Source organism: Luteimonas deserti, assembly GCF_013425765.1.
Classification (GTDB): domain Bacteria; phylum Pseudomonadota; class Gammaproteobacteria; order Xanthomonadales; family Xanthomonadaceae; genus Luteimonas; species Luteimonas deserti.
This window is the reverse complement of the sequence record NZ_JACCJZ010000017.1, coordinates 1-230686: the sequence shown is the minus strand read 5'-3', so window position 1 is coordinate 230686 and position 230686 is coordinate 1. Positions and strand designations below refer to the sequence as shown.

Annotated in this window: 176 protein-coding genes, 5 tRNA genes, 4 pseudogenes and 1 riboswitch (1 of these 186 cut by a window edge); of the genes and pseudogenes, 58 read left to right on the top strand and 127 right to left on the bottom strand. The window is 69.5% G+C overall.

The window, feature by feature from the left end:
* On the top strand, positions 1 to 1739 hold the 3' portion of the coding sequence (locus H0E82_RS10215; RefSeq protein ID WP_180545353.1) for a sensor domain-containing diguanylate cyclase. The gene continues 82 nt to the left of window position 1, outside the view; the window shows 1739 of its 1821 coding nt (coding positions 83-1821); the start codon falls outside the window, past its left edge; it ends in the stop codon at positions 1737 to 1739.
* Positions 1740 to 1749: 10 nt separating this feature from the next.
* Here the strand turns inward: H0E82_RS10215 and H0E82_RS10210 are convergent, their stop codons facing one another.
* Entirely contained in the window at positions 1750 to 4476 is a 2727-nt protein-coding gene (locus H0E82_RS10210; RefSeq protein ID WP_180545352.1) for a bifunctional diguanylate cyclase/phosphodiesterase, read from the bottom strand.
* 351 nt (positions 4477 to 4827) lie between these two features.
* On the opposite strand from H0E82_RS10210, the gene H0E82_RS10205 reads away from it, so the two are divergent.
* From H0E82_RS10205 to H0E82_RS10190, 4 genes are all read left to right on the top strand, one after another.
* Positions 4828 to 5394, top strand: a complete 567-nt coding sequence (locus H0E82_RS10205; RefSeq protein WP_180545351.1) for an RNA polymerase sigma factor — start codon at positions 4828 to 4830, stop codon at positions 5392 to 5394.
* Between the two features lie 617 nt (positions 5395 to 6011).
* Positions 6012 to 6338 carry a hypothetical protein gene (locus H0E82_RS10200; protein WP_180545350.1) on the top strand — a complete coding sequence of 109 codons (327 nt, stop codon included), beginning with the start codon at positions 6012 to 6014 and terminating at the stop codon, positions 6336 to 6338.
* Between the two features lie 7 nt (positions 6339 to 6345).
* The gene (locus H0E82_RS10195) at positions 6346 to 6948 is read left to right on the top strand and encodes an IMPACT family protein (protein WP_180545349.1); all 603 of its coding nucleotides are present in this window, start codon (positions 6346 to 6348) and stop codon (positions 6946 to 6948) included.
* Positions 6948 to 8732 (top strand): ABC transporter transmembrane domain-containing protein, encoded by a 1785-nt coding sequence (locus tag H0E82_RS10190; RefSeq protein ID WP_180545348.1) that lies wholly within the window; start codon positions 6948 to 6950, stop codon positions 8730 to 8732. The genes H0E82_RS10195 and H0E82_RS10190 overlap by 1 nt, the downstream gene beginning before the upstream one ends.
* 28 nt (positions 8733 to 8760) lie before the next feature.
* Here H0E82_RS10190 and H0E82_RS10185 read toward each other — a convergent pair whose 3' ends face one another.
* The 5 genes from H0E82_RS10185 to H0E82_RS10165 all read right to left on the bottom strand — a co-directional run bounded on the left by H0E82_RS10185 (position 8761) and on the right by H0E82_RS10165 (position 16723).
* Positions 8761 to 10245: a DUF2867 domain-containing protein gene (locus tag H0E82_RS10185; RefSeq protein WP_180545347.1), complete on the bottom strand. Its 1485-nt coding sequence runs from the start codon at positions 10243 to 10245 to the stop codon at positions 8761 to 8763.
* Positions 10242 to 10544: a metalloregulator ArsR/SmtB family transcription factor gene (locus H0E82_RS10180; protein ID WP_180545346.1), complete on the bottom strand. Its 303-nt coding sequence runs from the start codon at positions 10542 to 10544 to the stop codon at positions 10242 to 10244. The genes H0E82_RS10185 and H0E82_RS10180 overlap by 4 nt, the downstream gene beginning before the upstream one ends.
* Before the next feature lie 285 nt (positions 10545 to 10829).
* Positions 10830 to 12104 carry an FAD-dependent oxidoreductase gene (locus tag H0E82_RS10175; RefSeq protein WP_180545571.1) on the bottom strand — a complete coding sequence of 425 codons (1275 nt, stop codon included), beginning with the start codon at positions 12102 to 12104 and terminating at the stop codon, positions 10830 to 10832.
* A 209-nt stretch (positions 12105 to 12313) separates the two neighbouring features.
* A complete protein-coding gene (locus H0E82_RS10170) occupies positions 12314 to 15499 on the bottom strand; it encodes a multidrug efflux RND transporter permease subunit (RefSeq protein ID WP_180545345.1) in 3186 nt (1061 codons plus the stop codon).
* A 6-nt stretch (positions 15500 to 15505) separates the two neighbouring features.
* Positions 15506 to 16723, bottom strand: a complete 1218-nt coding sequence (locus H0E82_RS10165) for an efflux RND transporter periplasmic adaptor subunit (protein ID WP_180545344.1) — start codon at positions 16721 to 16723, stop codon at positions 15506 to 15508.
* Between the two features lie 186 nt (positions 16724 to 16909).
* Here H0E82_RS10165 and H0E82_RS10160 point away from each other — a divergent pair, with 186 nt between their 5' ends.
* The 3 genes from H0E82_RS10160 to H0E82_RS10150 are packed head-to-tail and all read left to right on the top strand — an operon-like array spanning position 16910 to position 22124.
* Positions 16910 to 17680, top strand: coding sequence for a TetR/AcrR family transcriptional regulator (locus tag H0E82_RS10160; RefSeq protein WP_180545343.1), 771 nt, complete (start codon positions 16910 to 16912; stop codon positions 17678 to 17680).
* A gap of 14 nt (positions 17681 to 17694) precedes the next feature.
* Entirely contained in the window at positions 17695 to 18885 is a 1191-nt protein-coding gene (locus H0E82_RS10155) for an efflux RND transporter periplasmic adaptor subunit (RefSeq protein WP_180545342.1), read from the top strand.
* A 59-nt stretch (positions 18886 to 18944) separates the two neighbouring features.
* Entirely contained in the window at positions 18945 to 22124 is a 3180-nt protein-coding gene (locus tag H0E82_RS10150) for an efflux RND transporter permease subunit (protein WP_180545341.1), read from the top strand.
* A gap of 182 nt (positions 22125 to 22306) precedes the next feature.
* On the opposite strand, the gene bioD is transcribed toward H0E82_RS10150, so the two are convergent.
* Both bioD and H0E82_RS10140 read right to left on the bottom strand, forming a co-directional pair.
* Positions 22307 to 22993, bottom strand: a complete 687-nt coding sequence (gene bioD, locus H0E82_RS10145) for a dethiobiotin synthase (RefSeq protein ID WP_180545340.1) — start codon at positions 22991 to 22993, stop codon at positions 22307 to 22309.
* Positions 22990 to 23766 (bottom strand): TMEM175 family protein, encoded by a 777-nt coding sequence (locus H0E82_RS10140; RefSeq protein ID WP_180545339.1) that lies wholly within the window; start codon positions 23764 to 23766, stop codon positions 22990 to 22992. Before H0E82_RS10140 ends, bioD begins: the two co-directional genes overlap by 4 nt.
* Between H0E82_RS10140 and H0E82_RS10135 the strand changes: the two genes are divergently transcribed.
* The 3 genes from H0E82_RS10135 to H0E82_RS10125 all read left to right on the top strand — a co-directional run bounded on the left by H0E82_RS10135 (position 23765) and on the right by H0E82_RS10125 (position 26906).
* Complete coding sequence (locus tag H0E82_RS10135) at positions 23765 to 24247, top strand: GAF domain-containing protein (protein ID WP_180545338.1); 483 nt, start codon at positions 23765 to 23767, stop codon at positions 24245 to 24247. The genes H0E82_RS10140 and H0E82_RS10135 overlap by 2 nt on opposite strands.
* On the top strand, positions 24244 to 24639 hold the full coding sequence (locus tag H0E82_RS10130; RefSeq protein ID WP_180545337.1) for a TfoX/Sxy family protein: 396 nt from the start codon (positions 24244 to 24246) through the stop codon (positions 24637 to 24639). The genes H0E82_RS10135 and H0E82_RS10130 overlap by 4 nt, the downstream gene beginning before the upstream one ends.
* A 51-nt stretch (positions 24640 to 24690) precedes the next feature.
* Positions 24691 to 24915, top strand: a riboswitch (cobalamin riboswitch).
* A 125-nt stretch (positions 24916 to 25040) separates the two neighbouring features.
* Complete coding sequence (locus H0E82_RS10125) at positions 25041 to 26906, top strand: TonB-dependent receptor domain-containing protein (protein WP_180545336.1); 1866 nt, start codon at positions 25041 to 25043, stop codon at positions 26904 to 26906.
* A gap of 61 nt (positions 26907 to 26967) precedes the next feature.
* Here the strand turns inward: H0E82_RS10125 and H0E82_RS10120 are convergent, their stop codons facing one another.
* From H0E82_RS10120 to H0E82_RS10085, 8 genes are all read right to left on the bottom strand, one after another.
* Complete coding sequence (locus H0E82_RS10120) at positions 26968 to 27174, bottom strand: cold shock domain-containing protein (protein ID WP_180545335.1); 207 nt, start codon at positions 27172 to 27174, stop codon at positions 26968 to 26970.
* Positions 27175 to 27269: 95 nt separating this feature from the next.
* On the bottom strand, positions 27270 to 28025 hold the full coding sequence (locus H0E82_RS10115; RefSeq protein ID WP_180545334.1) for an S-methyl-5'-thioinosine phosphorylase: 756 nt from the start codon (positions 28023 to 28025) through the stop codon (positions 27270 to 27272).
* Between the two features lie 208 nt (positions 28026 to 28233).
* Positions 28234 to 28794 (bottom strand): hypoxanthine-guanine phosphoribosyltransferase, encoded by a 561-nt coding sequence (locus H0E82_RS10110; RefSeq protein WP_180545333.1) that lies wholly within the window; start codon positions 28792 to 28794, stop codon positions 28234 to 28236.
* The gene (gene nagZ / locus H0E82_RS10105) at positions 28791 to 29774 is read right to left on the bottom strand and encodes a beta-N-acetylhexosaminidase (protein WP_180545332.1); all 984 of its coding nucleotides are present in this window, start codon (positions 29772 to 29774) and stop codon (positions 28791 to 28793) included. Before nagZ ends, H0E82_RS10110 begins: the two co-directional genes overlap by 4 nt.
* Before the next feature lie 127 nt (positions 29775 to 29901).
* Positions 29902 to 30405 (bottom strand): CYTH domain-containing protein, encoded by a 504-nt coding sequence (locus H0E82_RS10100; protein ID WP_180545331.1) that lies wholly within the window; start codon positions 30403 to 30405, stop codon positions 29902 to 29904.
* A 16-nt stretch (positions 30406 to 30421) separates the two neighbouring features.
* Positions 30422 to 31759, bottom strand: a complete 1338-nt coding sequence (rlmD, locus tag H0E82_RS10095) for a 23S rRNA (uracil(1939)-C(5))-methyltransferase RlmD (protein WP_328797007.1) — start codon at positions 31757 to 31759, stop codon at positions 30422 to 30424.
* A gap of 123 nt (positions 31760 to 31882) precedes the next feature.
* A complete protein-coding gene (locus tag H0E82_RS10090; protein ID WP_180545330.1) occupies positions 31883 to 32482 on the bottom strand; it encodes a YdbL family probable chaperone protein in 600 nt (199 codons plus the stop codon).
* A 36-nt stretch (positions 32483 to 32518) separates the two neighbouring features.
* The gene (locus tag H0E82_RS10085; RefSeq protein ID WP_180545329.1) at positions 32519 to 34564 is read right to left on the bottom strand and encodes a hypothetical protein; all 2046 of its coding nucleotides are present in this window, start codon (positions 34562 to 34564) and stop codon (positions 32519 to 32521) included.
* A 33-nt stretch (positions 34565 to 34597) separates the two neighbouring features.
* Here H0E82_RS10085 and H0E82_RS10080 point away from each other — a divergent pair, with 33 nt between their 5' ends.
* Positions 34598 to 35308 carry a response regulator gene (locus tag H0E82_RS10080; protein WP_180545328.1) on the top strand — a complete coding sequence of 237 codons (711 nt, stop codon included), beginning with the start codon at positions 34598 to 34600 and terminating at the stop codon, positions 35306 to 35308.
* Between the two features lie 77 nt (positions 35309 to 35385).
* On the opposite strand, the gene H0E82_RS10075 is transcribed toward H0E82_RS10080, so the two are convergent.
* Complete coding sequence (locus tag H0E82_RS10075) at positions 35386 to 36138, bottom strand: ImmA/IrrE family metallo-endopeptidase (RefSeq protein WP_180545327.1); 753 nt, start codon at positions 36136 to 36138, stop codon at positions 35386 to 35388.
* Positions 36139 to 36273: 135 nt separating this feature from the next.
* Here H0E82_RS10075 and H0E82_RS10070 point away from each other — a divergent pair, with 135 nt between their 5' ends.
* A complete protein-coding gene (locus H0E82_RS10070; RefSeq protein WP_180545326.1) occupies positions 36274 to 37158 on the top strand; it encodes an AraC family transcriptional regulator in 885 nt (294 codons plus the stop codon).
* A gap of 195 nt (positions 37159 to 37353) precedes the next feature.
* Here H0E82_RS10070 and recO read toward each other — a convergent pair whose 3' ends face one another.
* The 10 genes from recO to rpoE all read right to left on the bottom strand — a co-directional run bounded on the left by recO (position 37354) and on the right by rpoE (position 46601).
* Entirely contained in the window at positions 37354 to 38076 is a 723-nt protein-coding gene (recO, locus tag H0E82_RS10065) for a DNA repair protein RecO (protein ID WP_180545325.1), read from the bottom strand.
* 14 nt (positions 38077 to 38090) lie between these two features.
* The gene (locus H0E82_RS10060; protein ID WP_180545324.1) at positions 38091 to 38519 is read right to left on the bottom strand and encodes a GFA family protein; all 429 of its coding nucleotides are present in this window, start codon (positions 38517 to 38519) and stop codon (positions 38091 to 38093) included.
* The gene (gene era, locus H0E82_RS10055; protein WP_180545323.1) at positions 38509 to 39414 is read right to left on the bottom strand and encodes a GTPase Era; all 906 of its coding nucleotides are present in this window, start codon (positions 39412 to 39414) and stop codon (positions 38509 to 38511) included. Before era ends, H0E82_RS10060 begins: the two co-directional genes overlap by 11 nt.
* A 54-nt stretch (positions 39415 to 39468) precedes the next feature.
* Positions 39469 to 40152 (bottom strand): ribonuclease III, encoded by a 684-nt coding sequence (gene rnc, locus H0E82_RS10050; RefSeq protein ID WP_180545322.1) that lies wholly within the window; start codon positions 40150 to 40152, stop codon positions 39469 to 39471.
* Positions 40136 to 40516: a DUF4845 domain-containing protein gene (locus tag H0E82_RS10045; protein WP_180545321.1), complete on the bottom strand. Its 381-nt coding sequence runs from the start codon at positions 40514 to 40516 to the stop codon at positions 40136 to 40138. The genes rnc and H0E82_RS10045 overlap by 17 nt, the downstream gene beginning before the upstream one ends.
* Positions 40517 to 40553: 37 nt before the next feature.
* Positions 40554 to 41348, bottom strand: a complete 795-nt coding sequence (gene lepB / locus H0E82_RS10040) for a signal peptidase I (protein WP_180545320.1) — start codon at positions 41346 to 41348, stop codon at positions 40554 to 40556.
* A 61-nt stretch (positions 41349 to 41409) separates the two neighbouring features.
* On the bottom strand, positions 41410 to 43206 hold the full coding sequence (lepA, locus tag H0E82_RS10035) for a translation elongation factor 4 (RefSeq protein WP_180545569.1): 1797 nt from the start codon (positions 43204 to 43206) through the stop codon (positions 41410 to 41412).
* Positions 43207 to 43382: 176 nt separating this feature from the next.
* The gene (locus H0E82_RS10030; RefSeq protein WP_180545568.1) at positions 43383 to 44927 is read right to left on the bottom strand and encodes a Do family serine endopeptidase; all 1545 of its coding nucleotides are present in this window, start codon (positions 44925 to 44927) and stop codon (positions 43383 to 43385) included.
* Between the two features lie 103 nt (positions 44928 to 45030).
* Positions 45031 to 45978 carry a sigma-E factor negative regulatory protein gene (locus H0E82_RS10025; protein WP_180545319.1) on the bottom strand — a complete coding sequence of 316 codons (948 nt, stop codon included), beginning with the start codon at positions 45976 to 45978 and terminating at the stop codon, positions 45031 to 45033.
* Positions 45975 to 46601 carry an RNA polymerase sigma factor RpoE gene (gene rpoE / locus H0E82_RS10020; RefSeq protein WP_180545318.1) on the bottom strand — a complete coding sequence of 209 codons (627 nt, stop codon included), beginning with the start codon at positions 46599 to 46601 and terminating at the stop codon, positions 45975 to 45977. Before rpoE ends, H0E82_RS10025 begins: the two co-directional genes overlap by 4 nt.
* A 237-nt stretch (positions 46602 to 46838) precedes the next feature.
* Here rpoE and H0E82_RS10015 point away from each other — a divergent pair, with 237 nt between their 5' ends.
* The gene (locus H0E82_RS10015; protein ID WP_180545317.1) at positions 46839 to 48932 is read left to right on the top strand and encodes a 3-hydroxyacyl-CoA dehydrogenase NAD-binding domain-containing protein; all 2094 of its coding nucleotides are present in this window, start codon (positions 46839 to 46841) and stop codon (positions 48930 to 48932) included.
* 250 nt (positions 48933 to 49182) lie between these two features.
* Here H0E82_RS10015 and H0E82_RS10010 read toward each other — a convergent pair whose 3' ends face one another.
* From H0E82_RS10010 to H0E82_RS09940, 15 genes are all read right to left on the bottom strand, one after another.
* A complete protein-coding gene (locus H0E82_RS10010; protein WP_180545316.1) occupies positions 49183 to 49542 on the bottom strand; it encodes a PilZ domain-containing protein in 360 nt (119 codons plus the stop codon).
* Positions 49543 to 49565: 23 nt separating this feature from the next.
* Positions 49566 to 50501, bottom strand: coding sequence for a DNA polymerase III subunit delta' (locus H0E82_RS10005; protein ID WP_180545315.1), 936 nt, complete (start codon positions 50499 to 50501; stop codon positions 49566 to 49568).
* Complete coding sequence (tmk, locus tag H0E82_RS10000; RefSeq protein ID WP_180545314.1) at positions 50498 to 51136, bottom strand: dTMP kinase; 639 nt, start codon at positions 51134 to 51136, stop codon at positions 50498 to 50500. Before tmk ends, H0E82_RS10005 begins: the two co-directional genes overlap by 4 nt.
* On the bottom strand, positions 51133 to 52290 hold the full coding sequence (gene mltG / locus H0E82_RS09995) for an endolytic transglycosylase MltG (protein ID WP_180545313.1): 1158 nt from the start codon (positions 52288 to 52290) through the stop codon (positions 51133 to 51135). The genes tmk and mltG overlap by 4 nt, the downstream gene beginning before the upstream one ends.
* A 100-nt stretch (positions 52291 to 52390) precedes the next feature.
* Positions 52391 to 53743, bottom strand: coding sequence for an aminodeoxychorismate synthase component I (locus tag H0E82_RS09990; RefSeq protein ID WP_180545312.1), 1353 nt, complete (start codon positions 53741 to 53743; stop codon positions 52391 to 52393).
* A gap of 61 nt (positions 53744 to 53804) precedes the next feature.
* A complete protein-coding gene (locus H0E82_RS09985; protein WP_180545311.1) occupies positions 53805 to 54284 on the bottom strand; it encodes a hypothetical protein in 480 nt (159 codons plus the stop codon).
* Complete coding sequence (locus tag H0E82_RS09980) at positions 54284 to 56170, bottom strand: ATP-binding cassette domain-containing protein (RefSeq protein WP_180545310.1); 1887 nt, start codon at positions 56168 to 56170, stop codon at positions 54284 to 54286. Before H0E82_RS09980 ends, H0E82_RS09985 begins: the two co-directional genes overlap by 1 nt.
* Before the next feature lie 133 nt (positions 56171 to 56303).
* Entirely contained in the window at positions 56304 to 59012 is a 2709-nt protein-coding gene (gene gyrA / locus H0E82_RS09975) for a DNA gyrase subunit A (RefSeq protein WP_180545309.1), read from the bottom strand.
* 720 nt (positions 59013 to 59732) lie between these two features.
* Positions 59733 to 60791, bottom strand: coding sequence for an S-methyl-5-thioribose-1-phosphate isomerase (mtnA, locus tag H0E82_RS09970; protein WP_180545308.1), 1059 nt, complete (start codon positions 60789 to 60791; stop codon positions 59733 to 59735).
* Between the two features lie 968 nt (positions 60792 to 61759).
* The gene (gene epmA / locus H0E82_RS09965) at positions 61760 to 62725 is read right to left on the bottom strand and encodes an EF-P lysine aminoacylase EpmA (RefSeq protein ID WP_180545307.1); all 966 of its coding nucleotides are present in this window, start codon (positions 62723 to 62725) and stop codon (positions 61760 to 61762) included.
* An 8-nt stretch (positions 62726 to 62733) separates the two neighbouring features.
* The gene (gene ligA / locus H0E82_RS09960) at positions 62734 to 65238 is read right to left on the bottom strand and encodes an NAD-dependent DNA ligase LigA (protein ID WP_180545306.1); all 2505 of its coding nucleotides are present in this window, start codon (positions 65236 to 65238) and stop codon (positions 62734 to 62736) included.
* Positions 65239 to 65605: 367 nt separating this feature from the next.
* Positions 65606 to 66010, bottom strand: a complete 405-nt coding sequence (fosX, locus tag H0E82_RS09955; RefSeq protein ID WP_180545567.1) for a FosX/FosE/FosI family fosfomycin resistance hydrolase — start codon at positions 66008 to 66010, stop codon at positions 65606 to 65608.
* 16 nt (positions 66011 to 66026) lie between these two features.
* Positions 66027 to 66773 (bottom strand): cell division protein ZipA, encoded by a 747-nt coding sequence (gene zipA, locus H0E82_RS09950; RefSeq protein ID WP_180545305.1) that lies wholly within the window; start codon positions 66771 to 66773, stop codon positions 66027 to 66029.
* Positions 66774 to 66918: 145 nt separating this feature from the next.
* Positions 66919 to 70431 carry a chromosome segregation protein SMC gene (gene smc, locus H0E82_RS09945; RefSeq protein WP_180545304.1) on the bottom strand — a complete coding sequence of 1171 codons (3513 nt, stop codon included), beginning with the start codon at positions 70429 to 70431 and terminating at the stop codon, positions 66919 to 66921.
* A 180-nt stretch (positions 70432 to 70611) separates the two neighbouring features.
* The gene (locus tag H0E82_RS09940; protein ID WP_180545303.1) at positions 70612 to 71700 is read right to left on the bottom strand and encodes an ABC transporter ATP-binding protein; all 1089 of its coding nucleotides are present in this window, start codon (positions 71698 to 71700) and stop codon (positions 70612 to 70614) included.
* Between the two features lie 289 nt (positions 71701 to 71989).
* On the opposite strand from H0E82_RS09940, the gene zwf reads away from it, so the two are divergent.
* The 5 genes from zwf (at position 71990) to eda (ending at position 77834) form a co-directional block, all read left to right on the top strand.
* Complete coding sequence (gene zwf / locus H0E82_RS09935) at positions 71990 to 73405, top strand: glucose-6-phosphate dehydrogenase (protein ID WP_180545302.1); 1416 nt, start codon at positions 71990 to 71992, stop codon at positions 73403 to 73405.
* The gene (gene glk, locus H0E82_RS09930; protein ID WP_180545301.1) at positions 73402 to 74403 is read left to right on the top strand and encodes a glucokinase; all 1002 of its coding nucleotides are present in this window, start codon (positions 73402 to 73404) and stop codon (positions 74401 to 74403) included. The genes zwf and glk overlap by 4 nt, the downstream gene beginning before the upstream one ends.
* Before the next feature lie 56 nt (positions 74404 to 74459).
* A complete protein-coding gene (gene pgl, locus H0E82_RS09925) occupies positions 74460 to 75152 on the top strand; it encodes a 6-phosphogluconolactonase (RefSeq protein WP_180545300.1) in 693 nt (230 codons plus the stop codon).
* Between the two features lie 90 nt (positions 75153 to 75242).
* Positions 75243 to 77159: a phosphogluconate dehydratase gene (edd, locus tag H0E82_RS09920; protein WP_180545299.1), complete on the top strand. Its 1917-nt coding sequence runs from the start codon at positions 75243 to 75245 to the stop codon at positions 77157 to 77159.
* Between the two features lie 3 nt (positions 77160 to 77162).
* Positions 77163 to 77834, top strand: coding sequence for a bifunctional 4-hydroxy-2-oxoglutarate aldolase/2-dehydro-3-deoxy-phosphogluconate aldolase (gene eda / locus H0E82_RS09915; RefSeq protein ID WP_425600337.1), 672 nt, complete (start codon positions 77163 to 77165; stop codon positions 77832 to 77834).
* A gap of 7 nt (positions 77835 to 77841) precedes the next feature.
* On the opposite strand, the gene H0E82_RS09910 is transcribed toward eda, so the two are convergent.
* From H0E82_RS09910 to H0E82_RS09870, 9 genes are all read right to left on the bottom strand, one after another.
* The gene (locus H0E82_RS09910; protein ID WP_180545298.1) at positions 77842 to 78588 is read right to left on the bottom strand and encodes a hypothetical protein; all 747 of its coding nucleotides are present in this window, start codon (positions 78586 to 78588) and stop codon (positions 77842 to 77844) included.
* A gap of 535 nt (positions 78589 to 79123) precedes the next feature.
* The gene (locus H0E82_RS09905; RefSeq protein WP_180545565.1) at positions 79124 to 82330 is read right to left on the bottom strand and encodes a discoidin domain-containing protein; all 3207 of its coding nucleotides are present in this window, start codon (positions 82328 to 82330) and stop codon (positions 79124 to 79126) included.
* Between the two features lie 260 nt (positions 82331 to 82590).
* Positions 82591 to 83445, bottom strand: coding sequence for a carbohydrate ABC transporter permease (locus H0E82_RS09900; protein ID WP_180545297.1), 855 nt, complete (start codon positions 83443 to 83445; stop codon positions 82591 to 82593).
* Positions 83442 to 84320 (bottom strand): carbohydrate ABC transporter permease, encoded by an 879-nt coding sequence (locus H0E82_RS09895; protein WP_180545296.1) that lies wholly within the window; start codon positions 84318 to 84320, stop codon positions 83442 to 83444. The genes H0E82_RS09900 and H0E82_RS09895 overlap by 4 nt, the downstream gene beginning before the upstream one ends.
* Positions 84310 to 85698, bottom strand: coding sequence for a sugar ABC transporter substrate-binding protein (locus H0E82_RS09890; protein ID WP_180545295.1), 1389 nt, complete (start codon positions 85696 to 85698; stop codon positions 84310 to 84312). The genes H0E82_RS09895 and H0E82_RS09890 overlap by 11 nt, the downstream gene beginning before the upstream one ends.
* 43 nt (positions 85699 to 85741) lie before the next feature.
* Complete coding sequence (locus tag H0E82_RS09885) at positions 85742 to 87388, bottom strand: glucoamylase family protein (protein WP_180545294.1); 1647 nt, start codon at positions 87386 to 87388, stop codon at positions 85742 to 85744.
* A gap of 82 nt (positions 87389 to 87470) precedes the next feature.
* On the bottom strand, positions 87471 to 90467 hold the full coding sequence (locus H0E82_RS09880; protein WP_180545293.1) for a TonB-dependent receptor: 2997 nt from the start codon (positions 90465 to 90467) through the stop codon (positions 87471 to 87473).
* Positions 90468 to 90756: 289 nt separating this feature from the next.
* Entirely contained in the window at positions 90757 to 91776 is a 1020-nt protein-coding gene (locus tag H0E82_RS09875) for a LacI family DNA-binding transcriptional regulator (protein WP_180545292.1), read from the bottom strand.
* 290 nt (positions 91777 to 92066) lie between these two features.
* Complete coding sequence (locus tag H0E82_RS09870; RefSeq protein WP_180545291.1) at positions 92067 to 92366, bottom strand: YciI family protein; 300 nt, start codon at positions 92364 to 92366, stop codon at positions 92067 to 92069.
* Positions 92367 to 92754: 388 nt separating this feature from the next.
* Here H0E82_RS09870 and H0E82_RS09865 point away from each other — a divergent pair, with 388 nt between their 5' ends.
* The 4 genes and pseudogenes from H0E82_RS09865 to H0E82_RS09850 all read left to right on the top strand — a co-directional run bounded on the left by H0E82_RS09865 (position 92755) and on the right by H0E82_RS09850 (position 98122).
* Positions 92755 to 93660: a segregation and condensation protein A gene (locus tag H0E82_RS09865; RefSeq protein ID WP_180545290.1), complete on the top strand. Its 906-nt coding sequence runs from the start codon at positions 92755 to 92757 to the stop codon at positions 93658 to 93660.
* A 50-nt stretch (positions 93661 to 93710) separates the two neighbouring features.
* Positions 93711 to 94625: pseudogene (gene scpB, locus H0E82_RS09860) on the top strand (SMC-Scp complex subunit ScpB); the annotation flags it as partial.
* Positions 94626 to 94636: 11 nt separating this feature from the next.
* A complete protein-coding gene (locus tag H0E82_RS09855) occupies positions 94637 to 96274 on the top strand; it encodes a pseudouridine synthase (RefSeq protein WP_180545288.1) in 1638 nt (545 codons plus the stop codon).
* 6 nt (positions 96275 to 96280) lie between these two features.
* Entirely contained in the window at positions 96281 to 98122 is a 1842-nt protein-coding gene (locus tag H0E82_RS09850) for a putative 2OG-Fe(II) oxygenase (protein WP_180545287.1), read from the top strand.
* A 34-nt stretch (positions 98123 to 98156) separates the two neighbouring features.
* Here H0E82_RS09850 and H0E82_RS09845 read toward each other — a convergent pair whose 3' ends face one another.
* From H0E82_RS09845 to H0E82_RS09825, 5 genes are all read right to left on the bottom strand, one after another.
* Positions 98157 to 98954 carry an amidohydrolase gene (locus H0E82_RS09845; RefSeq protein ID WP_180545286.1) on the bottom strand — a complete coding sequence of 266 codons (798 nt, stop codon included), beginning with the start codon at positions 98952 to 98954 and terminating at the stop codon, positions 98157 to 98159.
* A gap of 724 nt (positions 98955 to 99678) precedes the next feature.
* Complete coding sequence (locus tag H0E82_RS09840) at positions 99679 to 101472, bottom strand: DUF885 domain-containing protein (protein WP_180545285.1); 1794 nt, start codon at positions 101470 to 101472, stop codon at positions 99679 to 99681.
* 448 nt (positions 101473 to 101920) lie between these two features.
* Entirely contained in the window at positions 101921 to 104470 is a 2550-nt protein-coding gene (locus H0E82_RS09835) for an excinuclease ABC subunit UvrA (RefSeq protein WP_180545284.1), read from the bottom strand.
* Between the two features lie 1057 nt (positions 104471 to 105527).
* Entirely contained in the window at positions 105528 to 106670 is a 1143-nt protein-coding gene (locus tag H0E82_RS09830) for a fatty acid desaturase family protein (protein ID WP_180545283.1), read from the bottom strand.
* A gap of 14 nt (positions 106671 to 106684) precedes the next feature.
* Positions 106685 to 107791: a ferredoxin reductase gene (locus H0E82_RS09825; protein ID WP_180545282.1), complete on the bottom strand. Its 1107-nt coding sequence runs from the start codon at positions 107789 to 107791 to the stop codon at positions 106685 to 106687.
* A 520-nt stretch (positions 107792 to 108311) separates the two neighbouring features.
* On the opposite strand from H0E82_RS09825, the gene fabR reads away from it, so the two are divergent.
* The 4 genes from fabR to paoC all read left to right on the top strand — a co-directional run bounded on the left by fabR (position 108312) and on the right by paoC (position 113008).
* Positions 108312 to 108962, top strand: coding sequence for an HTH-type transcriptional repressor FabR (fabR, locus tag H0E82_RS09820; protein WP_328797018.1), 651 nt, complete (start codon positions 108312 to 108314; stop codon positions 108960 to 108962).
* Between the two features lie 244 nt (positions 108963 to 109206).
* A complete protein-coding gene (gene paoA, locus H0E82_RS09815) occupies positions 109207 to 109854 on the top strand; it encodes an aldehyde dehydrogenase iron-sulfur subunit PaoA (RefSeq protein WP_219338497.1) in 648 nt (215 codons plus the stop codon).
* Positions 109851 to 110810, top strand: coding sequence for an FAD binding domain-containing protein (locus H0E82_RS09810; protein WP_180545280.1), 960 nt, complete (start codon positions 109851 to 109853; stop codon positions 110808 to 110810). Before paoA ends, H0E82_RS09810 begins: the two co-directional genes overlap by 4 nt.
* On the top strand, positions 110807 to 113008 hold the full coding sequence (gene paoC, locus H0E82_RS09805) for an aldehyde oxidoreductase molybdenum-binding subunit PaoC (protein WP_180545279.1): 2202 nt from the start codon (positions 110807 to 110809) through the stop codon (positions 113006 to 113008). The genes H0E82_RS09810 and paoC overlap by 4 nt, the downstream gene beginning before the upstream one ends.
* Positions 113009 to 113526: 518 nt before the next feature.
* Here the strand turns inward: paoC and H0E82_RS09800 are convergent.
* From H0E82_RS09800 to H0E82_RS09775, 6 genes are all read right to left on the bottom strand, one after another.
* Positions 113527 to 113835, bottom strand: a complete 309-nt coding sequence (locus H0E82_RS09800; RefSeq protein WP_180545278.1) for a hypothetical protein — start codon at positions 113833 to 113835, stop codon at positions 113527 to 113529.
* A gap of 88 nt (positions 113836 to 113923) precedes the next feature.
* Positions 113924 to 114820, bottom strand: a complete 897-nt coding sequence (locus H0E82_RS09795) for an NAD(P)H-hydrate dehydratase (RefSeq protein WP_180545277.1) — start codon at positions 114818 to 114820, stop codon at positions 113924 to 113926.
* Positions 114817 to 115584 (bottom strand): histidine phosphatase family protein, encoded by a 768-nt coding sequence (locus tag H0E82_RS09790; protein ID WP_425600336.1) that lies wholly within the window; start codon positions 115582 to 115584, stop codon positions 114817 to 114819. The genes H0E82_RS09795 and H0E82_RS09790 overlap by 4 nt, the downstream gene beginning before the upstream one ends.
* Positions 115585 to 115822: 238 nt before the next feature.
* Positions 115823 to 115990 carry a hypothetical protein gene (locus H0E82_RS09785; protein ID WP_180545189.1) on the bottom strand — a complete coding sequence of 56 codons (168 nt, stop codon included), beginning with the start codon at positions 115988 to 115990 and terminating at the stop codon, positions 115823 to 115825.
* 324 nt (positions 115991 to 116314) lie between these two features.
* The gene (locus H0E82_RS09780; protein ID WP_180545275.1) at positions 116315 to 118003 is read right to left on the bottom strand and encodes an FAD-dependent oxidoreductase; all 1689 of its coding nucleotides are present in this window, start codon (positions 118001 to 118003) and stop codon (positions 116315 to 116317) included.
* Between the two features lie 63 nt (positions 118004 to 118066).
* Positions 118067 to 118990 (bottom strand): LysR family transcriptional regulator, encoded by a 924-nt coding sequence (locus tag H0E82_RS09775; RefSeq protein WP_180545274.1) that lies wholly within the window; start codon positions 118988 to 118990, stop codon positions 118067 to 118069.
* A gap of 127 nt (positions 118991 to 119117) precedes the next feature.
* Here H0E82_RS09775 and H0E82_RS09770 point away from each other — a divergent pair, with 127 nt between their 5' ends.
* Positions 119118 to 119525 (top strand): RidA family protein, encoded by a 408-nt coding sequence (locus H0E82_RS09770; RefSeq protein WP_180545273.1) that lies wholly within the window; start codon positions 119118 to 119120, stop codon positions 119523 to 119525.
* 210 nt (positions 119526 to 119735) lie between these two features.
* The gene (locus H0E82_RS09765) at positions 119736 to 120524 is read left to right on the top strand and encodes a formate/nitrite transporter family protein (protein WP_180545272.1); all 789 of its coding nucleotides are present in this window, start codon (positions 119736 to 119738) and stop codon (positions 120522 to 120524) included.
* A gap of 12 nt (positions 120525 to 120536) precedes the next feature.
* Here the strand turns inward: H0E82_RS09765 and H0E82_RS09760 are convergent, their stop codons facing one another.
* Positions 120537 to 121304, bottom strand: a complete 768-nt coding sequence (locus H0E82_RS09760; RefSeq protein ID WP_219338496.1) for an SDR family NAD(P)-dependent oxidoreductase — start codon at positions 121302 to 121304, stop codon at positions 120537 to 120539.
* Positions 121305 to 121429: 125 nt separating this feature from the next.
* Here H0E82_RS09760 and H0E82_RS09755 point away from each other — a divergent pair, with 125 nt between their 5' ends.
* The gene (locus tag H0E82_RS09755; protein ID WP_180545270.1) at positions 121430 to 122311 is read left to right on the top strand and encodes an AraC family transcriptional regulator; all 882 of its coding nucleotides are present in this window, start codon (positions 121430 to 121432) and stop codon (positions 122309 to 122311) included.
* 184 nt (positions 122312 to 122495) lie between these two features.
* On the opposite strand, the gene H0E82_RS09750 is transcribed toward H0E82_RS09755, so the two are convergent.
* From H0E82_RS09750 to H0E82_RS09740, 3 genes are all read right to left on the bottom strand, one after another.
* Positions 122496 to 123905 carry a PQQ-dependent sugar dehydrogenase gene (locus H0E82_RS09750; RefSeq protein WP_180545269.1) on the bottom strand — a complete coding sequence of 470 codons (1410 nt, stop codon included), beginning with the start codon at positions 123903 to 123905 and terminating at the stop codon, positions 122496 to 122498.
* Positions 123902 to 124342 carry a DUF2231 domain-containing protein gene (locus H0E82_RS09745; RefSeq protein WP_180545268.1) on the bottom strand — a complete coding sequence of 147 codons (441 nt, stop codon included), beginning with the start codon at positions 124340 to 124342 and terminating at the stop codon, positions 123902 to 123904. The genes H0E82_RS09750 and H0E82_RS09745 overlap by 4 nt, the downstream gene beginning before the upstream one ends.
* Positions 124343 to 125053: 711 nt before the next feature.
* Positions 125054 to 125404: a hypothetical protein gene (locus H0E82_RS09740; protein ID WP_180545267.1), complete on the bottom strand. Its 351-nt coding sequence runs from the start codon at positions 125402 to 125404 to the stop codon at positions 125054 to 125056.
* 20 nt (positions 125405 to 125424) lie between these two features.
* Between H0E82_RS09740 and H0E82_RS17085 the strand changes: the two are divergent.
* Positions 125425 to 125577, top strand: a pseudogene (locus H0E82_RS17085) (hypothetical protein); the annotation flags it as partial.
* 108 nt (positions 125578 to 125685) lie between these two features.
* On the opposite strand, the gene H0E82_RS09735 reads toward H0E82_RS17085, so the two are convergent.
* The 4 genes and pseudogenes from H0E82_RS09735 to H0E82_RS09720 form a co-directional block, all read right to left on the bottom strand.
* A complete protein-coding gene (locus tag H0E82_RS09735; protein ID WP_180545266.1) occupies positions 125686 to 127014 on the bottom strand; it encodes a DUF2254 domain-containing protein in 1329 nt (442 codons plus the stop codon).
* Between the two features lie 188 nt (positions 127015 to 127202).
* Positions 127203 to 127882: pseudogene (locus tag H0E82_RS09730) on the bottom strand (MBL fold metallo-hydrolase); the annotation flags it as partial.
* Between the two features lie 203 nt (positions 127883 to 128085).
* A complete protein-coding gene (locus H0E82_RS09725; RefSeq protein ID WP_180545264.1) occupies positions 128086 to 131157 on the bottom strand; it encodes an efflux RND transporter permease subunit in 3072 nt (1023 codons plus the stop codon).
* Positions 131154 to 132341, bottom strand: coding sequence for an efflux RND transporter periplasmic adaptor subunit (locus H0E82_RS09720; RefSeq protein ID WP_180545263.1), 1188 nt, complete (start codon positions 132339 to 132341; stop codon positions 131154 to 131156). The genes H0E82_RS09725 and H0E82_RS09720 overlap by 4 nt, the downstream gene beginning before the upstream one ends.
* A gap of 447 nt (positions 132342 to 132788) precedes the next feature.
* Between H0E82_RS09720 and H0E82_RS09715 the strand changes: the two genes are divergently transcribed.
* Positions 132789 to 134456 carry a sensor domain-containing diguanylate cyclase gene (locus tag H0E82_RS09715; protein WP_180545262.1) on the top strand — a complete coding sequence of 556 codons (1668 nt, stop codon included), beginning with the start codon at positions 132789 to 132791 and terminating at the stop codon, positions 134454 to 134456.
* A gap of 15 nt (positions 134457 to 134471) precedes the next feature.
* On the opposite strand, the gene H0E82_RS09710 is transcribed toward H0E82_RS09715, so the two are convergent.
* From H0E82_RS09710 to rlmE, 14 genes are all read right to left on the bottom strand, one after another.
* The gene (locus H0E82_RS09710; RefSeq protein WP_180545261.1) at positions 134472 to 135698 is read right to left on the bottom strand and encodes an RtcB family protein; all 1227 of its coding nucleotides are present in this window, start codon (positions 135696 to 135698) and stop codon (positions 134472 to 134474) included.
* Between the two features lie 282 nt (positions 135699 to 135980).
* Complete coding sequence (locus H0E82_RS09705) at positions 135981 to 137249, bottom strand: DUF1444 domain-containing protein (protein WP_180545260.1); 1269 nt, start codon at positions 137247 to 137249, stop codon at positions 135981 to 135983.
* A gap of 211 nt (positions 137250 to 137460) precedes the next feature.
* Positions 137461 to 137985: a YgjP-like metallopeptidase domain-containing protein gene (locus tag H0E82_RS09700; RefSeq protein ID WP_180545259.1), complete on the bottom strand. Its 525-nt coding sequence runs from the start codon at positions 137983 to 137985 to the stop codon at positions 137461 to 137463.
* A gap of 52 nt (positions 137986 to 138037) precedes the next feature.
* A complete protein-coding gene (locus H0E82_RS09695) occupies positions 138038 to 139330 on the bottom strand; it encodes an adenylosuccinate synthase (RefSeq protein ID WP_180545258.1) in 1293 nt (430 codons plus the stop codon).
* 875 nt (positions 139331 to 140205) lie between these two features.
* Positions 140206 to 140394: a DUF2065 domain-containing protein gene (locus tag H0E82_RS09690; RefSeq protein ID WP_180545257.1), complete on the bottom strand. Its 189-nt coding sequence runs from the start codon at positions 140392 to 140394 to the stop codon at positions 140206 to 140208.
* 11 nt (positions 140395 to 140405) lie between these two features.
* A complete protein-coding gene (gene hflC / locus H0E82_RS09685; protein WP_180545256.1) occupies positions 140406 to 141269 on the bottom strand; it encodes a protease modulator HflC in 864 nt (287 codons plus the stop codon).
* Complete coding sequence (gene hflK, locus H0E82_RS09680; RefSeq protein WP_180545255.1) at positions 141266 to 142447, bottom strand: FtsH protease activity modulator HflK; 1182 nt, start codon at positions 142445 to 142447, stop codon at positions 141266 to 141268. Before hflK ends, hflC begins: the two co-directional genes overlap by 4 nt.
* A 139-nt stretch (positions 142448 to 142586) precedes the next feature.
* The gene (gene hflX, locus H0E82_RS09675; RefSeq protein ID WP_180545254.1) at positions 142587 to 143906 is read right to left on the bottom strand and encodes a ribosome rescue GTPase HflX; all 1320 of its coding nucleotides are present in this window, start codon (positions 143904 to 143906) and stop codon (positions 142587 to 142589) included.
* A gap of 33 nt (positions 143907 to 143939) precedes the next feature.
* On the bottom strand, positions 143940 to 144215 hold the full coding sequence (gene hfq / locus H0E82_RS09670) for an RNA chaperone Hfq (RefSeq protein ID WP_180545253.1): 276 nt from the start codon (positions 144213 to 144215) through the stop codon (positions 143940 to 143942).
* 148 nt (positions 144216 to 144363) lie between these two features.
* Positions 144364 to 145314 (bottom strand): tRNA (adenosine(37)-N6)-dimethylallyltransferase MiaA, encoded by a 951-nt coding sequence (gene miaA, locus H0E82_RS09665; protein ID WP_180545252.1) that lies wholly within the window; start codon positions 145312 to 145314, stop codon positions 144364 to 144366.
* 22 nt (positions 145315 to 145336) lie between these two features.
* Positions 145337 to 146824, bottom strand: a complete 1488-nt coding sequence (gene putP / locus H0E82_RS09660) for a sodium/proline symporter PutP (RefSeq protein ID WP_180545251.1) — start codon at positions 146822 to 146824, stop codon at positions 145337 to 145339.
* 234 nt (positions 146825 to 147058) lie between these two features.
* Positions 147059 to 147958, bottom strand: a complete 900-nt coding sequence (folP, locus tag H0E82_RS09655) for a dihydropteroate synthase (protein ID WP_180545563.1) — start codon at positions 147956 to 147958, stop codon at positions 147059 to 147061.
* 124 nt (positions 147959 to 148082) lie between these two features.
* On the bottom strand, positions 148083 to 150014 hold the full coding sequence (ftsH, locus tag H0E82_RS09650) for an ATP-dependent zinc metalloprotease FtsH (RefSeq protein WP_180545250.1): 1932 nt from the start codon (positions 150012 to 150014) through the stop codon (positions 148083 to 148085).
* Positions 150015 to 150056: 42 nt separating this feature from the next.
* Positions 150057 to 150689 carry a 23S rRNA (uridine(2552)-2'-O)-methyltransferase RlmE gene (gene rlmE / locus H0E82_RS09645; protein ID WP_180545562.1) on the bottom strand — a complete coding sequence of 211 codons (633 nt, stop codon included), beginning with the start codon at positions 150687 to 150689 and terminating at the stop codon, positions 150057 to 150059.
* 82 nt (positions 150690 to 150771) lie between these two features.
* Here rlmE and yhbY point away from each other — a divergent pair, with 82 nt between their 5' ends.
* Together yhbY and H0E82_RS09635 are read left to right on the top strand one after the other, a co-directional pair.
* Positions 150772 to 151077, top strand: a complete 306-nt coding sequence (gene yhbY / locus H0E82_RS09640; RefSeq protein WP_180545249.1) for a ribosome assembly RNA-binding protein YhbY — start codon at positions 150772 to 150774, stop codon at positions 151075 to 151077.
* Between the two features lie 28 nt (positions 151078 to 151105).
* Positions 151106 to 151501 (top strand): Mth938-like domain-containing protein, encoded by a 396-nt coding sequence (locus H0E82_RS09635; RefSeq protein ID WP_180545248.1) that lies wholly within the window; start codon positions 151106 to 151108, stop codon positions 151499 to 151501.
* A gap of 363 nt (positions 151502 to 151864) precedes the next feature.
* Here H0E82_RS09635 and H0E82_RS09630 read toward each other — a convergent pair whose 3' ends face one another.
* The 4 genes from H0E82_RS09630 to surE are packed head-to-tail and all read right to left on the bottom strand — an operon-like array spanning position 151865 to position 154678.
* Positions 151865 to 152620 (bottom strand): peptidoglycan DD-metalloendopeptidase family protein, encoded by a 756-nt coding sequence (locus tag H0E82_RS09630; protein WP_180545247.1) that lies wholly within the window; start codon positions 152618 to 152620, stop codon positions 151865 to 151867.
* Positions 152617 to 153201, bottom strand: coding sequence for a YqaA family protein (locus tag H0E82_RS09625; protein WP_180545246.1), 585 nt, complete (start codon positions 153199 to 153201; stop codon positions 152617 to 152619). The genes H0E82_RS09630 and H0E82_RS09625 overlap by 4 nt, the downstream gene beginning before the upstream one ends.
* The gene (locus tag H0E82_RS09620; protein WP_180545245.1) at positions 153201 to 153899 is read right to left on the bottom strand and encodes a protein-L-isoaspartate(D-aspartate) O-methyltransferase; all 699 of its coding nucleotides are present in this window, start codon (positions 153897 to 153899) and stop codon (positions 153201 to 153203) included. Before H0E82_RS09620 ends, H0E82_RS09625 begins: the two co-directional genes overlap by 1 nt.
* The gene (gene surE / locus H0E82_RS09615; RefSeq protein ID WP_180545244.1) at positions 153896 to 154678 is read right to left on the bottom strand and encodes a 5'/3'-nucleotidase SurE; all 783 of its coding nucleotides are present in this window, start codon (positions 154676 to 154678) and stop codon (positions 153896 to 153898) included. The genes H0E82_RS09620 and surE overlap by 4 nt, the downstream gene beginning before the upstream one ends.
* Before the next feature lie 97 nt (positions 154679 to 154775).
* Between surE and H0E82_RS09610 the strand changes: the two genes are divergently transcribed.
* Entirely contained in the window at positions 154776 to 155336 is a 561-nt protein-coding gene (locus H0E82_RS09610) for a Smr/MutS family protein (protein ID WP_180545243.1), read from the top strand.
* 97 nt (positions 155337 to 155433) lie between these two features.
* Here the strand turns inward: H0E82_RS09610 and lon are convergent, their stop codons facing one another.
* From lon to H0E82_RS09560, 10 genes are all read right to left on the bottom strand, one after another.
* On the bottom strand, positions 155434 to 157893 hold the full coding sequence (gene lon / locus H0E82_RS09605; protein ID WP_180545242.1) for an endopeptidase La: 2460 nt from the start codon (positions 157891 to 157893) through the stop codon (positions 155434 to 155436).
* A 225-nt stretch (positions 157894 to 158118) separates the two neighbouring features.
* Entirely contained in the window at positions 158119 to 159405 is a 1287-nt protein-coding gene (clpX, locus tag H0E82_RS09600; protein WP_180545241.1) for an ATP-dependent Clp protease ATP-binding subunit ClpX, read from the bottom strand.
* 111 nt (positions 159406 to 159516) lie between these two features.
* Positions 159517 to 160143: an ATP-dependent Clp endopeptidase proteolytic subunit ClpP gene (gene clpP, locus H0E82_RS09595; protein ID WP_180545240.1), complete on the bottom strand. Its 627-nt coding sequence runs from the start codon at positions 160141 to 160143 to the stop codon at positions 159517 to 159519.
* 59 nt (positions 160144 to 160202) lie between these two features.
* A complete protein-coding gene (gene tig / locus H0E82_RS09590; protein WP_180545239.1) occupies positions 160203 to 161510 on the bottom strand; it encodes a trigger factor in 1308 nt (435 codons plus the stop codon).
* A gap of 424 nt (positions 161511 to 161934) precedes the next feature.
* Positions 161935 to 162019: transfer RNA gene (locus H0E82_RS09585), tRNA-Leu, on the bottom strand.
* 104 nt (positions 162020 to 162123) lie between these two features.
* Positions 162124 to 162199: transfer RNA gene (locus tag H0E82_RS09580), tRNA-Lys, on the bottom strand.
* Between the two features lie 71 nt (positions 162200 to 162270).
* Positions 162271 to 162347, bottom strand: a tRNA-His gene (locus tag H0E82_RS09575).
* A 200-nt stretch (positions 162348 to 162547) separates the two neighbouring features.
* Entirely contained in the window at positions 162548 to 163618 is a 1071-nt protein-coding gene (locus H0E82_RS09570; RefSeq protein WP_180545238.1) for a zinc-binding metallopeptidase family protein, read from the bottom strand.
* Positions 163619 to 163627: 9 nt separating this feature from the next.
* Positions 163628 to 164431, bottom strand: a complete 804-nt coding sequence (locus H0E82_RS09565; protein WP_180545237.1) for a transglutaminase domain-containing protein — start codon at positions 164429 to 164431, stop codon at positions 163628 to 163630.
* Between the two features lie 242 nt (positions 164432 to 164673).
* Positions 164674 to 165438 (bottom strand): Bax inhibitor-1/YccA family protein, encoded by a 765-nt coding sequence (locus H0E82_RS09560; protein WP_180545236.1) that lies wholly within the window; start codon positions 165436 to 165438, stop codon positions 164674 to 164676.
* Between the two features lie 147 nt (positions 165439 to 165585).
* On the opposite strand from H0E82_RS09560, the gene H0E82_RS09555 reads away from it, so the two are divergent.
* Both H0E82_RS09555 and H0E82_RS09550 read left to right on the top strand, forming a co-directional pair.
* Positions 165586 to 165662: transfer RNA gene (locus H0E82_RS09555), tRNA-Pro, on the top strand.
* A 21-nt stretch (positions 165663 to 165683) separates the two neighbouring features.
* A tRNA-Arg gene (locus H0E82_RS09550) sits at positions 165684 to 165760 on the top strand.
* Positions 165761 to 166058: 298 nt separating this feature from the next.
* Here H0E82_RS09550 and H0E82_RS09545 read toward each other — a convergent pair.
* From H0E82_RS09545 to grxC, 5 genes are all read right to left on the bottom strand, one after another.
* The gene (locus tag H0E82_RS09545) at positions 166059 to 166583 is read right to left on the bottom strand and encodes a DUF4124 domain-containing protein (RefSeq protein WP_180545235.1); all 525 of its coding nucleotides are present in this window, start codon (positions 166581 to 166583) and stop codon (positions 166059 to 166061) included.
* Between the two features lie 396 nt (positions 166584 to 166979).
* Positions 166980 to 168302: a Na+/H+ antiporter NhaC family protein gene (locus tag H0E82_RS09540; RefSeq protein WP_180545234.1), complete on the bottom strand. Its 1323-nt coding sequence runs from the start codon at positions 168300 to 168302 to the stop codon at positions 166980 to 166982.
* A 133-nt stretch (positions 168303 to 168435) separates the two neighbouring features.
* Positions 168436 to 169443, bottom strand: coding sequence for an isocitrate dehydrogenase (locus tag H0E82_RS09535; protein ID WP_180545233.1), 1008 nt, complete (start codon positions 169441 to 169443; stop codon positions 168436 to 168438).
* Positions 169444 to 169563: 120 nt separating this feature from the next.
* Positions 169564 to 169956, bottom strand: a complete 393-nt coding sequence (locus H0E82_RS09530; protein ID WP_180545561.1) for a carboxymuconolactone decarboxylase family protein — start codon at positions 169954 to 169956, stop codon at positions 169564 to 169566.
* Positions 169957 to 169966: 10 nt separating this feature from the next.
* Positions 169967 to 170260, bottom strand: coding sequence for a glutaredoxin 3 (gene grxC / locus H0E82_RS09525; RefSeq protein WP_219338495.1), 294 nt, complete (start codon positions 170258 to 170260; stop codon positions 169967 to 169969).
* Positions 170261 to 170450: 190 nt separating this feature from the next.
* Here grxC and H0E82_RS09520 point away from each other — a divergent pair, with 190 nt between their 5' ends.
* From H0E82_RS09520 to H0E82_RS09490, 7 genes are all read left to right on the top strand, one after another.
* Entirely contained in the window at positions 170451 to 172088 is a 1638-nt protein-coding gene (locus H0E82_RS09520; protein WP_486624449.1) for a M48 family metalloprotease, read from the top strand.
* 399 nt (positions 172089 to 172487) lie between these two features.
* Positions 172488 to 173177, top strand: coding sequence for a phosphate regulon transcriptional regulator PhoB (gene phoB, locus H0E82_RS09515; RefSeq protein WP_180545230.1), 690 nt, complete (start codon positions 172488 to 172490; stop codon positions 173175 to 173177).
* Between the two features lie 614 nt (positions 173178 to 173791).
* On the top strand, positions 173792 to 175120 hold the full coding sequence (phoR, locus tag H0E82_RS09510; RefSeq protein WP_180545229.1) for a phosphate regulon sensor histidine kinase PhoR: 1329 nt from the start codon (positions 173792 to 173794) through the stop codon (positions 175118 to 175120).
* The gene (gene ppk1 / locus H0E82_RS09505) at positions 175117 to 177267 is read left to right on the top strand and encodes a polyphosphate kinase 1 (RefSeq protein ID WP_180545228.1); all 2151 of its coding nucleotides are present in this window, start codon (positions 175117 to 175119) and stop codon (positions 177265 to 177267) included. Before phoR ends, ppk1 begins: the two co-directional genes overlap by 4 nt.
* Before the next feature lie 91 nt (positions 177268 to 177358).
* Positions 177359 to 178903 (top strand): exopolyphosphatase, encoded by a 1545-nt coding sequence (gene ppx / locus H0E82_RS09500; protein WP_180545227.1) that lies wholly within the window; start codon positions 177359 to 177361, stop codon positions 178901 to 178903.
* A 128-nt stretch (positions 178904 to 179031) separates the two neighbouring features.
* Positions 179032 to 180213: a glycosyltransferase family 4 protein gene (locus tag H0E82_RS09495; protein WP_180545226.1), complete on the top strand. Its 1182-nt coding sequence runs from the start codon at positions 179032 to 179034 to the stop codon at positions 180211 to 180213.
* Entirely contained in the window at positions 180194 to 180730 is a 537-nt protein-coding gene (locus H0E82_RS09490) for a phosphatase PAP2 family protein (protein WP_180545225.1), read from the top strand. Before H0E82_RS09495 ends, H0E82_RS09490 begins: the two co-directional genes overlap by 20 nt.
* 33 nt (positions 180731 to 180763) lie before the next feature.
* On the opposite strand, the gene H0E82_RS09485 is transcribed toward H0E82_RS09490, so the two are convergent.
* The 4 genes from H0E82_RS09485 to creB all read right to left on the bottom strand — a co-directional run bounded on the left by H0E82_RS09485 (position 180764) and on the right by creB (position 185178).
* Positions 180764 to 181378, bottom strand: coding sequence for a GNAT family N-acetyltransferase (locus tag H0E82_RS09485; RefSeq protein WP_180545224.1), 615 nt, complete (start codon positions 181376 to 181378; stop codon positions 180764 to 180766).
* A 79-nt stretch (positions 181379 to 181457) separates the two neighbouring features.
* A complete protein-coding gene (creD, locus tag H0E82_RS09480; protein ID WP_180545223.1) occupies positions 181458 to 182834 on the bottom strand; it encodes a cell envelope integrity protein CreD in 1377 nt (458 codons plus the stop codon).
* A gap of 75 nt (positions 182835 to 182909) precedes the next feature.
* Positions 182910 to 184352 carry a two-component system sensor histidine kinase CreC gene (gene creC, locus H0E82_RS09475; protein ID WP_180545222.1) on the bottom strand — a complete coding sequence of 481 codons (1443 nt, stop codon included), beginning with the start codon at positions 184350 to 184352 and terminating at the stop codon, positions 182910 to 182912.
* A 148-nt stretch (positions 184353 to 184500) separates the two neighbouring features.
* A complete protein-coding gene (gene creB / locus H0E82_RS09470) occupies positions 184501 to 185178 on the bottom strand; it encodes a two-component system response regulator CreB (RefSeq protein ID WP_180545221.1) in 678 nt (225 codons plus the stop codon).
* Positions 185179 to 185860: 682 nt separating this feature from the next.
* Between creB and H0E82_RS09465 the strand changes: the two genes are divergently transcribed.
* The 3 genes from H0E82_RS09465 to mfd all read left to right on the top strand — a co-directional run bounded on the left by H0E82_RS09465 (position 185861) and on the right by mfd (position 191051).
* A complete protein-coding gene (locus H0E82_RS09465) occupies positions 185861 to 186721 on the top strand; it encodes a 23S rRNA (adenine(2030)-N(6))-methyltransferase RlmJ (protein WP_180545220.1) in 861 nt (286 codons plus the stop codon).
* A gap of 114 nt (positions 186722 to 186835) precedes the next feature.
* Positions 186836 to 187414: a GNAT family N-acetyltransferase gene (locus H0E82_RS09460; protein WP_180545219.1), complete on the top strand. Its 579-nt coding sequence runs from the start codon at positions 186836 to 186838 to the stop codon at positions 187412 to 187414.
* A gap of 121 nt (positions 187415 to 187535) precedes the next feature.
* Positions 187536 to 191051: a transcription-repair coupling factor gene (gene mfd / locus H0E82_RS09455; RefSeq protein ID WP_180545218.1), complete on the top strand. Its 3516-nt coding sequence runs from the start codon at positions 187536 to 187538 to the stop codon at positions 191049 to 191051.
* A gap of 91 nt (positions 191052 to 191142) precedes the next feature.
* Here the strand turns inward: mfd and H0E82_RS09450 are convergent, their stop codons facing one another.
* From H0E82_RS09450 to H0E82_RS09440, 3 genes are all read right to left on the bottom strand, one after another.
* Entirely contained in the window at positions 191143 to 191631 is a 489-nt protein-coding gene (locus H0E82_RS09450; RefSeq protein WP_180545217.1) for an NUDIX hydrolase, read from the bottom strand.
* Positions 191632 to 191683: 52 nt separating this feature from the next.
* On the bottom strand, positions 191684 to 195010 hold the full coding sequence (locus H0E82_RS09445; RefSeq protein WP_180545216.1) for a hybrid sensor histidine kinase/response regulator: 3327 nt from the start codon (positions 195008 to 195010) through the stop codon (positions 191684 to 191686).
* 118 nt (positions 195011 to 195128) lie between these two features.
* On the bottom strand, positions 195129 to 197342 hold the full coding sequence (locus H0E82_RS09440) for a TonB-dependent receptor (RefSeq protein ID WP_180545215.1): 2214 nt from the start codon (positions 197340 to 197342) through the stop codon (positions 195129 to 195131).
* Between the two features lie 189 nt (positions 197343 to 197531).
* On the opposite strand from H0E82_RS09440, the gene H0E82_RS09435 reads away from it, so the two are divergent.
* Positions 197532 to 198929 carry a GntP family permease gene (locus H0E82_RS09435; protein ID WP_180545214.1) on the top strand — a complete coding sequence of 466 codons (1398 nt, stop codon included), beginning with the start codon at positions 197532 to 197534 and terminating at the stop codon, positions 198927 to 198929.
* On the opposite strand, the gene trxC is transcribed toward H0E82_RS09435, so the two are convergent.
* The 6 genes from trxC to map all read right to left on the bottom strand — a co-directional run bounded on the left by trxC (position 198913) and on the right by map (position 205453).
* Positions 198913 to 199377 carry a thioredoxin TrxC gene (gene trxC / locus H0E82_RS09430; protein WP_180545213.1) on the bottom strand — a complete coding sequence of 155 codons (465 nt, stop codon included), beginning with the start codon at positions 199375 to 199377 and terminating at the stop codon, positions 198913 to 198915. The genes H0E82_RS09435 and trxC overlap by 17 nt on opposite strands.
* Before the next feature lie 69 nt (positions 199378 to 199446).
* Positions 199447 to 200583: a succinyl-diaminopimelate desuccinylase gene (gene dapE / locus H0E82_RS09425; RefSeq protein WP_180545212.1), complete on the bottom strand. Its 1137-nt coding sequence runs from the start codon at positions 200581 to 200583 to the stop codon at positions 199447 to 199449.
* Between the two features lie 152 nt (positions 200584 to 200735).
* Positions 200736 to 201092, bottom strand: a complete 357-nt coding sequence (locus H0E82_RS09420) for a Spx/MgsR family RNA polymerase-binding regulatory protein (RefSeq protein WP_180545211.1) — start codon at positions 201090 to 201092, stop codon at positions 200736 to 200738.
* Between the two features lie 82 nt (positions 201093 to 201174).
* Positions 201175 to 202008 carry a 2,3,4,5-tetrahydropyridine-2,6-dicarboxylate N-succinyltransferase gene (gene dapD, locus H0E82_RS09415; RefSeq protein ID WP_180545210.1) on the bottom strand — a complete coding sequence of 278 codons (834 nt, stop codon included), beginning with the start codon at positions 202006 to 202008 and terminating at the stop codon, positions 201175 to 201177.
* 30 nt (positions 202009 to 202038) lie between these two features.
* The gene (gene glnD / locus H0E82_RS09410; RefSeq protein ID WP_180545209.1) at positions 202039 to 204669 is read right to left on the bottom strand and encodes a [protein-PII] uridylyltransferase; all 2631 of its coding nucleotides are present in this window, start codon (positions 204667 to 204669) and stop codon (positions 202039 to 202041) included.
* A 1-nt stretch (position 204670) separates the two neighbouring features.
* Positions 204671 to 205453, bottom strand: coding sequence for a type I methionyl aminopeptidase (gene map / locus H0E82_RS09405; RefSeq protein ID WP_180545208.1), 783 nt, complete (start codon positions 205451 to 205453; stop codon positions 204671 to 204673).
* Positions 205454 to 205782: 329 nt separating this feature from the next.
* Between map and rpsB the strand changes: the two genes are divergently transcribed.
* Positions 205783 to 206583 carry a 30S ribosomal protein S2 gene (gene rpsB, locus H0E82_RS09400; protein ID WP_180545207.1) on the top strand — a complete coding sequence of 267 codons (801 nt, stop codon included), beginning with the start codon at positions 205783 to 205785 and terminating at the stop codon, positions 206581 to 206583.
* A 118-nt stretch (positions 206584 to 206701) separates the two neighbouring features.
* Positions 206702 to 207580 carry a translation elongation factor Ts gene (gene tsf / locus H0E82_RS09395; protein ID WP_180545206.1) on the top strand — a complete coding sequence of 293 codons (879 nt, stop codon included), beginning with the start codon at positions 206702 to 206704 and terminating at the stop codon, positions 207578 to 207580.
* 353 nt (positions 207581 to 207933) lie between these two features.
* Here tsf and galU read toward each other — a convergent pair whose 3' ends face one another.
* From galU to cmk, 7 genes are all read right to left on the bottom strand, one after another.
* The gene (gene galU, locus H0E82_RS09390; protein ID WP_180545205.1) at positions 207934 to 208836 is read right to left on the bottom strand and encodes a UTP--glucose-1-phosphate uridylyltransferase GalU; all 903 of its coding nucleotides are present in this window, start codon (positions 208834 to 208836) and stop codon (positions 207934 to 207936) included.
* Positions 208833 to 210743, bottom strand: coding sequence for a polysaccharide biosynthesis protein (locus tag H0E82_RS09385; protein WP_180545204.1), 1911 nt, complete (start codon positions 210741 to 210743; stop codon positions 208833 to 208835). The genes galU and H0E82_RS09385 overlap by 4 nt, the downstream gene beginning before the upstream one ends.
* Positions 210736 to 211737 carry an MraY family glycosyltransferase gene (locus H0E82_RS09380; RefSeq protein ID WP_180545203.1) on the bottom strand — a complete coding sequence of 334 codons (1002 nt, stop codon included), beginning with the start codon at positions 211735 to 211737 and terminating at the stop codon, positions 210736 to 210738. Before H0E82_RS09380 ends, H0E82_RS09385 begins: the two co-directional genes overlap by 8 nt.
* The gene (lapB, locus tag H0E82_RS09375) at positions 211738 to 212916 is read right to left on the bottom strand and encodes a lipopolysaccharide assembly protein LapB (RefSeq protein WP_180545202.1); all 1179 of its coding nucleotides are present in this window, start codon (positions 212914 to 212916) and stop codon (positions 211738 to 211740) included. It lies immediately after the preceding gene.
* A 178-nt stretch (positions 212917 to 213094) separates the two neighbouring features.
* Complete coding sequence (locus H0E82_RS09370; protein WP_328797017.1) at positions 213095 to 213463, bottom strand: integration host factor subunit beta; 369 nt, start codon at positions 213461 to 213463, stop codon at positions 213095 to 213097.
* A complete protein-coding gene (rpsA, locus tag H0E82_RS09365) occupies positions 213460 to 215148 on the bottom strand; it encodes a 30S ribosomal protein S1 (RefSeq protein WP_180545200.1) in 1689 nt (562 codons plus the stop codon). Before rpsA ends, H0E82_RS09370 begins: the two co-directional genes overlap by 4 nt.
* A gap of 257 nt (positions 215149 to 215405) precedes the next feature.
* Entirely contained in the window at positions 215406 to 216086 is a 681-nt protein-coding gene (gene cmk, locus H0E82_RS09360; RefSeq protein WP_180545199.1) for a (d)CMP kinase, read from the bottom strand.
* A 108-nt stretch (positions 216087 to 216194) separates the two neighbouring features.
* Here cmk and ykgO point away from each other — a divergent pair, with 108 nt between their 5' ends.
* The 6 genes from ykgO to H0E82_RS09330 all read left to right on the top strand — a co-directional run bounded on the left by ykgO (position 216195) and on the right by H0E82_RS09330 (position 220774).
* Positions 216195 to 216320 carry a type B 50S ribosomal protein L36 gene (ykgO, locus tag H0E82_RS09355; RefSeq protein WP_005913193.1) on the top strand — a complete coding sequence of 42 codons (126 nt, stop codon included), beginning with the start codon at positions 216195 to 216197 and terminating at the stop codon, positions 216318 to 216320.
* Between the two features lie 159 nt (positions 216321 to 216479).
* Positions 216480 to 216824 (top strand): hypothetical protein, encoded by a 345-nt coding sequence (locus H0E82_RS09350; protein ID WP_180545198.1) that lies wholly within the window; start codon positions 216480 to 216482, stop codon positions 216822 to 216824.
* Between the two features lie 4 nt (positions 216825 to 216828).
* The gene (locus H0E82_RS09345) at positions 216829 to 217878 is read left to right on the top strand and encodes an agmatine deiminase family protein (RefSeq protein ID WP_180545197.1); all 1050 of its coding nucleotides are present in this window, start codon (positions 216829 to 216831) and stop codon (positions 217876 to 217878) included.
* A gap of 221 nt (positions 217879 to 218099) precedes the next feature.
* On the top strand, positions 218100 to 219002 hold the full coding sequence (locus H0E82_RS09340; protein WP_180545196.1) for a carbon-nitrogen hydrolase: 903 nt from the start codon (positions 218100 to 218102) through the stop codon (positions 219000 to 219002).
* Positions 219003 to 219006: 4 nt separating this feature from the next.
* Positions 219007 to 219537 (top strand): GNAT family N-acetyltransferase, encoded by a 531-nt coding sequence (locus tag H0E82_RS09335; protein WP_180545195.1) that lies wholly within the window; start codon positions 219007 to 219009, stop codon positions 219535 to 219537.
* Between the two features lie 16 nt (positions 219538 to 219553).
* A complete protein-coding gene (locus H0E82_RS09330) occupies positions 219554 to 220774 on the top strand; it encodes a TraB/GumN family protein (protein WP_180545560.1) in 1221 nt (406 codons plus the stop codon).
* 144 nt (positions 220775 to 220918) lie between these two features.
* Here the strand turns inward: H0E82_RS09330 and H0E82_RS09325 are convergent, their stop codons facing one another.
* The 3 genes from H0E82_RS09325 to H0E82_RS09315 are packed head-to-tail and all read right to left on the bottom strand — an operon-like array spanning position 220919 to position 228641.
* Positions 220919 to 224002 carry an efflux RND transporter permease subunit gene (locus H0E82_RS09325; RefSeq protein ID WP_180545194.1) on the bottom strand — a complete coding sequence of 1028 codons (3084 nt, stop codon included), beginning with the start codon at positions 224000 to 224002 and terminating at the stop codon, positions 220919 to 220921.
* Positions 223999 to 227505, bottom strand: coding sequence for an efflux RND transporter permease subunit (locus tag H0E82_RS09320; protein ID WP_425600335.1), 3507 nt, complete (start codon positions 227503 to 227505; stop codon positions 223999 to 224001). Before H0E82_RS09320 ends, H0E82_RS09325 begins: the two co-directional genes overlap by 4 nt.
* Entirely contained in the window at positions 227505 to 228641 is a 1137-nt protein-coding gene (locus H0E82_RS09315) for an efflux RND transporter periplasmic adaptor subunit (RefSeq protein ID WP_180545192.1), read from the bottom strand. Before H0E82_RS09315 ends, H0E82_RS09320 begins: the two co-directional genes overlap by 1 nt.
* A gap of 236 nt (positions 228642 to 228877) precedes the next feature.
* Here H0E82_RS09315 and H0E82_RS09310 point away from each other — a divergent pair, with 236 nt between their 5' ends.
* The gene (locus H0E82_RS09310; protein WP_180545191.1) at positions 228878 to 229237 is read left to right on the top strand and encodes a c-type cytochrome; all 360 of its coding nucleotides are present in this window, start codon (positions 228878 to 228880) and stop codon (positions 229235 to 229237) included.
* An 8-nt stretch (positions 229238 to 229245) separates the two neighbouring features.
* On the top strand, positions 229246 to 229671 hold the full coding sequence (locus H0E82_RS09305) for a c-type cytochrome (RefSeq protein ID WP_180545190.1): 426 nt from the start codon (positions 229246 to 229248) through the stop codon (positions 229669 to 229671).
* A gap of 543 nt (positions 229672 to 230214) precedes the next feature.
* On the opposite strand, the pseudogene H0E82_RS09300 reads toward H0E82_RS09305, so the two are convergent.
* Positions 230215 to 230686: pseudogene (locus tag H0E82_RS09300) on the bottom strand (transmembrane repetitive protein); the annotation flags it as partial.

Here is a 230686-nt window from a genome sequence, read left to right as displayed (position 1 = left end):
GCCAGGCCGTCGAACTGGTCGCCGGCGTCGGGACCCTGCGCCTCTCGCCGCAGGTGCGCTATCACCACGACGCGATGGCGGTCGACCGGGTCGAGGACGTGTGGCGGCGGGTCGACGGCGCAGGCATGACCCCTCTGCCCGGCGGCAACGACACGTTCGGCTTCCAGCCAGGTGCGTTCTGGTTCCACGTGCGCGTGGTCAACCTGGATCCGCAGGAGCCGCGGTGGCTGCTGGTCCAGGAATATCCGCTCAGCGACCATGTCGATCTCTACGTCCGTCACGCCGACGGGCGCACCCTGCATCACGCCGGCGGCGACCACCGCGCGTTCGACGCACGCAGCGTGCGTTACCGCCATCCCAACATGGCGCTCGACCTGCCCCTCGGCACGCCCGTGGACCTGCTGGTCCGCGTGCAGAGCCAGAGCTCGATGCAGGTGCCGCTTCAGCTCTATACGCCCAAGGCCTTCATGGAGGTTTCGCGCGACGCACAGCTGGCGATCGGCCTGTACTACGGAATCATGCTGGCGCTGTTCTTCTACAACCTCGTGCTGTGGTTGTGGCTGCGCGACGCGAGCTACTTCTGGTACCTGTGCCACGTCACCGCCTTCGGCCTGGTGCTGTTCACCCTCAACGGCCTGGGGTTCGAGTATCTGTGGCCCGAGTCGCCCTGGCTCGCCGACCACGCGGTGCCGATCTCGATCTGCCTGGCGCTGGTGGCGATGCTGCAGTTCTCGCGGACCTTTCTCGAACTGCCGCGGCGCTGGCCGGCAGGCAACCGCATGCTGCTGGCGCTGATCGCCTTCTTCGTGCTGCTGGGCCTCGCGTCGGTCTGGCTGCCGCTGCGCATCTCGACGCCGGTGGCCTCGCGCGCGGTGCTGGTCGGCGTGATCGGGATCGTCGTCGCCACCGTGGTCGTCCTGCGCCGGGGCTACACGCCGGCCAAGCTGCTGCTCCTGGCGTGGTCGATGTTCCTGCTCGGCACGGCGGCATTCACCCTGCTCGCGTTCGGCCTGCTGCCCAAGACCTTCATCACCGAGCACGGCGTGCAGATCGGTTCGGCGCTGGAAATGCTGCTGCTGTCGATCGCGCTGGGCCACCGCTACGCGGCGCTGCGCAACGAGAACCAGCGCATCAGCGCCGAGACCAACCAGCGTCTGGAGGGCAAGGTCGCCCAGCGCACGCAGGAAGTGCGCAGTGCGCTGATGCAGCTGGAGGAAGCGCATGCACGGCTGCGCGATTCGAGCCGCCGCGACGGTCTGACCGGCCTCTACAACCGGTCATGGTTCCACGAGGCCTTCGCCACCCTGGCCGAGGAGGCACGGGCCGGCGACACGCCGCTGGCCCTGATGATGATCGACCTCGACCATTTCAAGTCGATCAACGACCGCCATGGCCACGTCGCCGGCGACGATTGCCTGCGCTGGGCCGCCCATCGCATCGGGCGCTGTCTGCGCCCGTACGATGCGCTGCTCGCACGCTTCGGCGGCGAGGAATTCGTGGCGGCGCTGCCGGGGCAGGGTCACGAGGGCGCGCTCGCGGTCGCCGAGGCGGTGCGCCGCGCGCTCAATGCCGAGCCCTGCGTTTCGGGCGCGCTGCGCATCCCGGTCACGGCCAGCATCGGTGTGCACGTGCTGCCGCCCACGCATGCCGGCGGGATCGAGGCTGCGTTCGCCGTCGCCGACCGGGCGATGTACGCGGCCAAGCACAATGGACGCGACTGCGTCGAGCTGGCGCCCTAGCGCTGGCGGATCAGGCGATCCGCGCTCCCGGTTCGAACGCGTTCGACGGACGCCCGTAGAAGTAGCCCTGCCCATACTGGCAGCCCAGCGCGTGCAACTGGTCACGCTGCTGCGCGGTTTCCACGCCTTCGGCGATCGTGTCGATGCCCAGCGTGCCCGCCAGCGCGAGGATCGCGCGCACCAGGGCCAGGCTCTCGGCATGCATGCCGCTGCCGAGCCCCTGCACGAAACTCTGGTCGATCTTGAGCGCCTGGATCGGAAAGCGGTGCAGGTAGGACAGCGCGGAGAAGCCGGTCCCGAAATCGTCCAGCAGCACCAGGACACCGTGGGTGCGCAGCGTATTGAGCATGCGCAGCGCGCGCGGCGCATCGTCCAGCAATGCGACCTCGGTGATCTCGATCCGCAGCCGGCGTGGATCCGCGCCCGCCTCGTCCGCGAGCCCCAGCAGCCGCTCGACGAAATCACCGGAGCGGAAATGCCGCGGCGAGACGTTGATCGACACGTAACCCGGCGATGCCCCCGCGGCGAGATGGCGGAACACGTGGCGGTACATCAGCCAGTCCACCTGCTCGATCAGGCCGCTGTCCTCGCCCACCCCGATGAACTCGGCCGGGTACAGCATCCCGTGCAGTTCATGCCGCCAGCGCAGCAGCGCTTCGTGTCCGACCACCTCGCCGTCGGCGACGCGGACGATCGGCTGGAACCAGGGTTCGAACGCATCCTGCAGGATCGCCCGCCGCAGGTCAGCCTCGAGATCCAGCAGGCGCGTGGCCTCGGCCCGCATCGCCTCGTCGAAGCGTTCGCTGCGGTCGCGCCCGCAGGCCTTGGCCCGGTACATGGCCGCGTCGGCATCACGCAGCAGGCCGTGGCCGTCGAGATAGTCGGGATGCGACATCGCGATACCGATGCTCGCCGACGGATAGAGCTCGCGACCCGCGACCCAGACCGGGGCCGCGAGCGACTTCAGCAGGCCGTCGGCTCGCGCCTCGGCGATGCAGGGATCGTCCACGCCCGCGAGCATCACCGCGAACTCGTCGCCGCCCAGGCGCGCGACGAGGTCCTTGGGCTCGAGCGAAGCGGCGATGCGCTTGCCGACCTCGACGAGCATCGCGTCGCCGGCCGCATGGCCCACGCTGTCGTTGACCAGCTTGAACCGGTCGAGATCGAGGAACAGCACCGCGAACGGCGTGCGTCGCCCGTCGCCGTCCGGCTGCAGCGCGGTGGTGAGGCGCTCCAGCAACTGCAGGCGGTTGGGCAGCCCGGTCAGAGGATCGTGCCGCGCCTGGTGGACGAGACGCTGCTGCGCGCGGATCCGCTCGCCGATCTGCGCACGCAGTTCGCGGTTGGCATCCTCGAGCTCGCGGGTGCGTGCCTCGACGCGGAACTCGAGCTCGGCGTGTGCCGCGTTGAGCGCGGCCTGGGCACGCTTGCGCTCCAGTGCGCTGTCGATGTGATGGGCGACGAAGGTCAGCAGTTCCTGGTCGTCGGGCGAGAATCCGATGCGCGGGTCGTAGCTCTGCACCGCGATCGCGCCGACCGGACGGCCGTCCCGGGTCAGCGGCACGCCGAGCCAGCACTGGGCACGGGTGCCGCGACTGCGCACATGACCCGTGGCCTCCAGCAGCAGGATGCTCTCGCGCCGCACCAGCAGCGGCTGGCCGCTGGCGATGACGTATTCGGTGAGGCCGTTGCCGAGGGGACGGGCGCGCCGCTCGGCGTCGCGCTCGTCCACCGAGTACGGAAACTCGAGCTGCTGGCCGTCCGCGCTCAGCATGGCGACGTAGAAATTGCGCGCGTACAGCAGTTCGCCGACGATCGCATGGAGGTCGGCGTAGAACCGCTCGAGGCTGCCGGCGGCCACCGACAGTTCGCTGATCCGGTAGAGCGCGCGCTGCAGCTTGCCTGCGCGTTCGCGCTCGGCGATCTGCGCCTGTAGACCGAAGTTCGCCTCCTGCAGCTCGATGGTCCGCGAGACCACCCGGCGCTCCAGTTCGGCCCGTGCCTGGCGGCGCTCGAGCGCGGTGAGGATGTGCTGCGCGACGAATTCCAGCAACGCGCGGTCTTCGTCGCTGTAGCGTCCCGGCAGGTCGTAACTCTGCACGACGATCGCGCCGCAGACGCGACCGTCGCGGCGCATCGGCACGCCCAGCCAGTCCGCGCTGTCTGGGCCGGTGAGTGATTCCACCAGATCGACCCCGTGGCGACGGCGCAGCTCGGCCGAGGGCCCGACCAGCGGCTGGCCGTGCCGCAGCAGGGTGGTGGTAAGGCTCGGCGGCATCGCGTCGAGTTGCAGCTCCTCGTCCGGATCGGCCGTCCACGGATCGCGTTCGTCGACGAAATACAGGAAGCGCACCGTGTCGCGCAGATCGTCGTAGAGCACGATGTAGAAGTTTTCGGCCGTGGTGAGCCCACCGACGATGCCGTGGATCCGCCCGAGCACATCGTCCATGTCCAGGGTCGAGCCGGCGAGATCGGCAATGGCGTAGAGCGCCTGCTGCAGGCGCTCGGAGCGCCGCAACTGGTCGAGCCTGCGCTCGCCGCGCACCGCGTCGAGTGCGATCGCGGCGCTGCGCAGCGCGAGCTGCTGCCAGGCGCGTCCGGCCGGATCGAGCGCGGCCGGCTCGCAGGCGATCGCGAAGCACGCGCCGGTATCGACCGCAAGCACGTCGATCGCCGGATCCCCCAGGCCGCCCGCCGCCTCCAGTGCCGCGTCGAGACGTTCACTGGGCATCGCCATGGCCGGGTCCGAGACGACGTGCCCCGCGCCCAATACCGGGCAGCGCCAGTGGATCCGGACGTACGTGCCCGCCGGCGCCGTCGCGACGATCGGCCGCACATGCGCGGCGACGTCGACGAGCGACTGCCGGGCGGCCGTCGATGTTCGATGGCGAGCAGGCACGATGCGTCCGTTCTGTGGATTCCCCCGCCGCGAGCATACCCAAAACCGTCGCCCCCACCGCGCGGCGACCCCGGCCCGGCCGCACGCGCGTTGATGCACGTCATGCGCGCCGATTGCCTCCTGCCCACCCGCCGGGTCCTGCCGATCGCGGGCTTCCCGGGTCTGCGGCCACCACGTACTCTGCGCGCCATGGACGACGTCGCCAGCCCCCGCGCAGTACCCGGCGACGATGCGCTGATGCGGGCCTGGTCCGCAGGCGACGTCGCCGCGTTCGACGTTCTCTACGGACGCCATCGCGACAAGCTCTACCGCTTCCTGGTCCGCCAGCTGCGCAACCGCGCACTGGCCGACGACATCTTCCAGGACGTCTGGCAGCGGGTGATCGCGGCGCATGCCGACTGGACGCCGGAGGCGATGTTCACGACCTGGCTCTACCGGATCGCCCACAATCGTCTCGCCGATCACTGGCGCGCCACGCGCCATCGCCCCTCGGCCCCGGACGATGCGGACCTGCGCACCGCGCAGATCGAGGATCCGCATACGCCCGAGGGCCTCACCGCCGCGCTCGACGCGCAGCGTGGCCTGCAGGCGGCGCTGGACGCGCTGCCCGCCGAGCAGCGCGAGGTCGTCCTGCTCCGGCTGGAACAGGAACTGACGCTGGAGGAGATCGCGGAGATCACTGGCACCGGACGCGAGACCGTGAAGTCCCGACTCCGCTACGCGATGGACAAACTGCGCGCGACGATGAACCCATGAATCCTCCACCCCGCCCTCCGCTGGATCCGGACGAGCAGGCCGTCGCAGACGGCCTGGCGCGCATGGCGACGGACGCGCCCTCGCCTGCGCTGGACGCGGCCATCCTGCAGGCGGCACGACGGGCGGCAGCCGCGCGCGACACAGACCGTGCGCCTGGCGGCGGTGTTCCGCCGGCACGGACATACCGGCCCCGCACACCGCGGCGGCGTCGCTGGCCGACGGGGGTGGGCGTGGCAGCCGCGCTGCTCGTCGCGGTGGGTGTGGCCTGGCAGCTGCGTCCCGGGCCCGATGCGCGACCCGAGCCGTGGTCGGACATGACAGCAGTCGAGGCGCCCGTGTCCCGGGACGCACGCATGGAACCTGCCCGACGCATGGCGGTCGAGGCCACGCCGCCGGATGACGACACGGCGACGCGACAGGCAGGCGCCGGAACGCCTGAATCCGCACCGCAGCGCGCGGCGACGGCGCCGTCTCCGCCAGCCGAACCGATCGAGGTCGATACGGCGTTGGCGCCGCCCGCGGCTCCTTCGGTCACCCCTGTGCCCTCCCCGCCTCCGCCGGCCCCGCCGGCTCCGTCCGCGCCACCGGCCCCGCCCACGGCGTTCGGAACCGAGACGATGGCGAGCGACGGCCCGTCCGCGGCGTCCATCCCGAGCCTCGCGCGCAGCCAGGCGCAGGAGCGGATCGCCACGCCGCCGGACACGCGGCGCGATGCTCCCACGCTGCGTCGGCTGCCCCAGGCGGAACCGGCCTTCGACGCCGCCGATGAGGACCAGCCCCCCGCCTCGGCCGATTCGCCGGAGGTGCAACGCGCCTGGCTCGAGCGCGTGCGCGAGTTGCTCGACGCGGGCGAGATCGCCGCCGCGCGGGCGAGCCTGGCCGAGTTCCACCGCCGCTATCCGCGCGCCGAACTGCCCGCCGACCTCCGCGCGCTGCTGGACTGAGCGTCCGATGCCGCTGGACACGCTGGCCGGTCCGGCCACGCACGTGCTCGAGGTCCGCCACAGCCGGTTCGAGGCGACGGCGCGCGCGGTGGAGGACGAGGCACACGCGCAGTCGGTGCTGCGCACGCTGCAGGTGGCCGACGCCACCCACACGTGCTGGGCGTGGCGGGTCGGCGCGCAGTACCGCTCCAGCGACGATGGCGAACCGGCCGGTACCGCCGGGCGCCCCATCCTCGCCGCGATCGACGGCCAGGGTTTCGACCGGATCATCGTGGCTGTGGTGCGCTGGTACGGCGGCGTCAAGCTCGGTGCCGGCGGTCTGGTACGCGCCTACGGCGGCTGCGCCGCGGAGTGCCTGCGCACGGCGCCGCGACGTCCACTGATCGCGATGACCGTGCTCTCGCTGCACGCGCCCTTCGATGCGCTCGGCGCGCTGCATGCCGCATTGCCCGCCGCGCATGCCCGCAAGCTCGACGAGACATTCCAGCCCGACGGCGCCCGCCTGCGCCTCGAACTGCCGAGCGATCGCGTGGCGGACTTGAAAACACGCCTGCGCGATGCCACCCGGAACCAGGTCCAGTTCGCACCCGCCGCGGACGAGTCCCGCTGATGGCCTTCCGCTCTCCCCGCGTGCCCGCGACCACCGACGGCGCGCCGCCCAAGGCGCGGATCACCGCGCTCAAGACACTCTGGCCGTTCGTCATGCGCCAGCGCGGGCTGCTGGCGGCCTGGCTGGTGGCGCTGGCGGCCTCGTCCGTCGCCACGCTGAGCCTGCCGGTGGCCGTGCGCCGGATGATCGACAACGGCTTCGCCGATGCGAGCCGGATCGACGCCACGTTCGCCCTGCTGCTGGCGGTCGCGGTCGCGCTGGCGCTGTTCACGGCGGCGCGGTTCTATTTCGTGTCGCTGCTCGGTGAGCGGGTGGTGGCGGACCTGCGCACCCGCCTGTACGGCCATCTGCTCGATCTCGACCAGGCGTTCTTCGAGCGCAACCGCAGCGGCGACCTGGTCTCCCGGCTCAGCGCCGACACCGAGCTGCTGCGCTCGGTCGTCGGTTCGACCATGTCGGTGGCCCTGCGCAGCACGCTGATGGTGCTCGGCAGCGTGACCATGCTGGTGGTCACCAGCCCGCGGCTCGCCGCCTTCACCCTGATCGGCATCCCGCTGTTCGTGCTGCCGCTGGTGCTGGGCGGGCGTCGGCTGGAAAAGGTCTCGCGGCAGAGCCAGGACCGCATCGCGGATGCGAACGCGCTCGCCAACGAGACACTCGGCGCGATCCGCACCGTGCAGGCCCATGCGCGCGAGCCTTATGAGCGTGGGCGCTTCGGCGATGCGGTGGCGCTGTCGGTGGCCACCGCGCGTCGCCGGATCGGCCTGCAGGCGCTGATCACCGCCGTGGCGATCACCCTGATCTTCGGCGCGGTCACCGCCGTGCTGTGGTCGGGCGCGCACGATGTCGTCAACGGCGACATGAGCCCCGGCACGCTGGGGCAATTCGTGCTGTACGCGCTGTTCGGCGCAGGTTCGGTCGGCGCGCTCGCCGAAGTGTGGAACGAGCTGCAGCGCGCGGCCGGCGGCATGGGCCGCATTTCCGAACTGCTGGTCGAGACACCCGCCATCCGCGCGCCGGCAACGCCGGTCGCGGCGGTCGCGCCGGCCCGCGGCGAACTGGTCTTCGACGATGTGGGCTTCCATTATCCGAGCCGGCCCGACGCGCCTGCGCTAGCGGGGTTCTCACTGCGCGTGGCGCCGGGAGAGACCGTCGCCCTGGTCGGGCCCTCCGGCGCGGGCAAGAGCACGGTCCTGTCGCTGCTGCTGCGGTTCCACGATCCCGCGCAGGGGACACTCGCCATCGACGGCGTCGACGTGCGCGCCATGGCACCCGACGCGCTGCGCGCCCAGCTGGCCCTGGTGCCGCAGCAACCGACGATCTTCGGCGGCAGCGCACGCGACAACATCCGCTACGGGCGGCTGGAGGCCAGCGATGCGGAGGTCGAGGCCGCGGCGCGTGCCGCCGAGGCCCATGCCTTCATCGAAGCGTTGCCGGAGGGTTACGACGCACCGCTCGGCGAACGCGGCGCGCGCCTGTCGGGTGGCCAGCAGCAGCGCATCGCGATCGCCCGGGCCTTGCTGCGCGATGCGCCGGTGCTGCTGCTGGACGAAGCGACCTCGGCACTGGATGCACAGAGCGAGCACGCGGTGCAGCAGGCGCTTTCGCGGCTGATGGAAGGCCGGACCACCCTGGTGATCGCGCATCGACTGGCGACCGTGCTCAAGGCCGACCGCATCGTGGTGATGGACCAGGGCCGGATCGTCGCCCAGGGCACCCACGCCGAACTGCTCGCGCAGGGTGGCCTCTACGCCGAACTGGCGCGGCTGCAGTTCATCGACTGAGTCGCGCTGTCGGCGTAGCGGTCCACGGTCAGACCCGTCGGGTGCGCCGTGCCGCGCCGACGACGCCCGGTGCATGGCGGGACGGCACGCCCTCCTCGCCGGCGCGCAGCGCGCGCGCCGCATGATCCACGGCGTGTCGCAACATCGCCGGTGCGACATAACGCCGGTGCACGCGTCGGATGGCCGCCAGATAGAAGCGGCCGAACGCGTTGCGGATGCGCACCCGCGTCGTCATCGCGCACACGATCCCGCCCGTGGGCAGCGTCTCCACGGTCACGCAGGTGCGGAACGCGAGGTGCCGGTCGTCGGCGCCGAGAATCACCTCGATGCGCCTGCCGTCACCGGTGGTGTGCTGCGCGAGGACCGGATGGCGGCCGGCAAACCGCAGCGGGGCATCGACCGCGAGCAGGGACGAGGCCGGGCAGCCCAGGGGTGAGGTGCGCAGTCGCGCGGGACGCACCAGCGCATTGCGCAGCGCCATCAGCCGGGACACGCCATCGGGCGGGTTCTCGACGAAGCCTTCCAGCAGCCGGTCCATGACCTCGGCCGGTCCGGCGTTCACACCGAGACGGACGGCGACCTGGTCCTCGTGGTCGCAGGCGCCCGGCCAGTGTCTGGCCAGCAGGAAGTCCTCACTGGGCGCGCGCGTCACCAGCGTGCGGCCACCGCCGTTGTCGGCGAGAAAGCCGGCGGCGGGGCGACGCGCCGCAACCGCGGCGCGCATCCGACCCATTGCGCCGCGCAGGCCGGTGCATAGACGCGCAGCGATCGAAGCCGGTGGCGCGTGCAGCGACAGGGCGGTGGTGGCGATGGTGGCCGGAGCACGCAGGCGTGTTTCCAGCAGCCGCTGCAGCGCTGGAGGCAATACTTCGGTGAGGCTGGGAATGTCCGCGGTATTGGCGATCACCCGCGCGCGCGTCGCGGGATCCAGGCCGCCGCCCGCCTCGTCGGGGTGGCAGGACAGGGCGAACAGCGTGGGATGCGGTCCGTCGGGCCGCGCGGAGACGAACTGGTGCCACGTGCCGCCGCCGAAGCGCACCGAGAACAGGCAGTCGGGTGGCACCTCAACCACGTGCAGGGCGTCGAGAAAGGCCTGCGGATCCGCGTCGATCTGGCCCTGCGAGGCGGTCGAGAACCGGAGATGCGCGCCCGCGCTGCCGGAGACGGCCGTGAACACCCGGTTGCCGGCGTGGCGATGGAACGGATGGCCCCCCGCGCCGACGCCGAAGGTGTACAGCGACGAGGGATCACCGCGGGCCAGGTCCATGGTTCCGATGCGTGTCGAGGGCTCGTCCAGTGCATCGACGAACGCCGGATGCGCCTGCTGCCTGCGCAGCGCATCGCCGATCACCACGTCGCCCTGCCCCGGCGCGAACTGGGCCACCAGGGTCACGTCGACGGGCAGACCGCCGCAGTGCGAGGCCAGCCGGATCGCGGGAAACGTGGCCGACGCGCGCACACCGGTGAACGGTGTGCGCAGGCCCCGGGCGGCAGCGCCGGCGACCGCGCTCATCGGGCGCCCCCGCCGCGCCGTTCGCGCTTGAGCGGGCCCGCGACCGGACACACCTCGGCCGCCCAGGCGAACACCGTATTCGCCAGGCGGTCGGGCACGAGGCGGACATAGACGAACTGCCCACGCTTCTCGCGCTCGATCAGTCCGGCCTGCTCGAGTACGCGCAGATGGCCGGACAGCGCCGGCTTGCTGAAGTCGAAACGGGCGCCGATCTCCCCGGCCGTCAGCTCGCCGGCATTGAGGTAGGCGAGGATCTGGCGACGGGGCGTCGACGCCAGGGCTTCGAAGACACGTTCCATCGCAGGCTCCGGTTAAGTGGTTACTTAATTAATTACGCCTTGGACGTGTCCTGTCAATCCCCGGCGCGCTGCGGACGCGTGCGGACGCTCGCGGGCGCGGGTCGGCCGCACCGTCGGAAGTCATCGAGGCGCTGTGGTCGAATGGTCCGGCCCTGGCCCGCTGCGGCAGGGGACGATCGGCTGCCGGCGCCACACCGGTGCCGTCCGGGGACCGCGGCGTGCGCCGCAGGTCGACGGACGCGACCCGTGCAGACCGGCTCGTGGACCTGCACCTGACGCCGCGCGTCAGGCCGTGACCGCAGGCACCGGCGCGGGTACCGGTGCAGGCATCGCTGGGCGGATGGCGAGCGCCTCGATGAACTCCGCGGCGAGTGCGAGCCGTCCGAACGCGCCCTGCTGGGTTCCGCTCAGGACACGCAACATGTGTCCGCGCCCACCCGGCATACGGCCCAGGGGCTGGAACGCCACATCACGAAGCCGCGCCAGCAGATCGTGCTCCGACTGGAACACCGGCGTCAGCCAGCGACTCCACGCCTGGTAGATCGCCACATGCCGCTGCCGCTGCCGCTGGTAGACGTCCAGCGCCTGCGCAACGGCGTGCGCGCGCACGGCGTCGCGCAGGCTCTCCGCATCGAGCAGCGCCATGTTGACGCCCTGCCCCAGCTGCGGACTCATCGCGTGCGCGGCGTCGCCGATCGCGACGACCCGGCCACGATGCCAGCGCGACAAGGTCGTATCCCGGTAACTGGCGCGGGCCAGATGGCCGTGCTGCACGACCTCGTGCAGCCGCGCCGCAGCCTCCGGCCACATCGCCGCCACGTCGTCGTGCCAGGCCTCCAGTGGCGCCGCCTGCCATGCCTCGAACGCGGCGACCGGCAGGCTCCAGAAGAAGCTCAGGCGCGGCACCGGATCGCCCGGACGCGTGCCGACGGGCAACAGGCCGATCATCCGGCGTGCCGCGACATAGCGCTGGCGCAGCTCCTGCAGCCACGGCCAGTCCCCGGCCGCGACCAGGCACCACAAGGCGCCCCAGGGATACACGCGGTCCGTGCGGGCCGTGCCGAGATGCCGGCGCAGACGCGACGCTGCGCCGTCGGCGACGACGATCAGATCGAACGGGCCGTGCCGGTGGCCGTCGGCATCGTGCAGCCAGCGGTCGTCGCCCGGGTCCACGGACTCGATCGCAATGCCGGCGCGCAGTGCGGCACGCGCCTCCCAGGCCTGGTCGAGCAGATGGAACAGTGCCCCGCGTTGCAGGCCCACGCCGCACAGGCGCGGGTCGAGGCCGGCGTACTGCATGTCCATCACCGCGCGACCACAGGGCGTCTCGCCGTACAGCCGCCCGACGCGCGCGCCATGGGCCAGCACGGCGTCCAGCAGACCCATGCGCCAGAGCACCTGCAGGCCGCTGGGTTGCAGCAGGAAGCCCGCGCCCACGGGCCCCGGTGCGGCGGCCCGCTCGAACACCTCCAGCCGGTGCCCGTCCCGCGCCAGCAGCACGGCCGCCGCCTGGCCCGCGGTGCCGTACCCGACGATCGCGATCCGCAGCGGCGGGCGCAGCGTGGCAAGGGTCATTGGGGCTCCGGGCGAAGTTGATCGCCGGGGAGGATACCGCCGGTCGCGCGCGGTGACGCCGCGTCGCGGCGTCGCATCCCGCGCACCGCTGCGTCCAGGCGCGGGCGCGGGGCGCGCCGCGCGATTCCGCGCCGGCGCCCGGCGCGGGACCGCTCGACAGCCGGTGCCGCAGCGCGGCGCCGGCGCGCGATGGTTCAATGCGCGCGACGTGCCCGTGGTCCGGTGCCGTCGTCGGGCGGCGGCAGGCGCGGATCGCGCTCGTCGAGTCTGTCGCCGAGCACCCGGCGCACGATGACGAAGAACACCGGGATCAGCAGCAGGCCGAGGAACGTGGCGAACAGCATGCCGCCGATGACGCCGGTGGCCAGCGCATGACGCGCGTTCGCACCGGCTCCGCTCGACAGCGCCATCGGCGTGACGCCCATGATGAAGGCGAACGAGGTCATCAGGATCGGACGGAAGCGCAGGTTGGCCGCTTCCACCGTCGCGTCGAACAGGGTCCGGCCCGCCTTGTACTGCTGCACCGCGAACTCGACGATCAGGATCGCGTTCTTCGCGGCCAGACCGATCACCGTGACCATGCCGATCTTGAAGAAGATGTCGTTCGACAGGCCCGGCCGGAGCATCGTGAACACCACGGCGCCGAGGATGCCCAGCGGCACCACCAGCAGCACCGCCACCGGGATCGACCAGCTCTCGTACAGCGCCGCCAGACACAGGAACACCACCACGACCGACAGCAGCAGAAGCAGCGTGGCCGTATTGCCGGCGATGATCTCCTGGTAGGACATGCCCGCCCAGTCGTAGCCGAAGCCCGGCGGCAGCTCGGTCTCGACGATCGCCTCCATCGCCCGCATCGCCTCGCCCGAGCTGCGCCCCGGCGCCTGCGCGCCGACGATGTTGATCGCGGAGTACCCGTTGTAGCGGGTCAGCGACGGCGTGCTCGCGCCCCATTCCGGGCGCACGACGGTGCTCAGGGGAATCATCGTCGGGCGGCCGTCGGCGTCCCGGCCGAGTGCGCTCGGCGTGTGGAAGCGGCCGATCGAGTCCGGATCGGTGCGGTACCGGGCGTCGGCCTGCATCGTGACGCGCTTGATGCGGCCTTCGGAGATGAAATCGTTGACGTAGACCGGCGCCAGCATCAACTGGATGGCGCTATAGACATCGGTCACCGACAGGCCCATCGACTGGGCCTGCACCCGGTCGACATGCAGCTGCAGCTGCGGCGCATCCTCCAGGGTGTTCGGGCGCACGCCCTGCAACAGGTCGCCCTGCTCCGCGGCCGCGCCGAGCAGCTGGTTGCGGGCCTGCTGCAGCGCGGCGTTGCCGGCGCCGGACCGGTCCTGCAGGTACATGTCGAAGCCGCCGAACTGGCCCAGGCCCTGCACCGTGGGCAGGTTCACGACGAAGATCGTCGCGTCCTGCACGCCCTGCAGCGCACCGTTGGCCTGGCCGAGGAAGCCGTTGATGTCGACGTCGCGATCGGCCCAGTCCTTGAGCTTGATGAAGCCCATGCCGACGTTCTCGCCCTGGCCCACGAAACTGAAACCGGCCACCTGGAGCATGCTCTCGAACGCCGGGTTCTGTTCCAGCCGCGCGCGCACGTCCTCGAACACCGCATTCGTGCGTTGCAGGGTGGAACCCGGGGGCAACTGCACGATCGCCAGCGCGTAGCCCTGGTCCTCGGCGGGCAGGAAGCTGCTCGGCAGCTTCGTGTACAAAAACCCGCACAGCGCCGACAACGCCACGAACACCGCCATCCAGCGTGGGGCGTGCCGGACCGCACTGCCGATGTGGCCGACATAGGTGCGGTTGATGCGTTCGTAGTAGCGGTTGAAGCGGCGCACGAAGGCGTTGTCACGGCGCTCGCCCGGCGGCGCGTGCTGCTTGAGAAAGGTCGCGCACAGCGCCGGCGTGAAGCCCAGCGCCAGAAAGGCCGAGAAGCCCATCGACACCGCGATGGTGATCGCGAACTGCTTGTAGATCTCGCCGGAGGCGCCGCCCTGGAGGGCGCTGGGAATGAACACCGCCGCGAGCACCACCGTGATCGCCACCACCGCGCCGGTGATCTGGTCCATCGCCTTGATCGTCGCCTCGCGCGGCGGGAGATGCTCCTCGGCCATGATCCGCTCGACGTTCTCGATCACCACGATCGCATCGTCGACCACGATGCCGATCGCCAGCACCATCGCGAACAGCGTGAGCTGGTTGATGGTGAAGCCGAGCAGGCTCAGCCCCAGGAACGTACCGAGCAGCGCGATCGGAATCACCAGCGTCGGGATGATCGTCGCCCGCAGGTTCTGCAGGAACACCAGCATCACCAGAAAGACGAGGATCACCGCCTCGATCAGCGTCTTGACTACCTCCTTGATCGACAGCGTGACGAAGGTGGTGCTGTCGAACGGCTTGAACCATTCCACGCCCGGCGGGAACGAGGGCTGCAGCTCGTCCATCCGTGCCGACACCGCCTCGCCCACGGTCAACGCGTTGGCACCCGGAAGCAGCTGGATCGCGAACGCGCCCGTGGGCTGGCCGTTGAACTTGGTGTCGAAGCCGTAGCCCGAGGCCCCGATTGCGACCCGGGCCACGTCCTTGAGCCGCACCGTGGCGCCGTCGGGGTCTGCGCGCAGGACGATGTTCTCGAACTGCTCGGGCGTGCTGAAGCGGCCCTCGGCCGACACCGTCGCGGTGAAGCCTTGCCCCGCGGGCGCGGGGTCGGAGCCGATCGAGCCGGCCGCGAACTGCACGTTCTGTCCGCGCACGGCCGCCAGCACCTGGGTCGCCGACATGCCGTAGCCCTGCAGCCGGCCCGGATCCAGCCAGATGTTCATGGCGTACTCGGAACCGAACTGCTGGGTACTGCCGACGCCGGGCACGCGGGCGATCTGTTCCAGCACACGGGAGCCGATCAGGTCGTTGAGCTGGTTGCGGGTGACCGAGGGGTCCTCGGCGCGCAGGCCCACCACCATGAGGAAGCCTGCGTTGGCCTTGGCCACGACGACGCCCTGCTGGACCACCTCGGTGGGCAATCGCGGGGTGGCCAGCGAGACCTTGTTCTGGACCTGGACCTGGGCGATGTCGGCGTCGGTGCCGGTCTCGAAGGTCAGGGTGACGGTGGCGCGGCCCGACGAACTCGAGGTCGAGCTGAAATACAGCAGGTTGTCGATGCCGGTGAGCTGCTGTTCGATGACCTGGGTCACCGCGCGCTCGGTGGTGTCGGCACTGGCGCCGGGATAGGTCGCCGACACGGTGACCTGGGGCGGTGCGACGCTCGGATACGACTCCACGCCCATGTTCAGCAGGGCGATCACGCCGGCGAGCGAGATCAGGATGGAGACGACCCAGGCGAAGACCGGATGGTCGATGAAGAAGCGGGGCATCGGGGCTCAGTCCCGGTCGTCGTTGGATGCAGGCGCCGCCGGCGTCGCGGCGCCGGTGCCGGTCCCGGGAATCGCCGCCTGCGCGGCACCCGCGGGCGGGCGCGCCGGGGAGTCAGGTGTCGCGTCGGGCGTCCACGGCACCGGCGTGACGACCGCGTCCGGGCGTGCCTTGGGCACGCCGCTGACAATGACCCGATCGCCCGGCGCCAGACCCTCGCTGACCACCCACTGGCCGGCCTGCGCACGTTCGGTGCGGATCACCTTGCGCACGACCTTGTCACCCTCGCCCGCCACCAGGACGTAGGCGGTATTGGCATCACGCAGCACCGCGGCCTGCGGCACCAGGAACACGCCCGCCTGCTGCCCGAGCGTCGCGCGCAGCGTCACGTAGACCCCCGGCAGCAGACGACGCTCGGGATTGGGCAGGATCGCGCGCAGCTGCACCGCGCCGGTCGCCGGATCCACCACGTCGCCGGAGAAGTCCAGTGTCGCCGACTGGTCGTGCACGCGCCCGTCGGGCAGCACGATCTCGACCCGCCCCGCGCCCGCATCACGCTCGAGCGGCATGGCACGGATGCGGCTGAAGTCCTCGGCGCTCATCGAAAAGTTGACGTACAGCGGATCGATCTGGTCCACGGTGGTCAGCAGCGTCGCCTCGCCCTGACCGACGAGCGCGCCTTCGGTGACCTGCTGCTTGCCCGCGCGGCCCGCGATCGGCGCCCGCACCGTGGCGTAACCGAGATTGATCTGGGCCGAGCGCGTGGCCGCGCGCGCCGCCTGCAGTGCCGCCTCGGCACTGCGCTCGGCCGCCAGCGCATTGTCGAGGTCCGAGCGCGAGATGAAACTCGTCGGCGCGAGCTGCCGCGCACGGTCGGCCGCGCTCTTCGCATTGGCGGCGTTCGCACGGGCCTGGGCCTCGGCACCCGAGGCGCTGCCGAGCGCCGCCTGCAGCTGGGCCGGATCGATCCGGAACAGCTCGTCGCCCTCGGCCACATCGCTGCCCTCGCGGTAGACGCGGCGTTCCAGCACCCCGGGCACCCGGGCACGCACATCCGCGCTGCGGAACGGCGCGAGACGGCCCACCAGCTCCTGCTGCACGGCCACCGTGGTCGGCACCATGGTCAGCACGCCCACCTTGGGCGGCGCCGGGGCCACCGGTTCCGGCGAGGCACTGCAGGCGACGAGCACCACGGCCAGCACGGCCGAGCACAGGAATCGGTTCATGGACGACAACCCGGAGAGGAATTTCTGTACTGGCGAGTATAGCTAATTCATCCAGGGCGAACCGTGTTCCGCCTCGACACGCCACGAGGCGCAAAGTGCGGATGCGGATCGCTCGCGTTGCCGAACCTTGCTCACGCCGTGAATCGGATTCATACTTTGCGCCGCACTCCCTGTTCAGGCTCACGGATGTCCACGGTGTCGACCGTCATCGCCCGGCGGCAGCGCGATGTCGCCATGCGCGAGCAGGCGATGCTCGACGCCGCACAGTCCCTGATCCAGCGTGATGGCCTGCTGTCGTTGCAGATGGCCCGCGTGGCCGAGGAAAGCGGCTACGCGATCGGCACGCTCTACAAGCATTTCGCCAGCAAGGAGGACCTGCTGGTTACCCTGGCGACCCGCAACTGTCTCGATCGCGTCGAGCTGTTCGAGCGCGCCGTGGCCTGGGACGGCGGCACCCGCGAGAAGATGCTGGCGGTGGTACTGGCCGATCTGCTGATCATGCGCGAGCAGCCTGAGCATTTCCGCCTGGCCCAGTTCGTCTGGACCGAGGTGGTCTGGGGCGCGGCATCGCCCGGCTGCCGACGGCGTGCGCTGGCCGCCGGGCGTCCCCTGAGCCGGCTGATCGAGACCATCGCGGTCGATGCCCGGGCCCGCGGTGATCTTCCTGCTGGCACGCGCCTGTCACCCGCCGCCGTGACCATGGGCCCATGGCTGATGACCATGGGCATGCATACGCTTGCCCAGCGACAGGGCCTGCTCGATCCGGATACCGCCCTCGACCCGTACCGGGTGCTGATCCAGCAGCTGCAGTACCTGCTCAACGGCTACGGCTGGCAGCCGCTGTTCGACGTGGCCGACGACGCCGCGCTGGACACGTTGATCGGCCACGTCAGCCGCGCGGTCTTCGGCACCGACTGGTCGAGCATCGCGCCGCCGCCTCCTCCTCACCTTCCCTAGACGGAAACCGATCCATGGCCCGCACCCAAACCCGGCGCGCACCGCGCCCCAAGCTCCGCCTGTTCGTCGTGCTGCTGCTCACCGCCGTGGTGTTCGGCGGGGTGTTCCTGGCCAAGGCCATCATGGGCCGGGGCATGAACGAGTTTTTCGACAACATGCCGCAGCCGCCGGTGGCCATCACCACCTTCGACGCTACCGAGCAGGAATGGGCGACGCCGCTCGACGCGGTGGGCACCCTCGTCGCGGTCAACGGCACCGACGTCACCACCGAGGCCGGCGGCGTCATCCGGCGGCTCGCGTTCGAGCCGGGCCAGCCGGTGCGCGCCGGCACGGTGCTGGTCGAACTCAATACCGAGAACGAGCTGGCCGTGCTGCGTTCGACCGAAGCCGCGGCCAAGCTGGCCGCCGTGCAGCGCGACCGCTGGCAGCAGCTCGGCCGCGACCAGCTGGTGTCACTGGCCGACGTCGAGCAGCGTGCCACCGAAGCGGCCACCGCCCAGGCCCAGGTCGAGGCGCAGCGTGCGTTGATCGCCCAGAAGACCATCCGTGCACCCTTCGACGGCGTGCTCGGCATCCGCCGGGTGAACCTGGGGCAGTTCGTCGCGCCGGGCACGCCGATCGTCAGCCTGCAGCAGCTCGATCCGATCTTCCTCGATTTCTCCCTGCCCGAGCAGCAGCTGCCGCTGGTCGAGGAAGGCGGCACCGTGCAGGTGACGGTGGACTCGCTGCCCGGCAAGCGCTTCGAGGGCACGATCACCGCGATCGAGCCGTCGGTCGATCCCGGCACGCGCAATTTCCAGATCCAGGCCACGCTGCCCAATCCCGACCGCGAGCTGCGTCCAGGTGCGTTCGCCCGCGTCGGCCTGCAGGTCGGCGGCGCCCGGAAGGTGGTGGTGATCCCGCAGACGGCGGTGAGCTTCAACCCCTACGGCAATGCGGTGTACGTGGTCAGCGAGCGTGCGCCTGCCGAGGGCGAGGCGGCGCCGGCCGGGGGCGAAGGTGACGGCCCCACCCTGGTGGTACGCCAGCGCTTCATCACCACCGGCGCGACCCGCGGCGACCTGATCACCGTGACCGAGGGCCTCGAGCCGGGCGAACGCGTGGCCACCAGCGGCCTGCTCAAGCTGCGCAACGATGCCGTGGTGACCATCAACAACCGGGTCCAGCCCAGCGCCGACGAAGCACCGACGCCGCAGAACCGCTGACCGCCGCGCACTCGCGCCCCGCTCCCTGACCCGCGCACCGCTGCGCGGGGGAGACCGAGATGAAATTCACCGACCTGTTCATCCGCAAACCCGTGCTGGCGGTCGTCGTCAGCCTGTTCATCCTGCTGTTCGGCCTGCGCGCGTTCTCCGAGCTCAACGTACGCCAGTACCCCGAGCTGCAGAACGCGGTCGTCAACGTCAGCACGACGTACTTCGGCGCCGACGCCGACCTGATCCAGGGCTTCATCACCACGCCGCTGGAACGCGAGGTCGCCAGCGCCGAGGGCATCGACTACATCACCTCCACCAGCTCCGCCGGCGTGAGCGTGATCCAGGCCTACATCCGCCTCGACTACGATCCCAACGAAGCGCTCACCCAGATCGCGGCCAAGGTCAACAAGCTGCGCAGCGAACTGCCGGCCGAGTCGGAAGATCCGGTCATCGACCTGCAGCAGGGCCAGCAGGTCGCGGCGATGTACGTCTCGTTCGCCAGCGAGCAGCTCAACGACAACCAGATCACCGACTACCTCACCCGTGCGGTCGAGCCGCGGATCGCGACGATCCCCGGTGTGCAGCGCGCCGAGATCATGGGACCGGGCGCGTTCGCGATGCGCGTGTGGCTCAAGCCTGATCGCATGACCGCGCTCGGCGTGACCGCCAGCGACGTCTACGCCGCGCTGCAGTCCAACAACGTGCTCTCGGCACTCGGTTCGACCAAGGGCCAGATGGTGTCGGTGGATCTCACCGCACGCACCGACCTGCGCACGCCCGAGGAATTCCGCGCGCTCGTCGTGCGCGAGGCCGATGGTGCGATCGTACGGCTGGGCGACATCGCCGACGTGGTGCTGGGCTCGGAGAACTACGGCTCGTCGGTGCGCATCAACGGCGATGCGGCGACCTTCATGGGCATCTTCGTCTCGCCCGACGCGAACTCGCTCGACGTCATCGCCGACGTGCGCCGCGTCTGGGACACCGAGATCGTGCCCCAGCTGCCCGAAGGCATCGAGGCGACGATTCCCTACGACAGCACCGAGTCGATCCAGGACGGCATCAACGAGGTGATCCGCACGATCGTCGAGGCGGTGATCATCGTGATCGTCGTCATCTACCTGTTCCTCGGCTCGTTCCGCAGCGTGCTGATCCCGGCGGTCACGGTGCCGCTGTCGCTGATCGGCGCGCTGTTCCTGATGCTGCTGATGGGCTTCACGATCAACCTGCTGACCCTGCTCGCGATGGTGCTGGCGATCGGCATCGTGGTCGACGACGCGATCATCGTGCTGGAGAACATCCACCGCCACATCGAGGAAGGCATGACGCCGTTCGACGCGGCGATCCGCGGCGCGCGCGAACTCGCGTGGCCGGTGGTCGCGATGACCACGACGCTGGTGGCGGTCTATCTGCCGATCGGCTTCCAGGGCGGCCTGACCGGCGTGCTGTTCACCGAGTTCGCCTTCACCCTGGCCGGCGCGGTGCTGTTGTCGGGTGTGATTGCACTGACGCTCACGCCGATGATGTGCGCGAAGATCCTCAAGCCGCACAGCGAGTCGAGCAAGAGCCGGCTCGAACTGTGGCTGGACCGCCGCTTCGACCGGCTGCAGCAGGGCTACCAGCGCCGGCTGCACGGCGCGCTGCAGACGCGCTGGGTGATCCTGGTGTTCGGCGCGATCGTGCTGGTGTCGTGCGTGTTCCTGTATGTCGGTGCGCCGCAGGAGCCCGCGCCGCCCGAGGACGAGGGCTTCGTGTTCGCGATCGGCAGCGCCGACGCGGCCAGTACGCTCGATTACGTCGAGCGCTACACCGAGGAGATGACCGCGGTAGTCGAGCAGATTCCCGAGATCAACGATTTCTTCCTGTTCAACGGCGGCTTCGGCGGCATGGGCGGCAGCAACAGCGCGATGGGCGGGTTCGTCATGAAGCCCTGGAGCCAGCGCGACCGCTCCACCAACCAGATCCTGCAGCAGGACCTGCAGCCCAAGCTCGCCGAGATCACCGGCCTGAACATCTTCGCGCTGGTGCCACCGTCCCTGCCCTCGGCCGGCGGTGACGGCGGCGGCGAGTTCCTGATCGGCGGCATCGGCTCGCTGGAACAGCTCAACGAGCTGGCCGACCAGGTGGTCGCGCGGGCGCAGGAGAGCCGGCGCTTCATCTTCCTCGACAAGGACCTGAAGATCGACAAGCCGCGGGTCGAGGTGCAGATCGACCGCGACAAGGCGGCGCTGCTCGGGATCGACATGCGCACGCTGGCCGCCGACATGAGCGCCCTGCTCGCCGGCGGCTACGTCAACCGGTTCGCGATGGAGAACCGCTCCTACCGGGTGATTCCGCAGGTCCAGCGCAGCGACCGGCTCAATCCCGAGCAGGTCGGCAACTACTACACCCGCACCCGCGACGGCGAGCTGATCCCGCTCTCCACCGTGGTCTCGTTCAAGGAGAGTGCGCAGCCCCAGTCGCTCAAGCGCTTCCAGCAGCTCAATGCGGTGGGCATCACCTTCGCGCCGCGCCCCGGCGTATCGAAGGGCGAGGCACTGCGGGTGCTCGACGAGATCGCCGCGGATGTCCTGCCGCAGGGCTACAGCGTCGACTACGCCGGCGAATCGCGCCAGTTCAAGCAGGAGGGCTCGACGATGCTGGTGACGCTGGCCTTCGCGCTGGTGATCATCTTCCTGGTGCTGGCCGCCCAGTTCGAGAGCTTCCGCGATGCGGTGATCATGCTGATGACCGTGCCGATGGCGATCAGCGGCGCGCTGCTGGTGCTCAATGCGCTCGCACTGCTGGCCGGTGTGCTCCAGTTCGCCGCCGGCATCGAGGCCTTTCCCGGGATGTCGATCAACATCTACACCCAGGTCGGCCTGGTGACCCTGGTCGGCGTGATCGCCAAGCACGGCATCCTGATCGTGGAGTTCGCCAACAAGCTGCAGATCAACGAGGGCATGTCCAAGGCCGAGGCGATCGAGCAGGCGGCGGCGATCCGCCTGCGCCCGGTGCTGATGACCACGGCGGCACTGGTCTTCGCGATGGTGCCACTGCTGATCGCGAGTGGCCCGGGCGCTGCCGCACGCTTCTCGATGGGCCTGGTGATCGCGGCCGGCATGTCGATCGGTACGGCGTTCACGCTGTTCGTGCTGCCCGCGTTCTATCTGCTGCTGGCCCGCGACCACGGTCATGATCGCGATGCGCTCGCACGTGATCGGGATCTCGACGACGGCGGCGACCTGGCGCCGGCCCCGCTGGGCCACTGAGCGCAGCACCACGCGTGACCGGCAGGCGCGGCTTCGGCCGCGCCTGCCGCGTTTCCCGGCATGGACATCCCCGATGTGCCGGCATCCGCTCCGTCGGTCCACCGGGTCGGAGGCATGGTCCTGTCCGGACACGGGCGTTCACGTTCCGGGCGCCGCTCCCGCCGCCGCCCCGACGGGCGGCGCTATACGCTCGCGAGCCACGCCGGATCCGGGTCGATCCGCGTCGGTCCGGGCGCGCCGGCGGCGATGTGGGGCAGCACCGCGAGACAGGGCTCGCACAGTGCGTCGGCGAGCAGGTCGAGATATTCGTCGACACGGGCGAACTCGGGATCGATGCGGTTGCCGATCCAGCCCACCAGCCGGCAGCCGTCGGCCTCGATCGCGCGCGCGGTCAGACGCGCATGGCTCAGGCACCCCAGCCTGAGGCCCACCACCAGCACCACGGCGCCGCCGAGATGGCGCGCGAGGTCGGCGTGTTCCAGCGTCGTCGCCAGCGGCGCGGCCCAGCCGCCGGCGCCTTCGACGAGCACGATGTCGGCAGTGGCGGCGAGCCGCGCGTGCGCGGCGTACACGGTGGCGACGTCGACGTGCACGCCGGCCGCCCGGGCCGCGAGGGTGGGCGCCGTGGGTTCCGGCAGCGCGACCGGGTTGACGTCGGCGTACACGGGACGCGGGACGCTCGCATCCTGCAGGGCCAGCGCGTCCCCGTTGCGCCAGCCGCCGTCCAGCCAGTCGCACCCGCTCGCGACCGGCTTCATGCCCACGGCACGCAAGCCGCCACGGCGCAGCGCGTGCAGCAGCGCGACCGTTGCGTGGGTCTTGCCGATGCCGGTGTCGGTGCCGGTGACCAGCAGGCTGCGTGCGCTCATGCGGGCGTCTCGCCTGCGCGCACCCGGGCCAGCGCCCGCGCGCTGCGCACCGCGTACCAGGGCATCAGCACCGCCAGACTGCAGTAGACGAGGCCGGGAAGCCCCTGCCAGGCGCTGTGCGGCGGCAGCGGCAGCAGGGCGAGCAGGATGGACGCACCCGTGGGGACCAGCAGCCAGGCCATCGCACCGGCTTCCTGCCGGAGCACGCAACGTTCGACCGGGTCGAGCGCGAGCGCATCGGCAGCTGCCAGCGCATGCCGGTTGAGCAGCAGGAGGATGCTGCACATCGCGGCGAAGCCGAGCCCGTAGATCACGTACAGGCTGCCGAAGGACCCCTCGCCCCATGCAAGCGGCATCGGCGAGGGCGCCCAGCCGCCGGACAGGGCGTGCAGCGCGACCCCCATGATCAGGCGCAGCGGATACACGTAGACGAGCGCGACGGCGATCAGCACGAGTCCGAGCAGCGTGACGTAGGCATCGGCCAGGCCGGTGCGGCGACTGAAGCGGTGATGGGTGGCCCAGAACATCGCCAGGATCGCGAAGCCCGCGATGAAGGCCGGCGTGCGCCGCAGCGCGTCGTGCAGCTCGGCCGGAGTGGCCGGCATCGAGTCGAAGGAGACCACCAGCAGGGTCACCGCGAAGGCGAACGCGGCATCGACGAACGTTTCCAGACGCGATGCCTGCAGGCCGCGCAGGCGGAATCCGTCGGAATCGCGTGGCAGCGCATCGAGCGCGCCGGGCCCCGGCAGGGCCGCTGCTACACTGCTCGGCATGTTCACATCCTCTCCCCTGACAGGCTCCAAGCCCGAACAGTATGCCGCGCTGGCGGCCCAGGCACGGGCGCTGCTGCACGGCGAACGCGACGCGATCGCCAATGCCGCCAATCTCTCGGCGCTGGTCTATCACGCGCTGCCGGATCTCAACTGGGTGGGTTTCTATCTCTTCGACGGCACCGAACTCGTGGTCGGCCCGTTCCAGGGCCTGCCCGCCTGCGTGCGCATCCCGCTCGACAAGGGCGTGTGCGGGGCCGCGGCCCGCACCCGGCAGACCCAGCGCGTGGACGACGTGCATGCCTTCCCCGGCCACATCGCCTGCGACAGCGCGTCGCGCTCGGAGCTCGTGGTGCCGCTGCAGGACGGCGAGCGGCTGATCGGCGTGTTCGACGTCGACAGCCCGCTGCCGGCGCGGTTCGACGCCGACGACCAGGCCGGGCTCGAGGCGATCGCCGCGCTGTACGTCGCGAGCCTGTCGTGAGCGCGCTGAAGTTGCGCAACATCGGTCCCAAGTCCGCGGCCTGGTTGCGTCAGGTGGGCCTGCGCACGCGCGAGGATCTCGAGGCCGCGGGCCCCGTCGATGCCTTCATGCGCGTGCGCCGGGCGGGCTTCAAGCCCAGCCTCAATCTGCTGTATTCGCTGGAAGGTGCACTGCGCGACTGCCACTGGCAGGACGTGCCGGAGGCCCGGCGCCAGGCCCTGGTCGAAGCGGCCGAGGCGGCGATCGCGCTGTTGCCCGATCCCCGCGGCCGCCCGGCGGCCGGCCCGGTCACCACCACGCTGCACCGGCAGGCATCGGGCGACGACGCTGCCGAGGACGCGGCCTTCGGCGACAACGCCGAAGACGGTCTGCTCGGCCCCCGGGACGACTGAGCCGTCCCGAGCGGGACCACGCGACGCGTGTGCGGAGCGCCCGCTGACGTACAATCCCGCCTGCTTCGCGGTGATCCCTCGGCGTTCGTCCGCTGGATTGAAACGGGAAGCCGGTGACGACTGCCGCGATGCGGCGTCCATTCCGGCACTGCCCCCGCAACGGTAAGCGTGTTCAAGGCGCCGCATCCGCCACTGTGCTCCGGCACGGGAAGGCGCGGCGCCCGGGTGCATCACCCACGCGCGAGTCCGGAGACCGGCCACGAAGTCCACTGATTGCGATGCGGCGGGCATCGCGGCGGCGTTCCGGGCGCATGCGTCCGGTCGGTTGCCTGCCCGTTGCTCGCGATCTCACGACCGAGCCGCCGCACGTGCGCGGGTGCACGTGCCGCAAGGAGACCGCAATGCCGTTCCGCATCCTCACCGTGGCGATCGTCGCCGCGCTCGCTTCACCGCTTGCCCATGCTGTCGCCGCAGCCGATGCCCGCGACCTCGACACCGTGCTGGTCACCGCCAACCGGGCCGAGAGCACGCTCGGCGACACCATCGTGCCGGCCCAGGTGATCGATCGCGCCGAGATCGAACGCCTCCAGCCGCGCGACCTGACCGACCTGCTGCGCGGGCGCGCGGGCATCGAGATCGGCAGCTCCGGCGGGCCGGGCCGCCTGACCTCCATCTTCATGCGCGGCACCGAATCGGATCACGTCCTGGTGCTGGTCGACGGCATCCGCATCGGCTCGGCCACCGCCGGCATTCCGCCGATCCAGGACATCCCGGTGGAGCACATCGAACGCATCGAGATCGTGCGCGGTCCGCGCGCCAGCCTGTACGGTTCCGACGCGATCGGCGGCGTCATCCAGATCTTCACCCGCCGTCCGGAGGGCGCGCTGACCTCGCATGCGCGCGTGGGGATCGGCAGCAATGCGCTGCGCGAGGCCAGCGCGGGCATCGGTGCACGCGGTACGCGCGCCTGGTACGGCGTCGACGCCGCCTTCCAGCGCACCGACGGCATCGACGCATGCCGCGGATCGGGCACGCTGTTCCAGGGCTGTTTCGTCGACGAGCCCGACCGTGACGGCTACCGCAACCGGTCCTTCACCGCACGCGGCGGCATCGAGCTCGCGGACGGTCTGAGCCTCGAGGGCAACGCCCTGCACGCCGACGCGTTCTCCGAGTTCGACGGCAGCATCTTCGGCGGCAACGAGGCGGACGTGGTGCAGCAGGTGGCCGGCGGGGCGCTGGTCTACGCGCCGTCTGACGATGTGCGCCTGACCGCCCGCGCCGGACGCGCCTACGACAAGTCCACGACCTACTTCCGCGACGCCGACGCCGGCACGCGCAGCGATGTCGGCCGCATCGACACGCGGCGCGATACCGCGTCGCTGCAGGCCGACATCGGCCTCACCGCGCAGCAGGGCATGAATCTGGGGTTCGACTGGCAGTCCGACGAGGTGATCGGCGCCACCGCCTACGCCCAGACCACGCGCAGGAACTTCGCCGTGTTCTCCGAGTACCGCGCACGTGTCGGTGCGCACCGGCTGCAGGCCGGCGTGCGCCACGACGACAACGAGCAGTTCGGCGGCCAGACCACCGGCAACGTCGGCTGGGGCGTGGACCTCGGGAGCGGCCTGCGCCTCAATGCGAGCGCCGGCACGAGTTTCAGGGCGCCTTCGTTCAACGATCTCTATTTTCCGTTCAGCGCCAATCCCGATCTCGAGCCCGAGCGTGCGAAGACCCTCAACCTGGGGCTCGCGCAGTACGGACGTCCGCTCGACTGGTCCTTCGACGTGTTCGAAAGCCGCATCGACGATCTGATCTTCCTCGACGGCAACTTCGTGCCGCAGAACATCCAGGAAGCGCGAATCCGCGGCGCGGAGCTCACGGTGTCGACGGCGCTCGCCGGCTGGAACCTGTCCACCCAGCTCAGCCATGTCGATCCGCGCGACCGCAGCGACAACGCCAACTTCGGCAACCGGCTCGCACGGCGGGCGCGCAACAGCGGGCGCTTCGACATCGACCGTGGATTCGGCGCGTGGCGCCTCGGCGCCACGCTGCGCGGCGCAGGCCAGCGCTGGGACAATGCCGCCAATACCGCGAGCGTCCCGGGCTACGGCACGGTGGACCTGCGTGCGTCGTGGACGTTCTCGCCGGACTGGACGCTCGAGGCCCGGGCCACCAACGTGTTCGACAAGGCCTACGAGACCGTGCAGTGGTACAACCAGGCGGGCCGCGAGTACGCTCTGGCGCTGCGCTGGCGTCCGCTCGACTGACGCCTTCCGGAGAAAAAAAGCCCCGCTTACGCGGGGTTTTTTTTCACGAAGCGAGCGATGCTCAGGCTGCCAGGGCGACACCCGTCGCCTGGACGCCCTTCGCCCTCTGGGTGACCTCGAAGCTCACCCGCCGCCCCTCTTGCAGCGTGCGGAAGCCGGTGGCGCTGATGGCCGAATCGTGCACGAACACGTCCGCGCTTCCATCCTCGGGTGCGATGAACCCGAAGCCCTTGGCGTCGTTGAACCACTCCACAGGGCCGTCGTGCATGAACGTCCGATCTCGTCTGGATGCGTCATACCGGGCGTGCCTGCAAGGAACCCGGCCGGCAGCCGAGTCTGCGAAGCGCACCGCAGCCGGCGCAATCAGCGGGCGAGCAGTGCGCGCAGCAGTGGTGGGATTCCCGCCGACGCGGCCGCGACGTTGTCGAGCACGTCCTGGAAGGTGATCACCTCGTCGACCTGGGGGCCTGCCCCCGCCGCCCAGTTGGCCACGATCGCGAGGCAGGCATAGTCCAGCCCGAGTTCCCGCGCGAGGCCCGCCTCGGGCATGCCGGTCATGCCGACGAGGTCGCAGCCGTCGCGGCGCATGCGGGCGATCTCGGCGCGCGTTTCCAGGCGGGGCCCCTGGGTGGCGCCGTAGCAGCCCCCGTCCACGAGCTCGACTCCGGCACTGCCCGCGGCTTCGAGCACCTCGCGCCGCAGCGACGGTGTGTAGGGATCGCCGAAGTCGACGTGCAACACCTCGCTGCCCTCGTCTTCGCCGAAGGTGGAGACCCGGCCCCAGGTGTAGTCGATCAGCTGGTCCGGGCAGGCCAGCACGCGTGGCCCGAACCGCCCGGTGATGCCGCCGACCGTATTGAGCGCCAAGACGCGTCGCGCGCCGAACGCATGCAGCGCCGAGAGGTTGGCCCGGTAGTTCACCCGGTGCGGCGGCAGGGAATGGCCTTCGCCATGGCGGGCCAGGAACGCGACCCGCCGGCCTTCGAGCGTGCCGACACGGACCGGTCCCGACAGCGCGCCGTAACGCGTCACCGGCTGGTGCGGTTCCACGTCCTGGAGATTCGCCAGCTGGTACAGGCCGGTGCCGCCGATGACGGCCAGATCGATGTCGAGATTCATGCAAGCGCTCTGGAATGGACGGAGACGGCGACCATTGTCGCCCGCGTGAGGTGTGCGGGCCGCCGGGTCGGCCCGGGTGGAGCGAGGGGGCTGGGCGAACCCGTGGACTGCGGCATGGGAGAGGTGACGGGCCGCATCGCGCGGCCGGCGCACGGTGCGCCACGCGGCGCCATCCCTGCGCGCCGCGCGCCGGCGGACGGGACCGCGATCACTCGGCCAGTGCGTAGATCGCCGGCAGGTTGCGCCCCTGCTCGTGCAGGTCCATGCCGTACCCGAACACATAGCGGTCCGGCACGACGACGCCGACGTAGTCAGCCTCTATACCCTCGACGCAGCGGTCGTGGTCCTTGGTCGCCAGCACCGCGATCCGCACGTCGGTCGCGCCCTGGTCCTCGCACCAGTGCTTGACCGCCTTGAGCGTGTGACCCTCGTCGAGGATGTCGTCGACCAGCAGCACACGCCGGCCCTGCAGCGGCGTCGCCGGGCGATGCAGCCAGGCCAGGCCCGAACCGGTGGTGTTGCCGCGGTAGCGGGTGGCGTGCAGGTAGTCGAGTTCCAGATCGATCTCGTTCTCGCCGAGCGCGAACGCGAGCTGCGCGGCGAACGGCATGCCGCCGTGCATGATGGTCAGGAACACCGGCGGCGTCTCGTCGTCGCCGTAGTCGTCCGCGATCTCGTCGGCCATCGCCTCGATGGCGTCCTCGAGCGCGTCACGGTCGAACAGCAGGTCGGCGGTATCGAGTGCATCGTCGAGGCGGGGGACGTTCATGCGATCTCTCCGGTTCGGGCGGACGCGCCGCCGGCGATGGCGCCGTCCCAGCCGAGCGGGCCACGCCCGATCAGGCCGGTCAGCGCCATGGTATTGAGCGTGCGACCCTCGACCGCGGCCAGCGATTCGGCGACCAGCTCCGGATGGCACACCAGCACCACGTCGCAGCCCGCGTCGAGATGCGCATCGACGCGTGCCTTGATGCCACCGGCGGAAAACGCCGCAGCCATGCCGATGTCGTCCGAGAACACCACGCCGCGGAAGCCCATCTGCTCGCGCAGGATCGTATTGATCCACAGCGACGAATAGCCGGCGGGCTCGGGCGCGACCTGTGGATAGACCACGTGCGCCAGCATGACCGCATCGGCGCCGGCGTCGATGCCGGCCACGAACGGCACCAGATCGTGGGCGCGGATGTCGTCGAGGCTGCGGCGGTCGACGGCGTCGTCGAAGTGGGTGTCCTCGCGTACCGAGCCGTGTCCGGGGAAATGCTTGAGCGTCGCGGCCATGCCGGCCTCGTGCATGCCCTCGACGTAGGCGCGCGTCAGCGCGGCGACGACGTGCGGATCGTCGGAAAACGCACGGTCGCCGATCGCCAGGTTGCCGTGACCGACGTCGACCACCGGCGCGAAGCTCAGATCGACCCCGCTGGCGCGCACTTCCTGCGCCATCGTCCGCGCATGAGCATGTGCGGCCGCCAACGCGGCGTGCGGATCTGCGAGGTACTGCGCGCCGAAACCGGCCAGAGACGGCAGCGCGGAATAGCCCTCCTGGAAACGCTGCACGCGGCCGCCCTCCTGGTCCACGCAGACCAGTTGCGGACGCGGCGCGGACGCGCGGATCGCCGCGGCCAGCTCGGCGATCTGCGCGCGCGAGGCGAAGTTGCGCTTGAACAGGATCACACCGGCGCAGGCGTCGTGCTGCAACCAGTCGCGCTCCTGCGCGGTGAGTTCGGTGCCGGCCACGCCGATCACGAGCATTGCGGATCTCCAGCCAATCACATCGGGCGATGCGGACCGGCATTGTCGCAGAAGCGACGGCTTGGTCCGGACAGCGCGTCCGCGCGTTCAGGCGGCTGCGGCGGCGGCCCGCCCACCGGGTCGCTGGTCAGTCCCGCTCGCCGGGCGCCCATGTGGCGAACGGACGCGAGGCCAGGGCCAGGTTGTAGAAGCGGGCCTCGTCGGTGACCTCGCGGCCGAGCCAGGCGGGTCGCTCGAATGCGGCGTCGGCGCTGGCGAGCTCGACTTCCGCGACGACGAGGCCTGCGTTGTCGCCGAGGAACTCGTCCACTTCCCACAGATGCGCGCCGTGCCGCACGAGGTGGCGCCGCTTCTCCACCAGCCCGCCGACACACAGGGCCAGCAGGGCGCGCGCGTCCTCCGTCGGCACGGCCCATTCGAACTCCTGCCGCGTGTGCCCGAGCGCCCGCGACTTGATGTTGAGCCGGGCGCCATCGCCTTCCATGCGCACCCGCACCGACGCCTTCTGCGCGCCGCGTTCCATCGCCGCCTGGTCGTTGAGGTACCCCTGCGCCATCGGCACCACCGCGTGGGCGGCCTCGCGCCAGGCGTCGGAGGTCACACGGAATTTGCGTTCGATCTCGACACCCATGGCAGCACCTCCCGGTTTACTTCTTCACGAACAGCGCGATCGACTCGACGTGCGCGGTCTGCGGAAACATATCCATCACCCCGGCATCGGCCAGGGTCCAGCCGCGCTCGTTCACCAGGTAACCCGCGTCGCGCGCCAGCGAGGCCGGGTGGCAGCTGACGTAGACGATGCGCCCGAAGCGCTCGAGCGGCAGCTGGCGGAGCACGTCGATCGCGCCGGAGCGCGGCGGATCCAGCAGCAGCTTGTCGAAGCCCTGGCGCATCCATGCAGTGCCACGCTGGTCCTGGGTGAGGTCGGCGGCGAAGAACTCCGCATTGGCCAGCCCGTTGTGCGCGGCATTCTCCCGGGCGCGCGCCACCAGCCCGGCCTCGCCCTCGACTCCAACCACTTCGCGAACGCGCCGGGCCAGCGGCAGGGTGAAGTTGCCGAGGCCACAGAACAGGTCCAGCACCCGGTCCCCGGGCGCCAGATCCAGCAGCTCGAACGTGTGCGCGATCATCGCTTCGTTGAGCCGTGCATTGACCTGGATGAAGTCCAGCGGGCGGAAGGTCAGCTCCACGTCCCACGGGGCCAGGCGGAATGCGAGCGCGGGCGACGCCGGCCACAGTGGATGCACGCTGTCGACGCCGCCCGGCTGCAGGAAGATCGCCATGCGCTGGCGCTGCCCGAACGCGACCAGTGCCGCATGATCGACGTCCGACAGCGGCTGCAGGTGCCGGAACACCAGAGCGACGCCATCGAACTCCGGCGTGGCGTCGCCGGCGATGAACTCGATCTGCGGAATGTGGCTGCGCGCCGCCAGGCCATCGACCAGTGCCGACAGCGCAGGAACGACCGCGCCGATCGCCGGGATCACGGTATGGCATTCATGGAGGTCGGCGACGAAGCGCGGGTCGCGCTCACGGAAACCGACCAGCGTCTTGTCTTTCTTGTCCACCCGGCGCACCGAGAACCGGCCCTTGCGTCGGTAGCCCCAGGGATGGTCGACCAGCGGCGGCATCCAGCGCGTCGGCGTCACGTGGCCGATGCGTTCGAAGTTCTCGCGCAGCACGCGCTGCTTGGACAGGATCTGCTGACCGGAATCGAGGTGCTGCAGGGCGCACCCGCCACAGATCCCGAAATGCGCGCAGCGCGGCGCCACCCGGTGCTCGGAGGCGCGCAGCACCTCGAGGGCCACCGCCTCGTCGAAACTGCGCGATCGCGCGGTGCGCTGGGCCAGGACCTGTTCGCCCGGCAGCGCACCGGCGACGAAGACGGCCTTGCCGTCGGCTAGGCGGGCGACGCCGCGGCCGTCGTGAGTGGAATCGACGACGTCGACCTGGAAGGGCGTTTGATCGAGGCGTTTACGGGCCACGTGGCGAAGGCTTCGGGCGACAGGGCCGCGTATTGTCGCAGACGCGGCGCACGGGCCTTCCCCCCCGTCCCGGACACGCGACGGGCCGCCCGGAGGCGGCCCGTCGGATACAGGATGCGTGACCTACTTCTGCTGCCAGTTGCCGCCCTGCTGGTACCACCAGCCCGAGCGGGCACTCGCGATCCACTGGCGCGCGAACACGTCACGGATCTGCGCTTCCCACTCCGGATGGCCGTTGGCCACCGCGATCTCGCGATACACCGCCTGGCGGTCGCGGTTGTCGTCGGCGACCGCGGTGTTGATCGCCACCCGGTCGCGGATCGGCAGCTCCGAGGCGTCACGCACGACGATCAGGCCGTTGCCGCCGAAGCCCAGCGCGCCGGAATCGAAGTGCGGCCGCAACGTGCCGTTGAACCGCTGCTCCATGCGCGACTGGATCGCCTGGATGGCCGGCGTGCGGATGGTGATGTCCGGTGTCTGCGCCTGGGCGTTGCCGATCCCGAGCAGCATCCAGGCATCGAAGCGCGGCGCGCGCTGGGCCATGCCGCCGCCGGGCGGCGGCGTCGCGGGTGCGGTGCCGGCCGGCGCCTGATCGCCGATCACGTTCTCGACGAACTCGCGCGCCGCTTCCTTGGCCTCGGCAGCGGGGAAATAGACATTGATCGTCACGCACGCGGTCAGCGCCAGGGCGGCGAGGATCGGCAGTCCGGTCCAACGGTTCATCAGGAATCTCCGTGCAGGAAAAAAAGAACAATGCGCTCAATCGAACACCGGTTCGACGTCGCCCCCGGCGACGGCGACCAGCCGCGCGATCAGGGTGGGCCAGTCCACGTCGCGATTGTGGCCGACCACATCGAGCCGCGGCAGGCCGGCGCCTTCGACGATAGTAAAGGTGGAAGGCCCTGAACGCAGACCGCCCATCCTGCAGACCTCATTGCGCAGGCGGCACGAGATGCCGATGGCGCGATAACCGAAGTCGTCGAAGATGCCGATCAGCTGGCCCTGCAGACTGGTGACGAACGAGGCATCGCCCACGCTGGAGATGTTCTGCACGGCGCGCTGGCTGATGCGCTGGCGCACGCCCGGGGCACGCTCGGTATGAAGCTCGGCGTCGAAGGCGGTGGCGGTCCAGTCGATCAGTCGCAGGTCGTCGATGCGTCCGTGCAACCTGCCCTCGATACTGCCGAAACCGAACACCCCGGTCAGCGCCCGGAGATCGAGGCCGGTGATCGCGAGGTCCCCCGCCACGGTGGGCGCCACGCCGAACGGCCGTTCGATCGACAACGCGGCCACGTCCACCCGCCCGCCGAACAGGTCCATCGACAGCCCGCCGTCGAAGTCGATGCGGTTGTCCGCATAGCGCACGATCGGGATACGCCCTTCCAGGCGGCCCTCGAATGCCGGCAGGTCGAGTGCCTTGGCGAGGGCGCCGATGTCGAGGGCCTCGAGCCACAGCTCGGTCTGCATGCGGAACCGGCCTTCGACCGAGGGCGGCTGCAGCATCAGGGCCTCGAACCCGATACGTCCCCCCAGGAGCGAAAACGCGACCGGCGCGCGCAGGCGCAGGCGTCCGTCGCCGCTGAGCAGGCTCCATGCGGCCGCATCGAAGGGCATGCCGTACAGCGCGCCTCCGCGCCAGGCGAAGGCACTGCGCACCGGCGCGTGGGCCGAGTACCGGATCGCGCCGTCGAGGCCATCGAGCCGGAAGCGCGCCTCGCTGTCGCCCACGTCGAGCGTGCGCAGCACGAGTCCGGCATCGCGCAACACGCCGTGCTCCAACGACAGCGTGGCCTCGAATCCGCCCTGGAGTGACAGCCCCGACAGGCCCGCCGGCCCCAGCCAGCCGGACAGATAGCGTGCGGGAAGCACACCGGCATCGGCGCTCACGGCGGTGAGATCGATGGCGGCGAGGTCGAGCGTCTCGGTCAGTCGCGCCGTGCCGTCGAGGACCAGCGCGGCGCCGTCGTTCCAGGCCAGACGCGGGAAATCCCAGCCGCCCCCGGGCGCGCGCACGGCATCGAGACCGAGGCCCACCGGGCTGTCGGGAAGTGCGAGATAGGCCGCGCCGAGAAGAACCTCGCCGCCGCGCAGCGCGCCGTCGAGCGTGAGCTCGGTGGCACCGTCGGACAGGCGCATCCGGAAGCGCAGATCGGCACCGAGTCCCGCACTGGCGATATCGCCGGCGTCGGATTCGAGCGCGAGGTCGGCAGCCGCAAGATGCCCGGCGATCTGCAATGGCGCCGCGTCCGGTGCGTCGATGTGCACCTCGCCGTCCAGGCGGCCGCCCCGCACCTGCCCGCCTGCCCAGCCCTGGCGCACCAGGGCCTCGGCCCATGCCGCCGGCACCTGGCGCAGATCGAGCGTGGTGCGCGCGGGCGAGCGCGCATCGCGGGCCAGCGCCAGACGTCCGCCGTCGCCGGTCAGCACCGCGCCGGTATGCGCCCCGTCCAGCTCGACCGCCAGCCGCAGGCTGCCTCCTTCCGCGCTGCGCAGCGCGCCGTCGCAGCGCCAGCGCACGTCGCCGGGCCTGCCGCCCGCCACGCGGCGCAGCGGGCATTGCCAGTCGACGTTCTCGAAGCGCCAGCCGAGTTCCCCGGCATCCACCCGCCCGGCCTGCAGCCGCAGCCGGCCTTCAGGCGCATCCGTCGGCCACTCCAGCGACACACGCACATCGTCCAGCACCGCGACCGGCGTGGTCACCCTCTCGATGCGCGCCCGCGCCCGCGGTTCGCCGGCCGCCTCCGCGCGCCAGGCCGGCATGGCGGCCAGCAACAGGGTTAGGATCGTCAGAAGGCGGAAGGACATCGCCGGAGAATACCCGTCCCGCAAGGAGCGCCCATGACCCGATTGCTGCTGGTCGAAGACGACCCCACCAGCCGGAACTTCCTGCTTGCCGCCGCTGCCGCGCTGCCCGCCGATGTGGAGGTGGCGGCCACGGTGGCGCAGGCCTACACCCGCGCCGCCAGGGGCGGCCACGACGCCTGGCTCATCGACGCGCAGTTGCCCGACGGCACCGGCGTCGGCCTGCTTGCGCAGTTGCGGCGCGACGGCCTCGAAGTACCGGCGCTGGCCCATACCGCGGCGCGCGAGAGCGATGCCCTGGACGCACTGCGCGCTGCCGGCTTCGTGCTGGCCGTGAGCAAACCGCTCAGCGCGGGCGCGTGGCAGGCCGCGATCCGTCGCCTGCTGGGCCCCACGCGGGCTGCCGACCGGCCTTCGCAGCCGTCGTCGGAGTCGCCGTCCGGCGCTGCGGTCTGGAACGCGGCCGCCGCACTTGCGGCCGTCGGCGGCGACGCCGCCAACGCCCAGGCGCTGCGTGCGCTGTTCCTCGGCGAGCTTCCCGGAACGCGGGACACCATCGTCCGCGCGAGCGAGACACAGGACCTGCCGGCGGTGCGCGCGGCCCTGCATCGGCTGCGTGCGGGCTGCGGCTTCGTCGGCGCCGACCGCCTCGGCACCGCGGCAGCGGCACTCCATGCCACGCCCGACTCCCGCGATGCCCTGCGTGCGTTCCGCGACGCCGTGCAGCGCACCCTGGAGGGCGGATGACCACGGCGCGCGCCGGCCTCGGAACCACCCATGGCCGGGGCGGCCCGCTCCGGTAGCCCGCGGCACGCTGCGCCGGCTCAGCGATCGCTGGCGTCGGTCGGCACCCTCATGTTGCGGACGAGCTGCGCGAAATCGAGGCCGCCGCGTTGCTCCAGTGCATCGAGGACGAAGCGGAACTGGAACCAGGCGTAGGACATCGGATCCGAGCCCAGTGCCTCGTAATTCGCATTGAAGTGCTCGGCCGCTGCCGCGCCCGGCGGTACGGGATCGGGCAAGCGCGCGGCCACAGGCGCCAGTACCCGATGCAGCTCGGCGAGATAGGCTTCGCCTTCGCGGGTCTGTCGCCAGAACGCCACCGCCAGCGCATTCGCCTCGGCCTCGTTCCGATAGTGGTCTGCATCGCGGAAGAATTCTTCGTTGGAGGTGTGTCCCCTGGCCTGCGCCTGGACCCAGTGCGCCGCTTCGTGGGCGATGAAGAACTGCTGGAAGAGCAGATCGAACAGCCGCCGCCCGGCTACGTCCCCGCCTCCCAGATGCATGAAGACCTCCTGCGTCGCAGGATCGAGCTCCTGCCACCACGGCAGGTAGATCGTGCGGGTATCGAAGCTCACCAGGATCAGTGCCGGCGTGTTCCGCACCTCGACCGCAACCGGCGCCAGGTCCAGCACCGCCGCGTCACGTGCCTGGCGCAGGACGTCCTCGACCACATCCGTGGCGCCTGCATGCAGCGCCGCCTTGTCGGCGTACTGGCAGCGACAGGCCTCGGCCCGGACGATGCCGCTGGGGAGGCCGAGACAGACAAGGAGGACGGCAAACAGGGAACGTGGCATGACGGTTACTCCGGGGAACGTATGGCGGGGATGCATCGTGCGGGCGGCGCCAGCCTTGACACGGTAGCCCTGGGCACCCAGCCTCGTCCTTCGAAATCCTGCTGTTCGTCGCCGCATGCTGCCGAGGGGAGCCCGATGCAGGCAGGCGTACCGATCGCCCAGATGAACAAGATTCCGCCGGGGATGGGGACGGCGCTGCTCGCCCGCGCCGAGTGGAGCTTCTGCGCGATGGAGCACTCGCGCATCGAGGCGACCCGCCTGGAAGCCCCGGGCCTGCCCTTCCATCACCTTGCGCTTCCCCTCGGCACGGCGGTACCGCGGATCGGCTTCCGGCTCCAGGGCCATGGCCAGGCGTTCACAGAACGAGACGAACTTTCGGTGATCGAGGCCGGCGTCGGCGGAGCGTCGTGGTGGGAAACCCCGCTGGAAGCCGCCTGTTTCTATTTCTCGACCGACGCTTTGGCCGCCGCGCTGGGGCCGGAAGTCGATGCGGCCGGCCACCGGCTGCGCAGCGGTCGACGACTCGACGCCCCGCTCGCCGTGCAGCTGCTGCACGCATTGCGCACGGACGCCGCGAATGGACAGCCGCACGGGACGCTGGTGGGCGATGCACTCTTCGTCGCCCTCGCGGCCGTGCTGGTACCGACCCCCACGCACCGGCGTGTCGGCGCGCGGACGGGATCGCGCGACTGGCGCGTGCGACGGGCGCTGGAGTACATCCACACGAATCTCGCGACCCGGCTCGATCTAGCGGCCATCGCCGCCGCGGCGTCGACCAGCCTCTTCCACCTCAGCCGCACCTTCCGCGTGACCATCGGGTGCTCGATCTGGCAGTACGTGCTGCGCGCCCGGGCCGAGCGCGCTCTGGTGGTGATGCGCGATCCGCGTTTGAGCCTGGCAGCGGTCGCACAGGCCGTCGGCTTCGACACGTATGCGGGTTTCGTGGCGGTCATCAGCCGCGAGTACGGACAGACCCCGGCCCGCCTGCGGCGCACGTTGACGAGTGCGCCTCACGGATAGCGTGGGAGGCGGGCTCGGCGGGTGTATGCGCGCTCTGGCGCCGGTCGGGACGTCGACAGGCGACGCATATTCGCGTCGCGACGGGCTCGAGCCGATGACGTGAGCGCGCGTTCGAACCTTCCGCCCCAAGCGGATCCCGGCGGCGTCCACCTGCTGCGAAGCTCGACAGGTCCAGTCGCCGCTCCAACCCGTGGGTCAGCGACCCGCCAGATCGCTGGCGAGCTCCCACGACTTCAGACCGCGCGGTCCCAGGTGGTGTGCGAGCACCGTGCGCAGGGCACGACGTAGGCCGGCGAGGTCCGCGCTGTCGGGCGGGGTGTCGCCGGCCGCGAGCGCCAGCAGGCCTTGGCCGGTGGCCGCTGCGTTGCGTTCGCCCGCACCGCTGTCCTGCCGGAGCCGCCGCGGACCATGCTCGGGGTCCAGGCGGTAGCGTGCGGCGGGATCGATCGGCTCGCCGTCGCCGTCGTGATCCAGGGCGAACCCCACGCCCAGCGCATCGAGCAGGTCGCGCTCGAACCGGCGCAGGGTCCAGGCCAGGCCTGTCGGGATGCGCAGGCGCTCGCGCACACGGGAATAGGCATCGAACAGCTCCGGCGCGGGATCCTGACGCGGCGCGAGGCGAAGCACCAGTTCGCAGACGTAGAAGCCCGCCAGCATCGCGTCGCCGCTCAGTCGCGGCGCCGCATCGAGTGCCTCGGCGCCGCGCAGCTGGGCGAGCTCACCGCGCAACACCACCGACAAGCGCACCAGCTGCAATGGCTGCAGGGCGGCGCGCAGCACATGGCGCTTCGGGCCCTGCACGCCGCGCGCCACGAGCCCGAGCCTGCCGTGGTCGCGGGTCAGCACTTCGACCAGAAGACTGGTCTCGCGCCACGGCCGCGCGTGGAGCACGTGGGCGGCCTGGTCCTCGATGCGCATGGGCCCGCGGGGCCTCAGCCGGCAGCGCCCATCCGGGCGAGAAACTCGGCCTCGGTCAGGCGTTCTCCGGCCTCGACGAAGGCGTACCAGTCGGGCTTGGCGTCGACGAAGATCTCCATCGTCAGAGTGGCGCCCGGCAGCGTCTCGAACAGGCCCGCCGCCACGTAATGCGCGTCGTCGGCGAGGCTCCGGTAAAACAGGTGGCTGCCGCACTGCGCACAGAACGCGCGTTCGGCCCACTCGGAGGACGCGAACCGCGACACCAGCCCCCCGCCCTGTTCGATCCGCAATCCGGGGCCGGCGTGGACCACCATGGCGGGGCCACCGCCCCAGCGCCGGCACATGCGGCAGTGGCAGACACTGATGCCGGCATCACCGGCCGGAATGCTGATGACCACGCTGCCGCACAGGCACTGCCCCTGGGCGCGCTGCTCAGTCGCCATAACCCAGCGCCTTGAGTGCGGCTTCGTCGTCGGACCAGCCCTCGCGCACGCGCACCCAGGTCTCGAGGAAGACCTTGGCGTCGAACAGACGCTCCATTCCGAGCCGCGCGCGGGTGCTGATCTCCTTCAGCCGGGTCCCTGCCTTGCCGATCACGATGGCCTTCTGGCCCTCGCGCTCGACCCAGATCACCGCGCCGATGCGCAGCATGGTGCCGTCGACGGTGAAGCTTTCGATCTCGACCGTCGTCGCATACGGCAGCTCGTTTCCGAGCTGGCGCATCAGTTGCTCGCGCACCAGTTCGCCGGCCAGGAACCGCTGACTCTTGTCGGTGATCTCGTCTTCGCCGTAGAGCGCCGCCTGGAGCGGCAGCAGCGGCAACACGGTGGCAACGAGCTGCGGCAGGCCGTTGCGCTTGAGTGCGGACAGCGGCACCACGCCGGCGAATTCGCGACCGCCGGTCACCGTCTGCAGGTACGGCAGCAACGCGGTCTTGTCCTTCATCCGGTCGATCTGGTTGACCACCAGCACCACCGGCACACCTGCGTCGCGCAGTGCTTCGAATGCCAGCGTGTCCTCGTCGTCCCAGCGCCCGGCCACGACCACCAGCAGCGCCGCGTCCACACCCTCGAGGGCGCCGCGCGCGGCCCGGTTCATGATCCGGTTCATCGCCCGCCTCTGTTCGCGGTGGATGCCGGGGGTGTCGACCAGCATCAGCTGGCCCTGCGGAAAGGTCGCGATGCCCAGCAGACGGTGGCGCGTGGTCTGGGGGCGATTGGAGACGATGCTGACCTTCGCGCCGACGAGCGCGTTGACCAGGGTGGACTTGCCGACGTTGGGTCGGCCGATCACGGCGACGAAGCCGGCGTGGTGGGACGTGGGGGTGCTCTCGGTCATGCCGGCATTCTACGGCTTGCCGCGGGGGGCGCGCCGGAACGCGGGCGTCGTGGCTCAGCGCACGCCGTCGAGCTGGCCGATCACGCCTTCGGCCGCGCGCTGTTCAGCGGCGCGGCGCGAGCTGCCCTGCCCGTCCGCGTGCACCGCGCCGTCGCCCAGCGCGCAGCGCACCAGGAACACCTTGGCGTGTTCTTCTCCGCTCTCGCCGAGCAGTTCGTACTGGGGCAGCGGACGCTGGCGCGCCTGCAGCCATTCCTGCAGGCGGGTCTTCGCATCCTTCGTGACCTGGCCGCTGGCCAGCACCGCGATGGTGCGGTCGAACAGCGGAAGCACGACGTTGCGGCAGCCGTCCAGACCTGCATCGAGGTACACGGCGGCGATCAGCGCCTCGAGCGCGTCGGCCAGGATCGAATCGCGACGATGTCCGCCGGACTTCATCTCGCCGGGGCCCAGTACCAGACGGGCCCCGATCTCGAGCTCGCGGGCCACGGCCGCCAGCGAGGATTCACGCACCAGCTCCGCGCGGGCGCGGGTGAGCGTGCCTTCGTCGGCGGTGGGCCAGCGTGCGTAGAGCGCTTCGGCGATCAGCGCGCCGAGAATGGCGTCGCCGAGGAACTCGAGCCGCTCGTTGTGCGGTGCGCCGGCACTGCGATGCGTCAGCGCCTGCACCAGCAGGGCGGGATCGCGGAACACGTGCCCCGCGAACCGCCCCTGCTGCCGGTCACACGCCGTCGCCACCGCGGCGCAGCATCTGCGTGGCGTGGAACTTGCCCACGACGTCGAGATTGCCGATCAGCGGACGGCGCACCTCGTACTGCACGTCCATCTGCCAGCCGTTGTCGACGCGGCGGATCTTGACGTTCTGCGGCTTCACGTTCTCCGAATAGCTGATGTAGAGCCGGCGGAAGAACAGATCCTGGATGCGCGCAGGATCGGAGGCCGCCACGCCCGACTCGTTGGCGAGCCCCTTCAGTGCGGATTTGACGCTGTAGTACTCGGAGTACATCGGAAACAGCTTCATGCCCACATAGGCGAAGAAACCGATGACCGCCAGCACGATGATGAAGCCCAGCAGGGTGATGCCGCGTTGCGTGCGTCTCATGGAACGTCCCCTCGAAAACCGGCCTGCCGCCGGCGGCTCAGCGGATCGGATTGCCGATCCTTCCCCAGTCGACCCAGCCCGGCGCGGCGGTATCGACGTTCATCCAGATCAGGAACGCCTTGCCACGCAGCTGGGTCTCGGGAAGCGTACCCCAGAAGCGGCCGTCGTCGCTGCGGTCACGGTTGTCGCCCATCACGAAGTAATGGCCCTGCGGCACGTGGAAGGTGCCCTCGCCGAGGTGGAACGGCGCGGCCTGGTCGATATGCAGGATCTCGTGGCGTCGGTCCGGCATCTGCTCGGCATAGAGCGAGGCCCCGGTCATCTCGGCGCCGCGGCCCACGCCCTCGTAGGTGGCGAGGCGCTCGTAGCCGAAGGCGACCTCGTTGACGAAGACCTGATTGTCGCGGAATTCGATGGTGTCGCCGGGCAGGCCGATCACGCGCTTGATCCAGTCCTGGTCGGGGTGCTGGGGCGGGCGGAACACCACCACGTCACCGCGCTCGGGCGCGCCGATGTCGACGACCTTCCGGTTGGTGATCGGCAGGCGGATGCCGTAGCTGAACTTGTTGACCAGGATGAAGTCGCCGATCAACAGCGTCGGCATCATCGAGCTGGAGGGGATCCGGAACGGCTCGGCGACGAAGCTGCGCAGGATCAGGACCACGATCAGCACCGGAAAGAAGGCGCGCGAGTAGTCGACCAGCACCGGCTCGCGGGCCTCGATCAGGCCGCCGCGACGTGCGCGCCGCTTGGCCAGGAACAGCCTGTCCAGCAGCCAGATGACGCCGGTGAGCAGCGTCAGCACGACCAGCGCGGTCTCGAACCATTTCATGCAGGATCCTCGGAAGAACTCGGACGGGCCGGGGCGGCGGCCGGCGCTATCAAACCACGAATCAGGAGTCGCGGGAGGTGCTGAGCACGGCGAGGAAGGCCTCCTGCGGAATCTCGACGCGGCCCACCTGCTTCATGCGCTTCTTGCCTTCCTTCTGCTTCTCGAGGAGCTTCTTCTTGCGCGAGATGTCGCCGCCGTAGCACTTGGCGAGCACGTTCTTGCGCATCGCCTTGACCGTGGTGCGCGCGATCACCTGCGAGCCGATCGCCGCCTGGATCGCCACATCGAACATCTGCCGCGGGATGAGCTCCTTCATCTTCTCGGTGAGCTCGCGGCCCCGTCGGTCCGCATGCTGACGATGCACGATCAGCGACAGTGCATCGACTTTGTCGCCGTTGATCAGCGTGTCCACGCGCACGAACGGCCCGGCCTGGAAGCGCAGGAAGTGGTAGTCCAGCGACGCGTAGCCGCGGCTGACCGACTTCAGCTTGTCGAAGAAATCCAGCACCACCTCGGCCATCGGCAGTTCGTAGGCGATCTGCACCTGGCTGCCCATGTAGGTGATGCCGATCTGGCTGCCGCGCTTCTCCTCGCACAGGGTGATCACGTTGCCGACGTAATCGGGCGGTGTGAGCACGTTGGCGCGGATGATCGGCTCGCGGATCTCCTCGATCTGGTTCGCCGGCGGCAGCTTGGCGGGATTGTCGAGGCTGACCACCTCGCCGTCGGTGCGCAGCACTTCGTAGATCACGGTGGGCGCGGTGCTGATCAGATCGAGGTTGTACTCGCGCTCCAACCGCTCCTGCACGATCTCCATGTGCAGCATGCCGAGGAAGCCGCAGCGGAAGCCGAAGCCCATCGCCTCGGAGCTCTCGGGCTCGAACCGGAGCGCGGCATCGTTGAGGCGCAGCTTGTCGAGCGCCTCGCGCAGCGACGGATAATCCTCGGCATCGATCGGGAACAGGCCTGCGAACACGCGCGGCTGCATTTCCTGGAACCCGGGCAGCGCTTCGGGTGCGGGGTCGGCCTGCAGCGTCAGGGTGTCGCCGACGGGGGCGCCGTGCACATCCTTGATGCTCGCGTTGATCCAGCCCACTTCGCCCGCGCGCAGGGCCTTGGTTTCCTTGCGCTTGGGCGTGAACACGCCGACCTTGTCGACCTGGTGCCAGCGCCCGGTCGACATCACCTGGATCTTGTCGCCCGGCTTGATCTCGCCCTGCATGACGCGAACCAGCGACACCACGCCCAGGTAGTTGTCGAACCAGGAATCGATGATCAGGGCCTGCAGCTTGTCACTGCCGCGATCCGCCGGCGGCGGGATGCGCTGCACGATCGCCTCGAGCACCTCGACCACGTTCAGGCCGGTCTTGGCGCTGACCGCCACCGCGTCCTCGGCGTCGATGCCGATCACGGCCTCGATCTCCGCCTTCGCGCGTTCGATGTCGGCCGTGGGCAGATCGATCTTGTTGAGCACCGGCACCACTTCCAGGCCCTGCTCGATCGCCGTGTAGCAGTTGGCGACCGATTGCGCCTCCACGCCCTGTGCCGCGTCGACCACCAGCAGCGCGCCTTCGCACGCCGCCAGGGACCGGCTGACCTCGTAGCTGAAGTCGACGTGGCCGGGGGTGTCGATGAAGTTCAGATGGTAGACCTGGCCATCGCGCGCGGTGTACGGCAGCGACACCGACTGCGCCTTGATGGTGATGCCGCGCTCGCGCTCGATCGGATTCGAGTCGAGCACCTGCGCCTCCATCTCGCGGGCCTGGAGGCCGCCGCACAGCTGGATGATGCGGTCGGCCAGGGTCGACTTGCCGTGGTCGACGTGGGCGATGATGGAGAAATTGCGGATGTTCCGCATCGAATCGTGGGTCATGGGCGGCGGCCGGGCCGTCGTCGAAAAGATAACGGGCGATTATCGCATAGCGCCCCGCTGCGGCGCGCGCGTCGTCGCAGGCCGTCAACGCAGCGGTCCGCGACGGGACGCCCCGCCGCGGACCCTGGGGCTCCGCGCTGGTGCTCCGGGCGGAGCCGGGATCAGCGCTCGCCGGTGGCCGGGACAGTCACCGCTCGGTACTGGGTGGCGCCGCCGCGGCCGCGCACGAGCAGCATCACCGTGTCGCCCGGCTTGACGTCGCGCAGGGCACGATCGAGCGCCGCCGCGCTGCCGACCGGCGTGCGCCCCACCCGGAGCACGACGTCGCCCGTGGCGATGCCGGCGCTGGCGGCCGCGCCGCGTCCGGCGTTTGCGATCAGCACGCCTTCTCCATCCTCGAGGCCGAACTGGCGCCGCTGCGCGACGTCGAGGTCGCGACCGACGAGACCGAGCGCGTTGGTCGCGGGCGCGGCGGCTCCCGACTGCGGCCGCTCGGCGCGGGCGGGCGTCGACGCGCCCGGCGAATCGAGGGCGGTCAGGGTAACGTCGAAGTCGCGCGTGCGCCCCTCTCGGAACACCTGCAACTTCATCCGCGTGCCCGGGGCCCGGCTGCCCACCAGCGGCGGCAACTCGCTCGAGTTGTTGATCTGCGTGCCGTCCACCGCGCGGATCACATCGCCCGGCTCGATGCCGGCACGCTGCGCGGGGCTTCCGGCCAGCACCTCCTGCACCAGGGCCCCGCGGGTGTCGGGCAGGGAGAAGCCGGCCGCCGCCTCCGCCGTCACGTTCGACACCTGCACGCCGAGCGACCCGCGCTGCACGCTGCCCGTGGTCTTGATCTGTTCGGCGACATTGGAGGCCACATCGATCGGAATCGCGAAGCTCACCCCCATGTAGCCGCCCGAGTTGCTGAAGATCTGCGAGTTGATGCCGATCACCTCGCCCGCGACATTGAGCAGCGGGCCGCCCGAGTTGCCGCGGTTGATCGGCACATCGGTCTGGATGAAGGGCACGTAGCGCTGGTTGGCGTAAGGGTTGGAACGCTGCACGGCGCTGACGATGCCGGCGGTCACCGACTGCTCGAAACCGAACGGCGAGCCGATCGCGACCGCCCACTGGCCTGGCTTGACCGCAGTTGCGTTTCCATAGCGCAGCATCGGCAGCCCGGTGGCATCGATCTTCAGGACCGCAACATCCGACTCGGCGTCACTGCCGACGATCGTGGCGACGAACTCGCGCCGGTCCGACAGGCGCACCTTGACCTCGTCCGCGCCATCGATGACGTGATGGTTGGTGAGCAGGTAACCGTCGGCGGAGATCAGAAAACCGGTGCCCATCGAGACACCGCGCGGGGCCGCGCCCGGGGCACCCGGAGCACCGGGCTGCCCCGGGAACTCGAAACCGGGGCCGAAAAACCGGCGGAAGATCTCCGGAATCTGCGCATCGTCCGGCATCTGCTGGCCGCGTGTCTGGCGCGCGCCCATCGTGGTCTCGATGCTGACCACGGCCGGCCCGACCCGCTCCACCAGACGGGTGAAATCAGGTAGGCCGCTGACCAGCGGCGCCTGCGGAGTGGACGACACCGTGGTCGCACTGTCGGCCTGGGTGGCCTGGCCGGACTGCGCGGTCGCGACAGGCAGTACCAACGCGGTCGTCGCCGCGGACAGGACCGCGACCAGGGACACCGCGAGCAGGGATTTCTTCATCGACGTCATCTGCATCACTCGGAATCGGCAAGAAAAGAACGGGGCGTGGACCACCGCGCGTCGCGGACTGCGCATCCGCCGGCGCAGGCATCGACACGCGGGTTCAGGGTGACTGCGGACGGACAGCCTCTCCGCTCGGCTCGACCGGAAAACTCGGCAGCACGCTGCTGCCGGCCGGCGTCGGGTCGCTCCAGGACGGCGCCGCGAAGCCGTCGCCGTAGCGCACGCTGAAACTGCTGTCCGCGGTCAGCGACGATGCGCGCGGCCACGGCCGGGCCACGCCGTCGACGGCACCCAGTGTCGACGACGCAATCGACGCCGAGACGAGCGATCCGGCCGGAGCGAATGCGCGCCCGGTCCCGCCGGACGACGCGCCGGGCACGGCTGCAAGCTCGACGTCGCGTACCGCACGCTCCTGGGCGCCACGCAGGGCGGCCCGCTGCGATTGGGCGCGTGTCGAGCGCTCGGTGCCGGTGCGCCGCTGCATTGCAGCCGTTGCCACCGCACCGGCCGCCACGACGCCGGCACCGGCATCCGCGTTCGACACCATCAGTGCCGAGGCATCGGCGGTGGCATCGGCAGGCACGGGCAGGGGCGCGGGCGACGCATCGGCGAGAACGCCCGCGGGCGCCTCGCCGGGCGTGTCCTGCAGGCCGCCGGGGCGTCCGACGAACAATGCCACCAGTGCCACAGACGCAGCCAGGGCGGCGCCACCGCCCCAACGCAGCAGCCGTGGGCGTGCGCGCCGCGCCGTCCCGGTCGCCGCCACCGCGGCTGCGCCATCCGCCGCGATGCCCGCCGCGATGCGGTCGGCGAAATCGACCGGCAACAGCGAAACGCGGCGGCCGCGCAGCACGTCACCGCAGACCTGCCAGCGCTCGAAGCACTGGGCGAGTTCGGCGTCGTGCTGCAGGCGGCGACGCAGGAACCGCGCCTGGTCCTGCGGCAGCTCGCCGTCGAGCATCGCCGAAAGCTGCTGGCGGTGGTACCGCTCGAGCTTGTCCGGATCAGGCGCGATCTGCAGGGTGTCGATGTCGTCGGATGGGCTCATCGGGTCACGCGCTCCACAAGTCGTTCGTTGTCCATCAGGGGTCTGAGCTCGCGATCGATCGCGTCGCGTGCGCGGAAGATCCGCGAACGCACGGTGCCGATCGGGCAGCCCATACGCTCGGCGATCTCCTCGTAGCTGAGGCCGTCGACCTCGCGCAGGTTGATCGCCACCCGCAGTTCCTCGGGCAGGGCTTCGACCGCACGGACCACCGTTTGTTCCAGTTGCTGCCGCATCAGTTCGCGCTCGGGGGTGTCGCTGTCGCGCAACCGCATGCCGCCTTCGAACTGTTCGGCGTCGTCGATGTCGACGTCGTCGGTCGGTGGCCGGCGGTTGTGCGCGACGAGGTGGTTCTTGGCGGTGTTCACCGCGATCCTGTGCAGCCAGGTATAGAACTGCGCGTCGCCGCGAAAGCTGCCGATCGCCCGGTAGGCGCGGATGAACGTCTCCTGGGCGACGTCCTGGACCTCGCTCCAGTCGGCGACGTAACGACCGATCAGCGCCGCGATCCTGTGCTGGTGCTTGCGCACGAGCAGGTCGAATGCCGCGGTGTCGCCGCGCTGCACACGTCTGACCAGTTCCTCGTCCAGATCCAAGCGCTCCTGGCTGTCGCGTTCCTCGGCCATCGAGCCGGGTCTCCTTGATCGGGCCCGGCCTGGCACGGGCATTGGGACAGGCGATCGCGCGAAAAGTTCCGTCACGACGGGTGTGGCATGGTCCGCCGCTCCGCCGGTATTCCTTGGGGCGCGGCCCGCGCCTCGCAAGTCGCGGCATGCGGCCGGCCGTTTCAAGCGCCGATTTGACGCCGCCGAAGCATCCTCGGGATCATAGGCGGATTCCCATACCCTAACGGATGGTGCCGTATGTACGCAGGCCTCGACGGGCTCCGCTTCAGCCACTGGCATGCCCAGCCGCGCGAGGACGGTGTGCTCATGCTGTCGCTCGACCGCGCCGGCGAGTCGGTCAACACCTTCGCCCAGGACGTGCTCATCGAGCTCGACGCCCTGCTCGAGCGGCTGGCGCTCGATCCGCCGAAGGCCCTGGTCATCCGTTCTGCGAAGGCCAAGGGCTTCATCGCGGGCGCCGATATCCGCGAGTTCCAGGCGTTCGACGCGAAGGGCACCATCGGCGATTCGATCCGGCGCGGGCAGATGGCGTTCCAGCGCCTCGCCGAACTCCCCTGCCCGACCGTAGCCGCGATCCACGGCTTCTGCATGGGCGGCGGCACCGAGATCGCGCTGGCCTGCGACTATCGCGTCGCCAGCAGCGATGCCTCGACGAAAATCGGGCTGCCCGAGGTCAAGCTCGGCATCTATCCGGGCTGGGGGGGCAGCGTGCGCCTCCCCCGTCTCGTGGGCGCGCCGGCTGCGTTCGACATGATGCTGACGGGTCGGGCGCTGCCGGCGAAGGCTGCGCGCGGCATCGGCCTGGTCGACAAGGTGGTGGAGCCGACACTGCTGGTAGATGCGGCCGTGGCGCTGGCCCTGAAGGGCACGGTGCGCCCGCTCAAGCAGCGTGCCCTGGGCTGGGCCACCAATACCTGGCCGGTCCGTCAGGCACTCGCGCCGATGCTGGTCAAGCAGGTCGCGCGCAAGGCGAAGAAGGCCCATTACCCGGCGCCCTACGCGATGGTCGAGACCTGGCGGCGGAGCTCGGGCGACACCCGCGCACTGCTGGCCGCGGAACGCAAGTCCGTGGTCAAGCTGGCCGGCACGTCGACCGCGCGCAATCTCACGCGGGTGTTCTTCCTGATGGAACGTCTGAAGGGCCTGGGCGGAAAATCCACCGCGGACCATCCGCCGGTGCGCCGGGTGCATGTGGTCGGTGCCGGCGTCATGGGCGGCGACATCGCGGCGTGGTCGGCCTACAAGGGTCTCGAGGTGACCCTGCAGGACCGCGAGCAGACCTTCGTCGACAAGGCCCAGGCACGTGCTGCGACGCTGTTCGAGAAGAAGGTGCGCGACCCGGCCAAGCGGCCGGACGTGGCCTCGCGGTTGCGCTCGGATCTCGCCGGCGACGGCATCGCGGAAGCCGATCTGGTGATCGAGGCCATCATCGAGAACGCGGAGGCCAAGCGCGCGCTCTATGTCGAGCTTGAACGGCGCCTCGGTCCCCATGCGCTGCTCACCAGCAACACCTCGTCTATCCCGCTCGACGAACTCGCCGCCCATGTGCAGCGGCCGGCGCAGTTCGCGGGCCTGCACTATTTCAATCCCGTCGCCTCGATGCCTCTGGTGGAGATCGTGCATCACGACGGCGTCGACGAGACCACCGTGCAGCGCCTGGCGGCGTTCTGCAAGGCGATCGACAAGTTGCCTGTGCCGGTTGCCGGCACCCCCGGATTCCTGGTCAACCGCCTGTTGTTCCCGTACATGCTCGAGGCCGCCACTGCCTATGCGGAAGGCATTCCCGGCGCGGTGATCGATCGCGCCGCGGTGAACTTCGGCATGCCGATGGGGCCGATCGAGCTGATCGACACCGTGGGCCTGGACATCGCCTCCGGCGTCGGACGCGAACTGGCGCCGTTTCTCGGGCTGCAGATCCCGGCGTCGCTCGCCACGCCGCCGGAGGCCGGCAAGCGCGGCAAGAAGGATGGCCAGGGCCTGTATGCCTGGGAGAACGGCAAGGCCAAAAAGCCCGAGGTGCCGAAGGACTACCGCGCGCCGGAGGATCTCGAGGACCGTCTGGTGTTGCCCCTGCTCAACGAGGCCGTCGCCGCCCTCCACGACGGCGTGGTGGCCGATGCGGATCTGCTCGACGCCGGAGTGATCTTCGGCACCGGCTTCGCGCCCTTCCGCGGCGGCCCGGTGCAATACATCCGCGACACCGGCGTCGAGGTGCTGCTCGAGCGCCTGCGTGCGCTTCAGGCGCGTCACGGCGAGCGTTTCGCGCCGCGTCCCGGCTGGGATGCACCCGCGCTGCGAGCGGACGTGACCGCAGCGCCCACTGCAGGCTGAGGCATCCGGCGCGTGACCCCGCTGCGTCGCGTGCCGGCCAGGCGCGTCGATGCGGGCGGGCCGGGGCCGCGTTCCCACCGTGGCCGCACGTCGCGCATGCGCCGCGCTCTGTGATGGCGCGCCGCGCGCACCGCCGGCGCCCGGGCGATCGTTGCCCGGCACCGTGCGGAGTCGTCTCGAACCGTCCGCCTCGAGATTCGCCCGGGGGACGCCGCACGTGGCGGTCACCGCCGCGGCGCCGCCGCCTCACTCACATCGTGTGGGTCGGCTTCTCGGACGTCAGCGTGCCGGCCAGCAGGGTCTCGATGCGTCCCTTCACCGCCTCGCCCTCGGGCGTGTCGGCGAACTGCACCCCGACACCCGCCGTGCGGTTGCCCTGGGCCCCGGCCGGCGTGACCCAGACCACCTTGCCCGCGGTGGGCAGCCGGTCGCTGGATTCGGGGAGCGTGAGCAGCAGGAAGACCTCGTCGCCGAGGAAATAGCGCTTGGGCGTCGGCACGAAGATGCCGCCCTGTTTGAGATAGGACATGTACGCGTTGTACAGCGCCGTCTTGTCCTTGACGGCCAGGGACAGGATGCCCTGGCGCGCGCCAGCTCCGGTTGCACTCATCGCTCGATTCCCAGCATGTGAAGTCAGTGGCGCGCGGCACTGGCACGCCAGGCCAGCAGCAGTTCGACGATCGCAAGGTCGGACCTGACGGTCGTTCTCAGCAGATCGCGCGTGCGATTGGCCGCATCGAACCACTCGGCCAGCTTCGCGATTCCCACAGGGTCGGTCAAGCCGGCGGCGCGTGCGCGCACCAGATCCGCGGCGTGGCGCAGACGCAATGCGGCATGGTCGTCGCCGGCCCAGCGCTGCGCGGTGGCCACGACGGCGAGTTCGTTGCGGGCGATTCCAGCGAGATCCTTCTCGACCTCCCGGCGCAGCTGCATGCCGCCCGATTCGAGCCAGTCGGCGGCCAGGCCCGGATGTCCGTGCGCGGCGTCCAGTGCCTCGGCCGCATCGCGTTCCCGATGACCCTGCCGCGTCAGCCACGCCAAGGCCTCGTCGCGCGGCGGCAGACGGAACTCGATGCGCTGGCAGCGGCTGCGGATCGTCGCCGGCAGCCGGGCGGGACTCGCGGCGACCAGCCACAGGTGCCGGCCCGGTTGGGGCTCTTCCAGTGTCTTGAGCAGTGCATTGCAGGCGGCATTGTTCACCGCGTCGGCCGGATCGACGATCGCGACCTGCGCGCGCCCGTACTGCGGCGTCAGCGACAGCTTCTGCGACAGCTCGCGGATCTGTTCGATGACGATCTCGCTGCGCAGCTTGCTGCCGTCCCGGGTCGGCCCGAACGAGACCAGATGGAAATCGGGATGGGTCCCGGCCGCCAGCAGCTGCGAGGACCGCGCGTCGCCCGCGGCGCCCAGAATGTGCGCGGCCAGCGCTTCGGCGACCGTGCGCTTGCCGAGCCGCGCGGGACCGCAGAACAGCAGCGCGTGACCGAGGCGCTGCGCCTCGAGGGTCTCGCGCGTGCGGTCCAGCATGCGCTGCTGCCAGGGCGCGAACGCCGGGGCGCCCGCGCTCATGCCGGCGTCCGCAGCGTCGAGACGGCCCGTACCGCATCCGCGGCGACCTCGGCCGGTGGTCGTGCGGCGTCGATGACGCGGATGCGCGCCGGATGCTCGGAGGCGCGCTGCAGGAACGCGGCACGGACACGCTCGAAGAACGCGTCCTGTTCGGCCTCGATCCGGTCGGGCGCGGCACCGCGTCCGCGCGCGCGCGCCCGGCCCTCGTCCACGCCCACATCGAGCAGCAGGGTCAGGACGGGCTCGATACCGACGAAGCCATCGTCGAGTGCGGCGATGCGTTGCGGATCGATCCCCCGACCGCCGCCCTGGTAGGCATAGCTGGAATCGGTGAAGCGATCGCTGATCACCCAGGCACCGCGGCTCAGGGCCGGCAATACCGTCTCGTGGACGTGCTGCGCGCGGGCCGCGAACATCAGCAGCAGCTCGGTCTCGGCGCTGGCCGGCTCGTGCGAGGGATCGAGCAGCAGGCCACGGATCAGCTCGGCCAGCGGTGTGCCCCCCGGCTCCCGCGTGCACACGACCTCGTCGCCGTCGAGCGCGAGCGCGTCGCGCACCGCGCGCAGCACCGTGGTCTTGCCCGCGCCCTCGCCGCCCTCGATCGAGACGAACCTCGGATACGTGCGCAGGGTCACTCGTCGCCGCTCCCGGTGGCGGCCTCGATCTCCACCTCGTTCGGCGGCGCGGTGTCGTCGCCCGCCGCGGCCGCGGCGTCCGCACCACGCGCTGCACTGCCGCCGCCGAACCGTGCGCGGTAGCGGCGCACGTATTCGCGCACGGCGACATTGTGTTCGGCATAGGTGCGCGAGAACACGTGTCGCCCGCTGCCGTCGCCGACGGCCACGAAGTACAGCGCGTCGCCATCGGCCGGGTGGGTGGCCGCCTCGATCGCGGCCGCGCCGGCCATCGCGATGGGCGTCGGCGGCAGGCCGTCGCGGGTGTAGGTGTTGTAGGGGGTATCGGTCTGCAGGTCGCTGCGGCGGATGTTGCCGTCGTAGGCGGTGCCCATGCCGTAGATCACGGTGGGGTCGGTCTGCAGGCGCATGCCGAGCTGGAGCCGCCGATTGAACACGCCGGAAATCTGCGGCCGCTCGGCGGCCACGCCGGTTTCCTTCTCGATAATGGACGCCAGGACCAGGGCCTGTTCGCGATCCTCCAGCGCAAGCCCGGCCGCGCGCGATGCCCAGGCGCGGTCGAGCGCGGTCTCCAGCGCGGTGTTCGCGCGGCGCAGCAGATCGATGTCGCGGTCGCCCCGCGTGTACAGATACGTCTCGGGCAGAAAGCGGCCCTCCGGATGCACGCCCTCACGGTCGAGCGCCGCCATCAGCGCAGCGTCGTCCATGTCCGCGATCGTCTGCACCAGCGGCTCGGCGCGCGCGAGCGCCGCGCGCAGCTCGCGGATGTTCCAGCCTTCGACGATCGTGAAGCGATGGCTGATCACCTTCCCGTCGCGCATCCGCACCAGCAGCTCACGCGGGGTCACCGAGGGATCGAGCGGATACTCGCCGACCTGGATGCGTGCATCCGCGCCGAGCTGCCGCGCCAGTGCGCGCCATTCGAGCGCATGTCCCTCGACGATGCCGGCCTCGCGCAAGCGGCCGAGCACGCGCTGGAACGAGTCGCCGCGCTCGACGACGAAGGTCTGTCCGGCCTCCAGACCGGTCAGCGGCTCGTCGGCGAAACCGGTATAGCGCTCGAACAGCAGGTATGCGGCGCCGGCCAGAGCCAGGGCGGCCAGCAGCAGGACCAGGCCGATCGCACGGCCACGGCGTTTCAGGGGTTCGGTCATGGGCGGCAGCAGCCGTCGGGATCGGAACAGGGTCCGCAGGATACCGTGGCGGCCCGGGAGCGTCGCGAACGGCAGGCGCCGCGTGCGTCATCACCGCGCCTCACCCGGAAAGGCCCAGCGCGCGCAGCGTGCCGCGGGCCTTGGCCCGGGTTTCGTCCAGTTCGCGCTGCGGATCGGAGTCGGCCACGATGCCCGCGCCGGTCCGGAAGCGCACCTCGCGGCCCTCGATCTCGGCACTGCGGATCAGGATATTGAGATCGAGGTCGCCGTCGCGGTTGAGCCAGCCCATCGCGCCGGTGTAGGCGCCACGGCCCTGCCCTTCCAGCTCGGCGATGATCTGCATGCACCGCACCTTCGGGCAGCCGGTGATCGTGCCGCCGGGAAACACCGCGGCGACGATCTCGCCGGGGGTGGCATCGGCGCGCAGCCGGCCCCGGACATTGCTGACGATGTGATGCACGTGCGCGTAGCTCTCCACACCCATCAGTTCGTCTACCTCCACCGACCCCGGCAAGCAGACCCGCCCGAGATCGTTGCGCTCCAGGTCCACCAGCATCACGTGTTCGGCGCGCTCCTTGGGATGGCCGACCAGCTCGCCGATGCGCACCGCGTCGTCGTCGCCGTCGAATCGCGCGCGCGTGCCGGCGATGGGCCGGGTTTCGACGACATCGCCACACACCGCGACCAGTCGCTCGGGCGACGCGCTGGCCACCGCCCAGCCATCGCCGGCGAAGAGGCCGGCAAACGGCGCCGGATTGTGCTGGCGCAGGCGCGCGTAGAGGGCGGCGGGATCGAGCGGCGCCTCGAAGCGGGCACGCCATCCCCGCGACAGGTTGGCTTGGAACACGTCGCCGGCGGCCAGGTACTCGAGAACGCGATGCGTCCCGTCCAGGAAGCGCAGGTCGGCATCCTCGTCGAGGCGCGAAGGCGCAGCCCATGCAGGGAGGGCGCCGCGCCCGCCTGCGGCGACATCGGCGAGCAGCGCATCGAGCAGCGCGGCATGGGCCTCTTCCGCCACGGCCACGCATTCGCCGCTGCCGTGGTCGCGCAGGATCGCCGCAGGACACCGGCGCGCCACCGCCACCGGCAGGCCGCCGGGCGCATCGGGCAACGCCAGCACCGGCTCCACCTGACGCGCCAGCTCGTAGCCGAGAAACAGCGCCCAGCCCCCGCGGAACGGCCAGCGCGACGCGCAGCGCTCGACGCGGACGGCCTGCCACGCGGCATCCAGCGCGTCGAGGAATCCACCGTCCACCGCCCCGCCCTGCGCATCACGGGTCACCCCGTCCGCGCCCAGCGTCAACCGCGCACCGTCGGCTGCCAGCAGGAGATCCCACCGCGCGTGCGCGGGGCCGTGCGCCACAGACTCGAGCAGCATGGGATAGCGCTGCGGCGCCGCGCGATGCAACGCCAGCAGGTCGAGATCGGCAGGCAGTGGCCGTGTGATCAGCATGTCGCAGCGGCGCCCGCGCCACGACGCGCGCGGTGCGCGGCCAGGGTCGGCAGGCCGGCGCTCACGGCCAGCGGCACCGGGCGTCCGCGTCGCTCAGCGCGTCGAGGTCCTCGACGAAGCCGACCCGGCGGCCGTCGGTCGCGATGTACTCCAGACCGTAGGTGCGCGCACCCTGGGTCTCCAGGACGTAGCGGCCACCGGGCACGGCGTCCACGATCTCGAGCCAGGTGCTGCGGAAGGTCGACGGGCGACCGGGATACGTCTCGATCTCGTCGCTGGCGAGCAGGACCAGGGGGATCGCGCCGCTGCCGCGTGCGTAACGTGCATAGCCGCCGTGGAACGCGGAGTCACGGAGCCAGGTCAGCTCGAGCCGGATCGGGGCCGTCGCCGGGCCGCCGACGTAACACCGTCGCTGGACGTCGACCCCGTCGACCGCACCCGCGAGGCCCGGCAGCAGCGCGCACGCCAGCCCGAGCGCAGCCCGGACGGCGCGTCCCGGTTGCCGGCCCGCATGCCGGCGCGGAAAGACGCCGCCCGCCATCAGGCGTCGAGCTCGGTCCAGCGCAGGTAGGCGGCATTCAATGCCTCCTGCGCCTTCTGCAGCGCGGCGCCGTGGGCGGTGATGGCCGCCGCGTCGCGCTGGTAGAACGCCGCGTCGTTCATTTCGGCGGTCATCTCCGCGACGCGGGTTTCCAGCGATTCGATCAGGGCCGGCAACTGGTCCAGTTCGCGCTGGTCCTTGTAGCTGAGCTTGCGTCTGGGCGCGGTCGGCTCGGCGACCGGCGCGGGGATCGCAGGTGCCACGGGTGCGGGGGAAGGCGCGGCCGCCGCGGTCGTGCCCGCCACGCCCGGCGCGGGCCGCTGGCGCAACCAGTCCTGGTAACCACCGATGTACTCGCCGACGTGGCCATCGCCCTCCATCACCAGGGTCGAGGTCACGACGTTGTCGAGAAAGTCCCGGTCGTGGCTGACCAGCAGCAGCGTGCCGGGGTAGTCGGCCAGCAGCTCTTCCAGCAGTTCCAGCGTCTCCACATCCAGATCGTTGGTGGGTTCGTCCATCACCAGCAGATTCGACGGCTGGGCGAACAGTTTGGCGAGCAGCAGGCGGTTCCGCTCGCCGCCCGAGAGCCGGGTGATCGGCGCGCGCGCGCGCTCGGGCGTGAACAGGAAATCCTGCAGATAGCCGATCACGTGCTTGCGCGCGCCGTTGATCTCGACGAAATCCTGGCCTTCGGCCACGTTCTCCAGCGCATTCCAGTCCTCGCGCAGGGTGGCGCGGTACTGGTCGAAGTAGGCGATCTGCAGCTGGGTGCCACTGCGTACCTCGCCGCGCTGGGGCGCGAGTTCGCCGAGCAGCAGTTTGAGCAGCGTGGTCTTGCCGGTGCCGTTGGCGCCGATCAGGCCGATGCGGTCGCCGCGGAAGATCGTGGTGGAGAAGTTGTCGATCAGCCTCCGCTCGCCGAAGCCGAACGAGACGTCCTTCAATTCGACCACCTTCTTGCCCGACGCGTTCGCCTGCGCGGCGGCCATGCGGACGTTCCCGGTCAGGTCACGGCGGGCCGCACGTTCCAGCCGCATCGCCTCGAGCCTGCGCACCCGCCCTTCGTCGCGCGTCCGACGGGCCTTGATGCCCTGGCGGATCCAGGCTTCCTCCTGGGCCAGCATCTTGTCGAACCGCGCCTGCTCCTGGGCCTCGGCATTCAGCCGCTCCTCGCGGCGGCGCACGTAGTTGGCCCAGTCGCCGGGCCAGCTGGTGAGCTGGCCGCGGTCGATCTCGACGATCCGCGTCGCCAGCGCACGCAGGAAGCGCCGGTCGTGGGTGACGAACACGATCGCGCCGGCCCACTGCTTGAGGAAGCCCTCGAGCCAGTCGATCGCGGCGATGTCGAGATGGTTGGTGGGCTCGTCCAGCAGCAGGATGTCCGGCGCCGAGACCACCGCGCGTGCCAGCAGCACGCGGCGCTTCATGCCGCCCGACAGCGACGAGAACACCGCGTCGCCGTCGAGCTGGAGGCGCTCGAGCACCTCGGTCACGCGCTGCTCGATGCGCCAGCCGTCCAGCGCTTCCACCCGGGCCTGCACATCGGCCAGCGCGTCGTAGTCGCCGGCCTGCAGCAGGTGGTGATATTCGGCCAACGCCGCGCCGGCCTCGCCCAGCCCTTCGGCCACGACGTCGAACACGCTGCCGCCCGCGCCCGCCGGCACCTCCTGCTCCAGGCGCGCGATGCGTACGCCCTGCTCGAAGCGGATCTCGCCATCGTCGGGCTTGAGCTCTCCGGCGATCAGACGCATCAGCGTGGACTTGCCGGCCCCGTTCCGGCCGATCAGGGCGACGCGCTCGCCGCGCTCGATCGTCATCGCGACCGACTGCAGCAGCAGCGGGCCACCGACGCCGTAATCGACGTCATTGAGGGTTATCAGAGGCATGGTTCGATTCTACCGGCTCGCCGAAGACACGGCGGCGTCAGGAAGGCGCACGCCTGCGGCGCGGGGCCGCAGGCGTACACGAGGCAACGGGCGGCACCAGCCGCGCGGACCGGACGCCGGCCGGCCGCGCGGATCAGGCCTCGGGAGCGGGCGCGTCCGGCGACGCCACCGCGTCGGGCGGCGGCAGCATCGGATCGTCGATCACCTCGTCGACGATGGCGCCGTCGACACGTTCGATCCCCTGCAGGCGCTCGTCCTTGGACAGGCGCATCAGAGTCACACCCTGGGTATTGCGGCCGACCCGCGCGATCTCGGATGCGCGCGTGCGCACGAGGGTGCCGCCGTTGGAGATCAGCAACACCTCGTCGTGGTTGCGCAGCAGCACCGCACCGACCAGGCGACCGTTGCGCTCGGTGGTCTGGATGCCGATCACGCCCTGGGTACCGCGGCCCTTGCACGGATAATCCGACAGCGGCGTACGCTTGCCGTAGCCGTTCTCGGTGGCGGTGAGGATGTAGGCGATGTCGGCGCCTGCGCCGGTCTCGATCACCGGCGTCTCGTCGCCCGCCTCGATCACCTCGCCGGCCACGTCGTCGACCGCATCGTCCTCGAGCACCGTGCCGGCGCTGTCGGCCACGATCAGGCTCACCACCTGCTCCCCGGACGCGAGGCGGATGCCACGGACGCCGCCCGCGGTACGACCCATCGAACGCACCCGGTCCTCGGCGAAGCGCACGGTCTTGCCGTTCGATGCGAACAGCAGCACGTCGCGCGCACCGTCGGTCAGGGCCACGCCGACCAGCGCGTCGCCGGCATCCAGACGGATCGCGATCTTGCCGCGTGCAAGGCGGTAGGCGAATTCGGTGAGCGGGGTCTTCTTGACCGTGCCCGACCGCGTGGCGAAGAACACGTAGCGGCCCTCTTCGTACTCGCGTACCGGCACGACGGCCTGGACCTTCTCGTCGGCCTCGAGCGGGATCCAGTTGATGATCGGCCGACCGCGCGCGTTCGGGCCGGCATCGGGCAGCTGGTGCACCGGCAGCCAGAACACCCGGCCCGCGCTGGTGAAGGTCAACAACGTATCGTGGGTGTTGACCAGCCACAGCTGCTCGATGAAATCCTCGTCCTTCGTCGACGCCGCATTGCGACCGCGGCCGCCGCGCTTCTGCGCCCGGTAGGCGCTGACCGGCTGGCGCTTGGCATAACCGGAATGCGACAGCGTCACGACCACGTCTTCCGGCGCGATCAGGTCGAGGATGTCCAGATCCTCCTCGCTGGCGCGGATCTCGCTGCGGCGCGCGTCGCCGAACTCCTCCTTGACGTTGCGCAGCTCGGTGCGGATCACCTCCAGCAGCACGTCCGGATCCTCGAGGATCTCGATCAGGCCGCGGATCGTGTCCAGCAGCTGCTTGTATTCCTCGGTGAGGCGGTCCTGCTCCAGCCCGGTCAGGCGGTGCAGGCGCATCTCGAGGATCTGCTGCGCCTGGACCTCGGTGAGCTGGTAGCCGCCCTCGCCCAGGCCCACGCCCGGGGGCAGATCCTCGGGCCGCGAGGCTTCCGACCCGGCGGCGCCGAGCAGCGCGCCGACCAGACCCGCATCCCAGCGCCGGGCGAGCATGCGCTCCTTGGCGACCTGCGGGTTTTCGGACGTCTTGATCAGCTCGATCATCTCGTCGATGTTGGCGAGCGCGACCGTCAGGCCTTCGAGGATGTGCGCACGCGCACGCGCCTTGCGCAGTTCGAAGATCGTCCGCCGGGTCACCACCTCGCGGCGGTGGCGGACGAAGGCTTCGAGGATCTGCTTGAGGTTCAGCAACTGCGGCCGGCCATCGACCAGGGCCACCATGTTGATGCCGAACACCGACTCCATCTGCGTCTGCGAGTAGAGGTTGTTGAGCACCACCTCGGCCGACTCACCGCGCTTGATCTCGATGAAGATGCGCATGCCGTCCTTGTCGGACTCGTCGCGCAGCTCGCTGATGCCCTCGAGCTTCTTCTCCTTCACCAGCTCGGCGATCTTCTCGATCAACCGCGCTTTGTTCACCTGGTAGGGGATCTCGGTGACGATGATCGACTCGCGGCCGTTGTCGGCCACTTCGACATCGGCGCGCGCGCGCATGCGCACCCGGCCACGCCCCGTGCGATACGCGATATGGATGCCCCCGACACCGTTGATGATGCCGGCGGTCGGGAAATCGGGACCCGGGATGTAGTCCATCAGGCCATCGATGTCGATGTCGGGGTTGTCGATCAGCGCGACCAGCGCATCGACCACCTCGCCCAGGTTGTGCGGTGGGATGTTGGTCGCCATGCCGACCGCGATACCGGCCGAACCGTTGACCAGAAGGTTCGGAAAGCGCGTCGGCATCACCGACGGTTCGAGTTCCTTCTCGTCGTAGTTGGGCTGGAAATCGACCGTTTCCTTGTCGATGTCGGCCATCAGCTCGTGGGTGAGCCGCGACATGCGCGCCTCGGTGTAACGCATCGCCGCAGCGCTGTCGCCGTCGACCGAGCCGAAGTTGCCCTGTCCATCCACCAGCAGGTAGCGCAGCGAGAACGGCTGGGCCATGCGGACCAGCGTGTCGTAGACCGACTGGTCGCCGTGCGGGTGGTACTTGCCGATGACGTCACCGACGATACGCGCCGACTTGAAGTACGGCTTGTTGCTGTGCGCACCGAGCTCGTGCATCGCGAACAACACGCGGCGGTGGACGGGCTTGAGGCCGTCGCGGACATCGGGGAGCGCGCGGCCCACGATCACGCTCATGGCGTAATCGAGGTAGCTCCGGCGCATCTCGTCCTCGAGATTGACGGGGATGATTTCTTTCGCGGAATCGACCATCGAGTGAGCTTGCATCCTGTCTGCGCGGCCCGGTTTTCCCGCGCCGGCGACATCCGCCAGCGCTGCGCGTACCGGCCACCGGCGACGCGATCAAAACGACAGGAAATCTTAGCACAAACGCCCAGTCAGGCCCAGGGTTTCCAATTGAAAAACAAGCACTTGCACTTTCCGGCTGGGTGCGTTTGCGATGATCGGCACAATGTTCGGGCTCCGCGGAAGGCCGTTGGCTTCCAGAGCGGCCTGGAGATGGGTGGCACGCGATGCATCCCGCGCGCGCAACCCCGACCGTCCGCGTCTCCGGGGCATGCGTCTTCGCGGCACGCCGATCGAACCGGGTTTCGATTCCGCGACAGCCCGATGTGCGTCAGCCGCCTGCGGTCACACCGGCGGCGGACGCGGCCGGCATCGACGCAGCTGTTTGGCCTCGAACCGACGCGAATCCTCGAATCTGCGCAGCCGAAGAAAGGGGGCACCGCTCGGGTCGCTCGCACTGCAGCCCGTTCGCGTTCCATGCGGTATGAGCGCCGGTGCCAGCCCGGTGCGCGGTGCGCGGCGCGCCGCACGGACGCGGCCCCTGCGATGTCACGTCGCGTGCGGCCGCCGACGCATCGAATCCCGGCGCGGCACGCACGGCGGACGCGCTCCGAGCGGTCCACGCCGGCCGTGGCCACAGCACCCCGCGGCCAGGTCCGGTCGTGACGTGCTCCAGCGGGAGGGCGCTCAACCCAACACGGCGCGCATCGACTCCGCAGTGGGCTCAAGGACCACCCCGCGCTCGGTGACGATCGCATCGATCAGGCTGCCGGGCGTGACGTCGAAGACCGGATTCCAGGCCTGGATCCCGTCCGCGACGGTGCGGTGGCCGCCCACGCCGAACAGCTCGCCCGGATCACGCTGCTCGATCTCGATGAAATCGCCGGACGCGGTGTCCATGTCCACGGTCGACGACGGCGCCACGACCATGACCTTGACGCCGTGGTGGCGTGCGGCGATCGCGAGCTGGTAGGTGCCGATCTTGTTGGCGGTATCGCCATTGGCGCAAATCCGGTCGGCGCCGACGACAACCCAGTGCACCAGGCCACCCTTCATCAGATGCGAGGCCGCCGAGTCCGCGATCAGTGTCGCGTCGATCCCGTCCTGCTGCAGCTCCCACACCGTCAGGCGCGCGCCCTGCAGCCACGGTCGGGTTTCGCCGGCAAACACCTTGCCGATGCGCCCCTGCGCCATGCCGGCGCGGATCACCCCGAGCGCGGTGCCGAAACCGGCCGTCGCCAGCGAGCCGGTATTGCAATGGGTCAGCACGCCGCTGCCCGGCGCGATCAGTTCGGCGCCGAGCGCACCCATGTGCCGGTTCGCGGCCAGGTCCTCTTCCGCGATCGCCTGCGCCTCGCGCGCCAGCACCTCGCGCCAGTCGGGACCCGATGTCGCCAGCACGCGCCGCATGCGCGCGAGCGCCCAGGCGAGATTCACCGCCGTCGGCCGCGCGGCATTGAGCCGCTGCAATGCGGGTTCGAGCTTCATCAGCGCCGCCTCGCCATCATCAGCCTCGATGTCGCGCGCGCCGAGCACGGCGCCCCAGGCTGCGGCGATGCCGATCGCCGGCGCGCCGCGCACGGTCAAGGCGTGGATCGCCTGCGCGACCTCGTCGCTGGTGGTGCAGGACACGTGCTCGACGACGAACGGCAACTTGCGCTGGTCCAGCAGTTCGAGCGTGTCGCCGGTCCACAGGATCGGGCGGATGTGGTCGTAGCGGTCGAAGTCGAAGGGGGATGTGGTCATGGGCGCATTGTAGATCGGGGATGTTGGATTGCTGTTGTTGGGATTGGTGTGGCCTCCTGCACCTAACGCCGCTGGGCGCGCGCTCGTCGAAGAGGCTTACGGCCAGCTTGCAGAATCCGTCATTCCCGCGGCTTTCAACAGACGTACGTCTGGTCAGGCGAGAATCCATCTTGATCTTGTTCTGGTCTCAGATTCGGCTCCAGCTCCAGCTCCCGTTTTCGCTTTGGCTTTGGCTTTGGCTTCCAGCTCTTGATCTGAATCGAGCCGTAGAGCGAGCCGAGCACCGGAGCCTGGCGTGGCCGAAGAGCAGCCCATGTTTGAGCGCAGCGAGTTTGGGCTGCGTGCCACGTCAGGCGAGGAGCACAGGGGACCGATGCGGCTTCATCGCATCGGCTCGCGTCCGGCGAAGGGACCTTTTGGTTCCTTTTGGGTCCCTCCAAAAGGGACTCGCACGCGCAGCGGGCGAAAGCCTTGCACTTGCTCAAGCCTCTTTGCTTGTCGCTTTGCGACTCTGATCTTCCTTACAAAAAACAATGGATCAAACGCGGGAGCGAAGATCAAAGACAGGGCTCCCGCGCTGTCGCGCGGCTTACTTTTGTCTTGGCAAAAGTAAGCAAAACCGTCTTCGCCGGACGCGATCCGCCGCGATACAGCCGCGGCGGTCCCCTGCGCTTCTCGGGCGACGGGGCACATTGGGACCTTCACGGTTCCGCAGCCCAAACTCGCTGCGCTCCAACATGGGCTGCTCTTCGACCCCGCCGCCCTGCGATGCTCGGCTCGCTCTACGGCTCGATTCAAGTCAAAAACTGAAAGCCAGAGCGAAAGCCAGGGCCAGTGCCGAAGCCGAAGCGGAAACCGAAAAGCAAGATCAGTATCGAGCGGATGCCCCACGCAGCAGGCGTGCGTCTGTTGAATCCCCGGGATGACGACACTCGATTCCCCGACGCTAGACGCAGTCCCGCGCGCGCCTAAGCCCGCGCAAAATCGAACGCGATCACATCGGCGATGCGCCCCGTGCCGAGCATCGCCATCATCAGGCGATCGACCCCCAACGCCACACCCGCGCAATCCGGGAATCCGGAATCCAGGGCCGCCAGCAAGGCCTCGTCGATCGCCGGCAACCCATCATCGCGCGACGCACGCACCGCATGATCCCGCTCGAAACGCGCGCGTTGCTCCGCGCCGTCCGCGAGCTCGTGATACCCGTTGGCGAGTTCCAGCGCCCCGAGATACAGCTCGAAACGCTCGGCCACTTGTACGCCGTCGCGCTCGGCGATGCGCGCGAGCATGCATTGCGAGGCCGGGTAATCGTGGACGACGAGGATCCGGTCGGCGGGATTCGCCGGCTGGATGCGATGCGTCATCAGCAGGTCCAGCCAGTCGTCCCGGGTCAGACCTTCCGCGTCGATCTGCACGTCGCCGAGCGCCGCCTGCAGTTCGGCATCGGCGGCCGTCATCGGATCGAGACCCAGCGCGTCGAGATACAGGGTGCGATACGTCGTCTGCACCACGTCGGCACGCCGGTCCACCAGCGCGAGTGCACCCTGCACCAGCGCGACGGTTTCGTCGGCGAGCTGGAACTGGTCCCAGCCGACGCGGTACCACTCGAGCATCGTGAACTCGGGATTGTGACGGCCGCCGGATTCGCCGTCGCGGAACACACGCCCGAGTTCGTAGCAGTCGCGGAAGCCGGCGGCGAGCAGGCGCTTGAGCGGGAACTCGGGCGAGGTGCGCAGCCAACGCGTGCGCGGCCCGGCGGAGACGTGGCCGCTGAACCCGGTTTCGAAGCTGGCGACGTTCGGGTCGGTGTTGCCGGCGCGCGACAGCATCGGTGTCTCGACTTCAGGCACGCCGCGTGCTGCGAAGAAGCCGCGCAGCGCGGTATTGAGGCGCGCGCGCAGGCGCAGGGTGTCGAAACTCGCGGAGGGCAGCATCGAAGAACTCACGCCTGCGACGCGAGGAATGCGAGCAATGCCGCCTCGTCCCAGATCTCGATACCGAGTTCCTGCGCCTTCGTCAGCTTCGAGCCCGCGGCTTCACCGGCGACGACCAGCGACGTCTTCTTCGACACGCTGCCGGCGATCTTCGCGCCCAGCGCTTCGAGTCGTTCGCCCGCCTCGTCACGGGTCATCGCCTCCAGGCTGCCGGTCAGCACGACCGTCTTGCCGTCGAGCGGACCGGTCGCCTTCACGACGTTCGCGGGTGCCGCATCGAGCAGGCGGCGCATCGCAGCGTCGTTCGCGCGCAGTGCGGCCAGCGCGTCCGCATCGGCGAGAAAGGCCGAGAGATTGTCCGCGCCTGCGCTCGACAGGCCGGCGCCGGTCCAGCCGCTCGCATTCGCCCGCAGCAGTGCATCGAGCGTGCCGTAGGTCTCCGCCAGCCGCTCGGCGCTCTTGCCACCAAACTTGTCGACCGGCAGCGTCGACAGCAGGTGGGCGAGCCCGAGACGCTCGCGCAGCGCGGCCGACGGCGCGCTCTCGTCGGTGAAGGTGATGCCCGCTGCCAGCAACGCGTCGACGACCTCGACGTTGCCAGGCTGTTCGAAGAACGTCGCGATCGAACGCGCGACTTCGCCGCCGATGTCCGGCAGCGCCTGCAGCAGCACGGCCGGCGTCGTGCGCACGAAGTCGAGCGTGCCCAGCCACTGTGCGAGCGACTTGGCCGTGGTCTCACCCAGATGCGGAATGCCGAGCGCGAACAGGAACCGCGGCAGCGTGGTGCTGCGGCTCGCGGCAATACCGGTGACGAGATTCTCGGCCCATTTCGTCGCGAGCTTGCCGCCGGTCTCGACCTTCAGATGCGCACGCAGGAATGCAGCGTCCTTCCATACCGGCGACTCCTGTGCCAGCACCCGTTCGCCCTCCGCATCGAGCGCGAGGGCACCCTTGCTGTCGGCGATCGCCTGCGCGAAATCCGCCGCCGTCGCGGCATCGAGCGCGGTCTTCATGCGCACCAGGTCCTCGACCGTCAGCGCGAACAGATCGGCGGGCGAATGCACGAAACCGAACTCGACCAGCGCCTCGGCCTGCTTGTCGCCGAGGCCCTCGATGTCCATCGCGCGCCGCGACGCGAAGTGCCGCACGGCTTCCTTGCGCTGCGCCGGGCACGTGAGGCCACCGGTGCAGCGCCAGGCCGACGCGCCCTCCTCGCGCACCAGCTCCGAACCGCAGACCGGACACGTGGCCGGCATCGTCCATTCGACGGTGCCCGCAGGGCGCCTGTCCTCGATCACGCGCACGATCTCCGGAATCACGTCGCCCGCGCGGCGCACGATCACCGTGTCGCCTTCGCGCACGTCGAGGCGGCGGATCTGGTCCTCGTTGTGCAGCGTGGCGTTGGTGACCGTGACGCCCGCGACCTGCACCGGCTCCAGCCGCGCGACCGGCGTGATTGCCCCGGTGCGGCCGACCTGCACCTCGATCGCGCGCAATACCGTCGACTGCTCCTGCGCCGGGAACTTGTGCGCCAGTGCCCAGCGCGGCGCGCGCGAGACGAAGCCCATCGTCGCCTGCTGATCGAAGTCGTCGAGCTTGTAGACCACGCCGTCGATGTCGTAAGGCAGCGTGTCGCGGGCCGCGCCGATGCGCCGGAAATAGGCGATCAGGCCCTCGAAGCCGGTCGCGGTATCGGCTTCGGGCGCGACGGGAAACCCGAACTCGCGCAGCATTGCCAGGGTCTCGGAATGCGTTTCCGGCAGTTCGAGCCCGCGGACCTCGCCGATCGAATACGCGAAGAACGCGAGCGGCCGGCGGCGCGTCATCGCGGGGTCGAGCTGGCGCAGCGAACCGGCCGCGCCGTTGCGCGGATTGGCCAGCAGCTTCTCGTTGTTCTCGAGCGCTTTCGCGTTCCAGGCCTCGAAGGCCTTGCGCGGCATGTAGATCTCGCCGCGCACCTCCAGCACCGCTGGCGGCGGCGTGCTGGTGTCGCGCAGCTTCAACGGCACCGCGCGCACCTGGCGCAGGTTCGCGGTGACGTTCTCACCGGTCGCGCCGTCGCCGCGGGTGGCGCCCTGCACGAACACGCCGTCCTCGTAGCGCAGGCTGATCGCCAGGCCGTCGAGCTTGGGCTCGACCGAGAACACCGGCGCGTCGATATCGAGCTTTTGCTCGATGCGGCGTTCGAAATCGGCGACCTCGGCATAGCGCGTGCGGTCGTCCGCATCGTCGGCGACGCCGGCGCTCTCGAAGGCGTTGGCCAGCGACAGCATCGGAATCGCGTGGGTGACTTCGGGGAAGCCGCCGGCCGGCCGCGTGCCGACGGTGCGGGTCGGCGAATCGTCGCTGGCGAGCTCGGGATGCGCTGTTTCCAGCGCCTCGAGTTCGCGCAGCAGTGCATCGTAGTCCGCGTCCGGGATCGACGGATCGTCGAGCACGTAATAGCGGTGATTGGCGTCTTCGATCAGCGCACGCAACTCGGCGACGCGCTCGGCGGGAGATGGAGTCGGCATGGGGGAATTGTAGGCCGGGCTGCCGTTGCAGGAGCGCGCCGGGGCGTGGCGGACGCGGTGTCCGCCGAGCTGTACGCAGCTCCCGCAAGAGCACGCTGGCGCGCAATGGGACGTTTGCCTCGAGCGCCCGATCGCGCGCGAAGGCGCTCCTACACGGCGGGTCGCGGACACGCGCCTGCCGGTCGCGGTGCAGGGGACGATCCCCGATGCCCGCCTTTTCCCTCGCCTGCGCGGCCGGGATGCGGCATGGCAGAGGAATCTGCCGCCTTGCACAATCTCTGTAACAGCGCGCTCGCGCGCGATGGGGCATCACCTGGAGCCGATCGCGCGCGAGCGCGCGCCTGCAAGCGGGCGTACGGATGCGCGCCTACGGGGTCGAGGCGTAGGCGGCGAGCCGCGATGCCAGCGTGCCGGTGTGCAGTTCGAACAGGTGGTTGTCGAAATCGTGGAAGTACAGCGACTGGCCCTCGCCTTCGATCCGCGGCCTCGGCGGGCGGATGTCGACACCGAGGCTCTCGAGCCGCCTGCGGTAGCCGGGCAGATCGCCGGCGGCCACCTGGAACGCGACATGGCGGTAACTGCGCTCGGCGGGCGGCTCGCCCTCCATCGTCGCGATCCACACGCCGCCGAGCTCGAAGAACTTCTCGCGTGACAGCGAGTACGGCCGGTCACCGCTGTCGTAGACCTCGCGGGCGCCGAGCCCTTCGACGAGCAGGCGCGCGGTGCGCTCGAGATCGCGCACCAGGAACGTCAGGTGGCTGATGCCGAGGATCGCCACCGGCCGGGACTCACCAGCGCGGGCTGCGCGTCACCGGTGGCACGTCGTGCTCGCGGTCCCAGCTGCGCAGTTCGTCGCGCAGCCCCGCGACCCGCTGGCGGCCGAGCGCGTTGCGCTGTTCGTCCAGCAGCACGCCGTTGAGCAGTTCGGCCATACGCTCGGCGGTCGGCAGCATCGCGTCCCAGGCATCGAGCGCCCGCACCGGTGCGGGCAGGGTCAGGAAGAACGCGATCGCCGGGGTTTCGAGCGACTGGATCTCGGCCATCTCGAAGCTGCCGGGGCTGCGGATGTTGGCCACGCTGAAGATCGGCCCCCGCTCGGGATGGCCGTCGACGAGGCGGTGGAACACGTTCATATGGCCGTAGGTCAGCCCGGTCTTCTCGGCGGCGACCACGATATCCGGGCCGCGCAGAACATTGCCGGCGCGCGCGGCGATGTACAGGGTGACGATCTTGTCGAAGTCGTCCGAGTTGCGCTTGCCGAGCTCACTGTTGGGCGACACGGAGCCGACGGTCTGGTCGAGCAGATCCATCTCCGCCTGCACGGTGTCCCCCTCGCCCGCCTCGCGCGGCACGCCGGCCTCGCCGAGGTCGCGCTCGAGCTGGGCGCCGAGCGTGGGTTCCACGCGCGCATCGTCGTCGCTGACCACGCGCCGCCCCTGCCCGCCGCGCGGACGCGTGCCGAAATACCAGATCGCGGCCATCAGCAGCGCGCCGGCGACGATGATTCCGATCCGCAGCATCCACTCGTCAGACATTCGCGGGGTTCTCCTCAGGGCCTGTCAGTTGGTTCATGAGCCATCCGGGCAGCGGACGGCAGCGTCGCAGGCACAGGACACGCCACCCTGCCGCCGGGGGCGTCGACCGATGCCGCTCGCATGGCGCGCGACATCATGACAGGCCCTAGGCGGCGCCGGCCAGACGCGCGGCTTCGGCGAGATCCACCGACACCAGGCGACTGACGCCCGGCTCGCGCATGGTAACGCCGCTGAGCTGGGATGCGGCTTCCATCGTCGCCTTGTTGTGGCTGACGAACAGGAACTGCACCTGCTCGCTCATCTCGCGCACCATCGCGGTGAAGCGACCGACATTGGCCTCGTCGAGTGGCGCGTCCACTTCGTCGAGCAGGCAGAACGGCGCCGGATTGAGCTGGAAGATCGAGAACACCAGCGCGACCGCGGTCATCGCCTTCTCGCCGCCCGAGAGCAGCGAGATGTTGGACACGCGCTTGCCCGGCGGGCGCGCCATGATCGCCACGCCGGTGTCGAGCAGATCGTCGCCGGTCAGCTCGAGATAGGCATGCCCGCCGCCGAACAGGCGCGGGTACAGCGCCTGTACGCCGGCGTTGACCTTGTCGAAGGTGTCCTTGAAGCGGCCCCGGGTCTCGCGGTCGATCTTGCGGATGGCCTCCTCGAGCGTCTCCAGGGCGGAGGTGAGGTCGGCGTCCTGGGCGTCCAGATACTCCTTGCGCTGCGCGGCTTCGGCGTGTTCCGCGATCGCGGCGAGATTCACCGGCTCCAGCCGGCGCAGGCGCGCATCGAAGTCGGTGACGATCTTTTCCCACTCTTTCGCATTGGCCGAATCGTCGAGGCCGTTGAGTACGTCCTCGACCACGAAGCCGGCCTCGACCACCGAGGCGGCGAGCTGGTCGGCCGCGATGACCAGGGCCTGCTGGTCGAGCCGACGCTGGCCGATGGCCTCGCGCTGGGTGAGGGCCTGGGCGTCGCGCTGCTGGCGCACCTGCTCGAAGGTCCGCAGTTCGTTGTCGATGCCTTCGAGCGTCGAGCGGGCCTCGGCCAGCGCGCGCTCGGTGCGCACCCGCTCGTCCAGTGCGACCTGGCGCTGCTGTTCCAGCGCCTCGACCGGTGAATCGCCGCCGGCGAGCTGCGCCGAAAGCTCGTCCAGCCGGCTGTCGAGCTGGCCGCGCTGCCCACCCATGCGCGCAAGAGCCTGGGTCAGCGACGCGACCTGGGCACGCTGCGATTCGAGGGTGAGCGCCAGCGCATGCGCGGTATCACGCGATTCGCGTGCCGCGGCGCGGGCCTGGTCCCGGGCTTCGCCCAGCTGCCGTCGCGCCTGCTCCAGCGCGACGCGCGCGGACTCGAACTCGCCCATGCGATCGACCGTGTCCTCCAGCCGCGTCCGTGCCTCGCGGGCCTGCCGGGTGGCCGCGTCCAGGGTTTCGGCCAGCTGCGCGAGCTCGCCATCGATCCGCTCGATCCGCGTTCGCGCGGCTTCGACCCGTCCTTGGTGGCTCTGGACCTGCCCGGCCAGCTCCGACACCGCGCGATGCGCGAGATGCACGGCCCGCTGCGCTTCCTCGCGCGCCTGCTCGGCGGCGAGCAGACGATCGCGGCCGTCCGCGATCTGCGCCTCCAGCGTGTGTTCCTCGTCCTGCAGGGTGTCGATCTGGGCGCGCAGCGCCTGGATCTCGCGCTCGCGCAGCAGTGCCCCCTGCTTGGCCGCGCCCGAGCGCGACACCCGCACCCAGCCGGCACCGAGCCGCTCGCCGGTGCGGGTGATGACCGAATCGCCCTCGTCGAGCGTGCCCTGCAGCGCGCGCGCATCGGCCAGGGTGTCGGCCACGTGCAGCCGCGCGAGCAGGCGGCGGATCGCCAGTGGCCCCTGGACCAGCGCGGCGAGCGAGGTGGGCGCGAATGTCTCGGCGCCGTCCGCGCCCGCCACGAGCGCCAGCCGGCTCTCGCCGAGATCCGAAAGCGCGTCGACCAGATCCGCCGGTACCGCGCCATCGCCGACCAGCACGCCCTCGATCAGCTGGCCGAGCGCGCTCTCCACCGCGAACTCCCAACCGGCCTCCACGCGCAGGCGCTCACCCACACGCGCCGCCGAGTCGAGACCGCGCCGGCGCAGCCATTCCACCGCAGCGCCCTGCTCCTGCCCGAGCGCGGCGTGCTGCAGGGTCTCCAACGAGGCGAGCCGGCCGCGGGATTCCTGCGCCCGCTTGCGCACGCCGGAGATCGCCTCCTGGGCCCGCCGCTGCGCGTCCTCGAGTTCGAGGGCCGCCGCCCTGCGGATCTCCAGCGTCTCCCCCAAAGCCTCGACGGAGAGCGTCTGGTCCTCGTGGCGCAGCCGGATGTCGGCGAGCGCCTCGGCGAGCGCCTCGATGTCCAGGCTCGCGCGCTCGGACTGCAGCTGCTCGCGGCGCCGCTCGGCTTCCAGCGCCTGCCGGTCGAGATAATCGACCCGCGTGCGCTCGACGTCCCCGGCCCGTGCGGCCTCGCCCTGATCGCGGTTGTGCGCTTCCCAGCGGGCCTGCCAGTCCGCGAGCGCGGTTTCGGCGTCGCGCAGCGCGTCCTGGCGCACGGCGTCGTCGTCCTGCAGCTGGGACAGACGCGGCTCGGCGTCGGCGATGCTCGCGTGCAGGGCATCCAGGCGTTGCTGGTCCTGGTCGATATGGGCGCCGATCTCGCTGAGCTGGGCCTGGGCCTCGTCACGGGCCTTGAGCAGGCGCGAGGACAGTTCGCGCTGGTGCTGGATCTGCTGCTCGATCCGCGCCAGGGCGCCGCTGACCTCGTAACTCTCGGCCTGGGCGCGGTTCAGGGCTTCCGCTGCGTCGTGGCGCCGCTCGCGTCCGGTCTCGAGTTCGCGCTCGGCCTCGCGCTGCTCGGCAATGATCTGCTCGAGCTTGGTCTCCTCCTGCGCCAGGCCTTCGCGCAGCGCCTGCAGGCGCGCGTCCAGCGTGCGCCATTCCAGAGCGCGCCACTCGGCATCACGGATCTTCCGCTCGGTCTGGATCGCGGTGTACTGCTCGGCCTGTTTGGCCTGACGCGCGAGATGCTGCAGCTGCTTGCCGACTTCCTCGCGCAGGTCGCCGAGGCGATCGAGGTTCTCGCGGGTGTGGCGGATGCGGGTCTCGGTTTCCTTGCGGCGCTCCTTGTACTTGGAGATACCGGCGGCTTCCTCGAGATAGACCCGCAGCTCCTCGGGCTTGGCGTCGATGACCTGGCTGATCATGCCCTGCTCGATGATCGAGTAGCTGCGCGGACCGAGGCCGGTGCCCAGGAACAGGTCGGTGATGTCGCGGCGCCGGCACTTGGTGCCGTTGAGGTAATAGCCGCTCTGCCCGTCGCGGCTGACCGTGCGCTTGACCGAGATCTCGTTGAACGCGGCGTATTCGCCCTGGATGGTGTGGTCGCTGTTGTCGAAGATCAGCTCGACCATCGCCTGCGACACCGGCTTGCGCGCGGTGGAACCGGCGAAGATCACGTCGGTCAGCGAATCGCCGCGCAGCCGGCTGGCCGAGGATTCGCCCATCACCCAGCGCACCGCGTCGATGATGTTCGACTTGCCGCAGCCGTTCGGCCCCACCACGCCGGTCATGTTGGTCGGCAGGTGCAGGGTGGTCGGATCGACGAAGGATTTGAAACCGGCGAGCTTGATCGTGGACAGGCGCATGCGTGCGTCTTGGGCCTCTGGCGCCGACATCGGCGCCGGTCGTGGAGCGGCGGTGAAACGGTCCGCGCCCGGGCCGGGCAACTCCCAAGCGATTGATTCCACTGGAAGTCCGGCCCCTCGGCGGGCGCAAGCGGCCAGTATAGCGAGGCGATGGACCGGCCGTGGCCCGGCAGCCCCGGCCTAGCGCAGCAGGCGCTCGCCGGTGGTCGCGTCGAACACGTGCACCTGCCCGGCAGGCACGAACAGCCCCAGCGTCTCACCGACCACAGGCACACGGTCGGGCGGCAGCCGCGCGACCAGCGCGTGCGGTCCGAGGCGCAGATTGACGAACACCTCGCTGCCGACCGGCTCGACCACCTCGACCACCGGCGCCAGTGTGGCCTCGGCAGTCCCGACCGGAACCAGGTGTTCGGGGCGGATGCCGATATCCACCGTGCGGCCGTCCCAGGCGTCGGGGAGGCCGGCCTCGCCGAAACGCAGCCGGAGGTCGTCGCTGGTCTCGAACTGCCAGAGCCGTCCGTGGCGGACCAGATCACCGCGCAGCACGTTCATCGACGGGCTTCCGAGGAAGGTGGCCACGAACAGGTTCGCCGGCCGCTCGTACAGCGCCATCGGTGCGTCGATCTGCTGGATCTCGCCATCGCGCAACACCACGATGCGCTGGCCGAGGGTCATCGCCTCGATCTGGTCGTGGGTGACGTAGATCATCGTGGTGCCCAGCTGGCGGTGCAGCCGGGCGATCTCCACGCGCATGCCGGCGCGCAGCTTGGCATCGAGGTTGGACAGAGGCTCGTCGAGCAGGAAGACCTGCGGCTGGCGCACCAGTGCCCGCCCCAGCGCCACCCGCTGCCGCTGCCCGCCGGACAACTGGCCCGGCTTGCGGTCGAGCACGGCCTCGAGTTCGAGCATCGCGGCGGCCTCCGTCACGCGCGCATCCACGGTGGCGCGCGGCTGGCCACGCAGCTTGAGGCCGAAGGCGAGATTCTCGCGCACGCTCATGTGCGGATAGAGCGCGTAACTCTGGAACACCATCGCGATGTCGCGGTCCTTGGGCGCCACGTCGTTGACCACGCGCTCGCCGATCGCCAGGGTGCCGTCGCTGATCGCCTCCAGTCCGGCCACCATGCGCAGCAGGGTCGACTTGCCGCAGCCCGACGGCCCCACCAGCACCAGCAGTTCGCCATCGGCCACCTCGAAGCTCGCACCGGCGACGCCCACGTGGCCGTTGGGATAGACCTTGCGCACTCCATCGAACCGCACCTTGGCCATGCCTGCTCCCGATCCTCGCGTGTGCCGGGCCGGCGCCGCCGTCACGATGACGGAAACGCGAGCGATCGGCTATTCTCGCATGTAAGCGTTTTCAGGTCGCTCCGACAAGTGCGACGCGGCGCTGTCGCGACGCGACGGACCCGCTGCGCGCACGGTGCCGTATGGAGCTGCGCGGTGCGGCGAATACGTATGCGTGCCTGCGACGCACCGGGACCAGGCATTGCAGTCGGGTTCCGTCGCACGACACACTCCGCGATCCCCATCTGAACCGAAGGCGAACCCGGCGTCCATGCACAACTCCCTGCTGTTGTTCGGCGCCACCGGTGATCTGGCGCAACGCTACCTGTTCCCTTCGCTGCTGCACCTGCTGCGCGACCGCCTGCTTCCCGAGGATTTCAGGATCGTCGCGATCGCGCGCAGCGAGCACGACGACGCCGCGTTCCAGGCCTGGCTGCGCGAACGGCTCGGCGACGACTACGAAGCGGCCGCGCTGGACGAGCTGTTCCGGCGCACGCAATACGTGCCGGCGGACCTCTCGGACGCCGATGCGATGGCCGCTGCGCTGTCGCGCTTCGCCGACCGGCCGGCGGTGAGCTACCTGTCCACGCCGCCGAACCTGTTCGCCTCGGCATGTCGCGGGCTCGAAGCCGCGGGCCTGCTGGCACCGCCCTCGCGCCTGGTCCTGGAGAAGCCGCTCGGCCATGACCTGGCCAGTGCGCAGGCGATCGACGCCACGCTGAAATCCACGCTCGACGAGTCGCAGATCTTCCGCATCGACCACTACCTCGGCAAGGCACCGGTGCAGAACCTGCTGGCGCTGCGGCTGGGCAATACGCTGTTCGAGGCGGTCTGGGAGCGGCGCTGGATCGAATCGGTCGACATCATCGTGGCCGAGACCGCCGGGGTCGACGGCCGCGAAGGCTATTACGCCGATTACGGCGCGCTGCGCGACATGGTGCAGAACCACATGCTCCAGCTTCTGGCGCTGATCGCGATGGAACCACCGGCGGCGATGGATACCGACAGCATCCGCGACGAGAAGCGCAAGGTGTTGCGCGCATTGCGTCCGATGACGCCGTCCGCCGCGGCGGCCGACAGCGTGCGCGGCCGCTACCGCGACGGCGTCGTCGACGGCCAGGCGGTGAAGGGCTTCAGCCACCGCGACGACGTCGAGACCTTCGTCGGCCTGCGCGCCTGGATCGACAACTGGCGCTGGGCCGGCGTGCCGTTCCGGCTGGTGACCGGCAAGCGCATGCCGTCGCGGACGAGCGAGGTGGTGGTGACGTTCAAGCCGGTGACGCACTGGCTGTTCGGGCCCGACGAGCGCAAGCGCGCCCGCGCCAACCAGCTCCGCGTGCGCCTGCAACCCGAGGAGACCATCGAGCTCGGGCTGATGGGCAGCCTGGCCGCATCGGAATGGAGCGCCAACGAGCTCCAGCCGATGTCCCTGGACCTGGCGATGCAGCCGCCCAAGCGCCGCATCGCCTACGAGCGGCTGATGATCGACGCGCTCAAGGGCGACCAGACCCTGTTCGTGCGCGACGACGAGGTGGAAGCCGCCTGGCGCTGGATCGACAGCGTCAGCGCCGCGTGGCGCGAGGCCGGCACGCCGGTGCGCGACTACCCCGCAGGCAGCTGGGGCCCCCTCGAGGCGCAGCCGTTCCTGCCGCGCACCCTGACCACCCACGGCGGGCGCAAGCCATGAGCCGGACGGGCGCACTGGCGCTGCTGGCCGACATCGGCGGCACCAACGCGCGCTTCGCGCTGGCGGATACCCGCAGCGCCAATCCGTTGCTGCTCGACACCGTGCAGGGTTTCGCGGTGGCCGCGTTTCCCTCGCTGGGCGATGCGGCGCAGCACTATCTTCAGGTCACCGGCCACGACGAGGCCCACGACATCCGCCACGCCGTGTTCGCGGTGGCCGGACGGGTGGACGGCGACGAGGCGCGCATCACCAATCATCCCTGGGTGATTTCGCGCGCGCGCACTCGCACCCAGCTGGGCCTGAACGAGGTCACCCTTGTGAATGACTTCGCCGCGCAGGCGATGGCCATCCCGTTGCTCCAGCCGGGCGACTACAGCGCCATCGGCCCGGCGGCGTGGGCACTCGGCGGCAATCCCGATGGACCGTGTACCTACGCGGTGATCGGCCCGGGCACCGGGCTGGGCGTCGGGGCGCTGATGGTGCGCGACGGCCGCCACTACCCGCTCGAGACCGAAGGCGGCCACGTCAGTTTTCCGCCGGGCACGCCGGAGGAGATCCGGATCCTCGACGTGCTGTCGCGGCAGTTCGGACGGGTGTCCAACGAACGCCTGATCTGCGGTCCCGGCCTGGTCAACATCCATCGGGCGTTGAGCGAGATCGCGGGCGTCGATCCGGGCCCGATGCAGCCGGCCGACGTCACCGCCGGCGCGGCCGCGGGCGATCCGCGCTGCGCCCGGGCGGTGGACGTGTTCTGCGCGGTCTTCGGTGCGATCGCTGGGGATCTGGTGCTCACGCTCGGCGCCTGGGACGGCGTGTTTCTCACCGGGGGCCTCGTGCCCCGCATGCTCGAGGCGCTGCGCCACTCGGGCTTCCGCCAGCGCTTCGAGAACAAGGGCCGGTTTTCGCCGACCATGGGCCGGGTGCCCAGCCTGGCGGTCACGCATGCGCACGCCGGCCTGCTCGGTGCCGCGGCGATCGCCAGGCGCGGCGCCGCGTGACGCCCGTGGCGGCCCCCGCCTTTGGCAACGCGCGCCGAATCGGCGAGGATGCGGGTATGCACCTGCACGCCTACGAATCTGCCACCCAATGGACCTGGGGCGCCGCGATCGCGATCTCCTCGGCCATCGCGCGTGATCTTCAACAACGGCCACGCGCGCGTCTCCTGCTGTCCGGCGGCAAGACCCCCGGTCCGGTCTACGCCGCGCTGTCCAAGGCGCCGCTCGACTGGAACAACGTCGACGTCGCGCTCGTCGACGAACGCTGGCTGCTCCCGGAGGATCCGGACAGCAACGCACGGCTCGTTCGCGAGACGCTGCTGCAGAACAAGGCGCAGAAGGCCCGTCTGGAAGCCATCACGCGCGCCGGACGGCCGTTCGACGAGGCCCTGGCCACCGCCAACCTGCATGCACGCCAACCTGCCGGCGTGGTGGTCCTGGGGATGGGTGACGACGGCCACACGGCCTCCCTGTTCCCGGGCATGCAGGATCTCGATCGCGCCCTCGCGTCGCCCCTGCCGTACGTGGGCGTGGATGCGAGCGGATGCCCGGGGGCGGGCCAGTGGCACCGGCGCATCAGTCTCACGCCTGCCGGGCTCGCGCCGGCGCATTCGCGCATCCTGCTGGTCCGCGGCGAGCGCAAGCGCGCCCTGCTCGACCGGCTCGCCGAGAGCGACGACGTGCACGAGTTTCCCGCGCGGCTCGCGCTGACCGTACCCGGCGCCGAGCTGCACGTGCACTGGTGTCCGTGAGACGCGAATGACGCGCTGCGGTTTTCGCAGGGCGTTCCGCCGCCACGTGCTCCGCTCCACCCTCCCCCGTCCGCTTCGTCATTGCCGCCCATGAGCCTGCACCCGGTCTTCCAGTCCGTCACCGATCGCATCCGCAAGCGCAGCGCCGCGTCGCGCCGCGCGTATCTGGACGGCATCGCCCGCATGCGCGACGAGGGGCCGCTGCGCGGACGCCTGAGCTGCGCCAACCTGGCCCACGGCTTCGCGGCCTGCGGCCCCACAGACAAGGCGCGGTTGCGCGGTGAACCGACCGCCAACATCGGCATCGTGACCGCGTACAACGACATGCTTTCGGCGCACCAGCCCTACGAGTCCTATCCGGAATTCATCCGCGAGACCGCCCGCGCACTGGGTCACACCGCCCAGGTCGCCGGCGGTGTGCCCGCGATGTGCGACGGCGTCACCCAGGGCCGCGCCGGCATGGAACTGTCGCTGTTCTCGCGCGACGTGATCGCACAGTCCACGGCCATCGCGCTGTCGCACGACATGTTCGACAGCAGCGTGTACCTCGGCATCTGCGACAAGATCGTTCCGGGCCTGCTGATCGGTGCGCTGGCCTACGGCCACCTGCCGGCGATCTTCATCCCCGGCGGCCCGATGACCCCGGGCATTCCGAACAAGACCAAGGCCGAGGTGCGCGAGCGCTACGCCGCCGGCGAGGCGAGCCGCGAGGAACTGCTGGAGGTGGAGGCGCAGTCGTATCACTCCGCCGGCACCTGCACTTTCTACGGCACGGCCAATTCCAACCAGACCATGCTTGAGGCCATGGGCGTGCAGTTGCCAAGCGCGGCGTTCATCAACCCGGGCACGCCGCTGCGCGAAGCCTTCACCCGCGAGGCGGTGGCACGTGCGGTGCAGATCAGCGCGCTGGGCAACGACTACCGCCCGCTCGGCGAGCTGATCGACGAGCGCGCCATCGTCAACGCGGTGGCCATGCTGATGGCGACCGGCGGCTCCACCAATCACACCATCCACTGGGTGGCCGTTGCCCGCTCGGCCGGCATCATCCTCACCTGGGACGACATGGACCAGCTGTCGCAGATCGTCCCGCTGCTGGCACGCGTCTATCCCAACGGCGAGGCCGACGTGAACCGGTACCACGCGGCGGGCGGCAACGCCTACGTGTTCCGCGAACTGCTCGAAGCCGGTCTGATGCACGGCGACATCCCGACCGTCGTCGAAGGCGGCATGGCCCGCTACGCCGAGGAGCCGAAGCTCGAAGGCGACCGCATCCGCTACGAGCCCGGCCCGCGGGCCAGTGCCGACGATGCCGTGCTGCGGCCGGTCTCCGCTCCATTCGAAGCCCAGGGCGGCCTGCGCCTGCTGCGCGGCAACCTGGGCCGGTCGTTGATCAAGCTGTCGGCGGTCAAGCCCGAGTTCCGCACCATCGAGGCGCCGGCCGTCGTCGTCGACACGCCGCAGGCGCTCAACCGGCTGCACGCGGCGCGTGCGCTGCCGCAGGATTTCGTCGCGGTCGTGCGCTACCAGGGTCCGCGGGCCAACGGCATGCCGGAGCTGCACTCGCTGGCGCCGCTGCTCGGCATGCTGCAGAACCAGGGCCGCCGCGTCGCGCTGGTCACCGACGGCCGGCTGTCCGGCGCCTCGGGCAAGATTCCCGCCGCGATCCACATGACCCCGGAAGCCGCGCGCGGCGGGCCGCTGGCGTACCTGCGCGAAGGCGACATCATCCGCCTCGACGGCGAGGCCGGGACGCTGGAAGCGTTGGTCGACGCGGACGAATGGCAGCGCCGCGAAGCGGCCGCCGACACCGCGCCCGCGCCCACCGACTACGGCCGCAACCTGTTCGGCTACAACCGCGCCAACGTCTCGCCGGCCGACCAGGGCGCACTGTCGATCTCCTGCGGGCCCGCGACGACCGAAGGGGCGGACTGGGACTACGATGCCGAGTACGACCTCGGCGCCGACGAAGCAGCGCTCGCCTCACCGCACGAATCCAAGGACAACTGATCGATGTCACCCGTTTCCACCATGCAGGACCGCCAGGCGCGCGCCGCCGATCTGCTCCGTGCCGCCGGCGTGTTGCCGGTGATCACCGTGCGCACGCTCGACGAGGCGCGCGCGATCGCCGATGCGCTGCTCGAGGGCGGCTTGAACACGCTGGAACTGACCCTGCGCACGCCGGTCGCCATCGATGCCCTGGCGATGCTCAAGCGCGAGCGTGCCGGCATCGTCATCGGCGCCGGCACCGTGCTCGACGCCGGCCACATCCGCGCCTCGATCGATGCGGGTGCGGATTTTCTCGTCACCCCGGGCACCACACCGACGCTCGCCGCGGCGTTGGCCGAGGCCGATGTGCCGGTCGTGCCCGGCGGTGCCACGCCGACCGAATTCCTCGCGCTGCGTGATCACGGCTTCCGCAACTGCAAGCTGTTCCCGGCCAGCGCCGTCGGCGGCCTGGCGATGCTCAAGGGGCTCGCCGGTCCGCTGCAGGACCTGCGCTTCTGCCCCACCGGCGGCATCTCCGAGGCGAACGCGGCCGATTTCCTGTCGCAGCCGAACGTATTGTGCATCGGCGGCTCGTGGATGCTGGACAAGGCGTGGATCGAGGCAGGCGACTGGGCGCGTGTGCGCGCCAGCGCCGCGGGTGCTGCGAAGATCGTCGCCGGCGTCCGCAACGCGTGATCGATCGTCAGGACCGTCTGTCGGGGCGGGCGATCTCCGTGGCCAGCGCGTAACCGTCGCGCCGCCACACCTGGGCGTGCTGGACGAACCACAGCACGAGCAGCAGACCGATCTGCCATTCCAGCGCGTTCTCCAGCCTGTCCTGGAAAGCGGTCCCACCGAACAGCCCCATCGCCGCCACGTGGACGACGCCGATGGCCAGCATGGCCAGGCAGAGCAGCTGCATGCGGCTCCGGAAGCGCCGATCCAGCGCGTGCACTCGCACCGCCGCCGCGAGGAAGACCAGTTGCGCGACATAGCTCGCGCCGAAGAACACGATCACTCCATAGCGGCGCAGATACCGGTAGATCTCCCCGTCGGTGCCCAGAAACGCAGCGTAGACACCGAGTGCGATCGCCGAGACCGTGCCCAGTGCGCCCAGCGCACCCGGACTCGCGTCACGGGCACGCAGCCAGCGCGCCGAGAGCCACCAGTGCACGCCCAGCAACACGGCGCACGGCAGCACGAGCAGCCGGAACAGGTGATTCGCGAGCCCATGCCGCGCCGCGCGGCTGATCGAGGTGCAGCCGTCGAGATACGGCACGCAGGCCGGCACGTCACCGGCGTGAATCGCGAGTGCGAGCGCCAGATGCGCGGCCCCGGCGAGCACGAGTGCGATGGCCGCCGGAACCGGCCATAGCGGCGCCTGCCGGGTCATGCGCATCGGAGCATCCTGCGGCACGCGGTCGATGCTGCGGTGGGCCAGAGCGGGCATCGTCCGCCCTGCTGGATGGACGCGATGCCCGGCGCAAGCGCGCCGCCGCGAGCTCGCAACGCCGGATCGGTCGGTGCCCGGCGGCGGGACAACCGCGTCGTCGTCACGGGCGGCAGGGATGGAGGATCGCTGTGCGCGAGCGCTGCCCGCGTCACCGCCGTGCCGCGGGCAGGCGCGCCCCCTTCCGGCGCCCTGCGAATGGCGGTGTGCCGCGCGTGGTGCGCTGCACGTCTCGCCGTCCGCCAGCCACAGTACCGATGGTGGCGGATGCACGTCGGCGTCATCGCGACACCACGACGCCGCCGCGAGGGATCCACTCGCCCTGTGTCCGTCTGCATGCCGCCGGGCCTCGCCGCGCCGGCAGCGGATGGCGGGCGGAGCGACGGCCGGGCGCCCGGCGGCCAGGGCGACGGGCGAACCAGCACCAGGTGATCGTGCTGGCAGATCCGGTCCTCGTTGCGGGCCATCTCGACCATGGCACCGAGCTTAGGCGGCGGCCGAGATCGTCGCAAACCGGCTCGTGCGGTCGCCGATGTCAGGGCACCTCGATCCGCACCCGCGCGCCCGCACGCTCGATGCGGAGTTCGTTGCCTCTCCACGCCACCGCGCGCCCGTCGATCGTCGTCGTACCCGGCACGCTGGCATAGGGCCACTGCAGCACGAGACCACCCGGCGGCAGGCCACTGCCGGCATTGACGTCGAGCAGCAGCGCACTCCCCTCGCGGCGCAGGCGATAGCCCACGCGGCCCTGCGGCGTGCGCATGCCACGCAACGCAACACCCTCGCCGTCCAGCCACTCGGCCGGCACACCGGCCGCCAGCACGAGGCTGTCGTCGACCTCGCGCACGTAGGCGAACATGTCCAGCGCCGAGCGGACGAAATCCGAGCCCACCCAGGCATGCGGCAGATCGCCGAGGAAGAACGGCGTGCGCGGGGTCGGTGTCACCACTTCGCCCCACTGGTTCCAGGCCAGCGGCGCGCGATGCTCGAAAAACCACTCGCGCACCTCGTTGGCGCGCTCGCGCCAGCCCAGACGCACGAACGCCGCCACGTTGCGCCACTCGTAGGGCGTGTAGTCCTTCCACGGCTCGCGGCCGTCGCGGCGATCGACGAACTTCTGCCAGTAGCGCTCGAAGGTATTGGTCAGCAGCGGCTCGGGCAGACGGCCCTGTTCGCCGCCCGGAGCGAGCGCGATGGTCGTCGATGTGGCATCGAAATCCCCGAGTTCGGCGGCGCCGGGCAGGAAATCGATGCCGTGGATCCGCGCTGCCGCACGCAGCGACGCATCGAGGTCCACGCGGAACTCGTCGCGCGCGGCGATCATGCGCGCGATGTCCTCGGTCTTGCCCAGCGCCTCGGCGACCTCGACCGCGTCCTTGTAGCCACGCAGCGCCCAGAAGTTGTCCCAGTACGAATGCATCGGCTTGGCCGAATAGCCCTCGTGGCTGATCGACGCGGGCATCATGCCGTAGAAGGCTTCGTTGACCGCCCGGTTGGCCTCGGTGCGCTCGCTGGCGCGCAGTACTTCCATGTACTCGAAAGCACCGAGCACGTGCGGCCACATCGCGGCGAGAAACGCGTCGTCCTTGGTATAGCGCCAGTACTCGGCGATGTTGAAGATCAGCTCGCCGTGGCTGTCGTTCTCGGGCACCGGGTCGCTGCCGCGATCGTCGACGCAGCACGGCACCATGCCGTTGTCGAACTGGTAGGGCGCGTACCACTCTACGTATTCCTTCACGACTTCCGGCCGGCCCATGCGCAGCAGGCCTTCGGAGATCATCGCGCCGTCACGGATCCAGCTGCGCGCATACGACCGCGTGCCCGGCTGCAGGCGCGGCCCGATACGCGAGATCAGCATGTGCGCAAGGGAGGTGCGCAGCGTGTCGGCGAGCGCCTTGCCGGCCTCGGGCACGTCGATGCCGACCTCGCCCAGCTTCGCGCGCCATTCGCTGGCCACCGCGTCCTGCCAGGCCTGCGGATTCCACCCGCTCGTCACCGGCGCGGCGCCGGTCATCGGCACCAGCAGGCCGAACTCGCGCGACTGGCCCGGCTCCAGACGCACGCTGTAGAGCAGCGCACCCGACGCGAAGGCCTGCGGGTCGTCGACCTCGGTGGTCGCCGGCACACGGCCGGCCGCGATGTGCTCGATCTCCATGCCGGCGTCGAACGTGGTCGCGAACGCGGCCTGTGCCGGCTCGCGTGCGAACACGCGCGGCGCGCCGTCCACGCTGACCCGGTCCGGGGTCACCGACACCGCGCGCAGCGGGCTCACCCCGCCGATGATGTTGAGGAACTGGCTCGGTGGATTGACCTGCAGCGGTCGCACCGCGAGTGCGAGCGTGTAGTCGCGCGCCTGTGCACCGGTGTTCTCCAGGCGATACCGCGCGACCAGCTGCGACGTCTCGGGCGTGCCGCGGGCGAAACCGGTCACGCGCAGCGCCAGCGCGTCATGGCGCCACTCGACACTGGGAATCGGCAGGTAATCGTCCTGCAGCGATTGCGTGGCTTCGACATCGGCCCAGGTCACCAGCGCGTCGTCGACGCGCACGAAGGGTTCGATCGAGAACCCGCCGGCGGCGACCTCGATCGCGCCGTCCTCGCCGATCAGGCCCTGCTGGGTGCCGCCGTCGAGACCGAGGATCGTCCAGTAGGGCTGCTCGCCGCTGAAGCCACGCGGGAACCGGCCGCGCGGATGGTCGGCAGCGACCGCCTTGATGAAATCGTTGGGATGCTCGGAGACGGCGACCGGATGCGCGGCCACCTCCGCCAGCGCGAAGCCCTCGCCGGGCCCCGCCTGCAGCGCGAGCCCGATGTAGCGCGCTTCCGATTCCGGCAGCGACAGCCAGTCGATACCGCCGTTGCCGTCGACGACCGTGCGCACCTCGTCCCAGGTCTGCCCGTCATCGGACAACGAGACCGCATAGGCCGACGCCTCGCGCCGCTGGCCCCACTGCAGGCGCACGCCACCGAACTCGCGCACCGAGCCGAGGTCGAGCACCAGCGTCTGTGGGCCGGCACCGGTGGTCCATGCGGTCTCCGGGTTGCCATCGGTCGCGTGGGCCACGCCCTCCGGCGTGCTCTGCGACGACGCCGCGAGCGTCAGCGGCGAGGTGTCGTCGGCCGGCAGTGGCTCGAACGTCAGCGTATCGAAACACACCGAGCCCGCGCCGCCGGCGTTGTTGTAGATCGTGAACTCGATCTTCTGGCTGGACCGCAGGGTCTTGTCGGGATCCGGGCCCCAGGCCTTGTCGATGTGCCGGGTGCGGTAGCGCACCGGGGTCCAGTCTTCGGGGTAGTCGTATTTCGGCCGGTTCACCCACCAGACGTTGTCACCGCTGGCATCGACCAGCTTGAACTGGAGATCGTTGGCCGGCGATTCGCCGCGCAACTGGAAGCCGAACCTGAAGTTCTCCGGATACGTGAGCGGCAACTCGCGCTGGATGCCGACATGGCCCGAGACACCGTTGAAATCGTAGTCGAGGCACAGCGCGGCGCCGTCGACACCGTCGACGGTGCGCAGCGCGCCGCTGACCTGGTTCGAGGTCACCACCTGCCAGAGCGACGGATCGTCGAAGCCATCGAGAACGCGGACGCCCTCGCCCGCCGACGCGCCGCCACCCGACGGCGTGGGCGAGATGTTGCAGGCGGTCAGGGCAGCGGCGAGTGCGGCGATGCCGAAGACGCGTGCGATGCGCGACAGGCGCAGATGATCGGACGACGCGGCGGCATCGGCAGCCCGCATCATGTCGGGGTCGGCAGGCGCGCGCATGGCGCGGGTGTCGAGGATCTTCATGCGGTGCGTTGCCTCCGTGGTTCAGAACGGCGTGTCGAAAGCTCGTGGGCGCGCGCTTGCACGCGATGTGCCCTGGCAGCAGAAACGGTCGCGCTCCTGCAAGACGTCGCTGCATTGCCCTCCATGGCGCGGCATCTTCGGCGGCGGGACGCTCCGCACGCCCTGTCCGGCATCGCGAGCGCCACGTGCCGATCCATGAGCGGGCGCCCTCACCCCTTGACGCTGCCGAGCAGCAGTCCCTGGATGTAATAGCGCTGCAAGGCGATGAACAGCAGCAGCACCGGAATCACCGTGACCACGGCACTGGCCATCATCATCTCCACGTCCTGGATGTGCTCGCGCGACAACGCGGCGATCGCCACCGGCAGCGTGTAGTTGCTCTGGTCGGTCAGCACGATCAGCGGCCACATGAAATCGTTCCACGCGGCCATGAAGGTGAAGATGGTCAGCGTCACCAGCACGGGCTTGAGCATCGGCAGCACGATCTGGAAGAAGATCCGCAGCTCGCCGGCGCCGTCGATGCGCGCGGCTTCCAGCAGCTCGTCGGGAATCGAGCGCGCGTACTGGCGCACCAGGAAGATGCCGAATACCGTCGCCAGCGCCGGGATGATCACCGCGCCGAAGCTGTTGACCAGGCCCATGCCCTTCATCATCAGGAACAGTGGCAGCATCGCGACCTGGGCCGGAATCACCAGTGCGCCGAGCAGGATCTGGAACAGGCGTTCGCGGCCGCGGAAGCGCAGCTTGGCGAAGGCATAGCCGGCCATGGTGTTGACCAGCAGCGCGCCCAGGGTGATCGCCCCCGAAACCACCAGACTGTTGACGAAGTACCGGCCCATGCCGGCGCGTGCGAACAGCTGCCGGTAGTTGTCGAAGGTCAGCGCGGACGGCAGCAACGGCGGCGGAAAGCCGCTGGCTTCGCCGGTCGGCATGAAGGACACCGACAGCATCCACGCCAGCGGTGCGAGCGCGACGATCGCCAGCAGCCCCAGCGCGCCATTGACCGCCCACGCCGACCCGCGCGACGCACCCACCTCGTGCACTGAGGACGCCGTCCGGCTCATACCATCTCCCGGCGCCGGCCCGCGCGCAGCAACAGCGTGGTCACGCCGAGGATGATCAGGAACAGCAGGAACGCCACCGCCGACGCGCGGCCGAGGTTCCACCACATGAAGCCTTCCTCGTACATGAAGTACAGCACGCTGACCGTGCTCTGCAGCGGATCGCCGCGGGTCATCACGTAGGGCTCGGCGAACAGCTGGAAGTAGCCCGAGACCGTGATCACCGCGACCACCAGCAGCACCGGCCCGAGCATCGGCAGCGTGACGTGGAGGAACTGCTGCCAGCGCGAGGCGCCGTCGATGCGCGCGGCCTCGTAGAGGTCTTCGGGAATCGCGGCGAGACCGGCGATGAAGATCACCATGTTGTAGCCGAAGTTCTTCCACACCGCGAACAGGATGATCGTCGGCATCGCCCAGGCCGGATCGCCCAGCCAGTCCACCGGCGCGATGCCGACGTGACCCAGCGCCCAGTTCACGAGGCCGTAGCTGGTGTGGAAGAGATAGCGCCAGATCACCGCGACCGCGACCAGCGTGGTCACCACCGGGGCGAACAGCGCGGTGCGGAACAGGCCCTTGAAGCGCGCGACCTTGGCGTTGAGCAGCAGCGCCGCGCCCAGCGACACCGCGATCGACAGCGGCACGCCGATGACGACGAAGTACGCGGTGTTGCCGAGGGATTTCCAGAACAGCGGCGTGCGCAGCAGATCGACGTAATTGCCGAGCGCGACGAAACGCAGGTTCGACATGTCGGCCAGCGCGTAGAGGTCGAAATCGGTCAGGCTGAGCAACAGCGCCGACGCGACCGGAATCGCGAAGAACACGCCCAGCACGATCAGTGCGGGGCCGGCGAAGATCCAGCCGGCGGTACTAGTGCGCATGGGTCGCCCTTCCCTGCGGGCGGGTGCCCGCGTGCGACGCGGCGTTGTCGACCGAACCGTCAGGCCGCGACAGCGGAAGGACGGCAGGGGCACTCGCACGCGCGCCCCCGGACGCCGCCTCCTGTTCCTGCTCGCGTACCCAGCGCCGCTTCTCCAGCAGCGTGTCGACGCGCGCGTCGAGTTCGCGCAGCGCCTGGTCCTGCGACATGCCGCCACGGACCACGCGTTCGCTGGCCAGGCGCATCTCCTGCACGATGCGTTCCCACTCGAGCACCTGCGGCGTGGGCTGCACGCGTTCGAGCTGGTCGCGGAACGCCTGCGCATACGGGTCCTCGCGCAGTTGCGGAAAGTCCCAGGTGCTGCGGCGCGGCGGCAGGTTGCCGATCATTGCGTGGAAACGCTGCTGGATGTCGGGCCGCGACAGGAACTCCATCAGCTTCCAGCTCGCGTCCTTGTTGGGCGAATCGCGGAACATCACCAGCGACGTCCCGCCCGCGATGCCGGCGCCGGGACCGTCAGGACCCGGCAACGGCGCCGTCCCCCACTGGTCCTGCAGCGCGGCGGGCATTCGGTTGCGGAATTCGCGGATGTTCCAGGGACCGGAGACGTAGAACGAGAAGAAGCCGCGGCCGAACTCGTCCCAGACATTGGAGATCTGGGTCTCGGACATCCGCGGCGCCCAGCCCTGTTCGAACATGTTGGCGTAGAAGCCGAGCGCGCGCCGGAAACCGGGGCTGGAGAAATTCCCGCGCCCGTCGTCGTCGCGCAGCAACGGATCCGGCTGCTGCAAGCCGAAGGACAGCAACTGCTCGAATTCGTTGAGCGGCAGCATCACCGCGTAGCGCGACGGCCCGACGTGCTGCTTGATCGCGGCCATCGCAGTCTCCCACTCCGCCCAGGTTCGAGGCGGCGCGGCGATGCCGGCTGCCGTGAGGATGTCGCGGCGGTAGAACAGAAGACGCGTATCCACGTACCAGGGCACGCCGAGCAGGCGGCCGTCGACGACATTGGTGTTCCAGATGCCCGGGAAATAGTCGTCTTCGTCGATGACCTGCGAAGCATCCACGCGGGCCTGCACCGGTTCCAGCGCGCCGAGCACTGCGAATTCTGGCACCCAGGTATTGCCGAGCTGGCAGATGTCGGGCAACGCATCGGCAGCGAACGCGGTGAGCAGCTTTTCGTGCGCCGATGTCCAAGGAATCTGCTGGATCTCGACGCGGATTCCGGGATGCGTGTCCTCGAATTCGCGCACGAGCTCCCCCACCACCTCCGCTTCCCGGCCCATCGCCCAGAAGCGGATCACCGTGTCCTCACCGTGACGCCCGCAGCCGGCGAGCAGCATCACCGCGAGCAGCCCGCAGCCGGCACGGATCAGCATGCCCGCGCGCATCATTCCGCCCGCGGCCCGGTGCAGGCGTCGATCATTCGACCGGTACCGGGTCCGATGCACGCGCGCGCTCCGGGGCGTCCCGCGCCGGCGCCTGGCTCGCGGCGCGCGATTCGGCGATGCCGATCGCGCGCGCCGTCGCGGCGTCGACATCCGGCGGACCGGAATCCCGGGGTTCGTCCTCACCCGCCAGCCAGCCGCCGGTGAAGCCCGCGCGTTCCAAGCCGCGCCGGATGTGCGGATTCTTCTTCATGACCTCCCAGACGAAGCCGTTCCGGTAGTTGGCGATCATCGCCAGGATCGGACCTTGGTCGATCGCGATGTAGTCGCTCGCCACCCAGCCGCGCCCCGGGATCAGGCGGCCGGTCTTGAGCGGGACGTCCTCGTAGTTGAAGCTCGGGTTGAAGGCGTCGAGGAAGCCGTAGCTCGAGTAGAGGAAATCGCCGTATCGGCGATGCATCTCCTCGGTGGCCGGAATCACGATCTCCGGTGCGAAGGCCACCGACGCCACCGCCGCCGTCGGCGCGATCGTGCCGTCGTCGAACGCCACGTCCAGGCCCGCGCCGCGCGCGCTGTAGTGCCGGAACTCGCGCTGCTCGCCGTTGTAATCCTGCGAGGTGCGCTGCGGCCCGTCGCTGGCGGTGAGGCCCCAGACGTTCTCGCCGTACTCCTTCCAGCCCATGGGGTTGTCGATCGCATACTGCCGCTGTGCGTAGGTCGCGCGTCGGCTGTTCTCGAAGTAGTCGATGCCGCGGCGACGCATGTAATCGTCGCGGATACCGCGGAAGTCCACCCACACGTGGGTGTACTGGTGTCCGAAATGCGGTGCGAAACTCAGGTACTCTTGGCCACGGAACACGCCCCAGGAACGGTCGTAGGTGCGCGTCCACACCTCCCACGCATCGGGCTCGACCGGATGCGTCGGAGAACCCAGCGCCAGGATGTAGACCAGCATCGCTTCGTCGTAACCGGTCCAGTCGTGCTCGATGAAGCCGCTTTCCGGATACCAGCCCATCGAGATCAGCGGCTTGCGCTGCTGCAGGAACGGCCAACGCACGTTGCGGTAGAGCTGGTCGGCGAGTGTCCGGATCTCGGCCTCGCGCGGGTCTTCGCGGTCGTAGTACGACTGCGCGAAGAGCACGCCCATCATCATCAGGCCGGTGTCGACGCTCGACAGCTCCACCCACGGCTCGAACCGGTGGCCGGTGTTCATGTCGACGAAGTGGTAGAAGAAACCCTGATGGCCGCCGGTGCCCGTGGCCTGCGGACCCATGCGCACATCGCGGAAGAAGCGCAGCGTCGTCAACGTACGGTCGACCGCCTGCGTCCGGCTGACCCAGCCACGCTCGATGCCGATGGGATACGCCGTCAGCGCGAAGCCGACCGCCGCGATGCTCGAGAACGGCCGGGACGGAAAGCGGTCGGGCGTCAACCCGTTCACTTCATTGGTCGTATCCCAGAAGTACTGGAAGGTGCGCCGCTCGATGTCAGCGAACAACGGTGGCAGCTCGGGCGGCCCCGGATCCTCTGGCGGCTCGGGCTCGGGCACCTGCGCGATCGGGCCGGGCTTGGGCGCCGGCGTCTCCGGCTCGACAGGTTGCTGCCGGCCGCATCCGGCGAGCAGCAGCACGCCCAGCAGGACCAGAAGCAGACACTGGATGACGCGCAGACGGGATCGCATCGTGAAGGAGACCTCGCGGTGAAATCGTTTTCAGGGACGAGTATAAAACTGCCGGCGCCCGTACGGGGGCCGGCAGCAGGAATTACCAGTTGATACCGAAGGTCAGCTTGAACGTGCGCGTCGGCAGGAGGATCTCGTTCCCGTTGCGGCCGGCGAAATTCTCCCGCTGCGGATCACCCGGATCGCCACGAAAGCCCTCGAACTGGTTGTAGTTGCGCCAGTTGAACGCGTTGAGCAGGTCACCACGCACCCGGAACGACAGGTCAGTGCCGGTGTCGAAGACCTTCTCCAAGGCCATGTCGAACTGCTTGAAGCCGATGCTGCCGTCCGGAATGAAGGGATCGTAGAAGCAGAAATCGCGTGACGACACGGCGTTGCAGTTGGTGGCCTCGCGCGGACGGTGGGTGGATAGGACCAGCTTGCTGCTGAAGGTCACGTCCCATCCCAGGTCGTAGATGCCCGACAGCACCAGGCGGTGACGTGGGATGCCAGTGGAGATGAAGTACTCCGTACCGACCCGTGGGAAATCGAAGACGTAGGTTTCGCCATTCGATGCGTCCGGTCGGTTCTCTTCGGCATCGCTATAGGTGTAGGCAAGGTTGATGCCCCAGCCGGAATCCCGGGTGAAAGGCTTGTCCACCGAGACCAGGAGCGAGTTGAGGTTGTAGTTGATGCCGTTGTCCCCAAGGATCAGCGAGCCGTAACCGGGAATCGGCTGATTGAACGGCGCGCCACCGTAGGTGGCGCCGGGGTTCTGATGGAAGCTACCGTCCGGGTACCGGTTGCCAAGGCGGAAGTAGATGCCGTCGCGACTGCGGATGTGGGCCAAGGTGACCGAGGTGTTCCAGTCATGCTCGCCGAGTGTCACCACGTTGCGCATGCCCAGACTGAATTGGTCCGAGTAGGGCGTCTTGAGATCGTTGTTGATCAGATTGATCTCGCCGCCAGAGACGGGATTGGCGGCGGCATATGCCGCCAGCCCCTCGGGCGTGAGCAGCGCGGGATCGAAGCTTAGGCAGTTGTTCCCGGCGCACGGGTGCAGTGCGGTCGGGAAATTCAATTGGTACGTCGTAAAAGCACCGCCGTAGAACTCACGCGCCATGATGTCGAACAGATTGCGATCGTAGGCGCGACCCGCTCCACCGAAGATCACGTGCCGCTGATCGGCATTGAGATCATAGGAGAATCCGACACGGGGCTGCCAGGCACCCTTGAACGCCTTGCGGTTGCTCCCCGAGCTGATGAAATCCTCGATGTCGTAATCGGTGTTCTGGATGTTGGTCCAGCCCCGCAGCGCGGCAGCCAGATCGTCGTTGACGCGGTAATCCAGGTAGGAAGGGCTCTTCTCGTAATCCCATCGCAGGCCGAGGTTGAGAGTCAGGCGATCGTTGACCTCCCAATCGTCCTGGATGTAGATGCCGAACTGTGTATTGTCGGACTGGACGAAGGGCTGGCGGCCGGTACGCGGCGTCGTGTATTCGATGCGGTACGGCTGGGCAAGGCTCTCGTTGACGTCGAAAAAGTACTGCGGGAACGGCGGCGACTGCTGGAATGCGCGCAGTTCCACATCCTTGTATTTGACGCCCATCTTGATGGTGTGACCTTCGAAACCGAAGAAGGTCAGATCGTTCTGGAACCCCAAACCCTTCTGTCCTTTGTCCTGGAAGTTGGGTCCACCACCAAGGTTGAGGACCCCAAGCGTGAGGTTCGCCGGATTGTTGGGATCGACGATCGTGTAACGGAACCCAGGAGACGCCGTGATCGGCACCGGGTTGTAAGACGTGTCTTCGAAGGTGATGTGCGCATCGTTGAGCCAGTTCGTCGAACTGAACTGGTAGCGTAGGTCGACGCGCGTCTCGTCGTTGATCAGATCGGTTCCAAAACCGGGCGTGTTGATCCCGCCGATCCCACTCAGGGACGACTCGTCACGCACGCGTGTGCTCAGTTCGACCAGGTGGGACTCACCTGGCTGGAAGCTCAATTTGGCGAAATAGATGTCCTGTCTGAAGGGGCTGCTCGTCGGCCCGTAGAAGGATCGCAGGTCACCCGGAAGCCCGGATGCGTCGAACACCGCCGGAGGGCGGACGAACTGCGGAACCACGAAATCCTTGGCTTCGTACGCAACGAAGAAATGCAGCACGTCCCGGATGATCGGGCCACCGATGGTGGCGCCGTACTGCTCGGTGACCTCAGGCGATTTTTCGCCTGCCGCCTGCTCCTGCAGGGTGGCCGCGCGCCATTCGTCAGAAGTGCGGTCCCAGAAAAAACTGCCCGAAAAATCGTTCGTCCCTGAGCGCGTCACAGCGGTGACCGCGGCGCTGCTGATCTGGTCGTACTCGGCTTTGTAGTTCGACGTGATCACCTTGTACTCGCCGATCGCCGACTGCGGAAACGGATTGCCGCGGCTGTCGTCCTGGCCGGTGATGCCGCCTGGGGTAACGTAATTCTTCTGGCCGACGCCATCGATGAAGACGTTGATGTTGTTGGCGCCCTGGGCGCCGCTGCGGAGCTGCGACTCGGACCCGTTGGGCGAATTCACGAACACCATGCCCGGCACGGTGTCGGCGAATGCCAGAAAATTGCGCGAGCTCTGCGGCAGAGCCTCGATCTGCCGTTGCGACACGTATGTCGCAATCTCCGAAGTCCGAGTCTCCACCAGCGCCGCGGCGGTGACGCGCACCGCGTCGAGATCCGTCGCCTCACCCGCGGGCGCGCTTTCGGCCATACCGCCGACACCGAGGTTCAGCGTCGCGGTCTGGCCGACAGCCAGAACCACGTTCTGCGAACTGCTCTGCCCGTTCGCTTCGACCTGGATCCGATAGGTCCCCGGCGGCAGACCCGCCAGGTTGTAGGCGCCGTTGGCACCCACGGTGACACTGCGGCTCAGGCCGGTGGCCGTGTTGATCGCAGTGACGCGGGCGCCGGCCGCGGGGGCCGAATCCGCCATCACCTGGCCGCGGATCGTGGCGGCGGTGGATTGCGCCAGCGCGGCAGGCGCAGCGAGCGCCAGGCAGCCGGCGAGCGCCACGCTGAGCAGCGAGCGCGAGGTGGAGCGGGAACGCAGCAGGGCGTACGTCATGGAGTTCTCACTGGAATTGGAAAGAGGTGGAAATCGGGAGCCGGTCAAGGGAACCGGCGGACAGCGGCAATGCGACGTCGCTCCATGCGGGCGCGCAGCTCCGTGAAAGGTGCGGATGGGCGGTTGGACGCCGGGCGGCCACCGGGCCGGGATGCGGGACACCGGAGAGCGAGGCCGGCCGGACAGGCACGGCGCCGCGCAGGCCGCTCACCCGTCGCCAAGGCAGGCGCGTCGCGGCGCCACCACGTCTTCATCCAGATCCCCTCCCAAGGCTCCAGCTGCAGTTCGATCAATCGGCCGGTGTTCGCATGCCTCCACCACCGCAGGATTCGCGCACCACGAGAACGGGCTGCAGACCCTTCGACGGCACCGGCATCTGGGTGCCGGTTGCAGGCGGATCGAGCAGGGCCCGCAATGCGCGTGCCCCCAGTTCAGCGATGTCGACGCGCATCGTCGTGAGCGATGGGTGAACGTAGCGTGCAAGCGGAATGTCGTCGAAACCGACCACCGCAATATCGTCAGGGGTGCGCACTCCGCCGCGTCGCAGCGCATAGATGCAACCGATGGCCATCGTGTCGTTGGCCGCGAACACGGCATCCGGCCGCTCGTCCATCGAGAGCAGCGCCTGACCCGCGCGGTGACCCGAAGCTTCGTCGAACTCGCCCGGGAGTTCCCAGAGGGCCAAGGCCGGATCCGCTGCGTCCAGCGCGTCGCGGTAGCCGCGCAGACGCTCACGCGCGTCATCGTTGTCGACAGGTCCGCCGATGAACGCGATGCGCCGGTGTCCGAGCGCAACGAGATGCCGCACCATCGCGCGCGCACCCGTGTAGTTGTCGATCCCGATCGACGGACGCTCCACGGGGCCGGCGCTGTTCATCAGCACCAGGGGCAGGCTGTCGTCGACGTTGCTCGTGAGGAAGTCGGCATCGTGGACATAGGGCGACAGCAGCAGCAGGCCATCCACCCGCCCGCGCATCGCGCGCAAGGCGGCGCCCTGCTCCACCGGATTGCCGTGGTAGCTCGATACGAGCAGGTGCAGACCGTGCGCCCGCGCGACCTGGTCGATGCCGCGCATCAGTTCGGAGAAGAACTCGCCGTGGAGATCCGGCAGCACGACGCCCACGGTCTGGGTGCGTCGGCTGCTCAGGCTGCGGGCGGCGTGGTGCGGGCTGTAGCGGAGCGCGGAGGCCGCATCGAGCACGCGTTGACGGACCGCCTCGGCCACGTTCTGGTGACCATTGAGCGCCCGCGACACGGTGGCGACCGAGACGCTGGCTGCTTTGGCGACATCCTTGATGGTCACGCCCATCCGCACGCTCCCGATTTCGCACGCGAATGTAAGCGTTTCCAGGTCACTTATGCAAACAAAATGTCACATGACGGATATTGCACTGCAGCAGCGGGCGGCCTTTCCGCCAGCCGCAGGCCACGCCCTGCCACCCGCCGCATCTCGCGCGGTGCTCGCAAGGGGTCGGATGCGGCACCCATACGAGGCGCATGTCGCGCGTTGAACGCGCCGGCAGCCCGCCGCGTATACGAGTCGGCTCCGCTCCACGCAGAGGCGTCCGTTCCGGGCAGCCCTCGCCCATCCGCACCGCGTCAGGGCAGGACCGGGCGGAACGGGCGTACGTCGACATGCGTGTACACACCCGCGTCGACATAGGGGTCCGCATCGGCCCAGGCGCGCGCGTCGGCCAGCGAATCGAAGGCGGCGATCACGATGCTGCCCGTGTAGCCCGCGGGCCCCGGATCCTCGGCGTCGATCGCCGGGCACGGGCCCGCCAGCAGCAGACGCCCCGTCTCGCGCAGGGCGAGCAACCGTGCCAGGTGCGCGGGGCGCGCCTCCAGGCGTCGGTCCAGCACGTCCGGCCCATCGTGTCCTTCGATCGCGTACCACATCATCGCCAGTCTCCTTCGCACCGCGGAAGTTTAGGTCGGCCGGCACAGGCGCGCCTGCTGGACAGCGCCCCGGCGCTGCGCGTACCCTGTGTGACAGCATTCCCGGCCAAGTTTTCCGCAGCGGCGCGCAGTTCGCGCCCGCCTGCAGCGGTCACCCCACCGGCCCGGCCCGACGCCTTTCCGATCCCCGCACTGTCCCAGCAGTCGCGTTTCGTGCATGGCATCCGGCTGCAGACGTTCGCAGTACCCGCTGTTCCCGCGCCGGCCCAGGCCGCGCACCGATCCGGACCCGTGCCAGAGCGCCCGCCGTCCCGTCGCCATGTCCCGACCGCAGTGATGCCCCATTCGTGATTCCGTTTCCGAGCGCGCCCCCGCGGCCGCGACCTGCATGAGCCAGCCCGCTTCCGACGCTTCCGCGCCGGCCGGCCAGGCTGCGCCGTCGCCGCAGCAGCAGGAGATGCCGCTGGCGCTCGTGCACGGACAGCCCGTCCTGCAGATTCCGCAGGACCTGTACATCCCGCCCGACGCGCTGGAAGTGATTCTGGAGGCGTTCGAGGGGCCGCTGGACCTGCTGCTCTATCTGATCCGGCGACAGAATCTCGACATCCTCGACATCCCCGTCGCCGACATCACCCGGCAGTACGTCGACTACATCGGGGTGATGCAGGAGCTGCGCTTCGAACTGGCGGCCGAATACCTGGTGATGGCCGCGATCCTCGCGGAGATCAAGTCGCGGATGCTGTTGCCGCGGCCCGTGCTGGACGAGGACGAGGACGGCGATCCGCGCGCCGAGCTCGTACGCCGGCTCCAGGAATACGAACGCTTCAAGCAGGCCGCCGAGGATCTCGATCGGCTGCCGCGCCAGGACCGGGACACCGTTCCGGCGCAGGTGGCCCTGCCCGATCGCGACATCTCCCGAGAGCCGCCGCCAGTGGACCTGCGCGAGATGCTGCTGGCCCTGCACGACGTGCTCAAGCGCGCCGAGCTGTTCACCGGCCATGCGATCCGGCGCGATGCGCTCAGCGTGCGCCAGCGCATGGGCGAGGTCCTGACCCGGCTCGCCGGCGGCCACTTCCATCGCTTCGAAACGCTGTTCGATCCGACCGAAGGCCGCCTCGGCGTGGTGGTGACCTTCCTGTCGGTGCTCGAGCTGACCAAGGAACGCCTGCTCGACATCGTGCAGGAGGCGCCTCTCGCGCCGATCTACATCAAGTCGCTGGCGGATGCCGAGGGCGGTGCGCCGCCGAGTGCGTTCTCCAGCGAGTTCGACGACGACGTGCCCGAGTCGCCATGACGCCGTCCGCCCGCCCCCGCCATTCCTGAGTCCCGAGCCCACCGAACCGAATGGACCAGACGTTCATCAACCGAATCGTCGAGGCTGCCCTGCTGGCCTCCACACAGCCGCTGACGCTCGCGCAGCTAGGCGCACTCTTCACGCTGGACGAGCCCGCGCCGGACGGCAGCCTCCGCCAGGCGCTGGAGGAGCTGCAGGCGGCCTGCGCCGATCGCGGCGTGGAACTGGTCGAGCTGGCCTCTGGCTGGCGCTACCAGGTCAGGCACGACGTCCACGGCTGGGTGAGCCGGCTGTGGACCGAACGTCAGACCCGCTACACGCGGGCCACGCTGGAGACCCTGGCGCTGATCGCCTACCGCCAGCCGATCACCCGCGGCGAGATCGAGCAGGTCCGCGGCGTGGCGACGAACAGCAACATCATCAAGGCCTTGGAAGAGCGCGAGTGGATCCGTGTCGTCGGCCATCGCGACATGCCCGGTCGCCCCGAACTGCTGGGCACGACCAAGGGTTTCCTCGACTACTTCGGCCTCAAGCGCCTCGACGAACTGCCGCCGCTGTCGGAGCTCAAGGATTTCGCCGAGCTCGACCCGCAACTCCGGCTGGCCGGTGCCGATACCCGTGATGACCTCGGCGATGGCGATGGTCGTCCCGACGACCGCGGTGTCGGCGGCATCGCCAGTGGAGTGCCGGCGACGCATCCGGCCGACAACGCGGCCATCGACGGTTCGCCTTCGACGGCGGAGGCCGGCCCGGAAACCGCACCGGATACCGCGCCGCTTCAAGGCATCGACGACGCACGCGCCGACACCGATGCAGGTGCACCCGACACCGCCGGACACGAGCTTCCCACCCCCTACGACGCCGCTGACGACGGCGTGGACCCGCAGCATCCCGATACGGACGCCGATCCCGGCGACCGGCACCTTGAACCAGACGACGCCCTCGCCGCGGACGGCGACAGCGACCGGAGCACCTCATGACGCAACGCAATCCCCCCGACAAGACCCCCCGCAGCCCGCTGTCGCTCAAGCGCGGCGACGCGCCCGCGGCTGACGCCACGCCGCCGCTCGAAGAGCGCTTGCACAAGGTGCTCGCGCAGGCCGGCCTCGGCTCGCGCCGCGCGCTCGAGCAGCGCATCGCCGACGGCCTCATCAAGGTCAACGGCGAACCGGCGCAGACAGGCATGTCGATCAAGGCCGGCGATCGGGTCGAGCTCGACGGCAAGGTCTTCGTGGCCAGCGCCCTGACCGAGCCGGCGCGCATGCTGATCTACAACAAGCCCGAGGGCGAGGTGACCACGCGCGAGGATCCCGAGGGCCGGCCGACCATCTTCGAAGCCCTGCCCGCGCTCAAGGGCGCGCGCTGGATCGCGATCGGCCGGCTCGACATCAACACCACCGGTCTGCTGCTGCTCACCACCGACGGCGAACTCGCCAACGCGATGATGCATCCCTCCTACGAGGTCGAGCGCGAGTATGTGTGCCGCGTGCGCGCGCCGGAAGGCGAAGACGCGGTGTCGGACAAGATCGTCGACCGCCTGCGTCGCGGCGTCGCGCTGGAGGACGGCCCGGCCAAGTTCGACGCGATCGAGCGCATCGGCGGCACCGATTCGCACGACTGGTACCAGGTGCTGCTGAAGGAAGGCCGCAACCGAGAGGTGCGCCGGCTGTGGGAATCGCAGGGCTGCCAGGTCAGCCGCCTCAAGCGCGTGCGCTACGGCAACGTCGTGCTGCCGCAGCCGCTGCTGCGCGGCCAGTCGCAGGAACTTCCGGCCGCGCAGGTCGAGGAGCTGCGCACCTCGCTCAAGCTGGAAGAAGGCCCGCCCCCGGCCTTGACCCTGCAGCCTGTGATCGGCCAGCGCAAGGCGGCCAAGTCCACCGTGCACCTGGGCAAGGGCGGCACCGGCAAGGCCTACGTCAACGGTCACAACAGCGGTGCCGACGAAGGCCGCGAGCTGCGTCGTTTCGACAACGTGCGCGAGGATCGCGGCCGCGGCCGTGGCGGTCCGCGCAAGCCGCACGGGGGCCTCACGGTCAGTGGCGACGCGGCCGCTCGCCAGTCGCAGAAGCCCTTCAAGCAGCGCAAGGACACCGGCGCACGCGGGTTGCCGGAGGGCAACCCGGCGGCATTCCGCAGCTGGTACGTGCCCGACGGCGTCGAGACCGGCCCGACCGGCCATCGCAACGCCGATGGCCGTGGCCCCAAGAAACCCTATGGCGGATCCGGCGCCGGCGCCAAGAAGCGCGGCCCCGGTGGCGGGGCCGGCCAGGCCCCGCGCGGTGGCGGCCAGGGACCGTGGGCGTCGCGTCCGGCGGGCGGTGGCGGGGCCGGTCGTCCGCGCGCGCCGTACGGACATCCGGACAGTGCGCCCAGCTTCCCGTCCGACCACGCCAATCCGGGCAGCTTCAATCCCAATGCGGCGCCGAGAGGACCGCGTCCGGGCGGCGGCAACCGGCCTCCATCAAAGGGCGCCGCGGGACGCGGACCCGGCGGCGGTGCCCGTGGTCCGGGTGGCGGTCGTGGCCCGGGCGGCGCGCCGGGCGGCGGCAACCGCGGTCCGGGCGGCCGTCCGCCGGGCGGTGGCAATCGCGGTCCGCGCGGCGGGAACCGCTGAGCCCACGTGTCCGTTCCGGAACCGGGAGCCGAGCTCACGCGCCGGTTGCAGACGGCGCTGGCGCACCTGCGCGACGGCCGCTTGCGAGATGCGGTCGTCGAGGCCCGGACGAGTGCACAGGCCGCCCCCTTCTCGGCCGAGGCGCAGCAGGTGCTGGGACGGGTGCTCGCCGCTGCAGGCGATGCCGACGGCGCGGAGCGCGCGTATCGCGCCGCCCTCGCCCTGGTGCCCGGCCACCAGACATGGACGCTGGAGTTTGCGGCGTGGCTCGCGCAGAACGGTCGGCTCGAGACGGCGCGCGATGTTCTCGCCGCGGCACCGGCGACCGGGCCGGTGGTCACGCAGCTGGGCCTCGTGTCGCTTCAGCTCGGCGATACGGCTCGGGCCTGCAACGCGTTCGAGCGGGCGACCGTCCTGCAGCCTGCTTCAGCGGTCGCCTGGCATGGACTCGGCAACGCGTTGCGGGCGTCGGACCGTCTCGATGAAGCCTCAGCCGCGTTCCGCAGGGCCACGGCATGCGCGCCGGAATCCGCAGGCGCCTGGATCAATCTCGGCGTCTGCCTGCGCCTGACGGGCCGCACGCGCGACGCCCTCGAGTGCCTCTACCGCGCACGCGAGCTGGGGTATAAGGGCCCGGAGCTCCACGATGTCATCAACGGTGTCCTCGACGACTCCGGAGAAACGGATGCCGCACTCATCGGGGCGCTGGACCTGGCGCGGGCCGAGCCGGAGTTCGTGCAGGGGCAGGAGACGCTCACCCAGTTGCTGCTCGAGCAGGGTGCTGGCGCTTCGGCGGGAGTGGACGACGATCCGTTCGCCACCTTCAGGGACGCCGTGGACCGCCATCCCGGCAATGTCCATCTGCGCATCCGGTTCCTGCGCATGCTGCTGGGTGCCGGGAGGGCGGACGAAGTGCTCGAGCGGATCGGTCGAAGCGCGGGTCACCCCGGGTCGGATCCCGTCCTGAGCTGGTTCGCCGGCGAAGCGCTCGGGCTGCGCGGCGAACATGCGCAGGCGGAGATCTGCTTCGCGGAGGCTCATCGCGCGCTCTGCGACAGCCCCGAGTTCCTCAATGCCTACGCCCGTCACGCCCTCAAGTCCGGCAGGTTCGATCAGGCGGGCGACTGCGCGGCGCACGCGCTGCAACGCGATCCGCTGAACCAGGAGGCGTGGACCCACATGGGGACCGTCTGGCGCCTGTTCGACGACCCGCGCGAAACATGGCTCAACGATTACGAGCGGCTGGTGGGCTTCGTGCAGGTCGATACGCCGCCGGGTTTTTCCACCCAGTCGGAGTTTCTCGCTGCGCTCGGCGAGGTGCTGGAGCGCATGCACGCGATCAGCCGGCAGCGGGTCCACCAGAGCGTTCGCAACGGATCGCAGACCGCCGGGCAGCTGTTCGGCGGTGACGACGAGGTGCTTCGCGCAACCCAGCTCGCATTGAGCACGACGATCAGGCGCTGGCTCGCCTCGTTGCCGCAAGACCCGCGCCACCCGTTTCTCGCGCGCAGACGGGCGGACATCCGCTACAAGGGGTCGTGGTCGGTGCGCCTGCGCGCATCGGGCAGCCATACGAACCACATCCACGACCAGGGTTGGTTGAGTTCCGCGTTCTATGTCGCGCTTCCTCCAAGCGTCGACGCGAGTCCGGACGTGGGAGCGCACGCAGGCTGGATCCAGTTCGGCCAGCCGGCCCGGGAGCTGGGCCTGGATCTGCCGCCCCGGCGTGTGCTCCAGCCCAGACAGGGTTGGCTCGCACTGTTTCCTTCCTACGTGTGGCACGGAACCGTGCCCTTCGACGATCCCGAGGCGCGGCTGACGATCGCCTTCGACGTGCAGCCTGCATGACGCGGTCCGCAACGCGACCGGCCACGGTACGTGCCTAGTCCAGGCGGAACCGGTCGGCGTCGAGCATCGCGGGGAAGCGCTCGCGGTGCGCCAGCAGCGGCGCCGCGTGAAGCGTGGTGGTGGTGACGCCCTCGGTGTCGCCGCATTCGACGATCGAACCGCCGAGGGCATCGACGGCCGCACTGTCCCCGGCGTAATCGATGCCGTTGCCGTCGGTGCCGACGCGGTTGACGCCGACCACGGCGCACAGGTTCTCGATCGCCCGAGCCCGCAGCAACGTATTCCACGCGTAAGCCCGCGCCGCCGGCCAGTTGGCGACGAACAGCTGCAGGTCGAAATCGAGATCACCGGGGCGCTCGACGTCGTAGCGGTTGCGACAGAACACCGGAAAACGCAGGTCGTAGCAGACCTGTGGATTGATCCGCCAGCCCTTCCACTCCACCGTCAGCCGCGCGCGTCCGGCGGCATAGCGCTTGTGCTCGTTGGCGTAGCGGAACAGGTGGCGCTTGTCGTAGTGCTGCAGCGTGCCGTCGGGCGTGGCCCACAGCATCCGGTTGTAGACGCCGTCGCCGTCGCGCAGCTGCACGCTGCCGGTGACGGCGGCATCGAGCGCGGCGGCCTGTTCGCGGATCCAGTGGACGGTCGGGCCGGCCATGTCCTCGGCGCGATCGATCGCGTCGTTGCTGAAGCCGCTGGTGAAGGTCTCCGGCAGCACGACGAGATCGGTCAGGCCGCGCAGCGGCGCGATCAGGGCGCCGTAGTAGGCACGATTGGCGTCCGGGTCGTGCCAGACGGTGGCGCCCTGTACCAGGGAGACGCGGAGGTTCTGCATGGGAGATCCGACGGAAGGCGCGGGACGGGCCGAGGCTGCGATTCTCGACGCTTCTGCGTCGCCACTCAATCTTCCAACGGCCATTGTGCGTGACACCAGGTGCGCGCACCTTGCTAGACCGCGCATGGGTTGCGACCGAGCCGCCGCGGACACCGCCATGCCGGATGTCTCGACGACGCGCTTCGCGCGGGTCGTGCAAGCCAGCGTTCGCTGCCGCAAGCTGCCGCGCTCGCGGCCGTGCAGCGCACGCCGCACCGAACCGTCACCGACATGAGTATCGAATGGCCGCAACAGAGGCCGCCGAGGAGCGCCTCCGACGCGCCGATCCTGATGCACGACGCGGGGTTCACGCCTCGCGCCCCGCGCTGCACGAGCTCCACCATTCGATGGACGGGCCGAAGACCTCGGGCCCCCGACCGCAGCGCGCCGCGGCTGGATGGACAGGGCCAGCCAGCGTCCGGACACGATGCACCTCCACCGGCGCGACGAGGAACGCATGTACTTCCAGGCGTCGGGCACGCTGCTCACCGCCACGGAAGCCCCCGCTCGCCGGGCGCTGCCGAAAGGAGACACTGTCCGAGCCGCGAGGCGTGTGCGACGGGCCGTGCGCTGCACCGGCCGCCGCTTGGCGACGCAGCGAGCGCGGACCGTACGCACGACACCGTCCGCGACCGTCGAGCCCCCGCCGCCTGATCGACGCTGGTGTCTCCGACCGGGCGGCGCGTCAGCCCGACGCCCTGCCCGCGGCCTTCTGCTCGGCGATGAACCGCCGTACTTCCTCTTCCAGCACCGGCAGCGGCACCGAGCCGAGATTGAGAATGGTGTCGTGGAACGGGCGCTGGTCGAAGGCCGCGCCGAGCTCGCGCTCGGCCTCGGCGCGCAGGTCGAGGATGGTCTTGTAACCGATGTAGTACGAGAGCGCCTGGCCTGGCCATGAGATGTAACGGTCGACCTCGGTCACGACGTCGTGGCGCGCGAGCGCAGTGTGGCCGGCGAGATAGTCGATCGCCTGCTGCCGGCTCCAGCCGTACTCGTGCAGGCCGGTGTCGATGACCAGACGCGCCGCGCGCCACATCTCGAACGTGAGCCGGCCGAACTCCTCGTACGGCGTCTCGTAGATGCCCATGCGCGTACCGAGCCACTCGGTGTACAGGCCCCAGCCTTCGCCGTAGCCGGAAAAGTACGTCTGCTGGCGGAAGTCCGGACGCGCCGGCGCCTCGAGCGCGAGCGCGGCCTGGAAGCTGTGGCCGGGCGCGCATTCGTGCGCGACCAGCGCCGGCAGGTTGTACAGCGGCCGCGACGGCAGGTCGTAGGTGTTGAAGAAGCAGGCCTCCAGGCCACCGCGGCCGGCGGTGTAGATCGGCGCGATGTCGTCGGCGACCGGCAGGATCGTGAAGCGGTAACGCGGTAGCGTGCCGACGACGTGCTTGAGTTCGCCGTCGATCTTCTTCGCGATCCACGCCGTATGGGCCAGCAGCTCGCGCGGCGTCTGGGCGTAGAACTTGGGATCGGTGCGCAGGTAGTCGAGGAATTCCTCGAACGTGCCTTCGAACCCGGTGCGGACCATGACCTCGCGCATCTCGGCCGAGATGCGCGCCACTTCGGCCAGGCCCAGATCGTGGATCTCGCGCGCGCTCATGTCGCGGGTCACGTACTCGCGGATCTGCGACTGGTAGAACGCGCGGCCGTCGGGCAGATCGCGGGCGGCGATCGTGGTGCGCGTGCGCGGGAAATAGTCGTCGCGGAGGAAGCCCAGCAGTTTGCTGTACGCCGGCAGCGTCTGCTCCAGCACGACGCGACGGCCCTCCTCACGCAGTTGCGTACGCACGGGCTCGGGGATCGCGACCGGGATACGCTCGAACGTCGCCAGCAGCGGGTTGTCCTCGCCGGTCTGCGTGTACGGCACCAGCGTGGTGTCGCGACCGTCCAGCGTCGCGCGCGGCACGCTCCAGCCGCGGTCGAGACCGCTGCGCATGTTCGCGATCTGCTCGTCGAAGTAACGCGGCACGTCGCCGAGCCGCGCAATAAAACGGCGCCAGTCGGCCTCGGTCTGGTAGGGCTGGCGCGGATTGATGCCGCCCCAGAAGAAGCTGTCGCTGTTGAACGGCGCCTCGTAGGTGCGCCAGGCGGCGTTCGCGACGCTGGCCTCGATCGAGGTGCGGAACACCGCGGCGTTGATACGCTCCTCGCGTCCGAGGTCGGTCAGCGAAATCGCATCGAGCTTCGTCAGCACGTCCCGCCAGTACGCGGTGCGGCGGTGCCAGGCCTCAGGCGTCACCGACGGCATACGCCCACCCGCCTGCCAGCGTCCGTCGATGCGCTCGCGGTCGAACTCGCGCTGACGCCATTCCCACTCGGCCGTGTAGAGATCGCGCAAGGCGGCCTCGGCGGCATTGGCCGTCGGCGCGAGCGTCGGAACGGGCGCGTGCTGCGCGCAGAGCGGAGCGGCGGCGCCGAGGGCCAAGGCCAACGACAGGGCGAGGAAAGACAGCGTCGCGCGACGCGGTGCGGTGGACATCGGCAGCTCCTGGACAGCGTGGTTGGAATTCGATCGTGGCGTCCCTGCCCATCCGCTCATGACGCACGCGGACGGTGGATCGAGCGCCCAAGCATGCCCGCATCGGGCACCGCGTGCATGTGCGGACCGTGGCGGCCAGCGTGCACGTGGGGGCACGCAAGGGGGCGCCGCGCCGGCCGCGACGCCCCGTCGTCAGAGTGCATCCGTCGCATTCTCGCCACGGCGTCGCCTGCACCGCCGGTGGCAATCGGCAGCACCCGCCGCGTCGCGTGGAACCGCCGGCCCATGACCGCAGCGCCCTGCCGGAACGCCAGGGCATACCGGCAACAGCGTCGCGGCTGCCGGCGTCACGCCGACGGCACTGCAGCGCCCTCATGAGCGCATGCATGCCGCGAAGTCTGTTTCCGTCACGACGTCCCGGCGCACCCGGACATGACGACTCCGCTCTTCAGGGGCCGACTGTCGCCTCACTCATCGCCTCGGCGAGGAATGGCGCGGTCCGGCTGCCGCGGTGCCGTGCCACGGTCTCCGGCGTGCCGGCGACGACCACCTGCCCGCCCGCGTCGCCGGCGCCCGGGCCCATGTCGATGATCCAGTCGCTGGCGGCGGCCACGCGCATGTCGTGCTCCACGACGATCACCGTGCTGCCGGCATCGACCAGCGCCTGCAACTGGCGCATCAGCGTGTCGACATCCGAGGGATGGAGCCCGGTCGTGGGTTCGTCCAGCACGTACACCGTACCCGCGCGCTGGGCGCGCTGCAGCTCGCTGGCCAGCTTGATGCGCTGCGCCTCGCCGCCCGAGAACTCGGTCGCCGGCTGGCCGAGCCGCAGATAGCCCAGCCCGACCTCGAGCAGCATCTGCAGCGGGCGGGCGACCGCCGTATCGTCGGCGAAGAACAGCGCAGCCTCGTCCACTGTCATTGCGAGCACATCGGCGATGGTTCTGTCGCGCAGCGTGACCTCCAGCGTTTTCGCGTTGTAGCGTCGACCATGGCAGGCGGGACATGGCGCGTAGACGCTGGGCATGAACAGCAGTTCCACGCTGACGAAGCCTTCGCCCTCGCAGGTGCTGCAACGGCCCTTGGCGACATTGAACGAAAACCGGCCGGCGTCGTAACCGCGCCGCTTCGCCGCCGGCGTCGCCGCGAACAGTTTGCGCACGTGATCGAACAGGCCGGTGTAGGTGGCGAGATTGGATCGCGGCGTACGCCCGATGGGCTTCTGGTCCACGCGCACCAGACGCCGCACGGCGTCGAGCCCGCCCTCGATGCGCCCGTCCAGGGCCGCCTCGACGCCGCGCTCCAGCGGATCGATCGGGGTGTCCTCGTCGGCGTCGCGCTCGCGCCCGAAGTGCGCGGTCAGCAGTTCGACCAGGGCCTGGCTGACCAGCGAGGATTTGCCGGAACCGCTGACGCCGCTGACCGTGGTGAAGACGCCCAAGGGAATGTCGACGTCGAGCCCCTGCACGTTGTGGCGGTGGATGCCACGCAGCTGCAGCCACGCGGACGGCGTGCGTCCATGGCGGGCGATCGGCGCGTGGCCGGCGAACAGATAGCGCCGCGTCGCCGACGCCTCGATCCGCTGCAGGCCCTCGGGCACGCCGCTGTAGAGCACCTGTCCACCATGCTGACCCGCCGCCGGGCCGACATCGACGATCCAGTCGGCATGGCGGATCACGTCGATCTCGTGCTCGACGACGAACAGCGAGTTTCCAGCCGCTTTGAGCTGGTCGAGCGCACGCAGCAACGCCTGCGCATCGGCGGGATGCAGGCCGGCCGAGGGTTCGTCCATCACGTAGACCACACCGAAGAGCTGCGAGCGGATCTGGGTGCCGAGACGCAGCCGCTGCAGTTCGCCCTGCGACAGGGTCGGTGTGGCCCGCGCCAGTGCCAGATGCCCGAGCCCCAGATCCTGCAGCACCGCGATGCGTGCGAGCAGGTCCTGCGCGATCCGCTGCGCTGCGAGCGCCTGCTCCGGATGCGCAGCGGCATGGGTCCGGCCTGCGGCGGCGGGCGCGAGCAAGGTCGCCAGTGCATCGAGCGGCTGTTGCGAGAACTCCGCGATGTCGAACCCTGCGAACGTCACCGACAGCGCCTCGCGCCGCAGGCGCTTGCCGTGGCACTCCGGGCAGTCGACACCCACCAGGTACCGCGCGGCGCGCTTCTTCTGCTGCGCGCTCTGGGTGTTGGCGAAGGTGTGCAGCACGTGGCGGCGCGCACCGGTGAACGTGCCCATGTAGGCGGGCTCGGTCTTGCGCTTGAGCGCGCGCTGGACCTCCGCCACATCGAAGCCCGGATACACGGGCACCACCGGCTGCTCGTCGGTGAAGAGGATCCAGTCTCGGGTCTTCTTCGGCAGCTTCGACCAGGGCACATCGACATCGATGCCGAGCGTCGTGAGGATGTCGCGCTGGTTCTGGCCGTGCCAGGCGCCGGGCCACGCAGCGACCGCGCGTTCGCGAATGGTCAGCGAACGGTCGGGCACCATGGTCGCCTCCGTCGCGTCGTAGATCCTGCCCAGCCCATGGCAGCTGGGGCAGGCACCTGCGGGCGTGTTCGGCGAGAACCCGTCGGCGTAGATGATCTCCTGTCCGCGCGGGTAGTCGCCTGCACGCGAATAGAGCATGCGCAGACTGTTGGAGATCGTGGTCAGGCTGCCCACCGACGAACGCGCCGTCGGCGTGCCGCGCGCCTGCTGCAGTGCGACGGCCGGTGGCAGGCCCTCGATCGAATCGACCTGCGGCACGCCGGCCTGGTCGATCAACCGCCGCGCGTAGGGCGAGATCGAATCCAGATACCGCCGCTGCGCTTCGGCGAACAGCGTACCGAACGCGAGCGAGGACTTGCCCGAGCCCGACACCCCGGTGAACACCACCAGCGCATCGCGCGGAATGTCGACATCGACGTCCTTGAGGTTGTGCTCGCGCGCGCCGCGGACGCGGACGCAGTCGGCGGGGGCCTTGGATTTAGGCTTCGATCTCGCTTTCGGCGTCGACATGCTGCGGCACTCGGGGGATGCGGGCGCATTATCCGCACCGGCACGTGACGAGGTGTGGCGGTGCCGTCGCGTGCGTCATCGTGGCGCCGGCGGTCGTACCCCGGCCCTGCTGCAGTTCCACTGTTTCCGCTGTCATCGCTCTCCAATTGTCTTCGCGGTCTCAACGCTTGCCGTGGATGTGACTGCGGCTGCGGCTCTCGATTTTGACTTTTGCTCTGGCTCCGGCTCCGGCTCTGGCTCTGGCTCTGGCTCTGGCTCTGGCTCTGGCTTTCAGCGTTCGACGTTCGGGCCGTCAAGCGGGCCGAGCACCGAAGCCTGGCGCGGCCGTAGAGGCGCCCATGTCTGAGCGAAGCGAGTCTGCGTGCCGTGCCGCGTCCGGCGAGAAGCGCAGGGAACCGGCGCGGCGCAGCCGCGTCGGCCCGCGCCCGGCGACGGCGGTCTTTGCTTACCTTTGACACGACAAAAGTGAGCCGCGCGAACAGCGCGCTCTGTTCTTCGCGCCCAGCGTGTGCCCTAGGGGAACAAACAAGTCGAGTGCATAGCGTTCGCCCGCTGCGCGTGCGAGTTTCTTTTCGAAGGCCCAAAAAGGAACCAAAAGTCCCTTCGCCGGACGCGATCCGCCGCGATACCGCCGCCACGGGCCCCTGCGCTTCTCGGGCAGCGGGGCACATCGGGACCTTCACGGTTCCGCAGCCGGGACTCGCTGCGCTCGGACATGGCCGCTCTTCGGCCCCGCCGCCCTGCGATGCTCGGCTCGCTTTACGGCTCGATCAGATCAATCGCAAAGCCAAAGCCAAGACAAAAGCAAACGCAAAAGCAAAAAGCAAAAGCAAAAAGCAAAATCAAAGGCAAAGGCAAGACACGGAGCGAGCGCGCCAGCCACCGAGAAAGCGACTGCGACGAACGAAGCGTCGACTCGCACCACGTCGAGCACGCTCGCGCCGAGCCGCACCTCCCTCCGCGCCCACGTATCTTTCGACATCCGGAACGCAAACGCCCCGCACGAGGCGGGGCGTTCGATCGCGTCGCGTGCTCCGGTATCGCACCGGAACCCACCCTAGGCCTGTTGAAGCACGCCTTCCGGCGCGCTGCGCACCCGCTTCGGCCGGCTCGGGAATGCGTGCCGCACGATGCGCCACACCACCTCGCCGAACTGCCGGGGCAGCGATCCGGTGTTGTAGGGCTGGCCGTACCGCGTGCAGATCTCGCGGACCTCGAGCGACAGCTTGCCGTAGCGGTGTGCCGGCACGTCCGGGTAGAAGTGATGCTCGATCTGGTGGCTCAGGTTGCCGGTCAACAGGTTCATCAGGCGACCGCCACCGATGTTCGACGAGCCGCGCAGCTGGCGCATGTACCAGTGGCCGCGCGATTCGTTGCGGATCGATTCCTTGGGAAAGGTCTCGGCATCGGCGGTGAAGTGGCCGCAGAAGATCACCACGTAGGTCCACACGTTGCGGATGCCGTTGGCGACCAGGTTCCCCAGCAGCACCGGCAGGAAGAACGGCCCCGCCAGCGCCGGAAACAGCACGTAGTCCTTCAGCAGCTGGCGGCCCATCTTGCGGCCCACCGGGGCGAAATCACGCGCGAGCTTGCCCTTGGGCATCTTGCCGGCGAAGAAACGGCCCAGCTTGAGCTCCTGGATCGCCACGCCCCACTGGAAATACAGCGCGAACACCACGGCGATGAAGGGCTGCAGCAGGTAGAACGGGCGCCAGCGCTGCTCGGGGAAGATGCGCAGCAGGCCGTACCCGATATCGTCGTCCATGCCGCGCACGTTGGTGTAGGTATGGTGGCGGAAGTTGTGCGAGTGGCGCCAGTTGTCCGAGGTCGCCACGATGTCCCACTCGTAGGTGTGGCTGTCGAACTGCGGGTCGCCCATGAAGTCGTACTGGCCATGGATGACGTTGTGGCCGATCTCCATGTTCTCCAGGATCTTGGCCAGGCCGAGCATCAATGCGCCGAGGATGCAGGCCGGCCACAACAGCCAGGGCACGAAGGCGCCGCCGACCGCGCCGACCATCAGCAGCGCGCGGCCGCCGAGGCCGATGTAGCGCATCCAGCGCACCACGTTGCGGATGTAATCGGCATCGACCTTGCCGACCTCGGCCATCGTGCGCGTGTGCAGCGCGTCGAGCTCGGCGCCGAAGGCCTCGAGTTCCTGGGGGCCCAGACGGCGGGCGGCGGTAGCGGCAGTGGTCATGGACACTCCGGACGTCACAGATCGAGAACGAGATCGGTCACTGCGCTGCTGATGCACAGCTTCAGTGCCATGGCCGGCTCGCCGTTGGCGGTGCCGGTGCGCAGGTCGCGCGCGGTGCCGACGGTCTTGCCGCAGGCGCAGGTGTTGCAGATACCCATGCGGCAGCCGTAACGCGGCTTGACGCCCTCGGCTTCCAGCGCCTGCAGCAGGGCGGTGCCGCGCGGCAGCTGGAGCGTGCGGCCGCTGCGGGCCAGGGTCACCGAGACGGTGCCGGCGTCGTCGGCCGGCGGGCGCGGCGGCGGCGTGAACGCTTCGGTGCGCAACAGCGCAGCGCGGCCGTCGAGTGCGGTCTCGACCGCTGCGATGAACCCGCCCGGGCCACAGGCATAGACATGCCGCGCGGCGACATCGGGAACGAGCCGGTCGAGCATGGCGCCATCGATCCGTCCAGTGGCCTCGTCGGCAGCCTGCGGCGACTCGCCGGTCAACACGAAGCGCACATCGAACGCCGCGTGGCGCACAGCCAGCGCCCGCAGCTCATCGACGAAACAGAGTTCGGCGCGGGTGCGTGCCCAGTACAGCAGGGTCAACGGCGCCGCCATGCCCTGCCCGGCCAGCTCGCGTACCAGCGCCATCAGCGGGGTGATGCCACTGCCGCCGGCCAGGAACAGCCGCGGCTCGGGCGCACCGGCAGGCACCAGCAGCTCGCCGAACCCGGGGCCGATGTCGAGCACGTCGCCGACGCGGGCGGCGTCGAGCAGGTAGCGGCTCATCCGCCCGCCTTCGATGCCCTTCACGGTGACCGTGATGCGGCCGTCCCTGCCTACCGGCGCATCCAGGCTGTAGCTGCGGGTGACCCGCACACCGTCGATGTCCGCGCCGAGGTTCACGTGCTGGCCCGGCAACGCGCCGGTCCAGTGCCGGTTCGGTCTCAGGGTCAGGGTGACCGCGCCGGCGGCCGCAGGCGCGCGACCGACGATGCGCGCCAGCGGCCGCTCCCAGGTCCACGTCGGGTGCAGCCGCTGCGCCCAGAAATCGAACACCGGTGGCGCGACGAAGGGCGTGGCAAGCCGGCGCAGGCGACTGCGCGGACGTGCTGAAAAGGGGATGGCAACTGACATGCGACGACTGTACAGGCATCCGCACGCCTGTGTATACACGTGTGCATTAATAGGGCGCAGCAGGGCACGCGCGGTTCAGGCTGTGCGGACGGCGCATTCAAGAGGTCGGAAGCCTGCGCCGAGTGGACGCGACGTCGTGTCCCGCCTCTGGAAGGCGCCGCCCTGACTGGATGAAGGAGCCTGCCGCCGGCGCGCACCGAGGCCCGCGCCCCCGGACGGGGGTGCGCCCACGCCGGTCTCGGCCTGTGCCGGTTCCCTGACCGCCGGACCACGCGACGACAGGCGTCGATGCGGGCGCGGGCGATCACCTTCGGCGAGCCGCACCGCGGGGTCGGTCGAACAGGCGACCGGATCGCAGGAGCGCGAGCGGGCATCGACCCGGTCGCCCGCTCCTCGCGCAGAGGCCTGCTGCCGGCCCCGCCGGGCCGGAGCGGCCGCGCTGGTATGCTGGCCCACCGTCGCCCCGGTGCATGCCTCCGTGTCCGTCCGCAGTCCCGCGCCCGCCAGCGACGACGCGTCCATCCCGGACGGCCCCGGCCGCAAGCCGGCCATCGTGCGTGAGGACCTGATCGGGGCCGCGATGCGCCTCATCGGCCCGCACCGGAGCGTATCGACGCTGAGCCTGCGCGAGGTGGCGCGCGAGGCCGGGATCGCGCCCAACAGCTTCTACCGCCAGTTCCACGACATGGACGAACTGGCGGTCGCGCTGATCGATGTCGCCGGCGAGTCGCTGCGCGGAATCATCGGCGACGCGCGGCGCCGGGCCGTCTCCGGGCGGAGCATCGTGCGCGGCTCGCTCGAGGCCTTCATGGAGCGTCTTCGCGCGGACGACAAGCTGCTGCACGTGCTGTTGCGCGAAGGCACGGTGGGCTCGGACGCGTTCAAGCGCGCGGTCGACCGCCAGCTGCACTTCTTCGAGGACGAGCTGCGTGCCGACCTTGTGCGCATCGCGGCTGCTCAGGGATTGAGTTTCCACCGGCCCGAACTCGTCTCGCGCGCGATCACGCGGCTGGTGTTCGCCATGGGCGGCACCGCGCTCGACTCGCCCCCCGAGCGCGACGAGGCCCTCGTCGAGGAGCTCGCCCAGATGATCCGCATGTTGCTGCGCGGGGCGCATGCGCTCAGTCGGGATGCCGCCCCCCCGCGCCCGGCCGCGGCGTCCATCGCCTGAGGCTCCCGGCGCGGTGGCGCGCCGCGCTCCCGGGATGTCGCTCGTCGCGATCGCGCCTGTCGCGACAGGCGCATGCGCCGCTCCGACCGCCGGATCCTTGTCACCCGTCCGCCTTCCCGGACGGGCCAGCCCTGCGGCCGTGCCGTCCCACGGGCTTGACCTGGCCGCAACACCCGGCCGCGCATGCTCGGGCGAATCGCCGCTCACCACCTCGCCAGCCATGTGCCCGCCAGAGGACTCCACCATGCCGCCACTCACTCGCCGCGAGCTGCTCAAGGCCGGGGCCGCCACCACTGCGTCCATCGCCGCACCGGCATTCGCGCAAGGCGCCGCGGCCGCCGTTGCGCCGTCCTCCGGGCGTCCTCCGGTCCGCCAGCGGATCACCCTCGAGGTCAACGGCACCGAAGTGGCCCGCGAGGTCGACACGCGCACCACCCTGCTCGATCTGCTGCGCGAGGAGCTGCATCTCACCGGCACCAAAAAGGGCTGCGACCATGGACAGTGCGGCGCCTGCACCGCGATCGTCGACGGCCGGCGGATCAACACCTGCCTGACGCTCGCGGTGATGCGGAACGGCAGTACGGTGACCACCATCGAGGGTCTCGGCACGCCCGACGCGCTGCATCCGATGCAGGCCGCGTTCGTGAAGCACGACGGCTACCAGTGCGGCTACTGCACGCCGGGACAGATCTGCTCGGCCGTCGCGGTGCTCGGCGAAATCCGCGACGGGATCCCCAGCCACGTCACCGCCGATCTCACGGCGACGCCGACGCCCAGCAGCGACGAGATCCGTGAACGCATGAGCGGCAACCTCTGCCGCTGCGGCGCCTACGCCAATATCCTCGATGCGATCGAGGACGTGGCGGGCCGCCGGTCCGGAGTGGACGCATGAGAGCGTTCGGGTTCGAGCGTGCGACCTCGCCCGCCGCGGCGGCCGAAGCCGCCTCGCGCACGCCGGGCGCGAAGTTCATCGCCGGGGGCACCAACCTGCTCGATCTGATGAAACTCGAGATCGAGACGCCGGCACACCTGATCGACGTCAACGGGCTCGCACTGGACGCCATCGAGACCACCGACCACGGCGGCCTGCGCATCGGCGCCCTGGTGCGCAACACCGATCTGGCGGCCGATGCGCGCGTGCGCCGCGACTACGGCGTGCTGGCGCGCGCCCTGCTCGCGGGCGCCTCCGGTCAACTGCGCAATGCGGCCAGCACCGCCGGCAACCTGCTCCAGCGCACGCGCTGTCCCTACTTCTACGACACCGACCAGCCCTGCAACAAACGTCTGCCGGGCAGCGGCTGTGGTGCATTGCAGGGCTACAGCCGCCAGCTGGCGGTGATCGGCAGCAGCGAACACTGCATCGCCACCCATCCCAGCGACATGGCCGTCGCCATGCGCGTGTTGGATGCCGAGGTCGAGACCCTCGCGCCCGATGGCGGGACGCGGCGGATCGCGCTGGAGGATTTCTTCCTCCCGCCGGGCACCACACCGCAGCGCGAGACCGTGCTGCAGGCGAGCGAACTGATCACGGCGGTCCTCCTGCCCCCGCCCGTCGGGGGCCGGCACGTCTACCGCAAGGTGCGCGATCGCGCATCGTATGCGTTCGCGCTGGTCTCGGTGGCCGCGATCGTCCAGGCCGACGGCAGCGGGCGCATCGCGGTCGGCGGGGTCGCGCACATGCCGTGGCGCCGCGACACCGCGGACGCCGAGATGCCGCGTGGCGCATCGGCGATCGCTGCTCGCCTGTTCGAAGGCGCCGCGCCGACCGAGGACAACCGCTTCAAGCTCGTTCTCGCCGAGCGCACGATCGCCGCCGCGCTGGCCGAGGCCCGGGAGGCCACGTCATGAAATTCGAGACCCCCGCCGGACAGAACCCCATCGACCGCATGCGCGTGGTCGGCCAGCCGCTGGACCGCATCGACGGACCGCGCAAGGTCGCCGGCACCGCGACCTACGCCTACGAATGGCACGACGTCGGGGAGCGGGCCGCCTACGGCCACGTCGTCGGCGCCGGCATCGCCAAGGGGCGGCTCGCATCGATCGACGTTTCCGCCGCCGAACGCGCACCCGGCGTGCTGGCGGTGGTCACCGCGCAGAACGCCGGCGCGCTCGGCAAGGGCCGCATGAACACCGCCACCCTGCTCGGCGGCCCGGAGATCCAGCACTACCACCAGGCGATCGCGCTGGTCGTCGCCGAGACTTTCGAACAGGCCCGCGCCGCGGCCGGCCTGGTTCGCGTGGCCTATACCCGTGAACGTGGCCGGTTCTCGCTCGCGCGCGAGAAGGACAAGGCCGTCAAGCCGCAGGGTGGCGACACGCCTGCCGACACCGCCGTCGGTGACTTCGACACCGCGTTCGCGGCCGCCGATGTGACGCTGGACCAGACCTACACCACGCCCGACCAGTCGCACGCGATGATGGAGCCCATGGCCTCGCTCGCCGCTTGGGATGGCGACGCGCTCACCATCTGGACCTCCAACCAGATGATCGCCTGGGGCCGGGGCGACGTCGCACGCACGCTCGGCATTCCGCGCGACAAGGTCCGCCTGGTCTCGCCGTTCATCGGCGGCGGCTTCGGCGGAAAGCTCTTCGTGCGCGCGGACGCGGTGCTCGCGGCGCTCGGTGCGAAGGCCGCGAAGCGGCCGGTCAAGGTCGCCCTGCACCGCCCGCTCATCGCCAACAACACGACCCACCGCCCTGCCACCGAGCAGCGGATCCGCATCGGCGCCACGCGGGATGGCCGCATCACGGCGATCGGTCACGAAAGCTGGTCCGGCGATCTCGAGGGCGGTGGGCCCGAGGTGGCCGTGCAGCAGACGCGCCTGCTCTACGCCGGCGAGCACCGCATGACGAAGATGCGCCTGGCCACGCTCGATTTGCCGGAAGGCAATGCGATGCGTGCCCCCGGCGAAACGCCCGGCATGATGGCGCTGGAGATCGCGATCGACGAACTGGCCGACGCACTGGGCATGGATCCGGTCGAGCTCCGCATCCGCAACGACACGCAGGTGGATCCGGAGAAGCCCGAACGGCCGTTCTCCCAGCGCCAGCTGGTCGAATGCCTGCGCCAGGGCGCCGAGCGCTTCGGATGGAACGCGCGCAAGGCGCACGGCAGCGTGCGTGACGGCCGATGGCTCGTGGGCCTGGGCGTGGCCGCGGGGTTCCGCAACGCGCCGGTGACGAAATCCGGCGCGCGTGCCCGGCTCGACGGCGACGGCCGCGTCACCATCGAAACCGACATGACCGACATCGGCACCGGCAGCTACACGATCATCGCGCAGACCGCAGCGGAGACCCTCGGCCTGCCGATCGAGGCGATCGACGTGAAGCTGGGCGATTCCGATTTCCCGGTTTCGGCAGGCTCGGGCGGACAGTGGGGTGCCAACAGCGCCACGGCCGGTGTCTATGCCGCCTGCATGAAGCTGCGCGAGGTGGTCGCGACCCGGCTGGACCTGGATCCGGCGACGGCCGGCTTCAGCGATGGCCGGGTGCACGCGGGCGGCCGTTCGTTCCCGCTCGGCGACGCCGCTGGCGCGGGCCAGATCGTGGTGGAGGATGCGATCGAGTTCGGCGATCTCGACCAGCAGAAGCAACTGAGCACGTTCGCCGCGCATTTCTGCGAGGTCGGGGTGGATGCCCTGACCGGCGAAACCCGCGTGCGCCGAATGCTCTCGGTGTGCGCGGCGGGACGCATCCTCAATCCCAAGCAGGCGCGCAGCCAGATCATCGGCGCGATGACGATGGGCATCGGCGCGGCGCTGTGCGAAGAGCTGGTGGTCGACGACACCCTCGGCTTCTTCGTCAACCACGACCTCGCCGGGTACGAGGTCCCCGTGCATGCCGACGTGCCGCGCCAGGAAGTGGTCTTCCTCGACGAAGCCGATGCGGACAGCTCGCCGATGAAGGCCAAGGGCGTAGGCGAGCTGGGGCTGTGCGGGGTGCCGGCCGCGATCGCGAATGCGATCCACAACGCCACCGGCATCCGCGTGCGGAAGTACCCGATCACCGTCGAAGACCTGATCGACCGGCTGTCCGCGATCGGCTGAGGGGCGGCCCGCGGTCGCGCCCCGTCGACTGCTGCGCGGGTGAGCCACGACGCGAGGGCACGTCGTCGGGCGTCGGCATCGCATGGCCTCTCCGCGCACCCGTCCGACCCTGTCTCGCCACTGCGTCAGCGGTTCCATCGCGAGGCCGCGGTCACCCGCTACACGGCGTGACGCGTTCGAAGGCCCGAGTGCGCGTCCAAGGTCCGGCGCGGAGACCCGGCGGCCTGACGACACGGCCCGGTGCAGCAGCCCGGGCGCCCGACAAGCGATCGGACACGCGTTCCGCGATGCCGCGCGCCGTGCAGGCACGTGCGCTGCCAGGGTCCTGCCGGGCTTCTTGTCGCCCGCGTTCCGATCGCACGGTCCAGACCGGGCCCGCGGCGCGCACGCGCGGCACTCGAGCCCGACCGGTCTCCCATATCCCGCTGCTGCGCTGCGCGAAGGTGTCGATCCGGCGCAACTGTGCGCCAGCGCGTGCCGTCCGGCGAGCGGTTGCACGGATACGCCGGATCGAGGCGCTACAGCATGTCCACCGCCGTCGCCCGCACCAGCAGCGCCTCCTGTCGGAAGCGTGTACGCAGCGTTTCACGGTAGTCGCGCCACCAGTCGCGCTCGAGCGTCGGCACCATCACTTCGACCAGAATGACTTCGTCACGCTGCACGTCGCCCGTGTCGTCTTCCCAGGCGCCAACCGCCGGGGTGCGCACGAACGCGGTGACGCCGCCGAAGCGCTCGGTGAGCTCGCTTCGCACCGTGTCGAACATGGCACGCGGGAACGCGTCGCCATCGTTGTCGCGGAGCGGCAGGAAGAACTGGATCAGGTGCACGCCCGGCTCCGCTGCGCGCGGGCCGCGCGTCGGCGCAGGCGCGATCCGGCAAGGCGCCGGCGCGTGTCCGGGACGGGCGCGCGTGCCGTCACGGCATCAGCCCCGGAATCTCGGCGCTGATCTCCCGCGCCAGGAACCCCACCAGGCCCTGCCGGCGCGACAGCCGCGCGCCGGCTTTCGCGTGCAGGTGCACACCCCAGACGGCGGCCTGCTCGGCGCTGCTGCCGCGGGCGGCCAGACCCGCCACCACGCCCGCCAGCACATCGCCGGAGCCGGAGGTGCCGAGGCCGACACTGCCGGCCGTGTTGATCCACAACCGGCCGTCGGGCGCGGCGATGTGGGTGACCCGCCCTTTGAGCGCGAGCACCACGCCCCAGTCGCGTGCGCAGTTCCGCGCCAGGGCGGCCGCCTCCGCGGTCACTGTCGCTGCGTCGGATCCCAGCATCGCGGCCATTTCGCCCGCGTGCGGGGTCATGACGATGGTGGCTTCCGAGGGACGCCGTGCGAGCGCGCGCCCCGTGGTCGCATCGAGCGCGCCCGCATCGAGTACGACGATGCCGCGTGCCTCGGCGATCACCGCCGCCACCAGCCGCCGCGTCGCCGGGCCCGCGTCCATCCCCGGCCCGACCAGCACGGCCCCGGCGCCGCGCACCGCGCGCAGACCGTCCTTACCCAGAGACCTGATCGCACCGCCCGGCTCGTCCGCCAGGCCGATCACCTTGGCTTCCGGCATCACGATCGCGAGCGGCAGCGCCGCGCGCGCCGCGGTGGCGATCTGCAGCTTGCCGGCACCCGCGCGCAGCGCCCCGGTGCCGGCGAGCAGGACCGCGCCGGGCACCTGTGCACTGCCGCCGATCACCAGCACCCGGCCACGATCTTCCTTGCTGTCGCTCGTGGACGGGTCGGGCAACGGCCACCGTTTGAGCAGGGCCGCGTCGATGCGCCGCCCGGCCGCGTCCGCGCGTGCGCGCGGCCGGGTGCTCACCGCGGGCCACCGGGCGCGTCCGACGCCTCCGTCACCGCAGCGCCCGCTTCGAGAAGGGGCAATGCCAGGTTGGCCACCTGCAGCTGGAAACGTCCATCGGGATCGGCGCGGTCGATCGCATACTCGGTGATCGAACAGTTCGGCACGTCCGCCTCGCGGTCGATCGCCAGGATCTGCGCCTCGTCCATGCATTCGAGGAGATACCTGAAGCAGTTGACGATCACCTGGTGGGCCACGATGAGCACGCGGTCGCCCACGTGGTCGCGGCGCAGGACCTCGGTCACGCTGCGCAGCCGCAGGATCACGTCGCACCAGCTCTCGCCGCCGGGCGGCCGGAAGTAGAACTTGCCCACCGAGGCCCGTTGTTCTGCCAGATCGGGGAAGTGCACTTTGATTCCGGCGACCGTGTAGCGGTCGAGCACACCGAACTCCTTCTCGCGCAGACGCTCGTCGAGTCCGATGTCGCTGCGGTCGATGCCCAGCGCATCCGCCACCGCGTGGACGGTCTGCTGGGCACGCAGGAACGGCGAGGTCAACAGGACGTTCGGCCGCTGGGCCTCGGGGAGATCGGCGAACCACGCGGCGAGCGCGCGGGATTGCTCGTGGCCGAGCTCCGACAGCGGCGTGTCCGCATCGCGCGTCGCGATGTCGATCAGGTGGGTGCTGGCGAGTTCGGCCTCGTCGCGGGCCACATTCCCTGCACTCTGGCCGTGGCGGACGATCCAGACGCGGTCCGGCCAGTCGCTGTGTCGAAGCCGGGCCATCAGGGCCGGCTCCGCGGAGCGCATCCCTCGGGCGCTCGGGGTACGCGTGCAGGGCGCCCGCGATGACCGGGCGTGCCGTCAGCGCGGCCGGGCGTTCGTGTCGTGCAAGCTGGACGCATCGCGGAATGTCCGTTCCAGGGCGTGCGGACGAGGGTCGCCGGCTCGGCGTCAAGGGTCCGCGAACCGGACGGCATCCGGTTGCACGCGACGTCGCGCCGCCGCATCGGGCACGAGGCGGTCACGCGCCGGCAAGTCCGCCACCGGCGCGGCCGGGCAGCGCATCGTCGTCCTCGGCGTCCGGATCGCCCAGGTCGCCGACCTCGCGCTCGATGCCGGCCTCGGGATCGGCTGCGGGAGGTGGCGACTGCGCGTCGTCGCGCGGATCAGTCGTGTTCTTCTGGCTCATCGGGGTGTCCTCGCTGTGGAAGACCCGACGCTACCTGCGGGCTCGTGAAGGTCGGCGCGTGCAGCGCCGGTCCCGCGGCTCACACGCGCGCCATACGTGCCCGGACAACTGGGTGGTTCGCACGGCGTCGGATCCGCACCTCACGGCGTAGACACCGTCGCGCCGGCGCGGCACAAGGGCGGTGACATCGGGCGCTACCGAATCTCTGGCATGCCGGCGCCGGAGACTCGCGCCTGGATCCGCATGCGACGTGGACACGGCTGCGCGCGCTCGCCGCGTGTCCGGCGCTGCCGTTCGAGACGCCGGAGCCCCCGCGTCGAGGGCTCAGGGGGTCGCCTCGACCGCCTGCGCAGTCGCGGCGTCCGCGGCCAGATGTGCATGGATCTGCGCGACCACCGCGGCGCCCTCGCCCACCGCCGCGGCCACGCGCTTCACCGAACCCGCACGCACGTCGCCGATCGCGAATAGGCCCGGCCGACTGGTCTCGAGCGACGTGCTGCGCCCGGGCCCGGCACCGTCGGCGCCCGTGGTCACGAAGCCACCGCCATCGAGGGCGACGCAGTCCTGGAGCCAGCCGGTATTGGGATCGGCGCCGACGAACAGGAACACGTGCCGCAGATCGCAGGGATGCTCCTCGCCGGTGTCGCGATTTCGGTAGCGCCCGCCGACCAGGCCCCGCTCGACGTCGCCCTCCAGCGCCACCAGCTCGGTGCGCGTGTGCAGCACGACGTTCGGCAGCGCGGCGATGCGGTCGATCAGATAACGCGACATCGAGGCCTCCAGCCCCGCGCCGCGCACCACCAGATGCAGGGTCTTCACCTTCGGCGCCAGGAACACCACCGCCTGCCCGGCCGAATTGCCGCCACCGACCAGGGCGACCTCTTCGCCCGCGCACAGGCGCGCCTCGATCGGCGACACCCAGTACGAGACGCCGGCCCCCTCGAAGAGCCGCAGGTTCTCGATATCCGGTCGCCGGTAGCGTGCGCCGGAGGCGATCACGACGGTGCGTGCACGCACGCGTTGACCCGAGGTGAGCTGCAGGGCATGCGGCGCGCGGTCCCCGTCGCCGGCGCAGACCAGGCGTTCGACTTCGAGCGGGATCGCCAGCTCGGCGCCGAACTTGAGCGCCTGGTTGTAGGCACGGCCGGCCAGCGCCTGGCCCGAGATGCCGGTCGGAAACCCGAGGTAGTTCTCGATCCGCGCCGACGCGCCGGCCTGTCCGCCGATCGCCCGCTGGTCCAGCACCAGCACCGACAGCCCCTCGGAGGCGGCATACACGGCCGCCGCGAGTCCGGCCGGCCCGGCGCCCACGATGGCCACATCGTGCACGGCCTCGGGATCGAGCTCGGGCGTCATGCCGAGGCAGGCGGCCGCTTCCGCGGTGCCCGGTCGCTTCAGCACGGCGCCATTGGGGCAGACCATCAGCGGCAGGTCGGCCGCCAGGATGCCGAGACGTTCGACGATCTCGCGGCCTTCGTCGCTGTCCGCGTCCACCAGCGTGTTCGGATACCCGTTGCGGGTGAGGAAGCCCTGCAGGCCGGTCACCTGCGCATCCCCCGGCGTACCGACCAGGACCGAGCCGGATGCGTCGCCCTCGATCAGCCCCACGCGGCGCAGGATCAGCGCGCGCATCACGATCTCGCCGAGTTCCGCGGCGCCCACCACCAGCGCGCGCAGATGCGCCGCATCGATCGGCAACGCGGTGCAGCCGTCCGCCGACGCGTGCCCCGCGGCCAGCGAGGCACGCCCGGCCAGCTGGCTCACCTCGCCGGTGAACTGGCCGATGCCCTGACGGGTGATCGGCTTTTCGTGTCCGAGCCCGTCGCGACGCGTGACGTCGATCGCGCCATCGAGCACCAGCCACACCGGGGCATCGCAGTCGCCGACGTCGAACATCACCTCGCCGGCGGCGAAGCGGCGCGGCGGTCCGCTGGCGAAGCGGCATGCACTGGCCACCTGGGCAGCATCGAGCACCGGAAACATCTGGTGACGGCGGTCGTCGGCGAGTGCCATGGGCGCGGGTCCGGAGGCGGGCCTGCATCATGCACCCGCGCCGCGCGACCCGCACGCGTGCGCTCAAGGCCGGGGCGGCATCACCGGTGCGTGCACCGCCACCAGCTCGGCGATCCAGTCGATGAACGCGCGGAGCTTCGCGCTGACGTGGCGGCTGGGCGGATACGCCACCGACAGCGGCATCGGCGCCATCCGCCAGTCCTCGAACAGCGGCACCAGCTCGTCGGCCGCGACATGGGCGGCCGCCATGTAGTCCGGCAGCCACAGCACACCGAGACCGGCGAGACCCGCTGCGAGATAGGCATTGCCATCGTCCAGCGCCACCACGTACCGGCCGTGCGCGTGCACCTGCTCGTCGCCGCGATGCATCGGAAAGCTCACCGTGCGTCCACTGCGGCCCCACAGGAACCCGACGATGCGGTGATGACTGTCGTCGAGTTCACGCGGATGGGCCGGTGTGCCCATCCGCTGCAGGTAGGCCGGCGCGGCGTAGACACCCAGCGCAAGATCGCCGACGTGGCGCGCGACCAGAGACAGATCGGTGATGGTGCCGCCGCGGACCACACAGTCCACGTTGTCGCCGATCAGGTCCACCCGTCGGTCACTGACCCCGAGATCGAGGCGGATCTCCGGGAAACGCGCATGGAATGCAGGCAGCGCCGGCACCAGGATCGTGCGTGCGAACGGGGCCGGCACGTCCACCCGCAGTCGCCCGCGCGGCGTGGCCGACGCACCCGAGAGGCTGGTCTCGGCATCCTCCATGTCCCCCAGCAGGCGCAGTACCCGCGCGTAGTACGCAGCGCCGTCCTCGGTCACCCTCACCTGGCGGGTGGTGCGATGGAGCAGCTTCACCCGCAGGCGCGCCTCCAGTTGCTGCACCAGCTGGGTCACTGTGGCGCGGCTCACGTGCAGGGTCTCGGCCGCGCGCGTGAAGCTGCCTGCCTCCACCACACGGGCGAAGGCCTGCATTGCATCGAATCGGTCCATCGGCACTCCGCAGGCGACGATTGTTCGGATTCTACGAACAGACCTGGTCGATGCCGCGGATTTATCCGGGGCCGCGCCCGGCACAGACTGGCGCCCCAGGGTCACCCCGACCCCGCAGGAGATCGTCATGACCGCACGCGACGCCGTATTCCCCGCCGGCCGCCACGCGCTGTACGAGCGCCATCGCTATTCGCCCGCGGTGCGCGCCGGCGGCTTTCTGTTCGTCTCCGGCCAGGTGGGCAGCCGGGAGGACGGTTCGCCCGAACCCGATCTCGAACAGCAGGTGCGCCTCGCGTTCGCCAACCTCGATGCGGTCCTCGCTGCAGCGGGTTGCAGCTTCGACGATGTGGTCGACGTGACCGTGTTCATGGTCGACCCGGCCACGCGCTTCGAGCAGGTGTGGAGCACGGTGGTGCCGGACTACTGGGGCCAGGCGCCGTTTCCGACCGCCACCGTGGTCGGCGTGACCTGGCTGTCGGGATTCGATTTCGAGATCAAGGTGACCGCGAGGCTACCTGGGGCCGCGCACGGCTGAGCAGCGCCGGCGCGGTGACGCAGGCACAGACGCCTGCACCCGGCCTGCCACCGCGACGGCGCAGGAATCGGATCACGTGCGCACGTGGCCACCGAGGGGCGTGTCCGCTGCGCCCGCGCTGCACGGGTCGGCGCACGCTTCACCGCGCATGCCGTATAGCTGGACGCTCCGCCGACTGGATGCACGCCGATGGCCGACGACTCTCCCGTCATGTCCACCCCGGACGCGATCGCCGCCGCCCTGTCCGACACCTGCGTCGACAAGGCCGGCCTGCCCATCGGACGCATGACCGGACTCGGCGTACTGGCCGGCGCCTACATCGGTTTCGGCAGCCTGGCGGCGGTGCTGCTCGGCGCCGGTGCGGACGGCCTGCCCGTCGGCATCGCCCAGGCCGCGGCCGGCGTGGGCTTCTCGCTCGGTCTGATCCTGGTGCTGCTTGCCGGGGCGGAACTCTTCACCGGCAATACGCTGATGACCGCACCGCTCGCGCAGCGGCGCATCGGCCTGGGCGCGCTGGCGCGCGCCTGGAGCGTGGTCTGGGTCGCCAACCTCGTCGGTGCCGTGCTGCTGGTGCTGCTCGCCATCGGCGCGGGCGTGCATACGGGCGACGATGGCGCGGTGGCGGCGTCGGCCATCGAGCTGGCCGCGGACAAGGCCGGCAAGCCCGCGGCTGCGATTGTCGCCAGCGGCATCCTCGCCAACGTGCTGGTGTGTCTGGCGGTCTGGATGGCGGCCGGCGCGCAGTCGGCCGTAGACAAGGTCGCGGTGATCGTGCCGCCCATCGCGGCCTTCGTCGCGCTGGGGCTGGAGCATTCGATCGCCAACATGTCGCTGCTGCCGCTCGGCCTGCTCGCCCAGGCCGCCACCGGCGCTGAACTTCCAGGTGCGCTGTCCTGGAGCAGCGCCGGGGCCAATCTCGTCTGGGCGACCCTCGGCAACATCATCGGCGGGGGCGGTCTCGGCCTCGCCTACTGGGCGATCCATCTGCGCAAGAAGTGACTGCCTGGCGGGTCAGATGGCCTGGCCGCCCGAAACCTCGATGCGTTGCGCATTGACCCAGCGGTTCGCCTCGCCCAGCAACGCGGCGATCATCGGACCGATGTCGTCGGCCACGCCCACCCGGCCCAGCGCGGTGATGCCGGCGATGTGGGCATTGATCTCGGCGTCGTCGCGCACCGCGCCGCCCCCGAAATCGGTCTCGATGGCGCCCGGCGCCACGGTGTTCACCACGATCCCGCGTGCGCCGAACTCCTTGGCCATGTACACGGTGAGCACTTCCACCGCCGCCTTGGCGGCCGCATACGCGGCATAACCCGGATAGGCGAAACGGGTGAGCCCGCTCGAGAGGTTGACGATGCGCCCCCCGTCCGCGATGAGCGGCAGCAGCGCCTGGGTGAGGAAGAACACCCCTTTGAAGTGCACGTCCACCAGCCGGTCGAACTGCGCCACGGTGGTCCCCGCGATGGGCGCCATGTCGCCGTGGCCGGCGTTGTTGACCAGGTGGTCGAACCGGTCGCGCTGCCAGACGTCACGCAGCCCGTTGCGCAGGCGTTCGACGAACCCGTCGAACGCGCCCACCTCGCCGGTATCGAGCTGCAGCGCGAGGGCCTTGCGCCCCAGCGCTTCGATCTCCGTGACCACCGCACGTGCCTCGTCGGCATTGTTGCGGTAGGTGAGCACGACGTCGCCGCCGCCGCGTGCGACCGCGACGGCGGTGTTGCGGCCGAGGCCGCGGCTCGCGCCGGTGATCAGGGTGAGGGTGGTCATGGGCAACTCCATCGGGCTGTGAGGACGGGAGACAGGGTCCCGCAGCCACGGAGCCCACCGTTGCCGGAACCTCGCGATCGCTTGCCCGATCCTCCAGCGCGCCGCCCCGAACCCGGCTCCCGGGCTAGTCTTGGCGCATGGACGCCTTGCTCGAAGCCATCCGCCGCCACGCCGACCTCAATCCGGCGGGCAGTCCCGTGGCCACCGCCATACCGGGCCTGGCCATCGTGCGTGCCACCGCACCCAGCGACCTCGTGCACGACGTGCTGCGACCCATGGTCTGCCTAGTGCGCCAGGGCGCCAAGCGCGTGAGCATGGGCCCGCAGGATTTCGATTTCGCCGCCGGCGACAGCCTGCTGATCACTGCCGACATTCCCACCACCAGTCGCATCACCCGGGCGAGCGCGGCCGCGCCGTACTACTCGCTGGCACTGGAACTGGACCCCGCGGTGATCGCCGACCTGGTCGCACAGATGGAACCCGCGCCGGACGATCTGCACCCACCGGTGCGTGTATCGCCCACGGAGGACGACGTCGCCGACGCCGCGCTGCGCCTGATGCGCCTGCTCGACCAGCCCCGGGCCCTGCCCGTACTCCGGGCACAAGGCGTACGCGAACTGCACTACTGGCTGCTCGCAGGCCGCCACGGCGACGCGATCCGCCGCCTCGGCTGGCCCGGCGGCCACGTCGAGCGCATCGCGCGCGCGGTGAAGCGGCTGCGCCGCGACTTCGCGCGGCCCTTGCCGGTCGAACATCTCGCCGCCGAGGCGGGCATGAGCGCCTCGGCCTTCCACCTGCACTTCAAGCGCATCACCTCGCTGTCGCCGCTGCAGTTCCAGAAGCGGCTGCGCCTGATCGAAGCCAGAAAGCTGATGCGGGTCCAGGGCCTGAGCGCCAGCAGCGCGGCCTACAGCGTCGGCTACGAGAGCGTGCCCCAGTTCACCCGCGAGTACGGCCGCATGTTCGGCGTGACCCCCGTGGCGGATGCCCGCGCAGTGATCACCGCAGGGATGGCCTGAGCAGCCGTCGCACGCAGCGCGGGGCGCGGGCCGGGCGCGTGCGTGGCCATCACCTGCGCCGCTGCGCCAGCCCGGCGCGTCACGTACCGCAGCGCGATCCCGACCCGGCCGGCGGATTCGTCCGTTGGCCGGTCGGAAGGCGGGACGGGCCTCTCGGCCCGTCCTTCTCCCTACCGCGCGCCCGTCAACCTGCGGGCGGCGCGCCCGCGGTGGCAGGCGCATCGGGCGGGCGATCCGCAGAGGCGGCAGCGGGCGTGGGCACAGTCGAAGCGGTGCCGCGTGCCGGCGTGATGCGCCAGATGGTGTTCGACAGATCGTCGGCCACCAGCAGGGCGCCGCGCGGATCGACGGTCACCCCCACCGGACGCCCGCGGGCCTTGCCGTCCTCGCCGAGGAAGCCGGTGGCGGAGTCGATCGCCTCGCCGGACGGGCGTCCATCGCGGAACGGGACGAACGACACCTTGTAGCCCACCGGCGGATCGCGGTTCCAGCTGCCGTGCTGCCCGACGAACACGCCGTCGGCGAACTGCGCGCCCATCGCCGGGGTCGAGAACGCGAGGCCGAGGGCCGCCACGTGCGATCCCAGCGCGTAGTCGGGGGTGATCGCCGCCGCCACCTTCTCCGGCTTCTGCGGGCGCACACGGTCATCGATGTTCTGACCCCAGTAGCTGTAGGGCCAGCCGTAGAAGCCGCCGGGCCGCACGCTGGTGAGATAGTCGGGCACCAGTTCCGGGCCGATCTCGTCGCGCTCGTTGACCACTGCCCAGAGCTGGTCCATGCCCGGGTGCATGGCCAGGGCGGTCGGATTGCGCAGACCGGTGGCGAACACCCGGTGGAACCCGGTCTGTGCATCCACCTGCCAAACCTGCGCGCGGTTTTCCTCCACCGCGAGACCACGCTCGGTGATGTTGCTGTCCGAGCCGATGCCGACATACAGGTAGCGGCCATCGGCGCTGATGGTGAGCGCCTTGGTCCAGTGGTGGTTGATGGCCGCGGGCAGCCAGGTGACCTGCTCGGGCGGGCCGGACGCATTCACCGCGCCCTCGGCATAGGTGAAGCGCAGCAACGCGTCCTGCGTGGCGACATAGATCGCCCCGTCCGCATAGGCCAGTCCGTACGGTGCATCTAGGTTGTCGGCGAACACCGAGCGGCCCTCGTAGGTGCCGTCGCCATCGCCATCGCGCAGCAGGGTCAGACGGTCGCCGCTCTCGACCTGGGTATTGCCGCGCGCCTTGATCACGCCGGCGATCACGTCCTTGGGCGTCAGCTTGGGCGCACGGCCGCCGCGACCTTCGGCGATCAGGATGTCGCCGTTGGGCAGCACCAGCATCTGCCGCGGGATCAGCAGGTTGTCGGCGATGGCTTCGATCGTGTAGCCCTCGGGCACCTGCGGGCGCCGGTCGCCCCACTCGGTCGGGGTCGAGACCTTGAGCACCGGCAGCAGGCCGCGCTGCGGCTTGGGCAGGTCGGGCGCCGTGCCGACATAGGTTTCAGCCGGCGTGCCGCCGCAGGCGGCGAGCGCCAGCGCGAGCGCAGGCACCAGAGCGCGTGCCAGCGGCGCCGCCTTCGACCTCAGGGAATCACAGCGCTTCATGCCACCACCTCCCGACGGCGCAAGGTGCCGCCAAGCGCGAACCACAGTGTCGCGGCGATCGACACCACACACAGCACCGACCACATCAGCGCCTGCGGCATCTTCTGCCAAGCGTCCATTGCATGGACGAGTGAATTGAGGAAGCCGAGCAGACAGGTCAGCGCGAGCAACCCCACATAGATGTAGCGCGAGCGGATTCGCGCGGACGGTGTGATCAGCGACACGAGCGCCCAGACGAGTGCCGGCACCGCAAACACCAGTGCCCCGGCGACCAGCCATGACGCGAAGTTGGTCCACTGGATCTGATAGCTCATCGCGTAGGTAATGTCGGCGATCAACGCGCCGAGGAACAGGGGAAGTGCGCTGGTGACCAGCAACAGGTGCAGGGGGTGCAGCGGCCTGTGCGGCTGCGCCACGACTACGGGGAGTGGGTGCATGGTGGGTCTCTCGTATGTCGGGGCAGCGCGTCAACAATTGCGCGCTGCATCGCAGACAGTCGTGCATCGGGTCGCAAGATGCAGTGAATACGTGCGAGCTGGGCGTGCGGACGCTGGGGTTCTACTCCGTTGCTCGGAGGGGACGCTGGATTTCAGGTGGTTCACGGAGAATGGCGAGCAGCGTTGAGCCCGTCTCTCTTGTTGGGAGGGGCTCAAAAACCGGGGCAGCGACCTCGGTGCGCAATTCGCGAAGATCGACCCTCATCCCCAACCCGTCTCCCGGGGGATCGGGGAAGAGCGGGGGTGGCGGCGCCAGAGCGCCTTTCCCCAGGGAGAGATGTGGGAGTAAGGGTGAACGCTCCGCGTACTCCGTCAGAGGCCGATGGCAGCGCTTTGGGCGAGCCGCGGACTGCATCGGGAAAGGTCTTCCTCACCACGGCTTATCGCATGAAGAGAGCGCACCTCGATAGCACCTGCATCCGATCGAACACCCGGAGCGGCGACCTACTCCCGCCCGCCAGTCAGACCGCCTGTCCGCCCGACACCTCGATCCGCTGCGCATTCACCCAGCGGTTCGGCTTGCCGGCAGCGAGGCGATCATCGAGCCGATGTCGTCCGCCACGCCCACGCCCACCGCCCGAGTGCGGGGATGCCGGCGAGCTGGGCGTTGATCGGCGCGTTGTCGCGGACGACGCTGCCGCCGAAGTCGGTTCAATCGCGCCTGGCGCGACGGTATCGACCGCGATGCCGCGCGGGCCCGGTTCCCCGGCCATGTACAGGCCCAGCCTCTCCACCCCGGTTCTGACCGTTGCCTACGCGGCATACCCCGGAGAGGCGAAGCGCGTGAGGGCAGGTGGAGATGTTCATGATGCATCCGCCGTCGCGGATCACCGGCAGCAGCGCCTGAGCCAGGAAGAACACGCCCTTGAAGTGCACGTTCACGCGCCGGTCGAACTGAGCGATCGTGGTGTCACCATGGCGGGCGTGGTGGACGAGCTGGTGCGCCCGGCGGTGGATGGCCGCGGGCACCGCATGCGCGGTCCACAAGGTGTCGGTGATCATGCCGCCGACCGCCGCATCTCGTGGCGCTCGGGCTTGAGCATTCGATCGCCGACATGTCGCTGCTGCCGCTGGGCCTGCTGGCGCAGATGATGACCGGCGCGGACCTGCCCGCCGGATTGTCCTGGGGCGCGGCCGGCGTGAACCTGCTGTGGGCCACGCTGGGCAACATCATCGGCGGCGGCGCTGGGACTTACCTACTGGGCGGTGCATCTGCGCGGCAAATAAGCGCGCGCCGCCAATCCCGGCGGCATCTGCCGTATCCAACGCGCGTCCTGCCGGGCTCAGGCGCCACTGGCATCATCCCCTGGCGCATTCGCCCCGGCGAGCTGCTGCTCGATCCTGCGGCGCGATTCGCTGCTCGAGGCGGTACGTCGCGCGACTTCAGCAATCACCTCGCGCTTGGCATCGAGCATCCGCTGCCGCGCGGGCGAGCGTGCGCCCGCGCGGATCTGCTCGATGGCCTGCAGCAGCCGCAGCAGCACCACGGTGTTGCCGTGCGCGTTCTCCAGAATCTGGTCCATGCCCAGCGCCAGCAGACGTTCGAAATCCGTGCCCATCGGGATCACCCGCAGCATGTCGCCATCGCACAGCGGACGCGGCGCGATGCGCCGGCCGGCCAGGCGTTCCAGGATCACCGACAGGTAATCGAGGCTGGTGATCGCGGTGGTGGTGTCATTGATGCCCGGCGAGAGCGCTTTCAGCGCCACGTCCACCAGCTGCCGCAGACCGAAGGCGATGTCCTGCTCGATGCTGCGATAGGAATCGATGGCGAACAGGCGCGACAGGTCGTCCATGGCGTCGGCCTCCGGTACGTGCGCGGCCCCGATGCTGGCGATCGTGCGGTCCGGGCTGGCGAAGTCGCCGACATTGCGCTCCATGCGCACCAAGACCTGGTGTTCGCGTGCGAAGTCCAGCAGCGCCTGCGGATCCACCCGCTCGATGTAGCCCAGTTGCGGCGCACGCACTGCGTGCCAGCGCAGGCCCTGCGGCAGATGGTGATCCGGCGGCACGTCGTCGCTTTCGAGCGGATCGGGGAACAGGGCCTCGATGGTCTCCAGCGTGTCGTCTGCAATGCCCCTGGCGATGGCGCCCGACTGGATCTGCGCCGCCACGTGATGGATGAAGACCGCGAGGAACGTCACCGCCACCAGCACCAGCACCAGCCCGCCGAACAAGGCCAGATGCGGCACGAAGGGCACGTCGCCATGGCCTGGAATGGAGCGCATCACTCCGATGCAATAGGCGAACACGCCGAGGAACACGCCCAGCACCACCTGGTTGCGGCGGTCGCGCATGAAGTTGCGCAGCACGCGCGAGGTGTACTGCGTGGAGGCCTGCGCCAGTGCGACGATGGTGATCGAGAACACCACGCCGGCCACCGTCATCATCGAGGCGGCGATCGTCGACATCAGGTCACGCGCGCCGGTGGCGTCCATCGCGAACAGCTTCGGCCAGTGTTCTTCCAGGCCGCCCACCTGATGGTCGATCGCGACCAGGCCTGTCGCCAGGCCTGCAGACCCCAGCACGATCAGCAAGGGCAGAAACCAGAAACTCGACCGCAGGCTGATCGCCAGCTTGCCCAGGGTCCCACTCGCGAAGCGTTTAGCCATTCCACACTCCCGGTGATCGGCGGATGGTGGTGATGCGCGAGTGTATGCGACGCGAGTCAAGGCGAGCGATCATTCCCCCGAGCGTAATGCCCCGGAAACGCGCCACGCCGGCACCAACGAAGGTCCGCGCCCGCACCCTGCGCTGGGGTGCCGCACAGCCCGTCGCAGTAAGATCAGCTCCGCAGCCTGCCGCGCGCTTCGTTCAGCGCGGTCACGCGCTCCATCGGTTCGGTCCAGGGATGCATGGCGAGGTCGAAGGTACCGTTGTGGATCGGCAGCAGCCACTTCGCGCCCAGATCCTGCGCTGCCTGCAGCGTCTCCCCCGGCTGCATATGCACGTACGGCCGCTGATCGATGGTGGCCAGATCCAGCTGGTCGTAGTGATCGTGGGAGAGGATCACCCCGCGCAACGGCGGCAGATCGGCCAGGGCGATGGGCGGCGCGTGGAAGCGCTTCGGCCCTGCCCATTGGACCGGTGAGGCGCGCTCGGCGAACACCGGGTCGGTGATCCAGAAACCGCCGCGCAGCTTCATCAGCACCGTGCAATGACCGAGCCGGTAGAGGCTGCGATCCGGGGCGGCGTCGAGTTCGGCGCGGGTGAGCGGCACCACCGGAATCAGGCCCGTCGGCACGGTGTGCGCCGGCTTGTGCGGGAGCATGTTCCAGGCGATGCCGAGCATCTTGCCGACCCCTCCGGTGGCTGCGGAACGGGGCTGCGGAATACCCCGTCGGCGAACTGCGGGGAGCCGGCATGCGCCGGCGGCGGGCTGCGGGTGAGCACGGCAGACAGCAAACATGCGGTCACGAGTAGGAATCCTGTCAGGAGAGTGGCGCGACGCAGGAGACGGAAGCGGGTGCGCGCGGCCATGGGGGACTCGTGCGGTGAGCTGCTCTGCAGCAGGCCCTGCGCACCCTCAGACACGCGACTCTCCAGCTTGCGGGGTTGGGAAGCCGATGATGTAGCGGGCACTCCGGAAAGCATCGAAGCCGTCGACGGCCATCGCCGGCGCGGGTCCGAGGCCGGTCCGGGCGTGGACACCGCGCCCCGTCCCCGCCTCATGCATCCACGGCTCAGCGCGCCAGCGGGGCCGCACCGTCCCATCGCCGAAACTTCGACACCACCCAGGTCTCCGCGTCATCCACCAGCGTGAACGCCGCCGGCACCACGATCAGGCTGAGCACCGTGGAGGTGATCAGGCCGCCGATCACCGCGACGGCCAGCGGCATGCGGAAGCTCGAATCGGCGGTGAAGCCGAGCGCGATCGGCATCATGCCGGCGCCCATGGCAAGGGTGGTCATGATCACCGGGCGGGCGCGCTTGTGGCAGGCGTCCATCAAGGCTTCGTGGCGGGCCATGCCCTGCCCTTCGGCCATCACCGCGTAATCCACCAGCAGGATGGAATTCTTCACGGCGATGCCGATCAGCAGGATCAGGCCGATCAGCACCGGCAGCGAGATGTCGAGGCCGGTGATCAGAAGCGCGCCGAAGGCACCGCAGGCGGCGAGCGGCACCGCGACGAGGATGGTGATGGGCTGGCTGGCGTGGTTGAAGAGCAGCAGCAGCACGCCATAGACGCAGAAGATCCCGGCCACCATGGCCATCGCGAAGCCACCGAACATCTCGGCGAAGATCTCGCTGTCGCCGGCGGCCTGGCGCTCCACGCCGGGGGGCAGGCTGGTGATGGCGGGCAGGCGGTCGATCTGTTTTTCCACCTCGCCCATGGCCATGCCGTTGAGATCGACGGTGATGGTGACGTTGCGGCGGCGGTCGAAGCGGTCGATCTGCGAGGGGCCGCTGGCGGTGGTGATGTCCGCCACCGAAGACAGCGGCACGCTGCCACCGCTGGCGGTCGGGACGCGCAGCTGGCCGAGCAGCGTGGGGTCCGACAGCGCGCGCTCGTCGAGCTGCACGCGGATGGGAATCTGGCGCTCGGGCAGGTTGAGCTTGGCGAGGAACTGTTCGTAGTCGCCGCGGGTGGCCACGCGGGTGGTGGCGGCGATGTCGGCAGTGGAGACGCCCAGATCCGCGGCGCGCGCGGGATCGGGTCGCACGATGATTTCCGGCCGCACCAGTGCGGCAGACGAGCCTACAGTGCCGAGGCCCGGCAACTGGCGGATCTCGCGCTCCACATCGCGCGCGGCGGCGGCCAGATGCACCGGGTCGTCGCCCGCCAGCACCAGCTGCAGCGCGCGACCGGGTTCGCCGCCCTGGAAACTCAGGCGCACGCCGGGCAGGTCCGCCAGGCGCTCGCGGACCTGGGATTCCAGCTGGTACTGGTTGAGCTTGCGGTCGTCGGTCCAGCGGATGGTCAGCGTGGCCTTGCGCAGCTCGGCGCTGGTGAGATCCCCTGCCGGACCGTTGGCGCCGGAATTGCTGCCGGCGGTGACGAAGACGTGGGTGATCTCCGGAATGTCGGCGATGCGCTGGCGCGCGGTTTCGGCCACGTCCACGGTGGTGTCGAGCGCGGTGCCGGGGGGCAGTTCGATCAGCACGTTGCTCTGGATGCCATCCGCCGGCGGAATGAAGGTCACCTGCAGCAGCGGCAGCAGCGCCAGCGACCCGATGAAGATGCCCAGCGCGATCGCCAGCGTGCGGTTGCGGTAGCGCAGCGCGCGGTCCACCAGGCGCAGGTACCACTGCATGAGCTTCGAGTCGCCCGAGTGCTCGGGCAGCGGTTTGAGCAGATAGGCCGACATCATCGGCGTGATCAGGCGCGCCACCAGCAGCGAGAACATCACCGCGGCCGCGGCGGTCCAGCCGAACTCGCGGAAGAATTTGCCCGGAATGCCCGGCATGAACGCGACTGGGATGAACACCGCGGCCAGCGTGCAGGAGGTGGCGATGACCGCCAGGCCGATCTCGTCGGCCGCTTCCAGCGCCGCCTGTTTGGGGCTCTTGCCCATGCGCAGATGCCGGTCGATGTTCTCGACCTCGACGATGGCGTCGTCCACCAGGATGCCCACCACCACGGCCAGCGCCAGCAGGGTGATCATGTTGAGGCTGAAGCCCAGCCAGTACATCACCGCGAAGGTGGGAATGATCGACAGCGGCAGCGCGATCGCCGAGATCAGCGTGGCGCGCACGTCGCGCAGGAAGAAGAACACCACCGCCACCGCGAGCGCGGCGCCCTCGTAGAGCATGTGCATCGAGGAGCGGTAGGAGTTCTCCGCCACTTCGGTGCTGGAGGCCACCTCGACCATGCGCACGCGCGGTTGCTGCTGCTGCAGCTCCGCCACCGTGGCGCGCACGGTATTGCCCACGTCCACCTCGCTCGAGCCGGTGGTGCGCTGCACGGCAAAACCGATCACCGGACGGCCGTCGAGCGTGGTGCGCTGGCTCAGCGTGGCGTTGCCGTCGCTCACCGTGGCCAGCGTGGACAGGCGCACGCTGCGGCCGTCGGGCATGAAGATCGGGTAGTCGGCGAGATCCGCCGCAGTCTCCACCGTGCCTAGCGTGCGCACGGCCTGCTCGCTGCCGCCCACGGTGGTGCGCCCGCCGGGCTGTTCCTGCTGGATGCGCGCCAGCTGCTGGCTGATCAGCGCCGGGCTCACGCCGAAGCCCTGCACCGCCTCGGGGCGCAGGGCAACACGGATCTCGCGGTCCACGCCGCCGATACGCCGGACCGAGCCCACGCCCGACAGCGCGAACAGGCGTTTGGACACGGCGTCGTCGATGTACCAGCTGAGTTCCTCGTCGCTCCAGCCGTCGGCAGTGACGGCATAGGTGAGCATGTCGCCACCGGTGACGTTGACCAGCGAGACGATCGGTGGCTCGACATCCGCCGGCAGGTCGATGCGCACGCGGTCGATCGCGTCGCGCACCTCGTCCTTGGCGAGGGTGCCGTCCTTCTCGATCTCGAAATTGAGGATGGTGGTGGAGACGCCCTCGTTGACGATCGAGGCCATGTTGCGCAGGCCCGGGATGCTGGCCGTCGCATCCTCGATGCGCCGGGTGACCTGGGTCTCCAGCGTGCTGGGGCTGGCGCCGGGCAGCACCACGGTGACGTTGACCACCGGCACGGTGAGATCCGGGAACTGCGAGACCGCGAGCCGGTTGAAGGCGACGAGGCCGGCCGCGGTGAGCAGGATGAAGACCAGGATGGCCGGCAGCGGCCGGTGGATCGACCAGGCGGAAAAATTCATTCGACGAGGGTTCCGCTGGCGGCATCTCGCGTGGCGGGACGCGTGGTCCCCGCTCCCGCGGGCGCGGTGCCCGACGCGGCGCCTCGCGCGGCGTCGGGCGCTGCATCGGCGGCGTCCGCCGCATCATCGCCGTCGACCACCCGGACGAGATCGCCATCACCGAGAAAACCGGCGCCGCGCGCCACCACACGATCGTCCACCGTGAGGCCCCCGGTCACCTCGATCATCCCGCCATGCGTGGCACCCACGGCGACGCCCTGTTCGCGCACGCGATTGTCGGCCTGCACGGTGAACACGTAGGCGCGGCCGTCGCGGCGCACCACTGCGTCGTTGGGCACGAGGAGAGCCTGGGCGCGGCCGAGGGCGAGCCGGCCCTGGGCGAACATGCCTGCGCGCAGCGGGCCTGGCTCGGGGAGGTCCACATAGACGGTGCCGGTGCGGCGCTGTGCATCGAGACCCGGCGAAATCGTGCGCACCGTGCCCGCAACCGGGCCGACCGGCGTGTCCACACGGACCTGCGTACCGACGTCCACGCGCAGCAGATCCGCCTCGGCCAGTTCCGCGCGCCATTCCAGGCGGCCGTCGCGGATCAACCGCAGCAGTTCCCCGCCCGCGCCCACCACCTGTCCCGGCTGCACGCTGCGCGCGGAAACCACGCCGGCCACTGGCGCGCGCACCACGGTGAATTCGCGCTGCACGCGCGCGGCGTCGCGGCTGGCCATCGCCGTGTTGAGGCGTGCCTGGGCATTGTCGCGTTCGGCCTCGGCCTGCTCGGCGTCCTGCAGGGCGACCAGCCGTTCGTTCGCGAGTTCGCGCACGCGCGCGGCACGGCGCCGCGCGGTCGCGAGATTGGTCTGCGCTTCGACGACGGCGGCATCCGACTGCGCGAGCTGCGAGGCCAGCGTGCGGTCGTCGATCCGCAGCAGCACGTCGCCCGCGGCCACCACGCTGCCCACTTCCACCTCGACGTCGGCCACGCGCAGGCCGGAGAGCTCGACCCCCACCGACACGTCCTCCCACGCGGCCACGGCGCCCGACGCAACGACCTCGCGGATCACCTCGCGCTGCTGCGGCGTGGCCAGGGCCACAGTCAGGCTCGCGGTGGCCTCGGGCGTGTCGCTGCCGCGGCACGCGACAAGAACCAGCACTGCGGAGAGTGTCAGCAGACGAACGAGTATGCGCATCGCAACGGGAAGGATCGGGGGCCCGGCACCGTATCAGCCCGGCACGCGCGATGCGGTGACGGCAGACCACGGCTGCGGACCATGCACGCGAGCGGCGCTGCCCCGAGAATCCGCTCGCCAAAACATACGGCAGGCGCAGCGGGAATGCGGCACTGAGCGGTCCGCGTTTGGCCTCCACTCGGCGCGATGGCATGGGACGGGCTCACAGCAGACACTCGGCCCGAACATCCGGCTCGACGCCGCGCACCTTACTGCCGCGCGGCTTCAGGCAGGCGCTGCTGCCAATCAGGACGATGGACCGGCAGCGGCTGACGCGTCGACCAACCGGAGTCTGCGCCGCCCTTCCCACTCCGTGCGCCCCTGCTGCGGCCCGGATCTTGCATCCCCCCACGTCTGACGCCGTGCGCCAGGACGCGCCGTGACACCCATCGGTCTAAACCCGACACCATGAATACAAGCGACACTCCAGTCACCCGACCGCTTACGGTGGCGCTGAAAGCGACGCTGCTGACGGCGCTGTACGTGCTCGGCATCTGGTATGCGACCGCCTTCGTCGTCGGTCCGTCATCGGTCACGTTGTTCTGGCCGGCCGCCGGTGTGGGGTTTGCGGCGGTGGTGGGGTTCGGGCCGCGCTGGGCGGCAATCATTCCGGCTGCAGTACTGGTCGCGCATCTGTCGTTCGTTTCGGTACCGGTCGGTTTCGTGCCGTTCTCGATGCTGGGCAACCTTCTCGGCGCCCTGGCCGGCGCGACCGTGCTGCACGTCGCCCGCACGATGACCCCGCATCGCTCGATCAGTGTGCTGGCGATCCTCGGCGGCGCACTGGCGATGTCGGCCGTCGCTGCGGCCATCGGCACTGCAGGCTTGCTCACCGCCGGCATGGTGCCGGCGGCAGGCGCCGCTGCGGCCTTCATGAAGTGGGCCCTCGGTGATCTGCTCGGCATCGCCTGCGTGGCGCCCACTCTGTTGTTGCTGGTGGCACGCACCTACCGTGGCAAGGATGCCCCGCTCCGATCCGACTACGCGCCGATGGCCGAGCGCGCGGTGTGGGTGCTGACGTGCGCCGGAGCCTATCTGTTCCTGTTCTGGGTGGGCTCGCAGGACACCGCCTACGCGCTCGGCATGGTGGCATTCCCGCTGGCGCTGCTGGTGTGGGCCGCGTTCCGGTTCGGCCGCCTCTGGACCGCCGTGTCCACCGCGGCCGCGGTGTTCGTAGTCACCTCCCTCACCGGTCTGGGCCTGTCTGCGTTCCGTTCGCCGGAATCCACGCTCGACACCTTGCTGCTGCTGGCCTTCCTCAACGTCTTCGCCATCCTGCCGCTGATGTTGATGGAAACGATCCATGGACAGCGTGTCGGTGGCCGTCGATCGCTGCGGCTGCTGGCGGAGGCCGCACACGCGCAGCACGCGCAACTGGAAGACCTGGTGGCCGAGCGTACCCGTCAGCTGGATGAAGCCAACCATCAGCTGGAGGAAGCGAGCCAAACCGACGTACTCACCGGCCTGCGCAATCGCCGGTATGCAGCCCGGCAACTTCCGCTGGACGTTGCGTTCTATGCGCGCGAAGCCCGTTCGCCGCACGCGCTACCGCATGCGTTGTTCTTCGCTCTGGTGGATATCGATCACTTCAAGCGTATCAACGATACGCTGGGCCACAAGGCAGGTGACGACGTGCTGCAGCAGTTCGCGTTGGTGCTCGCCGGCCTGGTGCGCAGCAGCGACTATGCGATCCGCTGGGGCGGTGAGGAATTTCTGCTCGTGCTTCGGCCCATGCCGGGCGAGTCAGTGGAGACCATTGGCGCGCGAATCTGCTCGGAGGTGGCAGCCCATCGCTTCCGGGCCACCGGGCACGCGCCGCTATCGATCACCTGCTCCGTCGGCTTTGCCGAGCAGGCCCTTGCCAGCGAGGCGGTCGATCTACACTGGGAGCACATGGTGGAACTGGCCGATGCCGCGCTTTACTGGGTGAAGCACCACGGACGCAACAACTGGGCCGTCTTGTCGGCCGCGCCTGGTGTAACGCTCGACACCCTGGTGGCCCGATTGCGAGATGGCACGCAGGCCGCTGTCGACGACGGGCTCGCTGCGGTGCGGACTGGCAAGCGGACCGGCTGATGGATGCTGCAGCGGTCAGCCCTTGACGCAGACCACCTGCCGCAGCGTGTGCACGATTTCCACCAGGTCCTTCTGCGCCTCCATCACCGCTTCGATGGACTTGTAGGCGGCAGGCGACTCGTCGACCACCTCGGCGTCCTTGCGACACTCGACATGCGCGGTCGCACGGGCGTGATCGTCCACGGAAATCAGCTTGCGCGCACGCGTGCGACTCATCACCCGCCCGGCGCCGTGACTGCAGCTGTGGAAGCTCTCGGCATTCCCGAGCCCGCGCACGATGTAGCTGCACGTGCCCATGCTGCCGGGAATGATGCCCAGCTCGCCCGTGCGCGCGCTCACCGCCCCCTTGCGTGTCACGAAGATGTCCTCGCCGAAATGGTGCTCGCGGCTGACGTAGTTGTGGTGACAGTTGACCGCTTCGGCCTGCGCCTCGAACGGCTTGGATATCACGCGGCGCGCGGCGTCCACCGCGTGCTGCATCATGATCTCGCGGTTGATGCGCGCGTAACGCTGCGCCCATTCCACCGCAAACACGTAATCGTCGTAGTGCGGGCTGCCTTCGCGCAGGTAGGCCAGGTCGACGTCCGGCAGGTTGGCGATGTGCCGGCCCATGTCCTGTTTGGCCAGCTCGATGAAGTGCGTGCCGATGGCATTGCCCACGCCGCGCGAGCCCGAGTGCAGCATGAACCACACGCGCTGCGCCTCGTCGAGGCAGAGCTCGACGAAGTGGTTGCCGGTGCCCAGCGTGCCGAGGTGATGCAGGTTGTTGGTCTTCGCCAGCCGCGGGTGCGCGTGGGTGATGCGCTGGAAGCCTCTCGCCAACGAGGCCCAGGCTTCGACCGCGCGTTGCGGCGGCGAGGCCCATGCGCCGGGGTCACGCTTGCCACGCGCCGCGACCCGGCCATGCGGCACCGCGCGTTCGATCGCGTGGCGCACGCTGGCGAGCGTGTCCGGAAGATCGCCCGCCATCAGCGTGGTACGCGCGGCGATCATGCCGCAGCCGATATCCACGCCCACTGCGGCCGGAATGATCGCGCCGACCGTCGGCACCACCGAGCCCACGGTCGCGCCCTTGCCGAGGTGGACATCGGGCATCACCGCGATGTGCGTGTGGATGATCGGCAGCTTCGCGATGTTGCGTAGCTGCGCGCGCGCCTCGTCTTCCAGCGGCACGCCGCGCGTCCACAGCTTGATCGGCGCAGCGCCGGGGTCGTGGATGGTGGTGTATGCAGTGTCGGTCATGGCCGGCTCCTCGCGCCGATGGTGCGCGACCGGATGTCGACAGCGCGCATTCGGCGGCGCAGTGCGATCGTGCATAGCGAGGCCGGCGCGGTTCACCTGGGTGCCGACCTCTACGTACGGAACGTAGCGACAGACCGGGCGGTCCTCCGCTGCCGCCCCCGGACACGACACAGCGAAACGTGGACAGCCGGGCGGCCAGGCCCGGCTTCGACAAGGTCTGCCGCCCGCCCGGACACGCCACTGCCGTAGAGAGGACGAAGCCGAACGGACGCGCGTCTGTGGTCAAGCAGCGTTGTCGGCTGCTGTCTGCGTGAGCTTCCACCCGACCGGGGTCAGTTGCCGGAGCTGCGCATCATCGGGAAACGCGCGCACGCGGTAGCGCGGCGGGTACAGCGTGGGCTGTCGTTCCATCAGCTCGGCACACACCGCGGCTGCCTGTTGCCATTCGACAATCTTCACGTCCGCCCCGCCCTCCTCACGGGGACTCACCAGGGCGATGCGGTCCGTCACCGGCAGCAGGGTGTCGACGCCGTCGGTCCAGGTGCCCAGGGATATCTCGCACCCGCCCTCGTCCGGATCCGCATGGACGAGGAACGCCGCGACGAATATGTCCTCGTCTCTCGCCTGGTGGATCCGATCCAGAAGTTCCTTCTGGCGATGGTAGGCCGGGGCGTCGAGCATCCGGCGCAGATCGGCCTGGCGTTGCCGGTGCTCACGCGTGGGCAGCGTGAACGGCACGATCCTGCGATCCTCGTAGGCGAACGCCAGTGAGGAAATGCAGCGGCCCGCCTCGGCCGCCTCCAGGCTCAGTTCGAGCATGACCGACATCGCCCCGGCATCACGATCGCCCACCACCAGCAGGCAATCGCGCGTGGGCATCATGAACACCGGTTGCCCGGCCACCGGGACACGATGGAGCACATCGGGCAACAGGGCGCGGCTGCTGTCGTAGGCGTCCTGCCACGCGCCGCGGAACACGCCGGGCGCGACCTCGACGAACTGGTCGGTCGTCGCATCGCGCAGGTTGCCGCGCGCGATGAGCAGGCTCTCGTCCAGGGTGAGACCCCACGCCGCCGGCGGCCCCGCCACGAGGGTGGAGGTCGTCTCGGGGAGATCCAGCGCAAGCAGCTCGACGCAGTCCTCGGCGACATCACGCCACGCGCTGCCGAAGGGCACCTCCACGCCATGGGAGAGGACATGTTCGAGCCTCAACTCTTCCAGCATGCCGCGATTGCGGAGCAGTGGCATCAACGTCGGGCGCAGTTCCTCGAAGGGCTTCTCCCGGCGACTTTCCTCCCGCTCGGCGACGAAACCGGAGACGTAATGCTGCAGGACGTGCGCGCGATGGCGACGGCTCGCCTTGAGGTATGCGTGATACGCGTTGTGCAGATAGACGACGAAGCCACTGGCACCCACCAGTCTGAATTGGTCCGGCTGGTGAACCATCTCCTCCTGCCACCCCTGTGCTCGCAGTGCATCCAAGAAACGCCTGGCGAATGCGTCGGGACCGGGCGTGCGATTGAAGATGGTGTCGAACAGCGCTGCGAACATCGGATCGTCCTTGATTGGGGTGCACGAGCCACACACGCGGTTTCGGTGTCGAATCGCGAGAGCATGGCATCGAACGGAGTGGCGGGTCGAACCGGCACCATTATCGATTGAAGGCAGGATTTTCTCGACGCCGACGCGCGGACCGGCTCCGACGAGGCCGCACCCACCCGAGGCGGCGCTCCTGTCCGCGCGGGCGGTGTCTCGCCAGGCCTCAGCGCCGCCGCGCTTCCGTGGCAGATCCCGGCGGATGCAGATCGAGATGCGTCAGATACAGTCGCAGATCGAATTCCAGCTGGTGGTAGTCCGGTTCCATATGGGTGCACAGCTGGTAGAAGGCCTTGTCGTGCTCGGCCTCCTTCATGTGCGCCAGCTCGTGCACCACGATCATCCGGAGGAACGCCGCCGGGGCGTCGCGGAACACGCTGGCGATGCGGATCTCGCGGCTGGCCTTGAGCTTGCCGCCGTGCACGCGCGAGATGGTGGTGTGCGTGCCCAGGGCGTGCTTCATCACCTGCAGCTTGCCGTCGTAGATCACCTTGCCCAGCGGCGCGGCCTTGCGCATGTGGCGGTCCTTGAGCGCCTGCACGTAGGTGTAGAGCTGGCCGTCGTTGCGTACGGTGTGGGCGTCGGCGTACTTCGCGGCCAGCAGTGCATCCAGCCGATCCTGCGCAATCAGCTCGCGCACGCGCGCCTGAACGTCCGGCGGGTAGCCGCCGAGGTACTTGAGCGACTGCATCAGAAAAAACCCCGCTTTCGCGGGGTTTTCTCCTGTCCGGCGGACGCCTCGATCAAGCGAAGGGGTCCTGCAGCACCATCGTGTGTGCCCGGTCGGGACCGGTGCTGACGATGCTGATCGGGCAGCCCGCCAGTTCTTCCAGCGCACGCAGATAGGCTCGGGCCGCGGGGGGCAGCTTGTCCCACTCGGTGACGCCGTGGGTGTTCTCGTCCCAGCCCGGGAATTCCAGGTACACCGGCGTGCACTCGTCCCAGCCGGCCGCGTCGAGCGGGGCGTACTCGGTGCGCTTGCCGCGGTACTCGTAGGCGATGCAGATCTTCAGCGTCTTCATGCCGTCGAGCACGTCTAGCTTGGTGATGCACAGGCCGGAGATGCCGTTGATGGCCACGGCGCGCTTGAGCGCGACGATGTCCATCCAGCCGCAGCGACGCGGGCGGCCGGTCGAGGCGCCGTATTCCTGGCCGCGGTCGCGGATGCCCTGGCCGATCTCGTCGTCGAGTTCGGTCGGGAACGGGCCGCCGCCGACGCGCGTGGCATAGGCCTTGGCGATGCCGAGCACGTAATCGATCGCATCCGCGCCCACGCCGGTGCCGGCCAGCGCACCGCCGACGGTGGTGTTGGAGCTGGTGACGTAGGGATAGGTGCCGTGGTCGATGTCGAGCAGCGCGCCCTGGGCGCCTTCGAACAGCACGCGCTTGCCCTGCCTGCGCAGGTCGTGAAGGATGCCGGCGACGTCGCTCTTCATCGGCTCGACGTAGTCGCCGAATGCGAGGGCTTCGTCATAGGTCTTCTGGAAATCGACCGCCTCGACGCCGAGGTACTTGGTCAGCACGAAGTTGTGATAGTCCAGCGCGGTGCGCAGCAGCTCTTCGAGCTGCTTGGGGTAATGCAGGTCGGCGACGCGGATGCCGCGACGCGCCACCTTGTCTTCGTATGCCGGGCCGATGCCGCGTCCGGTCGTGCCGATGGCCTTGCCGCCGGCAGCCTTCTCGCGGGCCTGATCGAGCGCGATGTGGTACGGCATGATCAGCGGCGTCGCCGGGCTGATCTTCAGCCGCGAACGCACTTCGACACCGGCCGCTTCGAGCTCGCCGATCTCCTTGATCAGCGCGGCCGGGCTGAGCACGACGCCGTTGCCGATCAGGCACAGCGCGTCGTCGCGCAGGATGCCCGAGGGAATGAGATGGAGGACGGTCTTCTTGCCGGCGATCACCAGCGTATGGCCGGCGTTGTGGCCGCCCTGGAAGCGCACGACGGCGCCGATGTCCTGCGTGAGCAGGTCGACGATCTTGCCCTTGCCCTCGTCGCCCCACTGGGCGCCGATCACCACCACTGACTGACCCATCTCGTGACTCCTGGTTCGCGTTGCGGCCATCGGGGCCGCAGGAAGGGACCGGCTGGCCTTGTGCGGTGATTGGCCGCTCCATCGGGGAGACGACCGCCACGCAGGGCCGGACACGGAAAAAGCCGGCGGTCCACTCTGATGCGAGTCGGCCCGTCCGGCTTTTCCGCATTATCCGGATATCAGGGGCTCGGGGCCACCGGTACGCCGGGCGCCTTCAGGTGGGTACATCGGATGCACCGGATGCCCGGCGTGGGTCCACTGGCGCCTCCGGGGCGTGCAGCGACCGTGACCACCCCCTTCACGCATCCGCTCGCCGTCGGCCGAGGACTCCCCGGCGCCCGAAATGGCTGTCGCGGTCCGGCGTGGGCGCAGCGTGTGTGCGCACCTCCCGCCGGGTCGCGCCGACGGGGGCACAGCGCGTAGCTGCGCGCAGGCGGGAACACGCCGACGCCAGTGCGTCCGGACGGTGAACGCAGTGTCGCAGCGCGCCGGCAATCCGCAGCCATGAAGGATGCCGCTGGCTCGGCTGGGTACGGTGCAGGGATCGCCGGCCCACAGGAAGGTGACGGCGTGCGGTCGCTGGATGCGAGCGCACCGTGGCGGCAGGTCCCGATGACGGGATGTTCGCCTCTACCCCCAGCCCCTGCAGACGCCGGCTGGATGAGGCCGGATCCGGTGGGGCCGGCCGGCTCGCCGCTTGGCGCCGGTGTCTGGATGGCTCGGCGGCGTGCGCCGACACTGGCCTCACCCGGGGGCGAAAAACGTTCGGTGCCGCTCGATCGCACCGTCCGGACGAACGCGTCGTGCACGTGACATCAGGGTCGACCGGAAGGTCACATTCGCGGCGGGCGCGAACGGCGTTAGACGCGTTCCGCTCAGGCGCCGCGCACGAAGTACAGCGCGATCAGACCGACGACCAAGACGCCAGCACCGACGCGTCGCAGCATGCCGGTGGGGAGCGACAGCAGTTGCACCGCCGCCCGCTTCCACATGTCCGGCGCGGCGAACAGCAGCAGCCCTTCGAGCACGAGCACCAGACACAACGCGGCCCACAGATCCGACATCGGTCGGCCGGTCAGCGATCGCTGCGCATGTACTGCAGGAAGGGATCGTTGCGCTCGAGCACGATCACGCTGTCGCCCTTCTCGAAGGCGGCGCGGTAGGCCTCGAGGCTGCGCTGGAAGGCGTAGAAGCCCGGATCGCGGTTGGCGGCCTCGCCGTAGATGCGGGTCGCTTCGGCATCGCCTTCACCGCGCAGCGTCTGCGCGTCGCGTTCCGCCTCGGCGGTCACCACCACCTGCTCGCGATCGGCCTGGCCGCGGATCGCGCGTGCCTGCTCCTCGCCCTCGGCGCGCAGCGCGGCGGCCACCTGGCGGCGCTCGGCGCGCATGCGGTCGTAGACCTGGCCGATGACCTCGCTGTCGGTGGGCAGGTCGATCTGCTTGAGGCGGATGTCGACGATCCGCATGCCCAGCGACTGCGCGGCCTCGTTGATCGCCGGCAGCTGGCGCTCGACGAACTCCGAGCGGTTGCCCGACACCAGCTCGGTGAGCGTGTTGGCGTTGATCTCGTTGCGCAGCGAGTTCTTGATGATGGGCTCGAGACGCAGCTTGGCGTTGTCCTCGTTGCCGGATGTGGCGCGGAAGAACTGGGTGACGTCGCTGATGAAGACGATGGCGACGAAATCGACGCTGACGTCCTTGCGCTCGGAGGTGAGCGATCGCTCGGGCGAGAACGCGCTCGCGTCGAAGCGGCGGTCGAACACCCGCGCGGTTTCCACCAGCGGAATCTTGAAGTGCAGACCCGGGCCGATGTCGGTACGGGCGACGCGTCCGAGGTTGAGCACCAGGCCCACCTGACCCTCGCGCACTACATATACCGAGCCCATCAGGCCCAGCAGCACGACGATCAGAAGGGGGATGACGAAATTGAGTCTCATCGGACGGCTCCATCACGCGGCGGACGCGGCAACTGCGAGCTGCGCGCCGCGGGTTCCTGGACCGGCGCGCGGGTGGCCTCGATGGCCGGGGACAACACCTCCGGCGGCAGCAGCGACGGCGCGGCTTGGGCGCTGCCGCCCTGCCCCATCGGCACGTAGATCAGCTGGCGGCCATCGCCGCCGACCACGGTGCGGTTGTTGCCGAGCACCTGCTGCACGGTCTCCAGCCAGAGGCGGCGACGGGTGACGTCGGGCGCGCCGCGGTAGGCGTCGACCAGCAGGGTGAAGCGGGTCGCGTCACCGGTGGCACGGGCGATCTCGGCTTCCTTGTAGCCCTCGGCCTGGGCGCGAATGCGCGCGGCCTCGCCTCGGGCTTCCGGCACGATCTTCGCGGCGTAGGCGCGGGCTTCGTTGATCAACCGCTCGTTCATCTGCTGCGCGCTGTTGACCTCGTCGAACGCCGGCTTGACCTCCTCCGGCGGACGCGCGTCCTGCAGGTTGAGCTCGGTGACGAACAATCCCGTGCGGTAGCTGTCCAGGGAGGCCTGCAACGAGGTCTGCGCTGCGGTCGACAAGGGACCACGCGCGTTGAGCGCGGTGTCGAGATTGGCGCGGCCGATCTGCTCGCGCACGGCGCTCACCGCGGTCTGCTCCAGCACCTCGCGGGCGCTGCGCGTTCCGAACAGGAACTGGGTCGGATCACCCACGCGGTACTGCACGTTGAACGACACGACCACGATGTTTTCGTCGCGGGTGAGCACCGGCACGGTGTTGCTGTAGGACTGCACGGTGGTGGCGTCGACCTTGGTCACACGCTCCACCGGCCAGGGCAGCTTGAAGTTCGGGCCGGGCTGCATGACCCGGGCGATCTTGCCGAAACGCAGCACCACGCCGCGCTGGGTTTCACCCACCAGCACGAAACAGTTGAGCAGCAGGATGACCACGAGGCCGATGGCGATCCAGCGCAGCGGATTGCCGCCGCCACCGCCGAACATGTCGCGGAACTGGGCCAGCGCCCGGTCCATGCCGCCACCGCCGCGTCCACGCCCACCACGCCCGCCGCGACCGCTGCCTCCGGTCCGCCTGGGCGGCCACGGGTTCTGCGGTTCGCTGCCCTCGGGACCCTTGCGGTCCGGGGCGTCGTTGTCCTTGTTCTTGCCGGGAATGTTCCAGGCCATGCCTGCTCCAATCTGGGACGCGCCGGCCCGGGGCGGCGCGGGGGTCGCATAGTCTAACCGGCTGACGCCGGCGGGGGTCCGTCGGGGTAACTACGCAGGGCGGCACACGCCGGATCATCGGCGCGCGACGCCCGGCACCTCAGAACGTCTCGTCCTCGTCCGGCGGCAGCAGTACGCGCAGGGGGCCGCCGTCGGACTGCGAGGCCAGACGCGCGGCGTCGGCGAGTGCCAGATCCACGGTGAGTCGCCAGCCCTGCTCGTCCACGGTCTCGGCGCGCACGGCATCCAGCGCGTGCAGGCGGGCGTGGAGACGTCCCGCATCGGACGGCAGATGCAGCTCGCCGGCGACCCGGCGGATGCCGAGCCGACGCGCCAGCGCTTCGGCCAGCAGGTCGAGACCCTGGCCCTCGCGGGCCGAGATCCAGACGCTCTCGCGCACCGCGTCGTCGGCCAGGGCCGCGGGGTCCTGGTCGTAACGTGGGGTCGCGCCCTCGATCCGGTCGATCTTGTTGAACACCAGCAACTGCGGCAGATCCCCGGCACCGATCTCGCCGAGCACCTTGTCCACCTGGGCGATGCGCTCGTTGCGCAGCGGATCGGCGGCGTCGATGACGTGCAGCAGCAGGTCGGCCTCGCGGGCCTCGCTCAGCGTGGACCGGAACGCGGCGACGAGCTCGTGCGGCAGATCGCGGACGAAGCCGACGGTGTCGGCCAGAACGATGCTGCCGCCCGACAGATCCACACGGCGCACGGTGGGATCGAGGGTCGCGAACAGCTGGTCGGCGGCGTAGGCATCGGCGCCGCTCAACGTGTTGAACAGGGTCGACTTGCCGGCATTGGTATAGCCCACCAGGGCGACGCGCGGCAGCTCGCTGCGCACGCGGGCGCGGCGCATCTGGGTGCGCTGAACCTCCACCTTCTCGAGGCGCGCCTGCAGCTGTTCGACACGCTTCTGCAGCAACCGGCGGTCGGTCTCGAGCTGGGTCTCGCCGGGGCCGCGCAGACCGATCGAACCGCCGCGCTGGCGCTCCAGATGGGTCCAGCCACGGACCAGGCGCGTCGCCATGTGCCTGAGCTGGGCGAGCTCGACCTGCAGCTTGCCGTCGTGGCTGCGTGCCCGCTGGGCGAAGATGTCGAGGATCAGGCCGGTCCGGTCGACCACGCGGCGCTCGAGGTATTTCTCGAGATTGCGTTCCTGGCCGGGAGAGAGCCGGTGATTGACGAGGATCAGGTCTGCGCCGGTCGCCTCGACGGCGGCCTTCACTTCCTCGAGCTTGCCGCTGCCGATCAGCGTGGCGGCGTTGGGCTTGTCGATGCGCGCGGGAATCACCGCGGCTACCTGGGCACCGGCGGACCGGGCGAGCTCGGAGAATTCCTCCAGCGCGCCCTCGTCGGCCGGGCCGTGCGCATGCGGCTGGATCAGCAGCGCGTTTTCACCCTTCCGGGAGCGTTCGAACAAAGTGGGGTCAAACCTCTTGGGAGATGCGTGGGATCAATCGGATTCGTCCGATGCGCCATCCCCGCCATCGGAGGACTCGACGACACCGCCGCCAGGCGCCACGCGCACGTTGCGCGCCGGCACCACGGTCGAAATCGCATGCTTGTAGACCATCTGGCTCACGGTATTGCGAAGCAACACCACGAACTGGTCGAACGATTCGATCGTGCCCTGCAGTTTGATGCCGTTGACGAGGTAAATCGAGACCGGCACACGTTCGCGCCGCAGTGCGTTCAGGAAAGGATCCTGCAAGGATTGCCCCTTGGACATTCGTGGTTCCCCAGCGTGGTTGTTGTTATCGGGTGCTGACCCGACGCCGCGCTCCCCGCACGACGCCCGCACGATGGTACACAACCGCCGTGGGCAACGGACGGCGCCGGCCGGCGGGCTGCCGGAAACGTGCGCGCAGTCGGCGGGATCAGACCAGAAAGCGCGCGACGGCCGCCTCGAGGGCCGTGCCCGCGGTGGCCGGATCGAACCAGGCCAGGCCCGGGCGACCGCGCAGCCAGGTCGTCTGCCGCTTGGCGAGCTGGCGCGTCGCGGCGATCGCGCGCTCGCGCATGCCGGCCGCATCCCCGTGCCCGTCGAGGAATTCCCAGGCCTGGCGGTACCCCACTGCGCGGATCGCCGGCAGTTCCAGCGGCGCGGGGTGGGCACGCAACGGTGCCAGCGCGCGCAGGGCGCGCACCTCGTCGAGGAATCCTGCCGCGAGCATCGCGTCGAAGCGCAGGGCGATGCGCCGGTGCAGCACGGCGCGTTCGGCCGGCGCCACCGCGATCTGCAGTACGCGGGCCGGAAAAGGCGCGGTCTCGGGCGCGCGGCGCTGCCACTCGCTGATCGGCGTCCCGGTGAGCCGATACACCTCGAGCGCGCGCTGGATGCGCTGTGCGTCGCCGGGCTTGATCCGCGCCCCGGCCCCGGGATCGTGCCGCGCGAGATCGCCGTGCAGCGCCGGCCAGCCGCGCTCCGCCGCTTCCGCCGCGATGCGCGCACGCAGCGCGGCATCGGCCGGCGGCATCGGCGAAAGGCCGTCGAGCAGCGCCGCGAAGTACAGGCCGGTGCCACCCGCCAGGATCGGCAGCCGGCCGCGGGCGAGGATGTCCTGCACCGCGGCGCGCGCGTCGTGCGCGAACTCGGCGGCCGAATACGTCTGCCAGGGATCGCGCAGGTCGAGCATGTGATGCGGTGCGCGTGCGCGCTCGGCGGCGTCCGGTTTGGCCGCACCGATGTCGAGGCCGCGATAGACCAGCGCCGAATCGACGCTGACGATCTCACCGCCGAACCGCTCGGCCCAGTCGAGCGCGAGGGCGGTCTTGCCGGAGGCCGTCGGGCCCATCAGCGCGATCGCGCGCGGGTGCGCGGCGCTCATGCGGGCCTCGCCGATCGACGCATCAGTAGCCGGTCTCCTTCAACGACAGCTGCACCTGCTGGTGCGTGGCCTGCACCGCCTGCGACGGTGGGCGCCCGAGCAGGCTGGTGACCACGATCGCCAGTGTCGCGACGATGACGCCGGGCACCATTTCGTAGAGCGCGCTGCCGGTCATCCGCCACAGCACCACGGTCAGTGCACCGGCGACGATGCCGGCGATCGCGCCGTCGCGCGTCATGCGCTGCCAGAACAGGGACAGCACCACCACCGGACCGAACGCGGCGCCGAAGCCTGCCCAGGCGTAGGCCACGAGACCGAGCACCCGGCTTTCGGGGTCGCGCGCGATCCAGATCGCCAGCAGTGCGATCAGCGCGACCATCAGCCGCCCGACCCACACCAGCTCGCGATGGCCGGCGAGCGGGCGTACGAAGCCGCGGTAGAAATCCTCGGTCAGCGCGCTGGAACACACGAGCAGCTGGCACGACAGCGTGCTCATCACCGCGGCCAGGATCGCCGAGAGCAGGATGCCGGCGACCCAGGGATTGAACAGCACTTCCGAGAGCACGATGAACACCCGCTCGGGGTTCGCGTCCACGGGCGCGGCTGCGGCCGGATTGGCCACGAAATACGCGATGCCGAAGAAGCCGGTGGCCAACGCACCCGCCAGGCACAGCACCATCCAGCCCATGGCGATGCGGCGTGCGCGCGGAATGGTGGCTACGCTGTCGGCCGCCATGAAGCGGGCCAGGATGTGCGGCTGGCCGAAGTAGCCGAAGCCCCAGGCCAGTGCGGATACGATGGCGATGGCCCCGCCTGCACCCACCCAGTCCAGTCGCGCGGGGTCGACCTGTTCCACCAGCGCGAGACTCGGCGCCACGCCACCCGTGCTCAGCACCACGATCACCGGCACCAGCAGCAGGGCGAAGATCATCAGCGTGGCCTGGACCATGTCGGTCCAGCTGACCGCGAGAAAGCCGCCCACCAGGGTGTAGAGGATGGTGGCGGCCGCGCCCCACCACAGCGCGCGGGCGTAGGGGATCCCGAACACGCTCTCGAACAGGCGCGCGCCGGCCACGATGCCCGATGCGCAGTACACCGCGAAGAACACCAGGATCACCAGCGCCGCGACGACGCGCAGCAGCTTCTGCCGGTCCTCGAAGCGATGGGTGAAGTAGTCCGGCAGGGTCAGCGCGTTGCGCGTCCGCTCGGTGTACACGCGCAACGGCCCGGCCACGTAGCGCCAGTTGAGATAAGCGCCGGCGACCAGGCCGATCGCGATCCAGGCTTCCGACGCGCCGGTGAGATACAGCGCCCCGGGCAGGCCCATCAGCAGCCAGCCGCTCATGTCCGATGCGCCTGCCGAGAGCGCGGTGACGTAGCTGCCGAGCGAGCGTCCGCCGAGGATGTAGTCGTCGAAGGTACGGGTGCGATACCAGGCCCAGAACCCGATACCCACCATGAGCAGCAGATACCCGGTGAAGGTGACCAGCAGCGGCGTGTCGACGTTCATTCCTGCTCCCCGGCCGCGACGCGGCAACAGAGGCGCAAGCTTACGCGGATGCCCGGATGCCTCCAACGGTGCGCCATGCCGCGCGCACCTCCCACGCGTGGTCTGGGCCGGCACATGGAGCACACGGGGACGCTTTCGCGGCTCGGCACACGCGCGACATCCCGGGCTTCGCGGCGCAGGCCGTCCGCCGCGACTGCCGACAAGCGTTCGGAGCCCGCAGGCCCGTCTATCGGTCTACATGCCCTCGGGCCATTGGATGGCCGGCGCCTGTGTCGCGGAGCGCGGCATCGGCACGGCATCCACCGCGACCCAGATCTTCAGCGCATCGACTGTCTGCGCCACATCGTGCACACGGAGGATGCGAGCGCCGCGCTGTGCCGCGATCAGGTGCGCGGCCAGCGAGCCGGCCGAGCGCTCGCTCGCGACCTCGCGCCCGGTCAGCTCGCCGATGCTGCGCTTGCGCGACAGGCCGGCCAGCACCGGCACGCCGAGCTCGGCGAAGCGGCCCAGCTGGGCGAGCAATGCGAGGTTGTGGGCGGTGGTCTTGCCGAAGCCGAAGCCGGGATCGACCACGATGCGTTTGCGCTCGATACCGGCCATCTCCGCGCTGAAGATGCGCTCGGCCAGAAACCGGTGCACCTCGCCGACCACATCGTCGTAGGCGGGCGCGGCCTGCATCGTGTCCGGCTCGCCCGGCATGTGCATCAGCACCACCGGCACGCCGAGTGCGGCGGCCGTTTCCAGTGCGCCCGCGCGACGCAGCCCGCGGACATCGTTGATCAGGCCGGCGCCTGCGTCGACGGCGGCGCGCATCACCTCGGGCGACGAGGTGTCGATGCTGATCGGCACTGCGCTGCGTGCGGCCAGGCCTGCGACGACGGGGATCACCCGCCGCAGCTCCTCGTCAACCGGGACGGGCGTGGCGCCCGGTCGCGTGGATTCGCCGCCGATGTCGAGCACGTCCGCGCCAGCCTCCGCCAGCTGCAGCCCGTGGGCGACGGCGGACTCGGCATCGCCGTAGAGGCCGCCGTCGGAAAACGAATCGGGCGTGACGTTCACGATGCCCATCACGCGCGGACGGTCCAGGCGCAGCACGCGGCCGTTGCAGTCGAGCTGGGGCGTGGTGTCGAACATGGTCATGGCTCGCGGTCGCGGGATGGCGGACAACGGACGGCGCCGGATGTGCCCCGACCCGCCCACATGATAACGGCGCCGTTTCCGGCGCCGTCGCTCGTCTCAAGCCGGAGCGGTACCTGGCTCAGGCCTGCTCCGCCGGGCCACCGATCGGCGGCTGCAGCGGGCGGTCGCCGCCGGTATCGCCACCCCCGCCCTTGCCCGGGCTGCCCGCCTTGGCCCAGCCCATCGGCGGCGGCGGCGTGCGGCCTTCCATGATCGCGTCGATCTGCGGCACGTCGATGGTCTCGTACTCGAGCAGCAGCTCGGACATCGCGTGCAGCTTGTCGAGGTTGGCGGTGAGGATCTCGGTGGTCCGGTTGTAGGCCTTGTCGAGGATCGTGCGCACCACTTCATCGATCTTGCGGGCGGTGTCGTCGGACACGCTCTTGTGCTGGGTGACCGAGCGACCGAGGAAGACCTCGTCGTCCTCCTCGCCATAGGCGATGGGGCCCATGACATCGGACAGCCCCCACTTGGTGACCATGTTGCGGGCCATCTTGGTCGCGCGCTCGATGTCGTTCGACGCACCGGTGGTGACCTTGTCCTCACCGAAGATCAGCTCTTCGGCCACGCGTCCGCCGTAGAGCGAGCACAGCTGCGATTCGATGGCCACGCGGTTCATCGAGTACTTGTCGCCCTCGGGCAGGTACATCGTGACGCCGAGCGCACGGCCACGCGGGATGATCGTGACCTTGTAGACCGGATCGTGCTCCGGCACCAGGCGACCGACGATCGCGTGACCGGCCTCGTGGTACGCGGTGAGCTTCTTCTCGTCTTCGCTCATCGCCATCGACCGGCGTTCGGCGCCCATCAGGATCTTGTCGCGCGCGCGGTCGAAGTGGTCCATGCGGACCTCCTTCGCGTTCTCGCGCGCGGCGAACAGCGCCGCCTCGTTGACCAGGTTGGCCAGGTCCGCGCCGGAGAAGCCGGGCGTCCCGCGGGCGACCACCAGAGGCTGCACGTCCTCGTCCAGCGGCACCTTGCGCATGTGCACGCGCAGGATCTGCTCACGACCCTTCACATCGGGCAGGCCCACCACCACCTGACGGTCGAAGCGGCCCGGGCGCAGCAGCGCGGGGTCGAGCACGTCGGGACGGTTGGTCGCGGCGACCACGATCACGCCCTCGCCGCCCTCGAAGCCGTCCATCTCGACGAGCAACTGGTTGAGGGTCTGCTCGCGCTCGTCATGTCCGCCGCCGAGACCGGCGCCGCGATGACGGCCGACGGCGTCGATCTCGTCGATGAAGATGATGCACGGCGCCTGCTTCTTGGCCTGCTCGAACATGTCGCGCACGCGGCTCGCGCCGACACCGACGAACATCTCGACGAAGTCCGAACCGGAGATCGAGAAGAACGGCACCTTCGCCTCGCCGGCAATCGCCTTGGCGAGCAGCGTCTTGCCGGTGCCGGGCGGACCGACCATCAGCACGCCGCGGGGGATCTTGCCGCCGAGCTTCTGGAAGCGCGACGGGTCGCGCAGGAATTCCACGAGCTCCGACACTTCTTCCTTGGCCTCGTCGCACCCGGCGACATCGGCGAAGGTGATCTTGGTCTGCTCCTCGTTGAGCAGCTTCGCGCGGGACTTGCCGAAGGACATCGCGCCCTTGCCGCCGCCCTGCTGCATCTGCCGCATCATGAAGAACCAGAAGCCGATGATCAGCGCGACCGGCAACAGGTTGAGCAGGATCATGCCCAGCGAAATTCCGCTCGACGGCGGCGCCTGCTCCATCGCGACGCCGTGGTTCATCAGGTCATCGATCAGTCGCGTGTCGCGGCGCGGGGCGATGACCGTGCCCGACTGCCCACCTTTGGTCTGGAACGTGATCGTGCGTTCGTCCTCGCCGATCTTCACCGACGCGATCTGGTCACGGCGCACCTGTTCCATGAACTGCGAATACTGGACCTCCTGCCCGCCCGCGCCGGCGCCGGTTCGGGGGCTGAAGCTCTGGAAGATCACCATCAGTACGACGGCGACCACGACCCAGAGCAGCAGATTCTTGACCAGATCGTTCATGTTTCGGAGTTCTCGTGAAGAGTTTTGCGGAACGGGGCCATGCTACTTCATCGTGGCCAGCTTGCCCTGCGCGAGGGCGTACACCTCCGGCGACCGCTGCCGGGACGCTGCAGGCTTGCGGATCGCCAGCTTCGTGTAGCGGCGCCGCAACTGCCGCACGTAGTCGTCGAACTCGGTGCCTTGGAACAGTTTGATCAGGAACGTGCCGCCGGTACGCAGGTGGTGGTCGGCGAAATCCATCGCCAGCTCGGCGAGATGCATAGCCCGGGGCTGGTCCACCGCGTCGATACCGCTTTTGTTGGGGGCCATATCGGACAACACAAGGTCGACCTGCTGCCCGTCCAGCGCGGCTTCCAGCGTCGAGAGAACCGCATCCTCGCGGAAATCCCCGTGAATGAACTCCACACCGGCCAGTGACGGCATGTCCAGGATATCCAGCGCGATCACACGGCCGCTGTCACCCAGTGCCTGGCGCACCCACTGCGACCATCCGCCAGGTGCCGCGCCCAGGTCCACCACGATCATGCCCGGCTTGAGGAGGCGGTCGCGTTCGACCAGCTCCTCGAGCTTGTACGCGGCGCGCGAGCGCAGTCCTTCCGCCTGCGCCTTCTTGACGTAGGGATCGGAGAAATGTTCCTTCAGCCAGCGCTGGCTGCTCTTGCTGCGGGTGGCCATCGCGGTCGGGACATCGCGGGAAAGCGGGTGCGGCGGCCATGATATCCTGCCTGCCGCTTCCATTTTCCCGATCGGTTCATCCATGAGTAACGTCCTGACCGCTGCCCAGACCCGTTTTCTGCGCGGCCAGGCCCACGGCATCAAGGCCCAGCTGCAGGTCGGCGGCAAGGGCGTGACCGATGCGCTGGTCGCCGAGCTGGATGCCGCGCTGGAGCACCACGAACTGATCAAGGTGAAAGTCGGCGGGACCGATCGTGAGGCCCGGGACGCGATGATCGACCAGCTCGCCGAGCGCACCGGCGCCGCCCTTGTGCAGCGCATCGGCCACGTCGCGATCCTGTACCGGCAGAGCACCGACCGCCGCCAGATCGTGCTGCCGCGGGCCTGACCCAGGCCACGCCGCCCCAGCACCGATCATGCAGCTGAATCTCGAACACCCCGAATTCGATTACGTCCTTCGCGGCGCGGACGGCCGGCAGGCACTGGTCAACGACCGCCGGATGACGCGCAGTTTCATCGTCGCCCCCCGCACCCTCATCGAAGACTGGCCTGCAATCGACGTGCGCAGCCTCGATGCCGACGCGCTCGCGCCCCTGCTTGCCCTGGAACCGGACGTGGTGCTGATCGGCACGGGCGCGGGTCAGGGCTTTCCGCCGGCATCGACCATGGCCCTGTGCCTGTCGCGTGGCATCGGCCTCGAAGCCATGACCAATGCGGCCGCGGCGCGCACCTTCAACGTGCTGGCAGGGGAAGGCCGCCGCGTCGTGGCGGGGTTTGTGCTGGCCGCGCCGGACGACGCCGACGCCGGCTGACGCGCCCGACCCGCGCCTACTGCTGATCCGCCGCTCGTGCGAACGGGATGTGCGGCCGACGCCGCCCCGGGGTGTCTTCCCGTGATCGACCAGCGATCGACGTGTGCGCCTTCCCCCCGGGCCCCGCCCTCCATAGCCGCGACCTCGGTGCACCGCGGCACGGCGAAAGGCACGCTGCCAGGCCGCGTCCGGCGTCACATCCAGGCCGGGGCATCGGGCTTGCCCGGCCCGGGCATGGCGCCTGATGCTGCGCACCGGGCCCGTGCCCCCGCGTCGCGCCCGCCGCCGGCGCGACCGGCCTTGGGCGCACGTGCGCTCCGCACGGCAGCAGGGCCGCGACCCGATCGCGCAGGTCGCCGCCGGTCAGCGGGCCGGCAGATACGACAGCGGATCGACCGGCTTGCCGTTGTAGCGGATCTCGAAATGCAGCATGTCGCGTGCGGCGCCGGTGCGCCCCATCTCGGCGATCTGCTGCCCGGCGCTGACGCGCTCGCCCTCGTTGACTCGACGCGTGCGGTTGTGACCGTAGGCCGACAGCCACTGCTCGTCGTGCTTGACGATGATCAGCTCGCCGTAACCAACCAGTCCCGAACCCGAGTAGACCACGACGCCATCGGCCGCGGCGCGCACCGCCTGGCCGCCCGTGCCGGCGATGTCGAGCCCCTGCCGGGTCGGATCGTTGGCGACGTAGCGCGCGATCACCTGTCCGTCCGTGGGCCATTGCCAGCGGAACGGACTGCGCGCGGGCGCGGGTGCGGGTGGCTGGGGCGGCGCCCGGGTCGGCGTCACCGGCGGACGCTGCGCAGGCGCGCCGCCGGCTGCCGTGGCCGGTGGACGCCGCGGCGGCGCCGATGCGGTGCCGCCCGGATACAAACGCAGGCGTTGTCCCGGATAGATGGTGTAAGGCGCCGGGATGCTGTTCCACATCGCCAGATCGAGTGCGCTGATCCCGTGACTGGTCGCGATGCGATACAGCGTGTCGCCGCGCTGGACGGTGGCGGTCTGGCCCGGCTTCGGCGTCGAGGTGGGCGCGGCGGACGTGCCGCCCTCCCGGATCACCCGGCTGCTGCCGCAGGCGGCCAGCAACAGGATCGACACCAGCACCACGAGCATCCTCATCCGCGCAACTCCATCCAGACCAGTCCCACGACCACTAGAGCGACCATCAACCAGCCCACCCATTCGATATAACGCTTGAGCAGGGGCTCGAACTTCGCGCCGCCCCAGGCCATCAGACCCGCCACGAGGAAGAACCGCATGCCGCGTCCCAGGAGCGAACCGACGAGGAACGGTAGCAGCCCGACCCCGAGCGAACCCGACGCGATGGTGAACACCTTGTAGGGAATCGGCGTGAAGCCGGCGAGGAACACGAACAGCATGCCGTGTTCGAGAAACAGGCCCTGGATGCGTTCGAACGCAGGCTGCCACCCCATGCGCACGATGCAGGGCCAGGCGGCGTCCAGCGCGAAATGGCCGAGCGCGTAGCCCAGCAGCCCGCCCGCCACCGACCCCAGCGTGCACAGCAGCGCATAGCGCCACCAGGCGGCAGGACGGGCCAGCGCCATCGGCGCCAGCATCACGTCGGGCGGGATCGGAAAGATCACCGATTCGGCCGCGCTCATCGCGGTGAGATAGCGCGGGGCATGGCGGTGACGTGCCCACGCGAGCGTGGTGTCGTAGAGACGCGCGAACAATCGCATCAGTCGATGTATCCGGACAGCAGGGGAACGAAGCTCACCGCGGCGATATCCTGCTGGACCACGCGGCCATCCGGCTCGTGCCTGAGCACCAGCAGGCGTTGCTGGGCTCCCTGCGCGCCCACCGGCGCGACGAGGATGCCGCCCACGGCGAGCTGCTCGGTCAGGGCATCCACCAGTGCCGGGCCGGCCGCGGTGACGATGATCCCGTCGAAGGGGCCGTTCTCCGGCCAGCCGATGCGGCCGTCGTCGTGCCTGCTGCGCACGTTGAGGCCGAGCGAACGAAACCGCTTGCGTGCAGTACGCAGCAGTTCACCGATGCGCTCGACGGTGTGCACCTCGATGCCGAGCGCGGCCAGGATGGTGGCCTGGTAGCCGGAGCCGGTGCCGATCTCGAGGACCTTGCCGGGCATCCCGTCCATCAGCAGCGCCTCGGTCATCCGGGCGACCACCCAGGGCTGCGAGATCGTCTGCCCATGTCCGATCGGCAGCGCGGTGTCCTCGTAGGCGCGGGTCGCGAAGGCCTCGTCGACGAACAGATGCCGCGGCACGGTGCGGATCGCGTTGAGCACGCGCTCGTCGGAGATGCCGCCGCCGGGATGCGCGCCGTCACGCAGCCGGTCGATGAGCCGGTCGCGCACCCGCTGGGACGTCATGCCCACGCCGATGGCCTCGGGCTGCAGGCGCAGACGCGCCATCACGCCTGCGTCGCCTTGAGCCCGGCCTCCAGGCCGCCGACCCAGTTGGCCACGTGCTCGAGCGCCTGGTAGCGGGTGAGGTCGACATGGATCGGCGTGATCGAGATGTGCCGCGTGCGTACCGCATGGAAATCCGTTCCCGGCCCGGCGTCCTGCTCGGGACCGGCCGCGCCGATCCACCAGAACATCCGCCCGCGCGGATCCTCGAGCGGCGTGCAGGCTTCGGCGCGATGCCTGTTGCCGAGACGGGTGACCTCGAAGCCCTCGAGCGCCGCCCACGGCACGTCGGGGACGTTGACGTTGAGGATCGTGTCGGCGGGAAGCGGATCGGCCCTGAGGCGCGCCACGATCTCCACCGCGGCACGTGCGGCGGTTTCGTAATGCCGTCCCTCGTGATGCTGCGTGACCAGCGACATCGCCACGGCGGGCAGGCCGAGGAAGCGCCCTTCCATCGCAGCGGCGACGGTGCCCGAATAGATCACGTCGTCACCGAGGTTGGCGGTGTTGTTGATGCCCGAGACCACGATGTCCGGCTCGAGCTCGAGCAGGCCGGTGATCGCGACATGCACGCTGTCGGTCGGCGTGCCGTGCACGCGCCAGGTGGTGTCGTCGAGCTGGACCACGCGCAACGGCATGTCCAGCGTGAGCGAATTGCTCGCGCCCGAGCGGTCGCGATCCGGGGCCACGACCAGCACTTCGTGGCCGGCGTCGCGCAGGCCCTGCGCGAGAATCCGGATGCCGGGGGCGTCGACGCCGTCGTCGTTGCTGACCAGTACGCGCATGAATCGTTCTGCAGGCCCCGTGCCACTCGACAAGGCCGACATGATACCGGATGGGCGCGCGCTCCCGGCCCGGACACGATCGCGTTACGCTGCAGCGATGACGCGCACACCTGAAACCGGGGCGGACGACGACGACGACGGCGCGCTGTTCCGTGCCGCGATCGGCCCCGTGCGGGCATTGCCACCGACGCCGGAGCCGCCCCGGCCGTCCCCGCCCCGCCCCAGCACGCGCATGGCCGAACGCGACGACGCAGAGGCGCGCAGCGCATTCCGTCAACTGCTCGACGGCCCCTTGCTCGAAGCCGGCGACACGATGCAGTACCGGCGCGACGAAGTACCGGCGCGTGTCCTGCGCCGCCTCGGCCGCGGCGAGTACTCGGCGCAGGAAGAACTGGACCTGCACCACAGCGATGCGGAGCAGGCCACCGCCCTGCTCCGGCTGTTCCTGCGCGATGCCGCCGATGCCGGGCTCGGCTGCGTGCGCATCGTCCACGGCAAAGGACTCAACTCCGCCTCCGGCGCGCCGATCCTCAAGAATCTCGTGGACCGGCTGCTGCGCCAACGCAGCGACGTGCTGGCATTCCACAGTGCGCCGGCCGCCCAGGGCAGCACCGGCGCGGTGCTGGTGCTGCTGCGTCCCCGCTCCCGCCTCGGCTGAACCCGCCAGGCGCCGCAACACGACGGCACCCGCACGGCAACCGGTCGTCGCTGCAACGCAGCGACGACCGTTGATCACATCCCGCCGGATGCGATGCTCAGTGCTTCACCCGCACGCGCCGGCCATCACTGGGCTTGGACTTCGGCACGACCTTGGTACGGGCCTTCTTGGCATCGACCTTCTGCCCCGGTGGCGGTGGCAGTGGACGTTCCAGCGCGAGATCCAGGACCTCGTCGATGTACTTCACCGGCACGATCTTCATGCCCTCGGTGACGTTCTTGGGGATGTCGGCCAGATCCTTGCGGTTCTCCTCGGGGATGATCACCGTACGGATTCCCCCGCGCAGCGCGGCCAGCAGTTTTTCCTTCAGGCCCCCGATCGCGGTGACCCGACCACGCAGGGTGATCTCGCCGGTCATCGCCACGTCCGCGCGCACCGGGATCTTCGTCAGCAGGGAGACGAGGGTCGTCGCCATTGCAATGCCCGCACTGGGGCCGTCCTTCGGCGTCGCGCCATCGGGTACGTGCACATGGATGTCGTGCTTCTGCATGACCTCCAGCTCCACACCGAGCCGCTCGGCGCGCGCGCGCACCACCGACATCGCCGCCGATGCCGACTCCTTCATCACGTCGCCGAGCTGACCGGTGAGGATCAGCTGCCCCTTGCCCGGCACCTGCGTGGCCTCGATCTGCAACAGGTCGCCGCCGACTTCCGTCCACGCCAGTCCGGTCACCAGGCCCACTTCGTTGTCCTGCTCCGCGCGCCCGAAGTCGTAGCGCTGCACGCCGAGATACTTGTCGAGATTCTTGCCGGTGACCTTGACGGTCCTGATGCCCTTCGCCGCCCCTTTCCCGGTCGCCGGGCCGGCCAGCGCGATCTCCTTGACCACCTTGCGGCAGACCTTGGCGATCTCGCGCTCGAGATTGCGCACGCCCGACTCGCGCGTGTAATAGCGCACGATGTCGCGGATCGCGTCCTCGGCGATCGCCAGCTCCTGCGGCTTGAGCCCGTTGGCCTTGAGCTGCTTGGGCAGCAGGTAGCGCGTGGCGATGTTGAGCTTCTCGTCCTCGGTGTAGCCCGGGATGCGGATTACTTCCATGCGGTCGAGCAGCGGACCGGGGATATTCAACGAGTTCGAGGTCGCGACGAACATCACCTCCGAGAGGTCGAGATCGACTTCGAGATAGTGGTCGTTGAAGGTGTGGTTCTGCTCGGGATCGAGCACTTCGAGCAGCGCCGATGCCGGATCGCCGCGGAAATCCATCGACATCTTGTCGATTTCGTCGAGCAGGAACAGCGGGTTCTTGGTGCCGACCTTGTTCATGCTCTGCACGATGCGGCCCGGCATCGAGCCGACGTAGGTACGGCGATGGCCGCGGATCTCGGCCTCGTCGCGCACGCCGCCGAGCGCCATGCGCGTGAACTTGCGGTTGGTCGCCTTGGCGATCGACTGGCCGAGCGAGGTCTTGCCCACGCCGGGCGGCCCGACGAGGCACAGGATCGCGCCCTTCATCTGCTTCACGCGCGTCTGCACCGCGAGGTATTCGAGAATCCGGTCCTTGACCTTCTCCAGGCCGTAGTGATCCGCGTCCAGCACATCCTGCGCGGCCTTGAGGTCCTTGCGCACCTTGCTGCGCTTCTTCCACGGCACGCCCAGCAGCCAGTCGAGGTAGTTGCGCACGACCGAGGCCTCCGCGGACATCGGCGGCATCTGCTTGAGCTTGTTGAACTCGGCCTTGGCCTTGGTCTCGACAGGCTTGGGCATACCCGCTTCGGCGATCTTGCGCGCGAGCTCGTCGATATCGCTCGGCGCGTCGTCGATCTCGCCCAGCTCCTTCTGGATCGCCTTCATCTGCTCGTTGAGGTAATACTCGCGCTGCGACTTCTCCATCTGCGACTTCACGCGCCCGCGGATGCGCTTCTCCATCTGCTGCACGTCGATCTCGCCGTCGACGAAGCCCACGAGCAGCTCGAGACGGTCGGCCGTGTCGAGCGACTCCAGCAGACGCTGCTTGTCGGCCAGGCGCACCGCGAGATGGGCCGCGATGGTGTCGGCCAGGCGCCCGGGCTCGTCGATGCCGGCGAGCGTCTGCAGCAGCTCCGGCGGCAGCTTGCGATTGGTCTTCACGTATTGCTCGAACAGGCTCATCAGCGAGCGCGCGATGGCCTCGACCTCGCGCGGCTCACGCCCCTCGACCGGCGCGATCGCGACACCGCTGCCGACGAGTGCACCGTCTCCCTCGCGCACGTCGCGCAGGGTCACGCGCTCGGTGCCTTCGACGAGCACCTTGATCGTGCCGTCCGGCAGCTTCAGCAACTGCAGCACCGTGGCCAGCGTACCGACCTGGTACAGGTCCCCGGCACCGGGATCATCCGTCTCGGCCGACTTCTGCGCTACCAGCAGGATGCGCTTGTCGGCCTCCATCGCAATGTCGAGCGCGCGGATCGACTTGTCGCGTCCCACGAACAGCGGGATCACCATATGCGGGAAAACCACCACGTCACGCAGCGGCAGGACCGGCAGGTCGTAGGTCTCGGGGGCGGTGCGTGGGCTCATCTCGTCTGTCCTCGGATTCACGTCCGGACAGCGGCGCCGTCCGGTGGCGGCATGGCCGCACTGGCTCCGTTTATGGGGCGCCCGCGCCCGGGTTGCAAGCGGCGGCGCGTGATGCCGGAAACAGGCGCGCCGCGACCCCGGAGGAGCGCGGCGCGTGGTTGAAGGATCCGGGCGGCCCAGCGGCCCGTGACCCGCGTCGACGGAACGTTTCGTTCCACCGGACGCTCAGTCGCCCGAGGCCATCTTCTGTTCGGTGGCCGGCGTTTCGTAGATCAGGTAGGGCTCGGACTTGTGTTCGATGACCGACTCGTCCACCACCACCTTGCTGACATTCTCCAGCGACGGGAGGTCGTACATCGTATCGAGCAGCACCGATTCGACGATCGTGCGGAGGCCACGTGCGCCGGTCTTGCGCTTGATCGCCTTCTTGGCGATGGCGGCCAACGCATCCTGGCGGAACTCCAGCTCCACGCCCTCCATCTCGAACAGCTTCTTGAACTGCTTGCTGATCGCGTTCTTGGGCTCGGTGAGGATCTGGATCAATGCGGTTTCGTCGAGCTCCTCGAGGGTCGCCACGACCGGCAGGCGGCCGACGAACTCGGGGATCAGGCCGAACTTGATCAGGTCCTCAGGTTCCACGTCGGCCAGCACCTTGCCGACCTCCGCCTTGCGCTCGGAACTCTTGAGCTTGGCGCCGAAGCCGATGCCGCTGGCATCGGTGCTGCGCGCCTGGATCACCTTGTCGAGACCCGCGAACGCGCCGCCGACGATGAACAGGATGTTCTTGGTATCGACCTGCAGGAACTCCTGCTGCGGGTGCTTGCGTCCGCCCTGCGGCGGGACGCTGGCGACGGTGCCTTCGATCAGCTTGAGCAGCGCCTGCTGCACGCCTTCGCCCGACACGTCGCGCGTGATCGACGGGTTCTCGCTCTTGCGCGAGATCTTGTCGATCTCGTCGATGTAGACGATGCCCTGCTGCGCCTTCTCGGCGTCGTAGTCGCACTTCTGCAGCAGCTTCTGGATGATGTTCTCGACGTCCTCGCCCACATAGCCGGCTTCGGTCAGCGTCGTGGCATCCGCCATCGTGAACGGTACGTTGAGCAGACGCGCCAGCGTTTCGGCCAGCAGGGTCTTGCCCGAGCCAGTCGGTCCGATCAGCAGGATGTTCGACTTGGCGAGTTCGACCTCGTCGTTCTTGCTGCGGCTCTCGATGCGCTTGTAATGGTTGTACACCGCCACGGCGAGGGTCTTCTTCGCCCGGCGTTGCCCGATCACATACTGGTCGAGCACCTCGAGGATCTCGCGCGGCTTGGGAAGGGAACTGCGCGCGGACTGCGCTTTCTCCTCGAGCTCCTCGCGGATGATGTCGTTGCACAGCTCGACGCACTCATCGCAGATGAACACGCTCGGGCCCGCAATCAGCTTGCGCACCTCATGCTGGCTCTTCCCGCAGAACGAGCAGTAGAGGATCTTGTTGCTGTCGCCGGAACGACCCTGACGGTCTTCGCTCATGCCTTCGCCAAATCTGTGTTGCGGTTACGTTTCGAGAATAGCACAGCGTCCGGCGCGTCCAGAGAACGCGAACCGGCACACGAATGCCTGAACGATCAACGACTTGCCGAGTCAGTTCGGGGTGATGGAGTCGTCCGGCCGACGCTCAAGCACCTGATCGACAAGACCGTACTCGCATGCGGCCTTGGCGCTCTTGAAGTTGTCGCGCTCGGTGTCACGCGCGATCGTCTCGTAGGGCTGGCCAGTGTGCTGCGCCATGATCTCGTTCAATCGCTGCTTCATCGACAGGATCTCGCGCGCATGGATGTCGATGTCGGTCGCCTGGCCCTGGAAGCCACCCAGCGGCTGATGGATCATCACGCGTGAGTTCGGCAGCGCGTAACGCTTGCCGGCCGCGCCCGACGACAGCAGCAGCGCGCCCATACTGGCCGCCTGGCCGATGCAGATCGTGCTGACGTCGGGCTTGATGAACTGCATGGTGTCGTAGATCGCCATACCCGCGGTGACGATGCCGCCCGGCGAGTTGATGTACAGGTTAATGTCCTTCTCGGGGTTTTCCGCCTCGAGGAACAGCAACTGGGCGACGATCACGTTCGCCATGTGGTCGTCGATGCCGCCGACGAGAAAGATCACGCGCTCCTTCAACAGGCGCGAATAGATGTCGTACGCGCGCTCGCCGCGGCTGGTCTGCTCGACCACCATCGGCACCAGGTTGAGGGCTTTCGTTTCGATGCTCATCACATTTCCCGTCGGTGGAACGCGCGGCCCGGACGGACCGCACGGTGAGACGCCGTCGCTCAGGCCTGGGAGCCGATCGCGTCCTGGAAGCTGAGCGCCTGCTCGGTGTGCTTGGCGCGCTCGGCGATCCAGTCGATCACCTGCTCCTCCATCACACGATTCTGCAGACCCGACATCAGCTGGGGGTCGTTGCGGTACATCTCAATGACCTGCTGCGGCTCCTCGTAGGTCGAGGCGATCAGCCGCATGGTTTCGTTCACGCGCTTGGGATCGAGCTTCAGATCGTGGCGACGCGCCACCTCGCCGACCAGCAGACCGACCAGCACGCGCTTGCGCGCGGGCTCTATGAAACCGATGTACGCATCGTCGGCCACGTTCGGATTCTGGCCGTTGCGGCGGGCCTGCTCGACGGTCTGGCGCAACAGCGAACGGGCCTCGGCTTCCACCAGTTTCGGCGGCAGCTCGATGTGCGCGAACGCCGCGACCAGCTGCTCGCCGACCTCGCGCCGCAGACGGTTCATCAGCGCTCCCTTGAGCTCGCGCTCGAGGTTGCTGCGGATCTCGGTGCGGAACTGGTCCAGCTCGCCGCTCTTGACGCCGAAGCTGCGGATGAACGCCCCGTCCACATCCGGAAGCTGCTGCTCGGAGACCTGTTCGATCTTGACGTGGACGCTGGCCTGCTTGCCGGCCAGCTGCGGCACACGCCAGTCGTCCGGGAAGGTGACCTCGACGACTTTCTCGTCGCCCTTCGCCAGGCCCACCAGGGCCTCCTCGATCTGCGGGTACATCGCGCCGGAGCCCAGTACCGTGACACCGCGCTCGGCACCTTCGGCCGGCAGGCGCTCGTCGCCGATCTGCGACCAGGTTTCCACGTCCACGGCATCGCCGGTCTGCGCGCCTCGCGTCACCGCGCTCCAGCTGCGACGCTGCAGGCGCAGGTTCTCGATCATGCGGTCGATGTCGTCCTCGGCCACTTCGGCGGTGTGACGCACGACCTCGAGCTTCTCGAGCTCGATGTCGCCGAAGTCCGGCACCACCTCGAAGGTCGCGGTGAATGCGAGCTCGCCCTCACCCGCCTCGCCTTCCGGCGTGATCTGGGGCGCGCCGGCCAAGCGCAGCGCGTTCTCGCGGATCGCCTGGTCGAATCCCTCGCGCAGCAGCCCGTCGAGGACTTCCGCGCGCACCTGCTCACCGAAGCGCTGCTCGACGACCTTCGCCGGCACCTTGCCCGGACGGAAGCCCTTGAGCCGGGTGGTCCGCGCGATCTCGCGCAGGCGGCCGCCGACCTGGGTCTCGAGGCGTTCGGATGGCACACGGAACGTCATCTTGCGTTCCAGGTTGCCCAGCGATTCGACCGAAACTTGCATATCCACTCCTGCGCTTGCGACTTCCGCCGCACGACGTCTGACTTGTTTGGGAAGGTGACCCCGTGCCGACAGCGCACCTGTAGGCGCCCGGGGCGACGGAACGGGATAGTTTGGCGGATTCGCGGTCTTCCCGCCACCGCCGCGGCGGCGGGGAGACCCGAAGAGGCGGCCGGCGCATCTCGATCGCCCGGCGATCCGAGACAGGCGCCCAGGCGCGGTCGCGTCACGCGCCGAGCAGGACGGCCTCTACGGACGACGCCACCGCGCTGGATCGCGGGGCCGCGTGCCCGTCAGAGCCGCCCGGCGCACGGCCACACCGGTCTTCGAATGCCGTACGCACCGCAGGTCTAACCCTGTTCCGCAGGATCGAGGACCTGCAGTTCATGGCAGCACGGAACGGGCCGGGCGCGAGGGCGTGTCCGAGTGGTGCGAAAGGCGGGACTCGAACCCGCACGCCTTGCGGCACTGGTACCTAAAACCAGGGCGTCTACCAATTCCGCCACTTTCGCAACGTGCCGACCGCATTGCCGGCGGGCGCATCGTAGTCGATCCGTGCACCGACGCCCAAGCCGGAACGAAGAACGCCCGGCAGTGCCGGGCGTCTTCGTGCAACTGGTGGGCCGTCAAGGATTCGAACCTTGGACCTATTGATTAAGAGTCAACTGCTCTACCAACTGAGCTAACGGCCCGATGAAGCGGGCGCGCAGTTTACGCAACTCTGCGCGCTTGGGCAACACCTCGCGGTGCCCGCCCGGGAACATGGGGTGGCTGAGGGGACTCGAACCCCCGACCACTGGAATCACAATCCAGTACTCTAACCAACTGAGCTACAGCCACCATAAAGCTTGATCCGCCCTCGGGCCTGGGGCCCGCGGCAGCCGCGCATTCTATCCGATTCGCGCCGGAACGGAATGCCCCGCGCGACGATCGCCGCGGCGGGCCGGCAGTGTAACGCGCGTGGGCGGCAATTGGCAGCAACCCTCCCCCGCCGACACGAGACCCGGAAAGATCGCGCGGATCAGCTTGGGCCGCCGGGCTCAACGCAGCCCCTGCCGCCGGATCAGCGCATGGATGTAATCCATCTTGGCGATCACCGCCGGCGGGATCACGAAGGGATACACGTCCGGCTGCCCCATGGCCCGGTTGAGGCTGTTCAATGCATAGGTCAGCGGCAGCCAGGCATCGACGAGACGCTGTATACGCGAGACATGGATCGGGTCGAACGCGATCTGGGCATCCATCGAGCTGTCGTCGGCGATGTCGGGCGCGATCCGGATGCCGAAGGCCGAGGCCATTTCGAGCGTGTCCACCATGTGCAGGTAGTGGGCCCAGGTCTCGGCCCAGTCCTCCCACGCGTGCATCGTCGCGTAACTGCTGACGTGGCTGGCCTGCCAGTCGTCCGGCGCGCCTTGCGCGTAATGGCGCTTGAGCGCTTCGCCGTAATCGAGGCGGTCGTCGCCGAAGAGCGCGCGGCACCGCGCGAGTTCGTCCTCGCCGGCGTCCCGCACGAGACGGTCCCAGTAGTAGTGGCCGATCTCGTGGCGGAAATGCCCGAGCAGGGTGCGATAGGGCTCGCCGAGCTGGATGCGCAGGCGCTCGCGGGCGAGATCGTCCGCTTCGCTCAGCGCGATCGTGATGTGGCCGTTGTCATGGCCCGTCAGCACCTTGGGGCCGCGCCGGGTCTCGGCCAGGAAGTCGAACGACAGCGGTTGCGGATCGCCGCTGTTCGGGGACGGTGTCGGCAGTCGCAGGCGCAGAAGCGAATAGAACAGGCGCCGCTTGGCCGCTTCGACGCGGCGCCAACCCTCCAGCCGCTCCGGAATCCCGAGATCGGGAATGGTGCGGTTGTGGCGACAGGCGCGGCAGTACTGCTCGCGTTCTTCCGCCGGGAGCACCCAGTTGCAGGCCGAATGCTCGGCATTGGCGCAGAAGCGCACATGACCACCAGGCCGCTCCGCCGAACGCCAGGCGCCGACGTCGGTATCGGGCTCCAGCGCTTCCAGCGTCAGCGTGTCGGCGAAGAATCCCAACCGGCTGCCGCAACGCAGGCAACCGGTGTTCTCGAAATACAGGACCTGCTCGCACTGCGAGCATTTGAACAATCGCATGTGTGACCTTCAGTCCCGGAGGGCAGCGTCGTCGACCTGCGTCCACACCCGGATGGAAAACGTGCGCAGTGGCCGGTAGGTGGTGAGGAACGCGACATCCGCTGCGTCCCGCCCGTGCGCGATCACCACACGCCCGCCCCTCGGCTGCGCCTGGGTGGCGTCGAAGGCGTACCAGCGGTCGCCTAGATAGGCCTCGAACCAGGCGTGCATGTCCATCGGCTTGAGGTCGTGCAACCAGCCGACAACCATGCGTGCGGGAATATCGAGCGCACGGCACAGGGTGATGCCCACATGCGCGAAATCGCGACATACACCGGCGCCATGCTCCAGCGTCTGCTGGGCATCGGTGCTGGCGTCGCTGGTGCCGTAGCGGTAGGCCAGGTGGGTCTGGATCCACGCGCGGATCGCTTCGGCCTGGGCGTAGCCGGCCGGCGCATCGCCCACCACCTCCTGCGCACGCGTCCACATCGCCGCCCGATCCGAGGGGCAGTAACGACTGGGGAGCAGGAACTGCAGGGTCTCGGCGGGCAGGGCCGCGGGGTCGTTGGCAGGCGCCATTGGCGCGACCGGCAGGTCAGGCGCGGCGTCGGCCAGACTCTCGACGCGCAGCCGGGTCAATCCTCGCGGCACGGTGAAGCGCTGGCACAGGTTGCCGAATCCGTCCCTATGCTCCGAGAACGCGTGGGTGTCGTCGAAGCCATCGCGATCATTCACCTGCCATCGGGCGCCGCCTGCGCGCGGGCGCAGCATGGCCAGGACCGGACTGGACACATCGGTTTCGATGCAGAGCTCGCAGCCGGTCAGCAGGCGCATGGGGAGGGTTCGGATCGACGAGATGCAAGCCTAGGGCCGGGACCGTGCAACCCGCGTGCAGGCGATGCACGCGGCCGGGCGGAAGCACGCACGACGCGGTTCGCAATCCCCACGCTGACGGTGTCGCACGACCGGCAAAGCGACGGGTTCCGGTGACCCGGGAGCACTGCGCGACTCACCCCTTCCCTCCAATGCAAACGGGCGCCGAAGGGCGCCCGTTGCAGACCACTGGACCGCAATACTCAGTCGCGCGACTGGAGCTTCGCCAGCAGACGCAGGAACTCGAGATACAGCCACACCAGGGTGACCATGAGCCCGAATGCGCCGTACCACTCCATGTACTTCGGAGCGCCCTGCTCGACGCCCGTCTCGATGAAATCGAAGTCCAGTACCAGGTTCAGCGCCGCGATCACGATCACGAACAGGCTGAAGCCGATTCCGATCAGGCCCGACTCGTGGATCAGCGGAATCGAGATCCCGAAGAAGCCGAGGGCGATGGTGGCGAGGTAGACCAGCGCGATACCGCCGGTCGCTGCGACCACGCCGAGCTTGAAGTTCTCCGTTGCCTTGATCAGACCGCTGCGATATGCGAACAGCAGCGCGAACAGCGTGCCGAAGGTCAACATGACCGCCTGCAGCACGATGCCTTCGTAGATGAAGTTGTACATGGCCGAGATGGCACCGAGGAAGAAACCTTCCACCAACGCATAGAGCGGCGCCGTCACCGGCGACCACTCCTTCTTGAACACCGTGACCAGGGCCAGCACGAAGCCGCCGATGGCACCACCCCACATGTACATGCCGAAGCCCGGCTGCGGCCGGCCATCCGTGCCGAACTCGACCTGGGACCAGGCGAATGCCGCGGTCAGCACGGTCAGCAGCAACAGGAAGCCGGTCTTGTTGACGGTGCCGTTGAGCGTCATCGCCTCGCCGTCGCGGGAGACGACGCTGCCGCTGGCGAGATCGAGGAAGGTGGATTCCTTGAGGGTGGGATTGCCGCTGCGCATGAAAATGGCCCCTGTCTGTCCGTGGAAAACGAGGCCTTCAGGATACACGGGACAGACCGCCCACGCCGTGCGTTTGACAGGCCTGCGGCGGGTTCCGACAATGCCGCCTCGCCCGGCCCTCGCGCCGCGCGTCGCCGCTCGTTCCGGCGGGGTATAGCGCAGTCTGGTAGCGCGCCTGCTTTGGGAGCAGGATGTCGGGGGTTCGAATCCCTCTACCCCGACCATCTCGAGCCTGCGCCCCTGTTGCGCCCGTAGCTCAACCGGATAGAGCACCGGCCTTCTAAGCCGGGGGTTACAGGTTCGATTCCTGTCGGGCGCGCCATCCGGGTCGACGTTCGCGGGTGGCGGATGCGCAATGCCCGCGGGTCCTGCGTGGTGATCGCTCGTACCGGCCGGCGCCCGTACCTTCAGCAGCGCTCAAAACGACCTCGAGCAAGCCCGGACGCCGATCGAGTGGACGTGGATGAAAGCTTGGTTCCGCACCGCGCGTGCGGGCCGCTGCGGGCGCGACGCCGCCCGCTCTGCCCTGCCCTGCCGGAGACCGGGAGAGCACCGCGGCACCGCCTCACCTCGATGCGGGCATGTCACCGACGGCGCCGTTTCGAGTCGCGCCGGCGCATTCAGAGGCTCGCGGCGCTCTCCGTCTGGCGTCGGATTTCGTCCTCGCGCGTGCGGCGTGCCGTTGCGCACTCCTGACGCGCCACGACGACCTGTGCGTTCGCGCTGGAGCGGTCGGTTGCCATCGCCTGCTGTATCCCAGCGATCTGACTGCGGATCCCGGACTGGGACGTGGCCCCGGCCAGGTCATTGTCGGCGCGGGCGAGCTGCGCGTTGAGCGCGTTGATCTGTTGCTGATACGCCGCCGCCCGCCGGTTCGATGGGCCGAGAATATCCGCCTCGGCGCGTTGCACGCAGTTGCGCTCGGCGATACCGGCGGATGACAACGCGGTGGATTGCGCGATCGCCTGCCGGTTCCGGCTGGAACCGTCTTCCGCGCTCGTCGTCGGAGGCGAGCGCACCTCGACCTCCCGCGCATTCTCTCCGCATGGCGTCTGTGCGTACTCGGTCGCACCATTCGCACGGACACATTTGTACACCTGCGCCTGGGCGCCGCCTGCTGCCAACGCGAGGGCGACGACGCCCAATCTCCATCCATTCCTCATGTCATCCTCCTGTGCGACGGGTCGGGGTGCCTGGACGCAGACGCGAGTCTCTCTGCAGCGCGGCCGCCATGTGGACTGTAGACCAGGGCGACGGGCCGGTGCACACCGGGTGTCGGGATCTGCGTGACCGGGCCGGCCGTCGATCGATGTGGCAAGAGGCCGTCCTTGCCCGGCCGATTGATCACCGGCCCGGCCCTGCCTGCGTCGAGACTGGTGACGGAAGGTGACTCGTGATGGTGGCCTGTGTCGTGGGGCCACCCCGGGCGGCGATCCCGTCGATCGGCGAGGGAACGCTCGGGGCGCTGCAAGCTGACGGACCTCGAGCCCCAGCGGTTGCATCAGCCGTGGAACGGTCGCTCGTTGTGCCTCTGGATCTGCTCAGTCCGGGGCGTCGCCCGGGACGGTCCGCTCCGGGCGCGGCCACGCGATGGCCACCACCGCAACCAGGGCCAGCAGCCAGCAGTAATAGACCCCCCCGGCGAGTGCGAGCGGCGACACCGCTGCCAGCGAACTCGCCAGCAGGATCTGCGCGCCATACGGCAACAGGCCCTGCATCACGCAGGCGAAGATATCGAGCAGGCTGGCAGCGCGGCGCGGACTGATGCCGTGGCGGACGGCGATGTCACGCGCGACGCTGCCGCTGACCAGGATCGCCACGGTGTTGTTGGCGGTGAATACGTCGGATGTCGCAGACAGTGCGGCGATGCTGAACTCGCCGGTGCGGCGTCCGCGGTGGCCGCGGGCGAACCGGGCGACGATCCCGGCAAGCCAGTCCAGCCCGCCGCAGGCTTTGGTGAGCGCGGCGAGACCTCCGATCAGCAGCGACAGCAGCAGGATCTCGGTCATGCCTTCGAAGCCGGACCAGATGTCAGCGGCGAGCGATATCACCCCGTAGTCGTCGGCGAACGCCATGCCGAAGCCACCGGCCAGCAGGATTCCCAGGGCAAGCACCACCAGCACGTCGACCCCGGCGACGGCCAGCACCAGCACCACGATGTAGGGCAGCATCAGCCAGGGTGAGCCGACGGGGGCCATGTCGATCGAAGCCGCGCCACCGAGCACGCCCAGCACGGCCACGGTTCCAATCGCCGCCGGCAGGGCGATCCAGATGTTCTCGCGGAACTTGTCGCGCATCTGCGCGCCCTGGGTGCGGGTGGCGGCGATGGTGGTGTCCGAGATCACCGAAAGGTTGTCGCCGAACATCGCACCGCCGAGCACCGTGCCCACCACCAGTACGCGGTCCAGACCCGACGCATCGGCAACGCCCAGTGCGATCGGGACGACCGCGGCGACCGTGCCCATCGACGTGCCGATGGCCAGTGCGATCAGGCCCGACAACACGAAAAGCCCCGGCAGGAGCAAGGGCGCAGGAATCAGGGACAAGCCGGTCGCCACCACCGCATCCACCGCGCCGATCGCGCTCGAGACATAAGCGAATGCGCCGGCGAGCAGGAAGATCAGGCACATCAGCACGATGTTGGGCTCGCCCATGCCGCGTAGCAGCAGGTCGCCCGCTGCCAGACCCCGCCGGTGCGCGATCCACGCCGCGAGCGCAAGGGCGGGCAGGATCGCGACCGGCGCGCGCACCTGGTAGAACCCCATCGGCTCGCCCTGGGCCGTGAAATAGAGTCCCGCGCCGAAGAACAGGGCCAGGAATACGAGCAACGGAAGCAGCGCGATCGCGCCGGAACGGGCAGTCATCGGCGAAGGGCCAGGGGGCGGAGCGGCATTGTGACGGCGCGGCGCAGGCGGGTCATGCGAACGCCCGGGACACTTGCGCATGAAAAACGGGACGCCGAAGCGTCCCGTCGTATGCGTCGCCGTGCCGCGTTGCTCAGAGGTGCGCAGCGATGGCCTTGGCGAACCCCATCGTGGTCCCGGTGCCGCCGAGGTCCGGCGTGACGCCGTCCCTGCCTTCGAGCGTCGCCACGATGGCCGAGCGCAGACGCTGGGCCTGGTCGGGCATCGCCAGGTGGTCGAGCATCTGTGCGGCGGCGAGCAGCAGCGCGCAAGGATTGGCCACGCCCTTGCCGGCGATGTCCGGCGCCGAGCCGTGCACGGCCTCGAAGATCGCCGCATCGGTGCCGATATTGGCGCCCGGGGCCAGTCCCAGGCCGCCGACGAGGCCGGCGCACAGGTCGGAGATGATGTCGCCGAAGAGGTTCGTGGTCACGATGATGTCGAACTGCTCGGGACGCATCACCAGCTGCATGCAGGTGTTGTCGACGATCATCTCGTTGGCCTCGATCTCCGGATACTCGGCCGCCACCTCGCGCGCAACCTTCAGGAACAGGCCCGAGGTGCTCTTGAGGATGTTGGCCTTGTGGACGATCGTGACCTTCTTGCGGCCGGTCCTGCGCGCCAGCTCGAACGCGTAGCGCACGATGCGGTCCGAGCCCTTGCGGGTGATGCGGGTGACCGACACGGCGGTCTCGCCGTCGGCCGACACTTCCTGGCCTTCGCTGATGTACGAGCCTTCGGTGTTCTCGCGGATCGTGATCAGGTTGACGCCGCTGTCGAAGCGCGAGCGCGTGTTCGGGAACGAGGTCGCCGGGCGCACGTTGGCGTAGAGGTCGAACTGGCGCCGCAGCTCGACGTTGATCGAACTGAAGCCGCCGCCGACCGGCGTGGTCAGCGGGCTCTTGAGCGCGATCTTGTTGCGGCGGATCGAATCCATGGTGGCCGCGGGCAGCAACTCGCCGTGCTTCTCGAGGGCCATCGGGCCCGCATCGGCGTCTTCGTACTGCAGGCCGAGCTGCATCGCGTCGAGCACGTGCAGCGTGGCGTCCATGATCTCCGGGCCGATGCCGTCGCCGCGGATGATCGTGATGGTCTGGGTCATGTGGGGGACGTTCCGTGCGCTTGGGACGCCGCGCGGGCGCGCGGCATCGGGTGAGAGGAAAACCCGCCCATTATGCCCGAGGCCGCGCACCCGCCCCAAGTCGACCAAGGTGGCACCACGTCATGCGTGCGAATGCGTTTCCGGTGCCCCGGTGGTGCCCTGCTCCAGCTTGTCCAGGAAATCCACTGCCCGGCGCAGGTGCGGGATCACGATACTGCCGCCCACCACCAGGCCCACGGAAAACGTCTCGAAGAACTCCTCGCGCGTCACACCGGCGTCCTTGCACTGGGCGACGTGATAGCTGATGCAGTCGTCGCAACGCAGCACCATCGACGCCACGAGGCCCAGCAGCTCCTTGGTCTTCACGTCGAGCGCGCCTGGCTGATAGGTCTGGGTGTCGAGGGCGAAGAACCGGCGCACCACCTGGTTGGGCTCGCCGAGAATGCGCTCGTTCATGCGCTTGCGGAACTCGGTGAACTCGGCGATCCGGTCACCTTCACCCTGCGCGTCCACTCCGGGTGCGTCACTCACGTGCAGCGCCCTCCAACAGAGGCAGGAACCCGCCCTTTCGATGCAGCGCCATCATGTCGTCGTAACCGCCGACATGGGTCTGGCCGACGAAGATCTGGGGGACGCTGGTGCGCCGGGTCTGTTCGACCATGCGCTGACGCGCGTCGGGATCGAGATCGATACGCACCTCGGTCCATTCCAGCCCCTGCGTCTTGAGAAACTGCTTGGCCGCGACGCAATAGCCGCAGATCGCGCTGGTGTAGACGGTGATTTCGGGCGGCGTCGCGCCGTTTTCGGTGGTGTTCAAGACGGTCTCCGGGAAACTTGTGGGCCGATTGTCGGTCACATGGGGTCACGAGGCCATGAGCCACTCACTTAACTCGGGGTTCACGTCCCGGGTCACGTGTAGCGGCATGCTGGCCGACGACGCGACCTTCACGTCTCCCCTTCAGCGAGACCCGATGCGCCAGTCCCACGCCCAGCTCCGCCCTGCCCGCCTGCGCCTGGCCGCGCCGCTCACCGCGCTCACCCTGGCGCTCGCCGCCTGGTGCGCGCCGGCACAGGAGGTGCGCCTGCCCGATATCGGGTCGTCGGCCGGCGCCGTGCTCAGCCCGGCCCGCCAGGCCGAATACGGACAGATGCTGCTGGCCCAGTTGCGGCACTACGACTACGTGCTCGAGGATCCGCTGGTCGACGGCTGGTTGCGCACCACCGGCACGCGGTTGGCCGCGTCGAGCGACCAGCCGCAGCAGCCCTTCACCTTCTTCATGATGCGCGACCGCAGCATCAATGCCTTCGCCACCTTGGGTGGCTACATCGGCATGAATGCCGGCCTCGTACTGGCGGCCGAGACCGAGGACGAGGTGGCCGCCGTGCTCGCGCACGAGGTCGCGCACGTGACCCAGTCCCACGTACTGCGCGGCGTCGAACGCGCCCAGCGCGACCAGGTGCCGATGCTCCTGGCGATGCTCGGCGCGATCGCGGTCGCCTCGCAGAGCAGCAGCAGTTCGTCGGACGATGCCGCGATGGCCGTGCTCGCCGGCGCCCAGGGCCTGGCCCTGCAACGCCAGATCGATTACACCCGCTCGAACGAGTCGGAAGCCGACCGCCTCGGCATCCGCACGCTGGCCCGCAGCGGGTACGACCCCGATGCGATGGCCACGATGTTCGAGCGCATGCAGGCGGTGTCGCGCACGAACCAGGGCGGCGAGCGTGAGCGCCTGCCCGACTACCTCAAGACCCACCCCGTCACCACGACCCGCATCAGCGAGGCCCGCGCGCGCGCAGAACGGATGGGGCGGGACACCGTGACGGCGGTGACGACGACCCCGCAAGGCTCGGTGACACAGCGGGTGCCGGTCGACGGGCCACCGGAGGCGCCGCTGCGCGCGCTGGACAATCCGCTGTTCCCGGTATCGTTGCGCCTGCCGCCCGGCAGCCTCGCCAATGCCGACGCGACCCAGTTCGGCTGGGCCCGGGAGCGCCTGCGGGTACTCAGTGCCAATACGCCAGCCGCGGCGATCCGCGAGTACGAGGCGATGCGCCGGACCGGCCCGCTGACCGACGCCCAGCGCTACGGCCTCGCGGTGGCGCGCCTGCGGGCGAACGAGATCGACGCCGCGGCTTCGGAATTGTCCTCGCTGCTCGCCGCCAACCCCGGGGATGTGTGGCTGTCGCTGGGTGTGGCCGAGGCCGATGCCCGCGCAGGGCGCAGCGCCGCCGCCGACCGGCGGTTCGAGGCCCTGATCGACCGGATGCCGCGCAACCCCGCCGTGGTGTTGACCTACGCAGGCGTGCTCGCCGAGCGTGACACCGCCGAAGCCGGCCGCCGGGCCCAGGCGATCCTGCGCCCGCTGCTCAATTCCTCCGGCGCCGATCCGGCGTTCCAGCGCGCGTTCGCCCGGGCCAGCGAAATGGCGGGGGATCCGGTGCGGGCCGGCGAAGCCTGGGCCGAAGCCGCGTTCCTCGGCGGCCGCGCCGAACAGGCGCTGATCCAGCTCAACACCCTGAAGAAGCGCGAGGATCTCGACTATTACGCCCGTGCGCGCATCGACGCCCGCATCGCCTCGATCACGCCCACGGTGCTCGAGCTGCATCGCCAGGGCGTGCGCGACGAGGATCTGCGCAGGCGCTGATCGGGACCGGCGCAGTAAGTTCCGGCCGACAGACTGCCGGCCTCCGGCACACCGGTAGTACGGTCGCGTAGTCCCGCGGGTGCGCACTTCCGGCATCGAGACTTCGGCGGGACTCTGTGCGGCCGCGACGGATCGGTGCGCCACCTGTAGTCCCGATCCGCGCCTGTGATGGCCCGGAGCGACCAGACGGTGTCGAGCAGGTCGCCAGCCACGCGGGATCCGGCGTGCTTGCGGACCCTCGCCGGTACCCGCCTCCCCCACGTCCTTGCGACCGCCTGCCTGTGGACTTGAGGGCGACGCGTCATCGCGGGAAGACTGGAATGCACCTGTCACGATGTCACCGGCCCGTCATAAAACTGTCGTGTAATGGCACGCACCCCCAGCCAGACGGAAGGCTCCATGCAGAAGCGCATCCTCATCGTCGACGACGAGCCGGCGATCCGAGACATGGTGGCCTTCGCGCTTCGCAAGGGCGAGTTCGAGCCCATGCATGCGGGCGATGCCCGCGAAGCGCAGTCGGCGATCGTCGACCGCGTGCCCGATCTGATCCTGCTGGACTGGATGCTGCCGGGCACCAGCGGGCTGGAGCTCGCCCGCCGTTGGCGCAAGGATGCCCTCACCCGGGACATCCCGATCATCATGCTCACCGCACGCGGCGAGGAAAACGACCGGGTCGGGGGCCTCGAGGCCGGGGTCGACGATTACGTGGTCAAGCCCTTTTCGGCCCGTGAGCTGCTTGCGCGCATCCGTGCGGTCATGCGGCGCGCGCGCGACGACGACGAGGACGGCAGCGTGACCGTAGGCAACCTGCGGATCGACGGCGCGGCCCATCGCGTGTTCGCCGGCCAGGAGCCGGTGCAGATCGGCCCCACCGAGTACCGACTGCTGCACTTCTTCATGACCCATCCCGAACGCGTCTACAGCCGCTCGCAGCTGCTCGACCACGTCTGGGGCGGCAGCGTCTACGTCGAGGAACGCACGGTCGACGTGCACATCCGCCGGCTGCGCAAGACCCTCGAGCCGAGCGGGCTCGACGGCATGGTGCAGACGGTACGGGGATCGGGATACCGGTTCTCGGCGTCGGTGTGAGCCTCGCCAGGCGGCTCCCGGCATTCGATCCTCGATCGGCGACGACGCACAGCGAACACCCGGAGCGCGCCGCGGATGGAGATGCGGCGATTTCCGACCATGCCGGGACAGCCCGGCGGAAGAAACCGAACCGGGAGACGTGTGTGGCTGGCGTGCCGGAGGATCGCTTCTCTCCGGCGCCGTCTCGTTCGACGATCACCGGACGAGCTGAACCCGATCGGGGCAGCGGACGAGCGTCTGTCCGCGTGTGCCTCGTGCCGACGGCGACGCGAGCGGTGGCCGCGTCCGGAGCGTCCGCCTGTCGCGAGCGGGCGGCTCGCTTTCCCCTGCCTGCGCGGAGACATGTCTCCGAACGACGCGGCCTCCCGGGCGAAGTACATGCGGCGCCGTGTCCGTTCGGCAGACCCGGCGACTCGACATCCAAGGCGGGGTCGACTGGCGCCGTCCGAGCGTGGACGGCGCCCTCCGGCTCCACCGCAGCCGCCGATGCCATGAGGCGGCATGCGGGAGAACGGCGACCGTCACCCCTGCACCACCTGTACCCGTGACCCCGGCTGCGGCACCCGTCACCCGCGTTCCCAACCTGTCGCCCCACATTGCCTAGACTTGTGCCTATGCCACCCCGTATCCACGCCGCCTGGACCCGCACCCTGCTGCAGCTCGTCGCCGTGCTCGCGGGCGCTGCAGTGATCGGCGCCCTGCTCGGGCAGGTGTGGATGGCGCTCGCCATCGCCGCGCTGGGCGTGGTCGCATGGCATTACTGGAAGCTGTGGGATCTGCTGCGTCGTCTGACCTCGCGCAGCCGCGTGCCCCCGCCCCAGGGCGACGGCGTGTGGCAGGAGACCGACCGCCTGCTGCACCGGGGGCAGACCGACATGCGGGCCCGCAAACGCCGGCTGATCGCCATGCTCCGGGCCTACCGCGCGGTGGCCGCGGCGCTGCCCGATGCGGTGGTGGTCGTCGAGCGCAACAGCCAGCGTATCCAGTGGTTCAATACCGCGGCCACGTCGCTCCTCGGCCTGCGCATGCCGCGCGACATCGGCAAGCCGGTGGGTCCGACGCTGCAGCCCCTGCCGGTCTCGCAGTGGTTCGCGCACGGGCGCCGGGCCGAGCCGATGCTCGATGTCGCCTCGCCGGTGTCCTCGGGCACGCGCCTCGAGCTGCGCCTGATCCCCTATTCGGAGGATCTCTGGCTGCTGGTCGCACGCGACGTGACCAAGCTGGTGCGCCTTGAGCAGATGCGCCGCGATTTCGTCGCCAACGTCTCCCACGAACTGCGCACGCCACTCACCGTGGTCCACGGCTATCTCGACATGCTCGATCCGGCGGAGCAGCCGGAGTGGGCGCCGATGCTGCAGGAGATGCAGCACCAGTCGCAGCGGATGACCCAGCTGGTGGAGGATCTGCTGACGCTCTCGCGCCTGGAGGCCCAGGACAGCATCGGCGAGGAGACCGTCTCGATGGCCTCGATGCTGGCGTCGCTGCGCCGCGAGCTGACCATGCTGAGCCAGGGCCGGCACACGCTGGACGTGGACGACGCCTCGGCGACCGACCTCGTCGGCTCGACCCGCGAACTGCACAGCGCGTTCTCCAACCTCGTCAGCAATGCGGTGCGCTACACCCCGGCCGGTGGACGCATCACGATCCGCTACGCCGCGACGCCCGAAGGCGGTGTCATGCTGGCGGTGGAAGACACCGGCTACGGGATTCCGGCCGCGCATCTTCCGCGGATCACCGAACGCTTCTACCGTGTCTCCACCAGCCGCTCGCGCGAGTCGGGTGGCACCGGCCTCGGCCTGGCGATCGTCAAGCACGTGCTGCATCTGCACCAGGCGCGGCTGGAGATCGAGAGCGAGGTGGGCCGAGGCAGCCGCTTCGCCTGCCATTTCAGTGCCGAGCGCGTGCGATCGCGCGAGGCCGCGTATTGCGGAGCCACCGGATGAGCGTCACCCCCAAGAAGCCCCGCCGCGCAGCCGTCGGAACGAAGAAGCCTCCGACGCTGGAGACACACGCCACCGCGCTGCAGGACGGCGTGTCCGATCCGCTGCTCGATCCGGCGCTGTATCTCAACCGCGAACTCTCCCAGCTGGATTTCAACTTCCGGGTGCTGGCCCAGGCCCTGGACGAATCGGTGCCGCTGCTGGAGCGGCTGAAGTACCTGTGCATCTCGTGCACCAACCTCGACGAGTTCTTCGAGATCCGCGCGGCCACGGTGCGGCATGCGCAGGACTTCGGCACGCCGCTGCCGCCCGACGGCATGACGCCGACCACGGTGCTCAAGCGCATCCACGACCGCGCGGCCGAACTGGTCGAGGCCCAGTACGCCTGCTGGAACCAGGTGATGCGGCCTTCGCTGGGCGCCGCGGGCGTGCGTATCCTCGGGCGCGACACGTGGACCGCGCGGCAGACGCGCTGGCTGCGCGCGTACTTCCGCGAAGAGGTCATGCCCGTGCTCTCCCCGCTGGGGCTGGACCCGGCACATCCGTTCCCGAAGATCCTCAACAAGTCGCTCAACATCGTCGTGGTGCTGAAGGGCAAGGACGCCTTCGGTCGTCTCGGACACCTGGCCATCGTGCGTGCGCCGCGCTCGCTGCCGCGGATCATCCAGCTGCCGGAGAACATCTCCGGCGGCGAGTACGACTTCGTCTTCCTGTCGGCGATGCTCTCGGAATTCGTCCACGAGCTGTTTCCCGGCATGGAGGTCAAGGGTGCATACCAATTCCGGGTGACGCGCAACTCCGAGCTCATCGTCGACGAGGAAGAGGTCGAGAACCTGGCGCTCGCCCTGCGCGACGAACTGATCGGCCGCGGCTACCTGCGCGCGATGCGTCTGGAGATCGCCGCGACCTGCCCGATGCCGATCGTGCGCACGCTGCTGCAGAACTTCGACCTGCCGGAGAACGCCGTCTACCGCATCGACGGCCCGGTGAACCTCAACCGGATCAGCCAGATCTTCGATCTGGTGCAGCGCCCGGACCTGAAGTTCCCGACCTTCCAGCAGCGACAGCTGGCCGGCAGCGACGCGATGTTCGAGCTGGTCGCCGGCGGCGACGTGCTGCTGCACCACCCTTTCGACTCCTTCGCGCCGGTGCTCGAGCTGATCAAGCAGGCCGCCGAAGACCCCAACGTGCTGGCGATCAAACAGACGCTCTACCGCACCGGCAAGGACTCGGCGATCGTCGAACATCTGGTGCAGGCTGCGCGCAACGGCAAGGACGTCACCGTGGTGGTCGAACTGCGTGCGCGCTTCGACGAGGAGGCCAACCTCGGCCTCGCCGATCGCCTGCAGGAGGCCGGCGTGCAGGTGGTGTACGGCGTGGTGGGCTACAAGACCCACGCCAAGATGCTGCTGATCGTGCGCCGCGAGGGTCGCAAGCTGCGCCGCTACGTCCATCTGGGCACCGGGAACTATCACGCCGGGACCGCACGCGGCTATACCGACTTCGGTCTGGTCACGGCGAACGCCGACATCGGCAACGATGTGCACCTGCTGTTCCAGCAGATGTCGGGGCTGGCGCCGGCGATCGGGCTCAAGTGCCTGCTGCAGTCGCCCTTCACCCTGCACGCCGGGGTGATCGCACGGATCGAGCGCGAGGCGGCCAACGCCGCGGCCGGACGGCCGGCGCGCATCGTGGCCAAGATGAACGCCCTCAACGAACCGCAGGTGATGCGCGCGTTGTACGCCGCATCGCAGGCCGGGGTGCAGATCGATCTGATCGTGCGCGGCGCCTGTGCCTTGCGCCCCGGCGTGCCCGGCGTATCGGAGAACATTCGCGTGCGCTCGATCGTCGGCCGGTTCCTCGAGCATCACCGCGTCTACTGGTTCCAGAACGACACCACGCCGGAACTGTTCTGCGCGAGCGCCGACTGGCTGGAACGCAACCTGCTGCGCCGCGTGGAAACCTGCTTCCCCCTGCTCGACCGCGATATCGCCGCGCGCGTGCGTGAGGAGTCGCTGGACAACTATCTGGCCGACAACGTCAACGCCTGGGAACTGCGCGAGGACGGCAGCTACCATCGCCTCGAGCCCGACGACAGCGCGGCGCCGCATTCGGCGCAGGGCTGGCTGCTGGCGCACCTGTGCGGCTGAGCATCAGGGCAACGACAGGCGACGACGGCGGCATGCATTACCATGCGCGTCCTCGCGGCGCGCCACCCGCGCCGAGCCCCGCAGGAACCGCATGACCGGCCAGGACACGCTCGCACTCGTCGAAGCCCTGACCCCGCCGATCGAGGACGGCGACATGCTCGCCGCGATCGACCTGGGCTCCAACAGCTTCCACATGGTCGTGGCCCGGTACACGCTGGGCCAGCTGCGGGTGGTCGACCGCCTGCGCGAAACCGTGCGTCTGGCCGAGGGGCTCGATTCGCGCGGCGGGCTGAGCGCCGAAGTGCGCCAGCGCGCGTTGTCTTGCCTGTCGCGGTTCGGCCAGCGCATCCGCGACATCCCGCCCCAGAACGTGCGCGCGCTGGCCACCCACACCGTGCGTCGGCTGTCCGCGCCGCAGGCCTTCCTGGTGCCGGCCGAAACCGCGCTCGGACACGCGATCGAAGTGATCGCCGGCCGCGAAGAAGCGCGTCTGATCTACCTCGGCGTCGCCCACGCGCAGCCGCCGAAGCCGGGGCAGCGCCGGCTGGTCATCGACATCGGCGGCGGCTCGACCGAATGCATCATCGGCAGCGGCTTCGATGCGCTGGAGCGCGAAAGCCTGCAGGTCGGCTGCGTCGCCAGCACGCGCCGCTTTTTCCCCGGCGGCAAACTGTCGAAGAAGCGCTGGCGCGATGCGCTGGCCGAAGTCGCGACCGAGTTCCAGCAGTTCGCCAGCACCTATCGCGCGCTCGGCTGGCAGGAAGTGGTGGGCGCGTCGGGGACCAACAAGGCGATCGGCGAGATCTGCGCGGCGATGAAGCTCACCAAAGGCGCGGTGACCGCCGAGGCCCTGCCGCAGGTCCGTGACCGCCTGCTCGAGGCGGGCCATGTCGACGCGATCGCCCTGCCGGGCCTGTCGGACGACCGCCGACCGATCATCGCCGGCGGCGTGCTCGTGCTGGAAGCGGCCTTCAGCGTGTTCGGGATCGAACGCATGCAGGTCAGCAAGGCCGCGATGCGCGAGGGCGTGCTCCACGACATGCTGGGCCGCGCCGGTGAGGCCGATCCGCGCGAGGCCTCGATCGAGGCGCTGATGCTGCGCTACGGCATCGACCGGACGCAGGCCGGCCGGGTGGAAGCGACGGCCCTGCGCCTGTTCGACCAGGTCGCCCGCGACTGGCGACTCGACGCCGACGACCTGCGCATGCTGGCCTGGGCCGCCCGCGTCCACGAGCTGGGCCTGGTGATCGCGCACAGCCAGTACCACGTGCACGGCGCCTACGTGCTCGAGCATTCCGACATCGCCGGCTTCTCGCGCCAGGAGCAGCAGTTCCTCGCCTCGGTGGTGCGCTGCCATCGGCGAAAGGTGCCGAAGACGGCCTTCGACGCGGTGCCCGACCGCCTGCTCCTGCAGGCGCGCCGCACGTCCGCGCTGCTGCGCATCGCCGTGCTGCTGCACCGCAGCCACGAGGCCGACGTGATCCCGCTGCTGCATGCGCGAGTGGACGGGGACGCGCTGCGTCTCACGTTCTCGCAGCGCTGGCTCGATGCGCGCCCGTTGCTGCGCATCGATCTGGAAGGCGAACTCGATGAGATCGCCGCGCTCGGCGTGACCCTGGTCGTCGGCGCCGACTGAGGCGGAACGGGCCGTGCGCCCGCGCGGTCCAGGCACGGCGACCCGTCATCGAACCGTCAGCCGGCTGTCACCGCGGCGGCATCTCGCGCGCCCACCATGACCGCAGCCCAAGGCAGCGGACCGTCACGATGCGCTACGCGATCGTCACCGATACCTACCCGCCCGAGGTCAACGGCGTCGCCCTGACCTTGCAGTCCTACGCCGAGGCCCTGCGCGCTCGCGGCCACGAGGTCGACATCGTGCGCCCGGCCCGCCCCGGCGAGCGCAGCGGGGAGGACGCCGACGGCACACTTCGCGTCTCCGGCATGCAGTTGCCGCTGTATCGCGCCTTGCGTTTCGGCCTGCCATCCGCGCGCCGCCTGCGCGCACGCTGGGCTGCGCTGCGCCCGGATGCGGTCTACGTGGCCACCGAAGGCCTGCTCGGTGCATCCGCGCTGCGCGCGGCCCGGGCGGCGGGCATTCCGACCGTCACTGCGCTGCATACCCGCTTCGACCTGTACATGGAGGATTACGGCCTGCGCCTGCTGCAGCCGGCGGCGCTGGCCTGGATGCGTCGCTTCCACGGCGGTGCCGATGCGACCATCGTCGCGACCCAGGCCCTCGAGCGCTGGCTGCACGCGCAGGGCGTCGCGCACGCGATCACGCTCTCGCGCGCGGTCGACTGCGCGCGCTTCGATCCCGCGCACCGCGACCCGGCGCTGCGCGCCGAATGGGGGATCGAGGGGGACGGCCTCGTGGTGATCCACCTGGGCCGCGTGGCCGCGGAGAAGAACCTCGGGCTCGCAATCCGCGCGTTCCGCGCGCTGCAGCAGCGCCATCCCGACGCGCGGATGGTCTTCGTCGGCGACGGCCCCTTGCGCGAACCGCTGCAGCGCGCGCATCCCGACATTCTGTTCGTCGGCACCCGGCGCGGTCGCGATCTCGGGCGGCACCTCGCCAGCGCGGACCTGTTCCTGTTCCCGAGCCGCAGCGAGACCTTCGGCAACGTCGTCCTCGAGGCGATGGCCAGTGGTGTGCCGCAGGTGGCATTCGCGCTCGGCGCCGCGGTCGAGCATCTGTGCGATGGCCGTCACGGCGCCTGCGTCGACGGGGACGACGAGGCCTTCATCGCGGCCGCCCTGCGCCTCGCGGACGATCCGCGCGCGCGCAGGCGGATGGCCCTGGCCGGCCGCGAGGCGATGCTCCGCCTCGCACCGGTGCAGGTGGCCGCCGAACTCGACGCGCTGCTCGCCGGTGCCGGAGCCAGGAAACGGACCGGCGCCGCCGACTGCTTCGCAGAGGAGCCGGGCCATGCTCGCCCCGCCGCGTAACCGCCTGCAGGCCCACGACGCGGGCTGGTGCCTGCGCGCGAACCGGGCCTGCACGCGCGCGTGGCTGCGCCGGGGGTTCGCCATCGTCAGCCGACTCGGCGACGGCGTGTTCTGGTATGCCCTGATGACCGCACTGGTGTTGCTCGACGGACTGGACGGCCTGGTCGCGGCCGCGCACATGGCCGCCACGGGTGGCATCGCGCTGTTGATGTACCGCCGCCTCAAGCGCTGGACCCGGCGGCCGCGGCCGTTCGCCGCCGACCTGCGCATCCAGGCCTGGGTCGCCCCGCTCGACGAGTTCAGCTTTCCGTCGGGGCACACGCTCCATGCCGTCGCGTTCACGATCGTGGCGCTGGCCTACTACCCGGTACTCGCCGGCCTGCTGGTGCCGTTCACGGTGCTGGTGGCGGCGTCGCGCGTCGTGCTGGGCCTGCACTACCCGAGCGATGTGCTGGCCGCCACCGCCATCGGCGGTGCGCTGGGCGCGATGTCGCTGTGGCTCGCCATGCCGGTCTGAAGCCGGCACGGGCACAGCGGGCGCCGCGTCGTTTCACGTCGCGGTGTCCGCTTCGAGACGACGGGTCCAGAAGGTCAGCGCATGCGCCACGTCGCCGCGACCGATCTCGTTCCAGGGCAGTCGCATCGTCAGGTCGGCCTGTCGCACGTAACCGCGACCCCGCCAGAATCGCGCATTGTCGCGTGCGTCGCCCGGACGCCGAGGGTCGTCCTGCGCGCGATCGACCGCGGCGAATGCCGTGAGTGCGTAGCCGCCGAGCGCGCGTGCATGGGCTTCGCGCCGGTCGAAGAATGCGTGGCCGAGGCCACGTCCACGCCAGGCGGGCAGCACCACCGACTCGGCGAAATAGAACACCCGCGAGATGTCCATGCCGCGGGCGGCGAACGGGGCCTGGAAGGCGGCGTCCTCGTCGGCGAGCGGCAGTCCGGTCGACGCCCCCACCACCTGGGCGCCGTCGAGGACGAGAATGCACACACTGCACGGCGATCGCGCATATCCGGCGAGATAGCCACGTTCGTAGGCGATGTCGCCGTCGTACAGGTACGGCCACTCCCGGAACACCTGCATGCGCAAGCGGGCGACATCGTCGAGGTGGGGCGCGAGTGCATCGCCGGAGACGACATGCACCCGCAGGTCGGAATCACGCATGGCGGGAAGTCTGGCATCGCCTGTCGAGCAACGCACGGGCTGCGGACGAACGCCGCGGCCCGTGTGCCTGCGGGAGGGGTCAGGAAAGCGGCGGCGTGGCGACGCGGGCCGGCGCGCCCAGGGCGTACCAGTCCACGCGCCGCGTGAGCAGCATCACGGCCGACAGGATCACGAAGAGCAGGCCCGCGCCCAGCACCAGCGCGTTGTCCTCGGACACCAGCAGACCGTAGAGCGCGGCATACAGCAGCGCGAGCATGGCGGCGAACCCGGCGCCCCAGCGTCGGCTGCGAAGCACTGCGGCCAGGTATACGCCGATCAGGCCGATGCAGGCCACGCTGGCGAGGAGATAGGCGAGGCCGAATGCGATGCGTTCCGACAGGCTGACCAGCAGCAGGAAGAAGATCGCGAGCGCCATGCCGACCAGTGCGTACTGGATCGGATGGATGCGCAACTGCCGCATCAGCTCGAACATGAAGAACGCGGCGAACGTCAGAAGCACGAAGAGGATGCCGTACTTGCTCGCGCGATCGGCACGGACGTAGGCGTCCACCGGGTCCACCAGCGCAACGCCGAGCACGTCGATGTCGGCGGCGCCGTGCTCGAGCAGCAGCCGCTGGGCCGAATCACGATCGATGCGCGCGCCCTGGCGGTATTGCCGTTGTGCATCGCTGGCCAGCGACGACACCGCCCACTGCGCGCGGAATCCATCCGCGCCGATCTCGCTGGCCTGCGGCAGGAAACGGCCGTTGAACTGCGGATGCGGCCAGGGCGAGTCGAGCGTGACCCGGGTATCGCCGGCCAGCGGGACCACCGCGAGGGATGTGCTGCCGGCCAGCTCGAACTCGAACGCGCTGCGCAGGCGCAGCGTGCGTCCGGAGATCACCGGCGCGAGCAGGGCGTGCAAGCCGGCGCCCATCTCGTCGCCGGCACCCTGCTCCACGGTCACCGGCGCATCGTCGATGCGCAGCCGCGGCGTGCCACGCAGTCCACGCACGTCGGCGATGCCGTAGCTCAGATAGGGCCGGCCGATACGCCGCGGCGCCACCGCGTCGGCGGCCTCGTCCGGGATGCGCACGTCGAATTCGGCCGTCATCTGCCCGGTCAGGCCGTACATGCGCACCTCGTGCAGGCCCAGACGTCGGGTGTAGGGCGCGATCGTGCCCGACAGCTGCGCGGTCTCCGGGAAGAACAGCCAGCGGCCCCTGCGTTCGCGGTTCGCCACGCCGGTCACGCGTCCTCGTGCGTCGGTCTCTTCCACCGCCACCGTTTCGATGTAGGGCACCACGAGCACCGGCGCGGCGACCGCCTGCCGCCCGGCTTCGCTGAGCGCGATGCGCTCGACCGCCTCGGCGCGAAACCGCTGGCGGTCGTGGATGACGCTGCGGATCAGCAGCAGCGGCAGCAGGATCACCAGGCTCAACCCGGCCACCATCAGGATCTTCAGGGCCAATCGCATCGCACACTCCAGTCGGAACGGTGCGCGCAGCCTGGGCCGGCCAGGTGTGCAGCCGATGGGGGCTGTGTGAAGCGGCTATGAAGCGGGAGGCGACGCCAGCGGCAACTCGATCGTCGCGATCGCGCCGCCCCCGGCCCGGTTGTCGAGGGCGGCGCGGCCGCCGTGAAGCGCCGCCACTTCCGCGACGAAGGCCAGGCCGATGCCACTGCTCCGGCTCCCGCCTCGGGGCCGGGGCAGCGAATAGAAGCGCTCGAACACCCGCGACAGGGCGTAGTCCGGCACCCCCGGGCCGCGGTCGGCGACGGTGATCCGGACGCTGCCGGGGCCCGGGGCCACCGCGACCTCGATCGCCTCGCCCGCCGCCGAGAAATCGCAGGCGTTGTCGACGAGATTGGCGAGCATCTGTCGCAGCAGGAAGGGGTCGCCATCGACGTGGGCCGAGCGACACGCGGGATCGATCTCGAGCCGCACCGGTACGCCGCGTGGATCGTCGCGCACGCTTTCGAGCGCGGCGTCGACCAGGCCCGGCAGCGCGACCCGTTCGGGCTGGTCGATCCGCCGGCGGTGCTCCACCGCGGCCAGGGCGAGCAGCTTGTCGATCGCCTGGGTCATGCGTTCGCCCTGCGCGCGCACGCTGGCGGCGAAGCGTCGGCGCTCGGCATCCGGCAAGGGGGTTTCCAGCAGCTCCGCCGCGCCCCGGATCGCCGACAGCGGCGCCTTGAGCTCGTGGGTCAGGCTGTGGACGTACCGCTCCACGTACTGCCGGCCCTCCAGCCGCTCGCGCATGGTCTCCAGGGCGCGGCCGAGGTCGGCGAATTCGCCGGCCGTGCGCGGCATGCGCGCGCGTTCGCCTGCCGTGACGGCATCGGCATAGCGGCGCAGCGCATGCAGCTGACGCGACAGCCACCAGGTCGACAACAGGCCGATCGCCAGCGCGACGCCCACCAGCACCGCGCCCCAACGCAGGATGGTGGCCTCGCTGCGCGCGATGAACGGCGCGATGGTGCGATTGGGCTTGGCCACTGTCAGCACGCCGACGATGCGGTTGCCGTCGCGGATCGGCGCGGCGACGTGCATCACCGACGTGGCGTCGTCGTCCGGATCGGAGCGCGTGGACCGCGCGCCGTAGCGGCCGCGCAGGGTCAGGTGCACATCGTTCCAGCGCGAGTAGTCACGACCGAGATCCTCGCCGCCGGAATCGAAGACCACGATGCCGGCCGCGTCGGTGATGTAGACGCGGTAGGCGATCCCGGACTTGCGGAAACCCCAGATGTCCGCGTCCACCGGGCGGTCGGGCAGCGCGCGCAGGCGCGCGGCGAACGCCCCGTCGTCGATGCGTCCGGCCAGGAAATCGTCGGTGGCCAGCTCCGCCAGCACCCCGGCGGTGTCGGCCAGGGTGTCTTCCATCGCCTGGCGCACGCCCGGCTTCACCTCCTGGGTGAACACCCGCAGCAGCAGCAGCGCCGCCAGCGCGACGATCGCGAAGGTCCCGAGCAGGATGCGCAGCCCGATCCTCATGCGGCGCCCGGCCCGTACGGGACGTCGCGACCCGTGCGGCTGCAGGCCGGGCGCGGTCCGGGTACACGCAGACAGGCGCGCCGTCCCCGCCCGGCAGACGCCGTGTCGCCCCGGCCCCGCACGCTGCGCGGGCTGTGCCCGGAGACCCTCAACCCACGTCCACCGAATAGCCGAGCCCACGATGCGTTCGCAGCGGGTCCGCCGCGGGGTGGATGATCCTCAGCTTCGCGCGCAGCGTCTTGACGTGCGTGTCGACGGTGCGGTCACCGCTCTCGGCCGCCCCCGCCCACACCCGGTCCATCAGTTGCGCGCGCGACAGCACCGCCCCCGGGCGCGCCAGCAGGGCGGCCAGCAGACCGTATTCGTAGCGCGTCAGCTCGAGCGGCTGGCCGAAGTAACGGATACGCAGCCCCACGCGGTCGTGCTCGAACGCACCCGAACTCACCGTGTCGCCGGCCACGGGTCCCGCCGCGCGCCGCAGCGCCACGCGCACCCGCGCCACCAGCTCGCGCAGCGAGAAGGGCTTGGCGATGTAGTCGTCGGCGCCGAGGTCGAAACCCAGTACCCGCTCCGCCTCGCCGGCCTGGGCGGTCAGGAAGATCACCGGGAGCGGACGCGCCCGGCGCAGCTCGGCGCACAGCGCGAAGCCACTGATATCCGGCAGGCCGACATCGAGAATCGCCACATCGAACGCCCCTGCGGCGGCCGCGCGCAGCGCCGAGTCGCCGTCCAGGCAGTGGCGTACCGCGTGGCCGTCGGCCTCCAGGGCGTAGACCACGGTATCTGCGATCGCGATCTCGTCCTCGACGAGCAGGATGTCGGCCATGCGTCGGCGGCAGCTGGGGTCCGCGCATGCTACTCCCGGGCAGGACCCAGTGCCCGCTCCTGGCGGCGCGGAGAGGCCGGCGGAGCGTCGCCGGCGGGATCGGCGAGCCTTCGACGGGCCGCTGCTCAGAGCCTGCACGCACTGCCCCCCGGACCGTTCCAGCGGGACACCACCTCCGTGGCATCGACGAGGATGGGTCTGGTGGAACCCGATCGCGCGCCCGTCGCGGTCGTCGAAGGGGCCCGCATCGGCCGATGCTCGAAGACGCCTCGTCGCCGACCCGGCACGGCATCACGTCGCTGGTGCCCTGCGAACGGCTACGGACGAACAGGCTCCCGGAGAACCGGCGCCTGGTGAGCGCGGCGCAGCGATCGGTCCGCCGCCGCGTGACGGCTGCTTCGGGCGCATCCTTCGGGACGTCGGGCACCATCTCCGCCTCCGCATTCCGGGTGAAGCCGAGTGTGCCGATCGTCGCCCGGCGCGGGATGCCTGCCGCGGAGTCCTCGTCGCAGTGCTCACCGGCGTGCGGATCCGCGCGCGGCCCCGGACGGGCCGTCATCGTGTCCCACCCGAGTATTCGCGCATCGGACGGCGAACCCCGCATCCCGCTGTCGGACCATCGCCCGAGCGGCCTCGCCACCGCGTCGGCACGCCCCGGCCCGATGGCGACTACGCTATGCGGATGAATTACCAGCACGCCTTCCACGCCGGCAACCACGCCGATGTCCTCAAGCACGTCGTGCTGCTCGCGATCTGCGATGCGTTGACCGCCAAACCAACGCCGTGTTTCGCGCTCGATACCCATGCCGGGGGCGGCGTCTACCGCCTGCTCGAGGCTCGCGCGCGGCGCACGGCCGAGGCCGACGACGGCATCAACCTGCTGCTGGCGTCCTCTCCGAAGCAGCCGCTGCTCAGGCGGTATCTCGATGCGGTGGCCGCCTGCAGGGCCGCGCACGGCGCCGATGCGTATCCGGGCTCTCCCTGGCTGCTGGCCCACGCGTTGCGCGCGCAGGACCGGATCGCCTGCTGCGAGATCGAACCCGCCGCCGCAGGCGCGCTGCGCCGGGCACTGGGCGGCGATCCGCGGGTATCGGTCCATGCCGGCGACGGCTATGCGGCGATGAAGTCGCTGCTGCCGCCGAGGCACGGCGCGCAGCGGTTCAATCGCGGCCTCGTGCTGATCGACCCGCCGTACGAAGCGCAGGCCGCCGAGTTCGACATCGCGTGGCGGGCGATGCGCGAGACCCTGGCCCGCTGGCCCCAGGGCATCCAGGCCCTGTGGTACCCGATCAAGCAGCGGCGCACCCTGTCGCCGTTCCTGCGCGCCGCGTCCAAGCTGCAGACACGCTCGACCCTGCTGGTCGAGCTTCTGGTCCGCAAGGACGATTCGCCGCTGCGGATGAACGGCAGTGGCCTGCTGCTGCTGGACCCGCCCTGGCAGCTCGCCACCGCACTGGCGCCGGCGCTGGACGAGCTGCGCGCCCTGCTGGGCGAGGACGTCGGCGCCGACACGCGTCTGCACTGGCTCCGCGAGCCCGCCTGAGCCCGCGCGCATTGAAGTGAATGCGTCCGCCGGCAGCACATGAACAGCGCCCTTCACGGTCCCTGAATCGCGGCAACGGGTAAGGTCCGGCCACCGTCTCCGGTTCCCCAGTCGATGACCGCACGCAACCGCCTCCCTCCCTGGCATGAGGAAATCCGCCTCGCCAACGGCCGCCAGGTGCTGATCCGTCCCATCCGCCCGGCCGACGCCGAGCCGCTGCGCGCGGCGTTCGCGCTGCTGGAGCCCGACGAGGTCCGCCAGCGTTTCCTGTTCGCGCGTGCGGAACTGTCCCCGGAGACCGCGAGCCGGCTGACCCAGCCGAATCCGAAGTCGGAATTCGTGCTGGTGGCCGCAGAACCCATGACCCCCGGCGATGCGCTGGTGGGCGCGGTTGCGCGGGCGGCCGTGCTCCCCGGCACCCGCCAGGCCGAGTTCCACATCCTGGTCAGTCACTATGTCGCCGGCATGGGCCTGGGCCGGCACCTGATGCGTCGCCTGGTGCGCTGGGCCAAGGGCAAGCGGCTCGAACGCCTGTTCGGCGACGTGCTGGAAGAGAACGAGCCGATGCTGGCGCTGGCCAAATCGCTGGGCTTCCAGCGCGAAGCGGTGGACGCGCCGGGCATGGTGCGGGTATCGCTCGATCTGCGCCGGGCCAGCGCGCACGACACCGCGCCGGCACTTCCGCTGGGCTGATAGTCCACGCTCCACGGCGCCTGCACTGTCGCGGGCGGCGAGACGCGTTCGTTTAGACTTCCGCGCTCGCGACGAGCGGCCCAGCCGCCGCCGTGCGTCCTTCTGCTGCCCGAATTCCAGAATGCCCAAGTCGTCGCCGTCCGCCGCCCCACCCCTGCCCGCCTCCGGCCAGGCCCGCGCCTGGTGGCGCGCGCCCGTCAGCCGCAGTGCGCTGGCCTGGGCGGTGCTGCAGGCTGCACGCACGCACCGTGGCCCGCTGCTGCTGGTCGCCCGCGACAATCACGGTGCGCATCAACTGGAACACGACATGCGCACGCTGGGCGGCGACGATCCGGCGCTGCCGGTGCTGGGCTTCCCGGATTGGGAAACCCTCCCCTTCGACCGGTTCAGTCCGCACCCGGACATCGTCTCGCAGCGCCTCGCCGCGCTGCACCGCCTGCCCTCGCTCGAGCGGGGCATCGTGGTGGTGCCGGTGCAGACCCTGATGCAACGGCTGGCACCCGTGCGCTACATCGCCGCGAGCAGTTTCGATCTGGCCGTCGGCCAGACGCTGAACCTCGAATCCGAGAAGCGCCGGCTCGAACGCGCGGGCTATGCCCATGTCCCGCAGGTCCACGATCCCGGCGATTTCGCCGTGCGCGGCGGCCTGCTCGATGTGTACCCGATGGGCACCGGCCAGCCCTACCGCATTGAGCTGTTCGACGATGCGATCGAGTCCATCCGTGCCTTCGATCCGGAATCGCAACGATCGCTCGACCGCATCGATGCGCTGCGCCTGCTGCCGGGCCGCGAGGTGCCGATGGACGAGGCCGCGACCGCGCGGGCGATGGATGCCCTGCGCGACCGGTTCGACATCGACACCCGGCGCAGCGGGCTCTACCAGGACCTGAAGGCCGGCGCCGCGCCCGCCGGCATCGAGTACTACCTGCCGCTGTTCTTCGAGGCGCCGCGGCGGGCGCTGGCCGAGCGCGACGCCGCGGCCGTTTCCACCGCGACGCTGTTCGACTATCTCCCCGCCACGACGCTGCCGGTGCTCGACACCGGCGTGGGGGCGTGCAGCGAGCAGTTCTGGGACCAGATCGCGCACCGCTACGACCAGTTGCGTCACGACATCGAACGTCCGCTGCTGCCGCCGGGCGAGCTCTGGCTGGCACCGGACGCGTTGCGCGAACGCCTCAACCAGGGTGTGCGCGTGGAGGTATGCGAGCCTGCGCACCCGCGTCATGGGCAGGCCGCCGCACTGGGCGACCAGCCCGCGCCGGAGTTGCCGCTGGCCGCACGCGACGCCGCGCCGGCCCAGGCCCTGCGCGGTTTTCTCGATCATTACCCCGGCCGGGTGCTCGTGGCCGCGGACTCGGCGGGGCGCCGCGAGGCGCTGCTCGAGGTCCTGCAGGCCGCGGAGCTGCGCCCGGCGGTGCTGCCCGGCTTCGGCGGGTTTCTCGCCGGGGACGCGCCGTTCGCGATCGCGGTCGCGCCGCTCGACGACGGCTTCGCCCTCGACGCGCCACAGATCACGGTGCTCACCGAGCGCCAGCTGTTTCCCGAGCGCGCGGCCCAGCCGCGTCGGCGCAAGCGTGTAGGGCGCGACCCGGAAACCATCATCCGCGACCTCGGCGAACTCAGCGAAGGCGCGCCGATCGTGCACGAGGACCATGGCGTGGGCCGCTACCGCGGCCTCGTCGTGCTCGAGGCCGGCGGCCAGCCCGGCGAATACCTCGACATCGAATACGCCAAGGGCGACCGCCTGTACGTGCCGGTGTCGCAGCTGCATCTGGTCAACCGCTACTCGGGCGCGTCGCCGGAGACCGCGCCGCTGCATTCGCTCGGCGGCGAAGCCTGGACCAAGGCCAAGAAGAAAGCGGCGGACAAGGTGCGCGACGTCGCCGCGGAACTGCTGGAGATCCAGGCCAAGCGCCAGGCCCGGGCCGGGCTCGCACTGGAGGTGGACCGGGCGATGTACGAGCCGTTCGCGGCCGCGTTCCCGTTCGAGGAGACGCCCGACCAGCACGCTGCGATCGAGGCGGTGATCCGCGACCTCGGCAGCAGCCAGCCCATGGACCGCGTCGTCTGCGGCGACGTCGGCTTCGGCAAGACCGAGGTCGCCGTACGCGCCGCGTTCGTGGCCGCAGCGGCGGGGAAGCAGGTGGCGGTGCTGGTGCCGACCACGCTGCTCGCCGAGCAGCACTACCGCACGATGGCCGACCGCTTCGCCGACTGGCCGTTGCGGGTGGAGGTGCTGTCGCGGTTCAAGAGCACCAAGGAGATCAAGGCCGAGCTCGAGAAGCTCGCGCGCGGGGAGATCGACGTGATCGTCGGCACCCACCGCCTGCTGCAGCCCGACGTCAAGTTCAAGGACCTGGGCCTGGTGATCGTTGACGAGGAGCAGCGCTTCGGCGTGCGCCAGAAGGAGGCGCTCAAGGCGCTGCGCGCGAACGTGCACCTGCTCACGCTCACCGCCACGCCGATCCCGCGCACGCTCAACATGGCCATGGCCGGCCTGCGCGATCTCTCCATCATCGCCACGCCGCCCGCGCACCGGCTGGCGGTGCAGACCTTCGTCGTGCCCTGGGACGACGCGCAATTGCGCGAAGCCTTCCAGCGCGAACTCGCCCGCGGCGGCCAGGTCTACTTCCTGCACAACGACGTCGAGAGCATCGGGCGCATGCAGCGTGAGCTGCAGGACCTGGTGCCCGATGCGCGCATCGGCATCGCCCATGGCCAGATGCCCGAGCGCGAGCTCGAACGCGTGATGCTGGATTTCCACAAGCAGCGCTTCAACGTGCTGTTGTGCTCGACGATCATCGAATCGGGCATCGACATCCCCAACGCCAACACCATCATCATCAACCGCGCCGACAAGTTCGGCCTGGCCCAGCTGCACCAGCTGCGCGGGCGCGTCGGGCGCTCGCACCATCGCGCCTACGCCTATCTGGTCACGCCGGACAAGCGCAGCATCACCAGCGACGCACGCAAGCGCCTGGAGGCGATCGCGTCGATGGACGAGCTGGGTGCCGGCTTCACCCTGTCCACGCACGATCTGGAGATCCGCGGCGCCGGCGAGCTGCTCGGCGAAGGCCAGAGCGGGCAGATGGCCGAAGTCGGTTTCAGCCTCTACACCGAGCTGCTGGAACGCGCGGTGCGCAGCATCAAGCAGGGCAAACTGCCCGACGCCGATGCCGCCGACGCCCGCGGCGCCGACATCGAGCTGCACGTCCCGGCGCTGATTCCCGACGACTACCTGCCCGACGTGCACGCACGCCTGATGCTCTACAAGCGCATCAGCAGCGCACGCGATGCCGACGCGCTGCGCGAGCTGCAGGTGGAGATGATCGACCGCTTCGGCCTGCTTCCTGACCCGGCCAGGCATCTGTTCGCGGTCGCCGACCTGAAGCTGCAGGCGACGGCGCTCGGCGTGCGCAAGATCGATCTCGGCGAGGCCGGCGGGCGCGTCCAGTTCACGGAAAAGCCGCATGTCGACCCGATGGCGGTGATCCGCCTGATCCAGGGCCAGCCGGCCCACTACCGGATGGACGGTCCGGACAAGCTGCGCGTCACTCTCGAGCTGCCCGAGGCAGAAAGCCGGATCAAGACCGCGCGTGGCCTGCTGATCGCGCTGGCGCCTGCGGGCGCGGGCTGAGGCCGCCGGGTCGGCCGCGGGCCGACTGCACCGGGAGCGCGCCACGCGCCGATGCGACGGCGTCGCCCACGCGGCGCCGGGATCGACGGGCTCAGATCCGGGAGAACGTCCAGGACTGCATCGTGCCGTCGCGGTAGGGCATCACCCCGTGGAAGGCCCGCGGATCGTCGTCGAACACCAGCGGCAGGAAATGGCGGTCGCCGTCCCACATCGGCAGCTCGGGCAGCCGTGCGATGTCCACCCATTCCAGGGTGCCTTCGACATTCGCCGCCGGCGGCGTGCCTTCGAAGGCGTCGATGACGAAGACGAACCCCAGCCAGTCCTCGCCCTGCTTGCCGAATCCCGGCCAGCTGATCGTGCCGCGCAGCGTCATCGCGGTGCAGGCGATGCCGGCTTCCTCGAGGATCTCGCGGCGCATGCCAGCCACCACGTCCTCGTCCGCCTCCAGCTTGCCGCCGAGGCCGTTGTACTTGCCGAGGTGATGATCGCCGGGCCGCGCATTGCGGTGGACCATGAGCACCCGCCGGCCATCGGGCGAACGCACGTAACCCAGGGTCGCGACGATCGGGGTGTAGGGCATGGACGCGGCGCCTGTCGAAGGGCCGGCCATTCTAGCGGCGCGGCGGCCACGCTCAGGCGCGCATCGCGCGCAGCCGCTCGAGCACCGATTTGAGCGCCAGCGGACGCACGGGTTTGGCGAGCAGGGACACGCCCGCCTCCAGCGCATGTCGGCGCACCGCGTCGTTGTCGTCCGCGCTGAGCACCAGCAGCGGCCGGCCGTCGGCGCCGGAAGCGAGTCGGTCGTGCAGGGCGAGGCCCGTGTCGCCATCGTCGAGGTGGTAGTCGAAGATCCACAGGTCGACCTCGCCGCCCTCCAGTGCACGACGCGCGCCCGCCTCGTCCGCGGCGGCCCGGACACTGCAGCCCCAGCCTTCGAGCAGCCGGGCCAGACCCTGCAGGGCCGCCGGGTCGTTGTCGACCAGCAGCACGCGGGTGCCGGCCAGTCCCTGCCGCGTCGCCGGCGCGGGCATCGGCGGCGGATCCTGCATGCGGCGCAGCTCGACCCAGAACGCGGTCCCGTGCGCCTCCCGGCTTCGCAGCCCCAGCGGCGCATCGAGCAGGCCCGCGATGCGTTCGGCGATGGCGAGGCCGAGCCCGAGCCCCTGTCCGGCAGCGCCCTCGCCGCGGCGGAACTCCTCGAAGATCGTGGCCTGCTGCGCCCGGGGGATCCCCGGGCCCGTGTCGTGCACTTCGACGCGGACGCGTGCGCCCTGGCGCCGCACCCCCACGACCACGCGGCCGCGCGCGGTATAGCGCACCGCATTGGCGAGGAAGTTCTGCAGGATGCGTCGAAGCAGTTGCGGGTCGCCCTTCACCCAGACGCCGCTCGGCACGTGACGGAAGCCCAGGCCGCGCTCGGCGGCGAGCGCCGCGAACTCCGATGCCAGCGGATCGAGCACGTCGGCCAGGGGGAACGCGCGCACCTGCGGTACGAGCCCGCCGGCTTCGAGCCTCGACATGTCGAACAGGCCGGCCAGCAGACCGGCGGTGGAATCGAGCGCGCCGCGGATCTGTCTCAGCTGGCGCCGCTGGCCATCGGGCAGCGCCTGCTGCGCGAGCGCGTCGGTGAACAATTGCGCGGCATGCAGGGGTTGCAGCAGATCGTGGCCGACCGCGGTGAGGAAGCGGGTCTTGGCATGGTTAGCACGTTCCGCTTCGCGCCGCGCCTGGTCCAGACGGTCGGTGCGGTCGGCGACGCGCTGTTCCAGCGTCTCGTTCGAGAGCCGCAGGGCGTGCTCGGTGCGCCGGAACGCGGTGACGTCGGTGAACGTCGCGACGAACCCTCCCCCGGGCATCGGGTTGCCGCGGATCTCGATCACCTGGCCGTGGCGCAGCGTGCGCTCGGCCACGTAGGGCGTGCCGGCGCGCATGTGGCGCAGACGCTTGCCCACTTCCACATCGACCTCGACCGCCCCGATGACGCCATGCGCCACGTTGTGCCGCACCAGCTCGGCCACCTCGATGCCGACACGAAGCAGCTGCGCCGGATAGCCGAACAGTTCGGCGTAGCGGGCGTTCCACGCCACCAGGCGCAGCTGGTCGTCGACCACGCTGATGCCCTGGCTCATGTTCTCCAGCGCCGCCTCCAGCACGCGCTGGTTGAACCGCAGATCGCGCGATGCCTGGCCGACGATCTGCGCGACGGTGTCGAGGTCCGGACCGGCCTCGCGGCGCGCGGCGTCCAGCAGAAGGCGCGCCGAGGCCGCACCCAGCACGGCCGACAATTCGCGCTCCAGCCGCGCCTGCACCGCGACCGGCACCGCGCCCTGCACCGGCGCATCGGCCAGCAGCGCATCCACACGCGCTGCCGGGAGGAAGCGTCGGCCCGCGCCCGCCAGCGTCTGGCGGCTCACGCCGGGCCGCGGCCCGGTATCGAACGCCGGCCCGCGCCACCACGCCACCAGCAGGGTCACTGCGGTCCCGACGAACAGGCTCACCCCGACCGCACGACCGAGCCGGCTCCAGCCGGTCAGTCCGAACAGCCCGTCGGGGGCCAGCCACGCCAGACCCATGGGGCCGTCGCGCACCCACGACGGGTCCATGCTGCCGGCCAGCATCAGCATCGGCAGCAGCATCACCCAGCACCAGGCGGCGAATCCGGCGAGCACGCCGGCCAGCGCGGCTGCAGGCGGCGTCTGCGGTCGCCACACCGCGAAGCCCAGGGCCGGGACCAGCGTGGCCAGGGCCGAGAACGACACCGCGCCGACGTCGGCCAGCGCGTCGTTGCCGCTGACCAGCCGGCTGTACAACCAGCCCGACAGCATGATCGCGACGATCACCCCGCGGCGGAGGGCCAGCAGCGCACCGCGGCGGTCGTTGCCGTCGTCGCGTGCCCACGCGCCGCGCAGCAGACCGGGCGCGAACCAGTGGTTGCCGATCATCAGGCTCAGCGTCAGCGTGCTCACCACGACCATGCCGGTCGCCGCACTCAGCCCCCCCAGGAACACCAGCAGCGCGAGCCCCTCCTGGCCCATCGCCAGCGGCAACGCCAGCGCGTACATGTCCGACGACACCGCGTCTCCCAGCAGTGCCTGACCGGCGCGCGCCAGTGGCAGCATCGGCAGCGCGATCAGCAGCAGATACAGCGGAAACCGCCAGCGCGCGGCGCGCACATGGGCTTCGTCGCGGCACTCGACGATGCCCACATGAAACTGGTGCGGAAGGATGAACATCGCGGCCGCGCCCAGCAGTACCAGCGGCACGAATCCGCCTGCCGGCGCAACCGTCGGCGGCGGCACGGCCGGAAGTCCGCGCAGGCCGAGCCAGACGAACACGCCCAGGGCCAGCATGGCCACCAGCTTGAACAGCGATTCGAACGCCATGGCCAGCACCAGCCCGCGGTTGTGCTCGGCCGCGCTCGCCCGCCGTGTACCGAACAGCATCGTGAACAGTGCCATTGCCAGCGCCACATACAGCGCCCCGTCGCGCAGCGGCGCCGCGGCCGTGGCCGCCGGCGGCAGGCCGAGCAGGGTCGCGTAGCTCATCGCCGCCGCCTTGAGCTGCAGGGCGATGTAGGGCACGAGGCCGAGCGCGACGACGAGCGTGACCGCAGCCGCCAGCCAGGCATCGCGCCCCAGCCGCGACGCGATCAGATCGGCCAACGAGGTGGCATTGCTCTCGCGGGCCAGACGCACGAGACGCACCAGCGCCGGCCACGCCAACAGATGGAAGAGGATCGCGCCGAGAAACGTGGGTGGCAGCGGCCAGCCGTACCGGGCGGCCTGGGTGACCGTGCCGTAGAAGGTCCAGGAGGTGCAATGCACCGCCAGCGACAGCACGTAGACATGGCGCCAGCGGGCCGAAAACGCGTCGGCATGACGCTCGCCGTAGAGCGCCGCGGCGAACATCAGCCCCAGCCACAGCGCGGTCGCCAGCAGCACCGTGCCCACACTCAGCATCCACGTCTCCCCTGCCCCGGCGCGCGACGAAGCGCCGCGGCCGCCTCATGGCCGGCGGCGAGGATAACGCAACGGCGGGATGGCCCCGCCGCTGCGCCGTGTCCGCGCGACGCCCCGCTCAGAACTCGTAGCGGGCGGTCAGCGCGTACTGGCGCGGCGCGCCGTAGAACCCGGTCAGCACGCCGTAGGCCGGAATGTTGTAACCGGTGGTGCGGTATTCCTCGTCGAGCAGGTTGCTGCCCTGGAGCGAGAACGACCACGCGTCGTCGAGGCGCCAGATCACGCCCGCACCCAGCAGCCCGTAGCCACCCTGGCGGATCGCGGGGCTGAGATCGGTGGTCGGCCACACCGCGCTCTGATAGCTGTAGCCCACGCGCATCGACATGTTGCCGCCGTCGGCAAGCGGCAGACGATGCTCCAGGTTCACCGCGCCCGACCACTCCGGCGCGTTGGTGAAGAACTGGCTGTCGGCGACGTTGACGCCCGAGGTGATGAATTCGTCGTACTTCGCATCCAGCCACGCGAGGTTGCCGGTGAGTGCCCAGTTCGTCGTCGGCAACCACTGGTATTCGACCTCGGCGCCGTTCACGGTGCCCCGCCCGGCATTGGTGAAGTCGCCGAAGAAGCTCTGGGAACCGTTGGGCAGCGTGTACGACGTGAACACCGACAGCTGGATGTCCTTGTAGCGGTTGTGGAACGCGGCGAGGTTGAGGAACAGCGTGTTGTCGAGCAGGGCCATCTTGCTGCCCAGCTCGAAACTGTCGACGGACTCGTCGTCGAAGGGCTCCCCCGAACGCGGCACCGCGGTGGTGTTTGCGCGGATGTTGAACCCGCCCGACTTGAAGCCGCGGCTGGCGAGCCCGTAGACCATCACGTCTGGCGTGAGCTGGTAGTTCAGCGAGACCTTCGGCGAGACGTTCTTGAAGTTGACCGTCTTGTCGAAATTCGCGGCTGTCCCCCAGGACGTCGTGTACTGGTTGCTGGTGTAGAAGCGGTTGAGCGCAAGCGCGTCCTTGTCCTCGTCGGTGTAGCGTGCGCCGACGTCGAGCGCGAGGCGCTCGGTGAGATCGAAGGTCCAGTCCGCATAGGCCGCGAAGCTGGTGGTGGTCACCACGCCCTGGGTGTCGCCGAACAGCGGATTGGTCAGCGCGGGCGGCAACAGCGGATTGGAGAACCAGTTCAGCACCTGGCCACCGGCTTCACCCTTGAACCAGTACAGACCCATCACGCCGCGCGCGCGCCCGCCGGCATCGAAATTCGCCTGGAGCTCGTTGCTGACCTGGCTGTCGCTGTAGAAGGCGCGCACGTCGACCAGCGGCTGCGGCAGGGTATCGAAATCGATGTTGGTCTCGGTGTCGGACTCGCGCTTGGCGAGTACGTACTTGAACGCCCAGTTCTCGCCCGGGCGCCAGTTGACCGTGGCCGAGGCGCCCTTCATCTCGGTGTTGTTGATGTTGCGCATCCCGCTGCGGATGTCGTATCGCGAGTCGAGCGGCGCGAGGCCCGGTGCGAGCGGATTGGTGGCCAGCATCCTGGCGCCGCGCACCCCTGACTTGTCGTCCACCCAGTCGAGCGCGAACTGCACGTCGAAATCATCGCCGGCGAACGCACCCAGCTGGAAGCGTGCGGCGTTGATCTCCTTGTCGCTCACGTCCTGGCCGGTCTCCAGATTGGTGCCGAAACCGTCGCGGTTCATGCTGGCCACGGCGACGCGCGCGCGCAGACCGCTGTCCTCGCCGCCGATCGGACCGCCGAGTGCCGCTTTGGCATCGAGCTGGTTGTAGTTGCCCACCGTCACCGAGGCGAAGCCCTGCGTCGTACGCGGAAGACCGGCGGAGATGTATTTGATCGCGCCGCCGATGGTGTTCTTGCCGTACAGCGTCCCCTGCGGCCCGCGCAGCACCTCGATGCGACCGACATCGAACACGTCGAGCAGCGCGCCCTGGGGCCGCGCGATGTAGACGTCGTCCAGATAGATGCCCACGCCCGGGTCCACGCCCCACAGCGGATCGGCCTGGCCGACGCCGCGGATGTAGGCGGTGACCGTGCTGGTGGAGCCGCGCGCAGCGTAGACGGTGAGGTTGGGCACCTGGCTGCCGAGATCGGATAGGTCCTTGATGTCGAGCTTGTCCAGGGTCTCCGGGGTGAAGGCCGTGACCGCGACCGGCACCTCCTGCAGCGTCTCCTCGCGCTTGCGCGCGGTGACCGTGACCGCCGACAGCGTGCGCGCCTCGCTGCGGGCATCGGCAGCGGCGTCGACCGGCTGCTGCGCCTGCGCCGCAGTCGCGGCGAGGCCGATGGCGATCGCGAGTCCCAAGGTGCTGTGCTTCATGTTCCCCTCCCACAGGGTGTCGTGATGCCGGCAACGCCGTTGCGCCACCGCGCGGTCCCCCGGACCATGACGGCAAGCCTAGGCAGCGATACGCGCCGCGACACTTGTACCTTCGGACAATGGCCGGCGGCATGGGGGCTGCCGACACTGCGGACCGTCCGGCCGTGCGCCGCTGTCCCGTGGGAAGACATGGATTTCGTGATCGTGCTGGGCGCGCTGGTGTTTCTGATGGTGGTCGCGTACCGCGGCTACAGCGTGATCCTGTTCGCGCCGATCGCGGCGATGGGCGCGGTGCTGCTGACCGATCCGTCGCTGGTGGCGCCGATGTTCACCGGCTTGTTCATGGACAAGATGGTCGGCTTCCTCAAGCTGTACTTCCCGGTGTTCCTGCTCGGCGCGGTGTTCGGCAAGCTGATCGAGATCTCCGGCTTCTCGAAGTCGATCGTGGCCGCGACGATCCGCCTGTTCGGGCCCAGGCAGGCGCTGCTGTCGATCGTCGTGGTGTGTGCCCTGCTGACCTACGGCGGCGTCTCACTGTTCGTCGTGGTGTTCGCGGTCTACCCGTTCGCGGCCGAGTTGTTCCGCCAGAGCGACATTCCCAAGCGGCTGATCCCGGGCACGATCGCGCTCGGTGCCTTCACGTTCACGATGATGGCGCTGCCCGGCACGCCGCAGATCCAGAACATCATCCCGACCGCGTTCTTCGGCACCGATTCCTGGGCCGCGCCGGTGCTGGGCACGCTGGGTTCGGTGCTGATCTTCGCGTTCGGCATGCTGTACCTGGAGTGGCGCCGGCGCACCGCGGTGGCCGCCGGCGAAGGCTACGGCACGGATCTTCGCAACGAACCCGAGCCGTTCGCCGGCGGCCGGCTGGCGCATCCGCTGATCGCGCTGCTGCCGCTGCTGCTGGTCGGTGTGTCGAACAAACTGTTCACCCTGTGGATTCCGCGCGTCTACGGCAGCAGCCACGTGTTTCCATCGTCGGCGATGCAGGACGCGGTGCCCGTGGTGCAGGAGATTTCGCGCATCGCCGCGATCTGGGCGGTCCAGGGCGCGTTGCTGGTCGGCATTCTCGCGGTGCTGTGCCTGGCCTGGCGGCCGGTCACGGCTAAGTTCGCCGAGGGCACCAGGACCGCGGTCGGCGGCGCCTTGCTCGCGTCGATGAACACTGCGTCGGAATACGGCTTCGGCGCGGTGATCGCGGCCCTGCCCGGCTTCCTTCTGGTCGCCAATTCGCTCAACTCGATTCCCGATCCGCTGGTCAATGAAGCCGTCACCGTGACCGCGCTCGCGGGCATCACCGGTTCGGCGTCGGGCGGCATGAGCATCGCACTCGCAGCGATGGCCGAGAGCTTCATCGCCAACGCGCAGGCGGCCGGCATCCCGATGGACGTGCTGCACCGGGTCGCGGCGATGGCCTCGGGCGGCATGGACACGCTGCCGCACAACGGCGCGGTGATCACCCTGCTCGCGGTGACCGGACTCACCCACCGCCAGAGCTACAAGGACATCTTCGCGATCACGCTGATCAGCACCGCCGCGGTATTCGCGGTGATCGCGCTGTACTACCTCACCGGCTGGGTCTGAGCGACGGGGCCGCCTGCAGCTGGGTGCGCGTCCACTGCACGATCGCCTGCGCGGGCATCGCGCCCGACTGACGCGCGAGTTCGCGACCACCGGCGAATAGCACCAGCGTGGGAATGCTGCGGATGCCGAGGCGCCCACCGAGGACCGCTTCGGCCTCGGTGTCCACCTTCGCCAGCGCGACCTCCGGCGCCAGCGCGCGCGCGGCAGCCTCGAACGCCGGCGCCATCGTCCGGCAAGGGCCACACCACGGCGCCCAGAAATCCACCAGCAACGGCGCGTCCGAGCGCAGCGCATGGGCGTCGAAGCTGCCGGCATGGAGTGCGAACGGCGCATCCGGCCGCAGCGGCATGCCGCAGCGTCCGCAGGTCGGTGCCTCGCCGAGTCGCGCCACGGGCACGCGGTTGCGGCTGTGGCAGTGTGGACAGGCGACGATCAGGGAGTCGGACATGACGAGCTCGCAACGGAATGTCGGGGAGGAGCATGCACGCAGCTGCGTCGACAGGCGGCGACGCCCGACTCACCGGGCCGGCGGCAGCAGACGCGCGATCAGCGCCTCGTAGAGATCGGGCAGCGCGTCGAGATCGGCGACGCGGATGTGTTCGTCGACCTGGTGGATGCTGGCGTTGACCGGTCCGATCTCGATGCACTGCGCGCCCAGCGGCGCGATGAAGCGCGCATCCGAGGTGCCGCCGCCGGTGCTCTCCTCCGGCGGCGTGCCGGCGAATGCCGTCAGCACCTCGCGTGCCGCGGCGCGCAGCGGGCCTTCAGGCGTGTAGAAGGGCTCGCCACTGCGATGCCAGGCCAGTGTGTAGTCGAGCCCATGACGGTCCAGCAACGCCGCGATCTCCCCTTCCAGCGTCGGCGCGTCCCAGTGCGGCGTGTAGCGCAGGTTGAACTGCACGGTCGCCGTGCCGGGAATGATGTTGGTCGCGCCGGTGCCGGCGGCGATGTTGCTGATCTGCAGGCTGGTCGGCGGAAAGGATTCGTAGCCGTCGTCCCAGCGCCTGGCGACGAGTTCGGCCAGCGCCGGCGCGGCGTCGTGGATCGGATTGCGCGCCTTGTCCGGATAGGCGACATGGCCTTGCACACCGCGCACGGTCAGCGTCGCCGACAGGCTGCCGCGGCGGCCCACGCGCAGAAGATCCCCGAGCGTCGCGGTCGATGAGGGTTCACCGGTGATGCACCAGTCGATGCGCGTGCCGCGCTCTTCGAACGTGCGCGCGACGCGTCGCACGCCGTCGATCGCATCGCCCTCCTCGTCGGAGGTCAGCAGCAGCGCGAGCGTGCCGGTGTGGCCGGGATGCGCGGCGACGAAACGCTCGGCCGCGACGACGAACGCCGCGACGCCGCTCTTCATGTCCGCCGCGCCGCGACCGTAGAGCACACCGTCGCGGATCTCGGGTGCGAAGGGATCCGACGTCCACGCCTCGACCGGCCCGCTGGGCACCACGTCGGTGTGGCCGAGCAGCACCAGCACAGGCGCGCCCTGCCCGTGCGTGGCCCAGAGGTTGTCGACGTCGCCGTAGCGCAGCGACTCGATCGAAAACCCCGCGGCCTGCAGGCGCGCGGCGATCAGCGCCTGGCAGCCGGCATCGTCGGGTGTGATCGACTTGCGTGCGATCAGGTCGCGGGTGAGATCGAGGACGTCTGACATGGCAACTTCCCGAACTGTAGGCGCGCGCTCGCGCGCGAAAAGACGTTCCCGCAAAGCGCCCATCGCACGCAAGCGCGCTCCTACAGGGCGATGCCGCACACCATCTGCATCCGGCATGGAATGTCTACGGGGCGATCGCGCCGCCACGCCGTTCACTCGATGCCGAAGCGCTTCTTGAAGCCGTTGTCGCTGAAACCCTGGGTGATCGTGCCATCGTCGGTGACCACCAGCGGACGCCGGATCAGCTGCGGATACTCGCGCAACAGCAGCTTCCACTCCGCATCGCTGGCCGCGGCTTTCCGGTTGTCCGGCAGCTGGCGCCAGGTGGTTGAGGACTTGTTGACCATCGCCTCGAAACCACCGAGCTTGCCGGCCCAGTCGACCAGCATCTCCGGCGTCGGCTTGGCATCGCGGTAATCGACGAAGTTGTGCGCGACGTCGAAGCGGTCGAGCCACTTCGTCGCCTTCTTGCAGGTGTCGCAGTTCTTGAGGCCGTAGACGGTCGTCATGGGACATCCAGATGGTCTTGAAGCCGCGCCCGCTCGAGAGCGGGCAGTCAGGCCGCATTCGCCCGATGCCGGGCGGGACAGCTCAGTCGGCCAGGCCGCGCAGCAGGTCGTTGACGCTGGTCTTGCTGCGGGTCTTCTCGTCGACCTGCTTGACGATCACCGCGCAGTACAGCGAGTGCGAACCGTCCTTGGCCGGCAGCTGGCCGGACACCACCACGCTGCCCGGCGGCACGTAACCGTAGCTGACTTCGCCGGTCGCGCGGTTGTAGATGCGCGTCGACTGGCCGATGAAGACGCCCATGCCGATCACGCTGTGGTGGCCGACGACCACACCCTCGACGACCTCCGAGCGCGCCCCGATGAAGCAATGGTCTTCGATGATCGTCGGGCTGGCCTGCAGCGGCTCGAGCACGCCGCCGATACCAGCGCCGCCGGATAGGTGCACGTGCTTGCCGATCTGCGCGCAGGAGCCGACGGTCGCCCAGGTATCGACCATCGTGCCCTCGCCGACGTACGCCCCGATGTTGACGAAGCTCGGCATCAGCACGACGTCGCGTCCGAAATACGTGCCGCGGCGCACGGCCGCGCCCGGCACCACGCGCACGCCGGCGGCCTTGAACTTGGCTTCGTCGTAGCCCGCGAACCGCGGCTCGACCTTGTCCCAGAACGGCGCCGGCTGCGCGTCGACGACGGCCATGTCGTTGGTGCGGAAATACAGCAGCACCGCCTTCTTCAGCCACTCGTTGACCTGCCAGCCGCCGTTGCCGTTGGGCTGCGCGACGCGCAGCTCGCCCGATTCCAGGCCCTGCATCGCCTGCTCGACGGCCGGTTTGACGGCATCGCCGATCTCGGCAGCGGTCAATTCGGCGCGACGCGCGAACGCGTCTTCGATGGTGGTCTGCAGGGCGTCGGTCATGATGAGGCCATATCGTGCAAAAACGGGGCGCTATCGTGCCATGTCGCCATCGATCGAAGCGAGCAGGGCCGCGCGCAGCGCCTCCTGCGCGGCGGCGTCGAGCAGACCGCCGTCCCCGTCACTGAGCCGGAACACGTCTTCCACGCGTTCGCCGAAGGTCGCCACGCGCGCGTCGTGCACGCGCACGCCGTTGTCGCGGAGCACGTGCGCGACGTCGGCGAGCAGCCCGGGGCGGTCCGTACAGACCAGGCTGAAGACCGTATGCCGGCCGTCGGCGCTGGTATTGAACTCGATCTGCGGGGGCACGCGGAAATGCCGCAGGTGGCGTGGCTGCGCACGCCGGGCAGGACGCATCTCCAATGGCCCGGCCAGTGTTTCGGCAAGCCGGCGCTCGATCTCGCCGAGTTCCAGCGACTGGCGTGGATCCGCCGGCAGCACCTGGAACAGGTCGAAGATGGTGTGGCCCGGCCCATCGAGTGCGCGCGCCTGCTGGATCACCAGGCCCAGCCGGTCGAGCGTGATGACGATGGCCGAGAACAGCCCGTCGCGGTCCGGCGAATGCACGAACACCTCGAGCGCCTGGGCACCGGCCCGCAGGCGTCGCACCCGCGCCACCACCTCGCCGTCGACGCCGTCGCGCAAGGCCATCGCCTGCCAGACCACCTGGTCGGCGCGACCCCGCAGGAAGCTCTCCTGCGGAATCCGCGCGAACAGCGCGTCGGCCTCGATCTCGTCGATGCCGTGCGCCGAGAGCAGACCGCGCGCGCGATCACGCGATTCGACGATGCGTTCCGCGGCGGCGACCGGGTTTTCGAGTCCGCGGCGCAATGCGAGCCGCGTCGCGCTGCGCAGATCGGTCAGCAGCCGGTCCTTCCATGCGTTCCACAGCTTGGGCGAGGTACCGGCGATGTCGGCGCAGGTGAGCAGATACAGGTAGTCGAGGCGTTCGCGGTCCGCGACTTCGGTCGCGAAGCGGTGGATCACCGCCGGGTCGGAGATGTCGAGTTTCTGCGCACTCGTTGACATCAACAGGTGCCGGCGCACCAGCCATTCGACCAGAGCGGTGTCGGTCTCGCCCAGGCCGTGCCCCTCGCAGAACGCCCGTGCATCCACGGCACCGAGTTCGGAGTGATCGCCGCCCCGTCCCTTGGCGATGTCGTGGAACAGGCCCGCGAGCAGCAACAGTTCCGGTTTGCGCAGCTGCGGCCAGACCTCGTGCGCGGTGGAGAAGCGTTCGTCGGGCAGTTCTGAGGCGAACCCGGCGATGTTGCGCAGCACGGCGAGCGTGTGCTGGTCGACCGTGTACGCGTGGAACAGGTCGAACTGCATGCGACCGGTGACATTGGCGAACTCCGGAATCCACACCCCGAGCACACCGAGCCGCGCCATCCGCTCCAGACTGCGCACCGGCCCGGGGCCACGCAGCAGCGCCATGAACGCCTCGCGCAGAGCCATCGGCGCCTGCCGCCACGCCGGCAGGGCGTGCAGCGATTCGGCCAGCGCACGCGCAGTCTGCGAATGCAGGCCCCGCAGCGCCGGATGGTCGGCCCACACCGAGAACAGTTCGAACACGCGCGCGATGTCGCCGCCGGGCCAGACGTCGTCGCGCGCCACGAGATAGCCGCGCCGGGTGGCGAACTCGGCATCCAGCGGCAACAGCTCGCCCTCGCCTTCGATCTGCTCCTCGAAGCGCTGCAGCATGCGGTCGCTGATGCGCTGCACCACCGCCGCGCTGCGATAGAACTCCTGCATCATCGTCTCGACCAGACGGTTTCCACCGGACGGAGCCTCGTCGCCTCCGGACTGGTGCAGGCGCGCGGCCAAGGCCTTCTGGTGATCGAAACGCAGGCGTTCCTCGGCCTTGCCCGCCACCAGGTGCAGTCCGAAGCGCAGGCGAGACAGCGTCCGGCGTTCGCGCTCGAGTGTGGCGTGCTCGTCCACGCCCAGTTGGCCGAGTGCGATCAGCTCCTCGGTCCCGTAGACGCCGAGCACGCGCCGCGCCATCCAGCGCAGGTTCTGCACGTCGCGCAGGCCGCCGGGGCCATCCTTGATGTTCGGTTCCAGATTGTCGGCGGTGTCGCCGAAACGCGCATGGCGGCGCTCGAGTTCCTGGCGCTTGGCGTGAAAGAACGCCGCGGCCGCCCAGGCCCGTTCGTCGGCGATCGCGTCCATCAGCGCGCGGACCTCGGCCAGGTTGGCCAGCAGCGGCCGTGCTTCCAGCAATGCGGTGAGCACGGTCACGTCCGAGGCGGCGCGGGTGCACTCGTCGAAGCTGCGCACCGCGTGGCCGACCGGGAGCCCCAGATCCCACAGCAATGCGAGCATGCGGCTCAGCGCGTCGGCATGTGCGGCCTGGACGTCCGGCTCGCCGACCACGAGCAGGTCGATGTCGGAATGCGGGAACAGTTCACCGCGGCCGTACCCGCCCACCGCGAACAGCGCGAGCGCCGCCTCGCCGGGAATGCAGCGTGCCCAGGCCTTGCGCACCCAGCCGTCCACCGCATTGGCGCGCGCGGCAAGCAAGCGGTCGATCTCCTGGCCCGCGTCGAAGCCCTCGACGAGACGGGCATCGTGCGCTGCGAGTGCCTCGCGCGCCTCCGCCACCCACGCCGCGTCACCGCTGTCGGCGCCGGTGGCGGGCGTGGCGGCGCGCTCGCCCACGTCAGAGAAACGCGTCGTTGTCGTCGCCCGGGATCCGGGTGAGCACGTCGACACCGTTCGCAGTGACCGCGACGGTGTGCTCCCACTGCGCCGACAACTTGCGGTCCTTGGTGACCACGGTCCACCCGTCGGGCAGCACCTTCGTGTGACGGGCGCCCTCGTTGATCATCGGCTCGATCGTGAAGGTCATGCCCTCCTTCAACACCACGCCCGCGCCCGGCGTGCCGTAGTGCAACACCTGGGGTTCGTCGTGGTAGACCTTGCCGATGCCGTGGCCGCAGTATTCGCGCACCACGCTGAAACGCTGCTCCTCGGCATGCTTCTGGATGGCGTGGCCGATGTCGCCCAGGGTCGCGCCCGGACGCACCGCGCGGATGCCCTGCCACATCGCCTCGCGCGTCACCTCGACCAGTCGCCTGGCCATCACCGAGGGCGTGCCGACGAAATACATCCGGCTGGTGTCGCCGTGCCAGCCGTCCTTGATGACGGTGACGTCGATGTTGATGATGTCGCCGTCCTTGAGCACCTTCGCATCGCTCGGAATGCCGTGGCAGATGACGTTGTTGGCCGAAATGCAGGTCGTTTTGGGATAGCCCTTGTAGCCGACGTTGGCCGGGATCGCGCCCTGCACCCGCACGATGTGGTCGTGGCATATGCGGTCGAGTTCCTCGGTGGTCACGCCCGGCTTCACATGCGCGGCGACCACCTGCAGCACTTCGGCGGCCAGGCGGCCGGCCACGCGCATCTTCTCGATCTCGTCGGGCGTCTTGGTATGGATGCTCATGGGCGCATTATCGCGCAAACCGCCGATCGCACGCCCCTCGCCAGGGCGCGGCGGTCCGCCTCCCGGTGCCATCGTCCGGCCGGGTGGCCGTGGGCCTTCCGCCCTGCTACACTCCGCCGGCTGCGCAAGGTCCAGGCCTGCGCCGCCGCCCATGCCGGGCGCCACCGGCAAATCCACACCTGCTGCAACATCCCGTGCCGGGGTGCCTCGCGAGAGGTTCGGCCACGGCGGCGGCAGGGAGGCCCAACCCCGGAACCATCGTGTCGCTCCGTGCGGCGCATCCGCCCTACCCAACCATGGCGGCCGGTTCCCTGTCAGGAGTGTCTGCAATGCCCCAGATCACCATGCGCCAGATGCTGGAAGCCGGCGTCCATTTCGGCCACCAGACCCGTTACTGGAATCCCAAGATGTCGCCGTACATCTTCGGCGCCCGCGGCAAGATCCACATCATCAACCTCGAGAAGACGGTTCCGCTGTTCAACGACGCGATGAACTTCATCTCGGGCATCGCGCAGAAGCGCGGCATGATCCTGTTCATCGGCACCAAGCGCAGCGCGCGCGACGCGATCAAGGAAGAAGCCGAGCGCTGCGGCATGCCGTTCATGACCCAGCGCTGGCTCGGCGGCACGCTGACCAACTTCGCCACGGTGAAAAAGTCGGTGTCGCGCCTGAAGGAGCTGGAAGCGGCCGAGACCGACGGCACGTTCGACAAGCTGGTCAAGCACGAAGTGCTGGGCCTGCGCCGCGAGCGTGACAAGCTGGAAGCGTCGCTGGGCGGCATCAAGGAAATGAACCGCCTGCCCGACGCGCTGTTCGTCATCGACATCGGCCACGAAGACATTGCGATCAAGGAAGCCAAGAAGCTCGGCATTCCGGTCATCGCGGTGGTCGACACCAACTACGACCCGGCCCTGGTGGACTACGCGATCCCCGGCAACGACGATGCGATCCGCGCCGTGCAGCTGTATGCCGGTGCCGCCGCCGACGCCGTGCTCGAGGGCAAGGCAGCCGCGCCCAGCGCCGCGACCGTGCGCGAGGACGAGTTCAACGAGGCCGGCGAGAAGCAGGGCCGCGCCCCGCGTGGCAAGAAGACCGAAGACGCCGCGACCCCGGCCCCCGCGGCCGAGTAACCGCCGCGACATGCGGCCGCCCCATGCTGGGCGGCCGCTCGTCACGCTCCGCGAGGCGGAGCGTCGATTCCCCGACGGGCCCGACCCGTCCGACATCCCCAGAATTCAGAGGTCCGCAATGGAAATCACCGCATCCCTGGTCAAGGAACTGCGCGAGCGCACCGGCGCCGGCATGATGGAGTGCAAGAAGGCGCTCAGCGAAACCGCAGGCAACATCGACGCCGCTGCCGAAGCGCTGCGCAAGTCGGGGCTGGCCAAGGCCGACAAGAAGGCCGATCGCATCGCGGCCGAGGGTCGCATCGCGGCCGCCCAGAACGGCGGCACCGCCGTGCTGGTCGAGATCAACTCCGAGACCGACTTCGTCGCCAAGGACGACAACTTCCTGCGCTTCACCGACACCGTCGCGCAGACCGCCCTCGCCTCCGGCGTCGCCGACACGGATGCGCTGAAGACGGTCAAGGTCGAGTCGGGCGAGACGATCGAGGAAACCCGCGCGGCCGTGATCGCCAAGGTCGGCGAGAACGTGCAGGTGCGTCGCATGGTCCGGATCGAAAGCGAGCACAACGTGGCGGCCTACGTCCACGGCGGCCGCATCGGTGTGCTGCTCGAGCTCAAGGGCGGCGATGCCGACCTGGCCCGCGGCCTGGCGATGCACGTCGCCGCGATGAACCCGCCCTACAACAAGGCCGGTGACGTCCCGTCCGAGTTCGTCGAGAAGGAAAAGGAAATCGAGCTGGCCAAGATGTCCGAGAAGGACAAGAGCAAGCCGGCGGACATTCTCGAGAAGATCATCAGCGGCAAGATCAACAAGATCGTCAGCGAGGTCACGCTGTACGGCCAGCCCTACGTGCTCGACACCGACAAGACCGTCGAAGCCACGCTGAAGGCCGCCGGGGCCGAAGTGATCGGCTTCCAGCGCCTCGCCGTCGGCGAAGGCATCGAGAAGGTGGTCGAGGACTATGCGGCCGAAGTGATGAAGCAGGCCGGCCTGGCCTGAGACGCGTCACCGGCGCGCAAGCGCCGGTGAGTCGAGGAAGAGCACGCCCGTCGGGCGTGCTTTTTTTTTGGGCACGATGGCGAGCTGCCATGCTTGCAACGCCCTCGACGTCACGTCGCGGCGCCACGCCGCCCGGTTCGTCGTGTACTGCGAGCCCGGGCTGCATGTCAGATCCCGAGGGCTCCCTCCGGGCCGCCTGTGCCTGTTCGATTCTCCGCGGGCCTCGACGGTGCGATCGCTTGCACCGCGCGTGCTCCGCGTGAACCACCGCGAACCGAGGGCTGGAGCGCCAGCACCCGACGCAAAACGCCCCGGACCAGCCGGGGCGCTCCCTTACGCGGCTCGCGACCGCGCTATTCCAGATTGCGCACGCCGAGCTCGTCGAGCGCGTTGCGCATCAGCGCCGCGGCCTGCTCGCTGAGCTTCTCGTTATCGAGCGCATAGCTGATCGTCGCCTCGATCAGGCCGAGATGGGTTCCGCAATCGAAACGCGTGCCGCGGAACCGGTAGGCGTGCACCGGCTTTTCCTCGAGCAAGGCCGCGATCGCATCGGTGAGCTGGATCTCGCCGCCGGCGCCCGGGGCGGTGTCCTCGAGCAGCGGGAAGATCCGGCCATCCAGCACATACCGGCCCACCACGGCCAGCGTACTCGGAGCGTCCTCCGGCCTGGGCTTTTCCACCATCGAGCGGATCCGGCCATGGCGGCCTTCGAATGGGTCGGTCGCGACGATACCGTAACTGGCGGTCTTCTCGGCCGGCACGTCCTGCACCGCGATCATGCTGGCGCCGGTCGCCGCATGCGCGTCCGCCATCTGCTTGAGCGCACCGTCGCCATTCCGGTTCCACAGCAGATCGTCGGGCAGCATCACCGCGAACGGCTCGTCGCCGACCACCGGTCGTGCGCACAGCACGGCATGTCCGAGCCCACGCGCCTCGGGCTGGGTCACGAAGATGGCGCGCACACCCTCCGGCAAGGGGCGGCGGATCTTCTCCAGCAGCTCGTGCTTGCCGGCCGCCTCGAGCCGGTCCTCCAGCTCGTAGGCCTTGTCGAAGTAGTCGCCGATCGCGTGCTTGTGCCGGTTGGTGACGAAGATCAGCGTGTCGCAGCCGGCCTCGATCGCTTCGTCGACCGCGTACTGGATCAACGGGCGGTCGACGATCGGCAACATTTCCTTCGGAACGGTCTTGGTCGCGGGCAGGAAGCGTGTGCCGAGGCCGGCGACCGGGAAGACCGCCTTTCTGATCCGTTGACTCATGGATGTCTCGCGTGTCGGGGAGGGAACGCGACGATATTCGCCGTCGCCTCACGCGAAGGTGATGCCTGAAGGGGCACGAACTCGGGAACGGCATCCCGCAGAGCGCCGGCAATGAGCTCGAGATCGTAGCTCTGGACACCGTCGCTCAGACGTCCCAATGCCGCCGAGAGGCGCTCCCCGTGAACGGGCCGGGCCTCGGCCTGGAGGATCTTGGGGTGGACCGTCGGGCGATAGCGCTCCTCGGCATGGAACAGGGTCTCGTGCAGTTTTTCGCCCGGGCGCAGGCCCGAGTAGATGATCGCGATGTCGCGTTCGGGCTGCTTGCCGCCCAGACGGATCATCTGCTCCGCGAGCAGACGGATCGACACCGGCTCGCCCATGTCGAGGGTGTAGATCGCTTGCGGAGCACCAAGCGACACCGACTGCATGATCAGCTGGCAGGCCTCGGGGATGGTCATGAAGTACCGGGTGACATCGGGATCGGTGACCGTCACCGGCCCGCCGCGCCGGATCTGCTCGCGGAACAGCGGCACCACGCTGCCGGCCGAATCGAGCACATTGCCGAACCGTACGGTGATGAAGTGCGTCTCCTCGCTGCCGGCGAGATCCTGGCAGATCATTTCGGCCAGACGTTTGGTGGCGCCGAGCACATTGACCGGATCGACGGCCTTGTCGGTGGAGATCAGCACGAACGTGCCCACCCTGGCCGCGATCGCGGCGCGCGCGACGGTGCGGGTCGCCAGTACGTTGTTGCGCACGCCCTCGCGCAGCTGATGCTGCAGCACCGGCACCTGCTTGTAGGCCGCGGCATGGAACACCGCCTCGGGCGCGGCCAGACGCATGGCGTGCGCGATCACCGCCGGATCTCCGCAATCGCCGAGGACCGGTGCGAGTTCGACATGCGGGAAATCCCGCCTGAGTTCGTTCTCGATGCGGGTCAGGGCCAGCTCGTCCATCTCCAGCAACGCGATCTGGGCAGCGCCGTGGCGTGCGCACTGCCGGCAGAGTTCCGAGCCGATCGAACCACCTGCGCCGGTCACCAGGACGCTGCGGCCGCGCAGCCAGCTGCGGATCGCCTTCCAGTCCGGCGTGACCGGCTTGCGCCCGAGGAGGTCCTCGATCGCCACCTCCTTGAGCTCGCCGGGAAGCGAACGGCCCTCGAGCAGATCGTCGAGGCGCGGCACGGTCCGGAACGGCAGGCCGGTCCGCTCGCATGCCGCGACGACCCGGCGCATCGCGGGCGCATCGGCGGACGGCATCGCGATGACCAGCAGCTTGGTCGCGGTCTCGGAGGCGATCAGCTCGACCTCGTCGACCCGTCCGAGCACCGGCACCCCCTGAAGCTGACTGCCGCGCAGCTTCGGGGCATCGTCGAGAAAGCCGACGGGATCGTAAGCGCCGGTGCGGCGCAGGTCACGGACCAGGGTTTCACCCGCTTGTCCCGCACCGAGGATCAGCACGCGCACTGCCGCGCGGTCCATGCGCAGGCTGCCGTGGTCCTTCCACGCGCGATACAACAGGCGCGGCATGCCGAGCATCGCGGCCAGCAGCAGCGGATAGGCGATCAGCACCGTGCGCGGCACGAGTGCCAGCCGGTTGTAGACGAACAGCACCAGCAGGATCGACAACAGTCCGAGGACGGACGCCTTGACGATGTTCATCAGGTCCGGAACGCTCGCGAAGCGCCAGACGCCGCGGTAGAGCCCGACCCGCCAGAAAATCAGCCCCTGGACGGCGAGGATCAGGACAACCTCGACGGACAGCGGCGAGAAGACCGGCGCCTGCTCCATCACCGAATGACGGAACTGGTGCAGGCCGATCCAGCACAACCAGACCATGGCGAGGTCGTGCGCGATCACCGCGATGCGGGGCCCCAGGACGCCCAGCCGGGATCTCAGGTCAGTCATCGAGCCTCTTCCGTGAGGGCGGCGTCCGGCGATCCAGCCGGACGCGGAGTACGAGCCATGTGGCAGCAGTCAGCAGATACCACGTGGCCACGGCTCCAAAAATAGGCGCAGGCGCCTGTCTGCCCAGTATGGCGAGTAATCCCACTGCAACAAAGGTCCACGCCGCGTAGCCGAGAGTTGCGGCCATATGCGACGCCCCGTGCTGCACGAGGCGCTGATAGACATGCTGCACGTGCGGCATCCACCAGCGTTCGCCGCGAAGCATGCGCGCCCCAAGTGTCAACGCTGCGTCAATCATGAATGCGGAAACCGGGAGCAGCAACAGAAGCGTCGCCGGCGCTGCATCAGGGGCTGGCAAGGACGCGAACAGGCAGGCGATCAGGAATCCGAGGGCGCCGCTTCCGACATCGCCGAGGAAGATCCGTGCGCGCGGCGTATTGAACGGCAGGAACCCGGCACAGGCAGCAAGAACGGCGAGTGGAAGCACATGACCGGAAAGCAGCCCACAGGCGATCGCGACGAGCATCGCCTGGGTGGTGGCCAGGCCGTCGATCCCGTCCATGAAGTTCCAGACATTGACCAGGCCGACCGCCAGCACGCATATGCACAGGCACCACCACAACGGTTGCCCTGCCCAGGCCATGCCCGCCGCCAGCGTCGCGGCCGCCGTCGCGTGGATGCCGAGGCGCAGCCAGGGCGAGAGCGACCGGTGATCGTCCACCCACCCGATCCCGGCGACCATGACGAAGCCAACCGCCGCGGCCAGCCACATCGCGCCGAAGGACCCGGCCCAGGCCAGCCAGAGGAGGACGGGGAGCACGGCCGCGACGATCGCGATGCCGCCGCCGCGCGGCGTCGCGTGCACGTGACTGCGGCGCTCGCCCGGCAGGTCGACCAGCCGTCGTCGCAGTGCATATCGCCGGGCCAGCCACGTGCCGACAAGCGCAGTGACGAAGATCGTCGCGCAGACGGGCGCGAGAACGGAGGCCTGCACTCAGACCACGGCATAGTTCAGGAGCGGCTTGATGGTGCCCCACTCCTTGCAGCTCGGGCACTGCCAATGGTGGCTGCGCGCGCCGAAGCCGCACTGCTTGCAGCGATAGCTGGGATTGCGCACCAGCAGCTGTTCGGTGATCAGCCGCAGCTCCTGCAGCGTGCCGGCGTGGTCCACGCCGTCGGCGAGCGTGAGATCGATCAGGGCGGCCTCGCCTCGGACCGAGGGCCGGTCCTTCAACTGGCGGGCCAGATAGGTCCGCGCCGCGCGGACGCCTTCGTCCTGTTCGACCAGCCGTGCCAGCGCCAGGACCGGGGCGACGCCCGGGTAGTGCTCGGTCATCTGCGAGAGGAAATTGCGCGCGCCCGGCATGTCGCCGACACGCTCGTAGGCGGCCAGCAGGGGCGCCAGCAGTTCGGGCAGGAAGTCCGGATCATGACGGGCCGCGCGCTCGAACGCCCGGATCGCCGCAGCATCGTTGCCGGCGTCGCTCTCGATCCGGCCCTCGAGCATGCCGGCGCGGACCGAACCCGAATCGGCGGCATAGGCCCTCGCCACCGCCGCGCGCGCGCCGTCGGCGTCGCCCGCCGACCGCAGGCGATCGGCCAGTTCGCATTCGAACTGGGCGATGAGCTTGCCCATCGGTTCGCCGGTGACGGTCTCGTACCGGATAGCGTTCTCGATCGCCTTGGCCCAGTCGCGTTCGGCCTGGTAGATCCCGATGAGGTGCCGCAGCGCCTGTGGCGCGCGCTGGTCGATCCGTGCCAGATCGCTGAAGACGGTCTCGGCACGGTCCAGCAGGCCCGACTTCATGTAGTCCTCGCCGAGGGCGAGCAATGCCTGGACCTTCTGCGCATCGTTGAGATCGGAGCGTTGAACGAGCCCCTGATGGAGCCGGATCGCCCGGTCCACCTCGCCGCGACGGCGGAACAGGTGGCCCAGCGCGACCTGCGTTTCGAAGGTGTCCTTGTCCAGTTCCGCGATGTGCAGGAACAGTTCGATCGCCTTGTCCGGCTGCTCGTTGAGCAGGTAGTTCAGACCACGGAAGTAGGTGGTCGACAGTCGGCTGACCTGGGTATCGCTATGGCGCTCGCCACCGCGGCGCCCGATCACCCAGCCGCTCAACGCCGCGATCGGCAACAGCAGGAAGAACCAGAACCATTCGGTCACAAACGCCATTGGACACATGCTCCGTCATGAGGCAGGCACGCCGCGCGATACGGCACGACACGGGGGCGCCGTAATACTAGGCCTGCGGCCCCGACGGGCCATCGACGATCCTACCCGTTCGGGGATCGGGCACGCCAACCGGATGGCGGCATGCGGAATTCGTGCACCGGCGCGGTCGCCGGCGCGGTCAATCTTCAGCCGGCAAGGGATGCACGTTGCTGACCCGGTCACGGAGTTCCTTGCCCGGCTTGAAATGCGGCACGTGCTTGCCGGGCAGTGCAACCGCTTCGCCGGTCTTGGGATTCCGGCCTGTGCGCGGCGGGCGGAAGTGCAGCGAGAAACTGCCGAAGCCGCGGACCTCGATCCTGTCGCCCGATGCCAGGGCGCTGCCCATCATCTCGAGCATGGCCTTGACCGCCAGGTCGACGTCCTCGCCCTTGAGGTGGGCCTGCCGCTGCGTGAGCAGTTCGATGAGTTCCGACTTGGTCATGTCTCTTCTTGAAAATGCGAAAGCGCCGGCCCGGGACTGGCCCGGGCCGGCGCTCCAGAGGCTTATTCGCCCTTGCTGCCCAGCTGCTCGCGCAGCAGCGCGCCCAGCTTGGTGGTGCCGCTCGACGCGTCCGACGACTGCTTGTTGTACTCGGCCAGGGTCTCGGCGGTTTCCGCCTCGTCCTTCGCCTTGATCGACAGCTGCAGTACGCGGGTCTTGCGGTCGACGCCGAAGTACTTGGCTTCGATCTCCTGACCGACCTTCAGGTGCTGGCTGGCGTCGTCGATGCGCTGGTCGCTGATGTCGCGCGCCTGCACATAGCCTTCCACGCCGTCACCCAAATCGATCACGGCGCCCTTGGCGTCCACTTCCTTCACGGTGCCGGTGACCTTGGAACCGCGCGGCGTGTTGCCCATGAACTGGCCCATCGGGTCCTGCTCGAGCTGCTTGACGCCCAGCGAGATGCGCTCGCGCTCCGGATCGACCGCCAGCACGACGGCCTCGACGGTGTCGCCCTTCTTGAAGTTGCGGGCCACGTCTTCGCCGGTGGAGTTCCACGCGATGTCCGACAGGTGGATCAGGCCGTCGATACCGCCGTCCAGGCCGATGAAGATGCCGAAGTCGGTGATCGACTTGATCTGGCCGTCGACCTTGTCGCCCTTCTTGTGGATGGCCGCGAAGGTCTCCCACGGGTTCGAGGTGACCTGCTTGATGCCGAGCGAGATGCGGCGACGCTCCTCGTCGACGTCGAGCACCATGACCTCGAGCTCGTCACCGACCTGCACCACCTTGGACGGGTTGACGTTCTTGTTGGTCCAGTCCATCTCGGACACGTGCACCAGGCCTTCGACGCCGGGCTCGATCTCGACGAACGCGCCGTAATCGGTGACGTTGGAGACCTTGCCGAACACGCGCGTGTTGGACGGATAGCGGCGGGCGATGTTGTCCCACGGATCCTCGCCCAGCTGCTTCAGGCCGAGGCTGACGCGGTTGCGCTCGCGGTCGTACTTGAGCACGCGGACTTCGAGCTCCTGGCCCACTTCCACGACTTCGGACGGATGGCGCACGCGCTTCCAGGCCATGTCGGTGATGTGCAGCAGGCCGTCGATGCCGCCGAGGTCCACGAACGCGCCGTAGTCGGTGAGGTTCTTGACGACGCCCTTAAGCACCGCGCCCTCGACCAGCTTCTCCATCAGCTGCTCGCGTTCTTCCGAGTGCTCGCTCTCGACGACCGCGCGGCGCGAGACGACGACGTTGTTGCGCTTGCGGTCCAGCTTGATCAGCTTGAACTCGAGTTCCTTGCCCTCGAGGTAGACCGGGTCACGGACCGGACGCACGTCGACCAGCGAGCCCGGCAGGAATGCGCGGACGTCCTTGATGTCGACGGTGAAGCCGCCCTTGACCTTGCCACTGATGCGGCCGGTGATGGTCTCGTTCTTCTCGAGCGCTTCCTCGAGCTCGTCCCACACCATGGCGCGCTTGGCCTTCTCGCGCGACAGCACGGTTTCGCCGAAGCCGTTTTCGAGCGAGTCCAGCGCCACCTTGACGGTGTCGCCTTCCGCGACGTCGATCTCGCCGGCCTCGTTACGGAACTGTTCGATCGGCACGATGCCTTCGGACTTCAGGCCGGCGTTGATCACGACGACGTCGGTACGCACCTGCACCACGATGCCGGTGACGATGGCACCGGGCTTGAGCTTGGACAGGTTGTTCTGGCTGGCTTCGAACAGTTCTGCGAATGATTCGGTCATTGGTAAATACCTGGTTTGATCAGACCGCCGGGCGAGCGCGAACTCGATGCCGGGGTCCACCCGTTGATCGGCCGTCGCGGGATTGCATGGCCGTGAGTGTTGGTGGATTGACGGACACCGGCCGCCACGCCTGCGCGCGGGGCCGGAACTGTGGAGCGGTACGGCGGTACTTCTGTTGAAGCGGCGACTCGTCTGCGTCTGCGATGGCCTGCAGCCGTCCGCCCGGGCCGGGCTGCAACGCCGGACCCGCGGGACTTTCAGTCCATGCGGGCAGGCAGCAGTGCCAACACCTGCGCGACGACCGTTTCGATGCCGAGACCGGTGGTGTCGATGCGCACGGCTTCCTCGGCCGGGCGCAATGGCGCCACCGCGCGATTCGCATCGCGGGCGTCACGCGCGAGAATCTCGCGCAGCAGACCGTCCATTGTCACCGAAACCCCTTTGTTCTTCAACTGCTTATAGCGACGCTCGGCACGTTCCTCCGCGCTCGCGGTCAGGAAGACCTTCCAGCGGGCATCCGGGAAGATCACCGTGCCCATGTCGCGCCCGTCCGCCACCAGGCCGGGCGCGCGGCGGAAGGCCCGCTGCCGGTCCTTCAGCGCGGCCCGCACCTCCGGAATCGCGGCGATCGCCGAGGCTGCGGCGCCCGCGGTCTCGGTCCGCAGTTCGTCGGTCGCGTCGTGACCGTTGACGATCACCCGCGGCTCGCCCGCCGGGTCGTCCCGGAACGCGATCGTGGTGTCGAAGGTGCAGCGCACCAGCGCGGCGGCGTCACCGAGATCGAGATCGGCCCAGCCCGCGGCGACCCCCACGGCCCGGTAGAGCGCGCCGGAATCGAGATAATGCCAGCCCAGACGCAGGGCGACCGCACGGCTGATCGTGCCCTTGCCCGAGCCGGAAGGCCCGTCGATCGTCAACACCGGCGCGTCGGCCGTCATGCAGCTCTCCTCTTGCGCGCGGGTCGTTCGCCCAAGCGCTTGAATTTCGTGGAAATCAGACGTTAGAATAGCCGGCTTCGCGTCCGTATCCCATCCCAGAGGTTTGTCATGAAGGTCCTGTCGTCCCTGAAGTCGGCGAAGACCCGCCACCGCGATTGCAAGGTTGTGCGTCGCCGCGGCAAGGTCTTCGTGATCTGCAAGTCCAATCCGCGATTCAAGGCGCGCCAGCGCTAATCGCGACGCCGCCGCATCGCGGCAGGCAGCGACGGGGGCCGCAGCGATGCGGCCTTTTTCGTGTCCGCCGCCGCGGCGCGGGCGCCGGGTTTCTGCTAAATAGGCAGGCGCGGTGCGGTCTTCGCCCGCCTGTCCGTCGCACCCTACCGGAGCTCTGCCATGACGCGTTCGATCGTCTCTGTCCTCGTCGCGACCGCCCTCGGCGGCGCGTTGCTGTCCGCCGCGCCGCCCGCAGCCGCGGATACCCTGCTCGTGGATCGTGCCCGCCAACCGGCGGCCGTGGCGGTGCCGGCGCGCGGCATGAGCATGGCGGAGGTCGAAGCGCGATTCGGCGCGCCCAGCGAGCGGCTCGATCCGCGCGGCGGCCAGAAGCGGCAGTGGCCGACGATCCACCGCTGGGTGTATCCCAGCTTCACGGTGTACTTCGAGCGCAACAAGGTCATCGATACGGTCGCCAACCGGGCCACTGCGGCCGAGGTCGGCCCGAAGCCGGCGATCCGCTGAGTCCATGAATCCATCCGTTTGGCGTTTCCCCGCGGAGTGGGAGCCCCAGTCCGCGGTCCTCATCGCGTGGCCGACCGAGGACACCGACTGGGCCGCGCGCCTGGGCGAGGTCGAAGACACCTACATCGCGCTCGTCGCCGCCATCACCCGCTTCCAGCCGGTGGTGATCTGCGTGCCGGACGAGGACGTGCAGAGTTATGCCTTCGTGCGCCTGGCCTCGAACCGCATCGACATGGATCGCGTGCAGTTCGTCGAGGCCGAGTACGACGACACCTGGCTGCGCGACTCCGGGCCGATCTCGCTGCGACGCGAGGGCGGCTTCCGGCTCAATGATTTCCGCTTCACCGGCTGGGGCGGCAAGTTCGACGCGAGCCGCGACGACCGGCTGGTCGGCCATCTGCACGGCGCCTGTGTGTTCGCCGCGTCTGCCGAACGCCGTGAGATCAACTTCGCACTCGAGGGCGGTGCGATCGAGACCGATGGCGCCGGCACGTTGCTGACCACCTGGCGCTGCCTGCACGAACGACACCCTGACGTCGCACGCGAAACGCTGACCGCGCAGCTGTCGGACTGGCTCGCGCAGGACCGCGTGTTGTGGCTCGACCACGGCTATCTCGAAGGCGACGACACGGACGCGCACATCGACACCCTCGCCCGCTTCGCGCCGGACGATGCCATCGTGTTCCAGGCCTGCGACGACCCGGCCGACCCGCACCACGTCGAGCTCCGGGCGATGGCCGAGGAGATCGCCGCGCTGCGCACGCATGACGGACGGCCCTACCGCCTGTTCCCGCTGCCCTGGCCGCAGCCGGTTCTCGACGCCGGCCGCCGGCTCGCCGCCAGCTATGCCAATTACCTGGTCATCAACGGTGCAGTGCTGGTGCCGGCCTACGGCGACCCGGCCGATGATGCGGCGGCGGCCGTGCTCGCGCAGGCGCATCCGGGACGCGAGATCGTCCAGGTGCCCTGCCGGCCGCTGATCTGGCAGAACGGCAGCCTGCACTGCATCACGATGCAGTTGCCGGACGGTCTGCTGCGCGCCCGTCCGGGCTGATGCCATCAAGCGGCGCGAAGTCTGCGCTGCAGGCTCCGCGGTCACGGACCGGGTATCCGACCCGGCCCCGCCGCGCCTATGGCGGAAAGCGCCCTGGTCGCGGGGCCCGACGCCGCCCACGATGGAAACCGTGCACACGCCTCGCGCATCCATCGTCGCGTTTATCTGCCCGCACGTGACACCGCGTTAGCATTGTCGCCATCCCCCGAGGGTCCGAAGCCATGTCCCGCAAGACCACGCTGCCCGTCGCGTTGATCCAGGAGCGCGCCATCATCGACCGCGGCGCGGACAACGCCGACGCCAACCTGGCGGTCATCGAAACGCGTGTGGCGGAGGCGGCTGCGCAGGGCGCCAGGCTGGTGCTGCTGCAGGAGCTGCACAACGGCGCGTACTTCTGCCAGGAAGAGAATGTCGACGCGTTCGATCTGGCCGAACCGATTCCGGGACCGAGCACCGAACGCCTGGGCATGCTGGCCAGGAAGCACGGCATCGTCGTGGTCAGCTCGCTGTTCGAGCGCCGAGCGGCCGGGCTGTACCACAACACCGGCGTGGTGTTCGACGCCGACGGCAGCCTCGCGGGCAAGTACCGCAAGATGCATATTCCGGACGATCCGGGCTTCTACGAGAAGTTCTACTTCACCCCGGGCGACATCGGCTTCAAGCCGATCGACACATCGGTGGGCCGCCTCGGTCTGCTGGTCTGCTGGGACCAGTGGTACCCCGAAGCCGCACGCCTGATGGCTCTGGCCGGTGCGGACCTGCTGCTGTATCCCACGGCGATCGGCTGGGATCCGACCGACGACACGGCCGAGCAGACCCGTCAGCGCGACGCCTGGATCCTCAGCCACCGCGGGCATGCGGTCGCCAACGGATTGCCGGTGCTGAGCTGCAACCGTGTCGGCCACGAACCTTCGCCACTCGGCGCCGCCGGCATCGACTTCTGGGGCAACAGCCACGTGCTCGGGCCCCAGGGCGAGTTCCTGGCCGAGGCAGGCGGCGATCCGACATTGCTGACCTGCGAGGTCGATCTGGGCCGCAGCGAGCACGTGCGCCGGATCTGGCCGTTCCTGCGCGACCGGCGCATCGACGCCTACGGCGACCTGCTCAAGCGCTACATCGACTGAGCCCATGCAGGTCGAACTCCGCGACGCCGTCGACGCCGATTTCGACGCCATCACCGCGCTCTACGCCCGCGAGGTCGCGGGCGGCGTGGCCACCTACGAGTACGACGCCCCCGACGCCGCCGAGATGCGACGTCGCTGGATGGCGCTGCGCGCGGCCGGGTATCCGTACATCGTCGCGCTTCGCGACGGCGCATTCGCCGGCTATGCGTACGCCAGCACCTTCCGGGCGCGCATCGGCTATCGCTTCACGGTCGAGAGCTCGGTCTACGTCGAGCACGCGCAGCACGGACACGGCATCGGCCGACAGCTGATGGCACGCTTGATCGAGCTGTGCGCACGACGTGGCGACCGGCAGATGATGGCGGTGATCGGCCCGCCGCAGGATGGTCCCTCGGTGCGCTTCCACGAGCGGCTCGGTTTCCGGATCGTCGGTGTGCTGCCCGGCTCCGGACGCAAGCACGGACGGTGGCTCGACACCATTTTCATGCAGCGCGCGCTCGGTGACGGCGCCGCCTCTCCACCCGCGGACGAATGATTCGATGACCGAACCGATGCCCGGCGCGACGACGCCAGACGGCGCCACGACCTGGCGCTCGCAGCCCCACGCGATCGTCGAACGCGACGGCGTGCGCTATACCCTGCTCGGCACCGCGCACATCTCGCGGGTGAGCGTGGAGGCGGTCGAGGATGCGATCGGCAGCGGCGCCTTCGATGCGGTCGCGGTGGAACTCGATGCGCAGCGCCTGCAGGCGATCAGCGATCCGGACGCACTGGCGAAGCTCAATCTGGTCGACGTCATCCGCAAGGGACGCGTCGCCTTGTTCGCGGCCAACCTGGCGCTGTCGGCCTACCAGCGCCGACTGGCCGAGCAGCTCGGCATCGAGCCCGGCGCCGAACTCAAACGCGCGGTATCGCTGGCGGGCGAACGCGGCCTGCCCGTCGCGCTGATCGATCGCGATGTCGGCCTGACCTTCAAACGCGCCTCGCGCCAGCTCGGCTTCTTCGGGCGGATGAAGTTGATGGGCAGCCTGCTCGCCGGTCTGCTCGCGTCCGACGAGCTGGGCGAGGACGAGATCGAGAACCTCAAGCAGGGCGACATGCTGGAGTCGAGCTTCGGCGAGTTCGCGAAATCCAGTCCACAGCTCTACGAGACCGTGATCGCCGAACGCGACCGCTACATGGCGGCGCGGCTGCGTGAAAGCGCCGGGCAGGCGCGCGAGGTGCTTGCGGTCGTCGGCGCCGGTCATCTGGCCGGGCTCGCCCGGCATCTGGCTGACGACGGCCAGCCCCCCGGGCAGACGCGGACCGAACTCGAGCATGCGCCGCCCGGCCGCAGCCTGCGCTGGGTCATGACCGTGATCACCCTGCTGATTCTGGCGATGATCGGCTGGGGCTACTACCAGGGCGGCGCCGAGCTCGGCCGCCAGCTGGTCAAGGAATGGGTGCTGATCACCGCCGGCTTCGCCGCGCTCGGTGCGCTGGCCGCCCTTGCCCACCCGCTCGGCATCCTCGCCGCCGCGATCGCCGCACCGCTCAAGCCGATCCGTCCGCCTGGCGTGTCACCCGGCCTGTTCAGCGCACTGGTGGAGGCGCAGGTGCGCAAGCCGGCCTATGGCCACTTTCTCGCGCTGCGCGACGACGCGGGCACATTGCGTGGCTGGTACCGCAACCGGGTCTCGCGGACCATTCTCAACTTCATGCTGACCAACATCGGCTCGAGCATCGGCGTCTGGGTCGCCGGCCTGCGCATTGCGGGCAAGGTCTTCAGCTGATCGCAGCGCCCGGCTGATCGCAGCGGGTTCCTGGATGCGGGACGGGCCGCGAGCGGCCCGTCTCGGAGCGGCATCGACACCGGGCGGATGCGCGCGATTGCGGTTGCGCCGAGCGCCGTATTTCGCGCTCGCCCGCAGTGTTTCTCAGCCTGCATCCACCGCCGGCGCCATCTGCCGGGCACCGCGCGCACGCCGGATCAGCCGTGCGCTGCCATGCCGCAGGTCGTCGAGGATGGCGTAGATCGTCGGCAGGAACAGCAGGCTGACCACGGTCGAGAACGCCAGCCCGCCGGCCACCGCGCGCGCCATCGGCGAGTAGGCCAGGCCGCCGAGCACCACCGTGTCGCTCAGCGAGATCGGAATCATGGCCAGGATCGCGGTGCCCATCGTCATCAGGATCGGGCGCAGACGCTCGCGGCTGCCTTCGACCAGCGCATCGAGCCTCGGCATGCCGCGCCGCCTGAGATTGTTGATGTGCTCGACCATGATGATTCCGTTGTTCACCACCACGCCCATCAGGACGAGGATGCCGATGAAGGCCATCACCGTGAACGCCGTGCCGGTGAGCCAGAACAGCCAGAACACGCCGAAGATCGAGAACACCACGCAGCTCATGATCGCAGCGGGGAACAGCAGCGACTCGAACACCGCCGCCATCACCACGTAGATCATCACCAGCGCGATGACGAAGTTGAAGAGCATCTGCCGCACCGCGGCCGAGTCGTCCTCGAACCCGCTGCCGGCGAAGCTGTAGCCGTAACCGGGCGGGAAGACCACGTTGTCGAGCGTGGCCTCGATCGCCTTGCGCGCATCGGGCATCGTCGCCTCGCCGGCGAGGTTGGCCTGCAGGGTCAGCGAGGTCTGGCGATTGAAGCGGGTGATGCGGCTCGCGGAGGGTTCGACGCTCATGTCGACCAGGCTGGTCAGCGGTACGCTGCGGCCGTCCGGCGAACGCACCATGAAGCTGGCGATGTCGCCCTCGTTGAACTGTTCGGCCCCGGCGAAACGCACCCACACCGGCACCTCGTCGTCGCCGCGGCGGAACTCGCGCAACTGCGAGCCGCGCAGTGCGAGCCCGATGAAGTTCGACACCTGCTCGGCACTGAAGCCGAACGCGGCTGCGCGGTCCCGGTCCACCCGGATGGTGAGTTCCTGGTTCTGATCGCCCGCATCGACGCGCACATCGCGCAGGGACGGGTTGGCCGAAAGCAGAGGCAGCACGCCGTCGGCCAGCTCGCGCAGCACCTGGCTCGAATCTCCGATCAGCTGCACCTGCACGCCGCCGCCACCGCCCCCCCCACCCTGGCCGCCACCGCTGTCGATGCCGATCTTGGCGCGCGCCGATTTCGGCAAGGCCTTGCTGATCGCCTCGCTCAGGGGGCGGGTATCGCCGACGTCGTCGTTGAAGGTCACGATCGTGGCCGAATCACCACCCTCGCCGAACCACGAGTAGAGCTGCTTGATGCGGAACTCCTCACGGCGCGCGTCGAGGAAGGCTTCCACCCGGGCCACCTCGTCCGAGCGCTGCCGCAGGTTGTAGCTGCCGTTCCACTCGTAGAAGACGTTGATCTCCTTGCTGCCGCCGCCACCGCCGAACATGTCGAACTTCATCTGGGTGGGCGGCACCAGGCTGGCCGCTGCCAGCACGCCGATCCCGACGAGCGTCCACCCGCGATGCTGCAGCGACCAGCGCAGCACGCGCGCGTAGGCACGCTGCAGACGCGGGATCAGGCCGGTGGGGCTGGCGACCGCAGGGGGGGTCTTCATGCGCGCCGACATCATCGGGATCAGGCTCACCGCGACCAGCCACGATGCCAGCAGGGACACCGAGATGGTGATCGCGAGCTGCGACATGAAGATGCTGATGTTGTTGGTCTCGCCCAGCAGGTTGGGCACGAACACGATGCAATGGCTCAGCGTGCCTGCCGACAGCGCGATCGCCACGTTGCGCGTGCCCACCACCGACGCCAGCCACGGCTGGTCGGGCATGCGCTCGCGCTCCTGGTAGATGCTCTCCACCACGACCACGGCGTTGTCCACCAGCATTCCCACCGCCAGCAGCAGGCCCATCAGCGACAGCACGTTGAGGGTGACGCCGAAGAAGTGCATGAAGCCGAGCGTGATGATGAAGCAGATCGGAATCGCCAGCGTCACCATCAGCGTCGAGGGCCAGTGGCGCAGGAAGAAATAGAGCACGATTAGCGACAGGACGAGTCCGATCGCCCCGGCTTCCACCAGCTCCAACAGCGAGGAGGTGACCTCGTCGCCCATGTTCTGGATCACCTTGAGATCCACACCTTCGAGACCGGGCTCGTCACGCGCGGCCTCGACCTCGGCGAGCACGCTGCGCGACACCTCGACGAGGTTCGCGTCGCGTTCCTTGTAGATGTCCAGGCCCACGGCCGCGCGTCCGTCGAGGCGGCGTCCGTAGTCCATGCGCTGCGGCTTGAAGCGCACGTCCGCGATGTCGCCCAGCCGCAGGCCCTGCTGGTTGATGACCAGCTCGCGCAGTTCCTGCAGGTCGCCGACCTCGCCGACGGGCTGCACGCGGAGCCGCTGGCCACCGTCGAGAATCTGTCCCGCCGAGACCGAGAAATTGAGCGCGCGCAGGCGCGTCGCCAGCTCGTTGAGCTCGATCCCGTGCGCGGTCAGGCGATCGGGATCGACCGCGATCTCGACCTCGTTCGGCGGCGCGCCGCTGATCTCCACCCGTGCCACGCCCGGCACCCGCTCGAGCCGACGCTTGAGCTGGCGGTCGATCATTTCGTAGCTGCCGCTCAGGTCGACATTGGCCGCCAGACGGATGCGCAGCACGGCCTGGTCGCCGCTCGACCACTTGAAGACGAAGTAGCGGCGGAAATCGTCCGGCAGCTCGCTGCGGATGGCGTCGATGCGCTCGCGCGCCTCGGATGCGCCGATGGCGATGTCGCGGTCCCAGTCACTGAACTCCATGAAGACGTTCGCGCCTTCGGGTGTCGCCTGCCCGCGCATGCGCTTGATGCCGCTCATGGTGGCCAGTGCTTCTTCAGCCGGCCGCAACAGGTTCTGCTCGGCCTCGCCGGGCGTGGCGCCCGCGTACGGGAGCTGTACGAACAGGAACGGCGCGGTGATGTCGGGCAGCGCCTCGAGGGGCAGACGAACCGAGGCGATCAGCCCGACCACCACCATCGATACGAAGCACATGATGGTGGTGACCGGACGACGCAGGCTGAGCTCGACGATGCTCATGACGCGACCGCCTCCAGGTCCGCGGCGGATCCGAGGCGTGCGCGCCGGCCGCGTTCGGCGTACTCGGCATCGGACTTGCGGTCCAGCAGGTCGTACACCACGGGGATCACCAGCAGCGTCAGCAGCGTGGACACGGCGAGGCCGCCCATCACGGTGATCGCCATCGGCGAGCGCACCTCGGCGCCCTCGCCGAACGCCAGCGCCAGCGGCAGGAAGCCGAACAGCGTGGACAGCGTGGTCATGATGATCGGGCGCAGGCGCGAACGCGCACCTTCCACCAGCGCGTCGCGCTTGGCCACGCCGGCCTCGCGCAGCTGGTTGATCTTGTCGATCAGGATGATCGCGTTCTTGACCACGAGGCCGACCATGAGGATCAGGCCGATGAAGGCCACGATCGAGATCGTGTTGCCGGTCAGCAGCAGTGCACCGATCGCACCGACCATCGCCAGCGGGATGGTGAACAGGATGACGAAGGGGTGCAGCAGCGATTCGAACTGCGACGCCATCACCAGGTACACCAGGAAGATCGCCAGCGCGAACGCCATCAGCAGCGACCGCAGGGACTCGGCCAGCTCCTCGCCCTGGCCGCCGATGTGCATGCCCACCTCGGGCCCGAGCGGGTTCTCCGCCACCATCTGCCGCACTTCGCGCACCGCGGTGCCGAGATCGATGCCGCGCAGGTTGGCCGAGACCACGGCCACCCGCACCTGGTCCGCGCGATGGATCTCGCTCGGACCGACGGTGGCGACGACGTCGGCCACCGAGTCCAGCCGTATCGGCGCCGCTCCGCCGGGGTTGATCACCAGGTTGCGGATCCGGTCGACCGAGTCGCGGTCGCTCTCCTGCGCACGCACCAGCACGTCGATCTTGCGATCACGGAAGTTGTACCGGGTCGCGACCTCGCCGCGCACCGCGCGCACCACCGCGTCGGCGATCTGCCGCGTGGTCAGGCCCAGGGCGCCGGCGCGTTCCTGGTCGAACACGATCTGGATCTCGGGAAACCCCTGCTCCACCGTGCTCTTGACGTCGGCGTAGTTGGCATTGGCGCGCAGCAGCTCGGCCATGCGCTGGCCGGCCCGCGCGAGACCATCGAGATCCTGGCCGCGCAGCTCGATCTCCAGCGGCGTGGAGAAACTGAAGAGCGCCGGCCGGCTGAAGTCCACGGCCACGCCCGGGTATCGGCGCATCGTCTCGCGCAGCTTCTCGGTCTGCGCGGCCTCGAACTCGCGGCTGCCGCCGCCCTCCATCACGATGCTCAGGCGACCGATGTTCTCACCGCTCTCGGTCGGGCTGGCATCCAGGCGCGTGCCGCTGCCACTGACGCCGAACAGCAGCGCGACGCCCTCATCCTCGCCGTGCGCCGTCTGCACCTCGCGCATGATCCGGTCGGTCTCGCGCAGCGGCGTGCCCGGCGGCAGCTTGGCCATCATTTCGAACCGGTCCTGCGCGAGCTGCGGGATCAGGTCGGTGCCGAGCATCGGCACCGCGAGCAGGCTGAGCAGGAACGCCGCGAACGCGGTGCCGAGCACCAGCCAGGGCCGCGCCAGCGCACCCGGCAGCGCGCGGAGATAGCCGCGTTCGGCACGCGAGTACGGCGCCATCGCGAGATCGCTGGCCCGCGCCATGACCGCGCCCACCACGCGCGACACACCGCGCCAGACGCGGACGAACACCCAGACGACGCCGAACAGCGCGCCGCGCACGCCGGCGCCGACGCCGCGGCCGGTGGCGGCCACCGGCTTCTGCCAGCGACGCTCCGGGCGCCACTGCGGATGCGGCGGCTCTTCCGGAAAGGCCAGCGGCGGCCGGCCCTTCAGCGAAGCCAGCATCGGGATCAGGGTCAGGGCCACCACCAGCGAGACGCTGACCGCGATCGCGATCGTCAGGGCCTGGTCGCGGAACAGTTGCCCGGCGATGCCCTCGACGAACACCAGAGGCAGGAACACCGCGATGATCGTCAACGTCGACGCGACCACCGCCATGCCGACTTCGCGCGTACCGACGATCGCCGCCTCCAGCACGCCCAGACCGCGGTCGCGCGCCTTGGCGATGCTCTCCAGCACGACGATGGAATCGTCCACCACCAGACCGGTCGCCAGGGCCAGGCCGCCGAGCGACATGACGTTGAGGCTGAGCCCGAACCGGTCCATGAAGAAGAACGTGGTGACGATCGAGACCGGCAGCGACAGGCTCACGACGAACGTGCTCCAGCCGTTGCGCAGGAACAGGAAGATGATGAGGATCGCCAGCGTGCCGCCGATGACCGCATCGGTGCGCACGTCGCGGATGGCGGCGCGCACGAACTTCGACTGGTCGTCGACCACGGTGAGCCGCATGTCCGCCGGCAGCTCCTTGCGGATCGCCTCGAGCCGCGCCTGCACCGCATCGGCGGTGGACACGGTATTCGCGTCGCCCTCCTTGTAGATCGCCAGCTCCACCGCTTCGCGGCCGCCGAGACGGATGATGCTCTCGCGTTCCTTGAAACCCTGGCTGACGGTGGCGATGTCGCGCAGCCGCACCGCGCGTCCACCCGCCACCGTGGTGCCTCCACCGCCCGATGCGCTCTGCACAGAGGCTGCGGCCGCGAGCACGGCCTGGGAGCCGCTGGCCGCGGCGATCGCCGCCATCTGCTGCGCCGCGCTGGCGGCGGCATCGTCGCCGCCGGCCTGGGTGGCGACCAGCATCTCGCCGATCTGGTCCACCGTCTGGAACTGGTTCACGGTGCGCACGAGATAGCGCTGCGTGCCCTGGTCCAGGCGCCCGCCGGACAGGTTGATGTTCTCCTGCTGCAGACGCTGGATCACGTTCTCGATCGGCAGGCTGATGCGCGCCATCTGCTGCAGGTCGAGGTCCACCTGCACTTCGTCCTCGAAGCCGCCGCCCACCTTGACCGCGGCCACGCCGATCACCGGCTCGAGCTTCTTCTTCAGATCGTCATCGGCGTAGCGCCGCATGCGCGTGAGTTCGGCGACCGCGTCGCCCTGACCTTCGGTGGTCAGCGCCAGGCGCAACACCGGCTCGGTCGACGGGTTGAAACGCAGCAGCACCGGCGGCGTCACCTCGAGCGGCAGCTGCAATGCCTCGAGCTTGTCGCGGACGTCCAGGCTGGCCTGGTCCATGTCGGTGCCCCAGGCGAACTCGAGCACCACGTCGCTCTGGCCGGTGCGCGAGATGGAGCGCAGCTTGCGCACGCCCTTGACCACGCCCACCGCCTCCTCGACCGGCTCGCTGACCAGGGTCTCGATCTCGGCCGGCGCGGCCCCGGTGTACTCGGTCCGCACCGTGAGCGTGGGATAGCTGAGGTCCGGCAGCAGGTTGACCTTGAGATTGGTCAGCGCGATCAGGCCGAACAGCATCAGGCTGATGGTCGCCATCCACACCGTCACCCGGCGCCGGGTCGAGAACTCGATCAGGTCGAAGCGCCCGCCCGGCGCGGCATGCGGATCCATCGGGGTGTCGTGTGCGGGCGCCCCGCCCGCAGGTCCGTCGGTCGGGGTGGCCATTACGGTGCTTCACCTGCGGCCGTGTCACCCTCGCCCGTCGGCGCAGCCGCCGTCGCTTCGGCCGGCGCGTTCTCACCGACCACCTGCACCGCGCTGCCTTCGCGCAGCGCCACCTTGCCGGCGGTGACCACCGGTGCGTTCTCCTCCAGTCCCTCGCGCACTTCGATCAGGGCGCCGTCCACGTAGCCGAGCACCACGTCCACGCGCACCGCCTTGCCGTCGCGCACGGTGTACACGGCGGGCGTGTCGCCGTCCTCGAGCAGCGCGCTGCGCGGGATGACCAGGGCGTCGGTGCGCTGGTCGTAGTCGATACGGATGCGGCCGAACATGCCGGCGCGCAGGCCCTCGTTGCCGGCGAAGGCGCAGATCACCCGGAACGTGCCGCTGCGCGCGTCGACGATCGGCGCGACGCGTTCGACCACGCCTTCGAAGGTCTCGCCCGGCAGCGCGTCGACCTGCAGCCGCACCGGCTGGCCACGCTTGAGCACGCGCAATTCGCGTTCCGGCACGTTGAGCGTGGCTTCGATGCGCGCATCGTCGACGATGCTGAAGATCGGCGTGTTGATCTGCACGAAGTTGCCGGTGCGGATCATGCGCTGGGAGATCACGCCCGAGATCGGCGCGGTGACCGTGGTGTACGACAACTCCAGCTGGGCCATCTCGTGCTGGGCCCGGGCGGTGTCGAGGTCGAAGCGGATCTGGTCGAGATCGTTCGCACTGATCATCTGCTGACCGGACAGCTGCTGCGCGCGCTTGTAGCTGTTCTCGAGCTTGCCGAGCGTCGCCCGGCTCTGCAGCACCGCGAGGCGCGCCCGATCCGGATCGAGCCGCACCAGAGGTTGCCCGGCACGCACGACATCGCCCTCCTCCACCAGCACCGCGAGCGCGATACCCGAGGTCTTGGCCACGACATCCGCACCGCGCGGGACTTCCAGCGACGCCGTGCCCGCCCAGGTGGCGGCGACACTGCGGCGGACCACCGGCTCGGTTTCCACGGGCACGGGCGCAGCCGCTTCGTCGGCGGGCTTGTCCTTGGCATCGCCTCCCTTGCAGGCGGACAGCGCGAGGACGGCGGAGACGAGGATTGCGCCGGTCAGAACGCGTCCCGCGGACGCGAAGGCATGCGGTGTGGACATTGGTTTCAGTGGACCCCTACGGTGTGGTAGCAAGGTATATCACCCGCACATGTCACTCCATGCGCCATAGGTCATGGTGACCTCCGGGTGACGCCGGGTGCATGCCATTGGGTTTGCCCCGGCCGCGTGGCTATACTGGCCCGGTTGTGCGCCGGTTCATCCGGTTCCCTGCGCATCACTGCTACGACGCTTCCCAGATCGCCACGTTCCAGCCCTCCAGGATTGCGGATAAAAAGATGACGCGAACGCTGTTGCTCGCCGCCTGCCTCGCCATGGCCGTCCCGGCCGTGTCCGCTCTCGCACAGGAACCGCCTGCGGCCGAGGCCACGAATGTGCCTTTCACCGGCAATGCCGCCACCGGCCGCGAACTGGCCTACACCTGCCAGGGCTGCCACGGCATCGAGGGGTACAGGAACATCTATCCGCACTACCACGTGCCCAAGATCGGCGGGCAGTCGCGCGAGTACCTCGTCAACGCGCTGCACGAATACCGCCGCGGCACGCGCCGCCATCCGACGATGCAGGCCCAGGCGCGGAGCTTCTCCGACCAGGACATCGCCGACATCGCGGCGTTTCTCTCGGACCTGACCAAGTGAGCGGCCCCATGATCCGACCGACCCTCCGCGCGTTTCCGCTGCTGTGCGTGCTCCTGATCGCGGCTTGCGGCGCCTCGCCGGATCCGGACGCGCAGGCAGCGGCGAGCGCGTCGTCGGCAGGCCTTCCGCGGGGTTCGATCGAAGCCGGCGAGCAGGCCGCCAACGTCAAGAGCGCAGCCACCGGCCAGACCTGCATCGACTGCCACGGCGCCGGCGGCAATGTTCCGCTGGATCCGACCTATCCCAAGATCGGCGGACAGTTCCGCGATTATCTCGCCCACGCCCTGCAGGCCTATCGCGACGGCGATCGCGAGCATGCCCTGATGTCGCAGCAGGCAGCCGGTCTGAGCGACCAGCAGATCGCCGACCTGGCGGTCTACTTCGCGGCCCAGCCGAGCGAGCTGCGCGACCTGCGCGGCGCCCACGACAACTGAGTCGGATCCGCGCGTTCCGCGCCTGCCGCAGCGCGACAGGCGCATGCCGGATCGAGGAACGCAAGGTCCGCCAGCGCGCCAAGCGCGATGCCCCCATGCACGTCCATGCGCAGGCTGTGATGCCGATAGCCACCTGCCGGGCTGCGCCAGCCGCGGGGGCCGCTCCGGCGTCGGCTGCCTGCGCTCGACATCCCCGATCGTGAAACAGGCCCCCGTGCAGGGGACGATGCGAACCGGTCCGTGCGCACATCAGGCGAGGTGGGCTGCAGGCCGATCGCGACTGACCAGGGCGACGTCACCGCTCGCATCGCACGTTGCGGTGCGCCCCTGGTGCGTCGTGCAGCGACAGGCGTGAACCCCGCACGCGCGTGAAGCCCGTCCTGCGCGGAGCGCCCGGGTGCAGGCGGACGGGGCAGCCCGGCGCCCGTTCGCAGTGGCCCCCTGACCTGCAGCAGCTCGAAACCGGTGCGACGCCGGCGCGCACCCCCGATCCGCGGACACGTCAGGCACGGCGTGCCCGGATCCGCGGGGCAGCGGCCGCCCTCAGCCGCCCAGGCTGTCCTGGTCTTCCTGCAGCTCCGGCTTCCACGGCACGTCCGGGGGCGGACGGCCGTCGCTCTCGACGTCCTGCATGTTCGGATCGGTGATCCCGCAGCCGCCGCCGAAGGCCAGCAACGCCACATTGCACTGGATGGTCTTGCTGGTGCCGGGGATCGGGATCAGCACGGTCTTGATGCTGCGGCGCACCCATTCTTCGAGCAGCGTCTCGCTGGGCACCCACAGGCGGTCGAAGCGGGTGGGTTCGTAACCGGTCGGGGGTCGGCGCAGCCACAAGCCTTCGCGATCGATGCGGGCGAAATCCTCGGTGACCGTGCCGGGCGGCAATCCGCCACCGACTCGACCGCCATCCGCGAGCCGCGGCCGGCCGTCGGCGCCGAGAAGGCCGGACGGGCGCCCCGCCTGACCGCCGTCGCGTGCGCGTGCGCCATCACCCCAGTCGTCGGCCGCGCGGGTG

Excerpts from the sequence above, each read along its gene's own strand:
- H0E82_RS10210 (WP_180545352.1), bottom strand. The coding sequence starts at position 4,476 with ATGGCGATGCCCAGTGAACGTCTCGACGCGGCACTGGAGGCGGCGGGC.
- H0E82_RS10205 (WP_180545351.1), top strand. The coding sequence starts at position 4,828 with ATGGACGACGTCGCCAGCCCCCGCGCAGTACCCGGCGACGATGCGCTG.
- H0E82_RS10200 (WP_180545350.1), top strand. The coding sequence starts at position 6,012 with ATGGCGAGCGACGGCCCGTCCGCGGCGTCCATCCCGAGCCTCGCGCGC.
- H0E82_RS10195 (WP_180545349.1), top strand. The coding sequence starts at position 6,346 with ATGCCGCTGGACACGCTGGCCGGTCCGGCCACGCACGTGCTCGAGGTC.
- H0E82_RS10190 (WP_180545348.1), top strand. The coding sequence starts at position 6,948 with ATGGCCTTCCGCTCTCCCCGCGTGCCCGCGACCACCGACGGCGCGCCG.
- H0E82_RS10185 (WP_180545347.1), bottom strand. The coding sequence starts at position 10,245 with ATGAGCGCGGTCGCCGGCGCTGCCGCCCGGGGCCTGCGCACACCGTTC.
- H0E82_RS10180 (WP_180545346.1), bottom strand. The coding sequence starts at position 10,544 with ATGGAACGTGTCTTCGAAGCCCTGGCGTCGACGCCCCGTCGCCAGATC.
- H0E82_RS10170 (WP_180545345.1), bottom strand. The coding sequence starts at position 15,499 with ATGCCCCGCTTCTTCATCGACCATCCGGTCTTCGCCTGGGTCGTCTCC.
- H0E82_RS10165 (WP_180545344.1), bottom strand. The coding sequence starts at position 16,723 with ATGAACCGATTCCTGTGCTCGGCCGTGCTGGCCGTGGTGCTCGTCGCC.
- H0E82_RS10160 (WP_180545343.1), top strand. The coding sequence starts at position 16,910 with ATGTCCACGGTGTCGACCGTCATCGCCCGGCGGCAGCGCGATGTCGCC.
- H0E82_RS10155 (WP_180545342.1), top strand. The coding sequence starts at position 17,695 with ATGGCCCGCACCCAAACCCGGCGCGCACCGCGCCCCAAGCTCCGCCTG.
- H0E82_RS10150 (WP_180545341.1), top strand. The coding sequence starts at position 18,945 with ATGAAATTCACCGACCTGTTCATCCGCAAACCCGTGCTGGCGGTCGTC.
- bioD (WP_180545340.1), bottom strand. The coding sequence starts at position 22,993 with ATGAGCGCACGCAGCCTGCTGGTCACCGGCACCGACACCGGCATCGGC.
- H0E82_RS10135 (WP_180545338.1), top strand. The coding sequence starts at position 23,765 with ATGTTCACATCCTCTCCCCTGACAGGCTCCAAGCCCGAACAGTATGCC.
- H0E82_RS10140 (WP_180545339.1), bottom strand. The coding sequence starts at position 23,766 with ATGCCGAGCAGTGTAGCAGCGGCCCTGCCGGGGCCCGGCGCGCTCGAT.
- H0E82_RS10125 (WP_180545336.1), top strand. The coding sequence starts at position 25,041 with ATGCCGTTCCGCATCCTCACCGTGGCGATCGTCGCCGCGCTCGCTTCA.
- H0E82_RS10120 (WP_180545335.1), bottom strand. The coding sequence starts at position 27,174 with ATGCACGACGGCCCTGTGGAGTGGTTCAACGACGCCAAGGGCTTCGGG.
- H0E82_RS10115 (WP_180545334.1), bottom strand. The coding sequence starts at position 28,025 with ATGAATCTCGACATCGATCTGGCCGTCATCGGCGGCACCGGCCTGTAC.
- H0E82_RS10110 (WP_180545333.1), bottom strand. The coding sequence starts at position 28,794 with ATGAACGTCCCCCGCCTCGACGATGCACTCGATACCGCCGACCTGCTG.
- nagZ (WP_180545332.1), bottom strand. The coding sequence starts at position 29,774 with ATGCTCGTGATCGGCGTGGCCGGCACCGAACTCACCGCGCAGGAGCGC.
- H0E82_RS10100 (WP_180545331.1), bottom strand. The coding sequence starts at position 30,405 with ATGGGTGTCGAGATCGAACGCAAATTCCGTGTGACCTCCGACGCCTGG.
- H0E82_RS10090 (WP_180545330.1), bottom strand. The coding sequence starts at position 32,482 with ATGAACCGTTGGACCGGACTGCCGATCCTCGCCGCCCTGGCGCTGACC.
- H0E82_RS10085 (WP_180545329.1), bottom strand. The coding sequence starts at position 34,564 with ATGTCCTTCCGCCTTCTGACGATCCTAACCCTGTTGCTGGCCGCCATG.
- H0E82_RS10080 (WP_180545328.1), top strand. The coding sequence starts at position 34,598 with ATGACCCGATTGCTGCTGGTCGAAGACGACCCCACCAGCCGGAACTTC.
- H0E82_RS10075 (WP_180545327.1), bottom strand. The coding sequence starts at position 36,138 with ATGCCACGTTCCCTGTTTGCCGTCCTCCTTGTCTGTCTCGGCCTCCCC.
- H0E82_RS10070 (WP_180545326.1), top strand. The coding sequence starts at position 36,274 with ATGCAGGCAGGCGTACCGATCGCCCAGATGAACAAGATTCCGCCGGGG.
- recO (WP_180545325.1), bottom strand. The coding sequence starts at position 38,076 with ATGCGCATCGAGGACCAGGCCGCCCACGTGCTCCACGCGCGGCCGTGG.
- H0E82_RS10060 (WP_180545324.1), bottom strand. The coding sequence starts at position 38,519 with ATGGCGACTGAGCAGCGCGCCCAGGGGCAGTGCCTGTGCGGCAGCGTG.
- era (WP_180545323.1), bottom strand. The coding sequence starts at position 39,414 with ATGACCGAGAGCACCCCCACGTCCCACCACGCCGGCTTCGTCGCCGTG.
- H0E82_RS10045 (WP_180545321.1), bottom strand. The coding sequence starts at position 40,516 with ATGAGACGCACGCAACGCGGCATCACCCTGCTGGGCTTCATCATCGTG.
- lepB (WP_180545320.1), bottom strand. The coding sequence starts at position 41,348 with ATGAAATGGTTCGAGACCGCGCTGGTCGTGCTGACGCTGCTCACCGGC.
- lepA (WP_180545569.1), bottom strand. The coding sequence starts at position 43,206 with ATGCGGAACATCCGCAATTTCTCCATCATCGCCCACGTCGACCACGGC.
- H0E82_RS10030 (WP_180545568.1), bottom strand. The coding sequence starts at position 44,927 with ATGAAGAAATCCCTGCTCGCGGTGTCCCTGGTCGCGGTCCTGTCCGCG.
- H0E82_RS10025 (WP_180545319.1), bottom strand. The coding sequence starts at position 45,978 with ATGAGCCCATCCGACGACATCGACACCCTGCAGATCGCGCCTGATCCG.
- rpoE (WP_180545318.1), bottom strand. The coding sequence starts at position 46,601 with ATGGCCGAGGAACGCGACAGCCAGGAGCGCTTGGATCTGGACGAGGAA.
- H0E82_RS10015 (WP_180545317.1), top strand. The coding sequence starts at position 46,839 with ATGTACGCAGGCCTCGACGGGCTCCGCTTCAGCCACTGGCATGCCCAG.
- H0E82_RS10010 (WP_180545316.1), bottom strand. The coding sequence starts at position 49,542 with ATGAGTGCAACCGGAGCTGGCGCGCGCCAGGGCATCCTGTCCCTGGCC.
- H0E82_RS10005 (WP_180545315.1), bottom strand. The coding sequence starts at position 50,501 with ATGAGCGCGGGCGCCCCGGCGTTCGCGCCCTGGCAGCAGCGCATGCTG.
- mltG (WP_180545313.1), bottom strand. The coding sequence starts at position 52,290 with ATGACCGAACCCCTGAAACGCCGTGGCCGTGCGATCGGCCTGGTCCTG.
- H0E82_RS09990 (WP_180545312.1), bottom strand. The coding sequence starts at position 53,743 with ATGCTGATCACACGGCCACTGCCTGCCGATCTCGACCTGCTGGCGTTG.
- H0E82_RS09985 (WP_180545311.1), bottom strand. The coding sequence starts at position 54,284 with ATGGCGGGCGGCGTCTTTCCGCGCCGGCATGCGGGCCGGCAACCGGGA.
- H0E82_RS09980 (WP_180545310.1), bottom strand. The coding sequence starts at position 56,170 with ATGCCTCTGATAACCCTCAATGACGTCGATTACGGCGTCGGTGGCCCG.
- gyrA (WP_180545309.1), bottom strand. The coding sequence starts at position 59,012 with ATGGTCGATTCCGCGAAAGAAATCATCCCCGTCAATCTCGAGGACGAG.
- mtnA (WP_180545308.1), bottom strand. The coding sequence starts at position 60,791 with ATGACCACATCCCCCTTCGACTTCGACCGCTACGACCACATCCGCCCG.
- epmA (WP_180545307.1), bottom strand. The coding sequence starts at position 62,725 with ATGCTGCCCTCCGCGAGTTTCGACACCCTGCGCCTGCGCGCGCGCCTC.
- ligA (WP_180545306.1), bottom strand. The coding sequence starts at position 65,238 with ATGCCGACTCCATCTCCCGCCGAGCGCGTCGCCGAGTTGCGTGCGCTG.
- zipA (WP_180545305.1), bottom strand. The coding sequence starts at position 66,773 with ATGTCTGACGAGTGGATGCTGCGGATCGGAATCATCGTCGCCGGCGCG.
- smc (WP_180545304.1), bottom strand. The coding sequence starts at position 70,431 with ATGCGCCTGTCCACGATCAAGCTCGCCGGTTTCAAATCCTTCGTCGAT.
- H0E82_RS09940 (WP_180545303.1), bottom strand. The coding sequence starts at position 71,700 with ATGGCCAAGGTGCGGTTCGATGGAGTGCGCAAGGTCTATCCCAACGGC.
- zwf (WP_180545302.1), top strand. The coding sequence starts at position 71,990 with ATGCACAACTCCCTGCTGTTGTTCGGCGCCACCGGTGATCTGGCGCAA.
- glk (WP_180545301.1), top strand. The coding sequence starts at position 73,402 with ATGAGCCGGACGGGCGCACTGGCGCTGCTGGCCGACATCGGCGGCACC.
- pgl (WP_180545300.1), top strand. The coding sequence starts at position 74,460 with ATGCACCTGCACGCCTACGAATCTGCCACCCAATGGACCTGGGGCGCC.
- edd (WP_180545299.1), top strand. The coding sequence starts at position 75,243 with ATGAGCCTGCACCCGGTCTTCCAGTCCGTCACCGATCGCATCCGCAAG.
- eda (WP_425600337.1), top strand. The coding sequence starts at position 77,163 with ATGTCACCCGTTTCCACCATGCAGGACCGCCAGGCGCGCGCCGCCGAT.
- H0E82_RS09910 (WP_180545298.1), bottom strand. The coding sequence starts at position 78,588 with ATGCCCGCTCTGGCCCACCGCAGCATCGACCGCGTGCCGCAGGATGCT.
- H0E82_RS09905 (WP_180545565.1), bottom strand. The coding sequence starts at position 82,330 with ATGCGGGCTGCCGATGCCGCCGCGTCGTCCGATCATCTGCGCCTGTCG.
- H0E82_RS09900 (WP_180545297.1), bottom strand. The coding sequence starts at position 83,445 with ATGAGCCGGACGGCGTCCTCAGTGCACGAGGTGGGTGCGTCGCGCGGG.
- H0E82_RS09895 (WP_180545296.1), bottom strand. The coding sequence starts at position 84,320 with ATGCGCACTAGTACCGCCGGCTGGATCTTCGCCGGCCCCGCACTGATC.
- H0E82_RS09890 (WP_180545295.1), bottom strand. The coding sequence starts at position 85,698 with ATGCTGATCCGTGCCGGCTGCGGGCTGCTCGCGGTGATGCTGCTCGCC.
- H0E82_RS09885 (WP_180545294.1), bottom strand. The coding sequence starts at position 87,388 with ATGCGATCCCGTCTGCGCGTCATCCAGTGTCTGCTTCTGGTCCTGCTG.
- H0E82_RS09880 (WP_180545293.1), bottom strand. The coding sequence starts at position 90,467 with ATGACGTACGCCCTGCTGCGTTCCCGCTCCACCTCGCGCTCGCTGCTC.
- H0E82_RS09875 (WP_180545292.1), bottom strand. The coding sequence starts at position 91,776 with ATGGGCGTGACCATCAAGGATGTCGCCAAAGCAGCCAGCGTCTCGGTC.
- H0E82_RS09870 (WP_180545291.1), bottom strand. The coding sequence starts at position 92,366 with ATGTGGTACGCGATCGAAGGACACGATGGGCCGGACGTGCTGGACCGA.
- H0E82_RS09865 (WP_180545290.1), top strand. The coding sequence starts at position 92,755 with ATGAGCCAGCCCGCTTCCGACGCTTCCGCGCCGGCCGGCCAGGCTGCG.
- H0E82_RS09855 (WP_180545288.1), top strand. The coding sequence starts at position 94,637 with ATGACGCAACGCAATCCCCCCGACAAGACCCCCCGCAGCCCGCTGTCG.
- H0E82_RS09845 (WP_180545286.1), bottom strand. The coding sequence starts at position 98,954 with ATGCAGAACCTCCGCGTCTCCCTGGTACAGGGCGCCACCGTCTGGCAC.
- H0E82_RS09840 (WP_180545285.1), bottom strand. The coding sequence starts at position 101,472 with ATGTCCACCGCACCGCGTCGCGCGACGCTGTCTTTCCTCGCCCTGTCG.
- H0E82_RS09835 (WP_180545284.1), bottom strand. The coding sequence starts at position 104,470 with ATGTCGACGCCGAAAGCGAGATCGAAGCCTAAATCCAAGGCCCCCGCC.
- H0E82_RS09830 (WP_180545283.1), bottom strand. The coding sequence starts at position 106,670 with ATGACCACTGCCGCTACCGCCGCCCGCCGTCTGGGCCCCCAGGAACTC.
- H0E82_RS09825 (WP_180545282.1), bottom strand. The coding sequence starts at position 107,791 with ATGTCAGTTGCCATCCCCTTTTCAGCACGTCCGCGCAGTCGCCTGCGC.
- paoA (WP_219338497.1), top strand. The coding sequence starts at position 109,207 with ATGCCGCCACTCACTCGCCGCGAGCTGCTCAAGGCCGGGGCCGCCACC.
- H0E82_RS09810 (WP_180545280.1), top strand. The coding sequence starts at position 109,851 with ATGAGAGCGTTCGGGTTCGAGCGTGCGACCTCGCCCGCCGCGGCGGCC.
- paoC (WP_180545279.1), top strand. The coding sequence starts at position 110,807 with ATGAAATTCGAGACCCCCGCCGGACAGAACCCCATCGACCGCATGCGC.
- H0E82_RS09790 (WP_425600336.1), bottom strand. The coding sequence starts at position 115,584 with ATGGCCCGGCTTCGACACAGCGACTGGCCGGACCGCGTCTGGATCGTC.
- H0E82_RS09785 (WP_180545189.1), bottom strand. The coding sequence starts at position 115,990 with ATGAGCCAGAAGAACACGACTGATCCGCGCGACGACGCGCAGTCGCCA.
- H0E82_RS09780 (WP_180545275.1), bottom strand. The coding sequence starts at position 118,003 with ATGGCACTCGCCGACGACCGCCGTCACCAGATGTTTCCGGTGCTCGAT.
- H0E82_RS09775 (WP_180545274.1), bottom strand. The coding sequence starts at position 118,990 with ATGGACCGATTCGATGCAATGCAGGCCTTCGCCCGTGTGGTGGAGGCA.
- H0E82_RS09770 (WP_180545273.1), top strand. The coding sequence starts at position 119,118 with ATGACCGCACGCGACGCCGTATTCCCCGCCGGCCGCCACGCGCTGTAC.
- H0E82_RS09765 (WP_180545272.1), top strand. The coding sequence starts at position 119,736 with ATGTCCACCCCGGACGCGATCGCCGCCGCCCTGTCCGACACCTGCGTC.
- H0E82_RS09760 (WP_219338496.1), bottom strand. The coding sequence starts at position 121,304 with ATGGAGTTGCCCATGACCACCCTCACCCTGATCACCGGCGCGAGCCGC.
- H0E82_RS09755 (WP_180545270.1), top strand. The coding sequence starts at position 121,430 with ATGGACGCCTTGCTCGAAGCCATCCGCCGCCACGCCGACCTCAATCCG.
- H0E82_RS09750 (WP_180545269.1), bottom strand. The coding sequence starts at position 123,905 with ATGAAGCGCTGTGATTCCCTGAGGTCGAAGGCGGCGCCGCTGGCACGC.
- H0E82_RS09745 (WP_180545268.1), bottom strand. The coding sequence starts at position 124,342 with ATGCACCCACTCCCCGTAGTCGTGGCGCAGCCGCACAGGCCGCTGCAC.
- H0E82_RS09740 (WP_180545267.1), bottom strand. The coding sequence starts at position 125,404 with ATGATCACCGACACCTTGTGGACCGCGCATGCGGTGCCCGCGGCCATC.
- H0E82_RS09735 (WP_180545266.1), bottom strand. The coding sequence starts at position 127,014 with ATGGCTAAACGCTTCGCGAGTGGGACCCTGGGCAAGCTGGCGATCAGC.
- H0E82_RS09725 (WP_180545264.1), bottom strand. The coding sequence starts at position 131,157 with ATGAATTTTTCCGCCTGGTCGATCCACCGGCCGCTGCCGGCCATCCTG.
- H0E82_RS09720 (WP_180545263.1), bottom strand. The coding sequence starts at position 132,341 with ATGCGCATACTCGTTCGTCTGCTGACACTCTCCGCAGTGCTGGTTCTT.
- H0E82_RS09715 (WP_180545262.1), top strand. The coding sequence starts at position 132,789 with ATGAATACAAGCGACACTCCAGTCACCCGACCGCTTACGGTGGCGCTG.
- H0E82_RS09710 (WP_180545261.1), bottom strand. The coding sequence starts at position 135,698 with ATGACCGACACTGCATACACCACCATCCACGACCCCGGCGCTGCGCCG.
- H0E82_RS09705 (WP_180545260.1), bottom strand. The coding sequence starts at position 137,249 with ATGTTCGCAGCGCTGTTCGACACCATCTTCAATCGCACGCCCGGTCCC.
- H0E82_RS09700 (WP_180545259.1), bottom strand. The coding sequence starts at position 137,985 with ATGCAGTCGCTCAAGTACCTCGGCGGCTACCCGCCGGACGTTCAGGCG.
- H0E82_RS09695 (WP_180545258.1), bottom strand. The coding sequence starts at position 139,330 with ATGGGTCAGTCAGTGGTGGTGATCGGCGCCCAGTGGGGCGACGAGGGC.
- H0E82_RS09690 (WP_180545257.1), bottom strand. The coding sequence starts at position 140,394 with ATGTCGGATCTGTGGGCCGCGTTGTGTCTGGTGCTCGTGCTCGAAGGG.
- hflC (WP_180545256.1), bottom strand. The coding sequence starts at position 141,269 with ATGAGACTCAATTTCGTCATCCCCCTTCTGATCGTCGTGCTGCTGGGC.
- hflK (WP_180545255.1), bottom strand. The coding sequence starts at position 142,447 with ATGGCCTGGAACATTCCCGGCAAGAACAAGGACAACGACGCCCCGGAC.
- hfq (WP_180545253.1), bottom strand. The coding sequence starts at position 144,215 with ATGTCCAAGGGGCAATCCTTGCAGGATCCTTTCCTGAACGCACTGCGG.
- miaA (WP_180545252.1), bottom strand. The coding sequence starts at position 145,314 with ATGAGCGCCGCGCACCCGCGCGCGATCGCGCTGATGGGCCCGACGGCC.
- putP (WP_180545251.1), bottom strand. The coding sequence starts at position 146,824 with ATGAACGTCGACACGCCGCTGCTGGTCACCTTCACCGGGTATCTGCTG.
- folP (WP_180545563.1), bottom strand. The coding sequence starts at position 147,958 with ATGTTCGACACCACGCCCCAGCTCGACTGCAACGGCCGCGTGCTGCGC.
- ftsH (WP_180545250.1), bottom strand. The coding sequence starts at position 150,014 with ATGAACGATCTGGTCAAGAATCTGCTGCTCTGGGTCGTGGTCGCCGTC.
- rlmE (WP_180545562.1), bottom strand. The coding sequence starts at position 150,689 with ATGGCCACCCGCAGCAAGAGCAGCCAGCGCTGGCTGAAGGAACATTTC.
- yhbY (WP_180545249.1), top strand. The coding sequence starts at position 150,772 with ATGAGTAACGTCCTGACCGCTGCCCAGACCCGTTTTCTGCGCGGCCAG.
- H0E82_RS09635 (WP_180545248.1), top strand. The coding sequence starts at position 151,106 with ATGCAGCTGAATCTCGAACACCCCGAATTCGATTACGTCCTTCGCGGC.
- H0E82_RS09630 (WP_180545247.1), bottom strand. The coding sequence starts at position 152,620 with ATGAGGATGCTCGTGGTGCTGGTGTCGATCCTGTTGCTGGCCGCCTGC.
- H0E82_RS09625 (WP_180545246.1), bottom strand. The coding sequence starts at position 153,201 with ATGCGATTGTTCGCGCGTCTCTACGACACCACGCTCGCGTGGGCACGT.
- surE (WP_180545244.1), bottom strand. The coding sequence starts at position 154,678 with ATGCGCGTACTGGTCAGCAACGACGACGGCGTCGACGCCCCCGGCATC.
- H0E82_RS09610 (WP_180545243.1), top strand. The coding sequence starts at position 154,776 with ATGACGCGCACACCTGAAACCGGGGCGGACGACGACGACGACGGCGCG.
- lon (WP_180545242.1), bottom strand. The coding sequence starts at position 157,893 with ATGAGCCCACGCACCGCCCCCGAGACCTACGACCTGCCGGTCCTGCCG.
- clpX (WP_180545241.1), bottom strand. The coding sequence starts at position 159,405 with ATGAGCGAAGACCGTCAGGGTCGTTCCGGCGACAGCAACAAGATCCTC.
- clpP (WP_180545240.1), bottom strand. The coding sequence starts at position 160,143 with ATGAGCATCGAAACGAAAGCCCTCAACCTGGTGCCGATGGTGGTCGAG.
- tig (WP_180545239.1), bottom strand. The coding sequence starts at position 161,510 with ATGCAAGTTTCGGTCGAATCGCTGGGCAACCTGGAACGCAAGATGACG.
- H0E82_RS09570 (WP_180545238.1), bottom strand. The coding sequence starts at position 163,618 with ATGCGATTGTTCAAATGCTCGCAGTGCGAGCAGGTCCTGTATTTCGAG.
- H0E82_RS09565 (WP_180545237.1), bottom strand. The coding sequence starts at position 164,431 with ATGCGCCTGCTGACCGGCTGCGAGCTCTGCATCGAAACCGATGTGTCC.
- H0E82_RS09560 (WP_180545236.1), bottom strand. The coding sequence starts at position 165,438 with ATGCGCAGCGGCAATCCCACCCTCAAGGAATCCACCTTCCTCGATCTC.
- H0E82_RS09540 (WP_180545234.1), bottom strand. The coding sequence starts at position 168,302 with ATGACTGCCCGTTCCGGCGCGATCGCGCTGCTTCCGTTGCTCGTATTC.
- H0E82_RS09535 (WP_180545233.1), bottom strand. The coding sequence starts at position 169,443 with ATGACCCAGACCATCACGATCATCCGCGGCGACGGCATCGGCCCGGAG.
- phoB (WP_180545230.1), top strand. The coding sequence starts at position 172,488 with ATGCAGAAGCGCATCCTCATCGTCGACGACGAGCCGGCGATCCGAGAC.
- phoR (WP_180545229.1), top strand. The coding sequence starts at position 173,792 with ATGCCACCCCGTATCCACGCCGCCTGGACCCGCACCCTGCTGCAGCTC.
- ppk1 (WP_180545228.1), top strand. The coding sequence starts at position 175,117 with ATGAGCGTCACCCCCAAGAAGCCCCGCCGCGCAGCCGTCGGAACGAAG.
- ppx (WP_180545227.1), top strand. The coding sequence starts at position 177,359 with ATGACCGGCCAGGACACGCTCGCACTCGTCGAAGCCCTGACCCCGCCG.
- H0E82_RS09495 (WP_180545226.1), top strand. The coding sequence starts at position 179,032 with ATGCGCTACGCGATCGTCACCGATACCTACCCGCCCGAGGTCAACGGC.
- H0E82_RS09490 (WP_180545225.1), top strand. The coding sequence starts at position 180,194 with ATGCTCGCCCCGCCGCGTAACCGCCTGCAGGCCCACGACGCGGGCTGG.
- H0E82_RS09485 (WP_180545224.1), bottom strand. The coding sequence starts at position 181,378 with ATGCGTGATTCCGACCTGCGGGTGCATGTCGTCTCCGGCGATGCACTC.
- creD (WP_180545223.1), bottom strand. The coding sequence starts at position 182,834 with ATGCGATTGGCCCTGAAGATCCTGATGGTGGCCGGGTTGAGCCTGGTG.
- creC (WP_180545222.1), bottom strand. The coding sequence starts at position 184,352 with ATGAGGATCGGGCTGCGCATCCTGCTCGGGACCTTCGCGATCGTCGCG.
- creB (WP_180545221.1), bottom strand. The coding sequence starts at position 185,178 with ATGGCCGACATCCTGCTCGTCGAGGACGAGATCGCGATCGCAGATACC.
- H0E82_RS09465 (WP_180545220.1), top strand. The coding sequence starts at position 185,861 with ATGAATTACCAGCACGCCTTCCACGCCGGCAACCACGCCGATGTCCTC.
- H0E82_RS09460 (WP_180545219.1), top strand. The coding sequence starts at position 186,836 with ATGACCGCACGCAACCGCCTCCCTCCCTGGCATGAGGAAATCCGCCTC.
- mfd (WP_180545218.1), top strand. The coding sequence starts at position 187,536 with ATGCCCAAGTCGTCGCCGTCCGCCGCCCCACCCCTGCCCGCCTCCGGC.
- H0E82_RS09450 (WP_180545217.1), bottom strand. The coding sequence starts at position 191,631 with ATGCCCTACACCCCGATCGTCGCGACCCTGGGTTACGTGCGTTCGCCC.
- H0E82_RS09445 (WP_180545216.1), bottom strand. The coding sequence starts at position 195,010 with ATGCTGAGTGTGGGCACGGTGCTGCTGGCGACCGCGCTGTGGCTGGGG.
- H0E82_RS09440 (WP_180545215.1), bottom strand. The coding sequence starts at position 197,342 with ATGAAGCACAGCACCTTGGGACTCGCGATCGCCATCGGCCTCGCCGCG.
- H0E82_RS09435 (WP_180545214.1), top strand. The coding sequence starts at position 197,532 with ATGGATTTCGTGATCGTGCTGGGCGCGCTGGTGTTTCTGATGGTGGTC.
- trxC (WP_180545213.1), bottom strand. The coding sequence starts at position 199,377 with ATGTCCGACTCCCTGATCGTCGCCTGTCCACACTGCCACAGCCGCAAC.
- dapE (WP_180545212.1), bottom strand. The coding sequence starts at position 200,583 with ATGTCAGACGTCCTCGATCTCACCCGCGACCTGATCGCACGCAAGTCG.
- H0E82_RS09420 (WP_180545211.1), bottom strand. The coding sequence starts at position 201,092 with ATGACGACCGTCTACGGCCTCAAGAACTGCGACACCTGCAAGAAGGCG.
- dapD (WP_180545210.1), bottom strand. The coding sequence starts at position 202,008 with ATGACCGACGCCCTGCAGACCACCATCGAAGACGCGTTCGCGCGTCGC.
- map (WP_180545208.1), bottom strand. The coding sequence starts at position 205,453 with ATGAGCATCCATACCAAGACGCCCGACGAGATCGAGAAGATGCGCGTG.
- rpsB (WP_180545207.1), top strand. The coding sequence starts at position 205,783 with ATGCCCCAGATCACCATGCGCCAGATGCTGGAAGCCGGCGTCCATTTC.
- tsf (WP_180545206.1), top strand. The coding sequence starts at position 206,702 with ATGGAAATCACCGCATCCCTGGTCAAGGAACTGCGCGAGCGCACCGGC.
- galU (WP_180545205.1), bottom strand. The coding sequence starts at position 208,836 with ATGAGTCAACGGATCAGAAAGGCGGTCTTCCCGGTCGCCGGCCTCGGC.
- H0E82_RS09385 (WP_180545204.1), bottom strand. The coding sequence starts at position 210,743 with ATGACTGACCTGAGATCCCGGCTGGGCGTCCTGGGGCCCCGCATCGCG.
- lapB (WP_180545202.1), bottom strand. The coding sequence starts at position 212,916 with ATGGCGTTTGTGACCGAATGGTTCTGGTTCTTCCTGCTGTTGCCGATC.
- rpsA (WP_180545200.1), bottom strand. The coding sequence starts at position 215,148 with ATGACCGAATCATTCGCAGAACTGTTCGAAGCCAGCCAGAACAACCTG.
- cmk (WP_180545199.1), bottom strand. The coding sequence starts at position 216,086 with ATGACGGCCGACGCGCCGGTGTTGACGATCGACGGGCCTTCCGGCTCG.
- ykgO (WP_005913193.1), top strand. The coding sequence starts at position 216,195 with ATGAAGGTCCTGTCGTCCCTGAAGTCGGCGAAGACCCGCCACCGCGAT.
- H0E82_RS09350 (WP_180545198.1), top strand. The coding sequence starts at position 216,480 with ATGACGCGTTCGATCGTCTCTGTCCTCGTCGCGACCGCCCTCGGCGGC.
- H0E82_RS09345 (WP_180545197.1), top strand. The coding sequence starts at position 216,829 with ATGAATCCATCCGTTTGGCGTTTCCCCGCGGAGTGGGAGCCCCAGTCC.
- H0E82_RS09340 (WP_180545196.1), top strand. The coding sequence starts at position 218,100 with ATGTCCCGCAAGACCACGCTGCCCGTCGCGTTGATCCAGGAGCGCGCC.
- H0E82_RS09335 (WP_180545195.1), top strand. The coding sequence starts at position 219,007 with ATGCAGGTCGAACTCCGCGACGCCGTCGACGCCGATTTCGACGCCATC.
- H0E82_RS09330 (WP_180545560.1), top strand. The coding sequence starts at position 219,554 with ATGCCCGGCGCGACGACGCCAGACGGCGCCACGACCTGGCGCTCGCAG.
- H0E82_RS09325 (WP_180545194.1), bottom strand. The coding sequence starts at position 224,002 with ATGAGCATCGTCGAGCTCAGCCTGCGTCGTCCGGTCACCACCATCATG.
- H0E82_RS09320 (WP_425600335.1), bottom strand. The coding sequence starts at position 227,505 with ATGGCCACCCCGACCGACGGACCTGCGGGCGGGGCGCCCGCACACGAC.
- H0E82_RS09315 (WP_180545192.1), bottom strand. The coding sequence starts at position 228,641 with ATGTCCACACCGCATGCCTTCGCGTCCGCGGGACGCGTTCTGACCGGC.
- H0E82_RS09310 (WP_180545191.1), top strand. The coding sequence starts at position 228,878 with ATGACGCGAACGCTGTTGCTCGCCGCCTGCCTCGCCATGGCCGTCCCG.
- H0E82_RS09305 (WP_180545190.1), top strand. The coding sequence starts at position 229,246 with ATGATCCGACCGACCCTCCGCGCGTTTCCGCTGCTGTGCGTGCTCCTG.